At 49.3% G+C, this 187,335-nt stretch carries 172 protein-coding genes, 17 tRNA genes, 1 other RNA gene, 3 pseudogenes, 1 riboswitch and 1 other annotated feature; of the genes and pseudogenes, 45 read left to right on the forward strand and 148 right to left on the reverse strand.

Annotation, left to right across the window (positions count from 1 at the left end; translation table 11 throughout):
• Positions 1-288: 288 nt before the first annotated feature.
• The 8 genes from BQ7397_RS00005 to pheS are packed head-to-tail and all read right to left on the reverse strand — an operon-like array spanning position 289 to position 13,435.
• The gene (locus BQ7397_RS00005; RefSeq protein ID WP_077074159.1) at positions 289-1,389 is read right to left on the reverse strand and encodes a tetratricopeptide repeat protein; all 1,101 of its coding nucleotides are present in this window, start codon (positions 1,387-1,389) and stop codon (positions 289-291) included.
• Positions 1,379-3,034 (reverse strand): B12-binding domain-containing radical SAM protein, encoded by a 1,656-nt coding sequence (locus BQ7397_RS00010; RefSeq protein ID WP_077074160.1) that lies wholly within the window; start codon positions 3,032-3,034, stop codon positions 1,379-1,381. Before BQ7397_RS00010 ends, BQ7397_RS00005 begins: the two co-directional genes overlap by 11 nt.
• 36 nt (positions 3,035-3,070) lie before the next feature.
• Positions 3,071-4,780 carry an arginine--tRNA ligase gene (gene argS, locus BQ7397_RS00015; protein ID WP_077074161.1) on the reverse strand — a complete coding sequence of 570 codons (1,710 nt, stop codon included), beginning with the start codon at positions 4,778-4,780 and terminating at the stop codon, positions 3,071-3,073.
• 8 nt (positions 4,781-4,788) lie between these two features.
• Complete coding sequence (locus BQ7397_RS00020; RefSeq protein WP_077074162.1) at positions 4,789-7,164, reverse strand: endonuclease MutS2; 2,376 nt, start codon at positions 7,162-7,164, stop codon at positions 4,789-4,791.
• A 13-nt stretch (positions 7,165-7,177) separates the two neighbouring features.
• The gene (locus BQ7397_RS00025; protein ID WP_077074163.1) at positions 7,178-9,448 is read right to left on the reverse strand and encodes a peptidase U32 family protein; all 2,271 of its coding nucleotides are present in this window, start codon (positions 9,446-9,448) and stop codon (positions 7,178-7,180) included.
• Positions 9,435-9,992: a hypothetical protein gene (locus tag BQ7397_RS00030; protein WP_077074164.1), complete on the reverse strand. Its 558-nt coding sequence runs from the start codon at positions 9,990-9,992 to the stop codon at positions 9,435-9,437. The genes BQ7397_RS00025 and BQ7397_RS00030 overlap by 14 nt, the downstream gene beginning before the upstream one ends.
• Positions 9,993-10,005: 13 nt before the next feature.
• A complete protein-coding gene (gene pheT / locus BQ7397_RS00035) occupies positions 10,006-12,399 on the reverse strand; it encodes a phenylalanine--tRNA ligase subunit beta (RefSeq protein WP_077074165.1) in 2,394 nt (797 codons plus the stop codon).
• Positions 12,400-12,412: 13 nt separating this feature from the next.
• On the reverse strand, positions 12,413-13,435 hold the full coding sequence (gene pheS, locus BQ7397_RS00040) for a phenylalanine--tRNA ligase subunit alpha (RefSeq protein ID WP_077074166.1): 1,023 nt from the start codon (positions 13,433-13,435) through the stop codon (positions 12,413-12,415).
• A gap of 150 nt (positions 13,436-13,585) precedes the next feature.
• Between pheS and BQ7397_RS00045 the strand changes: the two genes are divergently transcribed.
• Positions 13,586-13,659, forward strand: a tRNA-Cys gene (locus tag BQ7397_RS00045).
• A gap of 128 nt (positions 13,660-13,787) precedes the next feature.
• Here the strand turns inward: BQ7397_RS00045 and BQ7397_RS00050 are convergent.
• From BQ7397_RS00050 to hpt, 12 genes are all read right to left on the reverse strand, one after another.
• Complete coding sequence (locus tag BQ7397_RS00050) at positions 13,788-15,113, reverse strand: O-antigen ligase family protein (protein WP_159435145.1); 1,326 nt, start codon at positions 15,111-15,113, stop codon at positions 13,788-13,790.
• A gap of 60 nt (positions 15,114-15,173) precedes the next feature.
• Positions 15,174-15,650, reverse strand: coding sequence for a DUF4330 family protein (locus BQ7397_RS00055; protein ID WP_077074168.1), 477 nt, complete (start codon positions 15,648-15,650; stop codon positions 15,174-15,176).
• Positions 15,640-16,113, reverse strand: a complete 474-nt coding sequence (locus tag BQ7397_RS00060; protein ID WP_077074169.1) for a DUF4330 family protein — start codon at positions 16,111-16,113, stop codon at positions 15,640-15,642. Before BQ7397_RS00060 ends, BQ7397_RS00055 begins: the two co-directional genes overlap by 11 nt.
• Positions 16,094-17,188 carry a glycosyltransferase gene (locus BQ7397_RS00065; RefSeq protein ID WP_083703322.1) on the reverse strand — a complete coding sequence of 365 codons (1,095 nt, stop codon included), beginning with the start codon at positions 17,186-17,188 and terminating at the stop codon, positions 16,094-16,096. Before BQ7397_RS00065 ends, BQ7397_RS00060 begins: the two co-directional genes overlap by 20 nt.
• 135 nt (positions 17,189-17,323) lie before the next feature.
• Positions 17,324-17,587 carry a glycine zipper domain-containing protein gene (locus BQ7397_RS00070; RefSeq protein WP_077074171.1) on the reverse strand — a complete coding sequence of 88 codons (264 nt, stop codon included), beginning with the start codon at positions 17,585-17,587 and terminating at the stop codon, positions 17,324-17,326.
• 56 nt (positions 17,588-17,643) lie between these two features.
• Positions 17,644-17,718: transfer RNA gene (locus tag BQ7397_RS00075), tRNA-Gly, on the reverse strand.
• A gap of 3 nt (positions 17,719-17,721) precedes the next feature.
• A tRNA-Phe gene (locus tag BQ7397_RS00080) sits at positions 17,722-17,797 on the reverse strand.
• 89 nt (positions 17,798-17,886) lie between these two features.
• Positions 17,887-18,777, reverse strand: a complete 891-nt coding sequence (hslO, locus tag BQ7397_RS00085) for an Hsp33 family molecular chaperone HslO (protein ID WP_077074172.1) — start codon at positions 18,775-18,777, stop codon at positions 17,887-17,889.
• Positions 18,778-18,786: 9 nt separating this feature from the next.
• Positions 18,787-19,515: a class I SAM-dependent DNA methyltransferase gene (locus BQ7397_RS00090; RefSeq protein WP_077074173.1), complete on the reverse strand. Its 729-nt coding sequence runs from the start codon at positions 19,513-19,515 to the stop codon at positions 18,787-18,789.
• Positions 19,508-20,239 (reverse strand): SIR2 family NAD-dependent protein deacylase, encoded by a 732-nt coding sequence (locus BQ7397_RS00095; protein ID WP_077074174.1) that lies wholly within the window; start codon positions 20,237-20,239, stop codon positions 19,508-19,510. The genes BQ7397_RS00090 and BQ7397_RS00095 overlap by 8 nt, the downstream gene beginning before the upstream one ends.
• A gap of 10 nt (positions 20,240-20,249) precedes the next feature.
• Complete coding sequence (locus tag BQ7397_RS00100) at positions 20,250-21,122, reverse strand: CPBP family intramembrane glutamic endopeptidase (RefSeq protein WP_083703323.1); 873 nt, start codon at positions 21,120-21,122, stop codon at positions 20,250-20,252.
• On the reverse strand, positions 21,073-21,594 hold the full coding sequence (gene hpt / locus BQ7397_RS00105) for a hypoxanthine phosphoribosyltransferase (protein ID WP_077074176.1): 522 nt from the start codon (positions 21,592-21,594) through the stop codon (positions 21,073-21,075). Before hpt ends, BQ7397_RS00100 begins: the two co-directional genes overlap by 50 nt.
• Before the next feature lie 87 nt (positions 21,595-21,681).
• Between hpt and BQ7397_RS00110 the strand changes: the two genes are divergently transcribed.
• On the forward strand, positions 21,682-22,143 hold the full coding sequence (locus tag BQ7397_RS00110; protein ID WP_077074177.1) for a DUF4364 family protein: 462 nt from the start codon (positions 21,682-21,684) through the stop codon (positions 22,141-22,143).
• A gap of 62 nt (positions 22,144-22,205) precedes the next feature.
• On the opposite strand, the gene BQ7397_RS00115 is transcribed toward BQ7397_RS00110, so the two are convergent.
• The 7 genes from BQ7397_RS00115 to BQ7397_RS00145 form a co-directional block, all read right to left on the reverse strand.
• Positions 22,206-22,700, reverse strand: a complete 495-nt coding sequence (locus tag BQ7397_RS00115) for a methyltransferase family protein (protein WP_077074178.1) — start codon at positions 22,698-22,700, stop codon at positions 22,206-22,208.
• A gap of 150 nt (positions 22,701-22,850) precedes the next feature.
• Complete coding sequence (locus BQ7397_RS00120) at positions 22,851-23,366, reverse strand: Asp23/Gls24 family envelope stress response protein (RefSeq protein ID WP_083703324.1); 516 nt, start codon at positions 23,364-23,366, stop codon at positions 22,851-22,853.
• A 13-nt stretch (positions 23,367-23,379) separates the two neighbouring features.
• Positions 23,380-23,706, reverse strand: coding sequence for a DUF2273 domain-containing protein (locus BQ7397_RS08930; protein WP_083703325.1), 327 nt, complete (start codon positions 23,704-23,706; stop codon positions 23,380-23,382).
• Positions 23,707-23,710: 4 nt separating this feature from the next.
• Entirely contained in the window at positions 23,711-24,271 is a 561-nt protein-coding gene (gene amaP / locus BQ7397_RS00130) for an alkaline shock response membrane anchor protein AmaP (protein WP_077074180.1), read from the reverse strand.
• A gap of 122 nt (positions 24,272-24,393) precedes the next feature.
• Complete coding sequence (locus BQ7397_RS00135; RefSeq protein WP_077074181.1) at positions 24,394-27,057, reverse strand: valine--tRNA ligase; 2,664 nt, start codon at positions 27,055-27,057, stop codon at positions 24,394-24,396.
• A 32-nt stretch (positions 27,058-27,089) separates the two neighbouring features.
• Positions 27,090-27,277, reverse strand: a binding site (T-box leader).
• A 48-nt stretch (positions 27,278-27,325) separates the two neighbouring features.
• Positions 27,326-28,315: a tryptophan--tRNA ligase gene (gene trpS / locus BQ7397_RS00140; protein ID WP_077074182.1), complete on the reverse strand. Its 990-nt coding sequence runs from the start codon at positions 28,313-28,315 to the stop codon at positions 27,326-27,328.
• Positions 28,316-28,336: 21 nt separating this feature from the next.
• The gene (locus BQ7397_RS00145; RefSeq protein ID WP_077074183.1) at positions 28,337-29,653 is read right to left on the reverse strand and encodes an amidohydrolase; all 1,317 of its coding nucleotides are present in this window, start codon (positions 29,651-29,653) and stop codon (positions 28,337-28,339) included.
• Positions 29,654-29,802: 149 nt separating this feature from the next.
• Here BQ7397_RS00145 and rpsD point away from each other — a divergent pair, with 149 nt between their 5' ends.
• Together rpsD and murC are read left to right on the forward strand one after the other, a co-directional pair.
• Entirely contained in the window at positions 29,803-30,396 is a 594-nt protein-coding gene (rpsD, locus tag BQ7397_RS00150) for a 30S ribosomal protein S4 (protein WP_077074184.1), read from the forward strand.
• 68 nt (positions 30,397-30,464) lie between these two features.
• Entirely contained in the window at positions 30,465-31,865 is a 1,401-nt protein-coding gene (gene murC, locus BQ7397_RS00155) for a UDP-N-acetylmuramate--L-alanine ligase (RefSeq protein ID WP_077074185.1), read from the forward strand.
• 44 nt (positions 31,866-31,909) lie between these two features.
• Here the strand turns inward: murC and srtB are convergent, their stop codons facing one another.
• The 11 genes from srtB to ftsE form a co-directional block, all read right to left on the reverse strand.
• Positions 31,910-32,641 (reverse strand): class B sortase, encoded by a 732-nt coding sequence (gene srtB, locus BQ7397_RS00160; protein WP_077074186.1) that lies wholly within the window; start codon positions 32,639-32,641, stop codon positions 31,910-31,912.
• 118 nt (positions 32,642-32,759) lie between these two features.
• A complete protein-coding gene (locus BQ7397_RS00165; RefSeq protein ID WP_077074187.1) occupies positions 32,760-33,167 on the reverse strand; it encodes a hypothetical protein in 408 nt (135 codons plus the stop codon).
• 243 nt (positions 33,168-33,410) lie between these two features.
• Entirely contained in the window at positions 33,411-34,133 is a 723-nt protein-coding gene (locus BQ7397_RS00170; RefSeq protein WP_077074188.1) for an amino acid ABC transporter ATP-binding protein, read from the reverse strand.
• The gene (locus BQ7397_RS00175) at positions 34,117-34,806 is read right to left on the reverse strand and encodes an amino acid ABC transporter permease (protein WP_077074189.1); all 690 of its coding nucleotides are present in this window, start codon (positions 34,804-34,806) and stop codon (positions 34,117-34,119) included. Before BQ7397_RS00175 ends, BQ7397_RS00170 begins: the two co-directional genes overlap by 17 nt.
• An 82-nt stretch (positions 34,807-34,888) precedes the next feature.
• Complete coding sequence (locus BQ7397_RS00180) at positions 34,889-35,797, reverse strand: transporter substrate-binding domain-containing protein (RefSeq protein WP_083703326.1); 909 nt, start codon at positions 35,795-35,797, stop codon at positions 34,889-34,891.
• Positions 35,798-36,050: 253 nt separating this feature from the next.
• Positions 36,051-38,879, reverse strand: coding sequence for an excinuclease ABC subunit UvrA (uvrA, locus tag BQ7397_RS00185; protein WP_200801179.1), 2,829 nt, complete (start codon positions 38,877-38,879; stop codon positions 36,051-36,053).
• 20 nt (positions 38,880-38,899) lie between these two features.
• Positions 38,900-40,870 carry an excinuclease ABC subunit UvrB gene (uvrB, locus tag BQ7397_RS00190; RefSeq protein WP_077074191.1) on the reverse strand — a complete coding sequence of 657 codons (1,971 nt, stop codon included), beginning with the start codon at positions 40,868-40,870 and terminating at the stop codon, positions 38,900-38,902.
• Between the two features lie 24 nt (positions 40,871-40,894).
• The gene (locus tag BQ7397_RS00195; RefSeq protein WP_077074192.1) at positions 40,895-42,058 is read right to left on the reverse strand and encodes a S41 family peptidase; all 1,164 of its coding nucleotides are present in this window, start codon (positions 42,056-42,058) and stop codon (positions 40,895-40,897) included.
• Positions 42,059-42,120: 62 nt separating this feature from the next.
• Positions 42,121-43,455 (reverse strand): murein hydrolase activator EnvC family protein, encoded by a 1,335-nt coding sequence (locus BQ7397_RS00200; protein ID WP_077074193.1) that lies wholly within the window; start codon positions 43,453-43,455, stop codon positions 42,121-42,123.
• A gap of 22 nt (positions 43,456-43,477) precedes the next feature.
• Positions 43,478-44,383 (reverse strand): permease-like cell division protein FtsX, encoded by a 906-nt coding sequence (gene ftsX / locus BQ7397_RS00205; protein ID WP_077074194.1) that lies wholly within the window; start codon positions 44,381-44,383, stop codon positions 43,478-43,480.
• Positions 44,370-45,056, reverse strand: coding sequence for a cell division ATP-binding protein FtsE (gene ftsE, locus BQ7397_RS00210; protein WP_077074323.1), 687 nt, complete (start codon positions 45,054-45,056; stop codon positions 44,370-44,372). The genes ftsX and ftsE overlap by 14 nt, the downstream gene beginning before the upstream one ends.
• An 81-nt stretch (positions 45,057-45,137) precedes the next feature.
• Between ftsE and BQ7397_RS00215 the strand changes: the two genes are divergently transcribed.
• Entirely contained in the window at positions 45,138-45,695 is a 558-nt protein-coding gene (locus BQ7397_RS00215) for a 5-formyltetrahydrofolate cyclo-ligase (protein WP_077074195.1), read from the forward strand.
• On the opposite strand, the gene larB is transcribed toward BQ7397_RS00215, so the two are convergent.
• Positions 45,680-46,351 (reverse strand): nickel pincer cofactor biosynthesis protein LarB, encoded by a 672-nt coding sequence (larB, locus tag BQ7397_RS00220; RefSeq protein WP_077074196.1) that lies wholly within the window; start codon positions 46,349-46,351, stop codon positions 45,680-45,682. The two genes, BQ7397_RS00215 and larB, sit on opposite strands and share 16 nt — an antisense overlap.
• Before the next feature lie 145 nt (positions 46,352-46,496).
• On the opposite strand from larB, the gene BQ7397_RS00225 reads away from it, so the two are divergent.
• The 10 genes from BQ7397_RS00225 (at position 46,497) to BQ7397_RS00270 (ending at position 55,081) form a co-directional block, all read left to right on the forward strand.
• Complete coding sequence (locus BQ7397_RS00225) at positions 46,497-47,204, forward strand: ABC transporter ATP-binding protein (protein WP_077074324.1); 708 nt, start codon at positions 46,497-46,499, stop codon at positions 47,202-47,204.
• Positions 47,201-48,745: a COG1361 S-layer family protein gene (locus BQ7397_RS00230; protein ID WP_077074197.1), complete on the forward strand. Its 1,545-nt coding sequence runs from the start codon at positions 47,201-47,203 to the stop codon at positions 48,743-48,745. Before BQ7397_RS00225 ends, BQ7397_RS00230 begins: the two co-directional genes overlap by 4 nt.
• Positions 48,745-50,037: an ABC transporter permease gene (locus tag BQ7397_RS00235; protein WP_077074198.1), complete on the forward strand. Its 1,293-nt coding sequence runs from the start codon at positions 48,745-48,747 to the stop codon at positions 50,035-50,037. Before BQ7397_RS00230 ends, BQ7397_RS00235 begins: the two co-directional genes overlap by 1 nt.
• A gap of 163 nt (positions 50,038-50,200) precedes the next feature.
• The gene (locus tag BQ7397_RS00240) at positions 50,201-50,983 is read left to right on the forward strand and encodes a rhodanese-like domain-containing protein (RefSeq protein ID WP_077074199.1); all 783 of its coding nucleotides are present in this window, start codon (positions 50,201-50,203) and stop codon (positions 50,981-50,983) included.
• 53 nt (positions 50,984-51,036) lie between these two features.
• Positions 51,037-51,768, forward strand: a complete 732-nt coding sequence (locus BQ7397_RS00245; protein WP_077074200.1) for a TIGR04282 family arsenosugar biosynthesis glycosyltransferase — start codon at positions 51,037-51,039, stop codon at positions 51,766-51,768.
• Positions 51,765-52,457, forward strand: coding sequence for a TVP38/TMEM64 family protein (locus BQ7397_RS00250; RefSeq protein WP_077074201.1), 693 nt, complete (start codon positions 51,765-51,767; stop codon positions 52,455-52,457). Before BQ7397_RS00245 ends, BQ7397_RS00250 begins: the two co-directional genes overlap by 4 nt.
• Positions 52,426-53,106: a TVP38/TMEM64 family protein gene (locus BQ7397_RS00255; protein ID WP_077074202.1), complete on the forward strand. Its 681-nt coding sequence runs from the start codon at positions 52,426-52,428 to the stop codon at positions 53,104-53,106. The genes BQ7397_RS00250 and BQ7397_RS00255 overlap by 32 nt, the downstream gene beginning before the upstream one ends.
• A complete protein-coding gene (locus BQ7397_RS00260; RefSeq protein WP_077074203.1) occupies positions 53,099-53,746 on the forward strand; it encodes a TIGR04283 family arsenosugar biosynthesis glycosyltransferase in 648 nt (215 codons plus the stop codon). Before BQ7397_RS00255 ends, BQ7397_RS00260 begins: the two co-directional genes overlap by 8 nt.
• A gap of 11 nt (positions 53,747-53,757) precedes the next feature.
• Entirely contained in the window at positions 53,758-54,702 is a 945-nt protein-coding gene (locus tag BQ7397_RS00265; RefSeq protein WP_077074204.1) for a 4Fe-4S dicluster domain-containing protein, read from the forward strand.
• The gene (locus tag BQ7397_RS00270; RefSeq protein WP_077074205.1) at positions 54,692-55,081 is read left to right on the forward strand and encodes a C-GCAxxG-C-C family protein; all 390 of its coding nucleotides are present in this window, start codon (positions 54,692-54,694) and stop codon (positions 55,079-55,081) included. Before BQ7397_RS00265 ends, BQ7397_RS00270 begins: the two co-directional genes overlap by 11 nt.
• Before the next feature lie 47 nt (positions 55,082-55,128).
• Here the strand turns inward: BQ7397_RS00270 and BQ7397_RS00275 are convergent, their stop codons facing one another.
• From BQ7397_RS00275 to BQ7397_RS00325, 11 genes are all read right to left on the reverse strand, one after another.
• The gene (locus tag BQ7397_RS00275) at positions 55,129-55,491 is read right to left on the reverse strand and encodes an FMN-binding protein (RefSeq protein ID WP_077074206.1); all 363 of its coding nucleotides are present in this window, start codon (positions 55,489-55,491) and stop codon (positions 55,129-55,131) included.
• Entirely contained in the window at positions 55,491-57,482 is a 1,992-nt protein-coding gene (gene tkt / locus BQ7397_RS00280; RefSeq protein ID WP_077074207.1) for a transketolase, read from the reverse strand. Before tkt ends, BQ7397_RS00275 begins: the two co-directional genes overlap by 1 nt.
• Positions 57,472-58,287: a WecB/TagA/CpsF family glycosyltransferase gene (locus tag BQ7397_RS00285; RefSeq protein ID WP_077074208.1), complete on the reverse strand. Its 816-nt coding sequence runs from the start codon at positions 58,285-58,287 to the stop codon at positions 57,472-57,474. The genes tkt and BQ7397_RS00285 overlap by 11 nt, the downstream gene beginning before the upstream one ends.
• On the reverse strand, positions 58,262-59,362 hold the full coding sequence (gene csaB / locus BQ7397_RS00290; RefSeq protein WP_077074209.1) for a polysaccharide pyruvyl transferase CsaB: 1,101 nt from the start codon (positions 59,360-59,362) through the stop codon (positions 58,262-58,264). The genes BQ7397_RS00285 and csaB overlap by 26 nt, the downstream gene beginning before the upstream one ends.
• Positions 59,340-60,710 carry an O-antigen ligase family protein gene (locus tag BQ7397_RS00295; RefSeq protein WP_077074210.1) on the reverse strand — a complete coding sequence of 457 codons (1,371 nt, stop codon included), beginning with the start codon at positions 60,708-60,710 and terminating at the stop codon, positions 59,340-59,342. The genes csaB and BQ7397_RS00295 overlap by 23 nt, the downstream gene beginning before the upstream one ends.
• Positions 60,695-61,255 (reverse strand): hypothetical protein, encoded by a 561-nt coding sequence (locus BQ7397_RS00300; protein WP_077074211.1) that lies wholly within the window; start codon positions 61,253-61,255, stop codon positions 60,695-60,697. Before BQ7397_RS00300 ends, BQ7397_RS00295 begins: the two co-directional genes overlap by 16 nt.
• Positions 61,256-61,258: 3 nt before the next feature.
• On the reverse strand, positions 61,259-61,741 hold the full coding sequence (locus BQ7397_RS00305; protein ID WP_234970548.1) for a DUF4330 domain-containing protein: 483 nt from the start codon (positions 61,739-61,741) through the stop codon (positions 61,259-61,261).
• Positions 61,731-62,858 (reverse strand): glycosyltransferase, encoded by a 1,128-nt coding sequence (locus BQ7397_RS00310; protein ID WP_077074213.1) that lies wholly within the window; start codon positions 62,856-62,858, stop codon positions 61,731-61,733. Before BQ7397_RS00310 ends, BQ7397_RS00305 begins: the two co-directional genes overlap by 11 nt.
• A gap of 12 nt (positions 62,859-62,870) precedes the next feature.
• The gene (locus tag BQ7397_RS00315; protein WP_144019939.1) at positions 62,871-63,329 is read right to left on the reverse strand and encodes a hypothetical protein; all 459 of its coding nucleotides are present in this window, start codon (positions 63,327-63,329) and stop codon (positions 62,871-62,873) included.
• Positions 63,330-63,440: 111 nt separating this feature from the next.
• Complete coding sequence (locus tag BQ7397_RS00320) at positions 63,441-63,782, reverse strand: type II toxin-antitoxin system PemK/MazF family toxin (protein WP_077074215.1); 342 nt, start codon at positions 63,780-63,782, stop codon at positions 63,441-63,443.
• Positions 63,783-63,796: 14 nt separating this feature from the next.
• Entirely contained in the window at positions 63,797-64,960 is a 1,164-nt protein-coding gene (locus tag BQ7397_RS00325; protein ID WP_077074216.1) for an NAD(P)H-hydrate dehydratase, read from the reverse strand.
• 242 nt (positions 64,961-65,202) lie between these two features.
• On the opposite strand from BQ7397_RS00325, the gene tyrS reads away from it, so the two are divergent.
• The gene (gene tyrS, locus BQ7397_RS00330) at positions 65,203-66,429 is read left to right on the forward strand and encodes a tyrosine--tRNA ligase (protein ID WP_077074217.1); all 1,227 of its coding nucleotides are present in this window, start codon (positions 65,203-65,205) and stop codon (positions 66,427-66,429) included.
• Positions 66,430-66,489: 60 nt separating this feature from the next.
• On the opposite strand, the gene BQ7397_RS00335 is transcribed toward tyrS, so the two are convergent.
• From BQ7397_RS00335 to BQ7397_RS00350, 4 genes are all read right to left on the reverse strand, one after another.
• Positions 66,490-67,599 carry a PIN/TRAM domain-containing protein gene (locus BQ7397_RS00335; RefSeq protein ID WP_077074218.1) on the reverse strand — a complete coding sequence of 370 codons (1,110 nt, stop codon included), beginning with the start codon at positions 67,597-67,599 and terminating at the stop codon, positions 66,490-66,492.
• Positions 67,600-67,607: 8 nt separating this feature from the next.
• Positions 67,608-68,120, reverse strand: coding sequence for a CarD family transcriptional regulator (locus BQ7397_RS00340; protein ID WP_077074219.1), 513 nt, complete (start codon positions 68,118-68,120; stop codon positions 67,608-67,610).
• 174 nt (positions 68,121-68,294) lie between these two features.
• Complete coding sequence (locus tag BQ7397_RS00345; protein ID WP_077074220.1) at positions 68,295-69,386, reverse strand: SpoIIE family protein phosphatase; 1,092 nt, start codon at positions 69,384-69,386, stop codon at positions 68,295-68,297.
• Positions 69,387-69,405: 19 nt separating this feature from the next.
• Positions 69,406-70,524 (reverse strand): THUMP domain-containing class I SAM-dependent RNA methyltransferase, encoded by a 1,119-nt coding sequence (locus tag BQ7397_RS00350; RefSeq protein ID WP_077074221.1) that lies wholly within the window; start codon positions 70,522-70,524, stop codon positions 69,406-69,408.
• A 159-nt stretch (positions 70,525-70,683) separates the two neighbouring features.
• Between BQ7397_RS00350 and BQ7397_RS00355 the strand changes: the two genes are divergently transcribed.
• Positions 70,684-71,040 carry a desulfoferrodoxin family protein gene (locus BQ7397_RS00355; protein ID WP_077074222.1) on the forward strand — a complete coding sequence of 119 codons (357 nt, stop codon included), beginning with the start codon at positions 70,684-70,686 and terminating at the stop codon, positions 71,038-71,040.
• Positions 71,041-71,179: 139 nt separating this feature from the next.
• On the opposite strand, the gene BQ7397_RS00360 is transcribed toward BQ7397_RS00355, so the two are convergent.
• From BQ7397_RS00360 to BQ7397_RS00395, 7 genes are all read right to left on the reverse strand, one after another.
• On the reverse strand, positions 71,180-71,827 hold the full coding sequence (locus BQ7397_RS00360; protein ID WP_077074223.1) for an ABC transporter permease: 648 nt from the start codon (positions 71,825-71,827) through the stop codon (positions 71,180-71,182).
• Entirely contained in the window at positions 71,817-72,779 is a 963-nt protein-coding gene (locus BQ7397_RS00365) for an osmoprotectant ABC transporter substrate-binding protein (protein WP_077074224.1), read from the reverse strand. The genes BQ7397_RS00360 and BQ7397_RS00365 overlap by 11 nt, the downstream gene beginning before the upstream one ends.
• Before the next feature lies 1 nt (position 72,780).
• A complete protein-coding gene (locus BQ7397_RS00370; RefSeq protein ID WP_077074225.1) occupies positions 72,781-73,410 on the reverse strand; it encodes an ABC transporter permease in 630 nt (209 codons plus the stop codon).
• Positions 73,403-74,527, reverse strand: coding sequence for an ABC transporter ATP-binding protein (locus tag BQ7397_RS00375; RefSeq protein ID WP_077074226.1), 1,125 nt, complete (start codon positions 74,525-74,527; stop codon positions 73,403-73,405). Before BQ7397_RS00375 ends, BQ7397_RS00370 begins: the two co-directional genes overlap by 8 nt.
• Before the next feature lie 165 nt (positions 74,528-74,692).
• On the reverse strand, positions 74,693-76,771 hold the full coding sequence (locus tag BQ7397_RS00380; RefSeq protein WP_077074227.1) for a heavy metal translocating P-type ATPase: 2,079 nt from the start codon (positions 76,769-76,771) through the stop codon (positions 74,693-74,695).
• Position 76,772: 1 nt separating this feature from the next.
• Complete coding sequence (locus BQ7397_RS00385) at positions 76,773-77,072, reverse strand: DUF6110 family protein (protein WP_077074228.1); 300 nt, start codon at positions 77,070-77,072, stop codon at positions 76,773-76,775.
• 450 nt (positions 77,073-77,522) lie between these two features.
• Positions 77,523-78,167 carry a class II aldolase/adducin family protein gene (locus BQ7397_RS00395; RefSeq protein WP_083703331.1) on the reverse strand — a complete coding sequence of 215 codons (645 nt, stop codon included), beginning with the start codon at positions 78,165-78,167 and terminating at the stop codon, positions 77,523-77,525.
• Positions 78,168-78,255: 88 nt separating this feature from the next.
• On the opposite strand from BQ7397_RS00395, the gene BQ7397_RS00400 reads away from it, so the two are divergent.
• The 5 genes from BQ7397_RS00400 to ffs all read left to right on the forward strand — a co-directional run bounded on the left by BQ7397_RS00400 (position 78,256) and on the right by ffs (position 82,396).
• Entirely contained in the window at positions 78,256-80,538 is a 2,283-nt protein-coding gene (locus tag BQ7397_RS00400) for a helicase C-terminal domain-containing protein (protein WP_077074231.1), read from the forward strand.
• A 2-nt stretch (positions 80,539-80,540) separates the two neighbouring features.
• On the forward strand, positions 80,541-81,008 hold the full coding sequence (locus BQ7397_RS00405; RefSeq protein WP_077074232.1) for a tRNA (cytidine(34)-2'-O)-methyltransferase: 468 nt from the start codon (positions 80,541-80,543) through the stop codon (positions 81,006-81,008).
• Complete coding sequence (locus tag BQ7397_RS00410; RefSeq protein ID WP_077074233.1) at positions 81,008-81,958, forward strand: biotin--[acetyl-CoA-carboxylase] ligase; 951 nt, start codon at positions 81,008-81,010, stop codon at positions 81,956-81,958. Before BQ7397_RS00405 ends, BQ7397_RS00410 begins: the two co-directional genes overlap by 1 nt.
• 70 nt (positions 81,959-82,028) lie before the next feature.
• Positions 82,029-82,120 (forward strand) — tRNA-Ser (locus BQ7397_RS00415).
• Positions 82,121-82,131: 11 nt separating this feature from the next.
• An RNA gene (gene ffs / locus BQ7397_RS00420) (signal recognition particle sRNA large type) lies at positions 82,132-82,396 on the forward strand.
• A gap of 369 nt (positions 82,397-82,765) precedes the next feature.
• Here ffs and BQ7397_RS00425 read toward each other — a convergent pair.
• The 12 genes from BQ7397_RS00425 to BQ7397_RS00480 all read right to left on the reverse strand — a co-directional run bounded on the left by BQ7397_RS00425 (position 82,766) and on the right by BQ7397_RS00480 (position 95,514).
• Positions 82,766-84,172, reverse strand: coding sequence for an ABC transporter ATP-binding protein (locus BQ7397_RS00425; RefSeq protein ID WP_077074234.1), 1,407 nt, complete (start codon positions 84,170-84,172; stop codon positions 82,766-82,768).
• Positions 84,169-84,897, reverse strand: a complete 729-nt coding sequence (locus tag BQ7397_RS00430; protein WP_077074235.1) for an energy-coupling factor transporter transmembrane component T — start codon at positions 84,895-84,897, stop codon at positions 84,169-84,171. The genes BQ7397_RS00425 and BQ7397_RS00430 overlap by 4 nt, the downstream gene beginning before the upstream one ends.
• Complete coding sequence (locus tag BQ7397_RS00435; protein WP_004827287.1) at positions 84,897-85,487, reverse strand: MptD family putative ECF transporter S component; 591 nt, start codon at positions 85,485-85,487, stop codon at positions 84,897-84,899. The genes BQ7397_RS00430 and BQ7397_RS00435 overlap by 1 nt, the downstream gene beginning before the upstream one ends.
• A gap of 25 nt (positions 85,488-85,512) precedes the next feature.
• A complete protein-coding gene (locus BQ7397_RS00440) occupies positions 85,513-87,237 on the reverse strand; it encodes an ABC transporter ATP-binding protein (RefSeq protein ID WP_077074236.1) in 1,725 nt (574 codons plus the stop codon).
• Positions 87,234-89,003 carry an ABC transporter ATP-binding protein gene (locus BQ7397_RS00445; RefSeq protein WP_077074237.1) on the reverse strand — a complete coding sequence of 590 codons (1,770 nt, stop codon included), beginning with the start codon at positions 89,001-89,003 and terminating at the stop codon, positions 87,234-87,236. Before BQ7397_RS00445 ends, BQ7397_RS00440 begins: the two co-directional genes overlap by 4 nt.
• Positions 89,004-89,110: 107 nt before the next feature.
• A complete protein-coding gene (locus BQ7397_RS00450) occupies positions 89,111-89,725 on the reverse strand; it encodes a TetR/AcrR family transcriptional regulator (RefSeq protein WP_077074238.1) in 615 nt (204 codons plus the stop codon).
• Positions 89,726-90,222: 497 nt separating this feature from the next.
• On the reverse strand, positions 90,223-90,870 hold the full coding sequence (locus BQ7397_RS00455) for a hypothetical protein (RefSeq protein ID WP_077074239.1): 648 nt from the start codon (positions 90,868-90,870) through the stop codon (positions 90,223-90,225).
• The gene (gene ispE / locus BQ7397_RS00460; RefSeq protein ID WP_077074240.1) at positions 90,839-91,687 is read right to left on the reverse strand and encodes a 4-(cytidine 5'-diphospho)-2-C-methyl-D-erythritol kinase; all 849 of its coding nucleotides are present in this window, start codon (positions 91,685-91,687) and stop codon (positions 90,839-90,841) included. The genes BQ7397_RS00455 and ispE overlap by 32 nt, the downstream gene beginning before the upstream one ends.
• 40 nt (positions 91,688-91,727) lie before the next feature.
• A complete protein-coding gene (locus BQ7397_RS00465; protein WP_077074241.1) occupies positions 91,728-91,994 on the reverse strand; it encodes a Veg family protein in 267 nt (88 codons plus the stop codon).
• A 216-nt stretch (positions 91,995-92,210) separates the two neighbouring features.
• Positions 92,211-94,493, reverse strand: a complete 2,283-nt coding sequence (locus tag BQ7397_RS00470; RefSeq protein WP_077074242.1) for a 5'-nucleotidase C-terminal domain-containing protein — start codon at positions 94,491-94,493, stop codon at positions 92,211-92,213.
• A gap of 70 nt (positions 94,494-94,563) precedes the next feature.
• Positions 94,564-94,998 carry a peptide-methionine (R)-S-oxide reductase MsrB gene (gene msrB / locus BQ7397_RS00475; protein ID WP_077074243.1) on the reverse strand — a complete coding sequence of 145 codons (435 nt, stop codon included), beginning with the start codon at positions 94,996-94,998 and terminating at the stop codon, positions 94,564-94,566.
• A gap of 9 nt (positions 94,999-95,007) precedes the next feature.
• Positions 95,008-95,514: a zinc ribbon domain-containing protein gene (locus BQ7397_RS00480; protein ID WP_077074244.1), complete on the reverse strand. Its 507-nt coding sequence runs from the start codon at positions 95,512-95,514 to the stop codon at positions 95,008-95,010.
• A gap of 144 nt (positions 95,515-95,658) precedes the next feature.
• Between BQ7397_RS00480 and BQ7397_RS00485 the strand changes: the two genes are divergently transcribed.
• Together BQ7397_RS00485 and BQ7397_RS00490 are read left to right on the forward strand one after the other, a co-directional pair.
• Positions 95,659-95,895, forward strand: coding sequence for a glutaredoxin family protein (locus BQ7397_RS00485; RefSeq protein ID WP_083703334.1), 237 nt, complete (start codon positions 95,659-95,661; stop codon positions 95,893-95,895).
• A 61-nt stretch (positions 95,896-95,956) separates the two neighbouring features.
• Entirely contained in the window at positions 95,957-96,154 is a 198-nt protein-coding gene (locus BQ7397_RS00490; protein WP_077074246.1) for a DUF1858 domain-containing protein, read from the forward strand.
• A gap of 63 nt (positions 96,155-96,217) precedes the next feature.
• Here the strand turns inward: BQ7397_RS00490 and BQ7397_RS00495 are convergent, their stop codons facing one another.
• The 9 genes from BQ7397_RS00495 to BQ7397_RS00535 form a co-directional block, all read right to left on the reverse strand.
• A complete protein-coding gene (locus tag BQ7397_RS00495; protein WP_077074247.1) occupies positions 96,218-97,090 on the reverse strand; it encodes a DUF1002 domain-containing protein in 873 nt (290 codons plus the stop codon).
• 144 nt (positions 97,091-97,234) lie between these two features.
• On the reverse strand, positions 97,235-97,465 hold the full coding sequence (locus BQ7397_RS00500; protein WP_077074248.1) for a glutaredoxin family protein: 231 nt from the start codon (positions 97,463-97,465) through the stop codon (positions 97,235-97,237).
• 62 nt (positions 97,466-97,527) lie between these two features.
• Positions 97,528-97,854: an ArsR/SmtB family transcription factor gene (locus BQ7397_RS00505; protein ID WP_077074249.1), complete on the reverse strand. Its 327-nt coding sequence runs from the start codon at positions 97,852-97,854 to the stop codon at positions 97,528-97,530.
• 1 nt (position 97,855) lies between these two features.
• Positions 97,856-98,728, reverse strand: a complete 873-nt coding sequence (gene rsmA, locus BQ7397_RS00510; protein WP_077074250.1) for a 16S rRNA (adenine(1518)-N(6)/adenine(1519)-N(6))-dimethyltransferase RsmA — start codon at positions 98,726-98,728, stop codon at positions 97,856-97,858.
• Positions 98,721-99,269, reverse strand: coding sequence for a ribonuclease M5 (gene rnmV, locus BQ7397_RS00515; protein WP_234970549.1), 549 nt, complete (start codon positions 99,267-99,269; stop codon positions 98,721-98,723). The genes rsmA and rnmV overlap by 8 nt, the downstream gene beginning before the upstream one ends.
• Complete coding sequence (locus tag BQ7397_RS00520) at positions 99,257-100,030, reverse strand: TatD family hydrolase (RefSeq protein WP_077074251.1); 774 nt, start codon at positions 100,028-100,030, stop codon at positions 99,257-99,259. The genes rnmV and BQ7397_RS00520 overlap by 13 nt, the downstream gene beginning before the upstream one ends.
• An 8-nt stretch (positions 100,031-100,038) precedes the next feature.
• A complete protein-coding gene (metG, locus tag BQ7397_RS00525) occupies positions 100,039-102,009 on the reverse strand; it encodes a methionine--tRNA ligase (RefSeq protein WP_077074252.1) in 1,971 nt (656 codons plus the stop codon).
• Positions 102,010-102,345: 336 nt separating this feature from the next.
• Positions 102,346-102,777: a hypothetical protein gene (locus BQ7397_RS00530; protein WP_077074253.1), complete on the reverse strand. Its 432-nt coding sequence runs from the start codon at positions 102,775-102,777 to the stop codon at positions 102,346-102,348.
• Positions 102,765-103,097, reverse strand: a complete 333-nt coding sequence (locus BQ7397_RS00535; RefSeq protein ID WP_077074254.1) for a hypothetical protein — start codon at positions 103,095-103,097, stop codon at positions 102,765-102,767. The genes BQ7397_RS00530 and BQ7397_RS00535 overlap by 13 nt, the downstream gene beginning before the upstream one ends.
• Positions 103,098-103,273: 176 nt before the next feature.
• On the opposite strand from BQ7397_RS00535, the gene BQ7397_RS00540 reads away from it, so the two are divergent.
• Entirely contained in the window at positions 103,274-103,882 is a 609-nt protein-coding gene (locus tag BQ7397_RS00540) for a pentapeptide repeat-containing protein (RefSeq protein WP_159435147.1), read from the forward strand.
• A 53-nt stretch (positions 103,883-103,935) separates the two neighbouring features.
• Here BQ7397_RS00540 and BQ7397_RS00545 read toward each other — a convergent pair whose 3' ends face one another.
• From BQ7397_RS00545 to BQ7397_RS00585, 9 genes are all read right to left on the reverse strand, one after another.
• Entirely contained in the window at positions 103,936-104,592 is a 657-nt protein-coding gene (locus BQ7397_RS00545; protein ID WP_077074256.1) for a YitT family protein, read from the reverse strand.
• Between the two features lie 282 nt (positions 104,593-104,874).
• Positions 104,875-105,981: an aminotransferase class V-fold PLP-dependent enzyme gene (locus BQ7397_RS00550; protein ID WP_077074257.1), complete on the reverse strand. Its 1,107-nt coding sequence runs from the start codon at positions 105,979-105,981 to the stop codon at positions 104,875-104,877.
• The gene (locus BQ7397_RS00555) at positions 105,978-106,226 is read right to left on the reverse strand and encodes a putative Se/S carrier-like protein (protein WP_077074258.1); all 249 of its coding nucleotides are present in this window, start codon (positions 106,224-106,226) and stop codon (positions 105,978-105,980) included. The genes BQ7397_RS00550 and BQ7397_RS00555 overlap by 4 nt, the downstream gene beginning before the upstream one ends.
• 88 nt (positions 106,227-106,314) lie before the next feature.
• The gene (locus BQ7397_RS00560) at positions 106,315-108,378 is read right to left on the reverse strand and encodes a helix-hairpin-helix domain-containing protein (protein ID WP_077074259.1); all 2,064 of its coding nucleotides are present in this window, start codon (positions 108,376-108,378) and stop codon (positions 106,315-106,317) included.
• A gap of 62 nt (positions 108,379-108,440) precedes the next feature.
• Positions 108,441-109,550 (reverse strand): peptide chain release factor 2, encoded by a 1,110-nt coding sequence (gene prfB, locus BQ7397_RS00565; RefSeq protein ID WP_077074260.1) that lies wholly within the window; start codon positions 109,548-109,550, stop codon positions 108,441-108,443.
• 17 nt (positions 109,551-109,567) lie between these two features.
• Positions 109,568-112,306, reverse strand: coding sequence for a preprotein translocase subunit SecA (gene secA, locus BQ7397_RS00570; protein ID WP_077074261.1), 2,739 nt, complete (start codon positions 112,304-112,306; stop codon positions 109,568-109,570).
• 79 nt (positions 112,307-112,385) lie between these two features.
• A complete protein-coding gene (locus BQ7397_RS00575) occupies positions 112,386-112,637 on the reverse strand; it encodes a DUF951 domain-containing protein (protein ID WP_077074262.1) in 252 nt (83 codons plus the stop codon).
• Positions 112,634-113,470 (reverse strand): mechanosensitive ion channel family protein, encoded by an 837-nt coding sequence (locus BQ7397_RS00580; protein WP_077074263.1) that lies wholly within the window; start codon positions 113,468-113,470, stop codon positions 112,634-112,636. The genes BQ7397_RS00575 and BQ7397_RS00580 overlap by 4 nt, the downstream gene beginning before the upstream one ends.
• A 16-nt stretch (positions 113,471-113,486) precedes the next feature.
• Positions 113,487-114,557 carry a hypothetical protein gene (locus BQ7397_RS00585; RefSeq protein ID WP_077074264.1) on the reverse strand — a complete coding sequence of 357 codons (1,071 nt, stop codon included), beginning with the start codon at positions 114,555-114,557 and terminating at the stop codon, positions 113,487-113,489.
• A 57-nt stretch (positions 114,558-114,614) separates the two neighbouring features.
• Between BQ7397_RS00585 and BQ7397_RS00590 the strand changes: the two genes are divergently transcribed.
• The 9 genes from BQ7397_RS00590 (at position 114,615) to BQ7397_RS00630 (ending at position 123,272) form a co-directional block, all read left to right on the forward strand.
• Positions 114,615-115,340, forward strand: coding sequence for a purine nucleoside phosphorylase YfiH/LACC1 family protein (locus tag BQ7397_RS00590; protein ID WP_077074265.1), 726 nt, complete (start codon positions 114,615-114,617; stop codon positions 115,338-115,340).
• A 54-nt stretch (positions 115,341-115,394) separates the two neighbouring features.
• Positions 115,395-115,470, forward strand: a tRNA-Ala gene (locus BQ7397_RS00595).
• Between the two features lie 119 nt (positions 115,471-115,589).
• Complete coding sequence (murI, locus tag BQ7397_RS00600; protein ID WP_077074266.1) at positions 115,590-116,384, forward strand: glutamate racemase; 795 nt, start codon at positions 115,590-115,592, stop codon at positions 116,382-116,384.
• Positions 116,374-117,462 (forward strand): bifunctional glycosyltransferase family 2/GtrA family protein, encoded by a 1,089-nt coding sequence (locus BQ7397_RS00605; protein ID WP_083703336.1) that lies wholly within the window; start codon positions 116,374-116,376, stop codon positions 117,460-117,462. Before murI ends, BQ7397_RS00605 begins: the two co-directional genes overlap by 11 nt.
• Before the next feature lie 112 nt (positions 117,463-117,574).
• Positions 117,575-118,438, forward strand: coding sequence for a methylenetetrahydrofolate reductase (locus BQ7397_RS00610; protein ID WP_077074268.1), 864 nt, complete (start codon positions 117,575-117,577; stop codon positions 118,436-118,438).
• Positions 118,431-119,069: a hypothetical protein gene (locus tag BQ7397_RS00615; protein WP_077074269.1), complete on the forward strand. Its 639-nt coding sequence runs from the start codon at positions 118,431-118,433 to the stop codon at positions 119,067-119,069. Before BQ7397_RS00610 ends, BQ7397_RS00615 begins: the two co-directional genes overlap by 8 nt.
• Positions 119,053-121,422, forward strand: coding sequence for a homocysteine S-methyltransferase family protein (locus tag BQ7397_RS00620; protein WP_077074270.1), 2,370 nt, complete (start codon positions 119,053-119,055; stop codon positions 121,420-121,422). The genes BQ7397_RS00615 and BQ7397_RS00620 overlap by 17 nt, the downstream gene beginning before the upstream one ends.
• A 291-nt stretch (positions 121,423-121,713) precedes the next feature.
• Positions 121,714-122,229, forward strand: coding sequence for a sigma-70 family RNA polymerase sigma factor (locus BQ7397_RS00625; RefSeq protein ID WP_077074271.1), 516 nt, complete (start codon positions 121,714-121,716; stop codon positions 122,227-122,229).
• A complete protein-coding gene (locus tag BQ7397_RS00630; protein WP_077074272.1) occupies positions 122,226-123,272 on the forward strand; it encodes a hypothetical protein in 1,047 nt (348 codons plus the stop codon). Before BQ7397_RS00625 ends, BQ7397_RS00630 begins: the two co-directional genes overlap by 4 nt.
• Positions 123,273-123,444: 172 nt before the next feature.
• Here BQ7397_RS00630 and BQ7397_RS00635 read toward each other — a convergent pair whose 3' ends face one another.
• The 14 genes and pseudogenes from BQ7397_RS00635 to BQ7397_RS00700 form a co-directional block, all read right to left on the reverse strand.
• Positions 123,445-124,797 carry an aminotransferase class I/II-fold pyridoxal phosphate-dependent enzyme gene (locus BQ7397_RS00635; protein WP_077074273.1) on the reverse strand — a complete coding sequence of 451 codons (1,353 nt, stop codon included), beginning with the start codon at positions 124,795-124,797 and terminating at the stop codon, positions 123,445-123,447.
• The gene (locus BQ7397_RS00640) at positions 124,797-125,675 is read right to left on the reverse strand and encodes a radical SAM protein (protein ID WP_077074274.1); all 879 of its coding nucleotides are present in this window, start codon (positions 125,673-125,675) and stop codon (positions 124,797-124,799) included. Before BQ7397_RS00640 ends, BQ7397_RS00635 begins: the two co-directional genes overlap by 1 nt.
• 208 nt (positions 125,676-125,883) lie before the next feature.
• Positions 125,884-128,364, reverse strand: coding sequence for an ABC transporter permease (locus BQ7397_RS00645; protein WP_077074275.1), 2,481 nt, complete (start codon positions 128,362-128,364; stop codon positions 125,884-125,886).
• Positions 128,348-129,025 carry an ABC transporter ATP-binding protein gene (locus tag BQ7397_RS00650; protein WP_077074276.1) on the reverse strand — a complete coding sequence of 226 codons (678 nt, stop codon included), beginning with the start codon at positions 129,023-129,025 and terminating at the stop codon, positions 128,348-128,350. The genes BQ7397_RS00645 and BQ7397_RS00650 overlap by 17 nt, the downstream gene beginning before the upstream one ends.
• Positions 129,026-129,115: 90 nt before the next feature.
• Entirely contained in the window at positions 129,116-129,988 is an 873-nt protein-coding gene (locus tag BQ7397_RS00655; RefSeq protein WP_077074277.1) for a sensor histidine kinase, read from the reverse strand.
• Entirely contained in the window at positions 129,976-130,629 is a 654-nt protein-coding gene (locus tag BQ7397_RS00660) for a response regulator transcription factor (RefSeq protein ID WP_077074326.1), read from the reverse strand. Before BQ7397_RS00660 ends, BQ7397_RS00655 begins: the two co-directional genes overlap by 13 nt.
• A gap of 149 nt (positions 130,630-130,778) precedes the next feature.
• A pseudogene (locus BQ7397_RS09515) lies at positions 130,779-131,451 on the reverse strand (formate/nitrite transporter family protein).
• A 230-nt stretch (positions 131,452-131,681) separates the two neighbouring features.
• Entirely contained in the window at positions 131,682-132,833 is a 1,152-nt protein-coding gene (locus tag BQ7397_RS00670) for an ABC transporter permease subunit (protein ID WP_077074278.1), read from the reverse strand.
• Positions 132,826-133,896: an ABC transporter permease subunit gene (locus BQ7397_RS00675; protein ID WP_077074279.1), complete on the reverse strand. Its 1,071-nt coding sequence runs from the start codon at positions 133,894-133,896 to the stop codon at positions 132,826-132,828. Before BQ7397_RS00675 ends, BQ7397_RS00670 begins: the two co-directional genes overlap by 8 nt.
• Complete coding sequence (locus tag BQ7397_RS00680; RefSeq protein ID WP_200801183.1) at positions 133,889-135,484, reverse strand: sugar ABC transporter ATP-binding protein; 1,596 nt, start codon at positions 135,482-135,484, stop codon at positions 133,889-133,891. Before BQ7397_RS00680 ends, BQ7397_RS00675 begins: the two co-directional genes overlap by 8 nt.
• Before the next feature lie 72 nt (positions 135,485-135,556).
• The gene (locus BQ7397_RS00685; protein ID WP_077074280.1) at positions 135,557-136,906 is read right to left on the reverse strand and encodes a DUF3798 domain-containing protein; all 1,350 of its coding nucleotides are present in this window, start codon (positions 136,904-136,906) and stop codon (positions 135,557-135,559) included.
• 182 nt (positions 136,907-137,088) lie between these two features.
• Complete coding sequence (locus BQ7397_RS00690) at positions 137,089-139,269, reverse strand: YhgE/Pip domain-containing protein (RefSeq protein WP_077074281.1); 2,181 nt, start codon at positions 139,267-139,269, stop codon at positions 137,089-137,091.
• Complete coding sequence (locus BQ7397_RS00695) at positions 139,244-141,790, reverse strand: YhgE/Pip domain-containing protein (protein WP_077074282.1); 2,547 nt, start codon at positions 141,788-141,790, stop codon at positions 139,244-139,246. Before BQ7397_RS00695 ends, BQ7397_RS00690 begins: the two co-directional genes overlap by 26 nt.
• Before the next feature lie 235 nt (positions 141,791-142,025).
• On the reverse strand, positions 142,026-143,192 hold the full coding sequence (locus tag BQ7397_RS00700) for a CD0519/CD1768 family membrane protein (protein WP_077074283.1): 1,167 nt from the start codon (positions 143,190-143,192) through the stop codon (positions 142,026-142,028).
• A 985-nt stretch (positions 143,193-144,177) separates the two neighbouring features.
• On the opposite strand from BQ7397_RS00700, the gene nifJ reads away from it, so the two are divergent.
• Entirely contained in the window at positions 144,178-147,699 is a 3,522-nt protein-coding gene (gene nifJ, locus BQ7397_RS00705) for a pyruvate:ferredoxin (flavodoxin) oxidoreductase (RefSeq protein ID WP_077074284.1), read from the forward strand.
• Between the two features lie 118 nt (positions 147,700-147,817).
• Here nifJ and BQ7397_RS00710 read toward each other — a convergent pair whose 3' ends face one another.
• From BQ7397_RS00710 to ribD, 5 genes are all read right to left on the reverse strand, one after another.
• Positions 147,818-148,243 carry a hypothetical protein gene (locus BQ7397_RS00710; RefSeq protein WP_234970550.1) on the reverse strand — a complete coding sequence of 142 codons (426 nt, stop codon included), beginning with the start codon at positions 148,241-148,243 and terminating at the stop codon, positions 147,818-147,820.
• Between the two features lie 175 nt (positions 148,244-148,418).
• Complete coding sequence (ribH, locus tag BQ7397_RS00715) at positions 148,419-148,880, reverse strand: 6,7-dimethyl-8-ribityllumazine synthase (protein ID WP_068454429.1); 462 nt, start codon at positions 148,878-148,880, stop codon at positions 148,419-148,421.
• Positions 148,877-150,124 (reverse strand): bifunctional 3,4-dihydroxy-2-butanone-4-phosphate synthase/GTP cyclohydrolase II, encoded by a 1,248-nt coding sequence (locus BQ7397_RS00720; RefSeq protein WP_077074285.1) that lies wholly within the window; start codon positions 150,122-150,124, stop codon positions 148,877-148,879. Before BQ7397_RS00720 ends, ribH begins: the two co-directional genes overlap by 4 nt.
• Positions 150,125-150,133: 9 nt before the next feature.
• Positions 150,134-150,772 carry a riboflavin synthase gene (locus tag BQ7397_RS00725; RefSeq protein WP_077074286.1) on the reverse strand — a complete coding sequence of 213 codons (639 nt, stop codon included), beginning with the start codon at positions 150,770-150,772 and terminating at the stop codon, positions 150,134-150,136.
• Positions 150,754-151,839 (reverse strand): bifunctional diaminohydroxyphosphoribosylaminopyrimidine deaminase/5-amino-6-(5-phosphoribosylamino)uracil reductase RibD, encoded by a 1,086-nt coding sequence (gene ribD, locus BQ7397_RS00730; RefSeq protein WP_083703338.1) that lies wholly within the window; start codon positions 151,837-151,839, stop codon positions 150,754-150,756. The genes BQ7397_RS00725 and ribD overlap by 19 nt, the downstream gene beginning before the upstream one ends.
• 73 nt (positions 151,840-151,912) lie before the next feature.
• Positions 151,913-152,026: riboswitch (FMN riboswitch) on the reverse strand.
• 184 nt (positions 152,027-152,210) lie between these two features.
• On the opposite strand from ribD, the gene BQ7397_RS00735 reads away from it, so the two are divergent.
• Complete coding sequence (locus BQ7397_RS00735; protein WP_077074287.1) at positions 152,211-152,750, forward strand: RNA polymerase sigma factor; 540 nt, start codon at positions 152,211-152,213, stop codon at positions 152,748-152,750.
• Positions 152,743-153,579 (forward strand): hypothetical protein, encoded by an 837-nt coding sequence (locus BQ7397_RS00740; protein WP_077074288.1) that lies wholly within the window; start codon positions 152,743-152,745, stop codon positions 153,577-153,579. The genes BQ7397_RS00735 and BQ7397_RS00740 overlap by 8 nt, the downstream gene beginning before the upstream one ends.
• A 910-nt stretch (positions 153,580-154,489) precedes the next feature.
• On the opposite strand, the pseudogene tnpA reads toward BQ7397_RS00740, so the two are convergent.
• From tnpA to rplM, 9 genes and pseudogenes are all read right to left on the reverse strand, one after another.
• Positions 154,490-154,946: pseudogene (tnpA, locus tag BQ7397_RS00750) on the reverse strand (IS200/IS605 family transposase).
• Positions 154,947-155,232: 286 nt separating this feature from the next.
• Positions 155,233-155,817, reverse strand: a complete 585-nt coding sequence (locus BQ7397_RS00755) for an MptD family putative ECF transporter S component (protein WP_077074290.1) — start codon at positions 155,815-155,817, stop codon at positions 155,233-155,235.
• A 10-nt stretch (positions 155,818-155,827) separates the two neighbouring features.
• The gene (locus tag BQ7397_RS00760; RefSeq protein WP_077074291.1) at positions 155,828-156,532 is read right to left on the reverse strand and encodes an energy-coupling factor transporter transmembrane component T; all 705 of its coding nucleotides are present in this window, start codon (positions 156,530-156,532) and stop codon (positions 155,828-155,830) included.
• Entirely contained in the window at positions 156,522-158,039 is a 1,518-nt protein-coding gene (locus tag BQ7397_RS00765) for an ABC transporter ATP-binding protein (protein WP_077074292.1), read from the reverse strand. The genes BQ7397_RS00760 and BQ7397_RS00765 overlap by 11 nt, the downstream gene beginning before the upstream one ends.
• Positions 158,040-158,041: 2 nt before the next feature.
• On the reverse strand, positions 158,042-159,751 hold the full coding sequence (locus tag BQ7397_RS00770; protein WP_077074293.1) for an ABC transporter ATP-binding protein: 1,710 nt from the start codon (positions 159,749-159,751) through the stop codon (positions 158,042-158,044).
• On the reverse strand, positions 159,744-161,483 hold the full coding sequence (locus tag BQ7397_RS00775; RefSeq protein ID WP_077074294.1) for an ABC transporter ATP-binding protein: 1,740 nt from the start codon (positions 161,481-161,483) through the stop codon (positions 159,744-159,746). The genes BQ7397_RS00770 and BQ7397_RS00775 overlap by 8 nt, the downstream gene beginning before the upstream one ends.
• Positions 161,484-161,586: 103 nt before the next feature.
• Positions 161,587-162,159, reverse strand: coding sequence for a TetR/AcrR family transcriptional regulator (locus BQ7397_RS00780; RefSeq protein WP_077074295.1), 573 nt, complete (start codon positions 162,157-162,159; stop codon positions 161,587-161,589).
• Positions 162,160-162,370: 211 nt separating this feature from the next.
• Positions 162,371-162,760 (reverse strand): 30S ribosomal protein S9, encoded by a 390-nt coding sequence (rpsI, locus tag BQ7397_RS00785; protein WP_077074296.1) that lies wholly within the window; start codon positions 162,758-162,760, stop codon positions 162,371-162,373.
• A 15-nt stretch (positions 162,761-162,775) separates the two neighbouring features.
• On the reverse strand, positions 162,776-163,204 hold the full coding sequence (rplM, locus tag BQ7397_RS00790; protein ID WP_077074297.1) for a 50S ribosomal protein L13: 429 nt from the start codon (positions 163,202-163,204) through the stop codon (positions 162,776-162,778).
• A 183-nt stretch (positions 163,205-163,387) separates the two neighbouring features.
• Between rplM and BQ7397_RS00795 the strand changes: the two genes are divergently transcribed.
• Both BQ7397_RS00795 and BQ7397_RS00800 read left to right on the forward strand, forming a co-directional pair.
• Positions 163,388-164,317 carry a hypothetical protein gene (locus BQ7397_RS00795; RefSeq protein ID WP_077074298.1) on the forward strand — a complete coding sequence of 310 codons (930 nt, stop codon included), beginning with the start codon at positions 163,388-163,390 and terminating at the stop codon, positions 164,315-164,317.
• A gap of 168 nt (positions 164,318-164,485) precedes the next feature.
• Positions 164,486-164,677 (forward strand): DUF4177 domain-containing protein, encoded by a 192-nt coding sequence (locus BQ7397_RS00800; protein WP_234970551.1) that lies wholly within the window; start codon positions 164,486-164,488, stop codon positions 164,675-164,677.
• Between the two features lie 117 nt (positions 164,678-164,794).
• Here the strand turns inward: BQ7397_RS00800 and BQ7397_RS00805 are convergent, their stop codons facing one another.
• The 13 genes from BQ7397_RS00805 to BQ7397_RS00865 all read right to left on the reverse strand — a co-directional run bounded on the left by BQ7397_RS00805 (position 164,795) and on the right by BQ7397_RS00865 (position 176,644).
• Entirely contained in the window at positions 164,795-165,037 is a 243-nt protein-coding gene (locus BQ7397_RS00805; protein ID WP_234970552.1) for a winged helix-turn-helix domain-containing protein, read from the reverse strand.
• Between the two features lie 119 nt (positions 165,038-165,156).
• Entirely contained in the window at positions 165,157-165,978 is an 822-nt protein-coding gene (locus tag BQ7397_RS00810) for a DUF169 domain-containing protein (RefSeq protein ID WP_159435148.1), read from the reverse strand.
• A gap of 130 nt (positions 165,979-166,108) precedes the next feature.
• A complete protein-coding gene (locus tag BQ7397_RS00815; RefSeq protein ID WP_077074301.1) occupies positions 166,109-166,789 on the reverse strand; it encodes a methionine ABC transporter permease in 681 nt (226 codons plus the stop codon).
• On the reverse strand, positions 166,786-167,727 hold the full coding sequence (locus BQ7397_RS00820) for a methionine ABC transporter ATP-binding protein (protein WP_077074302.1): 942 nt from the start codon (positions 167,725-167,727) through the stop codon (positions 166,786-166,788). Before BQ7397_RS00820 ends, BQ7397_RS00815 begins: the two co-directional genes overlap by 4 nt.
• A 12-nt stretch (positions 167,728-167,739) precedes the next feature.
• On the reverse strand, positions 167,740-168,555 hold the full coding sequence (locus BQ7397_RS00825) for a MetQ/NlpA family ABC transporter substrate-binding protein (RefSeq protein WP_077074303.1): 816 nt from the start codon (positions 168,553-168,555) through the stop codon (positions 167,740-167,742).
• A gap of 223 nt (positions 168,556-168,778) precedes the next feature.
• Positions 168,779-171,295, reverse strand: a complete 2,517-nt coding sequence (gene mprF / locus BQ7397_RS00830; RefSeq protein ID WP_077074304.1) for a bifunctional lysylphosphatidylglycerol flippase/synthetase MprF — start codon at positions 171,293-171,295, stop codon at positions 168,779-168,781.
• On the reverse strand, positions 171,292-172,011 hold the full coding sequence (locus BQ7397_RS00835) for an alpha/beta fold hydrolase (protein ID WP_077074305.1): 720 nt from the start codon (positions 172,009-172,011) through the stop codon (positions 171,292-171,294). Before BQ7397_RS00835 ends, mprF begins: the two co-directional genes overlap by 4 nt.
• A gap of 150 nt (positions 172,012-172,161) precedes the next feature.
• A complete protein-coding gene (locus BQ7397_RS00840; protein WP_077074306.1) occupies positions 172,162-173,673 on the reverse strand; it encodes a 4Fe-4S dicluster domain-containing protein in 1,512 nt (503 codons plus the stop codon).
• A gap of 11 nt (positions 173,674-173,684) precedes the next feature.
• Positions 173,685-174,005, reverse strand: coding sequence for a (2Fe-2S) ferredoxin domain-containing protein (locus tag BQ7397_RS00845; RefSeq protein WP_268801885.1), 321 nt, complete (start codon positions 174,003-174,005; stop codon positions 173,685-173,687).
• Complete coding sequence (locus BQ7397_RS00850) at positions 173,965-174,462, reverse strand: QueT transporter family protein (protein WP_077074308.1); 498 nt, start codon at positions 174,460-174,462, stop codon at positions 173,965-173,967. The genes BQ7397_RS00845 and BQ7397_RS00850 overlap by 41 nt, the downstream gene beginning before the upstream one ends.
• A complete protein-coding gene (locus BQ7397_RS00855; RefSeq protein WP_077074309.1) occupies positions 174,452-174,967 on the reverse strand; it encodes a phosphatidylglycerophosphatase A family protein in 516 nt (171 codons plus the stop codon). Before BQ7397_RS00855 ends, BQ7397_RS00850 begins: the two co-directional genes overlap by 11 nt.
• Before the next feature lie 20 nt (positions 174,968-174,987).
• Entirely contained in the window at positions 174,988-175,479 is a 492-nt protein-coding gene (locus BQ7397_RS00860) for a hypothetical protein (protein WP_077074310.1), read from the reverse strand.
• On the reverse strand, positions 175,469-176,644 hold the full coding sequence (locus BQ7397_RS00865) for an FAD:protein FMN transferase (RefSeq protein WP_077074311.1): 1,176 nt from the start codon (positions 176,642-176,644) through the stop codon (positions 175,469-175,471). Before BQ7397_RS00865 ends, BQ7397_RS00860 begins: the two co-directional genes overlap by 11 nt.
• A gap of 289 nt (positions 176,645-176,933) precedes the next feature.
• Between BQ7397_RS00865 and BQ7397_RS00870 the strand changes: the two genes are divergently transcribed.
• The 5 genes and pseudogenes from BQ7397_RS00870 to BQ7397_RS00890 all read left to right on the forward strand — a co-directional run bounded on the left by BQ7397_RS00870 (position 176,934) and on the right by BQ7397_RS00890 (position 181,327).
• On the forward strand, positions 176,934-177,617 hold the full coding sequence (locus BQ7397_RS00870; protein WP_077074312.1) for a Crp/Fnr family transcriptional regulator: 684 nt from the start codon (positions 176,934-176,936) through the stop codon (positions 177,615-177,617).
• Positions 177,618-177,740: 123 nt separating this feature from the next.
• On the forward strand, positions 177,741-178,766 hold the full coding sequence (asrA, locus tag BQ7397_RS00875) for an anaerobic sulfite reductase subunit AsrA (protein WP_077074313.1): 1,026 nt from the start codon (positions 177,741-177,743) through the stop codon (positions 178,764-178,766).
• Complete coding sequence (asrB, locus tag BQ7397_RS00880) at positions 178,759-179,559, forward strand: anaerobic sulfite reductase subunit AsrB (protein ID WP_144019944.1); 801 nt, start codon at positions 178,759-178,761, stop codon at positions 179,557-179,559. Before asrA ends, asrB begins: the two co-directional genes overlap by 8 nt.
• A gap of 10 nt (positions 179,560-179,569) precedes the next feature.
• Entirely contained in the window at positions 179,570-180,562 is a 993-nt protein-coding gene (gene asrC / locus BQ7397_RS00885) for a sulfite reductase subunit C (RefSeq protein WP_077074315.1), read from the forward strand.
• A gap of 9 nt (positions 180,563-180,571) precedes the next feature.
• Positions 180,572-181,327: pseudogene (locus BQ7397_RS00890) on the forward strand (formate/nitrite transporter family protein).
• A gap of 103 nt (positions 181,328-181,430) precedes the next feature.
• Here the strand turns inward: BQ7397_RS00890 and BQ7397_RS09225 are convergent.
• The 4 genes from BQ7397_RS09225 to BQ7397_RS00910 are packed head-to-tail and all read right to left on the reverse strand — an operon-like array spanning position 181,431 to position 185,087.
• On the reverse strand, positions 181,431-182,219 hold the full coding sequence (locus BQ7397_RS09225) for a TPM domain-containing protein (protein ID WP_077074316.1): 789 nt from the start codon (positions 182,217-182,219) through the stop codon (positions 181,431-181,433).
• A 9-nt stretch (positions 182,220-182,228) separates the two neighbouring features.
• Positions 182,229-182,780, reverse strand: a complete 552-nt coding sequence (locus BQ7397_RS00900) for a LemA family protein (protein ID WP_077074317.1) — start codon at positions 182,778-182,780, stop codon at positions 182,229-182,231.
• Positions 182,777-183,964 (reverse strand): tRNA uracil 4-sulfurtransferase ThiI, encoded by a 1,188-nt coding sequence (gene thiI, locus BQ7397_RS00905; RefSeq protein WP_077074318.1) that lies wholly within the window; start codon positions 183,962-183,964, stop codon positions 182,777-182,779. Before thiI ends, BQ7397_RS00900 begins: the two co-directional genes overlap by 4 nt.
• Before the next feature lies 1 nt (position 183,965).
• Entirely contained in the window at positions 183,966-185,087 is a 1,122-nt protein-coding gene (locus tag BQ7397_RS00910; protein WP_077074319.1) for a cysteine desulfurase family protein, read from the reverse strand.
• Between the two features lie 44 nt (positions 185,088-185,131).
• Here BQ7397_RS00910 and BQ7397_RS00915 point away from each other — a divergent pair, with 44 nt between their 5' ends.
• A complete protein-coding gene (locus BQ7397_RS00915) occupies positions 185,132-185,944 on the forward strand; it encodes a hypothetical protein (RefSeq protein WP_077074320.1) in 813 nt (270 codons plus the stop codon).
• A gap of 68 nt (positions 185,945-186,012) precedes the next feature.
• Here the strand turns inward: BQ7397_RS00915 and BQ7397_RS00920 are convergent.
• The 12 genes from BQ7397_RS00920 to BQ7397_RS00975 form a co-directional block, all read right to left on the reverse strand.
• Positions 186,013-186,087 (reverse strand) — tRNA-Trp (locus tag BQ7397_RS00920).
• A gap of 125 nt (positions 186,088-186,212) precedes the next feature.
• Positions 186,213-186,288 (reverse strand) — tRNA-Phe (locus BQ7397_RS00925).
• A 4-nt stretch (positions 186,289-186,292) separates the two neighbouring features.
• Positions 186,293-186,369: transfer RNA gene (locus BQ7397_RS00930), tRNA-Ile, on the reverse strand.
• An 8-nt stretch (positions 186,370-186,377) separates the two neighbouring features.
• Positions 186,378-186,468, reverse strand: a tRNA-Ser gene (locus tag BQ7397_RS00935).
• A 4-nt stretch (positions 186,469-186,472) separates the two neighbouring features.
• Positions 186,473-186,561 (reverse strand) — tRNA-Ser (locus BQ7397_RS00940).
• A gap of 7 nt (positions 186,562-186,568) precedes the next feature.
• Positions 186,569-186,644, reverse strand: a tRNA-Lys gene (locus BQ7397_RS00945).
• Between the two features lie 4 nt (positions 186,645-186,648).
• Positions 186,649-186,725, reverse strand: a tRNA-Gln gene (locus BQ7397_RS00950).
• Positions 186,726-186,735: 10 nt separating this feature from the next.
• Positions 186,736-186,812, reverse strand: a tRNA-Arg gene (locus BQ7397_RS00955).
• Between the two features lie 3 nt (positions 186,813-186,815).
• Positions 186,816-186,889 (reverse strand) — tRNA-Gly (locus BQ7397_RS00960).
• A gap of 83 nt (positions 186,890-186,972) precedes the next feature.
• Positions 186,973-187,058, reverse strand: a tRNA-Tyr gene (locus tag BQ7397_RS00965).
• Positions 187,059-187,075: 17 nt separating this feature from the next.
• Positions 187,076-187,151, reverse strand: a tRNA-Thr gene (locus tag BQ7397_RS00970).
• A gap of 59 nt (positions 187,152-187,210) precedes the next feature.
• Positions 187,211-187,287: transfer RNA gene (locus tag BQ7397_RS00975), tRNA-Asp, on the reverse strand.
• Positions 187,288-187,335 lie beyond the last annotated feature (48 nt).

The following is a 187,335-nucleotide window of genomic DNA, read 5'->3' on the forward strand; positions in this document are numbered from 1 at the left end:
CTCTTATACCATTTAATTAACTTGGTTCAGTGCTGTCTCTTTCGAAACAGCTTATTTAGTATATCTCGCAGGCCATGCTTTGTCAAGAACTTTTTAATACTTTGTAAAAATTCTTTCCGCACGCCTCACGCGATAACTTTTTGATTTTACCATTTGAGGCAGAATTTTGTCAACCCGTTTTTAAAGATTGTTTCCTTATAAAACAGGGCCCGATTTAGTGGGCAAGTAATATTATACGCACTGAGTTATTTCTTGTCAATATGAATTTTACGTCAATTTATTCGGTCGTTAACTCACTTTTACGATCTCTTTCGTCTGTTCGATCAGACTCCACAGATCCGGATCCGATGCCAGACGATAGGCCCGCTCAAAGTCGTCTAGTGCTTCCGCAAATTTTCCCGCCCTGTAGTTGAGTATCCCGCGATTCATATAGGCCGTTCGATTGTCTTTTTCTCTTTCAATGACTTCCGCGAGTATTTCCACGGCCTCTCTTTCTTTGCCGACGGCAGCGAGGGCGATGGCCAGGTCGTTTTCGATCTCACCGTCTTCACCGCAGGACGCCGCCTCTTCCAAAAAGCGGATGGCGTTTTCCATGTCCTTCATGCCGTAATAGGCCATGCCTAATATATGGGCGCAGGTGGCGGGCTCCGTATGGCGGGAGTCGATGGACTGAATGGCTTCGATGGCTTCTTCATATTTTCCGTAGTGGAGATAGGTTTTTGCCCCGTCGATAGCCGCCGGCTCTTGTAATCGCTCCAATGCGCGGCGCAGTTGATCCTTTAATAGATCGTCTTCCGCCAAGTTCAGCGCCTTTTCGCTATAAAATTTCGCTTTAATATACATGGCCTGGGCTTCGTAAATGCGACTCAATGCGGCATAGGCTTCGGCGCAATTTTCATCTTCTTCTATTATAGCCTCATAGCGGTCGGTGATTTCTTTTAAAAGGTCGGAGAGGTCCGAGTCTTCGCTCCAATTTTGATTATAAATGCCCTCCATTGCGGCGGTGGTTTCCAGGCGATCCTCCACGCTTCCCCGTATTCTTTCCTTTGCCCGAGTCATGAGATAGATTTCTTCCGCTCCGTTTCGCTGAAATGCCGAGGCTATTTGCCCGTCGATGGCTTTCAGTGCATCGTCGGCATTTTCCTTTAGAAATTTCAAATAGGCGTCGGCATAGGGAAATTCTTCGTCCAAGGCCACGACGATACACATGGCGGTGAAGATATGGCGATAGTCCATGATGCCGTCTTCATCCTGTGTCTTGATCTCCTCGATTAAATGCTTTTGCAATATGGGAAGGGGAGCGCCACCTAAAATATGTTTTTTGCCGGGCATTTGCTCGAGAAAGCCGATGGCGTCGTACCATTCGCTTAAATATTTTTTACTGTCCATGGTCCTTCCTTTCGTCCATATGGTTTTTGTATTTTCCTTTTTCGTAATAGATGTAGCGCCTCGTGGCGCCTAAGGTGATACCCCGCACCTGTTTCGACGCTTTCAGGGGATCGTCCGCGGGCACGAAGTCCGGATGGCTTTTTAAAAAGTCCACCACGGCTTGGCGGCCCAGCTCGGGATCGTCTACGGGCAAGATGCCGCCGATGTATTTGTTTTCCGCAAAGTAAAAATCTTCTTTGAGGGCAAGGTACATGGCCTCATCCATCCAATGCTTCTCTTTTAAGAAGCGATAGAGGAAGAGGTGCTTGCCCTGCCGATTTTTTATAGGCTGCTCGTGAATATTTTCCATAAGGGAGACGGCCATACCCATGTAGAAATCCGATGGCTTTACACCCCGCCGCTTCAGCTCGTCTCTTACGGCGAGAAAGGCATCTTCGTCATAATAATTTTCCACGACGGTGGCGAAGTTTTTTAACAGCAGCACCTCTTCCCCGTTGAGGACATCGGTGCGAATGACCTCATAGGGGGGCTCGTCGTCGTAGATGATGCGAAATTCCTCGGCCCGCCGGCGCAGCTCCGTCCCTCGCAGCAGCTTCAAAAACCCGATTTGAATCTTTTTCGCGCGAAGAGGCACCACCCGATCGAAGCCCGTAAGAAAGCTTTCCATGTCTTCTCCGGGAAGACCCACGATTAAGTCCACGTGGATATGCACCTTATCCCGGTCGATAAGGTCCATGGCTTTCTTCATCTTCTCGAGATTCGTGCTTCGATGAATGCGGCGGTTCACCTCGGGATTCACCGACTGGATCCCCGCTTCGATTTGAAAGAGCCCTGCCGGCGCCTCGTTAATGACTCCCGCTACATCCGGTGTCATGTGCTCCAGATTCATTTCGAAGTGAATGCACATGTCCTTCGGCGCTTCGTCGATAAAAAAGCGCAGGATTTCTTTGGTGCGCTCGGGGCGAATGTGAAAGCTACGGTCCACAAATTTCACCAGCTGCGTGCCCGTATTAAAAATCCGCCTCATCTGCTCTTTGATTTCATCCACGCTGCGGTAGCGCACGTCGTCGTCTTGAGAAGACAAGCAGTAGCTACAGTGGTAAGGGCAGCCCCGCATGGACTCGTAATAGACGATGCGGTGGTCTAGGGCTTCCTCGTCGTAACCGGCGGGCAGTTCGCTAATGGCAAAGGTATCTTTCAAAGGCACGGAAAAAATCTCCCCGTCCCTTCGATAGACCAGACCCGGCACCTGTTTCCGGTCCGCCTCCCCTTCCAAACAGGCGAGAAAATCGTCGAAGCTCCTCTCCCCTTCGCCTCGCAAAATGCCGTCGATCCAGGGCTCCGCTTCCATGCGCTCGGCGCTGTCGTAGGTGGCCTCCGGACCGCCGACATATTGCTTTATAAGAGGAAAGGCCTTTCGTATATAGCGACCCAGCATTTGTATCTGCGACCAATTCCATATATAGGCGGAATAGAGAATGGCATCGGGCCTTTCCCTCAGGATTTTTTGCAGCATGACATCTCTCGATTCGTTGATGGTCATTTCCAGAAGAGCCACGGGGCGTTTCGTCGATGCGCGTAGCAGGCGCACGGCCAAATTCGTATGGACGTAGCTGGCGTTGAGGGCGACCAGTAAAGCTTTCATACTTCCTCCATAAAAAAAGAGGCTTTCGCCTCTCTCTTACATTTTGTCCGGGGCTTCGATACCCAAAAGATCTAAGCCGATACGGATCATATTTTTGACGCCGTAAACCAAAAGCAGGCGAGCCTGTTTCAGTGCTTCGTCGTCGACGAGAATGGGCGTATTGGTGTAGTACTTGTTAAATGTCTTCGCGCAGTCGGTGATGTAACGAGTCACGAAATAGGGCTCGTACTTTTCGTGGCTGTCGACGATCACTTGATTGAAGCCGTAAAGCTTTTGCAACAGCTCTTTTTCTTCTTCCGATGAAAGCAGGGATGCATCCACTTTGTTTTTCGGATCGAAGCCGCCTTTTTCCAACAGAGAATTCATGCGTGCGTGAGTGTATTGCACATAAGGCCCGGTTTCGCCGTCGAAGCTTAAGGTGCGGTCCCAATCGAAGACGTAGTCTTTAATTCGTTGATTAAAGAGCTCTTGGAATTTCACGGCGCCGATGCCCACTTGACGGGCAAGCTCGTCGCGATTTTCCATTTTCATGCCACCGGTTTCTTCACGCTCTTTCAAAATGTCTTCCACCTTGTCCACGGCCCGGTTCAGTACGTCTTCCAGATAGACGACTTTGCCCTTACGCGTGGACAGAGTGCCTTCGGGCAAAGAAACCATGCCGAAGGGCACGTGGATGCAGTCGTCGGCCCAATCGTAGCCCATTTCCTTTAAAATGGCCTTTAATTGTTGGAAGTGGAGATTTTGCTGACTGCCTACGACGTAGATGTTTTTGTAGAAATCGTAGTGCTCTTTTCTGAAAATCGCCGTGGCAATGTCCCGCGTCAGGTAGATGGTGGAGCCGTCGCTTTTAATAATAATAGAGGGCGGCAAATTGTACTTGTCCAAGTTAATGATCTGTGCTCCTTGGTCTTCCACCAACAGGCCCTTCGCCTTGATTTCATCCACGGCCTTGACCATTAAGTCGGAGTAATAGGATTCGCCGCGGTAGGAATCGAAGTCCACGTCCAGCATGTCGTAGACCCGCTTAAATTCTTCCAAGCTTAAATCGCGGAACCATTGCCAAAGGGAAACGGCCTCTTCGTCGCCGCTTTCCAGCTTTCTGAACCACTCTCTGGAATTGTCCAAAAGCTCCTTGTCCTCTTCCGCCTCTTTGTTGATGCGCACATAGAGCTTTACCAGCTCGGGAATGGGGTTTTTCTCGATGACTTCGTCGTCGCCCCAGCGCTTGTAGGCCTCGATCATCATGCCGAATTGGGTGCCGTAATCACCTAAGTGGTTAATGGCCTCTACCTTATATCCCAAGTGCTTGTAAATGCGCTTAATGGAGTCGCCGATAATGGTGGTGCGAATATGGCCGATGTGAAAGGGCTTGGCAATGTTGGGCGAGGAATATTCCACGATGACGGTCTTGCCTTCGCCTAAATTCGACGCGCCGAAGCGGTCGCCCTCTTCCACCACGGCCTTCAGCACGTGATCGGCCAGGGTCTTCGTGTCGATGAAAAAGTTCAGATAAGGACCGGCGACGACGATGTCGGCAATGCCTTCCATGCCTTCCAGCTTTTCCTTCAGCTCTTGGGCGATAATGGCAGGATTTTTCCGCATGGTCTTTGCCAAAGTAAAGGTGGGGAAGGCGTAGTCCCCCATTTTTCTCTCCGGCGGCGTTTCAATTTTGAATAGTAAATCTTTTTTATCCAGCCCCGTTTCCCGAGCCAGGCCCTCTGCTATTTGTTCTTTAAAATCGATCATAGTCTCTCCTATCTTAAGTATGCAATGGTCACGCCACTGCCGCCTTCTGCCGGCTCGGCATCTTCCTGCTTTTTAACCGACGGGTGATGGCGCAGGTATTCCTTTACTTTCTTGCGCAGCGTCCCCGTGCCTTTTCCGTGAATAATACGTATGCGGTCCAAGGACGCCAGGTAGCCGTCGTCCAAGGCTTTTTCCAAAACGGGCTCCGCCTCTTCGAAGGTCTTGCCCCGAATGTCGATTTCCGTTTTGGCGTGCTTCTGTTTCTTTTGGCGCACCTTCGACGCGTTGACCTTTTTCTCCGTGGTGGCCGCCGGCTCGCTTCGAATCAAGGACTCGGCGGATAAGGTCATTTTCATAAGCCCCGCCTGCACCAGCACCTCGCCCTTGGAATCGGGTCCTTCCAGCACCGTGGCGGATACGCCCAAAGATTCCGCAAAAACTTCGTCCCCCGGCTTCAACGCCTTGGCGGGCTTTGCCGCCCGCTTAAGGACGATGCCTTCGTCCTTATCGCGATATTTGTCTCGCCCTTCCCGCAAAAGATCCTGTGCCTGTTGCAAGGTTTGGGCGTCTTCCTTGCGCAGCTGTTCGCGAATGTCGCGAATTTCGGACACGGCGAGATCCGCATCTTCCTTGGCGGATTTTACGATGCGCCGCGCCTCGTCCCTCGCCTTTTGCAAAATTTGATCCTTCTCGGAATTTAAGCGAGCCGCCGATTTTTTTGCCTCGGCCATCTCCCGTCGGTACTCGCCGGTTAATTGGACCAGCTCCGCCTCTCGCTTTTCCAATCGGCTTCGCTCGGCCTCTAAAGTCGAAAGGACGTCTTCAAAGGCGATGTCTTCGCTTTCTAAAAATTCCTCGGCGCCGTCTAAAATTTCCTTCGGCAAACCGAGGCGGGAAGAAATTTCAAAGGCGTTGCTCTTGCCGGGCACGCCGACGTGCAGCCGATAGGTCGGCGTCAAGGTTTCCACGTCAAATTCCATGGAGGCGTTTTGCACGCCCTCCCGCGTCAAGGCGTAAAGCTTGAGCTGAGTGTAGTGGGTAGTGGCCATAAAGCTCACGCCCCTGGCCATAAGGTGCTCGATGATGCTGACGGCCAAGGCCGCCCCTTCCGTTGGGTCGGTGCCGGCGCCCAGCTCGTCGAAGAGCACCAGACTGTTTTCGTTTACGGCCTTTAAAATGTCCACGATGTGAACCATGTGGCCGCTGAAGGTGGACAGGGATTGCTCGATGCTCTGCTCGTCGCCGATGTCGGCATAGACGCCGTCATAGACGCCGATGACCGTGCCGAGATCCGCCGGAATGTGCAGACCGCACTGGGTCATCAGCACCATAAGGCCCAGGGTCTTCAGGCTCACGGTCTTGCCCCCCGTATTAGGGCCGGTAATGATGAGCCCCCGATTCTCGCCGCCCAGCTCCAAGCTTAAGGGAACCACCTTGTGGCGGTCGATAAGGGGATGACGGGCGTTAATGAGCTTCGTCTCCCGCGCCTTTGAAAGCTTGGGGCGAACGGCGTTTTGATCCGACGCCAGCTTTGCCTTGGCGAAAATAAAATCCAGTTGGCCGAAGAGCCGCTCGTTTTCCGCAAAGGCTTCGGGGTACTGCCCCACTTCCTCGGAAAGCTCCTGCAGAATTCGCTGAATCTCTTCCCGCTCCTCCAGTTCCAGCTGACGAATGTCGTTGTTGGCTTCCACGATGGCCATGGGCTCGATATAAACCGTTTGGCCCGAGGCGCTCATGTCGTGGACCAGACCCTTGACCTTGTTTCTGGCGTCGTGGCGTACGGGCACCACGTAGCGGCCTTCCCGCATGGTGACGATGGAATCCTGCAGAGATTCCTGCAGGTCCTTGGCATTTAATATGGACTGCAGCTTGTCCCGTACTTGATCTTTTTTTCGCGCCAAATTGCGCCGTATGCTTTTCAGCGCCGGCGAGGCGTCGTCGTAAATGGAATCCTCCGATTCGATGGTGGCTTCGATGCGCTCACGCAAGTCCCCTTGAGTCCAAAGGGCCGATACCATGGCGCGAATGGAGGGATAGGGGTCTTCCACAGACTCGTCTACATCGGTCATGTACTTGCGCATGCGGGAGACGCCGCGCAAAGAATCGCCGATTTCCAAAAGCTCGCTGATGTGAAGCACGCCGCCGCGAGAAGCGTAGTGGGCGCTTTTCGCCACGGGACGGGCGCCGGATAAGGGCGGCGCCGAACGCTCCACCAACAGGCGAAAGGCCTCTTGGGTCTCCTGCTGCCATTGTTCGATGACGTCGGGATCGGCGGAAAAGGCCATGGATTCACAGCGCGCTTTGCCGATGCTCGACGTCGTCAAATTCTTTATTTGGTCCACGATGTCGTGAAATTCAAGAATGGCTTCGATTTTTGGCGCCATGTCTCCTCCTTTTCTAAATAATACCTCGATTGTAATGACCCCGAGTGAAATTGGTCACCGCCGGCTTCTTAATGGCTTTCCCTTCGATGACCCGATGGGCCTCCGCAATAATTTTATTTAAGTCTTCGCCGATGCGTCCGCGAATTTTTAAGGCCGCGGGCTTCATGGCCATAATGGCCTTCGCCCTGTCTCCCAGGTAAATGGGGACGCTGTTATAGATCTCCGTCATGTCGCCGACGCGGCGGAAGGGGAAGGTGGCGTTGCGCTCGTCCCTCAGCCGATAATTTTTTCTGAAGGCGCAGCTGTCGCACCTCCTATCCACGCCGCAGCCCTTCACCAAACTCATGGGGCAGTGGCGCATGGTCATGGAGCGGGGATAACCGTAGTAAAGGATTTCGCCGCAGGTGCCGAAGCGTCGGTAGAGGGCTTCCAACTGCTGCCTCTTGCACTCGAAGGAGGGAATAATGCTCTCGGCCTCTTTGAAGTGGCGGAAGCTGTAAGCGTTAAAGATATTGAGCCCTTCACCCGCCACGGCGCGGCCGGAAACTTTTTCGAACTGGCCTAAGCTTTGAACGATGCCACCGTGGAAAAAGTTTTTTACTTTTTCGTAGCCCGCCGGCGTTTCGTAGGGAAAGCTGTAGTATACCGGCACGCCCACGCCCTTTAAAAAGTCCATGGCCTCCGGCGAGGGCAGGAAATATAATTCCAGCCGATCGAGGAGCTCGTAGGGCAAATCGTAAATGGCCTCTTCCTCCGAGATCTCTACTGTGAGCAGGGTTTTCTCCGGATTCTTCTTTATAAAGTTTTCGGCGAAAGTAAATGTCGGGCGCTCCCGTCCTTCATTTTTTTCGTAGCTTGCAAGGGCCCGCCGGCGAAGATCGTTGACCGTGGAGATGGGGAGAAAGACGTCGTCGTCCATATCCAGTGTCACCTTGTTCAGGGCATAGACGGAACCGTCGAATTTTCCGAGATTTTCCCGAATGCGCTCCTTGTTTGCCTTCGCCTTTTGCGCCCGCTCCAGGGCAACATCTCCCAGGGCTTCAGCGCGGTGGTCGCCGGATAAGGTGAAGCGTGGCACCTCGCCGATATGGGCGTAAAAATGGCCGTCCACATTTTGCGTGCCCGCAATCTCTTCCGCTTTCTTCCCCGCCGCTTCGTTAAGCTTCACGGAAGAGAGACGAAGAATCGTGGTCCCTACGTCCGGCTCAAAGGGGAGCTTTATAATATGTTCCGCCTTGCCGGCGAAGGTGTGCCGCTTCTTTTCGCCGTCCACGGTAAATTCCAAGAGGTCCCCCTCGTCGGGTACCGTCTTCCAGTCCACATGGGTACCTCGGACGGGATCGTTGGCCGCCACGACGCCGATCTTTACGCCGCGGTGATTGGGACGTGTCTCGGTGATAAAGGCGTTGCCGAAATCGCCGAAGCCCACGCCCTTGGTGTAAGAGCGGTTAAACATTTGGGCCATGTCTTCCACGCGAAAGTCTTCGCCGCCCAAGGCCTTGTTGTAATTAGAGGTGACCACCGCCACGTATTCCGGACTTTTCATGCGCCCTTCCAATTTGAAGGAATAGACGCCGGCTTCCGCCAAGCGGTCCACGAATTCGATGGTGTTTAAATCCCTGGGGCTGATGATATATCCCTTGTCGTAAACGGTATGTCCCGCCTCGTCCTCGATGGTGTACTGCTTTCTGCAGGGCTGGGCGCAGTTGCCGCGATTGCCGCTTCGCCCGCCGATATAAGAGCTCATTTCGCATTGGCCGCTGATGGAGACGCAGAGGGCGCCGTGACAAAAGGCTTCGATGTCGAGATCCGTGCCTTCTTTAATGCGGCGAATTTCGTCGAGGGAGATTTCTCTTCCCACCACCACGCGGCTAAAGCCCATCTTTTCCAAATAACGGGCGCCCTCCAGATCCATGACGCTCATCTGGGTGGAGGCGTGGAGTTCGAAATCGGGCAAATACTTCGCTACCAATTCCGCAAAGCCGATGTCCTGCACGATCAAAGCATCCACGCCTATTTCGTAAAGCTCCGCCGCGTAATCCAAGGCCCGCTCGCACTCTTCGTCGGAAAGCAAAATGTTTAATGTGACGAAGACGCGCTTGCCCCTGACATGGGCATAGGAGACAGCTTTCGCCATCTCCTCTGCCGTGAAATTCTGTGCACTTGCCCTGGCGGAAAATTCCTTCCCGCCTAAATATACGGCGTCGGCGCCGCTGTTAATGGCCGCGTAAAAAGACGCCATGCCTCCCGCCGGTGCCAAGAGCTCTACATTATTCCTGTTCATGGTCACCGCGCAGGACGTAAATTTCCTTATTCAAATCCACGAGACGCATTTGCGTTTCGTAATTCTTTTCTTCCAGCTCGCGAATCTTATCGTCCTTTTCTTTCAGATGTTCTTCGGAACCGGCTTTTTCTTCGACCAAGGCGGCATTTTCCCGCTCCAGCTTTTTCTTTTCGTCGTCCAGCTCTTTCAGGCGAGATTCCAATTCCTCGAGGCGATTATCCTTCGCCGTCAAAGCATCGTTCGCTTCCTTCAGGCGTTTGTTCAGCGCGTCGATTTCTTCAAGCTTTTCCTTCACGCCTTGGGCATCTCCCGCCAAAGCATCGGCCGCCTCTTGGGCCCGAGCTTCCTTATTCTTTTCATCCAGAGCATTTAAAAGACTTAAAATATAAACCTGTACGTCGTTTAAGCGATAGTTGTGGCTTTCCACATCCCGAATGCGCTCATTGGCCTCATCGGCCAAGGACTTGACGTAAGCGTCGTCGTCTTCTCCGATAACATGAAAGGTCATGCCTGCAATTTCAACCTGTACGCGCGTCTTTGTCATCTCACACCTCTTATTAAGATCGTAATTTGGCGTCAAACTTCTCTTCGATTCCTTCGATAATGCCGTCTACAATATGGGCGATTTCCGATTCCTTCAGCGTGCGTTCGGCGTGACGGAAGGCCAGCTTCAGTGCAATGCTCTTCTTGCCTTCTTCGATGCCCTTGCCGAAGTAGACGTCAAAGACAGCCACGGATTCGAGAAGTTCGCCGCCTTCTTTTTCCACATAGTCCAGCAAGTCCTGTGCCGGGAGCTGCTTGTCCACGATAAAGGCCAGGTCCCGCTCGATGGAGGGGAAGCGGGCGATGGGCTTGTAGGTAATAATGTCCTTCGCCATGGGCACGATTTTCGAGAAGTCCAACTCGGCCATGTAGACGGGCTGTTTCATGCCCAGGTCTGCTTGAGCCTTCGGGTGAATGCAGCCGAATCGACCGATGCATTCCTCTTCGATATAAACCTCCGCTTGGCGTCCCTTGTGGAACAGAGGGAAGTCTTGTACCTGCACGAAGCGCACCCCTTCGATACCTAAGCGTTTCAAAACGGTGGCCACGGTTTTTTTCAGGTAGTAGAAATCTTCTTCGCCGTAGAAACCGATGGCGAGCTTCATATATTCCTTGGGCAGGCCGTCGGCGTCTTTGTCCACAGAGAACACATTGCCGAATTCAAAACCATAAGCCGAGGGGTTTTTGTAGCTCATGTTCTTCACGAAAATATCCAACATATTGGGAAGAAGGGTGGTCCGCATAATGGAGTACTCTTCGCCCAAAGGATTGGAAATTTTTACCGCTTCTCTCAAGGGGTCGTCGGCCGCCAATTGAATCCGGTCGAAAGCAGAGGGACCCATGAAGGAATAAGTCATAAATTCGTCGAAGCCGGCTGCGAGAAGCACTTGTTCTGCGCTCTTTTGCACCCGGCGGAACAAGCTCTTGCCCCCGCGGGTCAAGGTGCCCTTTAAGGGTAGCGGCGTAATGTTGCCGAAGCCGTAAATCCGTCCCACTTCTTCCGCCAAGTCTTCCCAAATGTGCAAGTCGCCTCTGAAGGTGGGAATCTTTGCGTGTAGGTCGTCGCCGTCGAGGGTGGTGGGAATCAAGAGAGATTCTAAAATTTTTACCATGCCTTCTCCGGAAATATCCGTGCCTAAGAGGGCGTTAATACGGCTCACTTTGGCATCGACGGTCCAGGGCGTAACTTCCTTCGGGTAGTGATCGAAGCAGCCCTTGGCCACTTTTGCCGCGCCGATTTCCACGGCCAGTTCGCAGACGCGGTCCACGGCTTCCTTCGCCGTGTTGGGATCCAAGCCTTTTTCAAAGCGGGTGGAGGCTTCCGAGCGCAGGCTTTGGCGCTTGGAGGTCTTGCGAATGTGATCGGCTTCGAAATTGGCGCCTTCCAAAACGACGGTGGTCGTCTTTTCGTTGACGCCGGAAATGTCGCCGCCCATGACACCGGCGAGACCGATAATGCCGTCTCTGTCTGCGATGACGATGTCGTCTTCGCACAAGGTATGTTCGTTGCCGTCCAGGGTGTGCATCTTTTCTTTATCCTTCGCCATGCGCACGTGGATTTCCTTGCCGTTTAAGTGCTCCAGGTCGTAGGCGTGAAGGGGTTGGCCGAATTCCAACATGACGTAGTTGGTTAAGTCGACGATATTGTTAATGGGGCGCACGCCTGCGGCCATTAAGTCGTTTTGCATCCATTGGGGCGAAGGTTTGACCTCCACATCCGTGAGCATGCGCAAGTAAAAGCGCGACGCATTTTCCGTTTCCACATTGAGTCCGTTAAAGGCGTCTTTCATGGACACGTCGCTATCTTCCGTGACGGTGACACTCTGTTGTCTCAAGGTGCTGCCCGTGGAAGCCGCCGTTTCGATGGCCATACCGCGAACGCTTAAGCAGTCCGGGCGGTTCGGCGTGATTTCAAGCTCGATGACTTCCTTGTCCAGCTCCAACACCTTGGTGTAGTCGCTGCCCAAGGGGGTGTCTTCCGGCAAAATATGAATGCCGTCGCGAGCGTCCTTGGGAATGACGGAGGTGTCCAGGCCCACTTCTTCCAAGGAACACATCATGCCCTCGCTGGGAAGGCCGCGCATCTTCGTCTTTTTAATTTTCAATCCGCCGGCCAGCTTTGCGCCGTCTAAGGCCACGGGGACCACGGCCCCTTCAAAGACATTCTTAGCGGCGGTTAAAATTTGTTTCACTTCGCCGCCTACGTCGATTTGGCAAACCACTAATTTATCCGCATCGGGGTGGGGTTCGATTTTTAAAATTTTTCCAACGACCACGCCTTCCAGGCCCGCGCTGCGATCGATAATGGATTCCACGTGATTGCCCGTGGCGGTAATTTCGTCGCACATGCTCCGCGTGTCGCCGGAGAGTTCTACGTATTTTTCAAGCCATGATTTAGGTAAAAACATCCTTCAGCACCTCCTAGAATTGAGACAAGAAACGGTCGTCGTTTTCAAACATGAGGCGAATGTCCGTAATGCCGTATTTAACCATGGCGATACGGTCGATGCCCATACCGAATGCGAAGCCGCTGTAAACGTCCGGATCGATGCCGCAGTTTCTGAGGACGTTGGGGTGAACGACGCCGGCGCCCAATAGTTCCATGCTCCAGCCCGTGTGATTGCAGGCGGGGCAGCCTTCACCGTGGCAAACGAGGCAGGTGACGTCGACTTCCGTGGAAGGTTCCGTAAAGGGGAAGTTATGGGGACGGTATCTGATTTGCATATCGTCACCGAACATTTCCTTGACGAAGACATTTAATGTGTCGATTAAATTGGCCAGGCTCACGCCCTTATCTACGACCAAGCCTTCGAATTGATGGAACATAGGCGAGTGGGTGTCGTCCACGTCGTCGAAGCGGAAGACGCGGCCGCTGCTGACAATGCGAAGGGGCGCGCCGTATTCCTTCATGGCGCGGATTTGCATCGGCGATGTGTGGGTGCGAAGCAAGGTCTTGTCGTCGATGTAGAAGGTGTCGCTCTTATCGCGAGACGGGTGGTTCTTCGGCGAATTCAAGGCGTCGAAATTGTTTTCGACACTTTCGATTTCCGGACCGTCTACGACGGTAAAGCCCATTTCCACAAAGAGATCTTCCAATTCCTCCTTGGTCTTTAAGAGAGGATGGCGGTGACCGACGCGCAGTTTTCCCGCGTCCAAAGTCACGTCTAAGTATTCATCTTCCATGCGCGCTTCGTAGACGCTTTCTTTTAAGCTGACGATTTTTTCATCGAGCTTTGCCTGTACGGCTTCCCGCACCTCGTTGGCATAACTGCCGACGACGGGGCGTTCTTCTTTAGGCAATTTGCCCAGGCCTTTTAAAATTTGCGTCAACTCGCCTTTTTTGCCGAGATATTGCAAGCGAATTTTTTCCAATTCGTCGATGACCTTTGAGTCGTCGATGGCCGACATGGCGTCGGATTGTAATTTTTCAAGCAGCTCTTTCATAAGTACCCCCTTCGGTATGTGCTCTGATCTAATGGTTCATTATACCATAGAATATTGATCTATAAGGCTTTCCGAGGCAATTTCTGTAGTGAAAATATGAATCTTGCCTTAAATTAAAGTCTATGTTATAATCACATAGTCAACGCGTAAGGCGACATAGCCAAGTGGTAAGGCGCGGGTCTGCAACACCCTTATCCCCGGTTCAAGTCCGGGTGTCGCCTCCAAAACCGTCGAGAAATCTCGGCGGTTTTTTTATTGCGAATTTTAAGAAAATTCCTTTTTCCTTTTTAGCGAAGAAGATTTTGTTCGCTTTAATATAAATAACAGCCCGCAGCTATGCCGAGGGCTGTTTTTATTCAGCTTTATCTGATTGTGCTTTCACATTATTGAGATTCGATAAGATTCCCACGACGGCAAAAAACAAGACGACGATCCTGAAGTAGAACCAGGTATAATCCACAAAACTCATTAAAAAGAAGCCGGCGAGAGAAGCTATGCAGGCGATCTGCAGAATTTTTATCTTACCCTCTTTGCCGCTTTTGTTTTGCGCAAAACTCGAAAGCGCCTTTAAAACGATTTTTGCCACATAAGATAATAAAAAGATGACGGAAAACATGCCCGCCTCGATAGCGAGTTGTAAATATAAATTGTGGCTATGAGCGACGGTCGAAAGCTCATTCACCTTGTAGCTTTCGAAGACCTTCTGGAAGATGTCGCCGCCAAGTCCCACGCCGCCTACCCATTGGTAGTCCCCTTTCATCAACGACGCAGCCTCGTAAATCATGCGGCGGTATCCGAGGGAAGAGTCATTTTTGTTGAAGATCGACATGACCCGCACCTGAATGGTCTGTGGCATAAAGAAAAACGAAATCAACCCCATCATTAAAAAGATCGGCAACAACCGCGGTTTGTACAATGCGATAAACACCGCCATGGCGAAAGCAAAGGAGCCCCACGCCGAGCGGGAACCCGTCGCCAATAAGACGTACAACGAGAGCAGTAGTGTCATAGCCGCCAGTGCTTTTACGATTTTGGAATCGTGCACTAGGAAAAGTCCGCAAACCAAAGGCAGGACGAGAAGATAAAATTCGCCTAATATATTGGGGTTGCCAAGGGTGCTGTAAACTCGACCGCTTAATTCCTGGCTAATGCTGATATCCGTCTGGGATAGATTAACCGATACGCCGATGACGTGTTTTTGTAAGATCCCGTAAACGCTCACCATTAGCGCTGCAAAAGCTAAGGCGATCACCACTTTTGAAAGATCCTCCCAAGATCTAATCTGATTGATGAATACAGAAAATATAACGAAGACTGCACCGTATATTAACCCATAAGGGAGGCTAAGGGCGGGATGTATTGAAAATACCGTCGCGAGGACTATGGTGATCATAAATAAGACGAAGAAGTCTTCGAAAGGTCGCTTCGCATTATCTTCTCTGTTTATCAGTCCGAGAATCCAAAGGCCGAAGGCCATTAGGAGGAGATATATATTGGACCACAAACTGTCGGGGATCACGCTACATAACACGAGGCCCACGCCCATGACAAGGGGGATGTGTTTTGAAAGCAAGGCCAGAAGACTGAAAAGTAAACTATGGTTTGCAAGCCATTCCAAAAGCGTTTGAAGCTTGCTCTCTAAAAATCCGTAAAGAGTCGCCAACCCCTTTCGAATCATCGAGTCTTCCCAGGGATTGTATCCTAAATTACTTCTAAACCGTTGAATGATATGCTCCATTTAATCACCCGAGTATTGGATTTTAGAGAGTCTGATTTGATCCAGCATTACGATGCCGGCGCTGTAATCATTGGACTGACCTACAAAGTAATTGGTCTCGCCGATGAGAATGCCTTTTTCTGTCGGCGTACCTTTGGCTTTGATATGAATGGTCACTTTTTCGTAAAGATCCTTCTCCACAGAAAGCGTCTTGCCGTTAAAGGTAAAATCCTCGTCATCTAAAGGTTTCCTGTCTACCGATTCAATGGTACCCAGGGTGATGGACTGTTGAACATCCTTAAAGGGGGCGCCGACTTTTATCTTCTCGGCTATTTCTTTTTCCAAATAAGGGACGACAATCGTAAGCTCTGCTTCCCTCTCGCCTCCTTTTGTCGAAGTACGACCTTCCGCGATGTTTATTTTATTTGCAAAGAGAACGACCGATGCGATGCATGCAACGACGATGAGAACATCAAATAGTCTTATCTTATTTTTCATTTTCTACCTCGATGTTTTTTATTTTTCCGTGAACTTGCAAGTCTCCGACGGTAAAAGTCAGTTCTTCGCCGAGTAGGCACTTTGTGCCGTTGATATAGATTCCGTCGTCACCGAGTTTCGCCCGTGTGGCCACATTTATTCTGAGGGACTTAAAATTATTTCCTTCCCCTCGCCCGTCTTCTGTTCCTCTGTATTCCGACGACGGATTGTCGATAGGATTCCCTACGGAATAAGATGCCACGGTACCGATGGTGTTATTACGCCGCTTGTCGATACATACATCGCCTTCTTTAATGGCTTCCGTACTCACAGCTTCAATTTCATCAGCTTCGATGGTAATCACGCCGTTGCTCCCGTTTACGTCGCCTTGGTCCATCGTTTTTTGACGCACGATAATGACGAGGAAAGCTACAAGGAGAAGAATAAATAGAATATCTAACAGTTTAAGCTTTTTTGTTGCCATGAATTGCTCCTTCATATGTTTTTTCGATCTTTCTGATAATTGCCTCTCGATTGATTTCTTCAGTTACGATGCGCTCAGCATTGCTGACAAGCTTCTTTCGTAAATCGGGATCCTTCAAAATTGCCGACGCCTTTTCCGCTAAGGCACCCTTGTCGCCAAAGGGATAGGTTAGAGCGCTTTCGTTCTCCTCATTAAAATAATCCGACGCCCCGCAATTTTGCGTAATTAACAGTGGCGCCTTACATTGAGCAGCCTCTACGATGGAAAGGCCGAAAGCCTCTTCCCGGGAATGATTAACATAAAGATCAGCTGATTTCAAATAATCATAGGGCTTGGAATTGTAGCCCAGCATTATGATTTTATCTTCCAAATGGTATTTTTCGATTTTCTTTCGAGTTTCCTCTTCCAAACGGCCGTTACCTATAATGAGAGCCTTCACATTTTCCACTTCGTGAAAAAGAACCTCTAACGCGTCGATGAAAAATAGAGGTCCCTTTTCTTCCGATAATCTTCCCACAGAAAGAATCCACTTCTCCCCTTCGGGCTTCTCGACGATTTCGTCAGATTCAATAAGTGGAAAAGGCGGAGGAAGTGTAATGATCTTTTCAGGATGAACGCCTTCTTCAATAAGCTTTTCTCTGACGATGGAGCTGACGGCAAAAATAGAATGGTTTCTCGTAAAAAACAAACGGTTGAATACGGCCGCATTCTTATTGATCACCGACACCATATGCCGCGTATTGATAATCGGAGCCCTCATGCCTATAAGTGAACTTAAAAAAGCAATGCCGTTTTCACGCATAAAGTGCGTATGCACGACATCGACGTGATTTGCTTTGACGTAGTTTTTTATTTTAATGGCGGCCCTTAAATCTAAAGAGGAACTCATGGATACATGAGTGGCCATCATCCCGATTTCCTTAAATTCGCTCAGACCGTCTCCGTCGATATTATAGACGAGTTCATGGGTAATAGAAGGATTATTTGTATTGACGAGGTTCTTGATGTAACTTTCACTGCCGCCTCTGCCGACATAGTTTAAAATATGTAGAACTTTCATACCATCATCTTTCATCCTTCGTTACGCACTCGTTTTTACCTAATGTTTCAAAAATGATTTTAGCAATCGAGAAATCAAAAGTCAATTTTATTAAGCTTAGGTATCCGTTTCTGATAGGCTTCAGGTAATAAGCCATTATAGGCTAGAAATCTATTTATCTTTAACATTCATCCCGAAAATCATACCCAGCAACATACCGATGGAGGTTCCGATTGCCAAATTTTCCGCGCCAAAGGCGACTCCCACCGCCGTACCCAGGCCCATGCCGATGGCCATGCCCTCAGCTATATGATCCTCGGCTTTCTCTTCTTCACCCGTATCGCCTGAATGCTGCGATTTTTTTGCTCTATGAATCGCGTAAATGGCCAGTATGCAGACTAATATGAGCGGCAAAAGGATTCTGATGATTGTCATTGAGTAGTCTCCTCTTCATGTATTGGGCAACAAAAAAGCCCGGTATAAACCGAGCTTGGAGCGGAAGACGAGATTCGAACTCGCGACCCTCGCCTTGGCAAGGCGATGCTCTACCACTGAGCCACTTCCGCAAGTGGTGCCCAGAGCCGGAATCGAACCAGCGACACGCAGATTTTCAGTCTGCTGCTCTACCGACTGAGCTATCTGGGCAAGGTCGTCAGCGACAACCTTTTTCTATCTTACAGAAACTTAACGCATCTGTCAAGAATTTTTACCTGCGGTGTAAAAAATTACCTTCCCTACTCTGCCTCGTGAGCGGAGAGCATGGCCTCGAGCTCCGCCTCGTCGAAGTGATATCTGCGATTGCAGAAATGACAGGTGGCTTCGCAGCCGTGATCCTCTTTGATCATTTCCCGAATGTCGAAATCCGGCAGGGCGGCAATGGAATCCGCTACCTTCTCCTTGGAGCATTCGCAGACATAGGCGATGGGCGTCTCGCTTAATAGCTTCAATTCGTAACCGGGCAAGAGAGCGTGCAAAAGCCCCTTTGTATCCAGCCCCTGGTCCAACAGCTCAGTCACGGACTTGACGCCCTTCAATGTCTTTTCCAGGTGATCGATCTCGTCGCTGTCGGCGCCGGGCATAACTTCGATAATAAAGCCGCCGGCGTGTTTCACGCTTAAATCCTTGTCTACGGCGACCCCCAGACCCACTGCCGAGGGAATCTGTTCGGACTGATACAGATACTGTGCCACGTCTTCGCCGATTTCGCCGCTCACGAGGGCGACTTTTCCCGTGTAAGGCTCGCGCATGCCCAAGTCCATGGTGACGGTCAGGGTGCCGGGCAGGCCTACAAGGGCGCCGACGTCCAGCTTGCCGTCGCTTTCCCGGCTTGGAAGGTCCGCTTGCGGATGATCCACATAGCCTTTAATTTGGCCGTCGTTATGTCCGGTGACGACGATTCGTCCCAAGGGACCGGAACCATCCACGATCATGGTCATGGACTCGTCCTTGCCCTTTAATTTGTTCCGGATCAAGAGCCCGGCGATTAAGCTTCGGCCCAAAGCCGCCGTGGCCGTCGCCGAGGTTTGATGGGTGATGCGGGCGGTCTCCACTAAGGCTGTGGCCGTGGCCACGCTCACTTTGATCGTTCCCTTTTCATTTATTGCGCGAATACATGTATCGGTCATAAAACTCCTTTATTCATCGATTCCCGCGACGACACTGATTCGCTTCGATTGATCTGTCGCGGGAGAAAAGCTATAGCCGTCGTAGATGGCGAGCACCTTCATGCCCGCTTCCTTTAAGCATCGTCTCACGGTCTCTTCGTCGTAAACATATTCCTCGTGGACCTCGTCGAAGCGCTCGTAGGCCCCGTCCTCTCCTTCTAAAAAGGCGGTAATGGCGTAGCGATTTATCCGTCCGTCGAAGTGATTTTCCCAAGTTAAAAAGTAGCCCTCTTCGTCGCGAATTTCCTTCAGGTCGCCGTATTCCCGAAAACGGGCGGCGGTGTTTAAGTCGAAGAGGAAGCGCCCGTCGTCCTTTAAATGGGCACGAACCTGTTTAAAGCAGGCCAAAAGCTCCGCCTCGGCAGGCAAATAATTGAGCCCGTCGCAGAGACAGAGGATCAGGTCGAAGGAGTGGCTGAAGGAAAAATCCCTCAGATCCATCTTCGTCCACTTGGCACGAGGATTTTTATAGAGCCGCCGGTAGGCCTGCATCAGCATTTCCTCGGAGCGATCGAAGCCCGTGACGTTGCCGATGGACGTCAGTTTTTCCGCCAGCTTTCCCGTGCCCATGGCCATTTCCAAAATATCAAAGCGGTCCCCTTCGCCGGCTACTTCTTTTACCCAGCGAAAGGCCTCGTCGTAGTCGTAATTAGCCATGACGGCGTCATAGATCAGGCTGAAGGCCTCGTATTCATTCACTGAGTCGCTTCTCCAGTTCCGTTAAAATCGAGGAGGCCTCACCGTCGAATACCACATCCGCCATGTGATCGTAGGGCGTGGAGCCCTTGTTGATGATGATGAGATGCTCAACCATTCGCGGCAAATAAGCCACGGGCATGACCTTTAGGGAGCTGCCCACGACGATCATGGTGTCGGCTTTTTCCGTGGCCTTGATAGCGTCGTCGAAGGCTTGGGGCATGGCGTCGCCGAAGAGCACCACATTGGTTCGCATGGTGCCTCCGCATCTCGGGCATTTCGGCGGAATTTCTCCCGACTGCACCCGCTCGTCAAAGGCTTTGAAATCCTCGCGATAGCTACAGCGCTCACACCGCGCCGTGGAAGCGTCGCCGTGAACCTGAAGCACCCGCTTCGCTCCCGCCGCCTGATGAAGGTCGTCGATGTTTTGCGTAATGATTTCGTGAATAAAGCCCTCGTCCTGCATTTTCGCCAAGGCCACGTGACCGGGATTGGGCTTTTTGCCCTCCAGATCCTTTAAAATCGTGTAGCCCTCTCTGTAAAAGCGTTGGGGATCCCCTTCCAGCACGCCGACGGAGAGGGCGTCCTCCGGAACAAAATTGGTGTAGTAGCCCCGATCGCTTCTGAAATCGGGAATGCCGGATTCAGTCGAGATGCCGGCGCCGGTCAAGCAGACGGCGTAGTTTGCTTTTTTTAAAATTTCTGTCGCTTGTGTTAATTTATCCATCATCGACCTCCTATAACATTAATTGAATCACATAAATCACTGCGAGCACGGCCACGGGTATCCATTCCTTTCTGCGCAACACTTTTCTTCCCCGAGGCAAAGGCCGCTTCATGGACGCCCGTAAAATCAAAGCTACGCCTATAACACCGGCCAAAAGAAGAAGCACGGTGGTGGCGTTTTTTATGCCGCCCAATCGCAACACGAGACCGGTTTTTGAAAAGGAAGCGATCCATCGTTCGTTAAAGAAGTAAATAAACAGAATGGACGAAAGGTTATAGAGAAAGTGGGAAAAGATACAGGCCTTTAAGCCACCGTAAAGGTAAATGTATCCCAGGACCAATCCGAAGAGAAAGGGCGCCAGGCTGTTTTGCGCCTCGAAATGAAAGAGGGCGAAAAGTGCCGCCGACAAAACTACGGCGCCTCGCGGACTGCGGCGAGCGAAGCGCTCGCACAACACGCCGCGAAAAAAGAACTCTTCCATAACCGCCGGCGCCAAGGCCACGGTGAGAATCTGCTTGAAAAGCCCGGCGTCGCGAAGGAGATCCAAATTTTGATTTTCCAAAAGATAAATACGGCTCAGGGCATCTAAAAAAATGCCGTTGATCACGAGAATAATGGGAAAGACGGCCACGGTCAAAAGAGCCGCCTCGGCTAAGCCCATGCCCTTATTCGTTTTCGCCGGAAAATTTCGTCTGAAGATAAGGGCCGGCGCAAAAATCGCCACGGCCTCCGTGAGCACGATGCCGAGCAATGGATCGGAACGGGAAAGAATCGGCCCCAACAGCAGAAACAGAATGCCCGCGAGGACACACCACCAGAGCAGGGCGATTGAATTAATCCTCGTAGGTGTAGATATAGGGTTTGTTTCTGTAGTACGGCCCATAATTCAATCCATAGCCCACAATAAAGACATCGTCGATGGTGAAGCCCGTGAAGTCCGCATGAAAATCCACTTCTCTACGGGAAGGCTTGTCCAACATAACCGCCGACTTCACCGACGCCGGTTCCATTTTCTTAATGGCCTCCGTCACCGTCTGCAGGGTGTGGCCCGTGTCGATAATGTCGTCGACGATCAATACGTCCCGCCCCTTCACGTCTGAGCGCAGATCGCCGAAGACCTTCACGTCGCCGGAAGAGGATTCGTTGTTTTCGTAGCTGGAGGTGGTCATAAAGTCGATTTCCATTTTGCTTTTCATTTCGCGAACCAAGTCCGAGCAAAAGACAAAGCTACCACGCAACAGGCCGATGACAAGAATTTCCTTTCCTTCATAGCCCTTATCCACTTCCTTCGCCAAAGCGCGCACGCGTTCGGCAATGGCTTCTCTCGAATACAAAACCAATTCTTTCTTTTCCATGGGATCCTCCTTTATATTGTCCCACCATTATATCATTATCCGACCCATCTTTTCCCCTTCGGTGTTATAATTCTTATAGGTGATAGGATGAAAAAAGAAACATTACACACACTGGCGGCGGATAAACTTTACCTCCTCTCCTCCATGAACGCTCGTGGCGGCGTGGCGGATCGGAAGGATTTTTACGACGCCGTGTTAAAAGAAGGGCGCATGAATTACTTCTTTCTGTGCCAATACATGAGCGAACTGGCCGATGCCGCCCTCATCGACGAGGCGGATGGCACCCTGACCCTGACGCCGGAAGGCATGGAGGTGCTGGCTATGTTCGGCGACGAGGCCGCGTCCGTGCCTCAAGAGGAAAAAGAAGGCTTAGCCACCTATGCCGTCTACAGCGAAGGGAATTTTACCGTTTACCAAAAGCGATTGGACGACGTGCTGGTATTCTCTTTGGCTCTGTCGAAAAAAGAATTTCCCGAAACGGATCAATCCTTAAGCGACGAGGCCCGGGTGGAGGCCTTTATCGCGACAATAAAAAATATAGAAAGCTAAGGCAGTTTTGCATTTGAAAAGCCATGGGAGAGATCTTCCCATGGCTTTTTTTGGTTAACATGCTATTTCTTTTTTCGAAACCAAGGGATAACCCGATTCACTTCCCTGCAATAGGCGGCATACTCCTCACCGAATTGGCGAAGCAGCCACTTCTCTTCCGTCTTTTTCATCAGCACCGTTAAAAATCCCCAGTAGAAGATCGGCAGAAGGAGCAAGAGAAAATTGGCGGCGAAAAGCAAAGCGCCGGTGAATACAAAAATAAAGGCAGAGTAGACGGGATTACGCACCACCCCGTAGACGCCGGTGGTTGCGAGCTTCGCCTCCCGCACCTTAAGATTGATTTTCTCCACGAGCACCGCCGCGATCCACAGCATCGCCCCGAAAAGGACAGAGAGGATTCCGGCGACTTTGAAGATAATTTTTCCCTGCATGCAGAGTCCCGCACTTAAAAGCCCATGATGACTTAATAATATCCCCGCCACGGTAAGACAGAAACAGATGAAAACATAAATCGGACCGACGCCGAAGGTAGGCATTTTAAAATCCTTTTCTCTCATTATCTCCTCCGAAAACCTGCGCAAATGGCGTGCGCCATTCATGATACTTTTTATCAGAACCATTATATATGAAAAAGTCAGTCAGGGCATAAAAAATAGATGCCGAAAAACTCGGCATCCATTAAAAATTATTTTCAACCAAATCGGTCATTACCATTGGCGATTGTAATCTTGTTTGTTTCCGGTGACTTGACCGGCGACTTGATTGGTCAGGCTCTTTTGTTTCTTTTCTTCAAAATCTTTTCGCGTCATGACGTCGACGATTTCTACATTCAATTCGACGACATCCAGCCCGGTCATGAGCTTCAGTTGTTTTTCCGTGTATTCTTTTAATTCTTCAAAAATACGGGGAGCCGATTGACCGAATTCCAAAAGCATTTTGACGTCAAGAACCACTTCTTTTCCGTTAATGGTGGCATCCACACCCTTGGTGTCGTTGGATGCGCCGAAGCTTTCCGTAATGCCGGAGATAAAGCCGCCCTTTAAATCCAGGACGCCCTTTATTTCACGAGCGGCCAAGGAGACGATTTTTTCTACGACGGAATTGTTAAAGATCAAAGAGTCCTTGTGTTCCACTTCCTTTGCATCTTCGCCGGGAACCTCCGGTAAATCCTTTAAGGCTTCCTTTACTTCTTCTGCATTTTTTTTGATTTCGTTAGTCATCATCCGGTCCTTTCTCTTAGCCGATAGAACTTAAAAACTTGTGCACCACGGGATTGCCGTCGAAAAATCCTCCGACGACGAAGCCTGCGGCGATTAAAATAACGAGTAGCAAGGTTTTGAAAAATCCCGCGGTGATAAGCAACAGTCCGAGAATTAAACCCGCCACCATACCCAGGGCGGTCTTTTTGTAACGCATCAACAGAGGCGATGAGAAAAGACCTCTTCCCGGTCGGTCCAAGGGACGCCCGTCCGTTGCTTGAGGCAGGAGCCCTTGCTTGGGGACGATGTCGTATTCCCCCAGGTAATGAAATTGTTGCTGTTCATCCTGTGTAAATAGTCGCATAGCCTCACCCCGCTACCTGTTCTGTCTTCGCCTCACCGGGATCGGTGAAGGTGACTTCTACATCCCCCACGGGAAAGCCTACGTAGTTTTCTAAATTGTCCCGCACATTCTTTTGAATAGCTTCGGCCAAGGCCTGTAAGTCTTCCAAGTCCTTGACGCCGCAGGCAATTTTCGATTTAATCGTCGGCTCTTTGCCGCTGCGAATATACACGGCGACTTCCGGGCGAGACACTTGATGGAAGTCTCTCACCGTGCAGTCCACAACGGACCGCACCGAAGATTCCGTCAAATAGACCTCGCCGTCGTCTCGCTTCAAACGAATGCTTCTTTCCCGTGTCTTTACGATTAAGGAACGCAGGAACAGAAACAAGCCGTAGACGGCGGTGAGTGCCGCAAAGACAGCGAAGAGATAGAATCCCCATTCCTGATTTAAAATCGGCAGCAAGGCCTCTTGCCAGGAGCTCAGCCCCACGGTGTTTCCGTAAAAAGAAAAGAAGCAGACGCAGGAAAAGACGAGAAGTATCAGGGCCACGATAATATCCATGGCCTTTTTGCTTTTTCTCACAAATACGCCTCCCTTGTACGCTTTTGAATCTTATGATTCATCCTTCCTTAAACAGTTACCCGAAGGACTCCGAGTTATGCACGAATTCAATATGAATTGATTTTCTTTCAGAAATAGAAGACCTATTCGCCTAATTGTTTTTCGACAAAGGCGGCCCGTTCCTTTAGGTTCTTCAGGTTTTCCTTGTACATTTCCAATTTTTCCCGCTCTTTTTGAACGACTTCGGGCTTGGCCTTGCTGACGAAGCTTTCGTTGGCTAATTTCTTTTCCGCCCGTTCAATTTCCGACAGGGTCTTTTCCATATCCTTTTTCAAGCGTTGGGCTTCCTTGTCGTAATCCACCAGGTCCTTCATGGGAAGGAAGAGCTCCGCCTTTTCCACGACGACGGAGATCACGTCGTCGGATACGGCGTCGCGATCGCCAATTCGCTCGATGGAAGTGCAGTTAGCCAGATTGGCGAAGTGGGCTTTTATTTCGTCGTAGACCTCCGCCCGGGCATCGTCGTCAGTTAAGAGATAGAGCTTGCTCTTTCTGAAGGGCTCGATGTCCATTTCGGCCTTGGCGTTGCGAATGCCGCGAATGGCTTCGCGAAGAATGGAAATTTTTTCCACATCGTCATGATAATTATAGACGCCGCATTCCGGCCAATCGCTGACGATAAGATCCCCTTCCGTGGAGGGCAGGAAGGCGTAAATTTCTTCCGTGATGAAGGGCATAAAGGGATGAAGCAACTTCAAAATCTTTTCAAGCACGTCGAGGAGGACGCCGTAAACCACTTCTCTGTCTTCCACGTCGTCCCCGTAGAGGCGGGGCTTGACCATTTCGATGTACCAGTCACAGTATTCGTCCCAAATAAAGTCGTGTACCACTTCCGCCGCCATGCCGATATCGTATTTTTCGATTTTTTCCTGAACCTCGGCAATGGTTTCATCCACGCGGGTCAAAATCCAGCGATCTTCCGTATGCAGCTTATCTTTCATGACCTTGGCGCCGTAGAAATCCTCCGGCAGATTCATGAGCACGAAGCGGGATGCATTCCACAATTTATTGCAGAAATTCCGATTGCTTTCCACCCGCTTATAGCTGAAGCGCATATCGTTGCCGGGGCTGTTGCCCGTGACCAAGGTGAGACGCAGGGCGTCGGCACCGTATTGATCGATGACTTCCAAGGGATCGATGCCGTTGCCCAAGCTCTTGGACATCTTCCGTCCCTGCTCGTCGCGGATCAGGCCAGTGAGGTAGACGTCGGTAAAGGGCAGCTCCTCGGTGATTTCCAAGGCGGAAAAGACCATGCGAATAACCCAGAAGAAGATGATGTCGTAGCCCGTGATGAGGACATCGGTGGGATAGTAGTAATCCAAGTCCGGCGTAGAATCCGGCCAGCCCATGGTGGAGAAGGGCCACAGGGCGGAGCTGAACCAGGTGTCCAAGGTGTCTTCGTCTTGACGAATGTTTTTGCTACCGCAGGCGCTGCAGGTATGCACGGCTTCCTTAGAAACCATGACTTCGCCGCAATCGTCGCAGTAGTAAACGGGCAGGCGGTGGCCCCACCATAATTGTCTGGAGATACACCAGTCGCGAATGTTTTCGAGCCAGTGGGTGTAGATCTTGCCGAAGCGTTCCGGTACGAAGTGCAGCTCGCCTTTTTCGTAAGCTTCCAAGGCGGGCTTGGCCAATTCTTCCATGGCGACAAACCATTGCTTGGACAGCATGGGCTCGATGACGGTCTTGCAGCGCTCGCAGTGACCCACAGCGTTGTGGTGATCGTCGATTTTTACCAAATAACCGCCTTCGTCGAAATCCTTGACGATGGCTTTGCGCGCTTCATCACGCATTAATCCCGCATACTTGCCGGCGTTTTCGTTGAGGCGAGCCTCTTCGTCCATAATTAAAAGTTGGCCCAGGTCGTGGCGTGCCCCCACTTCAAAGTCGTTGGGGTCGTGAGACGGCGTGATTTTTACGGCGCCGGTGCCGAATTCCGAATCCACATAGCTGTCGGCGATAATGGGGATCTTCCGTTCGATGACGGGAATAATCGCGTGCTTGCCGATGTAATCTTTGTAGCGTTCGTCTTCCGGATTGACGGCAATGGCCAAGTCGCCGGGAATGGTTTCCGGCCGCGTCGTGGAAATCATAATGGCGTCGTCTTCACCGTCGATGGGATAGCGGAAGGTCCACATACGACCTTCCTGCTCCTTGTGTTCCACTTCCGCATCGGAAAGGGCGGTTTTATCGTGGGGGCACCAGTTGATGATGCGGTCTCCCTGATAGACCAGGCCTTTGTTATACAGGCGGATAAACATTTCTTCCACGGCATGGGAAAGGCCTTCGTCTAATGTGAAGCGCTCTCTGGACCAGTCGCAGGAGACGCCCAGCTTCTTTAATTGATTGTTAATGTTGCCGCCGTATTCCTTCGTCCACGCCCAAGCGGCTTCCAGGAATTTTTCCCGGCCCAGGCCGTCCTTGGACTTCCCTTCGTTGCGAAGCTTCTCTACCACCTTCACTTCTGTGGAAATGGAGGCGTGGTCCGTTCCGGGAACCCACAGGGCACTGTAGCCCCTCATGCGTTTAAAACGAATCAAAATATCCTGCAAGGTATTGTTCATGGCGTGACCCATGTGCAAATTCCCCGTGACGTTCGGCGGCGGCATGACGATGGTGAAGGGCTTCTTGCCCTCTGCCTTGTCTTTGTCGCGATTCGGGGTAAATTCGCCTTTGTCCATCCAATCGGCATAGATGCGCGATTCAAAATCCTTGGGATCATAAGTCTTCTGCATACTGTTCATAATTCCTCCTGCAAACAAAAAAATCTCGCCCTGAAAAGGACGAGATTCCGCGGTACCACCTTTATTCCGTATTGCTACGGCACTTCTTCCCCATAACGACGGGACGCCGTTTCGCTCTCGCGAAAGGAAATGAAGGCGACCTTCGATTGCTTCGCCAATCGCTTCCAGCACGCGCGACCTCTCTAAAGACGAGGGACAATCTACTCTTCCTTCACTGAATTAAGTTGGCTTAATTATAGAAAGTTTTCTGTCATAAGTCAAGTCTTGTTTAAAATTGTACTATTCCCACTTTCCTATAGACCTTTCTTAGCGTCTTCTGTGCCAAGTAGGATGCTTTTTCCGCACCTTCTCTGCAAATGGCCTCCAGCTCATCCTTGTCGCCGCGAATGGCGTGGAAGCGCTCTTGCACCGGAGCCAAACCTTCCACTACCGCTTCCGCCACGGACTCCTTCAACTCGCCGTAGCCCGCGGATTTAAATTCCCGCTCCGCCTCTTCGGGGCTGATGTGCTTAAAGGAGGAGTAAATGTCCAGCAGATTCTTCACCCCCGGCTGCTCGTCGGTATAGGCGATGGTGGCCTTGGAGTCGGTGACCGCCCGCTTGATCTTTCTGCGAATGACGTCGGGCTCGTCGAGAATTAAAATAAAGGCGTTTTCGTCGGGATCGGATTTGCTCATCTTCGACGTGGGATCCTGTAAGCTCATAATCCGCGCGCCTACCTTCGGCGCCATAATGTCGGGGATGGTGAAGGTCGGCGAGTAACGAGTGTTGAACCGCTCGGCGATGTCACGGGTGAGCTCGATATGTTGCCGTTGATCTTCCCCCACGGGCACGAAGGACGATTGATAGAGAAGAATGTCCGCCACCATAAGCACGGGATAGTTTAATAGGCCGGCATAGACTTCCTTTTGTTTTTGGGACTTGTCCTTAAACTGCGTCATGCGATTTAATTGTCCGATGGAGGTAATGGTGTTTAAGACCCATGCCAGCTCCGTGTGCTCCGGCACTTGGGATTGAATGTATAAAATGGATTCCTTCGGGTCCACGCCGCAAGCGACGTAGAGGGCGATTAAATCCAAGGTGCGCTTTCTTAAATCGGCGGGCTTTTGGGGCACGGTAATGGCGTGCATATTGGCGACGCAGTAGATGCATTGAAACTCCCTCTGCAAATCGGAAAAATTGCTGAGGGCACCCAGGTAATTGCCGATGGTTAAATTTCCGGAGGGTTGTATGGCGGAGTAAACTACTTTTTTATCCAAAATTTCCTCACTTTCCGCGGCCTATCGGTCGCCGTTCATTTCATCGCTCACGGCTTTTCGCTCCAAGAGCTCTTTAAATTTATTTTCCACGGTCTCGCGAATCTCGTCCAGATCCACCCTCGTCAATCGACGATCTTTCAGGACGAATTCGCCGCCGATTAAGACGTGCTTTACATCTTCCGCCTGCGCCGAATAGCACAGAGCGCTGATGAGATTATTTTTCGGCGTAAAGCTCGGAGAATTTAAATTAAAGCAGGTAATATCGGCGAGCTTTCCTTCTTCGATGGAGCCGATTTCATCTTCCCGCGCCAGGGCCTTTGCCCCGTTAATGGTGGCCATGCGCAGCACGTCCTCCGCCCTTAAGACCTCGGGATCGTAGCTCACGCCCTTGGCGATCAGACTCGCGATGTGCATTTCCTCCAGCATGTTTTGATTGTTGTTGGAGCTGTCCCCGTCGGTGCCCAAGGCCACGGTAAGGCCCTTGTCCATCATTTTTTGTATGGGGGCGATGCCGCTTGCCAATTTTAAATTACTGGATGGATTGTGTACCGGGAAAAATTTCTCGGGATCCACCAGATCCATGTCCTCTTCCGTCATGTGGACGCAGTGGGCGGCAATGGTGTGCACCTTGTCCAGACCCAGACCCCACATGTATTGAATGGGCGTGGCGCCGTAAAGGGCCTCGGCATCTTCCATTTCCTTTTTCGATTCGGACAGGTGGGTGTGAAGAATGCCGTCCATTTCGCCGGCCAGCTCGATGATCTGTTTAATGTAATCGCCGCTGCAGGTATAAATTGCGTGAGGTGCCGGTGCCACTTCCATCAGGCCGTCGCCCTTGCCGTGGCTGCTGACGTAAAGCATGCGGGCTTCTTCCAGCTTTTCGTCGCCGCCGCCGTCGATGTCCGTAAGGCCGCGGGTTAAAAGCCCCCGCATGCCGATAGCTACCGCCGCATCGGCCACACGATCCAGCTCGTAATACATGTCGCAGAAGGTCGTTGTTCCGGACAAAATGCCTTCCGCCATGGAAAGCATGCTGGCCCAGTAAATATCCTCACGGGTCAAGTGGGCCTCCAGGGGCCATATGGCCGTGGTGAGCCAGGTGTTTAGGTCCATATCGTCGGCGTAATTTCTGAAATAGCTCATGCCCAGGTGGGTGTGGGCGTTAATAAAGCCCGGCACAAGCAACAGATCCCGGCCGTCGACGATGTCCCCGCCCTTTAAGCTGCCGCCCTCGGCAATGGCTGCGATCTTTCCGTCTTTAAGTTCAATATCCTTGTGTTCCATGACCTTTCCGGCCACCACGTCGATATATTGGGTGTCTTGAAAAATGAAATGCATAAGCCCTCCTCTTCAGTCTCGTTTCAGTATAGCACAAGGGATAAAAAAGCGGTATATGCCCTTTTTTTCCTTTACAAGCCGCCTATTATCTTGTATAATGCTAGAGGTTCTAAATTATCGCGGCAAATTATAATTTAGGAGTGAAGACAATGGCAAAAATGATGGGACCTAGATTTAAACAATCCAGAAGATTAGGTCTTAACGTATGTGGACATCCGAAGGCAATGAACCGCGCCGGCAGAGGCACGGCTCGTTCCGACAAGAAGTTAACCGAATACGGTAAGCAATTGTTGGAAAAACAAAGACTGAGAGCGTACTACGGTGTGATGGAAAAACAATTCTATCGCTACGTCCTCGACGCCCAAAAGGCCGGCGAAGAAACCGGTCCTGCATTGGTTAAGCGCTTAGAAGTCCGCTTAGATAATTTAACGTATCGTATGGGTTTTGCATCCTCCATTCGTCAAGCAAGACAAATGGTAACCCACGGTCACATTCACGTCAACGGCAAGAAGATCAACATTCCTTCTTACCAAGTCCAAGTCGGCGACGTGATTTCTTTAAGCGACCGCGGCCGCAAGGTTGACATGTTCAAAGAAAACTTTGAAACCAATTTCGTCAACGCCTATCCCTACATCACGAAGGAAAAAAACAATCGGGCTACCTTAAGCTCCGAACCCGCTCGTGAAGATATCCCGATCGAAATCGAAGACCAATTGATCGTCGAATTCTATTCCGGAAAATAAGAAATTGCGGTTTTTCCGCAATTTTTTTATTGTCGTTTCATAAATAACTACCAGGAAGTGAGGTAAGCATGTTTCAATTCCAATTTGGTACAAAGGATTACCACCATATCCACTTTATCGGCATCGGCGGCATTAGCATGTCCGGCCTCGCGGCGTTGATGCTTTCAAAGGGCTACACCATCTCCGGCAGCGACCGGAAGGCGTCGCCCATTACGGATCACTTAAAAGAATTGGGCATTACGGTTTACGAAGACCACGATCCCGCCCAAATCGAAGATGCGGATCTCGTCGTCTACACCGACGCCATTCAAATGGACAATCCGGAATACTTGGCGGCCATCGCGAAAAAAATCGACGTCGTGGATCGCGCCACATTCTTAGGCGCTGTCATGAAAAATTTCCACGTCTCCATCGCCGTCTCCGGCACTCACGGCAAGACGACCACCACGTCCATGATCGCCACGGCCATTAAAGACGAGCCCTTCTCCCCGACCATTATGGTGGGCGGCAACCTCGGCGAAATCAGCGGCAATGTGCGCATCGGCACCGGAGACTTTTTCCTTACGGAAGCCTGCGAATACCGGGCCAATGTGTTGAAATACTTCCCCTCCACGGCGATTATTTTAAACATCGACGAAGACCACTTGGACTTTTTCGACAATATCGACCACATTCTCGAAACCTTCCGCGCCTACGCAGGCAATTTAGGCGAGGACGATCTGTTGATTTTAAATAAAGACGACGACTACGCCTACAGCATGAAGGATGCCACCAAGAGTCGGATCGTCACCTTCAGCCACAAGGGCGAGGCCGATTACGAAGCGCGGAATCTGGTTATCGATCCCCACACGGGACGCCCGCACTACGACCTGTACATTCGCGGCAAAAAAATAGCCCCCATTCAACTGCAGGTCATGGGCCTGCACAATGTGTCCAACTCTTTGGCCGCCATCAGTGCCTGTGTGGAAAACAACATCCCCGTGGAGGATGCCGTTAAAGGCGTTTTAAACTACCACGGCGTCGGTCGCCGCTTGGAATTTAAAGGCGAAGTGGACGGCATCCGCGTCATCGACGACTACGCCCACCACCCGACGGAAATCGCATCGACCCTTCACGCCTTAAAGCCCACGGTGAAGAATCGGCTGATCTGTATTTTCCAACCTCACACCTACACTCGGACCAAGTTGCTCTTGGACAGCTTCAGCCACAGCTTCAAGGAATCGGACATGACCATTATCGCCGACATCTACGCGGCGAGAGAAAAAGATTACGGCGACATCCATTCCAAGACACTGGTGGAAGCGGTGAAGGCCAATCACGATTCAGCCATCTACATCGGCGAACAGGACGAAATCCTGGAGTATGTAAAAGAAAAAAGCCGCCCGGGCGATGTGATCCTCACCATGGGTGCCGGCGATATCTATCGCGTCGGTGAACGCTTCTTGGAAGATGCCGAAAAAAATGCGTAAACAAATAGCGCCTCATCATTCTCGATGAGACGCTTTTTTTGTGCCTATTTTTCCTCTACTAGCCTGCCGTGGACGACCATTCGTCGGTCTTTCTCCGTACAGGTCTGCAAGGTGATGATTTTTTCTCCCTGCCAGTCCATAGGTCCCTTTATAATGTTTTTTGCTTCCACCCGGGTGCGGAAGGCCGCAAGCTTTTCCCCCTCGTAATTGGGCGAGCGGAAATCTTCGTAGGGGCTCGCCTCGTAGGCGGCGAAAATTTGATACACCTTGCGGCCCTCTGCCGTGTTTAAAATGATCTGCGGCGCCTTTTCTACGAAAGCCGGATCTTCGTAGGCGGTCAAGGGATGAAAGACCTTCCCGTTTTTCACCCGGTGGCCGTAGATGATGGTGTTGCCGTCGGAAAAATCCTTTTTGTTCCTGTAGTCTATAAAGGGCACGCCCAAGGCATTGTAGCTGCCCTCAATGTCGTGATTCAGATAATAGTCGTTGTCCTTGCCCTGCACCACCGGCAGGGAAAGGGGCGTTCCGGGGATTTCGATCCACGCCACGAGATTGGGATAGGTCTCTTGCATGGAGCGGATTCGATTCCTCGTCGAGGCGTCGGCATCTTCCCCGCCCGAATTTATTTTCTCGCTTTGTTTGTAGACGGCCTCCACTTCTTTTTTTGTGCGATCGTAGGCGTATTGATCTTTGTAATAGAGGCCGATCTTTCCCAGAGAAAAAAGCAGGACGGCAATTAAAACAAGGCGCAAGGCCATGAAAACTCTTTTTTTCATAAGACTCCTTTCGTCTTTGATTTATACCCATCGCTCCGAGAAAAATGTATTCAGCAAAAAACAGCGCCTCACGAAAAGACGCTGTTTTTATTCGAAAGCGATGATCAAAAAATTGCCCTTACGCTTTCTTATTTGATTTTATAAATAACAGGCATTGGATCATGCTCATTGCCCAACAGATCGCCAAGATCCCCACAATGTAGGGATAGATCAATACCGCTCTGGCCTGAGGGAGCAAGAGTCCGAGAATGAGGACGCCGGCCCAAGTAGAAAGCCCTTTGGCTCGATCGTCCAATCTTCTTTTCTTCGCCATAACAACAAAGGCCAGACTGATGATTAGAATCGCCGCCGCCATCATTAAGGTGTTGGTCTTTGTAAAGAGATGAAGCAAGTAATAGCTCTGCTTAAGGTGTAAGTGGCGGCTTAAGCCCGCCGTCACTTTGCTCAGCACATGCAAGACGACGAGGGCGATGACCAGGACGATTTGTATCATCGAGGTAATGGCCAGGCACACTTCTTTTTTCATTTCTTTCCTCCCGAATCTTTTCTTGCGAACCCAATCAGCTCGTCTGTTTATTTTATTATATCTTATTTATCTTCATCTCGGCATTTTTTAGTAATGACATTTTACTTGCGGGTTAAATCAAATTCTTATAATTTTAGAAGACAAAAAAAGATGTGCACTTATCGAACGTGCACATCTCCTTTTTTCTATGCTATTGATTATCCGGAACTATCTCTCGTCACTATAATAGTTTTCTATAAGCGCCTAGAGCACTTTGTTTAAAAATTCTTGCGTCCGGGCTTCCTTCGGATGGCCGAAAACTTCTTCCGGCGTGCCTTCTTCAAGCAAATAGCCTTCGTCTAAGAACAGGATGCGATCCCCCACTTCTCTGGCAAAGCCCATTTCGTGGGTGACCACCACCATGGTCATTCCCTCTTTGGCGAGCTGCTGCATAACGTCGAGGACTTCGCCCACCATTTCCGGGTCGAGAGCTGAGGTGGGCTCGTCAAAGAGCATGACCTGAGGCTCCATGGCCAGGGCGCGCACAATGGCGATCCGCTGCTTTTGTCCCCCGGAGAGTTGACTGGGGTAGCTGTCTTTTTTGTCCAAAAGGCCAACGCGGTCCAAGAGCTTTTCCGCCTTGGCCTGAGCCGCCTTTTGATCCATGCCCTTAACCAGCACCGGCGCCATGGTGATATTTTCCATGACGGTCTTGTGGGGAAAGAGGTTAAAGGACTGAAAGACCATGCCCATGTCTTCGCGAATTTTTTCGATTTCCGTCTTCTTGTCGTTGACGTCCACGCCTTCGAAGATAATTTCGCCGCCATCGGCTTCTTCCAGCCGATTTAAACAGCGAAGGAAGGTGGATTTGCCGGAGCCCGAAGGCCCGATGACGACCACCACTTCCCCGTCTGCGATTTCCGTGGAAATGCCTTTCAGGACTTGGTTGTCGCCGAAACTTTTTGTCAGATTATGAATGCGAATCACTGTTAGCCAACCTCTTTTCAAATACACCGATGACCTTGGAAAGACTCGTTACGAGAATCAAGTAAATAAGTGCCGCCGTTACATAGGGCATAAAGGGCTTATAGGTCGCCCCTCCCACTACTCTCGCCTGATACATTAAATCGCCGATGCCCACAATGGAGACAATGGCCGTTTCTTTAATCAAGGTAACGAACTCGTTGGCCAGAGCGGGAAGCACGGTCTTAACGGCTTGGGGCAAGATAATGTAGCGCATAATTTGGCTCTTCTTCATACCCAAGGACGCCGCCGCTTCCCCTTGGCCGCGATCCACTGCGTTGATCCCGCCGCGAATAATCTCCGACACATAGGCCGAGGAGTTCATGCACACGGCGATTAAGCTTAAAGCAAAGGGATTTTTTAAGGACGCGTATTGATCCGGGAGAACGCTGGAAAAACCGTAGTAAAATATCGTTACTTGAACCAATAATGGCGTGCCTCGAAACAGCTGCACGTAAATTTTTGCGATGGCTTGCAGAGGCTTTAGCCTCGAGCGACGAAGCAGCACGATAATAATGCCCAGGATAAAACCGAAGAGCACCCCTAAAAAGGAGAGCTTCAGGGTCATCAAGGTGCCGTCTAAATAGGATGGGCCGTATTTATTTAGAAAGGCCATCCAAGATTTCATTAACTTCATTCTTCCTCCTCGATAGAAAAAACTGTTTCACGAGGAAACAGTTTTAACTCTGTAATTAGAACAATTCTTAATTGCCGTTGTTTTAGTTGGCAGCGTTATTGGCAGCGGCTTCGTCACCGGCGGGAGCGTCAGTAGTGGATTCGTCGGCCAGTTTTTCGTATTCTGCGATCCAGCCTTCGATCTTCCCTTCGTCGATCAGCTTTTGAACCACTTGATTAATGTATGCGGTCAAGGCGTCGTTGCCTTTTTTCGATGCGACACATACGCCCGGTTCTTCGGGAACGCCGGCATCGATGACGACGAGGTCGGGGAATTGCTTAGCGTATTGTTCGCCGGAGCTTTTGGAGATGACCAGGGCGTCGGCGGTTTTGTTTTTAACTTCCATTGCCAGATTGTTTAATTTGGCAAGGCTCTTTAATTCCACGTCTTTCGGGAAGTTTTCGCGAACGGTGTCCTCTTGAATGGATCCCGTTTGTGCGCCGACGACCTTGCCGGCGAAGTCTTCCATCTTCTTGTACTTGTCCGCATCTTCTTTGCGAACGAGAACCACTTGTTCGTTGGTGAAGTAGGGTACGGAGAAGTTGACGGCTTCTTCACGTTCCGGAGTGGCGGAGAGGCCGGCGATGCCGATGTCCGCTTGACCGGAGGCGATGCTGGGGATAATGCCGTCGAAGTCCAAGTCTTTGACTTCAAGCTCCACGCCCATTTCATCGGCGATGGCCTTGGCGATTTCCACGTCGAAGCCGACGATTTCGTCTTTACCGTCTTTTACAAGGTGCCATTCGTAGGGCGGGTAGTCGGCGCTGGTGGCCAAGACCAATTTGCCCTTGTCCTTAATGGCCTTGACGGCGGCATCCATTTCTTCCTGGCTCACTTGAGGTGCTTCCTTCTTACCTTCATTGTTCGCTGCGTTGTTTGCGCCGGATCCGCATCCGACTAATGCAAATGCCATGACCATGGCTAAAATACTAAGTAAACCGAATTTTTTCATGATGTTCTCCCTCCAATCTCAAATACACAGGCGTTCTCTATTATACACGATGTCTCATAGAGCCGGAGGTGCAAGTGATCTTTGCGTCGTGCTTGCAACAAATCCGACGTCTCTCGAAAAGTTTTGTTGTATTCAAGATTAAGGCCTCCTTCTGTGCTTTTCTTTTTTGAGATTATACTATAGCGTACTAAAACCTACAAGATAATCAAAAAGAAAACGAGAAACGGCGTTTCTCATTCTCTCTTTGTCTTTCTTATCTTTTCAGCAGCGGTTTTAAATAGATGCCGGTGTAGGACGCGTCGTTCTTCGCCACGTCCTCGGGCCGTCCCGTGGCCACCACTTCGCCGCCGCCGTCGCCGCCGTCGGGCCCCAGGTCGATAATGTGATCCGCCACTTTAATGACGTCCAGATTATGCTCGATAACCACCACGGTGTTGCCCATGTCCACCAGCTTCGACAGCACGCTTAAGAGCTTTCGAATGTCTTCTGCGTGAAGGCCGGTGGTGGGCTCGTCTAAAATATAGAGGGTGTTGCCCGTCCCCCGCTTGGACAGCTCCGTGGCCAGCTTGATCCGCTGGGCCTCGCCGCCGGAGAGCTGAGTGGAGGGCTGACCCAGCTTAATATAGCCAAGGCCCACCTCCTGCAGGGTGTTGATCTTTCTCAGGATCCGCGGATGGTTTTCGAAAAATTCCGCCGCCTGATCCACGGTCATGTCCAAGACATCGGCGATGTTTTTGCCCTTAAACTTGACCTGCAAGGTCTCCCGATTGTAGCGCTTGCCGCCGCAGACCTCGCAGGGCACGTAGACGTCCGGGAGAAAGTGCATTTCCACCTTCAAAATCCCGTCGCCCTTACAGGCCTCGCAGCGGCCGCCCTTGACGTTAAAGGAGAAGCGGCCCTTGGCATAGCCGCGGATCTTCGCCTCGTTAGTTTGGGCGAAGACGTCGCGAATGGAATCGAAGACGCCGGTGTAGGTGGCGGGATTGGAACGGGGCGTGCGGCCGATGGGGCTCTGGTCGATGGAGACGATTTTGTCCACGTGCTCCAGGCCCTCGATTTTTTTGTACTTGCCCGGGCGCACTTTGTTTTTGTTTACCTTTTGCGCCACGGCTTTTTTCAAAATTTCGTTGATGAGGGAGCTCTTCCCCGAACCGGAGACGCCGGTGACGCAGATAAATTGCCCCAGGGGGAAGTGCACGTCGATGTCCTTTAAATTGTTTTGCGCCGCGCCGTAGACCACGATCTCTTCTCCCGTGTAGGGACGGCGCTCCTCGGGCACGGCGATTTTTTTCTTGCCGGAAAGGTATTGGCCCGTGAGGGACTCTTCCACTTTGACGATCTCGTCGTAGGTGCCCTGGGCCACGATGTGGCCGCCGTGGACGCCGGCACCGGGGCCGATGTCTAGTATCTCGTCGGCTTCCCGCATGGTATCCTCGTCGTGCTCCACGACGATGAGGGTGTTGCCGATGTCCGTCAAATTCCGAAGGGACTTTAAAAGCATGGCATTGTCCTTTTGGTGAAGGCCGATGGAGGGCTCGTCGAGAACGTAGGTGACGCCGACGAGGGCGGAGCCGATTTGGGTGGCGAGGCGAATCCGCTGGGCTTCGCCGCCGGAAAGGGTGCCCGCCATGCGCGCCAAGGTGAGATAGCCCAGACCCACTTCCTTTAAAAAGGACAGGCGCTCGTGAATTTCCTTTAAAATTTGATCAGCGATGTTTCTATCCATGTCGCTGAGATCCAAGGAATCGAAAAATTTCATGGCGTCGACGACGGAAAGCAGGGTGGACTCATAAATATTTTTTCCGCCCAGCTTAAAGACCAAAGACTCCATCTTCAGCCGCGCCCCGTGGCAATCGGGACAGGGGATGTCGGATAAGAAGGGTTCGATTTTTTCGATGGCTCGGTCGCTGGCGGTCTCCCTGTAGCGGCGATCCAGATTTTTCAAGATCCCCTCGAAGTGGCCGCGGTATTCTTTCGCCCCGCTGAAATAAGATTTAAAGACGAAGTGCAGGGGCTTCTTCGTACCGTACATTAATTCGTCGATCATGGCTTTCGGCGCCTCTTTAATGGGCGCCTTGGTGGAAAAATCGTAGCGGGCAGCGATCTGGTCGATGATTTCCTTGTAATAGGTGCCTTCCGTGGTACCGTAGCAGGCGATGGCCCCCTCGTCGATGGAAAGCTCCCTGTTGGGAATGATCAGCTCCGGATCCGCCCGTCGGCTGCTCCCCAAGCCCTTGCAGGTGGGGCAGGCCCCCATAGGCGTGTTAAAGGAAAAGGATCGGGGCGTGGCGGGCTCGATGGCGATGTCGTGCTCCGGACAGGAGTAGCTGGTGGAGTAAAGCTTTTCGTTGCCGTCTAATGTATCCACGATGACCGTGGAGCCGGAGATCTCCAGGGCCGTCTCGATGCTGTCCGTAAGACGGGTCTCGATGCCCTCGCGAATGACGATTCGGTCCACCACGATGAGAATATCGTGGACCTTGTTTTTATCCAGCTCGATGTCCTCTTCCGTGCGGTGCATTTCCCCGTCGATGATCATGCGCAAAAAGCCATCCTTGCGAATGCGATTCAAGACCTTCTTGTGCTGCCCTTTTTTCTGACGCACCACCGGCGCCAAGAGCTGGAAGCGGGTGCCCTCTTTCATCTCCATAATCTTGTCCACGATCTGATCTTCCGCAAAGGCCTCAATGGGCTTGCCGCACACCGGGCAATAGGGCTTTGCCACCCGGGCGTAGAGCAGACGGATGTAGTCGTAAATTTCCGTCACCGTCCCCACAGTGGAGCGGGGATTTTTCGACGTGGTCTTCTGGTCGATGGCAATGGCGGGGCTCATGCCCTCGATGTAGTCCACCTCGGGCTTGTCCATTTGGCCCAAGAATTGCCGCGCGTAGGAGGACAAGCTTTCCACATAGCGCCGCTGCCCTTCGGCGTAGATGGTGTCGAAGGCCAGGGAGCTCTTCCCGGAGCCGGAGAGGCCCGTGATGACGGTCATTTTATTTCTCGGAATATAGACGTCGAGATTTTTTAAATTGTGCTGGCGCGCCCCGTGTATGTGGATCGCCTGTTCAATGGATGGGTTCATCTATTTCCTTTCTTTCAGGATTACTCATTTAATCCGTAACGTTCTTTTATTTCTCTTATTTGGTCGCGAATGCTCGCCGCCCGCTCGAAATCCAATTGCTCGGCGGCCTTAAACATTTCCGTTTCCAGATTTTTCAGCATGGCGACGATGTCTTCCTTGGCAAAGTCTTCGCCGAAGTCTTCCTCTTCTTCCGCCGCAATGGTATTTTCGATGGTGTCGCGAATGCCTTTGACGATGGATTGCGGCACGATACCGTGTTTCTTATTATAGTCCATTTGTATGGCTCGGCGCCGTTCCGTCTCTTCGATGGTGCGGGCCATGGAGCCGGTGATGGTGTCGGCATACATAATGACGCGGCCGTCTACATTTCTCGCGGCCCGCCCCGCCGTTTGAATGAGGGAGGTTTCCGAGCGCAAAAAGCCCTCTTTGTCCGCATCCAGTATGGCCACGAGGCCCACCTCGGGAATGTCCAGCCCCTCACGCAAGAGGTTGATGCCTACGAGGAAGTCGTAGACGCCGAGGCGCAGATCCCGAATGATTTCCATGCGCTCGATGGTCTTGACATCGGAGTGAAGATAGGCCACCTTCATGCCCATGTCCTTAAAGTACTTGCTCAGGTCCTCCGCCATGCGCTTGGTCAGGGTGGTGACAAAGGTCCGCATATTTTTCGACGTCATGTCGTTGATCTGTTCCGTCAGATGATCGATTTGATTTTTCGTCGGCACCACGTCGATTTTCGGATCCACCAGGCCCGTGGGGCGAATGATCTGTTCCACCCGCTGCTCTTCGTGTTCCGTTTCGTAGGGGCCCGGCGTGGCAGAGACGTAGACCACTTGATTTTGCATGGATTCGAATTCCTCGAAGCGCAAGGGACGGTTGTCCAGCGCCGAGGGCAGGCGAAAGCCATATTCCACCAGGGTCTCTTTTCTCGCCCGGTCGCCGTTAAACATGCCGCGAATTTGCGGCACCGTGGCGTGGGACTCGTCGATAATGGTCATGAAGTCCTTCGGGAAGTAGTCGATAAGGGTGTAGGGTCGGCTCCCCGCTTCCCTGCCGCTTAGGTGGCGGGTATAGTTTTCGATGCCGGAGCAAAAGCCCATTTCCTCCAGCATTTCCACATCGTAATTGGTGCGCTGCTCAAGCCGTTGGGCTTCTAAAAGTTTTTCTTGATCACGCAAAGTGAAGAGCCGCTCTTCCAGTTCCTTTCGAATGGTTTTGACGCCTCGCTCGATTTTTTCCGGCCGCGTGGCAAAGTGAGATGCCGGGAAGATGGACACGTGCTTGCGATAGCTTTCGATGCGACCGGTGACCGCGTCCACTTCGGCGATTTCATCGATTTCGTCGCCGAAAAATTCCACGCGAATGGTCTTTTCGGAATTGCCGGCGGGAAAAATTTCCAGCACGTCGCCGCGAACGCGGAAGGTGCCGCGTGAAAAATCCACGTCGTTTCTCACGTATTGAATGTCCACCAGCTTGCTCATGAGGGCGTTTCTGTCCCATTCCATGCCCGGGCGCAGACTCACCACCAAATTCTTGTAGTCGATAGGGTCACCCAAGCCGTAGATGCAGCTCACCGACGCGACGATAATCACGTCCCGCCGCTCGAAGAGAGCCATGGTGGCGGAGTGGCGCAGCTTGTCGATCTCGTCGTTAATGCTGGCGTCTTTTGCGATAAAGGTATCCGTCCCGGGGACATAGGCCTCGGGCTGATAGTAGTCGTAGTAGCTGACGAAGTATTCCACGGCGTTTTCCGGAAAAAATTCGCGAAACTCCGAGGCCAGTTGATAGGCCAGTGTCTTATTGTGGGCGATGACCAAGGTGGGCTTTTGCACCCGCTCAATTAAATTGGCCATGGTAAAGGTCTTGCCGCTTCCCGTGACCCCCAACAGGGTTTGGTGCTTCATGCCCCCTTGGATGCCCTCGGTCAATCGATCGATGGCCTGCGGCTGATCGCCGGTGGGCTTAAATTTCGAATGAATTTTAAAATCCATGATTCCTCCTGCAAAAAGAGCGATCTAACGACCGCTCTTTTCTATAATGGAAATTGCCTTTTGCAATTGTGTATCCTGATCTCGATGCTCGAGCCCGATGGCCTTGACGTTTTCCGGCAAGCTGACTTTCACGTCGGGTTCGATGCCCTTGTCTTGAATACATACCCCGGAAGGCGTGAAATATTCACTGGTGGTGAGCTTAATGCCGCCTCCGCCGGGCAGAGGCACCAAGGTTTGCACCACGCCCTTGCCGTAGGTCTTTTCGCCTACAAGGGTGGCGGCCTTGTTGTCCTTTAAAGCCCCCGCCACGATTTCCGATGCCGATGCGCTGCCCCCGTTGACCAAAACCACAACGGGCTTCTTCCACGCGGCTTCGTCAGATTTATAGTGGAAGACTTCTTTGCCCCGATTGTCCTTGGCGCTGACGATGTCCGCCTCGGGAAGCAATTGATCGCTGACGCCTACCGCCGCTTCCAAAATGCCGCCGGGATTGCCGCGAAGATCCAGGATCAACCCCTTCTTCCCCGCCGCCGCCTTCATGGCTTTGGTAAATTCTTCCACGGTGTCGTCTTCGAATTGCGTGAGGCCGATATAGGCGATGTCGCCGATGGAGCCCGTGATCACCGATTCCATATGGATCTCGTCCCGGGTCACCTTCACATCACGCACACTGCCCTTCCCTTCGGGCATAATGCCCAAGGTGACGGTTGTGCCCTTGTCCCCTTTAATATGTTTCACCGCTTCTTCCATTTCGTCCACGGTGTATTCAACGCCGTCCACGGAGACGATTTTGTCGCCGGACTTTATGCCCGCCGCCTCCGCAGGAGAACCCTTAATAGGCGCGATGACGGTAATCATTTTGGAATCCTCCACGGCGCCGATTTGCACGCCGATGCCGTAAAATTCGCCGGTAGTGGATTCCATAAACTGCTTGTACTCAGCTTCGTCGAAGTACTGACTATAGGGGTCGTTTAGTGCCGCCACCGTGCCTTTCTTTCTGCCTTCGATAAAATCCTTCTCCGTGATTTCGTCACTGCGCAAATAGTATTTTTTTAAAAATCGCTCCAGAACCTTAGTCTGTGCCACTTCCTTCACGCTGCCCGTGGCGAATTGCACGGAGGCGAAGGCGGTGATGATATTGGTCACGAGCAACAGAGCGAGAAGGCCCGCAATGTGTTTCTTTTTCATTGGAACTCCTGTTTTTAAATGGAAGAAAGAACCTTCCCGAAGAAAGGTTCTTTGTCTTTGAATTATAAATAGTTAAGGGGATTCTGCACGGCACCGTTTACGCGCACTTCAAAGTGCAAGTGTGCGCCGGTACTCATGCCGGTGCTGCCCACGTAGCCGATGGTTTGTCCCGCGGAAACCGTCTGTCCCGCACTCACCGCTCTGCCGGATAAGTGGCCGTAAACCGTGACCTTGCCGCCGTGGTCGATCATAATGCAGTTGCCGTAGCCGCCCATAAAACGGGAGGCGATGACCGTCCCTGACGCCGCACTTACGACCGGCGTGCCGTTAGGCGCGCCGATGTCCACGCCGGTGTGGAGCTTGCGGTATTTTAAAATCGGGTGAATACGATAGCCGAAGGGCGAGGTGATCCGGTGATGACCGGGTACGGGCCAGTAGAGCTCGCCGGTTCTCGCTTCAGGCTGAGCTTGAACGCCGTATTGAACGACGTCCGAAGACGTGTTGGCACTTATGCTCCTGCTTGCTTTGTAAGAAGCACTGCCGGAGCGCTTCGATGCGCTGCTTGCCCTACCTGCCGCCGCTTCCTTTTGGCTACGGGCTTCGGCTTCGGCCGCTCTTTGTCTGGCCAGACGGGCCGCTTCTTCTTCCTTCGCCTTTTTAATGGAGATATCCAGGTTCGCAATTTGCGATTGAATGGCGTCGGATTCGCGGAGCATTTCGTCGTATTGCGCTTCGTAGCTGCTTAAGTCGTTGACCAAATTGTTCATGAAGCTTGTCTTTTGAGCGTTGGCCGCTTCGAGATTGTTTTTTTCCGTCCGCGCTTGTTCCTGCTTTTGAGCCAGTTGTTTTTCCTGCTCGGCGAGGAGGGCCTGCTTCTCTTCGATTTCCTTCACCTTGGCTTTTATTTCTTCAATAAGCTCCCGGTCGCTGGTGGCGATGGAACGAATCATGCGGGCGCTGCCGATTAAAGAGGCTGCGTCGGTGGAATCGAGAAGAATATCTAAATAACCGCGATCGTTGGCGATATACATGGCGCGAAGGCGCTTGGCATAGAGATCTTTTTTCTCTAAAAGCTCCGCCTTGGCGGCTTCAAGCTCCGCCTTGGTTTGGGCGATTTCCACTTGAAGCTTTTGCATCTCGCCGTTTAATTGATCGAGTTTTAAATTAACCTGGGTGATTTGCGCATCCAAGGCGCGAATTTCCGCTTGAACCGTGGCCACTTGACCCTTCGTCTGACTGATCATCGATTGGGTTCCGGCCATATTGGATTCGATGGAACTCTTCTTTTGCACCGCCTTCGACCGTTCGGCTTCTAATCCTGAAGCCAAAACCGGTTGGGAGCTTAACATTAAAAGCGCCAGTGCCGCGGAAAGTTTCTTTCTGTGATTCGCGTCCAAAGTGAACCTCCTTCTGTTTATCTTATACATCCAAGAATCGCTTCAGCGACAATGAGCTTCCGATTAAGCCGACGCCGACGCCGATACATAGAAACATAATGGCCATGTCTTGCAGCATATCCTTGGGACGGATCAGCTTCAGGCCCATGAGTACATTGAGTTTTTCGTCGAACAGGCCAAACATGCCTTTATAACCTAAATACACAAGCACCAGCGCCAATGCCCCGGCGACGATGCCGAAGACCAAGCCTTCGATGAGCAAGGGCCTGCGAATGTAGCCGTTGCTGGCACCGATGTATTTCATGATTTGAATTTCCTGACTGCGATTGGCGATGGTGGATTTAATGGTGTTGTGAATCAGGACGACGGCGATGATGAGAAGAATCGCCACGATGACCACGCCCAGGATGCGCACCCAATCGTTCACTTGAACGATTTTACCGATGAGCTCGTTTAAATAATCCACCTGATAGACCCCGGGCATGCCCTGCAGGGTTTTCGCCACGGTCTTCGCCTCTTTAATATTGGAAAGCTGCAAGGTCAATGATGCGGGAAGGGGGTTTTCTTCCATGCCTTCGAGGAAATAAGCGTCGTTTGACAGCTCCATGTTCTCGGAAAAATCCTTCCACGCCTGTTCCTTGGAGGTGAAGCTCACGTCCTTGACGTATCCCGTGCTTTCCGCCTTTGAAATAATATCGCGGACCGCATCTTCGCTCGCGTCGTCGGTTAAGTAAACGACGACCTTGTCCACTTTCTTTTCCGTTTCGTTGACGAGGCCGGTCATGTTTAAGACCAAGAGAACCACGACGCCGAAGAGGACCAGAACGGCCATAATGGAAATAACGGACAAGAGGCTCATGCCCTTGTTTCTCGCAATGCCTTGAAAGGCTTCTTTTATGTTATTTATTAATTGTCTAATCCAACGCATCGTAACCTCCCACGTCCACATCGCTGATGATTCGACCGTTGTCGAGGGTGATGACTCGGCGCTGCATGTGGTTGACGATATTTCTGGCGTGGGTCGCCATAATCACCGTGGCGCCGTCGTCGTTAATGCGCTTTAAGGTTTTCATAACGGTCATGGCCGTTTCAAAATCCAAATTGCCAGTTGGCTCGTCGCACACCAATACCGGCGGCTTGTTTACAATGGCGCGGGCAATGGCGAGCCGCTGCCCTTCCCCGCCGGACAATTCGCTCGGGTAGCTGTTTAATTTATCGCTCAAGCCGACGAGCTCCAACACCTCCGGCACCCGCTTTTTAATGGTGCGGCCGCTTTCGCCGATGATTTCGAGGGCGTATGCCACATTTTCGTAGGCGGTCTTTTTTTGAAGCAGTCGAAAGTCTTGAAAGACGACGCTGACTTGGCGCCGCAGCTTGGGTATATACCAGGGAGACAATTCCGTAATATCCGTATTGTTTACGTAAATGTTCCCGCGGGTAACTTTTTCTTCGCAGATCAACAGTTTAATCAAAGAGCTTTTCCCCGCGCCCGATGCGCCGACGATAAAAGCAAATTGACCGTATGGGATTTCCAGATTAATGTCCATTAAAGCCTGTACGCCGTTTTTGTACTCTTTATAGACATTTTGAAACGTAATCAACAATACACCTCATTCCATACAATTTATCTCATTTATTATAGTATAAGTTACAAAATTATGAAAGGCGGCAGACCGTTTGCCATGAAAAAGAAATGTTTACGTAATAATTACATCGCCCTTCGAGACGAAATTCCCGAATCATCGCGAAAAGAGAAGTCCCGCGCGATTTTTTCTCGCCTTAAGTCCCTGGATGAGTACAAAAAGGCGCGGCGAATTTTTATTTTCGTCTCCATGGGTAGCGAGGTGGAGACCCTTCATTGGCTCGACGAGATGCTGAAGGACAAAGAGGTTTTGATCCCCGCCACGAAAAAAGGCGATCCGGAAATGAAAATGGCCCGCCTTCTTTCGAAAGACGAGCTCGTAACAAATTATTGGGGCCTTTTGGAGCTGCCGGAGGATATGGTGCCGGCGCGGGAAGAAAAAGCCTGTGATTTAATCATCACCCCCGGCCTGGCCTTCGGCCGGCAGGGCTACCGACTGGGCTACGGCGGCGGCTTTTACGACCGCTTCTTCTCGAGCCACGAAGGCTTTCGATTAGGCGTGGGCTTTCACGAACAGTTAGTCGGTGAAGTCCCCCACGACGAATACGATCTGCCCGTTCACGCCTTTTTGTCGGAGACGGATTATCTTTTCTTTTGATACATGGCGTAGACGATTTCCGCCGCCATGTAGGCGGCGCCGTAGCCGTTGTCGATGTTTACCACGGCCACGCCCTCGGCACAGGCGTTGAGCATGCTTAAAAGGGCCGCTACGCCCTCAAAGGATGCCCCGTAGCCCACGGAGGTGGGCACGGCGATCACCGGCGATGTGACGAGGCCCGCCACCACGGAGGGCAGGGCGCCGTCCATGCCGGCAATGACGACGATGACGTCACAGGCCGAGATGGCGTCGATATTTTCGAAAAGGCGGTGAATCCCCGCCACGCCTACGTCGTAAAAGCGCGCGCTGCCCACGCCGAAATAACACAGACTCCGCACGCACTCCTCCGCCACTGCTGCGTCGGAGGTGCCCGCCGTCACCACGGCCACAGAGCCTACGGGCTCTTTTTTTGTGCCGGCCGCGGCGGTTTCGGAAAGGGGATCGTAGTCCAGTCGCTCTTTTAATTCGTCTAATTTTTCGTAAGCCTCGGGCGCCAGCCGCGTCACGAAGACTTCCCCCTTCGCTTCAAGCAGCTCTTGAATGCAAGCTTTTAAATGATCCCTCGCCTTGCCTTCCGCGTAAACCACTTCGCCGAAAAGCCGGCGCTCATTTCGATTTTTGTCCAAATTATAAAATTGTTTGTCCTCTCTTTTCATGGGCCGCTTTCCACCTTTGACAAGTCTTAAATTACGTCACTCCATCGACATTTCCATTCGACTTTTCCCAATGTTATAATAGTCGGGAGGATGTGATGCTTTGGTTCCATTGATTCGCATAAGGAATTTGTACCGAGTCTACCACATGGGCGAAGAAAAAGTCTATGCCCTTCGTGGTGTTAATTTAGATATACAGAAAGAAGAGATCCTTTGTCTTTTGGGCACGTCGGGCAGCGGCAAATCGACGCTGTTAAATATGATGGCCGGCCTGGATCGACCGAGCAAGGGCGAAATTGTTATTAACGACAAAATCCATATGGAGAAGCTTTCCGAGGAAAAGCTCACGAAGTTTCGTCAGTTAAACGTGGGCTTCGTCTTTCAGTCCTATAATTTAATTCCCACTTTGACGGCGACGGAAAATGTCAGCCTGGGGCTTATTTTTAAGGGCGTAAAGAAAAAGGAGCGGGAAGAAAAAGCCCGCGCCATTTTAGAGCGAGTGGGCCTCGGCGATCGGCTGAACCATAAGCCCAGCGAAATGAGCGGCGGCCAACAACAACGGGTGTCCATCGCCCGGGCCTTTGTGGACGCACCGCCCATACTTTTCGCCGACGAGCCCACAGGCAATCTGGATACGAATACCTCGGTGGAGATTATGGAAATGATGTGCGAGCTCGCCAAGGAACATAGGCAGACCCTGATCATCGTCACCCACGATTTGGAAACCGCCGTCTATGCCAATCGCATCGTCGAACTCAGGGACGGAAAAATCGTGCGGGATGAGACGCAACAGGTCAAGGAAAAAGCGCGGGAGCTGGAGCTTCTCCCCCAAGAAAACAACGAGGAGTCACTATGAAAAAACAAGCATGGCTTTTAGCCGGTTGTCTGATCCTGACAAGTGTCGCACCGCTTCATGCGGCGGCATCGAACAATGTAGGCACCATTCCCCCGACCAAGGTGGAATCCTCGAGCCAGGCGCCCATGTCGATTTTAGATTTTACCGACATCACCTGGCCTCAAGACAACGGCACGGGAGCCGACATTCCCATTCGCTTTTCCATTAAAAACAACGGCAAGGGCGGTGCAAAAAACATTCGCATTCAAGCGGAATCTCAGGATCTAAACGGTCTGGTGCCGAAATCCGTGTCCACGGTCAATGCGAAGTACTTTGCGCCGAATCAAAAGGAGACTTACACCTTTGTCTTTCAATTGACGCCCGGTGCCGAAAAGAAAAACTACCCGGTGAAATTTACCGTGGCCTATGTCGACGTAAACACAAATGAAGTCTTGGAAAGCAAGCAATTCGTCACCGTGCGCTCCGCCGATGGCCCCATGGACGCCTCTCGAGGCGGCGATGGCTCTGCCGGCGGCTTTTCCGGCGGCGGCGATATGGGCGGCTTCTCCGGCGGCGACATGGGCTCGCCTCTCCCCGTCACCGGTTCCGAAGGAGCTTCTTCCGGGCAGGCGCCTTCCGGCAACAACACGCCGAAGCTGGTCATCGACCACTACTCCTACGACCCAGTGGACGTCAAGGCCGGCGTGCCCTTCACCCTCTACTTCCGCATCTTAAATACTAACAGCAAAAAGACCGTACAAAATTTGCGCGTCGCCCTCACTGCCGATGCGGCTGAGGCGGTGGACGTGCCCACTGCGCCGGGACAAGGGCCTGATCAGGCTGCGGCGGCTGCCGCACCCTCGGGTGGCGGTGGCGGCAGTGCCTTTATTCCCATCGGCAGCAGCAATACTTTTTACGTAGACAAGATCAAGCCGAAAAACCACGCGGAAAAGGAAATTACCTTGACCACGGCACCGGACACGGCGCCCCGGACCTATACCATTACGGCTAATTTCGAATACGAGGACGCCGCGGGCAATCCCTATACTTCATCGGAAGTCATCGGCATTCCCGTCATCCAAAGCTCGGAAATCGAGCTCGGCGATTTAAAAGTCGACAAGGAAGGCTTCGTCGGCGGCGAAATGCCTTTGTCTCTGGAATTTTTTAACACGGGCAAATCAGTACTCTCTAATGTCATGGTGAAGCTGCGGGGTAATTTCGATGCGGATACCAGTACGTATTTCGCGGGCAATGTGGCTCCCGGCAGCTCCCAAACTTACGACGTGAACATTACGCCGACGAAAAAAGGCGAACAGAAAGGCGAAGTCGTCATTACTTACGACGATTCCACGGGAAGAAAACAGGAACTGGTGAAGCCTTTCGTCATCAATGTGGAAGGCGACATGCCCACCGATGACAAGGACGAAGAAAAAACCCGCCCCGCTTGGGCCGTTCCCTTGGGCATTCTCCTTATCGCAGGCATTGCCGGCGGCATCGGCTTCTATGTCTATAAAAAGCGCAAGAAGAATGACGGCGGCGACGACGAGGATTTGACGATCTGATGAGTTATCGCGATCTATTCGATATGGCGAAGAAGAATCTTCTCGCCAGAAAACTCCGCACGGGCCTCACCCTCCTCGGCGTGGTCATCGGCTGCGTCTCCATTATTATCATGCTCAGCTTCGGCTACGGCATGACGGAAAACAACAAGCGCATGATCGAAGACTTCGGCGACGTGAAAAATATTAACGTCACTCAAAAGGAAGAAGGCGGTAAGGGCAAGGCCCTGACGCGCAAGACCATTTCGGAATTAAAGGAGCTGCCCCACGTGGTGGACGTGACGCCGGTTTACAACGCCAGCGTCGGCATGAAGCTTCGCAAATTTCAATCGGATTTCGTGGGCATCACCGCCATGGAAAAGCACACCTACGATTCTTTAGGTTGGGAAATGGACAAGGGCAGCTTCTTTCACGGCGACGGCAAGGGCCAAATGCTTTTCGGAAGCGGCGTCGTGGATATGTTTTACGATCCCACGGGCTCTACGACTATGCCCGCCATGGACGACGGCGAAGCTCCGCCTCCTTTGTTTGAAGCCGCGGGAAAGACCATGACCATTACCTCCTCCGACGTTTCCATGATGGGAGGCAACGGGACCGGCACCGGCCTTTCCACGGAAATGAAAGTCACCGGGCTTATCGCCAAGACGAAAAAAATGGATTACGACAACAATGTCTTTATGACCGTGGACGGCTTTATGGATTTAATGGACCGCTTAAAAATGGAACGGCCCAACACCCACGCCTACGAACGGATTCAGGTGCGGGTAGACGATATGAAAAATGCCGAAGAGGTATCCGACGGCATTAAGGCCCTGGACTACGACGCCATGGGCATGCTGGAAATGATCAAGAGCATGAACAAGGCTATGACCATCGTCAATGCCATCTTTGCCGGCATCGGCTCCATCTCCTTTATCGTCGCCGCCATCGGCATCGCCAACACCATGATTATGTCTATTTACGAACGCACACGGGAAATCGGCGTAATGAAAGTTATCGGCGCGTCGATTCAGGACATACAGAAGCTCTTTCTCACCGAAGCCGCCCTTATCGGCCTCATCGGCGGGATCATCGGCGTCTTTTTAAGCCTCATGATGAGCGCGGGCTTTAATCTTATCGGCAATCGCTTTGCCATGGCCCAGGGAGCCGAGGAAGCCATTAAGATCTCCCACATTCCCCTGTGGCTCGTGTTGGTGGCTCTCATCTTTTCCACCTTGGTGGGCATCGCCGCGGGCTACTTCCCCGCCAAGCGCGCGATGAATCTGTCGGCACTGGATGCCATTCGCAGCGATTAAATTTATTCTATTCAACAAAGCGGAAGCCCATTGTTTTTATCTATGGGCTTCTGTTTTTTTATAGAAAATCACAATGGGCATTTTCCGGTTTGCCATCCTTTTCTGTCCTTTATTTGGTAGAATGTACTCATAGTTATTGCATATCTAGAGGAGGAAGAAAACTATGAAAAAACTGAACGTATTGGCTTTGGCTGCAGTCCTGGCTTTAGGTCTGACCGCCTGCGGTTCCGGCGCAAACAGCGGCGATAACGCTGCTAAAAACAATGCTACCGCTAACAACACAGCTGCTGCCGAAAACAACAAAGCCGAAGACAAAAAGGCTGATGTAGCCGAAGTCGGTGAAATTTCCGGCGAAGAATTAGACAAGATCATGGAAGATAAGGACGCGAAGGAAAAAGTAACGGTTATCGACGTTCGCCCTGTTGAAGATTACGAAGCAGGCCACGTTAAATATGCCATCAACATGCCTATCGATACCTTCGAAGAAAATCTTAACAAGATCGAAGACTTAAAGGATTCCGAAGTTATCACCATTTGCAACACCGGTAAGAAGAGCGGCCAAGCTGCCGACATTCTCGTTAAAAACGGCTTCACCAATGTTAAAAACGCTCAAGGTGTAAAAGACTTCAAATACACCACCATGACCAAGGTCACCAACGTTCGCGGTCCCGAATTTTTGGAACTCGCTAAGAGCGGCGACTACACCATTATCGACGCACGCGACGCAAAAGACTTCGAAGCAGGTCACTTAGACGGCGCTATCAACGTTCTTGTCGACGAATTCGATGCAAAATATCCCGAACTCCCCACCGACAAGCCCTTCTTGGTTCACTGCTATTCCGGCAACCGTTCCTGGGAAGTTGCTAACAAGCTGGTTGAAAAAGGCCACAAAGCAATTAACTCCAACGACGGTACGAAAGAATTTGACGGCTTCGGATTGAAGTAAATCAAAAAAGTGCCTTGTCGAAAGACAGGGCCTTTTTTCTTATGTAGTTGTTTATGGAAACCATTGTTTTTTTTGCTCGCACGCCGGAAATCGGCCACGGAAAGACTCGCCTCAGGACCGCCCTCAGCGAGGAACAGATTTTTCATATTACTCGAAAGCTTTACGACGATCTTTTAGTGACGCTGACGGACACCGGCTACCGCGTCGTGGTCTATTACGACGGCAAGGAGCCTTCCCTCTCCCTTCCCTGCGTCCCTCAAAAGGAAGCCGATCTGGGCGAGAGGATGGCATCGTCCATCCGCACCGAAATCCAAAAGGGACCGGTGCTTCTTATGGGATGCGATCTCCTAGGCGTGGACGGCGATTTAATCGAGGAAGGCTTTCGCCTTTTAAAAGACCGGGACGTGGTTTTCGCCCCGGCGGAAGACGGCGGTTACGGCATCGTGGGCATGAGGCGATTTGTAGACGTGTTTTCCTCCATCACCTACAGCCGCCCCGACGTATTGGAAAAGACCGTTGAAAAGGCAAAGACCGCCGGTGCCACGGTGGCTCTTCTTCCCACGATTCGCGACATCGACTACTTCGAAGATTTAGTACGCGAGGCTTTGAATAGCCCCGTCGTATCAAAAGAAGAAGATGTTTTCGGCACGGTCTACACCTCCGAGGAGGGCAGCCGCCTTTGGATTTTAAAGGATAAAAACCGTGTCCCCGAACATTCCCTCTATTGCGAGCCTAAAATTATGCTCCCCTTTTACCATTCTATTCAAGCGAAGGAGGTCAAATGAAAGTCAATAAAAAAATCGTGATGCTGGCCGTTATCGCAGCATGCGTCCTCGTTTATCTGTTTGTCCCCTCGGTCAATCAAGGCATTAACCGATCCGTTCGCATTTTAACTTCGGAAGGTATCGAAGGCATTGCCGCTTACATCCGAAGCTTCGGCGTCTATGCCGTTATCGTGTCCTTTGCGCTGATGATTTTGCAATCGTTGATTTCGCCGATTCCGGCATTCTTTATTACCCTCGCCAACTCCGCTATTTTCGGCTGGGTCAACGGCGCCATCCTCTCCTGGTCGTCGGCCATGGCCGGAGCGGCTCTCTGCTTTTATATTTCCAGGGTCCTGGGCCGCGACGTGGCCGAAAAGTTCACGGGCAAGGGCATGCTGGAAACCGTGGATAAATTTTTCCACGACTACGGCAAATATGCCATCTTGATCGCCCGCCTCTTGCCCTTTATGTCTTTCGACCTGGTCAGCTACGCCGCCGGCCTTACGGGCATGAGCTTTTTGGCCTTCTTCGTCGCCACCGGCATCGGCCAACTTCCCGCCACCATCGTCTACTCCTATGTAGGCGGCACCTTAACCGGCGGCGCACAAAAGTTGATGACCGGCCTCTTGATTTTGTTCGCCGTCTCCATCGCGATCTTTGTAGGCAAGAAATTGTACAATGACAAACAAAAAAACAAATCAATCGACTAAATTATGGGGCTACGCCAAGGTGATCCTGGCGGCAGCCCTATTCATCCTTATTTTTCGAGAAACCAAGGACTACTTTACGGAAGCGCGCATCCGCTCCATGTTGGAAGCGGCCGGGCTTTGGGCGCCGGTGATCTACATCGGCCTGTGGGCGGTGCTGCCTGTCTTTTTCTTCCCCGTCCCCCTCTTGGTGGTGCCCAGCGGATACATTTTCGGCTCGGCCCTGGGCGTCGTCTATACTCTGGTGGGCTGTGCCGTGAATATTACCATTATGTATTTTCTGGCCGCCTCCGTGGCCCGAGACAAGATTTTGCATTTGGTGGAGGAAAAGAGCAACGACAAGATCAAAAAAGTCTTCCTGAGTCCCACGGGCACGAGTCAGGGCGTGTTTTTTATCTTTCGCCTGATTCCTTTGATCTCTTACAATCTGATCAACTACATGGCGGGAATTTTGCGCATTCGCTTTCTTCCCTATTTCGTCTTAAGCTTGATCGGCATCACCCCTGGGATCTTCGCCTTTATTTATCTTGGCGAGCAGATCCACGATCCCTCTTCCCCGGAATTTAAGCTGGCCATTCTCTTTCTCGTTCTTTTGACCGCGGTTTCTCTCGTCCTCTTGAAAATCTACAATAAAAGGCAAAACCGTGATTAGTATCGTCATTCCCACTTACAACGAAATCGAGCACATCCACGCCTTTCAAGAGGCTCTGGACGCCTTCGGCGGCCGGGCGGAAATCTTGTTTTCCGACGGCGGCAGCACCGACGGCACCTATGATGCCATTCGCTATCCGAAAATTCGGGAGGCGAAGGGCCGCGGCGCACAGCTGGCGGCCGGTGCGAAAAAAGCGACGGGAGACGTGCTCTGGTTTTTACACGCCGACACCTTTTTCCCGAAAGAGGCCTTGGATGCCGTGGAAGCCTGCGGAGCCCCTTGGGGCGCCTTTAAGCTTCGCTTTTCGTCGAAGGACCCCATGATGAAGGTGGTGGCCTTTAATTCCAACAACCGCGTTCGCTTTCGTCGCATCGTCTTCGGCGATCAGGGTATGTTTTTAAAGCGGGAGCTTTACGAAAAAATCGGCGGCTTTCAACCCATTCCCCTTATGGAAGATTACGATCTGTCCATCCGTCTGAAAAGCGCCGGCTACGTGCCCGAGCTGCTGCCTTTAAAGCTTACCACCGACGCCTGCCGCTTCGAGGAGAACGGCATTTGGAAGACGATTCTGCATATGCAGCGCCTACAACGGGACTTTCGCCGCGGCGTGGACCCTGCGGAGCTCGCCAAGCGCTACTGAAAGGAGCCATTATGATTTCTTACGCCAGGGACAACTGCATCCAATGCGGCCGCTGCACCCGCGTCTGTCCCTTTCTTGAGCACTACGCCATGGATCTTGAGGGCTTTTCACATCGCCCGGATCTGCGCAGCGAGTGCTACCTTTGCGACAATTGCAAGCGAGTCTGCCCGAAGACTATTTCCGGCCGGGAGATCGCCATGGAAATGCGCGTGAAGGATCCCTTGCCCGCCCGCAAGGTGCGCTTTCAAAAGGATCCCTATCTGCTTCGCAATTTGCAGAAGAAAAACACGAAGACCCTCCTCTACCTGGGCTGCAATTATCCCGGCCAATATCCGGAAACCTGCAAGGCCTTAATCGCCCTCTGCGCCGAGCGGGGCGTGGATTTTTCCGTGGACTGCTGCAAGAAGCCCATCGAGCAAAAGGGCATTCCCCTTTCCGCCGACAAGATTTTCGATTCGGTGAAAGATCGGGGCATCGAACGCTTGATTTGCTGCTGCCCCAATTGTTACCGCACCATGAAAAATCGCGGGGACATTGAGGTCATTTCCGTCTACGATTATTTAGAGGAAGAAGGGCTTTTACACACCTTGCCCGAAGAAGATATTCCCGTCTACATACCCTGCGGCGATCGTGAAAATTTGGATTTCTTCCGCGCCATCGAGCCCTATTTAAAGAGCTACCGCATGCCCTACGAATCCGTTCATTGCTGCGGTTTGGGCGGCGGCGGAAAACACAATGCCGACGTGGACGGGACGATTAAAGATCGCTTCAAGGAAATCTACGAGGAGGAAAAGAGCATTTGGACCTACTGCGCCAGCTGCTCCATTCGATTCAACGCCTACGAAATGAATCATGCGGTTAATTTCCTCTCCGCCTTTTTAGGCATTTACGAAGCGCCCTCCACCTCTTATATGAAAAATGTCATTTCTTTTAAAGGATATCCCCATGGAAAGTAACGAAGAAAAGAATTGCGCCCAAGTGGTGCTTGGAAGCTTCAGCGAAGGCCTCGGCTTGGACAAGGAAAAGGCGGAAGCCTTGGCCGCCCCCTTCGGCGGCGGTCGCTACGGCGGCGAAACCTGCGGCTGCGTCACCGCCGCTACCATGGTCCTGGGCCTGGCCTACGACGGCACCGACTTGTTTGAAAAGGTCAAGGCCTTCGACAATGCGTTTAACGAGGAAAACGGCCACACCGTCTGCCGGGATATTTTAGGCCACGACTTTTCTCGTCCCGGCGAATTGGAGGCGGCTTATGCCGACGGCAGCGTCCAAAGCCACTGCCCCCGCTGCATCGAATCTTCCATCTCCATTTTGAATAAACTCTTGGAAGAAGAATAATTTTTCCCATTAGAAAAGGACCTCGCGAAAGAGGTCCTTTTTTCGTGCTAATCCTGTGCTTGTGCCATGGCATCCTCCACCGCCGCCTTCAATCCCTCGGAAGTTTCCGTGGCGCCGGCAATGCCGTCTACCGCCGTGGAATTTTTCTTCGTCATGGCGCCGGGAATCTTTTCCAGGGCGCTCTCTACCTGAGGCACTTGCTGTGGCGATTCGCCGTGGCTCTTCACGACGATCTCGGCGATCCGCCCGTCTTGAACGGTGACGCTCACCACAATGGGCTCGGATTGATTGTACCCCTCTCCCCTGCCTTCGTAGGTGCCGTCCTTGTGCGGTCGGTTCTTCCCGCAACCGCTGAGAAAGAGGGCGACGAGCAGGCTAAGGACGAGGAGAGTCTTCCTCACAGATTTCATTACTTGCGGCTCTTTAAATAGGCCGCGGCATGTTCGTAGACGCCTTCCGCCGTTAAGCCGAAGCGCTTAAAGACATCGGCGGCATTGCCCGATGCGCCGAAGGATTCCATGCCCAGGGCCAAGCCGTCCAGGCCCACGTATTTGTGCCAGCCCATGGTGGATGCGGCTTCCACGGAAATTCTGTTGCGAAGATCGGCGGGAAGCACGGCTTCTTTGTATTCCGCCGGCTGTTCGTTGAAGAGTTCCTGCGACGGCATACTGACGACACGCACGCCGTAGCCGTCTTTTTCTAAAGCTTCGGCGCTTTCAAGGGCGAGGTGCACCTCGCTTCCCGTGGCGATAATGATCAGATCCAAATTTCCTGATTCTTTCTTTATGACGTAGCCGCCCTTTAAGGCGTCTTTGGACGAGCCATCGAGCTCCGGCAAGGTTTGACGCGTAAAGATCATGCTCACGGGCTCATCTTTGCTGTGCATGGCCACGTACCAGGCGGCGGCCACTTCCGTGGAATCCGCCGGGCGGAAGGTAATCATATTGGGAATGGAGCGCAGCATGGCCAGATGCTCGATAGGTTGGTGAGTGGGCCCGTCTTCGCCGACGCCGATGCTGTCGTGGGTGAAGATGTAGGACGTGGGAATGCCCATAAGGGCCGCCAGACGCAGCTGCGGCTTCATGTAGTCGCTGAAAACCAGGAAGGTGGCGCCGTAGGAGCGGAAGCCGCCGTGGAGGTAGATGCCGTTCACGATGGCGCCCATGGCGTGTTCTCTGACGCCGAAATTAATATTGCCTCCGGGACGATTGTCCACGCTGTATTGGCCTTCGCCCTTCATGTCGCTCTTGTTGGAGGGGCCCAGGTCGGCGCTACCGCCGAAGAGGTTGCCCATGCCGGCGGCGACGCGCTGCAGCATTTCGTGGGAGCTGGCCCTGGTGGCCATGTCTTTTTCCACCGGCGCCCAATAGGCGTCCTCGTCCATAAAGGAGAGGTCCTGTTTCTTCGTATCGTAGGTGGCGAGGAAATCCTCGTACTTTTGAGGGAAGGCTTCCTTATACTCTGCTTCCATGGCCTTCCACGCCTCGTAGACCTTGCGCTTTTCTTCCATCTTTTCGGCAACCAATGCCTTGACTTCATCGGCCACTTCAAAGGGTGCCACGTCGTAGCCTAGTTTTTCCCTGGTGGCTTTATTTTTTTCTTCGCCCAAGGGCGAGCCGTGAACGCCGGCGGAGCCTTCCAAGGGCGAGCCGTAGCCGATGGCGGTTTTAATTTCGATAAGGGTAGGCTTGACCTTTTCCTGTTTCGCCGCTTCCACCGCCTGAGTAATGGCTTCGATGTCCGTACCGTCTTCCACGATAAGGACTTGCCAGCCCAAGGCGCGGTAGCGCGCGGCGATGTCTTCTTTAAAGGAAAGCTCCGTATTGCCTTCGATGGTAATGTTATTGGAGTCGTAAAGGACGACAAGTTTTCCCAGCTCCAAGGTGCCGGCGATGGACGAGGCTTCGTTGCTGATGCCTTCCATTAGGTCGCCGTCGCCGCAAAGGACGTAAGTATAGTGGTCGACGAAATCATAGCCCGGCTCGTTGTACTTGGCCGCCAGGCGGGTTTCCGCCATGGCAAAGCCCACGGCCGTGGAAATCCCGGCTCCTAAGGGCCCCGTCGTGGTTTCCACGCCGGCGGTGTGGCCGTATTCCGGATGGCCCGGCGTCTTGGAATCCAGTTGACGGAAATTCTTTAAATCTTCCACCGTGAGACCCAAGCCGAAAAGATGGAACAGGGAATACAAGAGGGCGCTGCCGTGGCCGGCGCTTAAAATAAATCGGTCGCGATTGGGCCACAGATGATCCTCGGGATCGAAGTTTAATGTGTTGGCCCACAAGGCCCAAGCCATGGGCGCCGCGCCCAGGGGAAGCCCCGGGTGACCTGAATTGGCCGCGTCGATCTGATCGATGGACAGAGCCCGCAAGGTATTGACCGCGAACTGTTCGTTATGATTCATGAGATCCTCCTCTGTTTTCTTTCACGACGGTGACCGCCTTTTTATTTCGTGCAATGGCCCACAAGAATTTCGGAATGGCTATCTGCCTCCCGATGCGGGACGGATTTTTCAGCAAGCGGTAAAACCATTCCAGGTGCAGGCGAATGAAAACCTCCGGCGCCCGCTTGGCCTTTCCCGCCAGCACATCCAGTACGCCGCCGTTGCCGATGGCTAGGGTTATGTGCTCCAGCTTGTCTCTATTGTTTAAAATAAAATCTTCCTGCTTGGGAAAGCCCAGGCCCACGAAGAGAATGGAGGCGCCGCTTTCGTTGATGGCCCTGATCACCGCCGCCTCCTCCTCGGAATTTTCGAAGCCGCGGTGGGCGCCTTTAAAGTAGCCGTGGTTCTCCCCGGCGACGATGGGGCCGTATTTTTCCTCCACCCGCTTCTTCGCCTCCTTGGCGATGCCGGGCTCGCCGCCTAAAAAGAAAATCGTCTTGTTTTTCTCCCGCGCCAGCTCCAAAAGGTAGAGGGAAAGATCGTAGCCGGTGACCCGCTCCTTCAGGGGATGGCCTCCCATTTTCGAGCCGATGACCAGGCCGATGCCGTCGGGAACAACCAGATCCGCGCCGTTCATGACGCGGGCTTTCTCTCTATCGCCTTTCAGTGCCATGACGATTTCCGTGTTGGGGGTGAAGACCCAATGGAAGCCCCCTTTGTCGATGAAGTCGGAAAGAATCCTGCGGCTCTCCTCTTCGCTGACGTCGTCCACGGCGGTGTTAAAGATTTTAATCTTATCCTTAGGATTGCAAAAGTTCGAAGACATGTTGCACATTCCTCCTGCTTTTTTCCAAAAGCTCCCCATGGCGGGTTCGTAAACGCAGCCGCTCCTCGTCCTTTTTTCGATACATGGCCACCACGGCGTTTAAAAGCTTTTTCTCATCCATGCCCTCGGCGCAAATGTCCGAAGGAATGGCCAGGGAATCCAGCTGGGCCTTGACCTTGGGATCGTAGACGATGCCCACCGCCGGGGTCTTCGACGTCACGGCGTAAATCAACGCGTGAAGACGCATGCCGATAATGAGGTCGCAGAGGCCGATGATGCCTTCCATTTCCTCCACGGCGTAATTGCCGCTTAGAACGTGGCAATGATTCCTGTGAACCATCTTCGTCTTAATGGCCTCGGCGAAGTGTTTGTCTTCCGGATAATGGAGGGGCGTAAACAAAATGTCGATGCCCAATTCTTCATAAGCCCGGTCGGCGACGTAGGCGATTTTAGACGCCAAAGCCGGCGCCTTCTTCCATTGGCGCACGGCGACGCCCAAAAAATGCTTGTCACTGTCGATGCCTTCTTCCCGAAGGAGGGCCTTCGCCGCCTCGAGGCTGATGCCGTCGATACCGTAAACGGGATCGGCGGTGACTTCCACAGGGGGGACGTCGACGCCGATGTCTTTCAGCACCTGAGCGCTGTCTTCATCGCGAAGGGTAATATAATCCACCTTGTTTAAAATCCGCGCCGTCAATTTGCGGTTCAGGGCCTTGTGAATGGGGCCGACGCCGTTGGCATAGACGTAAATCTTTTTTCCCATGCGCTTGGCAAGGGCCATGACGCCCAGATAGTAATACAAGCTCCTCGACGAGGTTTCGTCTTGTAAGAGGGATCCCCCGCCGCTGATCAACAGATCCGCGTTCGACAGCGCCTTCTTCACGGACTTATAGTGAAAGCGCTGAGTTGCGTTCACGCCGTAGAGCCTGCGGGTTCTCGGCGGATCGTAGGAGAGGACATTTAATTGTACGGTGGGATCACAGGCGCGAATATCGTTGACGATGGCGTGCAGGATCGCATCGTCGCCGCTATTGTCGAAGCCGTAATAGCCGCTAAATAAAACTTTCTTTCCCATAACAATCCATCCTTTTCTCCGCAAGGGGGTTTGCGAGATCTTTTTTGCAAATTCGTACGAGGGCAAAGGTCACGGCCAAAAGCAGCCAAAAGGTGGTGGTGATCTTGGTCATGTATAAAATATTTTCAAATATACCGTGAAAGAGCATGCCGGCAATTGACGACGCCACCGCCGCGCCCATAATCTTTACATAGCAGTTTTCGCTCTTTAGAGGATAGCGGGCCAGATTGACGAAGATGCTGACCATGAAAATCAGAAAGAGCAGGAAGCCGATAACGCCCATTTCCGCAAAGATTTGTAGAAAAGTGTTGTGGGCGTGGAAAATGCCCATGCCGGGCATATACTGCTCGAAAACCGCTTTAAAGGGCCGATGTCCAAGACCCAGTCCCACGAGAAAGTGGTTGTGGATGATGATTTCCGTGATCTCCCAAATTTTAAATCGATAGGAGGTGGATGAGTCGGCAAAATTGAAAATCGTCATAAAGCGATTGACGATGCTCGTGGGCACGAAAAACACGGCGGCTCCCATCAGGGGAATGACCAAAAGCAAGAGCTCTTTCCTGACGAGGCAGATAAAGACGAAGGCCGCTACGGCGAGGCCCAGCCAACCGCCCCGGGACATAGTCAAAACGAGGGCTGCCGCTTGCAAAAGGAACATGGCCAGGAACAAGAGGCGCACGCCGTCCCGCTTCGTAGACCAGAAGATGCCCACGGTGAGAGGGATGGCAATGACCAAATACTCGGCGAAAATATTGGGATTGCCGAAAAGCGAATAGGCCCTGGCGCGAATGGGGCTGTTGGAATAGGCATCCACCCATCCCTCCTTCACATCCACCCCTCCGAGGTACTGGTAAATACCGTGGAGGGCGAGAATAGTGGCGGCGACACTGACGGCGACGATGACGCCGTGGAGCTGTTCTTCGGTCTTGATCTCGTTAATTATAAAGATTAAATACATAAAGCCGCCGGTGTGGATGACCAAATCCCGAACCGAGCCCATGGGATAAATCGACGTCGCCGTTTGAATAATCATCAAGAGAAAATAGATATAGGGCACGATCTCGTGGCCGGCAACGATGAGAGGATCGTCTTTTTTTATAAACTTTCTAATGAGAAACAATCCGAAGGTTCCGTACAAAAGCACGAGAACGAGAGTATCCGGCAGGAAAACATAGCCGAAGGTGGTGGCAATAAGGCTGATCATGGGGTTTTCGAAAAAGACCACGACCCCGATGAATCCCAGAAAGAGCAAGATGACAAGAGGGATCTTAACGCTCAATCCCACCCCGCCGATGACAAAGCCCAGGGCAAACAAAAGGAGGGGATTGATTTTTACTCGCGTTTCCATGACTCGGCCTCCTTATCGTGTAGAAGCAGGCACCACAAGCTTTTCACCGCAGACACCACATAGGAGCTTTCAATCTTCTCTTCCAGGCCCGTCCCCAAGCTGTTGGCGAGAAGGCCGCCGAAAAGAAAGACGACGCCTAAGATGCCGTAAAGGCTGCGGTGCAAGAGGCCTAAAATAATCAAGCTCAGGCCGAAGCCCATGGAAGCCATGCCCGATACCTTCAGGGCGGAATCCAAGGATGTGTAGCTGTCTGCAATGCCGAAGCCTACCGAGCCTTCGACGGCGCCTGTAATTCTAAGGCGCACCCAATGGCAAATGGTATTGATCAACCGATAGAAAAAACGGAGGATGCGAAAGAACAGGGTGCGGGCAAAGACGCCCTCCGCCCCGTCGAGAGCTCTGCGAACCTTCGATGCCTTCCACTGCCTGCTCACGGCGCCAACCACGGCAGCTAATAAACCGTGAAGCATGCTTTGTTTATAGCAATTCTCCAATGCCCTAATGATGGAAAGTAAAAATTGAATCAGTACACTGGATTGAATCATAAATTACTCCCCGTCTTTTTTGATGCCGACACAAACACCCGTAAAAGCGGAGGTTTTCGTATTGACGCGGTAATCATTGCCGACGCGAATCTCTTCGCTGCCCACCGCGTAGGACCTATCCGATTCCTTAATGTCAACTTCCACATCCAGGTAGACGGAATATTTGTCCGGCACCGGCGCATTCACCCACTGACCTTCGTACTCCACGGCATCTTCATAGGGCTTCACGGTCTTGCGTACGACTTTGCCCAAATAGGTTCCCTTGTCGGAGCTATAGATTTCTTGGCCTTCGGTAATATTCTCTGCCGTGGGCATGCGCACATTGTCCACGAGAAAAGTAATCATTCCTTTCGACGTGCTTTCCACGGAAATGGGAGATTTCTTAAAACGGGATGCGCCACCTACGACGGCGACGATGAGAATAATCAAAAACAGCAAGTCGATGATATTGATCTTGCCGAAGAGTTTTCCTTCTTTATCGATCATTTTGCCTCCTTTGAAGTATTTTTTCGTATATTTCCACATGGCTCTCGGCCATGGCTTCTTGGCTAAAGTGTTCGTTGACGTAATCGTAAAGGCCCTCGCCCCGCTCCTTCATTTCTTCCGGGTGGTTTAAGGCATAGACCATTTTTTCGCCTAAGCCTTCGGCATCCTTCGGTTGAAAGACCATGCCGTAGGGCCCGGCCATTTCGCTGATGCCGCCGACGTCCGTGGCGATAAAGGGGATCTTCGCCTTGGCCCCTTCCAAGAGGGCGTAGGGGAAGGATTCGGAAACGGAGGTGAGCATATTCACGTCCCCGGCCCCGTAAAGGCTGAAGGGATCGGAAACCTGACCTAAAAAGCTCACCAAATCCTCTAAACCCTCTTCCTCCACAAAGGCCATGAGCTTTTCACGCTCCGGTCCCCTGCCGGCGATTAAAACGTGGGCGCGGGACAGGGCTTCTTTGTTTAAGGCCACGGCCTTTAACAGGCTCTTGTGGTCTTTCACCAAATCCAAGCGGGCGGCGATGACAAAGAGCATGCGGTCCGAATATTTTCCCAGCCCGTAACGCGCCAGAAAGGCCTCTTTATCCACGGCGGGTTCCGATTTTTTCATATCGATCCCATTGTAGGTGACAAAGATATCCTCTTCCGGAAAACCCCGCTCCACTAACATGGCCTTGAACCGCTCCGTAATGGCGATGTAATTATTAAATCGCTTCAGGGCGTATTGGTTTAGCGCCGTAAACACTTTATCCTTAATGAAATTGTCTTTGAAATCCAACAGATAGTCGCTGTGCAAGGTGGTGACCATGGGCACGTCCACGCGCTTTCTCAAATACAGGGCGTTGAAATTGGCCCGCGCGCCGTGGCAATGCACCAGATCGAAACCTTCCTCTTCGATCATGCGAACCACTTTTTTCAAAGTCCCCATGTCGAAGCGGTTTTTCTGCTCCACCAGACGGGCGTCGATGCCCAAGGCCACGGCGCCGTCTAAAAAGGACCCCGGGCGAAAACACACCATACTCACATCGTGATAGGCTTCCAGGCCTTTCAACAAGGTGTATATATGGGTCTTCGCTCCACCCGTGTCGCCCCCGCTGATAAGATGAAGAACTTTCATCGTCGTCTCCCACTAATTATTCTGTACCACGCGGTAGCTTCCCCGAACCAATACGATGGCGTCGGTCGCGGCGGATAGGCCTCTGCCGTCGCTTCTCGGTGCGATTAACAAATGGTTCATCGGAGCCCGTTGGCCTTGTTTTAAATCCGATCCGCCGGTGACGTCACTTAGCCCGCCCAAGTCCTGAGCAATGGTGTCGACGCGGCCGCTTCTCGGAATCATTTCCGTCCCCTGAGCGACGATTAAACGGTCACCGGCCTTTAGGTTCACCACTTCCAGTGTGGCAGAAGCTTGGGCAGCACCGGGCGCCGAACCTTGGGACATTTTCTTTTCTATGGCTTCGAGCCGTTGATTTAAATAGCTTAAAGATACTAAGGGATCGTCATCTTTGGCAAAGGCGGGTATGGCCGCACCGATGAGCATAAAGCTGAGTCCGCAGGCGGCTACGATTTTTTTCCAATTGCGTTTCACAATCTCATCCTTTCTGTGATTCATTCATCCTATCTATTATACAACAATCCCAGTTCCAGACCAACGAAAACGACAAAAGCGCGGGAATGATCCCGCGCTTTCTTTTATGTACTATAGTCCGACACTGATTCTTAACGCTTCGTCGACATCGTCCATCACTTTCGATCCGAACTTCCCGATCTTTTCGCGCAAGCGCTTTTTGTCGATGGTGCGCACCTGCTCCAAAAGGATGACGGAATTTTTCGGCAAATCGTTATTCGCCGCCTTCACCTTCACGTGGGTGGGCAGCTTTGTTTTGTTCATTTGCGATGTAATCGCCGCGACGATCGTCGTAGGCGAATACTTGTTGCCCACGTCATTTTGAATGACGACCACGGGCCTGACGCCGCCTTGCTCCGAGCCGATGACCGGGCTCAGATCGGCGTAAAACACATCGCCTCTCTTAATAACCATGAATCACAACCTTTCTATTTTGCCGGCGAAGATTCTCTTATAGCCTCTAGGCGAAGGAAGGCTTCGGATAAGTATGTGATTAAATCCGAAGCGATGAGCCCCCGCTCGCTCTTATGTAAGGCGCCGAGATCTCCTGCCAGACCGTGAATATATACCCCGAGGCGGGCCGCTTGAAAACAATTCATGCCCTGGGCCAAGCAGGCGGTGATGATGCCCGTGAGCACGTCACCTGCGCCCGCCGTGGCCATGCCGGCATTGCCCGTTTCGTTGTATACCCGCCCGCTTTCCGAGGCAACGATGCTCCCATGTCCCTTCAGCACCACGACGCCGCCGTAGCGCGCGAGAAATTCGTCCACGGCCTCGTCCCTATGGGCGCGGACCCATGAAATATCCCGATTCAAGAGCCGGGCCATTTCCCCTTCGTGAGGCGTGTAAATTTTTTCGCCCCCTGCAGTCGGTTTTTCCTGCGCCAAATGGTACAGGCCGTCGGCATCCACCACCATGGGCTTGGAGAGGCCATAGACCTTTAAAAAAACGTCCCGCGCCTCTTCTCCCCGACCCATGCCCGGGCCCAGGCCGATGGCATCCATGTCGGCAAGCTCACTTATGTCGCTCTGCTTCTTTACGATGACTTCCCGCATGCGGAGAGAAAAGTCTCTGAAAATTTCATCGGGCACGAAGGCGTAGCTCAGGCCGCAACCGGCCCTCAGCGCCGCCGAGGAGGCCAGATCCACGGAGCCGTACATGCCCTCGCTTCCGCCGACGAGGGCCGCCCGTCCCCTGCTGCCCTTGTGATCCGTCTCTTGAATCGCGGGAAGCAGACTCGCCACCTCCTTCGACAGGTTAGAGAGCTCGAGATCTTCGAGGCGGGCAATGGCGACGGCATAATCTTTTTCATGGGAAACAGACAGTCGGAAGATCCGGTCCTTATAGCGACCGTAGGGCCTTCCCCTGTCGTCGGTTTCCACGATTAAATTTTTCAACCCCGCCTTAAAAATGCCGTCGCCCAAGGCCTTCGCCATGGCTTCTTTTGCGGCGAAGCGCCCGGCGATGTGGGCGGCGTTCATTCGAAGGGTGCGGCGCTCCTTGCGGGAAAAAACTTTTTCCAAAAAAGCCTCGCCACACCGGTCCATTATTTTTTGCACCCGCGGTATGTAAACCATGTCTATGCCGATCATATGCCACCTCTTTTGTATCATAGCACAATTTTCTTGAAAATAAATCACCGTTTTTTCTCTTGACAAAAATTCTCGTCCCCCGTATAATGGTGACCAAATTCAATAGATACGATGATGGCGTCCCCAAAATTACAGCGCCGGAGTATGATGTTTTTTTCGAGGCTTTTTGCGAAGAAAGGTGGTACCGCGTTGGAAGACGCCCTTTCGGCAAGAGCTTTTTTTGTGCTTAAAAAGGAGACAGTATGACTGAGAATGTATTTGATTTACTTGAACGCAGAGGCTACATCGACCAAGCCACGTTCCCCGAGGAATTGAGGGAACGCCTGGGCGAAGGGCCCATCACCTTTTATATCGGCTTCGACGCCACGGCGGACTCCCTTACCCTAGGTCACTACCTTCAGGTAAAGGTGATTCAGCATTTCCAACGGGCCGGTCACGTGCCCATTACCCTCTTCGGCGGCGGCACCACCATGATCGGCGACCCTTCCGGCCGAACCGATATGCGTAAAATGCTTACGAGGGAAGACATCGATCACAACATCGATTGCTTTAAGCGGCAGCTGTCCCACTTCATCGATTACGACGACGGAAAAGCCATCGCAGCAAACAATGCCGATTGGCTCTTGGATCTGGGCTATCTGGATTTCATGCGCAACATCGGCGTGCACTTCTCCGTGAACCACATGCTGAAGCTGGACGCCTATGCCAATCGCTTAGAGCAAGGCCTCACCTTCTTTGAAATGGGCTACATGCTCATGCAGTCCTACGACTTTTTGGTCCTCTACAGAAAATTCAATTGCCAATTACAATTAGGCGGCTCGGACCAATGGAGCAATATGCTCGGTGGCTACGATTTGGTTCGCAAGCTGGACGACGGCAAGGTCTACTCCATGACCTTCAAGCTGCTTTCCACCGCCGACGGCCAAAAGATGGGCAAGTCCATGAAGGGTGCCATTTTCTTGGATCCCAACAAGACGCCGCCCCACGAAATGTTCCAATACCTGCGTAACACCGACGACCGCGACGTCATTAAGTTCCTGAAGCTTTTAACCGACGTCAGCGATGAGGAAATCACCGATTACGCAAGGCTGGAGGGTCAGGAGCTGAACGCTGCCAAGGAACGCCTGGCTTGGGAAATCACCAACGAAGTTCACGGCAAGGAAGAGGCCGATAAGGCGCTGGAAGCATCCCGCGTCCTCTTCGGCGGAAGCGGCAACACGGAAGACATGCCTACCACGGAGCTTGCCGAAGATGAAGTCAACGACGGCATCACCATCGTCGAGCTCATGCAAAAAGGCGAGCTTATCGCCTCTACCAGTGAAGGTCGTAGGCTGATTAAGCAAGGCGGCGTCTCCGTCAACGACGAAAAAGTCGCCTCCCACGATCAAATGATCACGAAGGATGACTTAAAAGAAGGTGTCCACGTCCGAAAGGGCAAGAAGGTTCACCACTTATTTAAATTAAAATAATTTCCCACACAAAAAAAGCGACCGGCGGTTCGAGAGACGAACCCATCGGTCGCTTTTCTTTTAATTCACCGGCTTGGCGAAGATCATTTTCCCCGCCGCCGTTTGCAACATGCTGGTCACGATGCAATGGACGCTTTTGCCTAAGTAATCGATGCCGTTTTCCACGACGATCATGGTGCCGTCGTCCAGGTAACCCAAGCCCTGTTTCTCCTGGCTCCCCGGCTTCACGACGAAGACGTCGATGACTTCCCCGGTTACGAAGACGGGCTTCATGGCGTTGGCCAAAGCATTAATGTTCAGGACGGTAATGCCCTGCACCTCGGCCACCTTGTTTAAATTGTAGTCGTTGGTCACGACCACGCCCTTCATTTCTTTCGCCATGCGCAAAAGCATGGTGTCCACCTCGGTCAAATCGCCGTAGGCTTTCTCCACGATTCTGATTTTGTACCGGCTATCTTCCCGAAGCTCTTTCAGCGCATCCAGACCCTTCCTGCCCTTGGCCCGGCTCATTCCGTTAGACGAATCGGCGATACCTTGCAGCTCGCTTAAAACGAAGCTGGGCACGATTATGGGCCCTTCGATAAAGCCCAGCTCGATAATGTCCACGATGCGGCCGTCGATAATGACCGACGTATCCAAAAGCTTCGGCGCCGCTTGTCGTCGATCGCCGCTTTTTAAGCGAACGGCGCCGGTGCCCTGTGCGAGAAGCCCCCGTATGGAGGCGGCTATTTCCTCGCGTTTATAGAGCATGATCCGTATGCCCAAGACGCCGAGGACGATGTAAATAATCAATGACAAAAAGCTGCTGACGTAATCAATGTTCAGCCGGTAAATGGGCAGGGACACGAGAAAGGCAATTAATATGCCGATAATCAGGCCAAAAACGCCCCAAAGAATGTCGCCGGCCGGAAGGTCTTTCACTTCAGATTCCACGCGATCCACGAATCGCCACAAAGCCCCGTAAGCATATTTCCCGAGAATAAAAAATAAAATAGCAAATAAAATAAATACGACGACGGGAACAGCTCCTTGGGGAATGAGACGACCGATGGCTCTCATGGCATTTAAATCGCGCAACAGTCCCAAAACCAGGCGTCCCACTGCCAAGCCCAAAAGGGTAAACAGCAGACGGAACACGATTTGGAAGATGCGGTTCGATCGAATTCCCATAATCCTTCCTACCTTCTTTCCTCCACGTCCTTCAGGCATCCTTCCGCCATGGTTTTATCTACGAGGTCGACCACTTCGTCGAAGCTTTTGTCGTAGACCAGAACCATTTCAGACAGGATAATTTGCCGAGCCGTGTTCAAAATCTTTCGTTCTCCGGTGGAAAGAGCCTTTTCTCTGTCCAGGCTTTCCAGATTCTTAATGACCTTGGCGATTTCTTCCAAATCCCCGGTCTTGATCTTGTCTTGGTGGAAACGATAGCGGCGATTCCAGTTGGCGGGCATCTTTTCCTTGGCGGGATCCTTTAACACGTCCAGGACCTTATCCATTTCCTCCGGCGACTTAATGTCTCGAATGCCCACATCGGCCATGCTGCCTAAAGGTACCAGTACCTTCATTTCGTTGACGGGAATCTTCATGACGTAATATTCCTTCTTTTCGCCCAAAATCACCTTGGACTCGATGTCGACGATGACGCCGGCACCGTGTGCGGGATAAACAATTTTATCTCCAATTTTAAACATAATTCCCTCCTATCCATATTATCTCTATTTAATTATAGCATAATTATAAAATTGATTATAGTATCACATTCAAGAAAATGTTGCAAGGCATTTGTATCGAAAGCTTTCCCCGTTTTATTGCAAATAAAAAGGAGCCGAAGCCCCTTCATTTTCATTTGATTTTTATGGCGTCCTTTAAACCATTTTTATATAGACGCAGGTCATATCGTCGACAATGTCTTCGTAAATAAAATCCTGAAGGACACGGCGAATGTCCGTCAAGGGCTCCTCGCCGATTTCACTGAACAGGGCGCGCAGGGCACCTACACCGTACTGCTCCCCGCGCTTGTTGCGGCCTTCCGTCACGCCGTCGGTGTAAAAAAGAAGCTCGTCTCCCTTTTGCAGATAGGCAGTGCGGCATTCGTAAAAGCTCGCCTCCACCAAGGGGGTGACGGGAAAGCCCGAGTTCATCAAAAGACGCACGTTGCCGTTTCGCTTAAACAGCGGCGGGCAGTCGTGGCCCGCATTGGCGTAGGTAAATTTCCGCTGCTTTTTCGAAAACACGCCTAAAAACATGGTGAAGTACATGTCCGCCGGCAGGTTCAAGTCCCGGAAGCGATGCACCAGCTCCATCATGGCCACCGTGGGATCCGATAATATGTCGGGATCCATGTTCCGCATCGTCTGGGAGATAAACAGCGTGGCCATGGAGGATGCGAAGCCGTGGCCCACGACATCGGCAATGTAGATCGCCGTGCGGTCCTCGTCGATTTCGATGAGGTCGAAAAAATCGCCGCTTAACAGCTCCGCCGGTTGATAAAAATAGTCCATAAAGAAGAAGCGGTCGTAGCCCCTTTGGGGCAAGAGGGCCCCTTGAATGGAGGCGGCATTCATCTGCTCGTCCATGAGGGCGCGGTTTTTTTCGATCAACTCGACCTGCAGCCGCTTCTCCAAGCTTTTATCCCGAAACACCTCGATGGCTCCGATAATTTCTCCGGCTTCCGTACGAATGGGATTGGTCTTCACGGAGTAATAGGTTTCGCCGATGTAGGTTTCCCGCTGAATGTTTTCTCCGCTTCCCAGGCAGCGGGCGGTCATGCGAAAATCGGCGTGACCGTCGCCTTTGGCCTCGTCGTCCTCTGTCCCTTCAAGCTTTTCCAATGCCTGTTTCATGGCATGATTATAGTAGACCACGCGATTGTCCTTATCCACGACGCGAATTAAATCGGTCATGGTGTCCAACAGCTTGATCTCGATTTTTTTGTATAAAATCTCTCTATCCTTCATGCCCGCCTCTTTCGAAAACTTAGGGTCTGGGACCGTAGTACTGATAGTAGTCCGTCTTTATCGTGCCGTTGTAAAGCTTTCGCTTCCTGTCCGCCCGCTTGCCGAAGCCTTTTTCAAAGCCTTCATCCGCCGTAATAATGTAGTGGCTCCAGGTGGGAAGGGTCCTTGCCAAATCGCCCAGCTCCCGATTCAGTGCCATGACCGACTCTCGGTCTTCGATTCGCTTGCCATAGGGCGGATTGGTGATGATGACGCCGTATTCCCCGGCCAGATCCAACTCAGCGATGTCCTTTTCCCGCAAGGTCACATCGTCTAAAAAGCCCAGGGAGTCCAAATTGATTCGCGCGGCCTCCAGCGCCTTGGAATCCACGTCAAAGCCGTATAGCTCCAGCTTGCTGTCGTAGTCGATCATTTCAAAGGCCTCTTTTCGCACGGCCTTGTCCTCGACGCCGTCAAGATTCCAGTATTCGAAGTCGAATCGACGGTTCAGGCCGGGAGCGATGTTTCGGCCCAGTAAAATGGCTTCGATTAAAATCGTGCCGCTGCCGCAAAAGGGATCCACGAGCATGCGGTTTTTATTCCAGTAGCTGAGCTGCACCAGACCCGATGCCAGGGTCTCCGTTAAAGGCGCCTTCACCGAGCGCTTTCTGTAGCCCCTGTCGTGGAGGCCGTCACCGGAGGTATCCAGATAGACCGTGGCAAGGTCGTTGACGATGCGCACGCCGATGCGAAAGCGGGCCCCGTTTTTTTCAAACCATTCGGTCTTGTATCGGGTCTGCATTTTATTGACCACGGCCTTTTCCGTGATCCGCTGAATGTCGGAAAGAGAAAAGAGCTGCGACTTTTTGCTCTTAGCTTCCGTGACGAAGTTCGCCGTCTTCGGCATGATGTCCGGCCAAGGCAAGTCGTAGACGCCGTCGAACAAGTCCGTAAAGCTTCGGGCTTCGAAACGGGCCAGCACCCAGTGCACCCGCTCCGCCGTCCTTAAATGTAAATTCAAGCGGCTGATGTCCGGCATCTTGCCTTCCATGGACACGAGTCCGTCCTGCACCCGAATATTTTCCATGCCCAAGGCCTGTGCTTCTCGCTTCAAAACGGCTTCCATACCCACGTTTGCTGTCGCTTCCAAATTAATCATAGTCCACCTCTTCTTTATTATACTAAATTACAAAGGGAATGAACATGACCGTTCACCGACTTCCGATAAGAAAAAGTGAATTTGTTGTGGTTTTTCTTTTATAGTGGGTATATAAAAAACGTCAAGCAGAAGTTTGGAATTACTGGGAGGTATTCATTTATGGCAAAATTAACCGAAACCGTCAAAAGCGGCGACTTTAAAAACGAAAAACACGTACCCGAGATCGAAGCATCCTTTGAAGGCGGCTTAGTTAAGGTTTCCGTCGCTGTCGGCAAGGAAATTGATCACCCCAACACATTAGAACACCATATCTCTTGGATTAAGGTCTTCTTCAAGGCCGAAGGCGCTGCAGCACCTGTCGAAGTCGGAAGCTATGAATTCAACGCTCACGGCGAAAGCGACGTCTTCACCGTTCCCTGTGTTGAAGCTTGCTTCAAGAGCGAAAAGAAAGGCACTGTTTACGCATTGAGCATGTGCAACATTCACGGCCTTTGGGAAAATGCCGTCGAGCTCTAATCGAAGATCAATCTTTTGATCCAAAGCCCTCGTTTATACGAGGGCTTTTTTTGTGCCCTTTGTTTGACCGTAAAAATCCCCGAGGGCACTCCATAAGGCTCTCGGGGATTTTCATCGTCATGCTTTTTTCTCTGCATTTCTATTCGAGATCGACGGTTTCTTTCTTCAGCTTTTTCTCGATCGCCTCAAGGAGCAAATCCGACAATACGGCCATCAGTGCCGTGGGGATGGCACCGGCTAAAATAATGGCGGATCCGTTGGAGACGGTGGTTCCCCACGTAATAATGTCGCCCAGGCCGCCGGCGCCGATAAAGGTGCCGATGGCGGCCACGCCGATGCCGACGACCAATGCATTTCTGATCCCGCCCATAATCACCGACACGCTCAAGGGAAATTCCACCTTGACCACTTGTTGAAAGCGGGTCATGCCCATTCCTCTCGCCGCATCGATAATCCCCGGATGAATGGAGTCGATGCCGGTGACGGTATTTTTTATTATGGGCAGGAGGGCGTACAAAAAGACGGACAGAACCACGGTGTTGGCGCCGATGCCCAGAAGCATCATGAGTATGGCGAGCATGGCGAGGCCGGGGATCGTTTGAATAATATTGACCAGACCGATCACCACGTTTCGCGCCTTTTCCCTTTCGGAAACCAAAAATCCCACGGGGATTCCCACGATGCAGGCAAAGAGAACGCCGTAGACGGCGATCAGAAAGTGTCTGGTGAATTGCTCCGCGATATAGCTAAAGTTCATGGCGTAGTAATTGATCAGCTCATTGAACATGGACCTCACCTCGTATTCTTTCCAGCTCCTTCGCATTCACCTGAACGTCCTCGAAGTAATGGTTCTCTTCCAAAAATTCCTTCGCCACGATTTGCGGCTCGATTCGATCCTCCGACGCCCGCTTATTGAGCTCCTGCATTTTTTCCGAGGAGATGGACCCTTCCAGCCTCAGTAAAATTTCGATCAGCTCCGGATGCTTCCTCAGTATTTCCACCGTGGCCACAGGCGAGCAGTCGTAGGCGGGAAAAAGCTTCAGATCGTCCTCCAGCAGCACCAAATCGTAGGCGTTGATGCGCCCGTCGGTGGAGTAGCCCAGGACCACGTCCATATTGCCGCTTGCCAAAGCCGAATAGACTAGGCCGATGTCCATGGAATAGAAGTTTGAAAATTCAAATCCGTACCTCGCCTTAAAGGCTTCGTAACCGTCGCCTGGCCGCTCTACCCAGGACGAATCCACACCGACCTTGGCCACGTCCTTTAAGGCTTCCAGCTGAGACACCTTGCTCAAATGATGTTGCTCCGCAAAGTCCTTTCGCACCATAAAGGCGTAAGTGTTGTCAAATCCGTAGGAAGGGAACCATATGCGATGGAATTTTTTTAAGTAGTTTGTCCGCACCAGCTCCATGGCTTTTTCCGGATCCGTTTCGGGCGCCATGGCCAATTCTCCGGTAAGGGATGTGCCGGTGTACATGCCGCCCACCACATTCAGGGATTTTTTCTCCATGGCGATGTGGGTCATGGTGGTGGAGCCCAAATTTTTTATCTGAGTCACGGACATATCCGTGTCGTGTTCCACCATTTGGGTGACGATCTCAGCCAAAATTTGCCTTTCCGTGTAGGTTCCCGATGCGACGATAATGTCATCTTCCACAGACGACGATACGCCGGGAAGGGAACAGGAGGCGAGGATGAACGCCAATAATATGGGGACAATGCCTTTTATTTTATTCATTTCACTCACCTACCTTATAGGGAGAGAGGCGTTTTTCCATTTTTCTGAGCAGATAATCCGTCGCCAGAGCCAACAAGGTGATGGGGATGGTGCCCCAAATAATCATCGGCGGCACGTAATTATTCAGCCCGTTAAAAATAAAATCGCCTAGTCCCCCCGCCCCGACATAGGCCGCCAGGGTCGTCCAAGCCAGGACGTAGACCGCCGACAGGCGAATCCCCGCCATAATGACCGGAAGGGCCAAGGGAATCTTGACCTTTAAAAGAATCTGCCGCTCTTCCATGCCCATGCCCTTGGCCGCATCGACGATGGATGGCGTAACGGAGGTCAGGCCCAGAAATGTGTTCCGCAAAATGGGCAGTAAGGAATAGATAAACAGAGCGGAGATGGCCGTCAGCTTCCCTACGCCGAAAATCGGAATCATCAGGGCCAGAAGGGCAAAGGACGGTACGGTCTGGAGCACGGAGGCGACGCGCATGACACCGCTCGAAAGCCTTTCATGCTTCGACAGCACAATGCCCAACGGCAGTGCCACGAGAATGCCCAGTCCAAGGGACACGAGGGAAATAAACAGGTGCTCCAGCAGCTTTTCGCCTATCAGAGAATAATTTTCTGCGAAAAAATTAATCATCCGCCTCACCGCCAATAATATTGTTATAAATGGTATCCACGATGGAAGCCCGCGTCACGATGCCCACCAGCTTTCCGTTTTCGTCTACGACGGGAAGATTTCGATAGCCCAGCTCCACGATTAGGTGGATGGCTTCGATGATTTTCGTCGAATTTAATATGGACACGGGATCCTTCATGATCTCAGAAACGTAGGTATCCAGCCTGCCCAGCTTTCCCAACTCAAAAATGCCTACGACGCCCTTCAAATTGTTTTTAGCGTCCGTAATAAAGAGGGTGTCGACTCTTTTTTTCCGCATTAATTTAATGGCATCTCTGGTGGTCTTACCTTCGTTGATAAAGGCGGGGTTTTTAATCATAATCGTCTCTACCGAGTTGTAAGACGTCTTCGCCTTATTTAAATTGTCTTCGCCTAACAGCCCCCGAACGTAATCGTTGGCCGGATTCTTTAAAATATTTTCAGGCGTGTCGTACTGCACCATGTGACCCTTGTCCATAATGAGGATCTTGTCGGCCAGGCCGATGGCCTCGTTCATGTCGTGGGTGACGAAGACCACCGTCTTTCCCAGTTCTTTTTGTATGTTCTTAATTAAACTTTGGAGCGATTCCCTTGTAATCGGGTCCAGTGCGCCGAAGGGCTCGTCCATTAAAATAATATTCTGCTCCGCCGCCAAGGCTCGAATCACGCCGATCCTCTGTTGTTGACCGCCGCTCAGCTGGCTGGGGTATTTTTCTAAGTACTCCACCGGAAGATCGACCTTTTTGATGAGCTCCTCCGCAATTTTTCTCTTCTTCTCTTCGTCCCATTTAAGTAAGGCCGGAACCAAGGTGATGTTTTCGTAAACGGTCATATGGGGCAAGAGACCGATCTGCTGGATGACATAGCCGATCTCTCGGCGCAATTGCACCGGGTTTTTCGTCATAATGTCTTCGCCGTCGATGAGGATTTTGCCCTTTGACGGCTCCGTCATTCGATTGATCATTCGCATAATCGTCGTCTTTCCCGATCCCGAGGTGCCGATGAGGCAGACAAACTCGCCGTCGTCTATTTTGAAGCTAATATCTTCCACAGCCGTTTGAGTTTTATAAATTTTCGCTACGTCTATAAATTCAATCATCGCTTTCCCCCTTTTCGGTTAATCTGTATATACCCGGCGATACTTCTCTTTAAAAGAATAATTAATTATTGTATTTTTTCCCTTTCTCCAATAAAAAAATCCTCGAGAGGCGCAGTGTCCCTCGAGGATTCTTATTCATCGTTTTTTTGTTGTAATCGTTCGTTTTTAAGCTACGGTATAGTCCCTCATGTTTTCCATGGCAATGGCCACGGTGGATGAGTTGTGCAGGAAGGACGACGCCGTGTTGGAAAGGACGCCGAAGTAACCCAAGGCGATCAAGAGGGTATTGAAAGAGATAATCTTGTTGTAATCCCTATGAATACGCGACTGCAGTTCCTTGGCGATCTTCACCACTTCCACAATGGAAGCCAAGTCGTCGCTGCCGATGGCGATGTCTGCAATTTCCCGGGCAATGTCTGCGCCCTTGTGCATGGCGATGCCCACGTCGGCACCGGAAAGGGCTACGGAATCGTTGATCCCGTCGCCGATCATAACGACTTTTCTTCCCAATTCTTTTTGTTTGTGGACGTACTCCGCCTTGTCTTCCGGGAGCACTTGGGAGCGGTAGTAGTCCAGACCCAAGCTTTCCGCCACATAGCGGGCGGAGTTTTCCGCATCGCCGGTGAGCATAGCAATATTGGTAAAGCCCAGCTCTCTTAAGGCGTCCACGGTTTCCTTCGCATCCTCGCGAATGGGATCGGCGATACATAATACGGCAATGAGCTCGCCGTCGTAAGCCAGGTAAAGGAGGGAATAATTTTCCTTGAGCTCTTCGATCGTGGCATCTTTTTCCGCCGTCAGGCGCACCTTTTCATCGTCAAAAATAAAATGTCTCGAACCGATCAAGGCTGTCTTGCCGTCGATCTTAGAGGAAATTCCGTGGGCCACGATGTATTCCGTTTCCGAATGCATTTCATCGTGGTGTAGGCCTTTTTTTATGGCCGCGTCCACGACGGCATTGGCGATGGAATGGGGGAAGTGTTCTTCCAAACAGGCGGCGATACGCAAACAGCCGTCTTCCGTATGACCGTCGAAGGCGATGACCTTTTCCACGGTCGGCGTGGATTTCGTCAGGGTCCCCGTCTTGTCAAAGACGATGGTGTCCGCTTGAGCCAGACTTTCCAAATACTTTCCGCCCTTCACCAGGACGTCCGTTTGACCGGATTGGCTCATGGCCTTCATGACGGCAATGGGAATGGTTAGCTTCAATGCACAGGAATAGTCCACCATCAAAAAGGCCTTGGCCTTGCTGACGGAACGTGTCAGCGCGTAAGACGCAACGGCGCCCAGGAAGGAATACTTCACCAGAGAATCCGCCATGCTTTCCGCTTTTTTCTGCGCCATGGACTTGTTCTTTTCACTTTCGCCGATCAACTTAATAATATTGTTCATGCGGCTTTCGTTGTAAAGTTTCTCCGTCTTGATGTGGAGCATGCCTTCTTCGAGGACCGTGCCCGCGAAGACGCTTTTGCCCTCTTCTTTTTTCACGGGCACGCTTTCGCCGGTAAAGGACGATTGATTCACCATGCCGACGCCTTTAATGACGGTGCCGTCCACGGGAACAACGGTGCCCATGGTCACTTCCACCACATCGCCGATGGCGACGTCACGCAGATTTTTGACGTATTTTTCTTCGCCTTCTACGACGAAGACCTTGTCGACTTTTAATTCCAGGGTGCGGACCAAATCGCTTTGAGATTTTTTGAAGGTCCACTCTTCCAATTTTTCGCCTAAATTTAACAGGAACATAATGGAAGAGGCCGCACCGAAATCGTTGGTGGCCAAAGAAACGCCGATGGCCGTAGCATCGAGCACCTCTACATTTAGCTTTCGGTTGTACAGGGCGATGACGCCGCGTTTAATAAACCGGGATGCCCGCACCAAGGTGACCACGGTCCGAATGGGCATGGGCAAAAAGTTTTTCATCACGAAACGCACTTCAAAGGCGTCGCGAACGATGTGGAAGAGCTCTTTTTCTTCCAGAGGAATATAAGACGTGTCGTCGATTTCGAAATCATCTAAACTCGTAACGTCTAAATCCAGTAACATGCGACAGGCTCTTTTTAATCCGGCTTCGTCGTGATTGACGATAATGCTGCCGGATACAGTAGAGACCTTTGCATAGGAAACGCCGGGCACTTGTTCCAAAAGGTATTTCACCTTATTGGCCCGGGCATAGCTTAATGGGTACTCGGTGGAAAAACGTGTCCGCCCGGGTACGCGATGGGCAATGGAAACTTTCATTTTATTCAGCGGCTTCCGCCAATTCTTCACAAGCTTCGGCTAAATCTTCTGCCGTTTCCTTGGCTTCTTTGGCTTCTTTCTTCGCTCTTTCGTCTTCTTCCTTTTTAATCTTCGCTTCAGCTACGATGTCTTCGGTGTTTTCTTTCGCTTTTTCGATGGTCTTATCGATGCCTTCTTTCACCTTCATGCCTTCGCTGACAGTGTTGACTGCCAAATTCTTTACTGCGTTAGACTTAAGGATTTTGTCTCCTACGACGCCCAGCAAAACGCCGGCGCCAATGCTTAATAATTTCTTTTTCATAAATAATCACCTCTTTGATTGACATCATACCATCTTCATTATCATTTATCAATACATAATTTACATTCTCTTCTTTTATTTTTTACTTTTTAGAAATACATACATGTAATTCCCTTATACTCAGGTTTTTATAAGCCTTTTTTCTTCGCTTATTTATGAATGGTTGCCGCTTACGAATATTTAAATGATATTGATAAGCATCTTCCTATATGATTCCCGTTTATTTACTTCCTTTTCCCTCACTATTCTTCAGTTTACTTTATATGCTTCTTTTCGAAACCCGGGCGTAAAGGATAAGCTCCATCATTTAGCCCTTTTCGTGAGGCTTTTCTTTTTTATCGTCGGCGCCTTTTATTTCGCCGTCGCCCCTTTTTCTTTATTTTGAATTTTACAAATGATAAACGAAATCATTCTATCAATTAAAAAATCGACGATTGCTCGTCGATTGTCTTATTGCCCGTAGGTCTTCATTTGTTCGATGACTTCTTTTATTTTCTCTTCCGGAATCAATTGAATGGGCTTGTTCGTGGAAAGGGCGGTCATATACATAAAGGCGCAAAATTCCATATCCCGCGTCAAACTCAGGGCTTCCTTTAAATTTTTTCCTCCGGCGATAAGGCCGTGATTAGCAAGGATGACCGCCTTGACATCCTTCCCCATGGCCTTTACCGCGGACTCAGCCAGCGCTTCGGTGCCGAAAGTTTCGTAGGGTGCGAGAGGCACGGTCCCGGCACCTGAGGATGCGATTAAATAGCTGATGGGGCCCAGATCTTCGCCTAAGGTGGAAAAGGCGCTGATGTAGGGACTGTGACAATGGATCAAGGCGCGAATGTCGGGACGTGCCCGATAGATGGCGGCGTGCATATGCCATTCCGACGAAGGCTTCCGCGTCCCGCCCAAGAGATTGCCCTCCGGATCCATGTGCACCAGGTCGCTTTTTTTCAGGACATCATAGGCCATGCCGGACGGCGTGATAAAAAAGCTTTTGCTGTCGTCGCTTCGCACTGACAAATTACCGCCGCTGCCCGACGTCAGCCCCTCCTTCACCAGGGTCAGACCATACTGTATCAGATCGTTTCTATCCTTCGTTTCCATAATTTTCCATTCCTCCTTGGCACATTATACTCTCGCAAGAGATTGCCTTGCAAGAGCTAAAAGCGTGTATAATACTATTGGTGATAGTATGAAAAACCATTGGTCCGTACGAAAACTGGTGGACTTTACTTTGCGTAGCGGCGACATCGATTCCGGCTTTCTTTCTCATAAGCGGGCACAGGAAGGCATTCGCCTTCATCAAAAATTACAGAAAGACTATCCGCCCACCTTCGAAACCGAAGTGGAAATCGAAGGCCCCGTGGTCTACGACGGTGGCGAAATTTATTTACAGGGCCGCATCGACGGCTTAGATAGAGACGCCCACCTACTCGATGAAATAAAATCCACGGTCTACTCCAAGGAAGCCATCGACGCCCGGCCCGACGAGCTCCACTGGGCCCAGCTCAAGTGCTACGGCTATCTCTACGCCAAGGCCGAGGGGCTGGATGAGGTGCATCTGCGCCTCACCTACATTCGTATCGAAGACGAAGAGGTCTTTCGCTACGACAAAACCATGTCCTTCGCCGAGCTGGACGATTTTATGAAGGAGGTCATGGCGCGGTTTCAGCGCATACAGAAGCGGTTGAAGGATTTCGAAGCCCTCTCCCTTCAATCGGCGCGGGATTTGCAATTTCCTTACGACGATTTTCGCAAGGGCCAACGGGACATGGCGGTGGCGGTTTATAATATGATCCAGACCGAAGGCACCCTCCTCGTGCAGGCGCCGACGGGCATCGGCAAGACCATCGCCACCTTGTTTTCATCGATTAAAGCCATCGGCGAGGGATTAATCGACGGCGTCTTTTACGCCACGGGCCGCTCCACGCAAAAAACAGTGGCCGTAGAAACCCTTGCTCTTCTAAGGGAGAAAGGGCTTCGGATTAAAAGCACGGAGCTGGTGGCCAAGGAGAAGGCCTGCCTCAACGACGAGGTAGTCTGCACTCCCGAGAGCTGCCCCTATGCCAAGGGCCACTACGACCGCCTCATCGACGGCATCGTGGCCATTTACGACGCAGAGGATTTGTTCGACGGGCCCACCGTGGCCCGCTACGCCGAAAAGCACAGGCTCTGTCCCTTTGAATTTGCCCTGGATCTGAGCAATCTGTCCTCGTTTTTAATCGGCGATTACAATTACGTCTTTCATCCGAAAAGCTATTTGGAGCGGCTCATGGAGGATCGGGACCGCTTGAAGCGCACCTGCCTTCTTATGGACGAAGCCCACAATCTCATCGACCGGGGGCGCGATATGTATTCCGGCGCCCTTTCCGTCCATGCATTAGAATCCGCGGACTATCCTTCGAAAAAAATCGAGACCTTGGCCCGCGACCTGGCAGAAAAGCTTTGCGAGCTGACGGCGGTGGAAAATAAAACCTACGACGCCCTGCCCGACGCCTTAACGGATGCCGTAGAGGATTTAATCGATGCCATGGCCGACTACCTGGGCCGGCTTCACGTGGAGCCCGAGGAGGATTTTCTCGAGCTGTACTTCCGGCTATTGAATTGGCAAAATCTAAATCTCTATTACGACGAGGAACGCTTTACTTTTTTCGTTCCCGAGAAAAACACCCTGGCCCTGATGTGCTTGGATCCTTCCCGGGTGCTTTCCGCGCGACGGGGCCTGTTTCAATCGGCGGTGTATTTTTCCGCCACTCTATCTCCCATGAACTACCACGCCTACTGCTTAGGTGCCGGCGAGGAGAAAAAGACCATGGCACTGGAGAGCCCCTTCGATCCCGCTCATCTCCTGGTCCTTCACCCGCCCGGCTTGTCTACCCGATACAAGGACCGTGCCCGCACCTTGGATGAGATCAGCCGCTACCTAAGGGCCTTTTCCACAACGAAGGAGGGTAATTTCATCCATTTCTTCCCCTCCTACGCCTACAAGGAGCAGGTATATACCGCCTGCGCCCTTTGGGAGGACGAGGGCCACGATCAGGCTCGCTTTATGACGGAAGGGGATCGGGCCGCCTACATCGATCGCTTTCGAAGGAAGAAGCCCGTCCACGGCTACGCGGTCATGGGCGGCGCCTTTTCCGAGGGCGTGGATCTTTCCGGCGACGCCCTCATGGGGGTCAGCATCTTGACCCTCTCTCTCCCCGGCCTATCCCGGGAGCGGGAGCTGATTAAGGATCGTTTTAATCGACTGGGCAAAGACGGCTACGCCTATGCCTACACCTATCCGGGGCTCACGAAGGTGGTACAGGCCGCCGGGCGCATCATCCGTTCCCACGAGGACCGGGGCCAGCTCCTTCTCTTAGACGACCGCTACCTGCGCCCCGATATTCGCGCCTTGATTCCCGCCCAATGGCGCGTTGAAATCGTGGCATCGGTTCGGGACATGGAAGAAAAAATAAAATCATTTTGGAGGTAAGTATGACCCTGCATATCTGTTTAGTAGAACCTGAAATTCCCCACAACACCGGTGCCGTCGCCCGCAGCTGCGGTCTGACGAAAAGCGTCCTGCACCTGGTGCGTCCCCTGGGCTTTTCCGTAGACGACAAGCATTTGAAGCGCTGCGGTCTCGATTATTGGCACCTGGTGGACATTCGCTACCACGACAGCATCGAGGAGGTGATGGAGGAATACAAGGACCACCGCTTCTTCTTTGCATCGACAAAGGCCCACAAGCGCTACAGCGACATCGAATTTCAAGACGGAGACTTCTTGGTCTTCGGCAAGGAAACCAAGGGACTGCCCGAGCCGTTATTGAAGGCTCACGACGAAACGGCCATTCGCATTCCCATGCTGAAGGATTTCGGCCGCAGCTTAAATCTTTCCGTCTCCGTCAACATTATTCTCTTCGAAGCCCTGCGGCAATTGGATTATCCGGGGATGGCATAATGAAAAGCAAGGACTATATTTTAAAGGCGCTGAAGGAAGCCGACGACTACCTTTCCGGAGAAGAGCTGGCGGGAGAATTAGCCATTTCCCGCGCCGCCGTGTGGCAAGCCATTAAGGCTCTGCGAAAGGAAGGCCACCACATCGACGCCGTCACCAATCGCGGCTACCGTTTAAACGAGGGCTACGAAGCGCTGAACGAGGATGTGATGAGGAGCCGCCTTGCTCCCGAGTTAAATCGCGTCGCCGTTCTGATTCGAAACAGTGTGGATTCTACCAACGACGCCCTTTTCCGCGAAGACGCCGCCGCACCTCTTCCCTCCTTTTCCTTTATGGCGGCGGAAGAGCAAACCGCAGGCAAGGGCCGTGTGGGAAAGTCCTTCCACTCCCCCTTCGGCACGGGCCTATACTTTTCCACCATTCTTCACGGTGAGGACGTAGCCGATCCCGCCGTCCTCACCATGGCCGCCGCCGTAGCCTGCAAGGAAGCCCTCTTGATTCAGACCGACGAGGACGTAAGGATCAAATGGGTCAACGATTTGTATTTGGACCACAAAAAAATCGCCGGCATCTTAACGGAAGCGGACTTTTCTCGTGGCCATGCCCGCTACGTCATCGGCATGGGCATTAACACTGCCACGGCAGATGCCGTCTTTAAAAAGCATACCCTGGCCGCGGCCGGCTCCCTCCATGAGCACGTCTTTAGAAATCAGCTGGCGGCGGATATTATGAACCGCCTCTTCGCCCTTCTCCACGGCCCGGCTCGCGTCATTCTCGATTCCTATCGCAAATACAATCTCACCATCGGAAAGACCGTGCGCTTCGCCAAAGGCGATATCGAATACACCGGACGGGCCGCGGCCATCGACGACCACGGCTCTCTTATCGTGAAAGCGGGCGGCGAAACTGTCGTTCTTTCCGCCGGCTCCATTTCCATCGAAGGCGATTGGTAATCTTACAAAGTTCATACTTTCTCTTGACAAAAAACGGATTCGGCCGTATAATTTTATACTGTAATCCAATGGAGAGATGGTTGAGTTGGTTTAAGGCGCTCGCCTGGAAAGCGGGTATACGTTTATAGCGTATCGGGGGTTCGAATCCCCCTCTCTCCGCCAGGAAAAGTTTGCCATGCTAGATGGGGAGTTAGCGGCACCCTGTAACTTGTAATCCGCTACAACAAGATTGAATCCCCGATCCAGCGCATTTTTTTTGCGGTCTGCCCGGAAAAAGTGATGTTGATGAGTGGGTCCTACGCAATAAGCCCTTGTGAACCGTGTCAGATCTTGACGGAAGCAGCACTAAGCAAGTTCGCTTATGTGACGTAGACTCGCCTACTCTGAGTTAACTCTTTCGGTAACGCGTGGAAAAAATGTGCAAAGTCGGGTGCATGGCTACATACAAAGAGCGGCTCTTCGGAGCCGCTTTTTTATTGGCTCTATAATATCCATTGGGGAGTAACCTCCTCAATGGATGTTTTTATGCAAAAATATAGCACTTGTTTTCCCTATCGCCTAAAATTAAATCACCACAATAAAATAAAGGAGGTCAAACAAGTGCAAAACAACATTACCACATTACTTTTAGGAATCCAAGATGTCGAGGTCACCGGTGTCTCAGAAGAAGGACGTCCGATTACCAATGACTGTAAGTCCGTTCATGATCGGGTTTATCCGCACTGCGGCTCGCCCCACGCATGGATCCACGATCACCGGGGACAATTGCTTGGGATGCTCAGATGCGACGTAAGCATGTGCTTCTTCTCATCCAGAAGACACGTTATGCTTCTTAAGCTTTACAAGTCTATCACAAACTGACTCTAAAAACTCAACATCATGGGATATTATTAAAATCAACTTATCTTCTTCCTTTACTTTCTTTATGTTTTTAGCTGCTATTTTCATATTTCTATAGTCCAGTCCACTGGTTGGCTCATCGAAAAATAGAATTTTCTTATCTGATAGTAAAGCGGATAAGATAATTACTCGCTGTTTTTGTCCTCCCGATAAAGTGTGAGGATTCCTATCACTGATATTTTTTAACTCCATATCTTTTAGCCAAGTATCTAAAACATGATCATCTTTAATGGTTGATGTTAATACTATTTCATCTTTAACACTGTCCGTGAATAACTGACAGTTCACTTCCTGCATTATAAGCAAACTTTCATTTAACCTGCTTCTTATATTGAAATTCTCATCCTTTTTTAAAATTTTCCCTTTATTTGCTTTGTATAAGCCACATATGATTTTTGCTAAAGTAGACTTTCCAATTCCATTTTCTCCAACAATCCCAATAATATTCCCATAGCAAAATTTAAGATCCTCAATGGACAAAATTATTTTGGTATTTCTTTTGAATATCAGATTTTTTAACTCTAATAAAGTCCCTTTATTTGAAATTTCAAAATCATCAAATCCTTCAATAGCTTTATAATCAGAATGCCTAAGTCCTGTTCTCATTCGTTCATCTTCACTTAGATTTTCAATTTCGTCCATACTATATTGTCTGATGATTTTTCCATCCTCTAAGTATATTGCTCTATCAACAATGTCTTTTAAATACCACAACCTGTGTTCTGCAATAATAATAGTTTTTCCTAAAGATTTAAGCTTTTTTATTGTAAGCGATAGTTCTTTCATTGACTTTATGTCTAAGCTTGAAGATGGTTCATCAAGAATAAATATCTCAGGGTTTAATGCGTAAATACTTGCTATAGCAATCTTCTGCTTTTCTCCTCCGGAAAGATTGAATATATTTTTATTCATCAAGTTTTCAAGATGAAGCTCTTTTCCAACTTCTTCAATCCTTTTGTTAATTACTTCTCTTTCTATGCCGTAATTTTCTAAACCAAAAGCGATTTCATCGGTTGTATTGGTTGTATAAAATTGTGTTTTAGGATTTTGAAAAACCGAACCTACATTCTTAGATAATTTATAAATTGGTGTGGTAAATGTATTCATACCATTGACCATAACGCTGCCAGAAATGTCTCCATCATAAAACTCAGGTATTATACCGTTCATAAGCTTTAAGAGAGTCGACTTTCCACAACCACTCCTACCACATAGAAGAATGCATTCTCCTTTTTTTATATTCAAATTAATTCCTTTTAATGAGTAATTAGCTCCTCCCTTGTATTTAAAACTTAATTCTCTAATTTCAATCATAAGTCCCACCCTGATACTTTCATAAATATTACTATTGATAAAATTAAAATCATAAGAATTAGAGCACCAATATCATTTTTTCTAAACTTAATTAGGTGTCTACTTGTTTTGTTAACAGGAGCATCGAGTCCCCTTATAATGGCTGATTGAGAGAGCTCATCCCCAATTTCTATCACACTTACGAACAATGGCACAAAAAAATATTCCATAATTAATGTTGGTTTCCTTATTAAATTTATTAAGTTAAAATTAATTCCTCGAGTTTTCATCGCCATATTTATATGGCTCCATTCGTCTTTAATAGTAGGCAAACATCTAAATATTACAGAAATCATTATGAGCGAGTCTTTTGAAAGTTTTAATTTTTGTAAAGTTGCCACTGCACTGGAAACAGATGTTGAATTTAAAATCCATTTGCCCACGATAATACATGGCAGAAATTTTCTTCCAATTGCTAAGATAAATAAAATTAAATTCAAAAGAAAATTCACATTAAAATAGGCTAAAGATTTTTCCAATACTACACTTATTACAAAAAATAAAATATACCTTATAGCGGATTTTTTATAACCATCGCTAATAATAATGACAAGGAAAAATAATGTAATAAGGCTTTGATAGTTCCAATCAAACCCTAAAAAAATTAAAATGTTCGCACCTATAAGTAAGATAAGTTTTGTTCTGAGGTCATATTTTGACCCCAGAACAAACTTTGAATTTTCCATTATAAAACTCCTGCGGATTCCAACTTTTTATTTAGTATTTTCTTTGTAAAATAAGAACCAATCAAAGAGAATATAAATGTTCCTATAATCATAACTGGTAACATCCATATTGGTGTCCATGCTCTTACTGTGTTACAAAAGCTTTGATCTAAGCCACCTTTTATTACACTTTCAAAAAATGCTTCTCTCATAACCCAAATTGGTAAGAATCCTCCAAATAAGTTTAGAGAAAAAAACATATGACTAATTGTATTTTTCTTAAAGTCTGTATAATTTCCACCTTTTGCTATGAACATAGCAATTATTCCGGCAGGCACTGCCACTAATGGCGCAATTGGAATATGTCCAGTTGCAACTAATAAAATACTTGGTAAGATAGCTGCGATTACAATAGCAGTAGCTGACTTTGTCTTTGCAAGAAGCATATGATAGGTTGGTGCAGCAAGTAGTGCTACAAGCATAGGCATTAGTAAAAATAAAACAGGAACAGGCATTGATATTGCCCCAATTACTAAATATGTTACAAAGTAAAGTGCAATTAAAACACCGGCTGTAACTGCGTTTTTTGATGATTTCTTTTGTGTTTTCATAAGTTTCCTCCTTTAAAATTGATTGTTACTGTACAATCTTCCATTCTTTAGACTTTTCTTGATAATTCCATAAGTCTTTATATAGTCCTTCATTTTTAATAAGTTCTTCATGCTTCCCAACTTCCTCTACCTTTCCTTTGTTTAAAACAACAATTTTATCAGCTCCCATTACGCTCCTTAATTTATGAGCTACAACCACAACTGTTTTATTTTTAATTAAATTTGATATTGCTTCTTGTATAATAAGTTCATTTTCAGGATCAAGGGATGATGTTGCTTCATCAAGTAGTATTATTGGGGCGTTTTTTAATATTGCTCTCGCTATTGATATTCTTTGTTTCTCACCTCCAGACAGAGTCGCACCTCCTTGTCCAATCATAGTGTCAAATCCATCATCTTTATTGACTATAAAGTCATAAGCTCCTGCCATTTTTGCAGCATTCATGATTTCATCTTTACTTGCATTTTCATTACCAAATTTTATGTTGTTATAAATTGTGTCTTTAAAAAGATACACATCTTGAAAAACAACAGAGAATTTATCCATTAATTTATCAGGGTCGGCTGTTAGCAAATCTACCCCACCAATTTTAATTGTCCCTTCATTAGGATCATAAAATCTGGAAATTAATTTAATTAGTGTAGATTTTCCAGAGCCAGAGTAACCAACAAAAGCAGTTAATTCGTTTTCATTAATGTCTAATGAAACATTATCGATAACCTTAGATTCCTTGTAAGAAAATGAAACATCACAGATTTCAATTTTGTTACTTTCGTTTACACCGGAATTTCCTGACATAGGTTTAGCGTTAAGTAAATTTATGATTCTCTCTCCTGAAACTGATGCCATTTGTAGACCTGTATAATTTACAAGTGCAAGCTCCAAGGGATCAAAAATCCTTGTACCTACAAATAAGAACATTAAAAATGTATCAATTTCCAAAGATCCATTTATAAATAAATAGGAACCAACTAAACTCATCAAAGGAAGTCCTATTCTTAAAATCATACTTGCTATAGTAGTTAATGAACCAACCCCTTTCTCACTCTTAATATTTGCATTTCTTGAGTTTTCTATATCTTCTTCAAGTTTTGTTAATGTATCATCTAAGCTGTTATAAGCTTTTAGAGTCTTAATGGCATCCAAATATTCATTTATATCTTCTTCCTCTTTTATCCTAATTTTCTTTGTTTTCAAATAAATTTTTTTCTGAAAGTTTTGCATGAGTGTAAGAAGTAGAACAGAAATAGGTAGTCCAATAAGAGTTGCTATTCCCATTTTTACATTAATTATCAAAAATAATATTGAGCAAAGAACCGCTACACATATACCACTGAAAAATTGAGGTAATTGGTGAGTTACTGCCGTTTCAACTTTGAAAAAATCATTCATTAATGTATCTAAGATCTCTGCTGAACTTTTCCCTGAAATATAACCTATTGGCAGTTTTCTTATGTGGTCTGCAAGCTCTATTCTTCCATCTGCACTTGTCTTGTATCCAAGTTCATAGGTATATTTTGTTGCTAAATTTTCCAATAAGAATGTTATTAAGAAAAATACTGCCATTATCCCAAAATACTTCCATAAAAGGCTCGTATCTATACTATCTGCACCTCTATTTAAAAATAGTGTTTCTACAATTTTCGCCAAAGCAATAAATGGTATAAGGTTGGAAATAGATGCCAAAACATTTAAAATAATTGATTTTCTTATATTATTTATCTTTCCTAATGTAATATTTCTTATCATTCATTCTCACTCCCTTCTATATCCATTTGCCAAATATTTGTCTTCTTATAAATACCAAAGAGTCTCTTATATATTCCATCTGCAAGGATTAAATCTTCATGCTTACCTCTTTCTGCAATTTTTCCATCAGATATAACTAAAATTTGATTTGCATGTTCTATGGTATTTAACCTATGAGCAATCATAATAACCGTCTTATCCTTAACCAATTCAGATAAAGCTTCTTGCATAAGATATTCATTTTCAGAGTCTGCAAAACTTGTTGCCTCGTCTAATACTAATATTGGTGCATCCTTTAAAATCGCTCTTGCTACTGCAATACGTTGTTTCTCTCCGCCGGATAAATAAGTTCCTTTACCCAAAACAGTGTCATACCCATCAGGAAGTTTGACAATAAAATCATGACATCTTGCTTTCTCACATGCTTTTATGACATCTTCTTTTGTAGAACCTGTCTTTGCCATAGCAACATTATTGATGACTGTATCTGTGATAAGATCGCTGTCTTGAAAAACAAATGCTATACTATCCATTAAAACATTTATTGGAATGTTTTTTATGTTAACTCCACCAATTTTAATAGAGCCTTCTGAAGGATCATAAAATCTCGGTATTAGCGATCCAATTGTAGATTTCCCTGCTCCCGAATAGCCAACTAATGCTGTAACTTCTGCTTGTCTAGCACAGAAGCTTATATTTTTTAAAACCTCTTCATTTATATAAGAAAAGCTTACATTATTAAATTCAAGATCGTGACCTTTTATCTCTTCCTCACTATTTTCAATTGCCAATTCTTTTTGATCTATAATTTCATAGACTCTCAAAACAACTTCATTTAGTAAATTCATTCCTTCTGCAAAATCTCTAAGTTTTAATGCAGGTACGCTAATGGCAGGTGCAAGAATCAAATAGAAAATAAAAACTGTAGCAAAATCCAAGTTATCATTTCGTGACATTAAAAGTATTCCTACTGGAACTATGAATGTAGCAACAGATAAAATAAACATTCTAAATGAAACAAATCCCGGTCTTATCATTGATGTCATCGATCTTGTAAAGTCTCTATATTCTCCTACTGACTTTGAAAAAGTTTTAAATGATTTTGCTCCTGTTCCAAATATTTTCACTTCCGGCATACCTTTAACGTATTCAGTAGTTGCTGAATTAATTTGATCCAAAATCGCAAAGTTCTTCTCAAGTCCACCCGACTTTATAATCTTTGCCATGATTGTAATCTGAATTCCTAAACCAACAAATATAATTAACAAAGTCGTAAGACCTAATATTAAATTTATCTTTAACATAACAATTATCATTGCTAAAATTAGTGTTAAAGTTGAAATTAAATTTGGTAATTGATGAGAAAAGTATCCCTCAATTTGATTCATATCCGATCCTAATACTTGCCTTATTTTTGACTTGTTGTCCCCAGTAAAAAATCCTAAAGGAAGTTTCCCAATATGAAATAATATCTTCTTTTTTAAATTAGCTATTAAAACATATGAAAACTTATGGCATACAATACCGCCAATGTAAGTTAAGCAATATGACAATATCACTGCTGCAAGTCCATCGATACAGAACTGTATTGTACTTTGTTCTAATTTTCCATATAAAAATAGAGATTTTATGACTTTGTATATCACCAAAATTGGACAAATACTTAATAGCATACCAAGACTAACAAATAATATCCCTCCTACAAGTTGTCCTTTTTTTATTTCAGTATAGGAAATAATATCTTTGATTGATTTCTTCTTTTTCATCTAAAACATACCTCCTTACCGAACGAGTTCGTTCATTTGCCTTAAAACTAATACAAGGAAAACACCATTGATGTTTCCCTTGTAAAATACTTATATTTTATTTTTCTCTAATGAGGTCTTTGAAATAGTTCGCTTATTATTCCAAAGGCTTCACTTGAATTTGTTTTGTTTTCTCCCTTAATAATATAGTCGTTATATATTGTGCCAACAGCTCCGTATAAAATAAAAGCTGCAAAACTTCTCACATTTTCTCTGTTTATTCCCATATTATTTTCTATTTTTTTATTTTCTATTCCTTCAATTATAAACTCTGAATAGACATCTATAAATTTCCCAATGTAATGAATCAATTCCCATAGCCTGTAAGAGTTATCTGTAATTGAATTCTCTTTTGAAAAATTATATCTTGTTGTAAATTGACTGATATCTTTTACTATGAGTTCTCTTAGAATTTTTATTCTTTCTTCGTAATCTATTTCCTTGTTTTGAAGGATACCTAACTTATTTTTTAATTTTTCATCAAAGTATGTTTCCATACACGCCAAGAAAATATCTTCTTTTGATTTGAAATAATAATAAAACATTCCTGGCGCTCCATTAACTTCTGCGAGAATATCTCTAACAGAAACTTTCTCATACCCATACTTTTCAAAAAGTCTGGATGCTATGTTTATAAGCTCCTGTTTTCTTTCTTCTGGATCTTTTACATTTCTCTTTGCCAAAACCTCACCTCCTATTGACCGACACTCGTTCTTTTGAAGTAGGTTATCATTCTCATTTGTTTTTGTCAAGAGCGAAGCCTAAACAAACTACATATAGAGTACTCCTGTTAATTTGGTCATAATTTTCAATGCTTCGCTTGCTGCATTTTTTTACATTACATTCGAGCTAGGTTTTAATCAATCGTTCACGATATTATTTCGGACTCTCGTCTTTTTACTTTTCTCTGACTCGATCGGTGGTGTCGTCGCGTGTAAAGCTTTTGATTGCCCCACGCATCCTTGTCAGCTTCGATAGACGTATCTTCTTTTTTCAGTGCACTGAAAAATTTTGAATGGGCGTGTTGTCGTAGCAGTTGCCTTTCCTCAGCCTGCTTTAAAAGATTTTATGCTCCTCTTTCTTCTATTCGTCATTGTATTTTGCCATTAAAAGACCCCCAAAGGTTGGATTTCTTGGTCCAACTTTTGGGGGTCAGTGCAATTGCCGGGGCTTCTTCGATTTAATCTTTTTTCTTTACCTCGCCACGAAGCCAGGGGTGGAAATAATATTTTCTGAAACGCAGTACCTCGCCTGTGAGCTCGACCAAAAGCCGCTCCAGGGCATAATCCCGCACCGTCCAGTACAGGCGCAGCTCGCCCTTTCCCTCCCTTTCGGGAATCAGCGAAAGCCATTGATCCAAGGGATCCGAGACCTTGACACCCTTCCCCTGAAAGACGCGGGCAAAGTCGTCAGCGCGGTAGCTGTAGCCTAAAAGGCCGAGGACCGCCGTGCCCTCCTTGGGTAGCCGCTCGGCGTAGCTGTCGATCATGTGCAGGACGTAGCTGTGATGAAAGAGGCCGTCTGCCAGAGTGTGGTATAAAAATTCCGTGTTGAAATCCGAATCTCTTAAGCCGACGGTAAAGCCCTCGTCCCTTGCGTCATGAAGCAGGCCGTAAAAGCTACCGTCTCCCCTGTAGTCTTCACCGAGATAGAGGCAGGGACTCAGCTTCATGGACTGAAAGCGCCCCCGATTCCTTTCGTGAAAATCGGACGCGTCCCCTTCGGGATCGTAGAGCACAGTAAAAGAAAGGTCCGGCCTGCGCCGAAGCAAGGCGGCTGCAGCATAGACGCCTGCCCTATCCCTTATGGCAATCCCCAGTCTCTCCATGTTCCTCTCCCAATATCTTCGTTTTAATGACGACGGCATACTTTTCTCTTAGTATAGCATAGGCGACGTCCCGTTCCTCAACTTTTTTAAACAAACCGTAAACCGTGGGTCCCGAGCCGGACATGTGGGAAAAGGCGCAGCCGGCCTCGTAAAGATCGGCGATCATCTCGTCGATGACGGGATGCATTTTCGCCACGGAATCATAAAGATCGTTGGCCACGACATCCTTCAGCCCTTCCAAACGACCGCTTGCGAGGCATTCCACGGCAGCTTCCGGTGAGCCGTCGGAATGCTTGAGCTTTACGGCGGCGTAGGCGTCCTTTGTGGACACGGCAAAGCCCGGGTTTAATAAAAGCAACGGATAGGAGGGAACGGACACGGGGCGGAGCTTATCGCCGATCCCTTCCCCCACGGCTGCCCTTCCGTAAAGACAGTAGGGAAAATCCGCTCCGAGAACCGCCGATTGAGGGATCAGCTCATCGTCGCTTATGGGCAGGCTGTAAAGGTCTCTCACGGCCTTTAACACCGCTGCGCCGTCAGCCGTGCCGCCGGCGAGGCCCGCCCCCGCCGGAATGTTTTTCTCTATGCGTATATGTACGGGCAAGGGACCGAACTTTTCTTCCAAAAAGCGGTGAGCCACGGTCATTAAATCCTTCTCGCTGTAATGGGGCCCCTCAATAGAAAAGGCTCGGGCCTTTGACACGGCAATGTCGTCGTAAAGCCCGATGGGCAGAAAAAGTGTTTTAATTTCGTGGTAGCCGTCGGCTCGTTTTCCCGAAACCCACAGGCCCACATTGATTTTTCCGTAAGCGCGCAAGATATCCTCCCATAAAAAAAGCTCCTCGCGGAGCTTTTTCTTACGATATTTTCAAATCAGCCGAGTTCGCATCCTCTTCCAAAATCATAATCTTTACCGTCGACGTCAGGACGTCGGCGTAGGTAAAGGAAATGTTTCGGTCCGTGCGCTCGTCGGAAGCGATGGAGACGACGAACAGGGACGGGTAAACCGCCTGAAGCACGCCCTTTCGCGTGACAATGCGCTTGCGTCCTCGATTTGCCTTCACGATCACTTCTTTGCCAATATGCTCTGACAATTCGTTTTTAATCATATCCATTTGTGTCATTGGGACCGCCCTTCTATCCACACAATCCTAAGTGTTATCATTATACAAAATTTTAGGTCCCATGTCAAGTCAAATAACGCTATATGATATATCATAAGATTGGCCGGGTCAAGTGAAATGTTCGTGAATATTAAAATAAATTTCACGACCCCTTTACTTTTTATTTACACCGCCGATTTTTCCCACAAAAAAAGAGCCGTCGCCGGCTCTCTTTTCTTATGCAGCTTTCTTTTCAGCTTCAGCTACTTTCTTTTCAACAGCTTTCTTTTCAGCTTCGGCTGCTTTCTTATCAACAGCTTTCTTCTCTGTCGCTTTTTTGTCTTTTTCAACGACCTTGCCCTTGTCGTCGACTTTCTTCAGACTACGGACGATTTCATCTAAATCGTTCATCACCTTGGCCAGCTCGGCACGAGTAGCCGATGCCTTGGGTACGAATTTGTTGTTTTCGCGGCCTTGCATTAGGTTGGCGTGGCGAACGATGTCGATGGGTTCGAGGGCCCATTTAGAGATCATGTTTTGATCGGCGAAGGGCTCTTTCAGATCCAGGGTATAGGGAACTTTCTTTCCTTCGATGTAGCGACCTAAGATGGTTGCCATTTCTTCACGAGTCACTTTTTGATTGGGTTTGAAGGTGTTGTCTTCATAGCCCATGACGTATTTGTTCTTTGCTGCCCAGATCACGGCGTTTTCGTACCAATCGCCTGCCTTCACATCCGTAAAGGGATTGGCGGAGGTTTGTTTCACGTCTTGACCTTCGAGACGAGCCAGTACGGAGACGAGCATGCCTCTGGTAATGGGAGAGTTGGGCGCGAAGGTGGCTTCCGTTACGCCTTTAAAGAGGCCTTTTTGAGTAGCGGAAAGAATGACTTTTTCTGCCCAGTGGCCTTTAATGTCGGTGAAGGCATTGGGTGCGGCAGGAACCACAGGTTTTTCGCCGGTCTTTTCCTGAACGACGATGCGGCCTTCCACCTTCGGGTTCACGTCCTTGTGTTCGCTCAGGTATTTTTCGAGAACTTCCGTGTACATACCGTAATCGCCGAGCTTTTTGCCCTTGGCAAACATGGTGTAACCGTCGCCGCCGCCGGCCATAAAGTCGTTGGTAGCTAAGGTATAGGTTTTTTCGAGATCAAGTGCCTTATCTCCAACCTTTACGTCAAAGACGCGCTTGCCGGCTTCTTGCTTCGGATCGTATTTAAAGCTGACACCGGAAACTTGGGGGAACTTCCCTTGAGGTGCCGGTGCGTCGGCCACGCCGTATTCCAATGCGGCCAGTAAGTCGGCGCCCTTCACTTCGATCTTCATAATGGTGTTGCCGAAGGGGAAGCTGGTCCAAATTTGGGTCATGTTGATTTTCCCTGCGGGAATGGATTCGCGAATGCCGCCGCCGTTAGTAATGGCGATGTCGGACTTCGCCGCATGACGCATGGCGTCTGCGACCATGTTGCCGAAATTGGTTTCCTGAGCACGTACGTGTTCTCTTGCGCCGTCTAAGTCCACTGCCGTGGTGCCGACGACCCGTTCCAGCTTGTCCTTATTGGCTGCGTAAATATCGTCGATTTTCTTGGCGATGTCCTTGTTTTCTTCGATCTTTTCGAAGAAGGCGGCATCGCGAAGAACGGCGGTTTTGGAAATAATGGTCTTGCCCCGCAAGGTAATGTTTACTTCGCCTAAATTTTTCAGGTAGTTGCCCGTTTGAGCGATCAAGGTGTTGTTGACCACTTGGCCATTGTCCAGCTTCGTGTGAGAGTGACCGTCGATAATGACGTCGATGCCGTCCACGGCCTTGGCAATGTCGGTGGTCTTGACTACGGTGGCATCGTCGATGCCCACGTGGGCCAACATAACGACGACGTCAACGCCTTGATCCTTCAAGGATTTCACTTGGGCGCGAGCCACTTCTACCGGGTTCAAGAAGGTAATGCCTTCGGTGTTTTTCGGATTGGATTTAACCTTCGTTTCTTCCGTGGCGATGCCGAAGACGCCGACTTTCACGCCGTCCACATCGATAATGGTTTGGCCTTTAAAGTCGTTGGTGCCGGTGTTTTTAATGATGTTGGCAGCCAAAATATCGAAACCTTCGGCGGAGCCTTTTGCGGGAGCCGCTTGATTTTTAAAGTCTACCAATGCATTGTAGCCGTAGTTGAAATCGTGGTTGCCGGGTACCATGGCCTTGTAGCCCATGGCCTTCATCAAGCCGATGACGCCCTTTCCGTTTTCAATGCCGGCAATGGCGGTTCCGTGAGTCACGTCCCCTGCATCGAGAAGAACCGAATTTTTAATGCTGTCCGCATAGGTCTTGACTCTCGCATAGCCGATATTGGTGAGTTTTTTGTCCTTGCCGTATTCCGCTGCCACATGACCGTGAACGTCGTTGGTATGTAGCAGGGTAATGGTCTTCGTTTGCGTGTCTTCCGGCGCTGCAAAGACGCTTGCCGGTCCGGCGACGATGCCGAGAACCATTGCCGTTGCCAGTGCCAAGGATAAAAATTTTCTTTTCATACATGCCTCCTTTATTTTCCTAAAGTATATTAGCATTATACCCCAGCAGGGGCCGACTATTCTTTTCAATTTAGAAACAATTCAGCCAAGAACCGTACCCTTTTTCTTCCATTTCCGCCTTGGGAATAAATTCGATGCTGGCGCCGTTAATGCAGTAGCGCAGGCCTCCCGCCTCCTTCGGCCCGTCGTTAAAGACGTGGCCCAGGTGGGTAGTTTCCGTCTCCACCTCCGTGCGAAGCATGCCGTAGCGCGTATCCGTGGTCTCTTTGATCGGCGCATCGGGCGCCGTCTTGGAAAAGGCGGGCCAGCCGCAGCCGGAATCGAATTTATCCTTCGATAAAAACAAGACCTCTTTCGTGATGACGTCCACGTAAATGCCTTCGTCAAACAGCTCGTCGTAGGGATGAGAAAAGGGCGGCTCCGTCCCCTTCTCTCTCGTCACGTGGTAGGCCCCGTCGCCTAAGGACGCCCGCAGCTCCTCTTCGTTCCACTGTTTCTTATCCATAAAAACCTCCTAAGCCAAAGGCGTGCCGCAACGGGGACAATAGGTAGCCCCGGCTTCCGCCTGGAAGTGGCAATTTCTGCATTCGATGAAATCCGGATCCTCGGTGATCAGCTCCACCCGCTCAATTTTTTTGCCGCAGTGAGGACAAAAATTCGTCCCCTCGGAAATTTCCGTGTGGCAATCCGGACATTCGTAGCGAAACACATCTCCCTCCAGCTCCTTGGACTCCATGCGATTTTGCAGGCTCGCCTTTTCCTTCTGCAATTCGTCGATGGCAAACAAAAGCTCGGAGCTGGTGGTGTCCGCCATGTGAGACTGCTCCCGCATTTCCATATAATAAACTTCCCCTAAATGGGTGTATTCATCTAAAATTTTACTTTCCAGTTCTCGAATCTGTAGGCGCAGCTTCGCCACATTGGATGCTTCCTTTGCGTTGTAAAAGCCTTTAATGCCCAAGTCCTTTACTTGGTTGGACAAGTCTTCAAAGCCCTTGCCGATGCTGTTAAAAATATCCATACCTTCACCTCGAATAAAGCATATCACATGGCTGTAGCAAATGAACCGACTTAGTAAAGGATTAGACTTTTTTCAAGAATTTCCCATCATGTGTGAAAATGCGGCTGTTGGGTATAGATGATCAGAGAATAAAGGAGGATGAAAATGGATTACAAATTATACGCCATGACCTACTGCCCCTTTTGCCAAAAGGTTCAGGGCTTTATGAAGAAAAATAACATCGACAACGTTGAAGTCATTTATATCGATAAAGATGAAGACGCCAAGGCAGCTTTAATCGAAGGCAGCGGCGGCAAGCAAGTGCCCTGTCTCCACTTTGGCGACACATGGATGCTCGAAAGCAACGACATTATCGACTACATGAAGGAAAATTTGCTTTAACTTGCCAAACTTTTTCTCATAGGATAGAATAAACTGAAAACAAAGCTCGAAGGAGGCTAGGATGATTACAAAAGATATGTTAATCGGCGATTTAGTTCGCCAATACCCGGAAGCTATTCGCATTCTCATGCAATTCGGCATGGGCTGCGTCGGTTGCCCTTCCAGTCAAATGGAATCTTTGGAAGAAGCCGCTTACGTACACGGCTTCGATGTCGATGAGCTGATGAAGGCTTTAAACAAAGTCGTCGAAGCACAATAAAAAAAGCCTCCCGCCAAGGGAGGTCTTTTTGTTACTTTCAAGAGCCCGGCGTGCCGGGTTTTTTTATTTGTTGAAAATGGAGCTGAAGAGATCGGCGAAAAAGGCTTTGATCCTTTGAATCAGACTTTGACCTTCCTCACTGTTAAGATAATCCTTCGCCTGATCGGCAGCGCCCTTGGCCTTGTCCGCCAAGCCGTTCCAGTCAATGTCGGTCTTTCTCAGGTGATCGAAAAAGTCCGTCAGCTGCTCCGTTTGTTCCGGGGTGATGTTGATATTATACTCGTTGATAATATTGACGACGATGGCTTGCACCTCTTCCCGGCTCTTCGGAGCTTCCGTGGCGATCTTTTCCTTAATGTCCTTGACCAGGCCCGTGGCATTGTCCGCGCCCACGTCTTGGGCCAAATTCGATGTGACCACCATTTCTTCGTTGGCGGCTTTTTTTACCTTGTCGCTGATTTTTTTGCCGGTGGACGTTTCGTAAGCCTTCATAATGCCGGTGAGTGCCGCCGTACCGCTGACATTGACGGGGGCGTCCACGGTAATCTTTGCGTCCTTCACCCCTGCCGTTTCCAAGGCTTGGCGATACATATCGTGGGTAATGTAGCGAATCCTCTTAGACGTTTCCACTTGAATTCCGCTACCTTCAGCCGTGTATTCCACCTTGGCACTGGAAATCGCCTTGCGACCGATTTTTGATTCGGGAACGAAATCACCCAGGTATTTGTGCTCTTCCGCATTGGTGACCTCGATGATTTGATCGTCCTCCGAGCCGTTAAAGCGTTTCATAAGCTCGTCTCGTTGGGCGGGCGTCAGGTCCTGTCCGAAAGATAAAATCACATCCCCTTCCAGGGAATCGGCGAATACCGGCGCCTGGATCGATGCGAGCATGACCAGAGCCAAGGCCATGGCCGTGAATCTTTTAAAAAATTTCATAATCTCCTCCACTTCTTTTACTCGTTGCCATTATATCATAGGGCCTTTTTCAGAAAGGGCTCACGCAAGAGTCTTCGACGGATTTTAGAAAACTTTTGCATTTCTAACACAAAAAAAGAGGCCGAAGCCTCTTTTCCTTTTCGATTACTTGTCCAACGCGCCGTCGATTCGTGCGCGGTCGAAGCCGACGATTTCTTCTTCGCCGATGACGAGAACGGGAACGCCGGTGTAGCCCATGGAGATCAATTCATCTCTTGCGGCCGCATCGTTTTGCACGTTCTTTTCTTCAAATTCGACGCCTTTTTCTTTTAAATAATCCTTTGCCATGGTGCAGTAAGGACAGGTGTTGCTCGTATAAACTACTACTTTAGACATTTGTGTTCCTCCCAAATTAAAATTCAATTCACTGCCGTCATTTATACCCGCGAGGTGCGGTCTCAATCATTTTCTCCGATTTTATGCATGGCGTGGGTATAGCCCATGGAGAAGAGGGTCTCCACGTGATCGTCGTCCAGAGAATAGAATACCTTTCGCCCTTCTTTTTTCGAGCGGATCAATCCCTCTTGCTTCAAAAGAATGAGCTGATGGGATATGGACGACTGGCTCATGCCTAAAAGCTCCACCAGTTTCGACACATTGCAGGTGCCCAGCATGAGGGCGTATAAAATTTTTAAACGTGTGGGATCGGCCATGACTTTGAAGATGCCGCTTAGACTGTCGATTAATTCGTCGTTTTCGGCAAAGGCGCGAAATTTTTCGTCCATGTCATTCCCTCTCCTTTTCTACTTTCGGAAAATTCTTCGCAAGGATGCGATACTCTTCCACGGTAATGGCTTCGGCCCGCCTGGTGGGCTCGATGCCCGTGTCCTCAAGAGCCTGTAGAATCTGTTCCTTCTCCACGTCGAAGCCGTAGGTGGACAGGGCGTTTAACACGGTCTTGCGCCGCTTGGAAAACGCCGCCCGCACCACGGCCTCCGCCCGCTTTAGATTTTCGCCGTGATCGGTTTTGAAATTCGTCAGACTCAACACGGCGCTGTCGACATTGGGCTGGGGCATGAAACAGGTTCTGGGCACGGTAAGGGCCACGGCCACTTCCGTGCGCATTTGCAAAAAGACGGAGATGGAGCCGTAGGCCTTCGTCCCCGAGGATGCCGCCATGCGGTTCGCCATTTCTTTTTGCACCATGACGTGAACCGATTCCAAATTGAGCCCCGAATCAAAGAGATGGACCAGTATGGGCGTCGTGACGTAGTAGGGCAGATTCGCCACCACTTTGATCTTTCTGTCGCTGAAGCGGGTTTCGATTTCTTTTTTCAAATCTGTCTTTAATACGTCTCTGTAAAAAATTTCCACGCCGCTATAGCCGCCCAGGGTCTCGTCTAAAATCGGCTTTAGGTGCTCGTCGATTTCCACGCAAAAGACCTTGGCGCCTCTTAGGGCCAGCTCTTCTGTCAAGGTGCCGATGCCGGCGCCGATTTCCAGAATCACGTCCCCTTCGTTTACATGGGCGCTGTCGGCGATGGCGCGGACGATGTTGCCGTCGATGAGAAAGTTTTGTCCCAGGGATTTTTGAAAGCGAAAGCCCCATTTCTCTTGAATCTCGCGAATCCGCGCCGGGCTGTATAGTCGTTTATCCACGGAACACCTCCTCGTAGATGCGCTCAAATTCTTCCACGGTAATGCCGAAGCTGTTGAGTCTGCGCAAAAATTGCTTGCCGTTGCCGTGACCGATGCCCAGGGCTTCGGCCATTTTGTTTCGCCGCTCTGTGGCATCCGATGCGCCCGTCATGCCGTAGCGAATCATATCGGCCTTGGTAAAGGTCTCCTCGAAGGATTTTTTCATGGGCTTGGCGCGAAAAATCGCCTCGCGAATGTCTTCGGGCTTGGCGTTTTCGATGCCGATGTCGTCCTTACACAGGGCCTTGTCCTGTGGCAAATAGGCCTGCTTCGGCGAAGACAGTGCCTCGGTAAGCCGCTTTCGAATCTGCTTGCCCATGTAGTCCGGGTCCGTGAGGATGATGATGCCCCGCCGCTCTTCGACCTTCCTCAGCTCACGAAGGAATTTTTCGCCGAAGGCGTAGCCCCCCGTGGCCATGACGTCGCAGTTTAAGGCACTCTTTACCCGGGCGATGTCGTCTTTTCCTTCGACGACGATGATTTCCTGAATTATTTCTTCCATTGGTAAAACCGTTTCGTATTTTCGTCGGTGCGGGCCACCAATTCCGCCACGTCCATTCCCCTGAGGGCGGCGATGTTTTTCGCCACATCCGCCACGAATTTCGGCTCGTTGCGCTTGCCCCGATTGGGCTCGGGGGTCATGTAGGGGCAGTCCGTTTCAAGAAGCAGGCGGTCCATGGGAACCGCCGCCGCCACTCTCTTCGGCACCTTGGCGTTTTTAAAGGTGGTGACGCCGCCGAGGGATAGGTAGCAGCCCAGGGCCATAAAGCGCTCCATCATTTCCACGGAATAGCTGTAGCAATGGATGAGCACGTGATGGCCGGGATGGGCGTCCAGAAATTCGCGGACGATGTCGTAGGTCTCCTCCGCCGCATCTCTGGAGTGGATCACCAGGGGCAGGTCCACCTCCGCCGCCAAGTCGCACATGGCGCGAAAGACATCCCGCTGCACCTCCCGCGGCGAATTTTCGTAATAGTAATCCAGGCCGCATTCGCCGATGGCGAGGACCTTTTCCTCTTTTGCGAGCTCGACGAGCTCCTCCCGCACCTCGGGATTGTAGCCGTCCGCTTCCTGGGGATGGATCCCCACCACGGCGTAAAGCTTGTCGTACTTTCGCGCCAAGTCCACCACGGCGCGGGATGTTTCTATATCGCTGCCCACATTGACCACGGCGTCCAGGCCGTCTGCGTTCATGCGGGCGATGATTTCTTCTCGATCGTCGTCAAATGCCTCATTTTCCAAATGGGAATGGGCGTCTATCATACTTCCTCCTAACTAAGCTTGGCGCCGGACTTTAACTCTTCCATGGTCGTTGCCAAAGACAGTTTGCCGTCCTTATCTTCCGCCGCAAGGAGCATGCCTTGGGACAAGACGCCGCGAAGCTTCGTGGGCTTTAGGTTGGCGAGGAGCAAGATTTGTTTGCCCGTCAGCTCTTCTTTCGTGTAAAAATCTTTGATGCTGGAGCAGATCACGCGCTTTTCGCCGCCGACGGTGAGATTTAACACGTAGAGGCGATCGGCATTGGGGTGATCTTCCACGGAGTCAACGGTGGCGACGCGAATGTCCAGCTTCGCAAAGTCGTCGATGGTGATCTCCGGCTTCAGATCCAATTCTTCCTCTTCTTCTACCTCTTCGCCCTTGGCGATTTTTTCAGCCTTTCTCTTTTCGATAAGGGCGTGGTTGGCATCCCAGAGGCGCTTCGTTTCTTCTTCGATGTCCAAACGCGGGAAGATGATTTTCTTTTCGCCTACGTGTTTGCCCGGCTCCAGAAGGCCCCAACGGGTGGCGTCTTCCGCCTTAAATTCCTTGGTCGCCGTAATTTGTTCGGCGATGGAATTGGCCGTATTGTTCATAAAGAAGGACAGAAGGATGGAGATGATACGCAAAGATTCCGCCAGATTGTATAGTACGGTGTCGAGACGTTTCTTTTCTTCGTCGCCGCCCTTGGCCAGGATCCAGGGCTCGTTTTCGTCCACGTATTTATTGCTGCGGCGAACCAATTTCCAAACGGCTTCCAGAGCCGTGGAGAATTGGTAGGTTTCCATTTCCTTTTCAAGTTCAGCCCATACGCCGACAGCCAGTTCTTTTAATTCCTTGTCCAGAGCCGTTTCGTCGTGGGGCGTGGGGACCATGCCGTCGTTGTATTTTTCGATCATGGAGACGGTGCGGGAGACCAAATTCCCCAAGTCGTTGGCCAGGTCGGAATTGAGGCGCTTCATAAAGCTTTGTACATTAAAGCTGCCGTCGTGACCGAAGGAAAATTCCCGCAAGAGGAAGTATTTCAACGCGTCCACGCCGTAAAGGTCGATAATGGGCTCGGGATAGATGATATTGCCCTTGGACTTGCTCATCTTGTCGTCGTCAAAGAGGATCCAGCCGTGACCGAAGACTTGTTTCGGCAGGGGCAGATCCAATGCCATAAGCATGGCGGGCCAAATAATGGTGTGGAAACGCATGATTTCCTTGCCTACCAAGTGGACATCCGCCGGCCAGAAGTCATTAAATTTTTCTTCGTCGGTGCCCAGGCCGCAACCCGTTAAGTAACAGGACAGGGCGTCGATCCAGACGTAGATGACGTGTTTGTCGTCGAAGGGAACGGGCACGCCCCAATTAAAGGTGGAGCGGGTGACAGAAAGGTCGTCCAAGCCGTCTTTTAAGAAAGAATTCACCATTTCGCTCTTGCGATAGGCCGGTTGAATAAATTCGGGATGGTCTTCGTAGTATTGAATCAGCTTGTCGCGATAGGCGGACAGGCGGAAGAAATAGCTTTCTTCGTGTTGCAAATGGGTGGGCCGTCCGCAGTCCGGGCAAAGATGATCTTCTCCTAATTGGGATTCCGCCCAGAAGGATTCGCAGGGCGTGCAGTAATAGCCTTCGTATTCGCCCTTATAGATTTCGCCTTTGTCATAGAGCTTTTGAAACAACATCTGCACGTTTTTTTCGTGCACGGGATCCGTGGAGCGGACAAAGGAATCGTAGTCGATGTCCATGGTCTTCCACAGCTTTTTCGTGTCGGCTACAATGGCGTCGATGTATTCCAAGGGCTCCTTGCCGACTTCCTTGGCCTTTTCTTCGATCTTTTGGCCGTGTTCGTCGGTACCGGTGGTAAACAAGACATTGTAACCTTGAAGGGTTTTATAGCGCTTAATGGCGTCGGCCGCTACGGTACAGTAGGTGTGGCCGATGTGCAAATTGTCGCTGGGGTAATAAATGGGTGTTGTTACGTAAAAGTTCTTTGACATGTATGCCTCCTCGCATATAGATGATATGCTCGACCATAGAGGATGGTCGATAAAAATTTCTTGTTTTAATTATACTATCAAGGCAAGTTCTTCGCAATGTAGCCCCGAAAGTGCTATACTTTTCACAGAAAAGATGGCTTTGACAAAGAAAAGCAGAAAAATCAATAAAACCTTCCGCTTGCCTGCGGCGATTTAACAGCGGCATCCGCTTGTAATTAAAAAAGAAGAGGCCTTCGCCGATAAATGGCTTATGCCTCTTCTTTGTCATTTCATGATGATGACTCTTTCTGAATTTAATCTTACCTTTTAACGCCGCACCACTACCTATACACATACCTATTGCAATGACTTCACATGAGAATCAATAGAGAACAGATCCACGATGAACGTGGCAAACCATACGGCAATGAGAGGGAGTTTCGACCCCGCGATTGGTGCGAGCTTAACAAAAGGAACATCCCACGAAACGCTCCGTCCGGCGCTGATGATTTCTAATGGCATAAAAACCAATAGTTCATTAACGAGCAATGCGATAACAAGGGATACAATCTGCGACCTTAAAAAATCCCGCTCCGTTATTTGCGATCTTTTTCTGAGTCCGCGCAAGAGCAAAAGCCACAGAAAGAAAGTAAGAAGCTGACCCACTCGACAGACCACAATATCATCCCCGAACATAAAGTCGAAAAGAAATGCGACAGCATTTGGAAACAATGCCCAAGGAAGAATTCGAAATACAAATGGATTACCTAGTTTTCTCATAAGCAACATGGAACCTTACCCCCAACAATCCCGGAATGCCCGGTACAATATGTCGATGTCTTTTTATTGGTAATTAATTTATCTCCATCTAAATACCCGAATCCTCCATATGTTACTCCATACGTCGTATTCTGATTCTCGCTCTCATACGCCGCAATTTCCTCACGTATCTTCGGCATTTGTTCTTGAAGCATTTTTTCTTCTTCAATTTTTTTATTCTCGAAGAAAGCACGTTTGTCTCTTGTTAAAAGTTCATCCCTTTCCGCCTTCTCTTTCTTTATATTATTAAACGGATAGGTTGAATCTAAAAAACCAAATGCAATCAGCATGTCAAATAAAGTATGAGAATTGGCGCTTTAGCGCCAACTGGGGAATTGTTGCAAGAGGAAGAAATTCAGAGCATGAGAGTGCTGCCGGCTAAGCCGGTGGTTCTGATTATACTTTCAAGGCAAGTTCTTCGCAATGCAGCCCCGAACGTGCTATACTTTTGACAGGAGGGATGGCTATGGAAGAAAGAAAAATGAACTATAAAGATCAAAACCTGACGGGAAAAGATTTCAGCAATCAGGATTTGTCCGGCGCGGATTTTTCCGGCAGCGATTTATCCCACGCCTGGTTCGACCACGCCGTCTTAAAGGGCGCGGACTTGTCCCGCTGCAACTTACAGGAAGTGAATTTCAGAAACGCCGATTTGAGGGGCGCGAACCTGAGCGGCGCCTATCTCTTCGGCGCCGTCTTGGAAAATGCCCTCTTAGACGATGTGATCACCGACGAGGACACGCAGTTTTTCCGCCTCCACTGTCCGGAAGAGGGCGCCTTTATCGGCTACAAGAGATGTTATAACCACCGACTCGTCACGCTCTACATTCCCGCCGATGCGGCACGCACCTCCGCCACCATGAACTCGTGCCGCTGCGACAAGGCCTATGTGGTGTCCGTTACGGATTTCGCCGGCAAGGAACATTTCAGCGACGCCGTCAGTTTAATCGACGATGATTTTATTTATAAACCCCGCACCATGATGTATGCCGGCAATTTCAATCCCGACCGCTGGCGGGAATCCACCGGCGGCATCCATTTCTGGTTGACGAAAGAAGAAGCCTTCGCCTACTGACAATTAAATTTTTCCACGAAAAAACGACGGACCTTTCGGTTCCGTCGTTTCTTTTATGCACTCTTTTCTACCGTTCCCTGGCTCACTTGCCATGCGGGTGCTTTCATCTTTAACTCGAATTGACCCACTAAGTAAGACGAGATAATCGTCGTCATAAATGAGAAGATCAGTCGAGTCGGTGCGATGTAGCTCAAGGACAGGGCCAGCACCACGGCGTCGGAAATAAAGTAGGCGCGAGAAATGGGCCACTTCATTTTTTTCGAGATCACCATGGCCAGGGCGTCGTCGCCGCCGGCACAGCCCCCGGCCGTGACGGCGATACCGCAGCCGCAGCCGATAAAGATCCCGCCGGCGATGGCGGCGAGAAAGGGCAGGTGGTAGAGATTGGGAAGCACCGGGCCGATAAAGTTAAAGATCCAATAGAAAATGGAAAAGGCCACGGTGGCTACGCCGGACTTCTTCAGGAAACGGGTTCCCAGCATAGAAAAGCCCAAGGCGTAGCAAATTCCGTCTAACACCGGAGATACATAGGCCAGGTTTAAGCCGACGACTTTCTTTAAAAACAGACTCATACCCAAGACACCGCCTTCGGTGATTTGGGATGGCTCGTGGACATTGACCACGCCGAAAGCCATAATGGCACAACCTAGCAGGATTTTGAAAAAATCTTTTTTCTTCAGTTCAAGGGGTCTCAGCAAATGACTGAGCATAAATGTCACTCCTAATTTGGCGATTAAGAGAACCAAAAAAAGACTGCCGTCTTAGGTTCTCCTAAATTCGCAATCTTGGATGGTGTCGATGCTTTTTGTTTTGCTGATTTTTTCTTATAAAAACTCTGAGCGGGGGTGTGCTTAACGGCTCGAAATGTCCCACATCAGGCACTCCTCGAACACCCATCGCACACCCTGCATCAGATAAAAACTACCGACTAAAATCGGTAACCACCGTAATCAAACAGTACTACTGGGATGATTATACCACAGTTCGCTCGACTATTCAATCACTTTTAATACGTCAAGTACTCGATCGATCTCTTCCTCTGTATTAAAGTAGGAAGGCGTCAGGCGGCACAGTCCCGATTCCTTCGTGTGAAGGTATTCGTGGAGCAGGGGCGCACAGTGGTAGCCCGGCCGCGTGGCGATGTCTTCTTCCTGAAGGAGCATGGCAAGCTCTTGACTGCTCATGCCGTCTTTTAAAATGCTCACGCAGGCGGTGCCCGGGTGCGAGGGATAGAAAATCCTGTAGCCCTCCAGCTCATAGAGGCCGTCTAAGAGGCGCTTGAAGATTTTATTTTTCTTTTCGTAATAGCTGTCCTCGGACACGAAGGAGGCGCCTTCCGCCAGACCGCAAAAGCCGTGGACATTGGCCGTGCCCGCTTCCCAGCAGACGGGCTTTTCGTGAGGCATGGCGTGATTGAAGCTGTCGATGCCGCTGCCCCCATGGGTCAGTGGCGGCATGTCGATGTCCTTGCCGTAGAAAAAGCCGCCGGTGCCCATGGGGCCGTAAAGGGATTTGTGCCCGGCAAAGCAGTAGACCAGCTTGTCCGTCCACTTTTCCGACAGATCCACTTTAATCTGTCCCAGTGCCTGTGCGCCGTCGATAACCAAAAAGAGATCGTGGGCCTTGGCAAAGTCCAAGACGCCGTCGAAATCCGTGACGCTGCCCACCACATTGGAGGCGTGGGAAATGACGATGGCCTTGGTGTTGGGTTTTAAAAATTTATCCAGGTAATTTAAATCCGGTTCGTAATCGTCGTTTAAGGGAAGAAAATCCAAGTCGCAGCCCGTGGCGTAAAGGGGTCTTAGGACGGAATTGTGTTCCATCCTCGAGGTGATCACGTGATCTTCTTTTCTGATCAGGCCGTGAACGGCGATGTTCAGGCTTTCCGTGACGCCGCTATTCAGCGCGATGGTCGGTTCCGAATGAAGAAGGGCCGCCATGTTTTTCCGCGCCTTTCTCAGGGCGTGGTAGGAGCGCTGCGCCCATTCGTGGCTGCCTCTTCCGGGATTGCCGTAGCCTTCCGTGAGCCCCGCATAGACGGCCTTTGCCACGGCTTCGGGCTTAATCGCCGTCGTGGCGCCGTTGTCTAAATAAATCATAGTTCCTCCACCTTTCGATTGCCGTGTTCTCTTTCGTAGGAATAGACGCCGTTGTAGGGAAGTTGCTTTTCCTTCAGTATACCCACCACGTCATCCACCTTGTCGATGTCCCCCATGAGAGACAGGCCGCAGGATTCTCTGATCTCCGGCAAGAGGGGAATCACCCGCGTGCCGAAGGCTTCCGTGGCATCCAATGCGTCGTAAACTTCGTCTTGATTGTCGAATGCGATGACAAATTTTTTCATCTTCTCCTCCTTCTCCCTCTTAAGTCTACTATAGCACAGCTTGCCCTTTTCAGAGGCAAAAAATAAAGCGGGGCAAACCCCGCTTCTGCTAATGTTGCATGTCTAAGGAAATTCGGCCCCGCTCTTTATCCACTTTCTCGATAACCACCGTCAGGCGGTCGCCGACTTTCAGCAGATTGTAAATGGCCTTTTTTCCCTTGCCTTTCATTTTGGAAATATGAAGCAGCCCTTCCTTCTTGACGCCGATGTCGATAAAGGCGCCGAAGTCCACCACATTCTTCACGACGCCTTCCAGCTCGAGACCGGGAATCAATTCTTCCATGGTGAGAGCCGAGCGGCGAAGGCCCACATCTTCCGTGTCGCCACGAGGGTCTCTCCCCGGCTTCTCCAACTCCTTGCGAATGTCTTCCACGGTAAAGGAGCCGGCTTCACGAAGGATTTTCTCCTCGCCCTCGGTGAGATCTTCTTCCCGTAAAATCAAGGCCGCCAAATCGTAGGATTCCGGGTGCACGCCGGTGCGGTCCAAAATATTTTCCGCGTCCTGAATGCGCAAAAAGCCCGCCGATTGCTTAAAGGCCTTTTCGCCTAAGCCCTTGACCTTTTTAATGTCCCGGCGATTTTTAAAAGCGCCTGTCGTCTCCCGATAGGAGACGATGTTTTTCGCGAGGCTCGGGCCGATGCCCGCCACAAAGGACAGCAAGGAGGCGGAGGCGGAGTTTATGTCCACGCCCACTTCGTTCACCGCTCCTTCCACCACGCCCTGCAGGCGATCGTCTAGGGCCTTTTTGTCCAGGTCGTGTTGGTATTGGCCCACGCCGATGTGGCGCGGCTCGATCTTCACCAGCTCCGCCAAAGGATCCTGGAGGCGTCTCGCAATGGAGATGGCGCCTCGCACGGTGACGTCCAGATCGGGAAATTCTTCGATGCCCAGCTCCGATGCGGAATAGACGCTGGCGCCGTCTTCGCTGACCACGGCATAGGCTACGTCTAAATTTTTTTCTTCGATGAGGCCCGAGACGAATTGCTCCGTTTCATAGCTGGCCGTGCCGCTGCCGATGGCGATAAATTTGACGTCGTATTTTTTCGCCAGGCCCGCGATGATCCGCTTCGCCTCTTCCACCTTTTGCACCGGCGGCGCGGGATAGATGACGGCGTTGTCTAAAAACTTTCCGTTTTCATCCACCACCGCCACCTTGCAGCCCGTGCGGTAGCCCGGGTCCAGTCCCAAGACCACGTAATGACCCAAGGGCGGACTGAGGAGAAGGGGTTTTAAATTATGGGCAAAGACCTCGATGGCATCGGCTTCCGCCCGCTCTTTTAAATCACGGCGGATTTCCCGCTCCAATGAGGGAAAGAGCAAGCGCTTAAAGGCGTCCTCCGCCATGGGAGAAAAGGCGTCGCTCTTGTCTTCGGCGGGTCGTCTGATTTGGGTGATCATGGAGATCAGCGCCTCTTCGTTGCACTGAATTTTGACCTTCACCGCCCCTTCCCCTTCGCCGCGATTCATGGCGAGGATGTTGTGATTCTTTACCTCTTTTAAGGGCGCGTGGAAATCCTCGTACATGGCGTAGGCAGCGTCTTCTTCCTTGCCGCTTTCCGTAAGGATTTCGCCCCGCCGCCATAAATAGCTTTTCAAGAGGCGGCGCACCGCCGGGTCGTTGGAAATGGATTCCGCCACAATGTCGCTGACACCGGCTAGGATTTCTTCCCTCTCCAGTCCCTCGAAGCCGTCCACCATGGCGTTAAAGGCGTCCATGCTTTCATCGGACATGAAGTTTTCCGCCAAGGGCCCCAAGCCCTTTTCTTCCGCCGCCGTGGCTCTGGTTCTGCGCTTGGGCTTGTAAGGGCGGTAGAGATCCTCCAGGGTCTGCATGTCCCAGGTGTTGTCGATGGTGCTTTTTAATTCCTCGGTAAGCTTTCCCAAGCCCTCGATGGTATTCAGCACCGTTTCCCGTCGGTCCGCCACCTTTTCCAGCTCCTGCTTGCGGCCTTCGATTTTGCGAAGCACTTCGTCTTCGATGCCGCCAGTGGCTTCCTTTCGGTAGCGGGCGATAAAGGGCACGGTGTTGCCCTCGTCTAAAAGCTTTAGCGTAGCGTCGATTCGCTCGGGGGCGATGTTAAATTCCCCGGCCAAAATCCTTCCAATGGTCATGGTTCCTCCATTTAAAAAGAGAGGGCGAGCCTCTCTTTTTATTCTTTATATCTTTATTCCAATCAGGCTTCCGCCTTGTCTTCCAAGTAGGCGTTGATGAAAGGATCCAAGTCGCCGTCCATGACGCGACTGACATCCCCCACCTCGGTGCCGGTGCGATGGTCCTTCACCATGGTGTAGGGTTGGAAGACGTAGGAACGAATTTGGGATCCCCAGGCGATTTGGGAATAGTTCCCCGCCAGGTCCTCGATCTTTTCCTTCTGCTCTTCCTCTTTCAAAGCCACCAGCTTGGCCTGCAGCATTTTCATGGCCTGTTCGCGGTTTTGTATTTGACTCCGCTCGTTTTGGCACTGCACCACGATCCCCGTGGGAATGTGGGTGATGCGCACGGCGGAATCCGTCGTGTTGACGTGTTGGCCGCCGGCACCGGAAGCGCGGTAGGTGTCCACCTTAATGTCTTCCTGATTGATTTCCACATCGGTGTTGTCGTCCAGCTCCGGATAGACGTCCACGGAAGTGAAAGAGGTGTGGCGTTTTTTCGCCGCATCGAAGGGCGAAATGCGCACCAAGCGGTGCACGCCCTTTTCCGATTTTAAATAACCATAGGCGTGGGGCCCGGAGATCAAAAGTGTCGCCGACTTAATCCCCGCCGTGTCCTCTTCCAGCATATCCAGCACTTCCACGGAATAGCCCTTGTCCTCGGCATAGCGCATATACATTCTCAACAGCATCCCCGCCCAGTCCTGAGCTTCGGTGCCGCCGGCACCGGCGTGAATGGCGAGAATGGCGTTGTTCATGTCGTACTCGCCGTTTAAAAGGGTTTGAATTTTAAACTCGTGGGCTTGCTTTTCGATGGCGTCCAGACTTTTTGTCAGCTGATCGTAAAGACTGTAGTCCTCTTCCTCTTCCATGAGCTCCAAGGTCACCGACGCCTCTTCCATAGCTTCTACTAGGTCGTCGTAAACGTCGGTGCGGGACTTAATGGCATTTTGTTGGCGAATAATTTTTTGCGCCGCCTCCGTGTCGTCCCAAAAGCCCGGCTCCATGGTTTTTTCCGTCAGCTCTCGGTTTTGTTGCTTCAGGCCTTCGATGTCGATGCTGTTGGCCAGTCGCTCGACCAGCTCCTCTACGGATTCCAGGCGATCCCGATCCAAAAATAAATTTTGCTCCATAGAGATCCTTTCCCGTCTTAGGCGTTTTTGCCGCAGCAGTGCTTGTACTTCTTACCGCTGCCGCAGGGACAGGGATCGTTGCGGCCGATTTTTTTCTCCGTGCGGCGAATGGGTTCTTGCACGCCGCTGTCGGGGTTCACGGTCTTGACTTCCTTGGCCACTTGTCTCCGTTCCATCTTTTCCGGGTTTTGAACGTGGTACATAATGCGCACGGTTTCTTCCCGAATGCTTTCGTTCATGGCTTCAAACATATCGAAGCCTTCTTCCGCATAGGCGCGGACCGGATCGATTTGGCCGACGGCTCTGAGGCCGATCCCTTGACGCAATTGATCCATGGCGTCGATGTGGTCCATCCAACGTTGGTCCACCACGCGCAGAAGAACGACGCGTTCCACTTCGCGGAAGGCTTCTTCGCCGAATTCCTTGACCTTTTCGGCATAGGCTTCCTTGGCTTCTTCCTTCATGTAGCGCTTGATTTCATCGGCGCTTGCATCCTTGTGACCGTCGAGGAAATGCTCGTCAAAGTCGAAGGCGCTGCGACCGAAGTGGTAAATGCCTTCGTAGTCGATGTATTTTTCGTGATTGTCGTTGATTTTGACGTTGAAGTCGATAGTGTCGTCGATTAAATCCTCCGTCATGGCGGCGATGTCGCCGGAAAGGTCGTCGCCCTTCAATACCTTTTCACGTTCGGAATAAATAACCTCCCGTTGCTTATTCATGACGTCGTCGTATTGCAAGACGTTTTTACGAATACTGAAGTTGTTGCCTTCAACCTTCCGTTGCGCCGATTCGATGAGACGGGTTAAAATTTTCGCTTCGATGGGCTCGTCTTCCGGCGCATCGATGCCGTCCATAACCTTTTTGAAGCGGTCGCCGGCAAAGAGGCGGATCAAATCGTCTTCGGCGGAAATGTAGAACTTCGTGCTACCTTGGTCCCCTTGACGACCGGAACGGCCTCGCAATTGGTTGTCGATACGACGGGATTCGTGGCGTTCCGTACCGATAATGTGCAAGCCGCCGTCGGCGATGACCTTTTCTTTTTCGGCGTCGGTTTCCACCTTGATTTCGTTGCGCAAATCGTTGAAGCGCTTTCTGGCTTCCAGGACCTCACGATCGTCGGTTTCGAAATAGCTGTCCGCCGCTTCGATCATTTCAGGCTCGTAGCCTTCTCTGGCCATTTTTTCCTTGGCCATAAACTCGGGATTGCCCCCGAGGACGATGTCGGTACCACGACCGGCCATGTTCGTCGCAATGGTGACGGCGCCGTAGCGACCGGCTTGGGCGACGATTTCAGATTCCTGTTTGTGGCGCTTCGCATTCAATACCTTGTGGGGAATGCCGCGCTTTTTCAGATAAGAAGATAGCTTTTCCGATTTTTCGATGGATACGGTACCGACCAGGATCGGTTGACCCGTTTCGTGACGACGAGCGATTTCGTCGGCGACGGCGCGGAATTTCGCATCCTCCGAGCGGTAAATGGCGTCGTCCTGATCGTCACGAATGACCTCTTTGTTGGTGGGAATTTCCACAACGTCGATATTGTAGATTTCTCTGAATTCCGATTCTTCCGTCATAGCCGTCCCGGTCATACCGGCGAGCTTCTTATACATACGGAAGAAGTTTTGGAAGGTAACCGTGGCCAAGGTTTTCGATTCGGCGCGGACTTCGATGCCTTCCTTCGCTTCGATGGCTTGGTGCAGGCCTTCGGAGTAGCGACGACCGTACATGAGACGACCGGTAAATTCGTCGACGATAATGATTTCGCCGTCGTCGACGACGTAGTCGATGTCGCGGTGCATGGTTCCCTTGGCCTTTAAGGCTTGGTGAATGTGGTGGAGCAGCTCCGTATTGTCGGGATCGGTTAAATTGTCGATGCCGAAATATTGTTGCGCCTTGTTCGTACCGATTTCGGTGAGGGTCGCGGTCTTTTGTTTTTCGTCGATGACGTAGTCCACGGTTTCTTCACGGAATTCGCGGTTAAAGCGATCTTCCGCTTCTTCCGCTTGGTCCTTGATTCTGAAACTCAAGGTATCGACGAAATTTTTCGCTTGCGTGTAGAGTTCGGTGGACTCATCCCCTTGACCGGAGATGATTAACGGGGTACGGGCTTCGTCGATTAAGATGGAGTCCACTTCGTCGACGATACAGTAGTAGAGTTCCCGTTGAACTTGATTTTCCTGATAGACTACCATGTTGTCACGAAGGTAGTCGAAACCGAATTCGTTGTTGGTCCCGTAAGTAATGTCGGCGCCGTAGGCCACTTGACGTTCTTCAGGGGTCATGTCGTGGAGAATACAGCCCACGGTCATGCCTAAGAAGGTATAGACCTTGCCCATCCATTGCTTGTCCCGTTCGGCCAGGTAGTCGTTGACCGTGACCACGTGGGTGCCCTTGCCTGCCAAGGCGTTTAAATAGGCGGGCAGCGTAGCGACCAAGGTCTTCCCTTCACCGGTCTTCATTTCGGCGATACGGCCTTGGTGGAGAATGATCCCGCCAAGAACTTGCACGGGGAAGTGTTTCATCCCCAGGACGCGATCGGCGGCTTCCCGCACCACGGCAAAGGCCTCGGGCAAAATATCGTCGAGGGATTCGCCGCCGGCGACGCGGTCTTTAAATTCGGTGGTCTTCGTTCTTAATTCTTCGTCGGTTAATTTTTGCATGGCACTGTCCATGGAGAGGACTTTCTCCATAATCGGGCGGATTTTTTTAATCTCCCGATCGGAGTAGGTGCCGAAAACTTTATCTAATAGAGACATTTATACACGTTCCTTTCACTAACTTTTTATTTTAACAAATTCGGCTCATTCTCGCAAGAAACGGGAGATATTTCATCGTTTATACACTTTCATCTTCCTCCGGTTCTTTCGCCAATCGATGATGAACGATGGCCACCATTTTGTCGCCTTCTTTTATTTTCCTGACCCGCTTTTCAAAATCCATGCGGGCCATCCAAATGGTACGATCGCAGCCCATGCAGGCCAGTTTTATATCCACCCCGGTCCGCAAAATCTTCCACAGATTTTCGCCGCAGGGATGGCCTTTCTTTAAGGTCACCACGTCGCCTTCTTCGTAATACAGTCGGTTCATTTCACCTCTCCTTTAAAGGGGATTTCGTAACGGGCGATGGGAATGCTGATGTCCGCCTCGTTCATGGCCTTGGCGATGGCCTTTCTTAAATCGTACTCCAGCTCAAATTGATTGTGGGCATCGTCCCAGGCGACAACGGTGATTTCGTAGCCGTTGGGAATAAAATTCGTCACGCCCCACACGTCGGATTCGGACTTGGGATATTTTTCTCCTAAGCTCTTTGCCGCCAAGTCGATGACGGCAATGGCCCGGTCGGGATCTTCCTTTCGGTCGACGGGAACCACGACCTTGGCCCGCTTGCGACCGCGTCCTTGATTGGTGACGATGCGAATGGCGGAATTGGGAATGGTATGCAGGGCACCGTCGAAATCGCGAATCACCGTGGCACGAAAGCCCAGGGATACCACATAGCCCTTCTTATCGGCGCACTCCACGTATTCCCCCACGGCAAACTGATCGTCGAAAATAATAAAAAAGCCGTTGAGGAAGTCTTTAATAATTTCCTGCGCCCCCATAGCCAGGGCCAAGGAACCGATCCCCGCCGTGGCGATTAAGGCGGAGGTGTTGATCCGGCACAGATTCAAAAAGATCAACAGGGCCACGCCGTAGACGGCGTATTTCGATGCATTGCCCGCCAGGTGGGTGAGGGTAATGACACGGCGCTTGTTGCGGATCGCCTTTCGCTCGCGATTGGCGATGTATTTCGTCAGGGCGCTGCCGATTATGCTCACCGCGATGCGGGCAGCAAAAAAGAGCAGGACTCCTGCGATGATGATGCCGGGAATACTTAATTTCCCCGGCGCCGTAAATAAAAAGGCTCTCACTTCAGTCATAGAAACTCCAGTCTGATTACTCCGCGTACTTTAATTCCTGAATTTTGTTTTTGCTCAATGACAGATGAGGCTTTAGGCGATAAAAGGCCAGGTGCTTGTGTTCGTAGGCCGCCACATAGCCGTCTTTTAAAATGAGCTTTTCCTGATTGTCGTCGAAGCGAATGTGATAGGGCGCGGCGGAAGTGGGCCGGGATAAAATTTCCCGATTGCCGTAGGCGAATAGGCCTTCCTTCATGACCGCCAAACGATCCACATTAGCCTCCATAAGGTAGTGCTTTCTTTCCCTGAGCTTGGAGTCGTAGACGCTGAGCAAGCCGCTGTGAAGGGAATAGAGGCGATTGTGGTACATGGCCACGTCGGAGAGGATCGGCGTCTTTTCCGTCATAAGCTCTTTGCTTAAGCCGTACAAATGCTTTTCCGTGAGAATCACGGGATACTTGCCCACGACCATGCGCATGGCCACTTCCATGGGAAACTCCGCACTTTCCATGGCGCCGGGATCGGCTTTGCCCGATCGACTGTAGACCGTGGTCTTGTAGCCGTTGGCCGCATTGGAAAGCTCCGTGACCACGAAGGACTTCCGCGAATCGAATCTGTAGTCTAAAATATAATTTTTCGTTTGAAAGACTTCGGACAGGCTGCCGCCGTCGGAAGCTACAAAAAGTTTTTCGCCGTCGTCGTAGCGGCAATGGAATATGCGCGTGCCGTTTTGGACACAGGCATTAAACAAAGCGCCGTCCAAATGGTAGGACTGCTTTTCCTTGCCGTCTTCGCCGAATACCGCCACCTTGTCCACGTCTTTGTCGTAAAGCATGGCGTCGGCTTCGCCGAAAAATGCCTTCTGCCCTTCCCCTAAACGGTCCACCACTTTTTTCCGCTGCTGCTTGTCGTAAAAAACCAAACGGTCCCCGTCGAAGGTGGCGAGGACGCCGCCCTTCAAAATGCCCATGGCGGTGATTTCCTGATTGGTCTTCGTTTGAAATAATGCTTCGGCCTTGTAGGGAAGGAGCGTCTTTCCTTTGATTCCCAAGAGGGCGACGCTTATAATGATAAGAAAGAGGAGCATCCTCTTTTTAAATTTTCTCATAAATTCCTCCAGAACCATTATAACCAATGGAAAGAGAGTTGGAAAGGCGGTTAAACCGTGTTATTAAGAGATTCCCGCGGGATACGCTTCGCCGTGTCTCAAAAGCCCTACGATTTTCGCGCCTCCCTCGGCGGCGATCACATGCGAAAAGACACCGAAGGCTTCTTAAATGAATTGCAAGTGAATGCCCGCGCCGTTTATTTTATGAACCAAACCCATTCCGATCATGTGGCTCTCATCGACGGCGAGCAATCGGGCGACGATTACTTCGGCTATCGAATCGTGGCCGACACCGACGCCATGGTGACGAATGAAAAGCACTTAGCCCTCGTCAGTCGCATCTCCGACTGCACGCCGGTGCTTCTTTACGATCCCGTAAATGAAGCCATGGCATGTATCCACGCGGGCTGGCGCTCCACGGTGAAAAAGCTGCCCGCAAAGGCCCTTGCCGCCATGACGAAAAATTACGGCACGGATCCCGAGGACGTCCTGGCCTTTATCGGCCCATGCATCGGCCCCGACAGCTTTCAGGTGGGCAAGGAAGTGAGCGCCCTGTGGCGGGAGGCCTTTTCCTTCGCCGAAGACGTCATCCGCCCCGACGACGATCATCACGACTTTATCGACATGAAAAAAACCAATGCCCTCATGCTTCAAGAAGCGGGGGTTAAAATGGAAAATATTACCGTGGATCCCGCCGACACCTTTACCGATCCCCGCTACCATTCCTATCGCCTAAGCGCGCCGGAATACGGGAGCAACGCCTTGTTTGCCCTGCTCCTGTAAAAAGGGCTTGACATTTTTCCTCCATCCCCGTATACTAATCAAGAACTCAATTGCGGGGGTGTAGCTCACATGGGAGAGCGCTTGAATGGCATTCAAGAGGTAAGGAGTTCGATCCTCCTCATCTCCACCAAAGTCGCCTTTACGGCGGCTTTTTTTATTGGTTTTTTACGAATCTTAGAAAACCTCGGCGCCGCTGTTACGAAGCGGCGCCTTTCATCTGTTATAATAGGTCGAGAAAGGATGTGACCTATGTCAGGCTCGATTGTTGTTTTCGACTCCGGCCTCGGCGGCATCACGGCGCTTAAAGAAGCCATGAAGGCCATGCCGGCGGAGAATTTCATATACTACGGGGATACGGCCCACGTGCCCTACGGCCCGAAAGATGCCGAGGACATACGGAGCTATTTAGATGAGATGATGGATCGGGTTCGAGGCTTTTCGCCGAAAGCCGTGCTCCTCGCCTGCAATACGGCCACGGTGACAGCCGCCGATTACCTGCGAAAAAAATATTCCATTCCCATCGTCGGCATGGAGCCCGCCGTCAAGCCCGCCATCGAACACGATATGGACCGCAAGCGGATTTTGGTTCTGTCCACGGAGGGCACGGGCAAAAGCGCCCGCCTGCGCCGCCTGGTGGAAAAATTCGACGACGACCGGCTGGTGGACATTCTTCCCCTTCCCAATTTGGTGGATTTCGCCGAGCGCTTGGAATTCGACAGCGACGCCGTCAGGTACGATTTGGAAACCATCCTCGCCTCCTATCCCCTGGAGGAATACGGCGCCCTGGTTCTGGGCTGCACTCATTTTATTTGGTACAGGGCTCTGTTTAAAGAGCTCTTGCCCGATCACATGGAAATTTTAGACGGAAACGCCGCCACCGTTCGCCAGCTCATGCGAAAATTAAAGGGAAATATAAAAGAGGAGGGCGAGGGATCCCTTCAGGTGGCATTTACCGGCGAGGTCAAAGACGAAACGGCTGCGTTTTTGCGCCGCACCCTTGCCAGGGATTTCGAATTCCTTTCCCTCGAGGACCATGATGACTAATTGCACCGCTCAACATAAAGAGGACCTGGTCCTGATCCCCGCCTTCGAGCCCGACGACGGCCTCCTGTCTTTCGTCGATGATCTTTTGGCCCGAGAGCTCAACGTCCTCGTCGTGGACGACGGCAGCGGCAGCGACTTCGCACCGCTCTTTGCCCGCCTCCCCGAGGCCGTTACTTTTCTTTCCTACGAAACCAATCGGGGCAAGGGCTACGCCATGAAGTACGCCATGAAGACCGTGGCCGAAGCCATGCCTCAGGTGAAATTTATCGTCACCGCCGATGCCGACGGCCAACACAGCCCCGAGGATACACTGAAAATTTTACAGGCGGCACACGACAATCCCCATGCCCTGATTCTGGGTGTGCGCGATTTTCCCGAAAATACGCCTCTGCGCTCCCGCATCGGCAATCGCCTGACGGCGAAGGTCTTCGGTCGCTTGACGGGCATTAAGGATTTGGAAGACACGCAAACGGGACTTCGGGCCTTCAGCACCGAGCACTTGGACTTTCTTTTAAGCATCGAAGGCGAGCGATACGAATACGAAATGCGCCAGCTTATGGATTGGTCGAAGAAATCCCTTCCCATGGTGCAAGTTCCCATCGAAACCATTTACCGGGACAAGGAAAATTCCACCTCCCATTACAATGTGGCGAAGGATTCCGCCCGGATCTTCAAAAGCCTGTTGGACAATGGCGAAGCCCTGCTCTTTACATTGAGCGGCGTCGTCAGCTTTACCCTGGACTTTTTACTCTTTAATCTGTTTTATTACTTCACCCGTCCCATGCACATGGCCTACGCTCTGGCCATCCCCAATGTGGCGGCGCGACTGATCAGTGCCAATTTAAATTTCTATTTAAACCGCAATTACGTCTTTGAATCCAAGGACCCTATCGTTAAAGACATGGTGCAGTACGGCGCCCTGGTGCTGGCTCTTCTTGCGGCCAACAGCTTGCTCTTAAGCTTTTACGGCAATGTCCTTGGCCTTCAGGCCACCGTGGCCAAGCTCTGCGTGGAGATCACGGTCTTCATCGTCAGCTATCTGGTTCAACACTTTTATATTTTCGCCAATAAAAAATAAGCACGTCGTGAAAGACTTCCAAGGCCTCCGATTTTTTTCGAAAGCTTTCAAGAAAGTCTATTCGCCACGTGCTTTTTATATTATAATAATATCTTCATTCTTGGAGGTAATTATGCATATTAAAGAATTTTTTACACCTGAACGCACGCGACTCTCATTTGAAATTTTTCCCCCGAACCAACGCATGTCTCTGAAAGCCGTCATGGCTTCGGCGGCGCGCATGGCCGCTTACGATCCGGACTTTATGTCCGTCACCTTTAAGGCCGACGGAAGCGGCGGGGATCAAACCATACAAATTTCAAATGCCGTCAGCGAGGTTATGGGAATTCCCTCCATTGCCCATCTGACCTGTTCGGGAATTCCGAAAGCGGAGCTTGCCGCCGTATACGACGAGCTCACGGAAAAGAACGTAAAAAACATTTTGGTCCTGGGCGGCGACTCCCGGCGGGAATTAGGCGAAGACGCCTATTTCAAATACGCCAAAGACATGGTGGCCTACTTCCGCGAGCGGGGCGATTTCACCATCGGCTGCGCCTGCTTCCCCGAAGGCAATAACCCCGCCCTCTCCATGGAAGAGGAGCTTCGCCATTTAAAGGAAAAAGTGGACATGGGCGTGGATTTCTTAACCACCCAGATGTTTTTCGACAACGACGTCTTCTACCGCTTTTTAGATAAGGCGCGGGCCATGGGCATTGACGTCCCAATTTTAGCCGGCATCATGCCCATTACAAGCGTAGCTCAAGTGCGCCGAATCAAAGATTTAAGCGACGCGGCTCTCCCCGATTCCCTGCTACGCATGGTGGATCGGTTTAAGGACAAGCCGGACGCCATGTTTGATGCGGGACTTACCTACTGCGAAAATCAGATGGCCGACTTGGTGGCTGCAGGCGTAAGCGGTATTCACGTCTACACCATGAACAAGCCCGCCGTGCCCGAGCGCATCGTCCGCGATCTGGGCCGCCTGTTCCATGCTTGATTTAAAATCCATTCATAAAATCCCCCCGCTCTCCTTAGATCAATTGCGGCGCAGGGAAATTTACCGCTACCTGCGCCTGGAGGGTCACGCCCCCGACGAGGCCACCTCCGCCGATGTGGAGCGAAATTTAATTCGCCTTCGCGACATCGTGGACGTGCGCTGTGTCGCCTCCCTTCGTCCGGTGACGAAGACGGGAGATGCCATCGTCTTCGGCGATTTTTCTACGGAGAGCGCCATGCTGCAGAAGAACATGAAGACCAGCGAATACGCCGTCATCTTCGCCATGACCCTGGGCCCCGCCGTGGACCGACTCATCAGCCGCCTCCTCGTGACATCGAAGGCCGACGCCTTTATTACCGATGCCTGTTGCACCGAGTATTTGGAAAGCTGTGCCAATCACTACTGCGCTCAGGTGCGGGATGAGGCGGCGGAGTACGGTCTCATCGCCCATCCCCGCTTTTCCCCGGGCTTCGCCGATTTCGGTTTGGAATTTCAGTGGCCCTTGATTCGCAGTCTCCACGCGGATAAAAAAATGCACATTGCCCTCACCGAAGGCAATATGCTCGTCCCGACAAAAACCATTACCGCCCTTATGGGATTGGATCGGAGGAATCATGACCTCACTACTTAAGCAATTAAAAAGCGGCCGCCTCTACTACGACGGCGCCTGCGGCACCTATTTGCAGGCCACGGGCTTGGAGGCCGGCGCCCTGCCCGAAATGCTGAACATCGACGCACCGGAGGTAATCGTGGACATGCACCGGGCCTATTTAAAAAGCGGCGCGGACATCATCCTCACCAATACCTTCGGCGCCAATCGCTATAAGTTTGCAGGCACCGATGCTTCGGTAAAAGACGTGGTTGCCGCCGCCGTCGCCAATGCCAAGGCCGCCGTTCGCGCAGAAGGCCGCGGCTATGTGTCCCTGGATATCGGTCCTCTTGGAAAGATCCTTGCGCCCCTCGGCGATGTGGCCTTCGAGGATGCCTACGACGCCTTTAAGGAGCTCGTGGTGGCCGGCGTCGATGCCGGCGCGGATCTCATCACCATCGAGACCATGTCCGACACCTACGAAATCAAGGCCGCCCTCCTCGCCGCCAAGGAAAATTCCGAGCTTCCCGTCTTCGTCACCGCAGCCTTTCAGGAAGACGGACGCCTGCTCACCGGCTGCGATATGGAGACCTTTGTGGAAATCACCACGGCCCTCGGCGCCGATGCCATCGGCATGAACTGCAGCTTCGGCCCGGTGCAGACTTTGCCCCTGATGAGGGAAATGGCCGCCCTTTCCACTCTTCCCTTAATCGTAAACCCCAACGCCGGTCTGCCCCACATCGTCGACGGAAAAACCTCCTACGACATCGACGCCGAGGTCTTTTCCGATTACATGATTCAGTTCGCGGACATGGGCGTGCAAATCCTCGGCGGCTGTTGCGGCACCCTTCCCGATTACATCGAAAAAACCGTGGCAAAAACCCGGGACATCCCCGTAGCTTCGCCGAAGGGCAGCCCACGCTCGGCCATTACTTCTTACACCCGACTGGTGGATCTAGATGACAAGCCCCACATGATCGGCGAGCGACTCAATCCCACGGGGAAAAAACATTTGCAACAGGCATTGAAGGACGGCCACACCTCGGCGGTGCTGGCCATCGCCTTGGAGGAAGAGGAAGACGGCGCCCACATTCTCGACGTCAACGTCGGCGTGCCCGGCTTAGACGAGGTGGCGGTGCTCCCGGAAATTATTCGCGCCCTGCAAGGGGTGTGCGAGCTGCCTCTTACCATCGACACGAGCAACGCCCGCGCCATGGAAGCCGCCGCCCGCATCTACAACGGCCGGCCTTTGTTAAATTCCGTCAGCGGCAAGCAGTCCGTCATGGACGGGGTCTTTCCCATTGCAAAAAAATACGGCGGCATGTGCATCGCCCTCTTGCTCGACGACGAGGGCATTCCGAAAACCGTGGAAAAGCGCATGGAAATCGTCGATAGCATCCTCAAGGAAGGGGCCCGCTACGGCCTGACCGACAAGGATTTTCTCTTCGATCCCCTGGCCATGACCATCTCCAGCCAAAAAGACGGCGCCGTCGTCGTCCTAGAGACCCTGCGCCGATTAAAGGACCGCGGGCTCCACTCCACCCTGGGGGTCTCCAATATTTCCTTCGGTCTGCCCAATCGGGAACTGATTAACAGCAGCTTTTATTCCATGTGTCTCGCCGCGGGACTCAGCGCCGGGATCGTCAATCCCTCCTCAGCCCTGATGCAAAAGGCCTACAAATCCTCCATGGCCCTTTTAGGCTTCGATCCGGATTTTACCGATTTCATCGACGCCTTTACGGAGGAAGAGACGCAGCTGCCCCAAGGAGGCACTCGCGATCTTTCCTACGCCATCGAAAAGGGCCTGAGCAAGGATGCCAAGGACATGACCGTCGCCCTTCTCACCGACCACAGTCCCCTGGACATTATTAACGACTACCTGGTGCCCTCCCTGGACAAGGTGGGCCGGAGCTTCGAGGCAAAGACGCTGTTTCTGCCCCAGCTCCTTCGCGCCGCCGATGCCGCCGCCGCGGCCTTTACGGTGATCCGCGCCCGCATGGACGAGAGCGGCCACGCCGGGGAAAACAAGGGTCGCATCCTCGTGGCCACGGTGAAAGGCGACATTCACGACATCGGAAAAAACATCGTGAAGGCCCTGTTGGAAAACTACGGCTTCGATATTTTAGATTTGGGCAAAGACGTCTCGCCGGAAAAAATTCTGGAGACGGTGAAGGAAGAAAGCATTCCTCTCGTCGGCCTTTCCGCCCTCATGACCACCACGGTGCCCTTTATGGAAGAGACTATTCGCCTCTTGAAAAAAGATGCCCCCGAGACGAAGGTCATGGTGGGCGGCGCCGTCCTGACGAAAGATTACGCCGAAGAGATCGGCGCCCACGCCTATTGCAAGGACGCCATGGCCTCCGTGCGCTTTGCGGAATCCTTTTTTGAAAAATAAGTAAATTTCGACATTGAAAAAGCGAGCCGGCGCGCTCGTTTTAGAGTAATGACTATGGAAGGGAGAATCACCGAATTCACCCTTCCTTTTTTATGTCTTCAAACCTCTTTAAGCTCTAAGTAGTAAAATATTAAAAACGGTCGGTCGGCTCCGCACCATAAAAAAGAGAGAAGATTCGAGATTTATCTGCAGTCCGGGATGAGTGGCCTCGTCTTTTTTATAAGAAGCTCCTTCAAAAATAATGTCAGAACGACGACTCTCAACACGAATATATTAGTGAAAGGAGGAAATATGGAGAATAAAGATTTGATACAAAGGCTGAAGAACAGAGATGAAGACGCTTTATACGTCGTGATCGAAGTTTATGGCAAAGTGTTAAAGGGCGTTATTTCAAAAACACTTTGGAAATACCCGAGCCTTTGGGATGAGGCGATGAATGATTCTCTTCTAAGCATCTGGCAAAATATCGACTATTTTGATCCGAAGAGATCTTCTTTTAAAAATTGGTGTGCTGCGGTTTCAAAATATAAAGCCATCGATTTGCTCCGAAGAGAAAGTAGATTTAAAGCTATTCTTCTCGATGAAAATTCCGCGACAAAAGATCCCGACTTCCACTCCAATTTAGAAATAGAAGAAGCTCTGTCCGCCTTGGACGATGAGGATAAAAAGCTCTTTGAAAATATTTTTATTCGCGGGCTTTCCTATGACGCGGCGGCATCGGAGCAACATATTTCTACAAAAAACGTCTACCAAAGAGTCAGCAGGGCGAGGAAGCTTTTAAGAAGATGGAGAGGTGAAAATGTATGAAAGACAATCTTTATGATCGATTAAACGATATGGAAATAAATTACGAAGAGGTCCCTCTCGAAGATTTTGAAAGAGAAAGTCTTAGAGAAACGGTGAAACGTTTAAAAGTTAAAAATACGCGACGACATTTCGTCAGAAAAATAGGAGCCATGGCGGCCCTATTACTGTTAGTCCTGGGAATGACGAACTACGCATCCGGCGGCTATGTTTTGGCAAAGACGAGAGAGGTCGCGGAAAACATCACACTGAGCTTGTCGAGCGCAATGGGTCTTTCACCCGATGTAGACAAGTATAGCGTCAAATTACATGAACCCTTCGAAATCGACGGCAAAAAATATGTTTTGGATACCATCACGACAGAGGACAATAATCTCTACGCCGTGCTTTTGAGCTTCAATGGTCCAGGTGAAAAGCTGTCGGAGGGTGCCAACTTAGCGGAGCTTAAAGTAAACGGAAAAAAAGTCAGCGTCCTCGGCTCAAGCGGCCAGGAAGGAAATTTGCCGGGCAAGCCCAATGTAACCGCCACATCTTTAATATATTCCTTGGAAAGTCCCCTACCGAAGGAAGGCACGGCACAGCTGGAGTTTATCTTTGACACGCTTTTAGGCAACAGCAAAAAAATTTCTATTACCACCCATGTGGATATGGCGAAGATGAAAATGGAGAAAAGGATCATCGCAAAAGATTTTGCCGTACCGAATTCAAACGGGATTATGATTAAGGAATTCACCATGAGCCCGGCTTCACAAAAAATGATACTCACCTATCCGCCATCGGCGAAGGACTCTATTTTTTCAGTGAAGGCGAGAGATTCCAAAGGTCGCTTGGTTTATTTTGAAACGATCGAAGCAGATGAAAAAACGTCGACCCTCTACTTCTCGCCGGTTACCAGCGAAGTCACTGCCGATGAATTGTTAAACGACATCACATCATTGAAATGTCAATTATACAAAGCGGAGCTTTCAAACCGTAGCGGGAAAGAATCCGATGGGGAACGGGCGATAGGCGACGAATTTACCTTTGAATTGACTGCAAGTAAATGAATCGTGCCTCTTCGCAAAATGACGTCTTTGAACGTTTAAAATAAATCACATCAACTATGATGAGCCTTTTGATCGCAAAAAATGCCGGATCCCCTTTGGACTCCGGCATTTGTCTGCAATCTGAAGCGAGCGTTCTGCTCGCTTTCTTTTTATGCTTTTTTAATCGCGCATTCTACCTTCGGACGTCGCTCTCTTTAATTACCGAGACCATGCCGTCTTCAAAGCCCATGGCGTTCTCGCTTTCTTCCACGGCGCGGATCACCTCCTCCGTGATCCTTTCGCCGTAGGTGACGATGGGGATTCCCGGCGGGTAGGGCGTTAAATTTTCTGCCGCCACACGATCCTTCGCCTCCCTAAGGGGCAGCCGCTCCGTCTCCATAAAAAAGGCCTCACGGGGACTGTAGACCGCCTCCGTCTTCGGATAGGCGCCCTTCGGCGGAGCCATGTCTTCTTCTTTTACGGGAAGGGCGTTCAGGCCGCGGATTAGGCGCTCCAGGTCTTCTTCACTATTGTAGGGCGAGAGAATGGCCAGGGCGTAATAGGCGTCGCCCATTTCCAAATAAATGCCCTTCTCGGCCAAAAGAGACACCACCTCGTCGCCTCGGTAGCCGGGCAGGTGAAAGAGAAGCTTCATGGGATCGGTGCAGGCGAAAAGATTCCCCCGCTCCTTCACCACGTCGATCTTCGGCAAACTTACCTCCAAATGCTTTCTGTAGGCAAGAAGCTTTCGCCAATCAAAGGCCTTCCCTGCCGCCACGGCATATTCCGACGAGAGCATGAGAAGATAGGAAGGCGAGGTGGAGAGAAAAAGCCCCATACCCTTTAAGAGCTTCCGCTCATCTACATCGCCGTTGATGTGCAAGAGGGCCGCCCCCGTGAGCGCCGCCATGGTCTTGTGCAGAGACTGCACCGTGTAATCGGCGCAGGTAGTGGCGCTGTAAGGCGCGAAGGGCGTAAAGGCCCAGTGGGCGCCGTGGGCCTCGTCGACGATAAGCACCTTTTTTCTTTCGTGGACGATGTCTGCGATCTCTTTCAGCTTCAGCCCGCCGCCGAAGTAATCGGGGCTCGTCAAAAACACGGCGGCGATGGCGGGATCCGCCGCCAAGGCATTTTCCACATCGGCCGGATCCACGCCCGCGAACAGCCCCGTGGCCTCGTCGACTTTCGCGGGAAGGTAGACCAACTCCAGGCCCAATTCCACGGCGGCGTGAAAGAGGGACAGATGAGAGTTGCGCTGAATTAAAATCTTGCCGCCGGGCTCGGCGGCGAGATAGAGGGCAAGCTTCACGCCGGTGGTGGAGCCCGCGGGAATCAAGACGCTTTTGTCCACGCCGTAGGCCGCGGCGATTTCCTCTTGGGCCGAGGCGATGACGTCCTCGGGATTTAGAAGATTGTCCGCCCCCGCCACCTCCGTCCAGTCGTCGGCAAAATCGAAATCGAAGGCCACCCGTCCCTTATGTCCCGGCATGGCAAAATTAGCGCCGCCGCGAAAAGTCTTCAGTCGTTCGTATAAATAACGCATCATCAATAACCGTAGCGCTGACGGCGCATATTCCTTTCCTCGTCGCTCATCCCCTCGTATGCCGCCCTGAGTTTTGCAAGCATCTCTTCCTTTTCTGAAAAGCGACCGATGACCGGCGCCGCGTTATAGGCGTGAATGCCGAAGAAAAGGGCCTTGGGGTGTAAATCCAAATGCTCAAGCAGATGAATCTCCTCGAGCAAAATATCCCCCTCGGTCAAGGGCACGAAATCTCCTCGCCGCACTTCCTCGGCCAGCTCCGTATTGGGGTGGACCGTCGTCGTGAGAGGCGCCACGCTTCGGGGCCGGTGCTTGTTTAAAAGAGCCGCCGTTTCCTCGGCGTGGGTGAAGCTGTCCTCCTTGCCGGCGATGCCCGACATCACCATGCAGATCCAGTCCATCCCCGCCTCTTCCAGCTTGGCCAGCTCCCGATACTCGTCTTCTTGTGTGCAGCCTTTTTTTATGCGCTTCAAGGTGGGGTCGTGAGCCGATTCGATGCCGATGTACAGCTGATTGTAGCCGGCCGCTCTCAAGCGCTTTAAGTCCTCGAGTGATTTGTTTTTCAAATTGTAAATGGAGGCGTAACAGGTGATGGTCTCCACATGAGGCAGATACTCGTGGATCCAACCGGCGATTTCCAGCAGATACTCCGCGTCCAAAACAAAGGGATCGCCGTTTACGAGAAAAATTCGGTCGATGCGGTCGGCATAGGCGGAAAGCTCCCGCAGGTCCACCAAAATTTGTTCCTTCGGCGCCTTTCTGAAGGACACATCCTTGTACATGGCGCAATAGGTGCATTGATTATGAGAACATCCTACCGTCACCTCCAGCAAAGGGTTGTAAGCCTCGCTGGGCGGACGAAATGTTTGTCCCGTATAGTGCATAATACTTTCCTTTCCGTTTCAACTATTCTGTGCTTCCATCCACTATATCATGAAAGCCCCGTTGGTTTAAAACAAAAAAGCGGCCCGAGCGGCTCACTAAATGCAAGTCTTATAAGAACCAGTGTAGAGAATCCTTAGATGGCAAGAGAAAAGGCTGTGAACTTGAATGCTCACAGCCTTTTTTCTTGCTAACACAACATGAATGTTTCTATTCTAAACTTTTAATTCTACTTACAAGAGTGTTTTGACTATGCTTTTCATAAAACTTACAAGTAAATATTATTCCAATGATTATATTCGCAAAGTTCACGAGAATAAGAGGTCTAATCACGAATCTAAAGGATGTCCACTTCGTCTGTTCCATAAAATCTATCAAGATATATTGATCGACAAGAAGCATAACAATTAAAGAACATACTAAACCACAAAAAGAATAAATCAAATTCTTTTTCACTAAATATATTTTGATTCTTTTCTTTGTCATTCCAATTGCTTCAAGGATTGATAGGTTCACCATGTTTCTCAATATTTCAGTCGCAATAACATTAATAAAGTTCAATACAGATATTAAGAACAACACGATTGATAAACTGTAGCCGGCAAATTCTATTAGATTTTTGAATTCCATTGTAGATTTGATCTGAAGATCCCTTGAATCGTAGGAAAATCCTGGTTCATTTTCAAAAGATTTTAACAGCTTATCAAAATTCTCCTTTTCACCCTTTTCTACATCAAATCCATAGGACATAACGCTTTTATCACCTGTGAGTTCTTTATACTCATTCGGCTTCATATAAATATACTCCAAGTCTAAAGTAGGACTTGACTCGTCATTTACATCTTCCTTAATTACAGGAAAATATCTTAATCCATTTGAAAAATTATATTCAACCTTGCCCATCACTTGGACTTCTTTTACCTTGTTTTTTACATTGATTTTTATTTTATCGCCGGTTTTAAATGCGGATTTTTTATCTCCATATTCTCCAAGCATGACATAATTCCCGGTTTGCCATTTATCTTTATCGAAGTCCCCCTCTGTAATTTTTTGTTTGTTTATTAGAAACTCATCTATACCAAATAGAATTGGGGCAATTCTATGATCTTCTATTTTAATATCTGGATAAGTGTATTCATAACCATAATAGTGTAATGCTCCCCCACCTTTATAACCTTTATGGTTTTCTATCTCATCAATAAACTTTTCGTTAATTCCATCCTCACTTCCTGAGTACATATACCTAAAATATTTTGGGCTTGCTATATTATAGTCTGTTGCAATGACATCAGAAACGCCCTTTTCTAAATCAATATTTCCAGTATAGGTTAACACACTGTTTAGAATAACTGCCGAAAGGCTAATGGAAAGTACAATCGACACAAATCTAAATTTATTGGAAAATACCTGTCTTCTAGCAAGCTTGCCTAGAGAAATATTCTCGCTTTTATATTTCTTTTTTATCGTGGTTTCATTGTATCTGCTGGCTTCTATTGGAGAAACTTTGGCTGCATACCTTGCAGGTCTCATAACCGATAGAAATACTGTAAGCAAAGTAAAGGCTGTCGAAAATAAGATAATTAAGATTATTACAGTGAGCGATAATTTTACATCCGTTAGCATCTCATTATTGGCAAATATTTTATTTAAAATGATTTTCCCGATAGAAATTCCTACTATATCTCCAACTATTATTGCTGGAAGGGAGGCTGCTAAAGACTCTAGATGAATAAGTTTTTTGATTTGCGGCCTTGTCATTCCAATTGTTTTTAAAAGTCCCAGAAGTTTAATATCTTCATTAACGGATATCTTAAAAATATTGTTTATAATTAAGTATCCTGCGACCATTACCAAAATTAAAAAAGCTAAGTATGGTAGAAATGTATTAAAATCAAAACTAGAATCACCAGATAAAAGATATGCAAAGTTAACACCAATTCTTATTTCTTTGTCGGATAGATTTCCAGGGTCATCTACCACTTTATAACCATTTCTCTCTGCAATTTTTAAAAGTTTATCCCTTATCATAAAGGAATTCTTTAGCATTACTTCCAAATCTTTATTATTTTCTGGAAGGGATAATTTATCTACATAAGCTTTTGATAAATAAATTTGTCCTACACCAACGTTGGAGTCAATAGGATTTTGAAAAGTCCCCGATATAATAAATTTCTCACTTCTTTTTTTGATAATTTCTCCTGTGTAAGGTTTTTCTATAGTGAAAGGAACTTCTATCTCTTCTCCAATTTCTCCTTTATAACCTAACTTTTTTGCAGTTGCTAAATCTATAAATACGTCGTTTTCTTTTTCAGGAAATTTCCCTTTAACTTTTTCTATTAGCGACCATTCAAATCCATTGTTATCTATATAGGATAGTTCTGCACTTATTTTTTCATCATCAAGAATACCAACTTTCTCTCTTATTGAAAATTCCTTTATATCTTTATCCTTGGATAAAATACTTATGTCTTTGTCAGAAAGTTCTTTAAAAGAGCCATGGCTGATTGTTCCAATAGTTTTCATCGTTTGAGTTTCCATGCTTTTTCCTAACCCTAAGGCTACTGAAAATAGGCTCGTAAATAGTATAGAAGTTAAGGCAATGGCTAATAAGAGAATATTTCTCCTACTTTTATTCGCATTTAAAGTACTTTTTGCAAGACGCCTTATATAAGCCTTATTGTTGACATTCATTCTTTTCCACCAGCTTTCCGTCTTCTATCCTTAACGTTTTTTCTGCCGCTTGTGCGACAGCATCATCGTGAGTAATCATAAGAATAGTATTTCCAAGCTCTTTATTAATCTTTTTTAGTAAATAAACAACTTGGGAAGAAGATTTTGAATCCAAATTACCTGTAGGTTCGTCGGCCAGAATTAAAGAGGGTTTAGTAACCAAGGCTCTTGCTATGGCAACTCTTTGTTGCTGTCCACCAGATAATTCGTTTGGCATTTTATTTTTTTGATCGCTTATCTCTAGAATGTCGATCACAGAATCAACATATTTTTTATCGACCTTATCGCCATCAAGACCAAAGGGAATAATGATGTTCTCGTATACATTTAGCATGGGCAAAAGGTTATATGCCTGAAAGACAAATCCAATATTTCTTCTTCTAAAAATGGTTCTCTCATCGTCTTTTAAAGCGTACACATCTGTACCATCAATCAAAACTTTCCCGCTTGTAGGATAATCAAGTCCCCCTAGGAGATGTAATAGGGTTGATTTGCCAGATCCTGATGCTCCGATTATAGAAATAAATTCTCCCTTATTTACATCGAAAGTTACTCCATCAAGAGCTTTCACCTCAACATCATTTGTTTTATAAAATCTTTTTAAATTTTCTACTTTTAACATATATGTCACCTCTTTACATTTAATATAACATTCCTTTCTTACAAAGTACTTACAAGACTTCTTACTGTTTTGTAAGATAAAAAAGACTTCTCACAAGGGGAAGTCTACTGAAAGTTTTATTCTATTTTCATCAAGAGATGCCTTTATATTTCCACCATGCTTTTCTATAATTTCTCTGGCTATATATAGACCTAAACCCAAACCATCTTTGGAAACTGAATTTTTGCCTCTATAAAACCTTTCAAATATTTTTGGTAAAGTTTCTTCTGATACGTCTTGGCACTCATTCTCTATGTCTATATTGTAATTCAGGTAAGATTTATAAACTGAAATAGTGATAGTAGACCCATTTGGCGAATATTTTATAGCATTATCTACTAGATTGTGAATGGCTTCTTTAAGCCATCTTTCGTCCAAATTGAAAATTAAGTCTTCGTTTTTTAAATTTATGCTTATACATTTTTCATCTAATATTACTTTAAATTCTCTCAAAACATCTTCTACTATGTCTTTTAAATTTGCTTGATGTTTTTGTAAGGAAATAATATCGGATTCTAGCCTAGAAGATTTTACTAGGTTTTGAATTAAAAATTCTAATTTATTAAGTTCATACTTTATAATTTCAAGATACTCATCTTTCGGATCATCTTCTAAAAGACTAATGTATAAAGAAAGGTTGGTAATGGGTGTCTTGGTCTGATGTGATATATCTGCTATTAAATCTCTTGTTTTACTTTTTTCTGTATTTATTTTCGCTTCTTTTACTTGGCTGGCATACAAAAACTTTATGAGCTTTGATTTTATTTTAGATAATTCCTTTTCATCAAATTCTGTAATTTCTAAATTTCCATCTAACGCCTTATCAATATAAGCTGAAAGTTCAAGCATTTCATTTCTCAAGACGATGTATTTAAATACAAGAATTCCAATTATAATTACTAGAATACCTATTAATAATTCCATTTATAACCAACTCCAAAGACTGTATCTATAGGGTCATAAGGTTTTAATTTGTTTCTTATTCTAGAAATATTGACACTCAATGTATTTTGATCAATAAATTCATCATCTGTTCCCCAAACAAAATCAAATAGTAATTCCTTTGTAATAACTTGGGACTTGTTTTTTATCAGGTAGTATAAAATTTTTGTCTCTGTCCTTGTGAGATCTATATTTTTATTGTCTACATAAAAAGTATTTTCATTGAAATTAAAGTCTAGACCATCTTTCTTATAAAGATCTAAATCACTAGACACTATTTTTTCAAAAGCTCTTTTTATCTTTGCTTCTAATATTCCCAAAGAAAAAGGTTTTGTTAGATAGTCGTCTGCCCCTAAATTTATGGCTGAAATTATATATGCCTCTAGATCTATGGCTGATAAAACTATTATAGGAATTGACGAACCTTGTCTCGTATATTTTATTATTTCAAGTCCATCTCCATCCGGTAAATTCATATCAAGTAAAATCAAATCGGCATCAGCAATAAAAGATTTGGCTTCACCCATTGTGTTTACAGAGAAAACCTCATAGTCTTTATTCAACGCGATTGAGAGACCTTTATTTAAATTTTTATCATCTTCGATTATTAGTATCTTTTTCATGCCTTTTACCACCATATTCCACGTCCATTATTATAAATTTTATATCGAACTCTTAAAAAATCGACACGAAGATAAATACCTTCATGCCGATTAAATATTATAGGATTAAATCTTTCATTAAAAGGATCTAAAACCGCCTTGTTTTCCTGTCATCCTTCATCTGAAGAAGATATGCTATTCTTTTTGCCTATAAGGGCATAAGGTATCGCCACGAGAAACACGCCGCCTAACATATTTCCCAAGGTGACGGTTAAAAGATTATACATATAGGCCCCTGCGGTCATGGCCGTGTGCGGTGCGAGTGCATCCAAGGAGAGCAAGGTCATATTGGCGACGGAGTGTTCAAAGCCCACGGTAAAGAACAGAGACAGGCCCAGAAGATCATAATCAGCTTGCCCGCTTCCGACTTCAGCTTCATGGAACACCACACGGCGAGGCAGACCAGCATGTTACACAGGGCGCCACGCAAGATCAAAGGGATAAAGGCACGCTCACCTTGGCCGCCGCCGCGGTGGCAATGACCTGAAGAAAAGCTTCATTGGCAAGACCGGTATGGAAAAAGATCCAGGCGAGAAAAATGCCGCCCGCCCAATTGCCTAAAAAGCAGATGAGCCAAAGCTTGAGCAGCTCTCCTCTCGACACGGTCTTTTTCATGTAGCCCATGGCCATGACGAAATTATTCCCGGTGAAAAGCTCCGCCCCCGCCATGACGACGAAGCTTAACGCACAGGCAAAGGACATGCCCATGACGAGCTTAGTCAAGGAAAGATCGCTGAGGGAAGCAATGGTAAAGGAAAACAAAACGCCAAAGCCGATAAACATCCCCGCCAGCACGGAGGCAAGGAATTAGCCGCCGGGATTTGTTTTTAAAAAACGCCCCTTCCCCGCTGCCGCCTGCGCCACCTGCTCTACTTCATTATGAAACATAGGCACCTCCTGCCCTATTCGAATGCTGCCTTCAACTTCTCTTATTGTACCAAGATTCGCTCATTCTGTGTAAAAAAAGAGCGCACATAGCGCTCTTTTCTCTCGCCGAAGCGACTATCATTTTTTTACGATGGGGCCGACTCGCCGGTAGGCTTGTCGCCCTGTGTGGGTATCTCTCGCCTGCCTTCCTTGCGCGCCTCTTCCGCTTGTTTAATGCGGTTGTAAGCGTGCATAATCAATGCCAGGGTGACGACGCCGTAGGAGATGAATGTACGGAAGTACTCGCCCATCATGGCATCGCCGGTTAAGATCCGGCCCGCTTGAGGCAGAATGATAAACATCAAGTGGAACAGCATAGTCCCGATAATGGCGTTGGGAATCGTCGCCCGCATGACGCTGGCGCCGCCGACGAGAATCGATGCCGCCGCATAAAGGGCCGCTTGGTCCTGTCCGGCGTAGGTGGCCAGGGTGCCGATGTTTTGCAGATAGATGATTTGCCCGTAGCACGCGAGGACGGTGGAGATGACGATGGATTTCACCCGCACCTTGTCGGAGTAAATGCCGGCATTTCCGGAAATCACTTGGTCCATCCCGACGGCCTTCATGTCGTGGCCCAGCTTGGTCTTTTTAAACCATACGATAAAGACGCAGAGCAGGGCGATAATAATGATGGTGACCACGGGGATGTCGAAGTTAATGGCGTGCTTCGCCGTCAAGGGCATGTTGATCCTGTAGAGAAGGATGTTGTCGATGGCATGGCCCGTATCCAAGGTAATGGAGTTTTTAATGCCATAGCCCTTCGACAGGATCATGGACGCATTGTGCATGGGAATCAAGGATCCGCACAAGTAGAGTAAAAAGAGCATGTACACGCCAAGCATAAAGAAGGCGAGCATCATGGAGGTGATCATTTCGCGGCCCCGGGCTCGATTCAACACGTGTCCGGAAAATGTCCCGAGCATGATGGCGATAGGCGTGCCGATTAAGACGGCGACTAAAATGCCCGCCGGTCCCGTAATGCCCCAGTCTTGGGCGAAGATCAGACCGATTTGACCGCTCATGGCGCCCAGGGGGATCCCGAAGTTAATGCCCATGCCGGCAATAATGGGAATGATCAGGGAAAGGACGAGGAAGCTGTTGCGCACCATGCGCTTGCCGATTTCCGAAGTGACATAGCCCAAGGGCGGCTTGGCGATCCATAAGCCGACGGCGATAATGATGATGAACAGAATCGGTACTGCGGATCGCGACAGCTTTGATTTAAAGGATTTATTCATTGTGATTCCTCCTGGTCAATGCGTAGACGATCATACCGTTGGTGACGATCAATCTGAGAACCTCCGAAACGTCGATATTAATGGCGCCGTTAATGACCGTCGGGGTCAAAGTAATGATGCCCTGGAACAAAAAGGTTCCGATGATGACATTGGGTATCGTCGCCTTGTTAATGCTGGCGCCGCCGATTAACAGCGCCGCCACCGTTTGGAAGGTAAAGGACAGGGGCGATTGATAGAGCTGAATAAATCCGTAGGATTGTTGATACACGATAATCCCCACAGCGGCGATGACGGTGGATAAAATAACCGAGAATAGGCGCATGCGGTTAATGTGAATGCCGCCTGCCTTAGCGTAGTCGGGGTTGGAGCCCACGGCGGTCATGGCGGTGCCGGTCTTCGTGCGGAAGAACGCCCATACGGCCACTGCCAAAATGGCGAAGATCAAATACATTCCCACGGGAATGCGTACGCCCGCTATGCGGAAGCTTAAGAAGTCCGTCAAGATACCCGTGGAGCTTTTGGTTCCCGCAGCATCGACGGCATTGCGCATCCAGTACGCGGCGACAGGGATTTGTTGCGACAAACCGTGGCCGCCGTAGCTCAATACGGATACGGGGTTTTTATAGGGCAATACCAAGTAGGCCATACACATAAAGGCCGTAAAGGAATAGCCTACATAGGTGGCGATCAACATTTCGTCGCCTTTAATTTTGTTCAACAGGACGCCGTAGCCCCATCCGAAGACGATAGCGACGAGGGCACCGAGGAGCATGCCGACAAAGATGCCGGCGAATCCGGTGAGTCCGAATTCGATACTGGTGACGCCGCCTAGAATTCCGGCGACGACGCCGATGGGCAAGCCGAAGTTCAAGCCGCAGCCCGATTGCACCATGGGAATCAAGCTAAGGACCAAAATCGAAAACATGCCGAAGCGCGCCAAGACGTTTTCGATGGAGTCGCCAAGGGAAACGCCGGCAGCCGGTGCCGCTGCAAAGAGGGCCAAAAGGAAGAGGGCAATGATCAAACGAGGCAGCCCGATACGTTCCATTAATGTTTTATTCATGGCTGTCCACCTCTACTTTCTCACCACTCATTAACAAGCCGAATTGACTGGCCTCCGCCGTCGCCGGCAAGATCCCGGCGATGCGCCCTTCGCAAATAACGGCGATGCGGTCGCAAATGCTGCGCAGCTCTTCCAGCTCCGAAGAAATCATCACGATGGTGGTTTCTTCTTCTCTGTTTATTTTTTCAAGGGAATTCAAAACCAGTTCTTTGGCACCGATGTCGATGCCTCGTGTCGGTTCGGAAACGAACAAAAGCTCAGGATCCATACACAGGGCCTTGGCCAGGCACACCTTTTGTTGGTTGCCGCCGGAAAGGTTCCCTGCCTTTTGGTGGCTGCCCGTGGTTCGAATAGCCAAGGAGTCGATGTATTCGTCGGACACGCGCTTCATTTCCGCCTCGTCTCTAAAGCGCATGCCGAAGACCCGCTTAATAAATTTGTCTTGAACCTGCATGGCGTTAAAGGAAATGTTCCAGTAAATAGGCTCTTCCAGTAAAAGGCCTACGCCGCGGCGGTCTTCGGAGACGAAAGCAATTTTGCTTGCCAATATTTTTTTGGTATTGCCTAAGGGTAGGGGCTTTCCGTGAAATTCCACGGAGCCGGTGGCCGGATAGGTGCCTAAAATGCCGTTGGCGATGCCGAGCTTGCCTTGACCGGCAAGGCCCGCGATCCCTAAAATTTCTCCCTCGTAGACGTCCAGGTTCACGTCGTAAACCTGCTCACCGGGCATGTCCACGGCGAGGTTTCGAATGCTGAGAGCCACCTCGTCGGAAACCTTGCGGTTCGGATCCTTCGCCTCGGGACGAATGCCGTCCTCGCGGCCCACCATCCACGCGGCGATCTGATCGATGCTCAAGCCTTCATTTTTTCTGCGTTCCACGATTTCTCCGTCGCGCAGTACTACGATGCAATCACATATGGCCAAGATTTCTCTCAGTCGGTGAGTAATAAAGATGATGGCGATTCCCAAATCCGACAAACGCTTCAGTGCGGTCATGAGCTGATCTGCTTCGGTTTCCGTTAACACGGCGGTGGGCTCGTCCATAATAATGAGCTTCACATCCTCGCGGGTGATCTCCCGGGCAATTTCGATAAATTGCTTGTGGCCTACGGGCATTTCGGAAACCATGCCCGTCGGGTCGATGGCGATGCCTAAGGTGTCCAGGGAGTTGCCGGAGAGGGCGATGTTCGCCTCTTTGTCGATGGTGGAGTATTTCTTTCCGAAAATGGAGGACAGCACCGATTGCTTGGTGCGCTCCATATTAAAGGTCGTGTTTTCTGCCGCCGTAAAGCCCGGAATCAAGTTAAACTCCTGGTGTACCATGCCGATGCCCGCGGCCAGGGCATCGATAGGCGATTTAAAATCTATGGGCTCGCCGTTCAATAAAATGTCTCCGTCAAAGCCGCCGGTATCCCGAATGACTTCCATGCCGAAGATGATATTCATTAAGGTCGATTTGCCTGCGCCGTTTTCGCCGACAAGCCCGAGAATTTCCCCGGGCTTCAGCTCAAAGCTAACGTCTTTTAAAACGACGTTTTCGCCGAAGCGCTTTTCGACATGTCGAACCTCCATCATGTTCTCAGCCAAAATTTACCTCCTAATAGGAAATAAACCAACGAAAATCGCTGGTTTATTTTCCGATGCATTTGATTGTTACGATTATTCGCCGGTTTCGCCTTCAGCTTGCTCTTGGTCTTTCTTGATGGCGTCTAAGTCGATATTCATGGTCATGTATTTTTCAGGTACTTCGACCTTGTCCATGCCCAGGTAACCCTTGCCGTAGACGTAGGTGTCTTGTGCGAGAAGAATGTGGTTGTCTTTCTTTTCGCCGGAAGCGCGGTCGACGTAGTTCGTGCCCATCCACTTTGCACCTTCAGTATAGTTGTCGATGCAGTCGATGACGTTATCGATATTGGTTAATTCCATCTTGCCGTGTAAAACTTGTTGTACTAAGTCGACGGCACCCAAGGTGAGGGAGTAACCTAAGGAGTAAGCCCAGGTACCCATGCGGCCGGAACCGCCTGCTGCGACGACTGCTTTTTCAACTTCGGAGTTGATGGCCTTCCAGTCTCCTGCCTTGTCTTTAATGTCGACGGAGAATGCTTTCGGATAGCCCATGATGGGGGAAGGTAAGTCTTGTTCGACGAAGATGGCGCCGCCTGCTGCAACCCCTCTTAACAAGGGTTCGGTGTGAGCGTCATTGGTACAGAAGAACGCGGTGTCCTTGCCGTATTTGTCGATCCAAGGTTGAATGTTTTCTGCGATGTATTGTTGTGCGCCGGGTACACCGATGTCGGTGGTCGGGTCGGGAGCGTTTAAGGAAATAAATTCAAGACCTAAATCCTTGCAAGCTTCTTCCATAATGGCGCGACGTAAAGCTAAGAGCTCGATGGACATGTGGCGAGGGAAGGTGATGTGTGCAAACTTCGTTGCGCCCATGTCTTTTGCTGCTTTAATGATGCGGTAGCCGCGGCTGACGTTGTCGGCATCCAGTACTAAGTCTGCAGAGTTTTCAGCCATAACCGTATCTTCTTGTGCAACCAGGTTAACTAAGATAATGTCCGGACGTTTGGCGCGAATTTGTTGGAATGCAGCCGAGGTGCCGGGAACCGATTGATTGACGATGACTGCACGCATATCCGGGTCGTCCGCCATGGCGACGATTTTGGAAATGGTGGTTTCTTGTTCCGCTTCGAAACGGTCGGGATAGGTGTCGTGACGAATCATGCCGCCTTCGTCGCCGTTTCCGTATTTCTTAATGGCGTCTTGAGCCGCACGGAATTCGTCTTCCGCTTGAGAAACGGTACCGGTAATAATACCGATGTGAATGGTATCGCCGTCCTTTAAGGTTTCAAATTTTGCTTTGGTCGGTTCTTTCGGAGCATCGGCATTGCCGCCGCCGTTTCCGGAGTTGTTGGCTGTGTCAACCTTCGTACAAGCCGCCGTAAAGACCAACAGCATCATGGCTACGAGAGCCATGGACAAAAAGCGTCTTTTTCCTAGTTTCATAGTCATCTCTCCTATATTCCTATGTAGTTCTGCTTCCCTTAAGCGTTTTCTTAAGTTGCTAACATTCTACTTCACTAAAGTAAAAAAGTCAAGTCATGTATTGTTTTTATCTATTTTTTGTCTAAGCTTTGTTCGTTCCTCTATAGAAAAAACCTCTCCGGCGAAGAGAGGTTTTTTTAATGCTACATTAAGTTGGTTTCTTCCAGCTTTTCCTCAAAGCGTTCATTGAGCCTGATCACCGGCCGGCGCAAGACGAGGCCCAGGACCAAAGAGGCTAGGACATAGATTTGCAGAAGAAGCAATTCTTTTCCGTAAATATTGCCGTAAAAGCCTCCGATGGTTTCTTTCATGGCGTTCATGCTGTGCACAAAGGGCAGGAAGGGATACATGGCTCGAAACACGTCGGGCGCCACGTCGATGGGAAAGGTGCCGCCGCTCCCCGCCACTTGAATGACCATGAGGACGACGCAAAGGGCTTTTCCGATGTCGCCGAAGGACACGGTCAGGGTGTAGACGAGGACGTTAAAGACCATGCTCGCCACCCAGGTAGCAAAGAGAAAGCCGGCGGGATGAAGGCATTGGATCCTCAAAAAATACAGATCGCCCAGAGCGATGAGCATGCTTTGGATCGTGGCGATAATAAGAAACAAACCCAGCCTTCCGAAGTACTTTTGATGGGGTTTAAAGGTGCCGTGCTTCTCTTCGTAAGAGCTCGGCGTCGCCACGTCGATGAGGGCCACCTGAATCACTGCGCCTACCCAAAGGGCCAGGGTCGTATAAAAGGCCGCCATGGCCGATCCGTAATTATCCACGGCATAGATTTGATGGACCCGCGTCTGTACCGGTCTGGATAGAAACTTGCTCAGCTCGTCCGTATCTTCCGAAAGAAATTGTTTGATTCTGTTCGTGCTTTCGGAGTTTTCCAAAACCACCGTTCGGTCGTAGAGCGCGTCCATGGCGGAAGCGGCGCCCTCCATCAGCTGAATGGAGGTGTCCATGTGATCGCTTAAATCGGCCAGATTCTCTTCCACGCGCCCCGACAGGCGGGCCATCTCTTCCGCCGATTTCTTTCCTTCGGCCCAAAGCTTTTCCGTGTCACCGCCGACGCCATCCAATTGCTTTTCAATGGCGCCCAGTCGCGTAAACATGGTGTTTTGAAAATCTCGGCGCAGGGCCTTTAGATTGTCTTCGTTCTTCTTTTTGTTCTCGATAAATTCCAGACGCAGGGCTTTGACATCGTCGTGGCGCCGGGCTTCGGCATCGGCCACGCTTTTCAGACTACGCACCATAGCCTCTTCATAGCCTTTGCTCCGCCGGATTTTTTCCGCCGCCCGATCCAAGCCCGTCAGGGGAATGGGCAGATCGCTATTAAAGCTGACGAGCTTTTCTTCCATGGCCCCCTTATCGGCAATGTCTTGCTCCAAGGTGGCAATGGCCGCCGCCCTGCCGGCGACGAAGCGATCGCGATTCTTTTCGCCGTCGGCAAATAGATTGTCCACATCGCTTCCGATTTTTTCCATATAGGCGATGTTTTTATCCAAGGTCGTTTCCACGCTTTGACGAAAGGCTTTCAGGGTGGTTTTTAATTCATCCAGATCCTTCTTATCTTCCTTCATGCGGGCCATGCCTTCGTCCACCGTGTGTAGAGACGCGTCCATGAGGCGGTCCGAGCTTTTCATCACTGCCCTGGAGGATTCCGCCAACTGTTGAAAGGAGCGAAGGCTCGATGCCTGTGTGCGCAAGGTGTCGCCGCTTTCCGTCAACTGGCCCTGAAGCCTCTGCCAGACGGCATCGGTGTGAGGCCCCTGTCCGTCTTCGGTAAAGGTCAGGAGGCTGTCGAAGGCCGTAGTGTAAAGGGTTCTCGTAAAGGTCTCTTTTACCCAATCGGTCAGGCTTCCCGCCTCCTTTCCCACGACTTTCGGCGCAATGGCGTTTTTCTTTTCGTTGACGTAATACTCCAGCACCGGCGCTTCCCCGTCGGGAGACAGAAAGGAAAACATCTTTTCGCTGAAATCTTTTGGGATGACCACGGCGGCATAATACTTTCCGCTTTTGACGCCGTCCACGGCATCTTCTCTGTCCGTAAAAATCCAATCGACCTTTGCCTCTACGGCCAGATTCATCTTTACTTTCTCGCCGATATTAAATGTTTTGGGGATCAGCGTGGGGTGGTAGCCCTCGTCTTCATTGACGACGGCCATGGGCAGTTCTTCCGTATGTTTGTAGGGGTCCCACGAAGCGGCGATGTTGAACCAGGCGTAAAGACATGGGACCAAACAAATGCCCAAAAGGACCACGAGGACGATGCTGTTGCCTTTGATCCTCGAGAAGTCCTCCTTAATATGCTTGAAAATCATCTTCATAGCCGTCGTTCCCTTTCAACCGTTTCAATACTTCCTCTTCCGTGAGCTCCATCCACTCTTCTTCCTCTTCGTAGCGATGGCGGTAAAATTCGAGCCATATTGAATAGGTGGCAAAGGCGATAACAGAGGCCACGAATACGACCATGTAGCGAATTTTACTGTCCATACGAAAGAGTAAAAAGAGGAACAATCCGGGCACCACAGCCAGGGCGATAAAGGCCCGAGCTTTTTTCTTTTCGTAGCTTTTGAAGAAATCGTCGTGCTTTTCTTGAAGGCGGTCCAAGGCGTCTTTGTCTCCGCTTAAGATCAAGGGAATCAGGTCGCCGCCGATCAGCGCCTTTTTGCCCGGCAAGTCGCCGTGAATCAATTCGCTTTGGGCCAGCTCCAAGTCGAAAATATGGTTCAGCCCGCCGAAAATCCGCGGGCCCAACAGGCCGATCAAAAGAGAGACGGGCAAGAATGAAGCGAGTATGATCCAGTCTTTTAACAGGTGGTATTCATAGGGTCCCAACATGGCTTCGCGCATGGCGTCGATGCCGTAGTGGAAGGGCAGTACGGGGTAAATGGATTGGAAAAAAGGTGCCATCATTTCGATGGGATAGGTCCCCGATGCGCCTGGAATTTGCAGGATAAGCACGATGACGGCAATGGCCTTTCCGATATTCCTAAAGGTGGACGCCAGCGAGAAAATAATGGACACATAGGCCAGCGATGCCAACAGGGCCGTCAAGACAAAGAGGACCGGCCGGGCGCACTGCACCTTCAAGAGCCACAAGTCCCCCAAGGAGACGATGAGGGCCTGCAACAGACCCACCGGGACAAAGAGCATCCACCGCCCGCAATAGGCTTGGGAAAAGGTCACATGGCCCAAGGTTTCGTCTGGGTCCACATCGATTTTCAAAATGGAAATCAGGATCATGCCGCCGACCCACAGGGCCAGATTGGTAAAAAAGGGCGTCATGGCGCTGCCGTAATTGTCGCTTTTGTAAATCACATGCTCGTTGACCCGCACGGGATTTTCCATAAATTCGGCAAAGCTGTCCTCGTCCACGGAGGTGGCGTCGCGAATTTTTTCGTAGAGGGGCCCTCGCGCCAGCTGCCCTAAATCCGTTTTTAGCCCGCGAATGCTGTCTTGTGCCCGGGCAATGCTTTCCAGGCTCGTATTGATGGTTTCCGACGACTGCACTGTCATGGCTTCCATGTCCATAAGCAGGCGGTCCAGTTCGTCGAGCACATAGGGAATGGAGTTCAGGGTTCCGGACAAATGGCCTTCCACCTGATTCAACAGGTCGAAACTTTGGTTCATCATGGGCACGACGGTGCTTCGGTATTCGTCGCCCAGAGCCTTTTTGCTGCCTGCGGATTCCTTTAATCGGTTTTCGATGGTTTCATGGCTTTTTTCCAAGGCCTTTTCCGCCGCGATGACGGCTTCCCGCTGTTCCTTTACGGACGCGAGAAGATCACCATTTCTCTTGTTGATTTCCCGCCAACGCCCGAGGACATCCAAAGGCTTTATCTCCTTCGGTATAGGCGACAGCCCCTCGAGATCGGCCAACACGTCACCGTTTAAGTCGTTTATCACTTCGAGATCTGCAAGACCTCTGTCCATGCCCTGTCTTTCGAAGGCCAAATCCCTGTTCAGGGACAGGTATTTCTTTTCCGAATAACTTTCGGCCAGGCGGGCCACATGGTTCATGTCGTCCATAAGGCCTTCGTAGGCGGCGGCAATGGCTTCGCTCTCTTTGCGGGTCTCGGCCAGCAACTTTGCCGCTTCATCTAGTGTGAGCTCGCCTTTTTTAACGGCCTCATTTAAGCTTTTCACATCGCCCCTCGCCTTGCGGCTCAAGGAGCCCAAATGCCCCATCTCTTCGTCCATGTTTCGCAGAACGGCTTCGTAGTCTTGCAGATTTCGGCCCACGTTTTCCAAGCTGTCCATGGCTCTGTCTCTGTTTTCTTCCGCCTGTGCGCTGAAATCCGCTCTGCCTTCGGCGATTTTTTCCCCTAAAATTTCCGAGCTCATGGCGACGAAGCGGCTGTCAATTTCCGATTCCAAAGTCCCCAAGCCCGTGGAGGTGATTTTCGGAGCGATGGCGTTGAGCTTTTCATTGACGTAATAATCCAAAGCAGGGAATCGGGGTTCGCCCTCGTCCAAAATAGACAAAAAGGACGCGGAAAAATCAGAGGGGATGACGATGGCGGCGTAATATTTGCCCGCCTTTACCCCGTCGATGGCTTCGTCTTTATCCGCAAAGGTCCACCCCAGCTGATCATTTTTCTTCAGCTGCTCTATAATCTTATCGCCGGCGTTTAAATCCTCTCCCTGAAATGGCACGGAAGTGTCTTCATTGGAGACGGCGATTTTTACCTGATTCAAATTCCCGTAGGGGTCTTTGTTGGCGGCGATATTAAACCATGCATAAAAAGACGGAAGGAGTGCAATACCCAAAAGCACCACCAGAGCAGCCCCATTGCCTGCTATTCGCTTAAAATCGCGCCGTAAAATTTTTCTTGCTTGTTTCATAAAGAATCTTTCTATGTGAAGTGCTTGTTTTCATACCTTTTGGCTCGTACGTCTTTTATCTTTACCCTGCATTTATTGTACTACACAGAGCTCGGCCATTTCTCATCCTTATTTTATTTCCATTTTTCGGATAAAAAAAGAGAGCCAACTCATGGCTCTCTCATGGATTCACGTCTGTTTTTCAAGTCAATGGCAGAAAAAAAGCGCAGATCGCTCTGCGCTTTTTTTACAGGAACTAACCCACCAACATAAAGATGAAGTGAGCCGCAACACCGGCGATAATGCCGCCGATGGTGTGAGCTAAAATAGCCTTGCCTGCCAATTCTCTGGACTTTAATGCGTCCATCATACCGATGTGGGTACTCAGGTAGCCGGACCAGCACATACCCATGGCCGTAAAGACGGCGATGTCGTTAGGAAGGGCCACGCCCGTTTCGATAAAGTTCGGTACCAAAGAAATAGCCGCCCCGACGGCACCTAAGGCCGTAATGGGGAATGCGATGGCTTCCGGCGATTGGAAACCGAAGATCGGTTCAAAGATAAATTGAAGCTTTTGACCGACGACGGGCAAAAATTCCACGCCTTCATAGGCTGCGCCGGTGTATTGACCGCTTTCGCCGGGGCCGAAGGTAATCATCATAACGAAAGTACAGACGATTAAGACGCCGGGAATAATGGACATACCCATTTCAACGCCGTTCTTGCCGCCTTCCAAAAGAGCGTCAAGGGTACGTTGGAAGAGATTGCCTACGCGGACGTAGCGGAATTCACCTTGGGATTCCAGATCGTCTACATCCATGGTATCGTCGTAAGGCTTATCAGCATCTGCACCGTAATACTTTTTCGTTTGCATAAGCATTAAACGCACGCTGACGATGGAGCCGATAATGGCGCCTACATTGCCCACAACGGCGGGAACGATAAATTCCTTGCCTTGAGCGATCATAAAGGTGGTTACGATCAGGCCCATGCCGAATGCCGTCCCTAGGTTGCACAGAGCGGGCACTTGGTACTTTTTAAAGTACTGAGTAAATGTCTTGTCCTTTGCAAAAGATATGATCGCCGGGTTATCCGATAAGTAAGTGGCTACTGCGCCGGTAATACTGGCACCGGGTAGTCCCCAGATAGGTTTCATCAGCGGAGCAAAAATTTTGTTAATCAATGCGATGGCGCCGAATTCCGACAACACGCCACTGATGGCGCCTGCGAGAACGGCCATGGCCATAATCAAAAATACCGTCGACAGTAATAAATCGTGTGCCGTCGCCATCATGGTCTTAAACATCATGCCGACGCCCATCTTTCTGCCGATTAGGGTAAATCCTCCGATGAAAACAATGAGGAATACAAAAGTTTCCAGCCCTACCGCTTTTACTTTTTTCCTACCGTTTGTGTCATCCATAAAAAAACCTCCGTGCACTATTCCGTAGTGCTTCTAATCTTATAAGTTTTGATTCTGTCCTTTTGCTTAGACGATCAATCTTTAAATATATTATAATCGAATTTCTCTATAAGTTCAATAGCTGATTGTTTATTTTTGAACTTTCAAAACGTATCGGCAACGCTAAGCCATTCATTAATTTTTTTGATTCCGTGCCTATTTTGTCAAAAATTTAATCTTCACAATTCAATCACACTTATTTCAATAAATTAAATTTATTCCGACCTGAAATCAATCCCTTTCAGACGACATCCCCAAAAAAGTGAATTTATCTGCTCTGAGAATAGGGTACTCTTCCGGCCTATTGAATTTTTCTATGGCTCGATGTATGTAATTCTATGTAAAGCGATATACTTCTATTGTTAAAAAAACGACTTTCTCCTATACATTATTGCATGGGCAAAGTGTAAAATTTTCTGTCACCCTCGGATCCCTTTTTTATTTTTATTTTCTTTTTTTAAAGCTTTTTCCTTATCTGCAATCTTTTTTAACGACATCTTCGGCCATCTTGCCTTTTACTATTATGAAAAGCATTCCACATTTTGAGGACCTCCCTCTTATTGATGAGCCGCTTTTTCTTTTTTCGCGACTAAAATCGGCAGCCTACACCACCTGACAAATCATGTCCGGGTATTCGACAGCCCTCCCCGGCCACCGTAATTTTTGACTTTATTATGGTTCTTCTTTTAATGTGACTTCTTGCGTATGCTAATTTTTTCGTTTCATGTTTGCGCTTTCTCTAATATTGTTGTTTGTCGACAAAATTCTTAAGAATTTATCTGATTGCGAACAGCATCTATCAATTTCAAGGCGTGTTGTATATAATGTTTTTTGTAAGGAAGGCGAATCGATCTGATAACGTTTTCGTGTTTGCGGCACGAGATGCCGATCAGCCGATCCGCCCGACAATAGGCTATTACCTCGAAATAGTATAAGGAGTGTGTTCATGAGCGAAAAAGTTTATAAGTCTATGGACGGTAACGAAGCGGCGGCTTACGTCTCGTACGCTTTTACCGAAGTGGCAGCGATTTTCCCGATTACCCCTTCTTCTCCTATGGCAGCTACAGTTGACGCTTGGGCCGCCGACGGCAAGAAGAATCTTTTTGGACAAGAAGTACGTTTAGTTGAAATGCAAGCCGAAGCCGGTGCCGCAGCCGCTTTACACGGCTCTTTGGAAGCAGGCGCATTGACCACGACCTACACTGCATCTCAAGGTCTGGCCCTGATGATCCCCAGTATGTTCCGTACGGCCGGTTCTCTTTATCCCGGCGTTATGCACGTCGCAGCACGTACATTAGGCTCCCACGTTCTTTCTATTTACGGGGACCACTCCGACGTGATGGCATGCCGTCAAACGGGCTGGGCTATGATCGCATCCGGCGACGTTCAGGAAACCATGAACCTGGCAGCTGTGGCTCACCTCTCCGCCATCGAAGGCACCGTTCCCTTTATGCACTTCTTCGACGGTTTCAGAACCTCCCACGAAATTCAAAAGGTGGAAGTCTTCGATTACGACGATCTCGGCAATCTGCTGAACTGGGACGCCGTCGAGCATTACAAACAAAATGCCATGAATCCGGAACGCCCGAAGCAAAGAGGGATCGTTCAAAATCCGGATACTTATTTCCAATCCAGAGAATCCATCAACACCTTCTACGACCGCCTTCCCAGCATCGTCGAAAGCTATATGAATAAAGTCAATGCCTTAAAGGGCACGGATTACCGTCTGTTTAATTTCTACGGCGCGGAAGATGCCGAAGATGTTATCGTCGGCATGGGCTCGGTCAGCGGTTTGGTTAAGGATACGGTAGACCGTCTGAATTCCGAAGGTCGTAAGACCGGTTATATGCAAGTACACCTGTTCCGTCCCTTCTCCAAGAAGCATTTCTTGGATGAAATGCCCAAGACCGTCAAACGGATCGCCGTCATCGACCGTACCAAGGAACCCGGCGGACGTGATCCCTTGTTCCTGGACGTCTCCGCCGTCTACAACAATATGGAAGATGCTCCCGAAATTTACGGCGGCCGCTACGGCCTGTCCTCGAAGGACGTAGACCACGCACAGATCAATGCCATCTTCGAAAACTTAAAACAAAACGAACCGAAGGACGATTTCACCGTCGGCATCGTGGACGATGTCACCTATCGTTCCCTGCCCGTGGACCGGAGCTTCGTTATTCGCAATCCCAAGATCATTAACTGCAAGTTCTGGGGTCTCGGCGGCGACGGTACCGTCGGTGCCAATAAAAACTCCATTAAGATCATTGGCGACAATACGGATATGTATGTTCAAGCCTACTTCGAATACGACGCCAAGAAGACCGGCGGGATTACCAAGTCCAATCTGCGCTTCGGCCACGAACCGATCAGAAACAGTAATGCCGTTACCTACGGCGACTTCATTGCCTGCCATAACCAAAGCTACATTACCCGCTACGACATCGTCAATGAAATTCGTCCGGGCGGCGTCTTCCTCATGAACACCACTTGGGACGATGCCACTCTCGCCGAACGTCTGCCCAACAAGGTTAAAAAATATTTGGCTGAAAACGACATTCAATTCTATACCATCGACGCCGTGGAATTGGCGGAAGACATCGGCTTAGGTCGTCGTACCAATACGATTTTGCAATCCGCTTTCTTCAAGCTCGCGGAAATCATCCCCATGGATGAAGCGGAACGCCTAATGAAAGAATTCGCCAAGAAATCTTACGGCAAAAAAGGCGAAAAAGTCGTCAACATGAACTACAAGGCCATCGAAGTGGGCTACCAAAACCTCCACAAATTCGACGTTCCCGCCGAATGGAAGAACCTCACCGTGGAAGAACCCCAGGTCGATCCCACTCTGTCCGACTACGTTCGCAACATGATGATTCCCATTACGGAGCTTCTCGGCGACGATTTGCCTGTATCGGCATTTAAGGGCTATGAATCCGGCTACATCCCCTTGGGTACCTCGAAATTCGAAAAACGGGGCATCGCCGTTCACGTTCCCCGTTGGCAACCGGATAACTGCATTCAATGTAACCAATGCTCTTTTATCTGCCCCCACGCAGCCATTCGTCCCTTCCTTTTAGATGAAGACGAAGCAAAGAACAAACCGGCAAGCTTCCGCAGTCTCCCCGCCAAGGGCTTGAAGGAATACGAATTTGCCATCCAAGTGGATCCTCTGGACTGCACGGGCTGCGGCAACTGTGTTCAAACATGTCCGGCGAAGGAAAAAGCCCTCGTCTTTGAAGATTTCGAAACGCAACTTCCCGAACAAGAAAACTGGGATTACGCCATGACCTTGTCCCACAAGAAGAATCCCATGAACAAGTTCACCGTCAAGGGCAGCCAATTCGAACAACCGCTACTCGAGTTCTCGGGCGCATGTGCCGGCTGTTCCGAATCTCCCTATGCGAAGCTGCTCACCCAGCTTTTCGGTGACAGAATGTATATCGCCAACGCCACGGGCTGTTCCCAAGCCTGGGGCTGCGCATTCCCCATCGCACCTTACACCACCAATTACCAAGGCTTCGGCCCCGCATGGTCCAATCTGTTGTTTGAAAACAATGCGGAATTCTGCTTAGGTATGTACCTGGCCAACGGTCAACAACGTGAAAAGGTGACCATGGAACTGGAAAAGGTCAACGACGCCATCGACGATAAGGAAGCGAAAGCCGCCTTTAAAGAATGGCTGGACAACTATAACGAAGGCGAAGGCACCCGCGAACGCAGCGACGCCGTTATCGAAGCATTGAAGCGCCTGGATCTCGACGGTGAAGCCCTGAAGGCCAGAGACTACGTCCTCGCCCACAAGGAACAGCTGACCAAGAAATCCTTCTGGATGTACGGCGGCGACGGCTGGGCCTACGACATCGGCTACGGCGGACTGGATCACGTTCTGGCAACCGGCGCCGACCTAAATGTCCTCGTCGTCGACAACGAACTTTACGCCAACACCGGCGGACAATCCTCGAAAGCAACTCCGAAGGGTGCCGTGGTACAATTTGCCGCTGCCGGCAAGAAAACGGCGAAGAAAGACTTGGGTCTTTTGGCCATGAGCTACCGCGACATTTACGTCGCGAAGGTTGCCCTGGGCGCCAACATGAACCACCTGATCAAGGTCATTAAGGAAGCGGAAGCCTACAACGGCCCGTCCTTAATCGTGGCCTACTCCCCCTGTATCAATCACGGGATTACCAAGGGCATGGCTTATGCGACGCAACAACAAAAAGAAGCCGTCGAAAGCAACTACTGGCAACTGTACCACTACAATCCCGAGCTCATCGCCAAGGGCGAAAATCCCTTCAAGATGGATTCCAAGGAACCGACCAAGTCCTATCGCGAATTCATTATGAGCGAAAACCGCTACGCATCCCTGCTCCGTCGCTCCCCCGAAGAAGGCGAAGAGCTTCTCGACGCTTCGGAAGAAGATGCACGGCAAACCTACAAACGCTACAAGGAATTGTCTGAAGATAATTAATTGTTGACGAAAATTCCTTAGACCCTCACTTTACACTGACCCCCGTCGGTCGGACCGAAAAATCCGGCCTGCGGGGGTCTTTTCTTGCGCAAAAAAAAGCATCTGCACGTGCGGATGCTTACTTTTCGCCGACGACTTTTCTCTCGTAGCTTGCGTAATTGAATAAGAACAAGATCCCCGCCATGGCCAGTGCCGTCCCCAGACCCGTATAGAAAAAGGCGATGAAGCGCTCGGGCAGAAGATGAAAGGCGCGAATGGTGATGCCGAAGGTCATCATCAAGGCCATGATCAAAAAAGATTTCTTGTCGAAGAAATGCCACGGCCGCTTGTACTCCTCTTCGTAGCCGTGAATGCGGACCACGTGTTTGTCTACCAAGGGCTGAAAGACTTTCGTCCAAAAGAGAAAAAAGACCAGGGCAGACAGAGCGACATGGAAAGGGCTCAAGGCGCGGGTGTAGGCTTCCACGCCGATTTTTAATACATTGATTCCGGCAAGGGACCAGACCAGTCCCGCCAACAGCAATAAGGTTCTCTTCTTTACCACATTTTCATCTCCCATCATCGTGGTTCAATCGTTTTTTATTTTAAAATGCTCGATGCTTAAAATGACACATTGTCACTCCCTATTATACCCGCTTTTTTCTGTGAATCCCATATTTATTTTTTAACCGCACAAAAAAAACGCCTCCGAGAAAATCGGAAGCGTTCCTTCTTTAAATTTACATGGCGTCGAAAAGATCCGCCATTTCCAACACGCTCATGGCGGTGTCGTAGCCCTTGTTGCCGCTCTTGGTGCCGGCACGTTCTACGGCCTGCTCGATGTTTTCCGTGGTGACGATGCCGAAGCCCACGGGAATATTCGTATCCAGCGATACCTTGGCGATGCCCTTAGACACTTCGTTGCAGACGTAGTCGTAGTGGGTGGTGGCTCCGCGGATCACGGCGCCGAGGCAAATGACGCCGTCGTACTTTCCGGATTGAGCCAGCTTTTGTGCCGCCAGAGGAATTTCAAAAGCTCCGGGTACCCGCACCAAGCTCAGGTCTTCGTCCTTCACGCCGTGGCGGTACAAGCAGTCCAAGGCGCCGTCTAAAAGTTTCGACGTAATGAAATCATTGAAACGGCTCACGACAATGGCGAAGGATTTTCCCTCACCTCTTAACATTCCTTCCATAATTTTCATCGGTTGGCCTCCTTGCTTTGTTTTTCCACGTGTCCGTGGCAATCGCAGCCGAATTCGTGTAAATAGTGGTTCAGCTTTTTGGCTTTGGTTTCCAAATAGAAGTGGTCGTTTTCGTGGGATTGAATTTCAATGGGTACGCGTTCTACAATTTCCATGCCGTATTGTTCCAGGTGGTACACCTTGTCGGGATTATTGGTTAAAAGACGCATTTTTGTCACGCCGAGATCTTTCAAAATTTGCGCGCCGATGTAGTATTCCCGGGCATCTTCCGGGAAGCCTAAAGCCACATTGGCTTCCACCGTGTCCATGCCCTCATCTTGAAGAGCGTAGGCTTTTAATTTATTCAAAAGACCGATGCCTCTTCCCTCTTGACGCATGTAAAGGACGATGCCATTGCCTTCTTCCTCCACTTGCATCATGGCACGTTGCAATTGATCGCCGCAGTCGCAGCGCAGGGAGCCGAAGGCGTCGCCGGTTAAGCATTCGGAGTGGACGCGGGTTAAGATGGCGTCCTCTTTTGTAATGTCGCCTTTGATCAGGGCCACGTGGTGTTCGCCGTTTAAGGTATTGCGATAGCCTACGGCTTTAAAATGGCCGTACTTCGTGGGCATGTCCGCTTCGGCTACCCGTTCGATAAGGCAATCGTGGGTCTTTCTGTATTCTTTTAATAGCTCGATATTAATGAGGGGGACGTTTAATTCCTTTGCCAGTTCGCAGATGCGGTCCCGCTGCATCATTTCTCCGTTATCTTCCATGATTTCACAGCAAAGACCCACCTCCGTCAAACCGGCGAGACGCAATAAATCCACGGTGCCTTCCGTGTGCCCTTCACGCTCCAATACTCCGCCGGGCTTGGCGATAAGAGGAAACATGTGGCCCGGGCGGCGGAAGTCTTCGGCTTTCGAATTGGGATCGGCGGTTTTTCTGGCGGTGAATGCCCGTTCCACGGCGCTGATCCCCGTGGTGGTGTCCACGTGGTCGATGGTGACGGTAAAAGCCGTTTCGTGATTGTCCCTGTTTTTGGAGACCATGGGCTTTAAGTGCAGGCGATCCGCTTCTTTTTGGCTCATGGGCATACAGATCAGGCCTTTGGCGTAGGTAGCCATGGCATTTAATTGCTCCGTGGTGCAGGTTTCGGCGGCGACGATCATGTCCCCTTCGTTTTCACGGTCTTCCGCATCCACGGCAATGATCATCTTGCCTGCTTTCAGCGCGTCGATTGCTTCTTCAATTGTGTTCCACATAATTTCCTCCTAAAATCCATGCTTTCTGAAAAAATTCATATCCAGCGGGGAATATTCTTTCGCCACTTCATTTTGTCTCAATAAATACTTGCCCACGATGTCGAATTCCACGGTGACGGGGTCGCCGGGCTTCAGCTCACCTAAATTGGTGGAGCGCAAGGTCTCCGGAATCAGGGAGACGGAAAAATCGTTTCGCCCCGCCCGGGCGATGGTTAGGCTCACGCCGTTTAGGGCCACCGAGCCCTGGGCCACGAAATAAGGCGCCCAAGCCGGTTCCACACCGATGTGAAGGAGATAGCCCCCTTCGTGTGGCTCGATGCCTTTCACCTGCCCCACCGTGTCCACGTGGCCCTGGACGATGTGCCCGCCCATGCGGCTCGCGGGAAGAAGGGCCCGCTCCAAATTCACGGCACTTCCCGGCCGCAAGCGGTCCAGAGCGGATTTTTTCGCCGTCACCGTCATCATGTCCGCCGTAAAGGTGCCCTCCGCCATGGAAGTCACCGTGAGGCAGACGCCGTTAGTGGCGATGGAATCGCCGATCTTCGTATCTTCAAGCACCGTTTGCGCCATCACCCGCAGGACGATCTTCTCGCCCCGCTTCTCCAGAGCGGCCACGGTGCCCACTTCTTCTACGATTCCCGTAAACATGCTCTGATGCCTCCTATAAACAGATCCGGCCCCAGCATCTTTACCTCTTGAAAGACGAAATCCCGTCGCTCGCTTAACGCAGCGATGGCACGACCCGTGACGGCATCTTTTCCGCCGCCGAAGAGGGTGGGCGCGAGATAAAGGGCGAATTCATCTACCAGATCTTCGTAAATCAGGCTGCCGTGAAGGCGTCCGCCCCCTTCCACGAGAATGCGGCCCATGTCCTTGGCATACAGGTCCTTTAAAATGGCGTGGAGATCCAGCTTGCCCTTCTTCTCCTGCATCACTTCAACGACGACGCCCCGCTCTCTCAGGGTCTTGATCTTCGCCTCGTCCATATGCGTCGTGTAGACGATAGTAGGCTGCGTGCCGTCGTATACGTGATAATCCAAATCCACGGCGCCGCGGCGGTCCAAAATAATCCGCGTAGGATCCTCTCCTTCGCCGCTGCGATTGCTGAGGCGGGGATTGTCCTTGGTCACCGTGTTGGTGCCCACGAGAATTCCGTCCACCATGCCTCGAAGCTTGTGGCCGTCCTTGCGCGCCGCCTCCGATGTGATCCATTGGCTTTCGCCTGTATCCGTGGCGATTTTTCCGTCTACCGTCGCAGCAAATTTACAAATCACATAGGGCGTCTGCGTCAAAATACTCGTGAAAAAGGCCCGGTTCAGGGATTGGCATGCCTCCTCAAGGACGCCTACATCCACCTGAATCCCCGCCGCTTCCAAAGCGGCGACGCCGCGACCGGCGACCTTTGGATTGGGATCCAAGGTGCCGACCACTACCCGGGCGATCCCCGCCCGCTCGATGGCCACGACACAGGGCGGCGTCTTTCCGTAGTGGAAGCAAGGCTCCAAGGTGACATACATGGTGCCGCCCCTCGGCGATTCCTCCACCTGCTTCAAACAATCCACCTCGGCGTGGTCCTTGCCGAAGCCGTGATGGTAGCCCTCGGCGATGACTCGCCCGTCCTTTACCAAGACGGCGCCTACCATGGGATTGGTCTTGGTCTTGCCCAAGCCCTTTTTCGCAAGAGTCAATGCCCGATTCATATACTGCTCATCCATAAAGCCTCCTGCATTAAAAAAACCGAAGCGCAACGCTTCGGAGTGACAATCAAATGAAGGACAATCAATGTCCTTAGCTCTTCTTTCATCCGGACTATACCGTCGGTATCGGAATTGCACCGATTCAATCATGTGACTCGTGGACTTTACCACCGGTGAGGAGTTGCACCTCGCCCCGAAGAATATATGAAGTTCAGGAAATGTTTTCCTTTAATTATGATACCACTTATATCTTAGCCTGTAAAGAAAATATATCGTCCTCTCTTTAAAATTTGCTCCCATCCTATGTACAATAAACAAACGAGAATGTTTTTGTAATAAAGGGAACCCTCCCGCGTATATACAAGTGAAGGGACAAGGAGGTGAAGCCAATGGATGAAACGACCCATGTACCGACCGTCATAGACGATGCCGTTACATTTGAAGCCGTCTACGATCGCTACTTCGATTCCGTATTTCGGTTCGTCATCTACCGCACCGGCAATCGGGAGGTGGCCAAAGATCTGACGGTGGATATTTTCTTCAAGGTCTACAAGAAATTTTCCGCCTACGATTCGAAAAAAGGCAGCTTCGAGGTGTGGCTCTACACCATTGCAAGCAATCAGGTGAAGGATTACTACCGACGAAAGAGCCGCTTTCAGTGGTTGCCCATCACCGCGGCGAAAGACGTGGTCGAAGACGATCCCGGTGCCGAAGAACTTATGGAGAACAAAGAAGAAATCGCCTATTTGCGGCGGACCGTAAAAAAACTGAAGCCCCGGGATCAGTTGTTGATCAGCTACAAATTCGGTGCGGAGCTTTCCAATCAAACCATCGCCGAGCTTATGGACACGAATCCCAATCACGTGGGCGTCATGATCCACCGTTTGCTGAATCAATTGCGAAAAGAAATGGAGGCCTATTATGAATGAAAATAAAAACCCCCACGACGACGTAAGTCGAAATTTAAAAAGCCTGTATCAAGCCGACGAAAAAGATAGACGGGAGGTCTATGTAAAAATGAAAAACAAACAACGAAAACAATATAAAAAGCCCGCCATCGCCGCGGCATGCGCCCTTTTAATCGCTACCCTCCCCTTTACGAGCTTTGGCGGCGGCATCGTGAATACGGTGAGACAAGCCGTCAGCCCCTCGGGCCGCATCGTCGTCAACGAAGACGAGCCGGCCGTGGCCATCCCCTTCCCCGAGGAATTAAAGGGAAAGGTCTTCGACAAAGAGGGAAATGAAATCACCGACCTCGAAGTCCTGAAAAAGGCAGAGCACGTCTACTCCAAAGACGGCCGGGAAATCGTGGGAAGCAATTACGACGAAGCCACCCGCACCGGCGAAGTTACCTTCGAATACGCCGACGAAGTGAAAAAAGATACGGGCGACAAGGCCCCGGTGAAAGAAATCGCCAAAAAATTAAGCTTCAATCCCCTGGTTTTTTCGGATAAATACAACTACGTGGAATCGGAAATCTTCGCCGAGCCGGGGACACTTTCCGATTGCGTCGCCTTCATCTACGAAAAAGACGGCAAGACCATCTATATTGACGAGCGGGTCTCCTCCCCGGAAAACGCCTATGAAACCGGCGGCGAAGGCAAAATCTACGAAGTCAATGTGGACGGCGTGAAGGTCATCATTCAAGGCCGTGATGCCGACTTCGAACGAGACGGCCTCCTCGTCTCCGTTTCCGCCGAAGGCGCGGACAAAGACGACCTTATCGCCATGGTGAAAGATTTACATCTACTGAAATAAATTGATATGCCGCCGGCCAACCCCGGCGGTTTTTTATATTCTCTATCATCCTAACCAACCAAAACTAATGACAAACAGATAGGTTCTAACCGCAGATACTATGCTTTGAAACAGAGAGCCTTCACCAAGACCTGTCCAGACTAACAATACAAAAACATGAGGTATCAGCAAAAGACCCAGCACTAGCCAAACGAGAGGACTTTTAGTGGTAAAGAACAAACCTATAGTGATGGTAGTAAAAGATATTAAGAAAAATATGGACCAGAAAAGCTCGCCTTTGTCCAATGCGCCCTCTCTTCCAAACCGAGATATTTCAGGCGGGTAGCTATCGGCGTAAAACCAAGCTAAAGCAAATAGTCCCACCGCTAATAGGCCAAGAGTATAAAAATAGCGTCTGTCGAGCACACGTTTTCGGTTAACTCTGCATAGATTCTTCATACTACACCTTTTCTCCACCAAACAAAACCAATAACAAGCACGTACTAACCATCGTCATCCATTTTTTCACACATATCCTTCTCTCGATCGTTTTTCATCTACCTGCCGGTAAATTTTATGACAACCAATGTCTGTCTATGACCTATCTTTATCTACATTACCCTCATCCATTATTATGATAGTAATTCTTAATGCCAAGATATCATTATAGTTTTCACATGTCAAACCTATCCTTGAAAATTATTCTACTATTTGCCACCTGTTAAATTTGCTTTGTATCTTGATGCTGGACACAATATAAGACAAAGCCTTTGGTTAAATTGACAGATTACCTGACTCCCAATATTTGGACATTACACACAATAAACATCCCCCGGCGTAGCCGGGGGTTTTTCTTTTTCGGTCCAAAGGGCCTGTATTACTAGCTGCGCCTGAAGGGCGTCGGTGGTCTGCCCGTGCTAACGTTACTTGGCTACCCCTTGAAGGGGTTCGTCTTGTCGAAGGTTAATTGCTCACTTATTTGATCTTCTTTCAGTTGATTTTGAATGTATTCTTGTATCTTTTAGCGTTTTTTCCCGCTGTATCAACGTAATACCCTCGGCACCAAAACTGCCTTCCCCTATATTTAAATTTCATGTCTCCCCATCGTTCATAGATCATGATGCTGCTTTTCCCTTTCAGAAACCCCATGAATGAAGATACGGAGAGTTTGGGCGGGATCTCTAGTAACATATGAACGTGATCCGGACATACTTCCGCCTCGATAATATTTACGCCTTTCCAGCTACATAACTCGCGTAGAATCGCCCTATTTCTAAGCGCTTCGATCCATAAAATACTTTTCACCTGTATTTCGGAGCAAACACGACGTGATACTTACAATTCCATTTTGTGTGTGATAGACTATGGGTGTGATTTAGTGATGTCATTATTCCCTCCTGATTGTGATTGGTTGGCAGACCTTTCTTATCATACCATTCTGGGAATATCAGGTGATTATCGCTAAATCTAAACGGAACCCCCGGTCTAACCGGGGGTTTTCTAATACAAAAGAGGACTTATGCCATTAAGCATAAATCCTCTTAATTGAGATAAATTTATTCTTACCCCATATTTTAAATTTGATTTTTTATGAAAATTACCTATAGATCCTAAATAATACATAGCAATTACCTCCATTATTTAATCCATTTTTCCCTCACAAATAAATATTGATTAAATCACTCCGGCTTTTTCAAAATGTTTTTTAAGAATTCGTGTTGCAACAAAAGCTCCTATGCAAGCAAGAATAAAAGTTATCAAACCAAATCCTACTGCCCACGAAACTTTGAAATAAGATAATGCTTCATTTATTTGTGCTTCGCTCATTTTCCATTTTGTTGCTCTTTCCACAAAAGAAGCAGTTCCGAATAAAATCACAGGAATTACTGTTCCTAAAAAATCTGCTAATGCAAATGTCCCATATCCAATAATCATTCGTCCCTTGCTCTCATAATTTCCTATAATCAAATCACATATAATTCCACCGATTACAGCAAAGACTGCATGAGGCAAATGTCCTCCTGACAACGCAATTAAACCAAGAAGCGTTCCTGATATTGTAAATACGCCCTTCTTTTTAACTTTCACAGCCATAAGGATATAAACGGTGGCAGCTATCATAAAGCTAACTCCTGAAGCAATAAAGCCTCCAATAACTGTTGTTGCCATAGCAAATGCAACTGCCATGTATATGACAATTCCAATTGCATTAAAAATTCCGATTGTAATAAAATCACGACCATTTAATTTGTTTTTCATAAAAGTCCTCCTAATAAATTCTCTGTATTACTATCATAAGAGCAATCATAAAAGCTCCTAATAGTCCAATAGTTAAGTCTGCACATCTAAACTGCAATTCTGTTAATGTTACCCTCTTCTCATCACTGTCAAGTCCTCTAATGAGTGCTGAAGCTGACAATTCATCTGAAATCTTAATCATTCTCATTAAAAGCGGAACAAGTGTATATTCAATGTATTTAATTGGGTGTAGCAATGGAAAAAATCTACTTGTTACAATTCCTCGAATCTTCATATTCTCTTTTAATGCCTTGAGTTCTATTTTTATAGTTGGTACAAACCTAAGCAAAACACTAAAAGGTATACCAATGCTTCTTGGTACTTTCATTCTATTTAATGCTTCAAGCATTTCACTTACACTTGTAGTCTTTGTTATATATCCACCAAACATAGCAATTAAGGTCATTCTTGATGCAAAGTAAATAAACATATATATTGCAAATACGATGCTTGCTTCAGAAAACTTGCTAATCCCTAACTCTATGCAGTATAAAAGCACAAAAAACAAGATAAAGCGTAACGCCCTTTTCCACATACTGCTATATACATACAGAAAAAAGGCAAAAACAATTAGAAAAAAAAGTAGAATTGTATCGCTTATAAAAAAACTCGTAAATCCAACAATTGGAAGTAGAGTAAGTTTTATTCTCGGATCTATAGTTTTTCTATCTGACAAGCTCTCTACCTCCTCTCATCTTGTCTAATATGAGAAATTTATTACTTTCACTCATATCTAAAACAGTTTCTATTTTTCCATCTCCCATTACCCATAGCTTGCTCACTGTGTTTGCTAAAAACTCAAAATCATGACTTATTACCAAAACTGTTGTCCCAATTTTCAATTGTTCTTCAATCAGTTTTGCGACGGAAAGCATTGAGTCTTTATCACAACCTGATGTTGGTTCATCATAGATAAAAACTTTTGCCTGTTTCATCATTCCACAAGCTATTGTCAGTCTTTGTTTTTCTCCTCTTGATAAAGCAAACGGATGTTTATCAACGTATTTATCTAAGCCAAGTACACTCAAAATAGACTTTGCCTTTTGAGTATTTTCTTTTTTATCTTTACTTGAAATACCAAGTAGCATTTCATCAAGTACACTTTCCGAAAACAACTGATAGTCTGAATCTTGAAAAACAAAATATGACATATCCATTAAATCTTTATGATTAAGCGACTTAATTTTCCTCGCCCATATTTTTCCCTCTTCTATCTTCTCAAGTCCTGAAAGCACTCTTGCAAAGGTGGTTTTCCCAGTACCATTTAAGCCGATAAGACCAATAGCTTTTCCGTACTCCATGTTGAAATCAAGATGATTTAAAATGTACTGTTTTTTCTTCTTTCCATCCTTAGCTACATTCGGATAGCAAAATTTCAAGCCTTTTCCGATGACACTTTCATTATTTAATTGATATGGATCTTTCTTCTCACTTATCCTGTATTCTTCTAATTCAAGAGTTCTTAGTCCATTTTCATCCCAAAACTCCCCTTCAAGATGGATAACTTCTTCCCGACTCAAGTCTTTCGTAATTTCTCCGTCTTTCATCAAAAGAAAACGGTCAAATAGAGACTTTACATAGTACAAACGATGTTCAATTAGAACAACTGTTGTTCCTTTTTTCTTTAATTTCTCCAAAATTAAAAACAGGTCAAATGTTGCTTTCATATCCAAATTTGCTGAAGGTTCATCTAAAATTAAAACTTTCGGATTCATCGCATAGATGCTTGCAATAGCTATCTTTTGTTTCTGTCCGCTTGATAATTCAAAAACAGATTTTCCTTTCAGTTCCTCAATATCCAGTTCTGCATATACTTCTTCTACTCTCTGTTTGATTTTCTCTCTTGATTTGCAGATCGTTTGAAGACCAAAAGCTATTTCTTCATCTGTCGTTGTCGTAAAAAACTGACTTCTTGGATCTTGAAATACAGTCCCTACAATATGCCCTATTTCATGAAGTAATAATTTGCTTATATCTTTTCCTGACACAAAGGCTTCTCCTTTCATTTTGCCTTTGTAATAATGTGGAATAAGACCATTCATTACACTTCCAAGTGTGCTTTTACCACTTCCACTTTTCCCTGAAATTAAAATAAATTCACCTTTTTTAATTTCAAGATTGATATTTTTTAAAGCGGTTCGTCCATCTTCCCATTCATAAGAAACATCTTTTAACAAAATCATGGTTACACCTCATATTGAGCTTTCCATAATTTTGTGTAGTAACCATTTTTATCAAGAAGTTCCCCATGCTTTCCTTTTTCAAGTAAATTACCTTTTTGAAATACGAGAATTTGGTCAGCTTTTTGAATGGTTTTTAAATGATGAGCCACTACAAGTACAGTTCTATTCTTTGCGAGTTCTGTAATAGCATCTTGTATCAAAGATTCATTTACAGGATCAACATTACTTGTCATTTCATCAAGAATTAAAATAGGTGCATCCTTTAGAAAAGCTCTTGCAATAGATATTCTTTGTCTTTGTCCACCTGATAAAATCCCACCATTTTCTCCAATATCAGTTTCATAACCTTTTGGTAAACTCATAATGAAATCATGTATTCTCGCTTTCTTTGCAGCTTCAATGATTTCTTCTTTCGTTGCTGCTTTTTTACCTACCTTGATGTTTTCTTCAATGGTATTATCAAACAACTGAACATTTTGCATGACAATACTAATACGATCTAAAAGCTCATCATAAGGAATATCCCTTACATCAGTTCCTCCGAGGGTAATTTTTCCTTTATGCACATCATAAAATCTTAAAAGCAAGTTGGTTATAGTAGTCTTTCCACTACCTGATTCTCCAGCTAAGGCTGTCATTGTTTTTTCAGCAATAGAAAAGCTCAATTTTTCCATTTTAAATTCATCTTTTTCATAGGAAAAATCTATGTTTTCAAAAGCTATATCATTATCTTTCGGAATAATCCCATTCACTTTATCCGGGATTACATCTGCATATAAAATTCTTGAAAGTCTTTCATAACTGTCCACCGCCGAAACATAGTACATATAGTGTTGTTCCATAGAAGCGAATGGCTTATAAAACTCTTTTGAAATTACTGCAAAGATAATAAAATTAAGTACATCAAGACTTCCCTTTATAACAAGTATTGTTCCTGCAATTAAAAGAACCAAATATCCAATATCCAGTAAAAACCCAAATATAGATAATTGTTTTGCCTTGAATCTTGAAGCTGATTTACTTGTTTCTCCAAACTTCTTTGTTTTATTCATAAGCTCATTATCCAAGCTCTTATTGTTTGAAAAACTCTTTAATACAGGTATTCCTCTCACATATTCAACAAATAGGCTAACCATATCAAGAAGTGCTGAGTTGTTCTGATTCTCTATTTTTTCAGATTGCTTAATTGTCATATATAGAAAGGTAAGTGCAATCGGAACGGATACTGCCATTATCAGTGCCAACTTTATATCAATATTTGCAAGACCAACAAATACGACTGCACCTATCAAAAAATCACCAAACATTCTTGACCACATATGTCCTACAACAAGGGACATATTATCAACATCTTTGTGTAAAATTGTATTGATCTCTCCCAGTCTTTCATTGGTATAAAATCCTAAGCTGAATTTTTTTAATTTGATAATCATGCGTTCTCTTATTTGCTGAACAATATCAAAACCTGCACTATGCTTTTTCATATCTGCGACCATATTACAAATACCTTTGAAGACTACAAGTAATCCAATCGCAATAAAATATTTATATAGGCTTGCTAAGCTCGTTCCGTCAAAGATTTGGAACAGTATAGAAAATACGATAACAATCATGGCTATGGAGCTTAGTCCATAAAGGGCAAAGAATACACTTGATATAATCAAATCTCTCTTGCCGATTTTTGTAAGTAGTTTTAACATTTCTCTAAACATTTTCTGTTACCGCCTCTTTTAAATTCCATCTATCTACCTTGTTCTGTGCTTCAACCATATCCTTATAGAACTCACATCTTTTCATCAGCTCTTCATGGCTTCCTGCATCAAGAACAACACCCTTATCCATAACTATAATTTGGTCTGAATCTCTAATCGTATTTAGATGATGAGCAATTGTAATGATAGTTTTATCCATGCTTAAGTCGTCAATTGCTTCGCCGATTAGTCTTTCATTTTCACTATCAACAGCTGCCATTGCTTCATCTAATATCAAAATCGGTGCATTTTTAAGTATCATTCTCGCAATTGATATTCTTTGTTTTTCTCCACCGGATAACTTAACTCCCATTTCACCTACTCGTGTTTCATATCCATTTGGCAATGCTGAAATAAAATCATGGCATCTTGCTTTTTTAGCTGCTTCTATGACTTCTTCTTTTGTTGCATTTAGTTTTCCGATTGCTATATTTTCAAAAATGCTTAAATCAAAAAGGATAACTTCCTGTTGCACACTACCAATCAGCATTGATATATTTTCTTGACTATATTCTTTTATATCTTTTCCATTTATTAGTATTTGTCCTTCGTCTGCATCCCAAAATCCCATAAGCAAATTAGATACAGTACTTTTCCCACAACCACTTGCTCCTACAAAGGCATTCAAACTATTTTTCTTAAAAGTTAAATTGATATTTTTAAGCTGAAAGCCATCTTTTCCATATGCAAAATTCACATCTTTAAATTCTATGTTTCCAAATTCTAAACCTTGTTCTGTATTTTTGTTTGGAAGCGGAACTGTTAAAACTTTTCCTATAGACTTTAATGCTTCCTTAAACACAATAGAAAAATGTTGCAATGTAGCAGTCTTACTTATAGATGCAGTAAAAGCAGACGATAAAATTATTGAAAGAATAAAATTAGGTGTTGTAATATTCCCATGATAAAGAAAGATACTTCCCAAAATCATGACAATTACCACTCCAATTTCCATAAATATGTCAATGAGTCCCATTGGGATTGTAAACATCCCCATGCTCTTTTTAACCCAGTAAACATATTCTCTTGCCGTTTTTAATGTTCTTTCACTTATCTCCTCTTCTTTAGCAAAAGCCTTAATAACAGAAATATTTTTTACATATTCCATTAGCTCTTCTCTCATCTTCTTTTCGTGGTTAAAATAAATAGCAAAGTTTTTATCCATTGTTTTCTGTGATAGAACTTTTACCAAATACATAAGTGGAACTCCGGCAATCATTCCAAGAGCAAGACGCCAATCCACAAAAATCATAGCTACAAAAATAATGGTAGGTAGAAGTGTAACTGACATTATTTCAGGAAGACCATGGGCAAGGTATACTTCCACTTGTTCCACATCATGCTGAACAATGTTGGTAAGCTCTCCTGTATTATGTTCTTTAAAAAATCCTAAACTTAGTTTTTTTAGATGATCAATAATATCTAACCTAAGTTCTGTTAATTTTTCGTATGCTTTCTCATGAGCAACCTTTGTTGCAAAATAGTAAAACACGCCTTTTAACACAAATGATATAAAGATTCCAATGAATACATACTTTAAATTATCTTCGTTAATATTGTTTGTGATTAAAGAACTAATCAAATATACAAGTAAGATTTGTGGTATCAAATCAAATACTATTTTTAAAGCAAGAAGTGAATTGGATAAACCATTTTTCCCTATCACTTTTTTCCTTAATTCTTTTTCTGGCATGAACAACGCTCCTTTCAAAATTGAATAATATTGAATCTTAATTCAGTATTAAGGTTTAAAGTAAGACTTTGCTGATTACGCAAAGTCTATTTTTTGGTGCTTATTAAAGGGATTCCACTCCCTTGTAATAACACCTTGCAATAAGTTTTAGCATATCTTTTGCCCACTTTTCACTTTGATAGTGTCTTGCTATTTCAAGAAGCCCCTCAGTAAAGTTACTGGCTAAAATATGGGCAAGCATTGGATCATATTCCTCTTCTGATTGTCTCTTTAAACTAACTTCAATATGAGCCTCCATTTGAGATATGAGTTTTTGTTTTGCTCCTATATGCTTTGTACCTGAGCTTTTATCCATTAAAATAATTAACTTCTTACGCTCTTTTAAAAGCTCGTGAATATATTTTTCTCCAACCTCATCAAACCTTTCAGAAGCAGAACCTTTTTCCAAGGATTCCTCCTCATTAAAAGCTGACTCGAAGTTTATATAAACAGAACTTACTACTGCATCAAACAAAACTTCCTTATTTTTAAAATAGGTATAAATTAGTGCCACAGGAATATCTGCTTCTTTTGCAATTTCTGTTAATTTAGCACCTCTATAATCACTTTTATAAAATACTTTTTCTGCTGCATCAAGTATCCTATTTCTAACTTCTTCTTTCAATACTTGTGCCATATCACACCTCTTCCGAATGAAATAGTGAATCTAAATTTAATAATAAATATAAATTCACTATTTGTCAATAGTGCCCCTAAATTATATTCTGAGTATGGTATAACTGTTTTATTATAAATAACACGCTAAACGCTTAATAGCAAGCACAGTAAGTATACAAACACTTACGAATAAAAAAACACCGCTCTCGGCGGTGTTTGTCTGTATGTGCTTAACGTTTGGAGAATTGGGGAGATTTACGCGCTTTCTTCAAGCCGTACTTCTTTCTTTCCTTCATTCTCGGGTCGCGGGTCAAGAAACCTGCCTTTTTAAGAACGGCACGGAAATCGGGATTGGCTTCTTGCAATGCACGTGCAAGACCCATGCGAATGGCACCGGCTTGACCGGTGTAGCCGCCGCCGTTGACCTTGACAAGGACGTCGTATTGGCCTTCGGTTTCCGTTACGGTTAAGGGTTCTTTTGCCACGATACGTAAGGTTTCGTAACCGAAGAAGTCGTCCAGCTCTCTGCCGTTGACGATAAATTTACCGCTGCCGGAGAGGAGTCTGACTTGGGCTACGGACGTTTTTCTTCTACCTGTTGCTCTAATTTGATCTGCCATCTGATTCACCCTTCCTTACACTTCGTAGACTTCCGGTTTTTGCGCTTCGTGCGGATGGTTCGGACCGGCGTAAACTTTTAATTTACCGAACATGGACCGACCTAAACGGCTCTTGGGAAGCATGCCCTTGACCGCATATTCGATGACGCGTTCGGGATGCTTTTCGCGAATTTCTTTGTAAACGACTTCGCGACGTCCGCCCGGGTAACCGGTGTGGGAAGCGTGGATCTTGTCGTCCCATTTGTTGCCGGTTAATTTTACCTTTTCGGCATTAATGACGATAACGAAATCGCCGGTGTCGACGTGGGGCGTGTAAATGGGTTTGTTCTTGCCGCGCAAAATATTTGCGACTTCGGTCGCCAAGCGGCCGAGCACTTTATCTTCGGCGTCGATGACGTACCATTTTCTATCTACTTCATTGGCTTTCGCCATGGTTGTCTTCATGGATAACCTCCTGCTGTATCGAAAGGAATAATGTTCAAAAGTTTCCGGGGCTTTAAAACACTAGCAATTAGTATAGATCAAGAGTGGCCCGATGTCAAGGGGTTTTGGCTGATTTATGCGGATTTTTCTCTATTGGCGAAGTTTTTTTTACGGGCTATAATAGAGGCAGAAAGGACGTGACTTATGGCCAATCACAACGGACACCTTCCCCGCTTTAAATACTTCTCCTACGACTGCGATAACCACGTAAAGAAAAGCTACTCTATCGTCCACGATCCCAGGCCCCTGCCCCTTTCCGACGAATTGACACAGGCTTTGGAATACCTCTTGTGGTACGTTCCCAACATTAATTCCTTTCAGTCGTCCTCCAATGTGCTGATCACCGAGCCCTTGTACGAGGACTTCAGCTTCGGTTTGATTTCCGAGGCCCTTCGCCTGGATGACGACGATATTTTGTTTTTGGATTACATCGACGACGACATTGTGGATTATTACATGGATTCCATTTGCACCCATTGCCAAAAAATGATCATCACCACCGGCGAGCACGAGACGAAAATTTCCGCCTTGGTGCGCCACATGCGCAACGCCATCGCCCACGGCTATTTCACCGTGGTGGACGAGCGCATCATCGCCTTTGACGTGAAGCACTTCCCGAAAAAAGACGATTCCTACGGCTGCACCGCCGTGATGAAGCTGGATCCCCTCCACCTGGTGCGGGCGCTGAAGCTTTTGGAAGAGGAAATGACCCACGAGCGCTTGGCGGCCGTGGCCTTTTCCCGTTGCGGCTACGAGATTTTGGACAACGACTACGCCAATCCCGAGCTTCCCTACGACTTTATGATGGAAAAAGACGGCAGGATCTATGCCGTGGAAATCAAGCCCATTGCTACCGAGGCCGTGGCCCACAAGGAGCACTTGGACAGCATCCTCGCCCACTTCCCGAAGGACGTTCGGGAGCGAAAGGTGCTCTTAATGGATTCCGCCGTCTTGGATTCCGATGCGAAGAAATCCCTGCAGGAAAATAAGATCCTGCTTCTGGACCGGGATAATTTAAAATCCCTCATGTCCGGCGACGATATTTTAGGTCGCATCGAAAGAAAAATGCGATGAGGATCTTTTACCGCCTCATTAAAATCACAAGCGCCCGCTTTTCTTCCGTAAAAAACGTGGTATGATTCCGACAAATAAATTGTTTACAAGGAGGAATTAATCATGGCATTTGACGATGCAACAGGCGTTGCCGACGGCGGCGAAAAAGACAAGTAGGTGGTCATACAAGTGGTGCTGACGGAAAAGTTTTTGGGCACCGGTTCGGGAACCGCCAGCCTGACCAATCTGCAGGCGGCCATTAACAAGCAGGCGGCCCTGGGCTACCGGCTCCACACCATTACCACCGCCTCATCGGGATCCAAGGGCTTCCTCGACGGCGATAAGATTCAGGCCACCATGGTCTTTGAACGAATCGATTAAAATTGGCCGAAAAAAATCGGCTCTAAGAAAATTTTTCGCAAAAAAGGCTTCGACTCACCGAGAATAAACTCGGCGGTCGGAGCCCTTTTTCTTGCACAGCTTCTTTCTTCGGTCTACCTATTTCAAAACGATCCACTTTCCCGCCTTCGTGGAGCCTTCCCTTTTAATAACACCATGAGCTCTTAATTTTTTCATGTGATAGCGCACGCCGTCAAAGGAAATACCTAAATATTTCGCAATTTGTCTTGTTGTAATTCTCGGCTCCATTTCAATCAATTCAACAATCTGATCCGGAATAGGCTTCTCAATTTCTATTTTTTGAGTAGTTTCTTGGATAGTTTTACCATTAAACTCTTTCAAAAACTCTGAATTTGTTTCCATCACAGCATTGGTTTAGTTATCTTCTTCATCTCAATTTATTGTTTTGTTCATTAAAATATCCATTAAAGACACTACTCCTCAATGGATATTTTATAATTTTATTTACTTGAATCTTTAGGACATCCCTGCAAGCCAAAATAACCGCCATCATCATAGTTTTTATTATATTCTATTACGAGCTCCTCTTTTAGATGACTGTTTTGTATGCGTTCCTCAATTTTCTTCTTTTGCTTATTTCTCTCTAATGGATTTATGGTTTGCCTTATACCGTCAACTACCGAATCAAAAAGATGGTAAGGCATGCCAACACCAAGTTCGTCAACTCCCCAGCCAGCGAGCATACGCGTTCCGGAACACATCATTGAAATATTAATTGTATTTTTCTCAAACGGATATGAGGTGCATTCCTGACATATTGCCTGCATTCCTGCAAACTGAGCCTCTTTAATGTGACCATGGTGGAATGCATAGCCTTGTGCAATCCGCATCACATTATAAGGGTTAGAGACAATAATCGCCACATCAGGTTCTTGATCAAACATTTCAAGCGGCCCAACTTCTAAAGCATAAATGCCTTCCCCGCAATAAACCATTGATTTAGAAACTTGACGACTAACACATAGATTGTCATAAACCTTCGTAGTTAGTCTTGTTTTTCCAAACTCTTTTAGTGGTGGTGTCGGATATAAACCTAAAGCGTTAGCTGCCGATAGGCAAGCAAAGTTTTCAAGTTTTATCTTGTAGTCTTTGCCACGTGTTGCCTTGCTAACAGTGGTGCAGTAAGTCATTCTATTTTTGAGAGAATGAAATTCTGAATTTTCATATTCCACTTCATTAAAGAGAAACCTCACACCTACAACTTTTCTTTCAAGCCCAAGATAAGCATTGATCTTTTTTACGTTCTGTTCTATTTTTTCCATATTATCACCTCCTACCATATTATTAATTTAGATTGACGCATGCGTCCGCAATATCATCGTTTGTAATTGGTGGCAGTAGGCTATCAGTTGGCGAGAAATAATCTATTCTAATTAGCACAGTTTTGCATATCTATGAATTTTCAATTTGCTTTTCGTAAATCTTATTTCCTACCGTTTGAACGACCTGCACCATAAGATACAAAATTACTACCGCTGTGTATAGTACGGCATTGTTAAAGCTTTGATATCCATAATTAATGGCTATCGCGCCAATTCCGCCACCGCCTACGGCACCTGCAATAGTGGACCCTGCGATGTTATTAATAATCGCCAAGGTTAACGTAGAGACCATTCCCGGAATAGATTCTCTCACGACGATATAACGCATAATGTCAAAGTTGTTTGCCCCATAAGAGCGTGCTGCCTCTATAGTCTGCCGATCCACTGCATTGAATATATTTTCCAAATATCTTCCAATGAATGCTGTCGCAGCTAAAGCTAGTGGAATAATTACTGCATTAGGTCCAACAGAAGTGCCAATAATCGCTCGTGTTAAAGGAAATAATGCAACAATTAAAATTAATATCGGAATACTCCGTATAACATTTACCAGGAAGTTCGCAATTCTAAAAATTTTCTTGTTAGGATTCAAGCCATTTGGCGAATAAATGTAAAGAATGCTTCCCATAATAAATCCCAAAGCATAGCCGATTACTACAACAAGCAAAACCAATCGAATAGTTCCCAAGGTAGCGGGAATAACAAGCTGTTTTGTGAAATTCCACCAATCATTCAAATTATTAGCATTCATTCTACTTTTCCCCACCAGACATTTAAATCATCCAGATGCGTTGGAACTTTAGAAGCATGTTCTTTTGGCACTAATAAACGAAAGAACATAATCTTTTTCCCTTTCAAGGTATAACCTTTCGTATCATGAATGATAACATCAGTTGATAGCTTTCTCGATAGTTGTGAAACAATTTGTGAATCTTCCCTGTTCTCGACTTGTATATCAAACGCTTCCAAATCAGAATCGTTTGAATCAAAGCGCTTGAGATGAAACTCTTCACATATATGCTCCAAAGGCGTGCAAATTTCTTTAATTTGACCTCTTTCCAGAATCATAATACGATCGCATATTGAACGTATAACGTCCATTTCATGGGACACTACTATGATCGTCACCTTCAATTTTCTATTCAGTTCCAGAAATAAATTTAATATTGACTCTGTATTTTCAGGGTCCAATGCCGACGTAGATTCGTCTGAGAGAATGATTTTCGGGTCAGTAACTAAAGCCCTTGCTATGGCAACTCTCTGTTTTTGACCGCCTGAGAGTTCAGAAGGGCGGCTTTCCAGCTTGTCTTCCAATCCAACTAACTTAGCTATATTTTCAATCTTCTCTTTGATTGCATCCTGCTGATATCCCTTTATTTTCAAAGGAAGGCCAATATTCTCAAATACATTAAGGCGACTAACTAATGAAAAATGTTGAAAGATCATTCCGATATTTTTCCTAAAGTCGAGCAAGTCTTGATTTTTTAAGTTTTGAACCTCAATACCATCAACAACAATTTGTCCTGAGTCCACAGGGATGAGACCGTTCATACAACGTAATAGCGTAGACTTTCCGGAACCGCTTCTGCCTATAATTCCAAAAATTTCTCCCTCTTCAATCCGAAGATCTAAGCCCTTTAGCGCTTCAAATTCGCCAAAGCTTTTATGCACATTTTTTATATCAATCATGTCAAAAAGCTATTAATCTTCCCATAAAATTAGCGTTTCATCGTAATATTCGTTGAATTTATCTCTAAATGTCTCGGATTTAAATGCTTCCGATGCTTTCTTAACCCAATCCTTATCCTTGTCTTCTTCTCGAATAATCAGACCAGATTGAAAGTCCTTATTAGCCGGATCTTCAAATACATATTTTTTATGATCGAGGTTTGCATTCTTAATATCAGATGCATAGGCGATTAAAGCATCCACGTCATTAATACTACGAATCGTAGCGTTGATTTCAGTTTCAATGATTTCAATATTCTTCTTATTTTCTTTGATGTCTAGCAAATTATAGAAATTATCCTTCGGCTTATCTTGAAGAGTAATAAAGCCGGCGGCTTGCAACAGACGCAGACTACGGTCTAAGTTCGTCGGATCTCCAGGTACTGCAATTTTTGCTCCGTCCGGTATTTCATCTACTGTATCATATTTAGTGGACCATAAAGCGTTGACGCCATAGTAGATATAGGGTTCGACCATCATTAAATGTGCATTATTTTCTTTATTGAAAGTTTCCATCCAAGGCTTATGATTCAATATAACGCCATCGACCGAGCCCTCATTCAGTGCCGTTGCGGGCAAGTGATTTCCGTCATAGAGTACAGGTTCAACTGTATAACCATCTTTTTCCAATTCTTCTCCTAGCCATTTTACAATTGGTTCGCGAATAGACATCGTACCAATCTTTATGGTCTTCTTCTCTTCCGGTTCTTTCTTGGAATTGCATCCTACCAAAAGGAATACACTCAATAATAGTAGCGTGCCAAGTTTTAACAAATGTTTTCTTTTCATAACATCCTCCTTAAAATATAATCTAGAGCCAGGTCATTTTAATAGAAAAATCTCTAACCCCGATAATATCGTAACAAAATAAGGTCGCTTATGGGATGGTTATTGTGAAATTCTATACTCACTTGTCGGCAATAGAACATATATATAAAAGTGCGATTATCCTAATAATAATCGCACTAAAACAATAATATAACTGAAAACTAGAAAAACTTAACTAAGCTTCTTACTTCGATGCCTTCCAATCGATTCTTACCAAACTCAGTACCGTAAAGAGCAGACTGCTTCGGTGGCTGTAGCCGGTGTATTTCGGCTCCCAGTCCTCGGTGAATTTGCTCTTGTAGCTGCGCAGGCCTTCGAAGGAATAGACAGAGCTTCCGAATTTAAAGACGAAGTAGGCGAGCTTTTCCTGCAAAAAGCTGTGCTCGTTAATGCCCACATTGGCCAGGGGCGCCATGCCCAGGTCGAAGGCTTTCTTGCCTTCTTCCTTAAAGTGCATAAACAGATTCAAAAACATAAAGTCCATGGTGCCGGCCGGAGCATCCTCCGGATCGTAGCGCATGAGATCGATGGTGGCCCAGCCTTTTTTGTACACGGGCATGAGATTGGCGAAGGCAAGAATTTCGCCGTCTTCGTCCTTCACCACGGCTATGGGCGCGCGGTTTAAATAGTCTTCGTCGAAAAAGCCCAGGGAAAAGCCTCGCTCGCCACGGCCTTCCATCCATCTGTCGGATATGGTTTTTAATGTGACCATGGTCTTCTCATCGAAGGGAGGGTGCAGGATGTCGAAGGCCATGTTTTCTTTTTCGAATTTGTTCAGCACATTGCGAAAGGCCTTTTTACTCTTGCCCTCCAAGGTAAAGTCTTCCAGGTCCACCACGGCTGTTTCGCCGAACTTCATAAAGTGGAAGCCGTAGTCGTGGAGCTTCATGATGAGCTCCCTCGACACCTCGTAAAAGACCACGTCGTAGCCCAGCTCGTCGGCTTCCCGTAAAAAGGCGCTGACGCAGTCGTCCATGTACTCAGCATTGCCCATGGGTCCGCCCATGACGATGACCTTGTCCCCGGCGGTCCTCAGCTGAAGGGCACACATGTCCTCTCCCTCCACCTGATACCAATACAGGTCCTTGTCCCTTAGGAACACGAGCCCGGCGTCCATATCGCCGCCGTAGGCCTTCAGAAGGGCTTCCACGCGGTCCGTGTCCGCCTCTTCTCCCACCGTCTCGCCTTCGCCGCGGACGTAATTGAAGATGGCGTAGAGGACGCCGCCCATAATGAGAAGCACGATGCTGATGCGCAGCCAGTTTTCCTCAAAGGGCAGGACGAAAAATTCCCGCGCCTTTAACAACAGCCGCATGCCCTTGGCTTTGTTGGCGATGGAAAGCAGATACATGGTAATAAAGACCAGGGCGATGCCCAAGTCGATGAGCAGGCTTTCTCGCCGATAGATAAATTGTTTTCGGTAAAGGTCGCGGCGCGATGCGATACTCAACACCGTGAGCAGAATTAAATAGGCATAAGTAATGAAGCCGAAGCCCGTCATAATTGCATAGACGAAGGTGAGGGCCAAAAAGAGCAGGGTGGGCCCCATGGCTTTTTTCTGCCGCTCCACGTGAATCCGCCCGAGGAAGATAAATACCAGCCCCAAAAGGATGCTCGGCGATTGGTACAAAATATTGGCGCGGATGGGATTGAGCTTCGCCAAAAGCTTAATGTTATTGACCTTGTCGGGAATCGTCGCCGATAAAATCATAAAGATGCCGAAGATGTACATCATAAAGGAACAGAGGTCGTGGCCGATGGATTTTGCAAATTCCGCCGGCAAGCCGTCGTTTTCCGCATTAAAGCTGCGGCCGAAGTGCTTGATAAAAAAGTACAGGCCGATAAAAAAGGGCACCACATAGTAAAAGAGGCGGTACAGCAAGAGCCAGGCCAGGACATTTTCGTAGCCGATGCCTAAATTCCCCAGACCCACGAGAGTCATCAGGTCGAAGGAACCCAGACCACCAGGCATAAGAGAGACCATGCCGATGAGATTGGTGGCGACGACGACGGTGAACACCTCCGCCGGGTGAAAGGTCTGTCCCATGCAGCGACCGATGATTAAAAAGGTGCCGATAGCTCCCACCCATTCGAAAAGAGAGGTCAACAGCAGCTGCCACTGTGCCCAATGGGGCACTCTTTTTTTATCCTCTTTTTTTCGATTGGAAAACAAAATCACTGCCGGGGAATAGATCACGCCGCCGACGAGCCAGGGCATGTAAACCATGGCCGTGGAATCCCGATGAAAATACAGATACACCAGGCCCAGCAGGCTAAGCACGGAAATGCCGATGAGGTAATAGAAATAGGTTTCAAGAATCACCTTCACCATTTCGACCTTGTCTTTTTTTCTGCCGTAAAAGTAATTTCTCAGCCCCATATTGATCAAGCCGCCGAAGCCGATGAGATTGTTCATGGTGTTGACGGTGTAGCTGGTTTCGTAAATGGTGCGCTTCTTTTCCTTGTTGTCGATGAGGCGGTTAAAGATCACGTCGTAATTGACCATGGGTACCACGGCGAGAATCCCCACCACCAGCATGAGCGCGACATTGAGAAGGGGAACGCCGCTCAAGGTGGAGACCACCTTGTCGTAGGAAATTTCCTTGGACAGGCTTTTAAATTCCACGACGACGAGAATAAACACGCTTAGTATAAACAGGGGCTCCAGGTATTTTTTTAAATTGTCGAAAAGTTTTTTCATGACGCTCCTTTTAAAAAGCTGATGACGATGTCGTTAAAGGACTCGGCATCGGTTCTCACCAGATTATGGCCCTGATCCGCCACTTCCACGTAGCGACAGCCGGGAATCAGAGAGGCGATGTGTTTTGAATGCGACGTTTCCACCACGTCCTTGGCGCCGACGATGACCATGGCCGGGCAGTGTAATTGCCTCAGGCCGTCTACGGGCAGGTCCACGTCCTTCACCAAAAGCTTCGCCCTCAGCTTCACATCTTTAAATTTTTCGGACAGTTTATTTAAGGCCACCCCAGCCCCGTATTGCACATAGGATAGGATTCGACTAAAAAGCTTCGTGCCCCGAAACAAGAGATTGCCCGAGTTTAAAACCAGCTTGCTTACATAGCTCGGGTAAAGGGCAGCGAAGGTCATGGCCAAATTGGCGCCGTCGGAAAAGCCGACGATGGAGGTTTTTTCCACGCCCAAGGCGTCCAAGGCCTGTTTCGTGTCCCGGGCCATGAGTCTGAAGCTTAATTGCTCGCCTCGATTGTTACTCCTGCCGTGAGCGCGACTGTCGAGAAAGATCAGTTGAAAATAATGCTTAAAGGGCGCCACCTGATAGCGAAAGAAGCGACTGTTGCCGCCGTTTCCGTGCAAAAATAAAACCGGCTTGCCCTCGCCGATGACGGTATAGAAAATATCCGTCCCATCGGCCATTGTAAGATATCCGCTCGTCTTCATACTGCGCCTCGATTGCTTATTTTATTAAATGAAAAAGACTTTCGTCTCGATTTCTATTATAGTCTTTGCGCAAAAAAAGAAAAGGCATCTTTCCATAGAAGAAAATTACCTTTTCTTTGATTTCTCTATTGCTTTGTTCTCGCTAAGGGATCAGCTGAAGTCCTTTAGGGAATCGTCCACCAAGACATTTTCCAAGGGGGTCTTGTATTCGGAATCGCTCATGTACTTGCCCAGGGCTTTTCGCACCCGTGTGGTGGAGGCGATGGTGCCCATGCCGGCGATGCAGCCGCCTTCGCAGGCCATGCCTTCCAACAGGTATCCGTCTTTTTTGCCGGCCTTGGCCATTTGCAGCATGCGAATGCATTCCTTCAGGGAGTTGGCTCCTTCGATTTTAATATTGCGCTCGGGATCGATGCGCTCGGCCACTTCCTTTACTGCTGCGGCGACGCCGCCTGCCATGGCATAGCCACGGGCCGAGGAGGAGGATTCTTCCTCTTCTTTTACCTCTTCGATTTCGGAGGGCTCGATGTCTTTGGCGACAAACATGCCCATGAGCTCTTCAAAGGTAATGACGAAGTCTACGTACTCCTTGACTTCACTTGAAATGGCTTCCACCTTTTTCGACGTACAGGGGCCGACGAAGCACACCAGGGCGTCGGGATCCTTGCGCTTAATGTGCTCTGCCGTATAGCGCATGGGGCTGCCCGAGTCGGAGACGTAGTCCTTCAGCTCGGGGAACCGATATTGAATCAGGAGGGTCCAGGAGTGGCAGCAGCTGGTACCCATAAAGGGGATTTTTTCCGGCACGCGCTCCAAATATTCCTTGGCCTCGTGGAGGGTGGTATAGTCGGCACCGAGTCCCACTTCCACCATGTCTTCAAAGCCCAATTGTTTTACGGCGGCGCGGATTTGCTCCGGCGTGGTGCTCGCGCCGAATTGGCCGATGTAGCTGGGCGCGGGGATGGCGTAAATGCGCTTGTTCTTTTCCTTCAGGGCCTTGACCAGCTGATAGATCATGGTCTTGTCCCCGATGGCACCCCATGGGCATTGCACGACGCAGCGGCCGCAGCCGACGCACTTGTCGTGATCGATAATGGCACGGTCTCTTTCGTCACTGCCGATGGCATCGACGCCGCAGACCGAGGCGCAGGGGCGGTCGTATTCCACAATGGCGTGGTAGGGGCAGGTCCGTTTGCAGCGGCCGCACTTCACACACTTGTCCTGATCAATGACGGCGCCGTTTTTGCCGATGGACACGGCGTTGACGGGACAGACGTTGGTGCAGGGATGGGCCATGCACTTGCGACAGTTATCCGTCACGAAAAGCGCGCGGGTGGGGCAGGATTCGCAGGCGAACTTAATGACGTCCACCAGGGGCGTCTCAAAAATGCTGGTGGCCACGTCTACATCGTCGAAGCCCTCGGTCACCTGTATGTACTCGTCGTAATCACGCAAGTTCATACCCATGGCCAGGCGAATCATTTCCTCGACGATGGCGCGCTTTCTAAATAAATCCTCACGATCCTCCGGGGACGTGCCGGGATACAGGCGGTAGCCCACGGTTTCCAATTCATGCAGCGGTGTATCCGCATAAGCCATCTTCGCCACTTCGGCAAACACCCGACGGCGAAGACTCATTATACTGGCGTAACTCTCTTTCACGTTTCCTCCTATTATTCTGATAATTTGCCGGCGCGGGACAAAATCATTTCCGAAATAACTTGGGGCTTTGCGGATGTGATCAATTCGCCGTCGATTTCAACGACGGGAACGTGATCTAAGCCCTTTTCCTTGCAGACGTTTAAACAATTCAGGTGAACAATCTCCAAGCCGCCATCGCGAAAATAGCGCTTTTGAAGATTTTCCAAGGCGTCAAGCATGGCGCTCGAGCCCATCATCGTACAGCGGGAACCGACACAGACTTTGACTATCATAGACTCTCCTTCTGTTTTCCTACTGAGGGCTCTTGTTGACGATGGAGCGAAAGGCCGTATTTCTGTCCAAGGCTTCGTAGACGGGCAAGCTGATCAAGGTGCAGATGATCACTTCGCTGGCCGCTACGGAAAGGCTCATGGTCAAAAATCCGACGAAACCGCCGCCGAAAGCGAGAACTAACTCAAAACCGATAATCCACGAGAATAGGGCGGGCATAAGACTTGCCACCCACTTCTTCTGGAGCTTACACATAAAATACAAGCTGATCGCCGTGTGGAAGGTGCCGAAAAACAAATCGTACAGACCCAGGGGCGAGCTTATATTCGAAAGGAAGACGCCGAGGACGATGCCCGGCGCGAAGGCGGGATTGTAAAAGGCCAGGAGGTTCATAATTTCCGACACGCGGAATTGAACGGGGCCGTAGGAAATAGGTGCGAAGACCACGGTGAGGGCGTAGTAAACCGCCGCCAATACCGCCGTCGTCGCGATCCAATGGGTGCTGATTTTATTCTTCATAGTTTTTTCCTTCTTCTACTACTCGATTGCTGTGGGCCAAGCGGGACGCCGCCGCGGCGGCGATGGCAGCGACCATGTCGTCGCTGAAGGTGGTGACCTCTTTGCCCTTCATCTTGTCTAATTTATCGATAATGCCGATTTTCTTTTTGTCCAAAAAGCCGAAATTCGTGAGGCCGATGGAGCCGTAAATATTGACGATGGAAAGGCTCATCACCTCGTCGATGCCGTAAAGGCCTTCGTCGTTTGCAATAATGGTTTGAATGGGCTCGTCGAAAAGCCCCTGATCCACGGCCTTGTCGATGGCGAGCGCCGTCAAGACGGCGTGAATGGTTTCTCTCTTTCTGAGCACCGCCAGCACGTTTTCTTCGCACATCTCCATGGTAATGGGGGCGTACTCGCTCTGCAGCCGGTAGACGATTTCGGCAATATCGGAAATCTCTACGCCTTTTTTCTTCAGCGCCTCAATGGTAATTTCATAAAGGCGCTGCATGTCGTAGTTATACATGGTTACCTCTTTCTGTTATTTTATTTTCGCCTGTTGTCTCGCCGGCGGCGATACTTCGCCGGGCCCAGGGCCGCCGTCAGGGTCGCCAGTACCTGAGGCAAGAGGGCGCAGACGGCATAGACCGCCGGGGTCTGCTCCAGACGCAACAGACTCACTGCCGCCATTTGGGGCAGCATGGTGACATCGGCGGGAAAGCGCCACAGGGAGCGAAAGGCGCCCCGCATAAAAGCTTCGTTGCCGCCGCCGTAATAGGCGATGGCGAGGAAAAGCCCCCAAATCAAGGCGGGCAAGAGCAATATCAACAGGCCGTCGGTAAGTCCCTTTACATTCATAAATTTCCCCACGAAGAGATAGGCCGCAATCGTAAAGATGACGGGAATCAGCCTGAGGGCAAAGTAATCGTACACCACGCCTTCCAATGCAGAAGACAGGTGCAGATAAATGAGAAGGACGGAAAAGATCAGGATGAGTAAAAACTGACCCAGGGCGAAAATGAGCAAATTATTGCGCATTGGTGGCCCCCTGACTGTCCAATATGCCTTTTAAGCCGTCGGTAAAGGCGGTGGTGCCGTCGGCAAAAATCCAATAGGCCTCTACGCCGTCCAGACTGTCCACCAGAGCGCGCCCCTTTTCGTAGGGCATGCAGAAGACCGTGGTGGAAAGAAAATCCGCATAGCCGCTGTCTTTGGTGACGATGGTCACGGAGCGGGCATGATCCGCCGGCATGAGTGTGTCGGGATCGATGAGGTGGTGATAGTGCTTGCCGTCGACGATGTAATAGCGTTGATAGTCGCCGCTGGTCACCACGGACATGTCGTTAATGTAGAGAATGTCTTTCATGTTGTCGTCCGCCGTGCCGTCGCCGGTAATGGCTTCGGGATCCTGCAGACCGATGCCGAAGGCGTCCCGGTCCGCCTCCGGTGCGGAGCCGATAATTTTTACATTGCCGCCGGCGCTGATGAGGGCAGTCTTTACGCCGGATTCTCGAAGTTCTTCGCCGATGAGCTCCGTGGCATAGCCCTTGGCCACGGCGCCCACGTCGATCTTCAGCTTGGGATCTTTGATTTCCACGGAATGATCCTCATCGTTCAGGACGATGTCGTCGATATTCGTGTGCTTGCTCGCTTCCTTGAGCTCTTCCATGGGAGGAAGCTTCGCATCGGGCAGGCCTTCCTTCAAGACCTCGTCGTCGGGGCTCCGGTCCACCTCCGGCACCACCTCATAGGCGTCCCGATAATCTTGCCAAATAGAGGTGACGGCGCCGAAGGCGATATTCGTTTCTCCGTACTTTTTATATTCCTCCTTGGAAAAGCGCAGCAGGTCGTACAATTCTTCGTCTACCACGACCTTGCCCTTGCCGGCCTGATCGTTGACGGCCTTCACATTGACCAGGCCGTCGTAATTTTTAAAGCCGCTGTAGAGACGGTCCAATTCCTGATAACGCTTATGGATTTGTTCAAAGGTTTTATTGGCGCTCTCTTCATCGGGGGCGTAGACAATGGCGCTGACCACCGTATCAAAGGTATCGTAAAAGGTGGTTTGAAAGCGGGAGGTTTCGGCCGCTTCGCCGGCCTGCGCCTCTGTGTTATTGCTCGGTTTATTTTCTGCCTTATTCTTTTGCCCGCAGCCCGATAAAAGGACCAGGGCCGCCATCCATAGGGCCAGTAATTTTTTCATATATCCTTCTCCCTCGCCGCTTAAAAATCCGACGAAACATAGAAAAAGAACGGGGAATCCGTCCTTTAAATTCGAAATAAACGATTCAAAACCCTAGCCACTCGAATCATCCGGTCGAATGGAATGGGTGCTCTCTTCTTATTTTATAAAATTGCACCTTTTTTGACAAGCCCCTCCCCTAAATACATTGCAAAGCCACCTCACTTTTTTATTTATCTTTTTACTGTTTTCAACCGACGAGACGATCCCCGTGATATAATTTTTTTAACAAAACACAAGGCGGTTTGCTATGAATTTCTTATCTGAACGGCTGAATATTTTTAAGGATGTAGACCGAGAAATCATCGAAGATCTCTCTGATCAAATGGTAAAAATAAATACCGAAACAAATTCCCTGCTCTTTCAAGAGGGCGATGTTTTGGATTCCGTTTACATGATACAAGGCGGCCAATACGCACTGTTTAAGCTGAACGGATCCGGCGATCAACGGGTCATCTTTACACTGGGTCCCGGCGAAATTTTAAACTACCCCGAGCCCCGGCCCCGGCCGATTTCCATCGGATGCCGCGTTATCTGCGGAGGCATCATTTATAAATTGGAACAAAAGGCATTGTCTCGGGCCATGAAAAAAGATCCCGTCCTCGCATTAAATACCATCGATATTTATAATCTGCGCATGCGCCGGTTGTATCGCCAACTTAAAAACTCATCGGGCTTCGTGCGACTGGATAAGCGCATCGCCGCCAAATTGTGGAAGCTTTCGAAAGATTACCCCGCCCCTCATCCCGAAGGTGTCGCCATCGACTTAAAGATCACCATGACCCTTCTCGCCGAATTAATCGGCGCAAGCCGCGAAAGCGTCTCGCGGAGCATCAAACCTTTACTGGATCAGCGACTTGTTATCCAGGAAAAAGGATACTTTATCGTGCCCGACCGCCGACGCTTGGAGGAATATTTTAAAAGTAACGATTAATTTTTCACTTTGTGACTTTTCTCACGGAATAAAAACTGACATCCCTCTACTATAGAAGTGGAAGGATGTTTTTTTGTGTCGTTTTGATTGTTTATTCACGAACCGACATAGGAAGGAGTCATTATGGGATATAAATTCAGTCTGCCTTCTTTAAACGCACTGCTAAAGGAGCTGTCAAAAGACTATTTGATCTTTGCCCCGAAGCGTTTTGAAGGCCAAGCCCCCTATTCGGATCTCGACAGTATCCGTTACGGAGAAATCGAGGGCATCGAAGAGGCGGAGCTCGAGAAAAAAAGTCACTACTCGATGAAAGAAGTCTTCTACCCCATCAGCGAGACGCTGTTCTATTTTACGGAAAACACCGTCACGGAGTCGGAACCGCAATTCGACAAAGAGGCTCTGGTGTTTTTACGTTCATGCGACTTACATAGCGTCAAGCGCTTGGACGCCATTTATCTCGAAAACAAATTCGCCGATCCTTATTACAAGCGGCTCCGGGAAAAGATGAAATTTGTCTTAATCGGTTGCCCCACAGCCTACGACAATTGTTTCTGCGTGGATATGGAAACCAACAAAAGCGATAATTACGCCGCCTCCATCGATCGCGACGGCGATTTCTTTTACATGGACGTTCAGGACTCGGCCCTCGACGAGATTTTTGAGCGCCACAGCGAAGAAAATCTCCTCGTGGAGCCCCTCTACGTCACTGAAACGCCGACTCGCGTCGAATTAAGCGATGCCATTGATCCGCACAAGGTGATGACGAGCAAATTTTGGGATCAGTACGACAAGCGGTGCATCGCCTGCGGCCGCTGCAATTTCGTCTGTCCCACCTGCACCTGCTTTACCATGCAAGATCTGTTCTATCAAGACAACGGACGTGCCGGCGAAAGGCGCCGCGTCCACGCATCCTGTATGGTGGACGGCTTTACCGATGTGGCAGGCGGAGGCAAATACCGCGACAAGCACGGTCAACGCATGCGTTTCAAAACATTGCATAAGGTCTACGATTTCAAAAAACGGTTCGGCTATCACATGTGCACCGGCTGCGGCCGCTGCGACGATGTCTGTCCGGAGTACATTTCCTTTTCCACCATGGTGACGGAGGTTGCCTCCATGACAAAAGACAAGGAGGATGAAAATGCGTAACGAATACCTCCCCTTCCCCTCAAAAATTGTAGATATTATCGAGCACACGGCCGTGGAGCACACCTTCCGCGTCGAATACACCGGCGACGTGCGCCCGGGTCAATTTTTCGAAGTGTCCATTCCCCGCGTCGGCGAAGCGCCGATTTCCGTTTCGGGCATCGGCGAAGATACCATCGACCTCACGATTCGCAAAGTGGGCAAGGTAACCGATGAAATCTTCGATCTCCTTCACAGCGATCGATTGTTTTTGCGCGGCCCCTACGGCAACGGCTTCGATGTGGATCTTTACAAGGGCAAGGAGCTTCTCGTCGTCGCCGGCGGTACCGGGCTCAGTCCCGTGCGCGGCGTCGTGGATTATTTTGCCAATCATCCGGATGAATGTCAGCACATCTCCCTCGTCGCCGGGTTTAAGTCCCCTGCCGATGTGTTGTTTTTGGCGGATCAAATCCGCTGGCGCGAAACCGTCAATCTTATTCTCACCGTCGATGCCTTGGACTGCGACCCCGGCGACATGACCTGCGAAATCGGTCTGGTAACCGAGCACTTGCCCAGCTTGAAAATCGACAATTACGAGGAGGCCGCGGCCATCGTCGTCGGCCCGCCGATGATGATGCACTTTACCTGCCTGCAGCTGCTGGAGCTGGGATTTAAGGAAGAAAACATCTGGATCAGCCAAGAAAGAAAAATGTGTTGCGGGATCGGTAAATGCGGTCACTGCAAAATAAATGAAAGCTACGTCTGCACCGATGGCCCCGTCTATAATTACACCGCGGGCCGCCATATGTTCGATTAAGGGGGCTATGATGAGTCACGATTACAACGCTCTAAAAATGCGTAAAAATGCCTTCCGCGTTACGAAACGGCGCGGAATTACCGCCATCCGAATTCGCGTACCCGGCGGCCACATTACGGGCGAGCTGCTGGGCCAAGTTCAATACATCGCCGATACCTTCGGCAACGGCGAAGTCCACATCACCTCTCGGCAAGGTTTTGAGATTTTAGGGATTCCCTTTGAAAAAATGGATGAAGTCAACAAGGCCGTGCAACCCTTAATCGACAAGCTGGACATCAATCAGGATGTTCGGGACGAGGGCTACACCTCCTCGGGCACGCGAAACATCTCCGCCTGTATCGGCAACCGCGTCTGCCCCTATGCCTGCTACGAAACCACCGGTTTTGCCACGCGCATTGAAAAAGCCATTTTCCCACACGATCTTCACTTTAAGATCGCCCTTACCGGCTGCCCCAACGACTGTGCCAAGGTTCGTATGCACGACTTCGGCATTATGGGCATGACGGAGCCTCAGCTCGATAAGGATCGCTGCGTCGGCTGCGGCGCCTGCGAAAAGTATTGCCGCAGCAAGAGCGTTCAGGCCATTAAAATGGTAAACGGCAAACCGGAGCGCGATCCCGACAAGTGCATCGGCTGCGGCGTCTGCGTCGTTTACTGCCCCATGCGCGCCTGGACCCGCTCGAAGGAAAAGTATTATAAGCTCACCCTTCTCGGCCGCACGGGCAAGCGCAACCCGCGCCTCGGCGAGGATTTCATTAAATGGGCCGACGAGGACTCCATCATTAAAATCATTAAAAACACCTACAGCTATGTAGAAAAATACATCGATCCCAACGCGCCGGCACGAAAGGAACACATCGGCTACATCGTGGACCGCACCGGCTTTAATGTCTTTAGAGATTGGGTCATGGAAGGCGTCAATCTTCCCGATAAGGCCATCGTCTATACGCCTATGTATTGGAGCGGCGTTCACTACGACAAAACCCACACCGGCCGTATTTAAGGAGGATCTATGTTTCAAGAAGATATTAAAAAATGGGCGGAGGCCTCCAAAGGCAAAGTAAATTTATTGAAATCCAATCCGGCGGGGTATTTCATCGCCTCCATGCTCGCCGGTTTTTACGTCGGCTTCGCCATTTGCCTCGTCTTTACCATCCAAACCCTTATTCCCGGCGCACCTACCAAGGTGATCATGGGCTTTTGCTTTTCCATCGCCCTGACTCTCGTCGTCATCGCCGGCGCCGAGCTTTTCACGGGAAATAATATGGTGATGACAATCGGGCTGACGCAAAAAGCCATTCCCCTTTCCGCTGCTTTAAAGCTTTGGGCTGTCTGCTGGATCGGAAATCTGGCAGGCTCCATCCTATGCGGTGCGCTCTTTGTGGGAGGCGGCTTTACTGCAGGGGATGCGGCGGAGGTCTTTACAAAGGCGGCCCTCGCAAAAGCCGAGCTCGCATTTCTTCCCCTGGTCTTGCGTGGCATATTATGTAATATTCTCGTATGCCTCGCCGTATGAGGCTCCGGACGCATGGCCGACGGCGGCGGGAAAATCTTCTATATTACCCTCTGTCTCGCCACCTTTATTATTATCGGCTTCGAGCACAGCATTGCCAATATGACGCTCTTCTCTATCGGTCTATTGGCGAAATCCGCCGTTCCCCTCACCCTTGCCGGCGTCGTTCATAATCTCGTCGCCGTGACCTTGGGCAATATGATCGGCGGCATCTGCTTTGTCGGTCTGCCCTACGCCCTCATTGCAAGAAAATAAAGCAAAGAACCTCCGAAGGACTCGGAGGTTTTTTCATGCAAAAAAAGCCGAGGAAGCAAAAGCCTCCTCGGTTTTATGATTTTTCGACGCGATGTTTTGGCGTTTACCAACCGCCGCTGGCGCCTCCGCCGCCGGAGGATCCGCCGCCGCCGAAGCTACCTCCGCCGCCAAAGCCGCCGCCTCCGCCGAAGCCGCCGCCTCCGCCGAAACCGCCGCCGAAGGGGATGAAGATCGGGCCGCGATAGCCGCCTCTTCCTCCGCCGCCTCGGCGATTGTTGCGCCGGCCGAAGATCAGCACGATGAGAATGATGATAATCGCCAGGCGAATCACATCCGCCAGCTCGGCTGCCTCGCTTTCAGAGGCTACGCCTTCGGTGACGGCATCTTTGCCGTCGACGGTAACTTGGTATTCTTCTTCCACTTTCGAAAGAATTTCGCCGAAGGCCACGCGGATGCCCACTTCGTAATCGCCGTCTTTAAAATAGGGCACCATGTCGTTTAAAATGTCCTTGGCCACCATGTCGGGAATGGCGCCTTCCAAACCGTAGCCCACTTCGATTTTAAACTTCTTATCTTCCATGGCGATCAGGAGCAGGACGCCATTGTCCTTTCCCTTCGTACCGATGTCCCATTTGTCGAAAATATCCACCGCCGTCTCTTCGATGGTTTCATCCTCGGGCAAGTGATCCAAGACGCAGACCACCACCTGGGCTCCCGTTTGCTCGAAGAGGGACTCGTTAGTCCTGATGATGTCTCTTTTCGCCTCATAGCTCAACACCCCGGCCTCGTCGTAGACGTAAAAATCCCTCGTGGCATCGGGGACCTTGGATGCAAAGACGGGCAGAGACAAAAAGCACAGGGCCAGAGCCAATAGAAACAGGCGCTTTTTCATGGCTCCGACCTAAAATTTAACCTCGGGGGCTTTTTCGGCACCGGCTGCCGCTTGGAAGTACTCTCTTTGACTAAAGCCCAGGAGCTTTGCCACCATATTGGTGGGGAAGCGCTTCACCGATTTGTTGAAATCGGCCACGGCTTCGTTGTAGCGCTTGCGCTCTACGGCGATGCGATTTTCCGTGCCGGCCAGCTCCGCTTGCAAATTGGCGAAGTTGCTGTCGGCTTTCAGTTCGGGATAAGCTTCGGCGACTACATTGATGTTTTTCACCGCTTGATCCATTTGCTCGTTGGCCGCAGCGTATTCCTTCGGCGTGGAAGCGGCCTTGACGGCACTCCGCGCTTCGGTGACCTTCGTAAACACATCTTCTTCGTGTTTCGCGTAGCCCTTCACCGTTTCAACTAAATTAGGAATGAGATCCGCCCGGCGCTGCATGGTGTTTTCCACTTGGGCCCAGGCTTGGTTCACGTCTTCATCTTTTACTTGCAGCTTGTTGTACGTGGATCCGAAAATGCCGGCAATAATCAGCACGATCGCCAGTACGGGAATTAATTTTTTCATCGGTTCTCCTTTGCTCGTATGGTTGTAATCTTCAACGTTTCCATGGACGCATCCACCAAGGCCTCGATGTCTAAATTGGCCTCCGAGGCTACCATATCCTCTACCGTAGGACGAAGGCTCGGGTGCTTCGGCAAAAAGACGGTGCAACAATCTTCATAGGGCTGAATGGATGTTTCGTAGGTCTCGATGCGCTCGGCCCAGCGAATAATATCCACCTTGTCCATGCCGATGAGGGGGCGGAAGACGATGCGCTCCGCCACGTCGTTCATGACCGTAAGCCCGTCGATGGTTTGGCTCGCCACCTGACCCAGGTTTTCTCCGGTGATGACGCTCTTGTAGCCGTGCTCATCCGCCAGGCGATTGGCGATGCGCATCATAAAGCGGCGGGAAAGCACGGTCATCTCCTCCGGCGGACAGTACTTGTTCAGCTCCTTTTGAATGGGTAAGAGATTCACGCTGTATACATTCACCTTAATTAAGTAGCGAGCAAGAATTCTCGCCAAATTCATGACCTTTTCCTCGGCCTGAGGCGAGGTAAATGGATAGGAGTGGAAATGCAGCGCGTCCACCTGCACGCCCCGCTTCGCCATTAAAAATCCCGCCACCGGCGAATCGATGCCGCCGCTTAAGAGGAGCAGGCCCTTGCCGTTGGTCCCCAGGGGCAGACCGCCGTAAGTGGGAATCTTTTTGTGATACAGATACATTTCGTTTTTAACATCCACATAGAGATAAAAATCCGGCTCGTGGACGTCCACCGCCAGGCGATCTGCGAAGTGATCCAGGATGACGCCGCCAAGATCCATATTGATCTCTTGGGAGTTTTTGAAAAAGGCCTTGTCGCTTCTTTTTGCCACGACCTTAAAGGTCTTATACTCCGGCTGCTCCTTCAGAAGCCGGTCGATATAGTTCACCGTCTCTTCCTTCAGTCGGTCCCAGTCCTTTTCAAAGGCCCAGCTCGGGGAAATATACACGATGCCGAAGACGAAGCGCAGACGGTTAATGGCCGTCTCTTCCACTGCCGGATCGATTTCCACCTGGATTTTCCCCATTTCCGACTCAATGGCTATATACCCGACATCGGATAAGCTACTCTCGATGTTTTGGATGATTCTGCGAATAAAGTAACGGCGATTGGCGCCCTTCAGCACCACCTCGCCCAGACTTAAGCTTAATATACGCTTCATTCTACCTCCTTATAATGGAACGCACGGTGTCCACCGCGTCCTTCAGCTCGCGAATAAAAATATCGATCTCTTCCGTCGTGGTCTCGCGGCTGAGACAAATGCGTATGGTCCCCTCGGCGAAATTATCCGACAGACCCAGAGCCGTTAGGATGGGATTTTTTCCCGTGCGATGGCTGGAGCAGGCGCTGGATGTGGAAATGTAGATTTCCTTTTCCTCCAGCATGTGCAGAAGCACCTCGCCCCTTGTGTCGGCAATACTGACATTTAAAATATAAGGGCTCGCCGGGGCGTGGCTGTTGATGGAAATGGCGTCTATGCTCTCGATACCCGCCCTTAAATGAGCCATGCGGGCCTCGGCAGCGTCGAGGGCGATGCCCTCTTCCTTCAGCGCGTCGAAGGCGGCGCCCAAACCGTAGATCCCCGGAATGTTTTCCGTGCCGCTACGCATGCCCATTTCCTGTCCGCCGCCGTAAATAAAGGGCTTCACGGATTTTTTCACCAGCAGCCCGCCGATGCCCTTGGGCCCGTGAAACTTGTGACCGCTGAAGGAATAAGTGTCGCAGCCCATGGCGTCGAAGTCTACCGGGAGCTTGCCCACGGCCTGCACCCCGTCCACGTGGACCTTCACCGTCGGGTAGGCCGCCTTAATCTTCGGAATCCATTCTTCCACGGGATTGATACTCCCGAGCTCGTTGTTCACGTGAAAGAGGCTCACCAGCACCGTGTCCTCGTCCACGGCATCCATGAGTGCGTCAAAGGGAATGTGGCCCGTTTCGTCGATGGCCACCTGGCGCAGCTCCATCTCCGACGCCTTTAAGACATTTAAAATGGATGGGTGCTCGATATTGGTGGTCACCACATTCTTGCCGCTTTTATTTTGGATGGCGGAGCGCAAAGCCGTGTTGTTGGACTCCGTGCCGCCGGATGTAAAGTACAGCTCGCCGCTTCGGCAGCTAAAATAATCCTTAATGCCCTCGCGAATGGCTTCTTTTTTCTTGCTCACGTCGTAGCCGAATCGATGCAGGCTGGACGGATTGGAAAAATCTTCCCTTAACGACACGGTCATGGCGTCGATCACCGATTGCCTCGGCCGCGTCGTGGCGCAGTTATCTAAGTAAATCATTTGAACCTCCTCGTCCTGTGGTATACTTGCCCCAGGAGGAAATCATGGCTTATTTCTTACAAATTTATTGTTCACATTACGGTCCCAAGGCGCGGCCCGTGGCCTACGGGCTTTTGGGAGAGGATATCTTCATCGGCACGGAATCGGCCGATCCCCTCGTCGATTGGTTCCTTCCCTTAAACCGCGCCTTAGAGTCTTTACCTATACAGAATACCCTATATCTCTTTCACGGGCAATTTGAAACGCGGATCCTTTGGCCTTTTTTAACAAAAAAAGCCCGGGAGCGACTGGAGGTGGCGGTGGATCTTTACGACGAAATCAAAAAGCGAACCGCCCTCGCCCCCCTTTCGTCCTATAAAATGGCTTCTATCGCCAAAGGCGCGGGCTACCTGAAGGACGTCATCGTCGGCGACGGCTTTTCGGAATTTTTCAAGGGTGCTACCCCTGATGAGGTCGCCCCGCAAATCGAAGACAATCTCCGCGCCATGGCCGCCGTTCATAGGTGTTACGAGGGCCTGAGGCGGCGCTTGCGCCGAGGGGAGCTTGAGATCCAAGGCTTTACCCTCCGCCCCTTTCAAATCGTGGGAAAAAGCGAAGGAACCATTGATCGCTACGTCCAATACGACGATCTCCTCTACACGGAGGAGGGTGGCCGCTTCACCCTGGATGCTCCGGCGACCCTTCTCCCCTACGACGAAAACCGCAAAGCCCTGGTCCTCGAAACCGATGCGCCCGTCGTGCAAAGCGTCGAGGTGCCGGAAGGCTATTTAATCTTTGCCTTAGAGGCTACCGTCTACTACGACACCATCCTTTCCCTCATTGAATGGCTCAGAGACAAGGGTCTGTCATCCATTTAATAGGGTGCCCGCGCGACGGGCATTTTTTATTTTCGGCACAAAAAAAGCCGAGCAAAACTCGGCTGATTTGGCAGGAGTAGTAGGATTTGAACCCACGACATTTGGTTTTGGAGACCAACGTTCTACCACTGAACTATACTCCTATAAGTGACGTTACTATAGTAACAGATATGACGGGCCTTTTCAATCCTCCTCTGCGGCGGATGAAAGGTGTCATGGTATAAAAAAACTGTAGCCGGCAGCTACAGCCCTCGAGTCTTTACTCAACTGGTGCCCAGAGCCGGAATCGAACCAGCGACACGCAGATTTTCAGTCTGCTGCTCTACCGACTGAGCTATCTGGGCTTATTGGTGGGCCCTCAGGGACTCGAACCCTGGACCTACCGGTTATGAGCCGGGAGCTCTAACCAACTGAGCTAAAGGCCCTCACAATTTGGCGGAGAAGGAGGGATTTGAACCCTCGCGCCCCGTGAAGGACCTACTCCCTTAGCAGGGGAGCCTCTTCAGCCACTTGAGTACTTCTCCTTATTGGCGGAGAGGGTGGGATTCGAACCCACGTGGGCGTGAACCCTAACGGTTTTCAAGACCGCCTCGTTATGACCGCTTCGATACCTCTCCTATTTTATGGTGATCCATCCGCGACTCGAACGCGGGACACCCTGATTAAAAGTCAGGTGCTCTGCCAACTGAGCTAATGGATCATAATGGCTGGGGCGACAGGACTCGAACCTGTGGAATGCCAGAGTCAAAGTCTGGTGCCTTACCGACTTGGCTACGCCCCAACAAAATTAATGGCGCACCTAGGAGGATTCGAACCCCCGACACACGGATTAGAAGTCCGTTGCTCTATCCTACTGAGCTATAGGTGCTCGTGGAGCGGGTGAAGGGAATCGAACCCTCGCAACCAGCTTGGAAGGCTGGGGCTCTACCACTGAGCTACACCCGCAGGTGAATATCGAAAAAACTCCCGGTACAAGAAATGGCCGAAACGGAGAACCACCTACCGCCTCTATCATTGAAAAAATTAAATGGTGGAGGAGAGTGGATTCGAACCACTGAAAGCTGAGCTAACGGATTTACAGTCCGTCCCCTTTGGCCAACTCGGGAACTCCTCCGAAACGTGCTTTCGCACTGGAGCTGATGGGAGGACTTGAACCCCTAACCTACTGATTACAAATCAGTTGCTCTACCAATTGAGCTACACCAGCACAGATTGACAAAATTAAGAGCTCGCTTTCAAAAAACACATAAGCGGTAACTTATGTAATGGCGACCTGGATCGGACTCGAACCGACGACCTCCAGCGTGACAGGCTGGCATTCTAACCAACTGAACTACCAGGCCAGGTTGGTGGGCGCAATAGGGCTCGAACCTATGACCCCCTGCTTGTAA

Source organism: Aedoeadaptatus urinae (assembly GCF_900155585.1).
Taxonomy (GTDB): Bacteria; Bacillota; Clostridia; order Tissierellales; family Peptoniphilaceae; genus Aedoeadaptatus; species Aedoeadaptatus urinae.

Bases quoted from the DNA above. Each gene is read 5' to 3' on its own strand.
- BQ7397_RS00865 (WP_077074311.1), bottom strand. From the start codon at position 176,644: ATGAAAAAATTACTGGCCCTATGGATGGCGGCCCTGGTCCTTTTATCG.
- BQ7397_RS00700 (WP_077074283.1), bottom strand. From the start codon at position 143,192: ATGGATGACACAAACGGTAGGAAAAAAGTAAAAGCGGTAGGGCTGGAA.
- murC (WP_077074185.1), top strand. From the start codon at position 30,465: ATGTTTCAATTCCAATTTGGTACAAAGGATTACCACCATATCCACTTT.
- BQ7397_RS00180 (WP_083703326.1), bottom strand. From the start codon at position 35,797: ATGAAAAAATTCGGTTTACTTAGTATTTTAGCCATGGTCATGGCATTT.
- BQ7397_RS00005 (WP_077074159.1), bottom strand. From the start codon at position 1,389: ATGGACAGTAAAAAATATTTAAGCGAATGGTACGACGCCATCGGCTTT.
- BQ7397_RS00655 (WP_077074277.1), bottom strand. From the start codon at position 129,988: ATGGAATTATTAATAGGTATTCTAGTAATTATAATTGGAATTCTTGTA.
- BQ7397_RS00795 (WP_077074298.1), top strand. From the start codon at position 163,388: ATGGCCAATCACAACGGACACCTTCCCCGCTTTAAATACTTCTCCTAC.
- BQ7397_RS00540 (WP_159435147.1), top strand. From the start codon at position 103,274: ATGGAAGAAAGAAAAATGAACTATAAAGATCAAAACCTGACGGGAAAA.
- BQ7397_RS00435 (WP_004827287.1), bottom strand. From the start codon at position 85,487: ATGAAAACACAAAAGAAATCATCAAAAAACGCAGTTACAGCCGGTGTT.
- BQ7397_RS00070 (WP_077074171.1), bottom strand. From the start codon at position 17,587: ATGACAATCATCAGAATCCTTTTGCCGCTCATATTAGTCTGCATACTG.
- BQ7397_RS00275 (WP_077074206.1), bottom strand. From the start codon at position 55,491: ATGAAATCTGTGAGGAAGACTCTCCTCGTCCTTAGCCTGCTCGTCGCC.
- BQ7397_RS00820 (WP_077074302.1), bottom strand. From the start codon at position 167,727: ATGATTGATATAAAAAATGTGCATAAAAGCTTTGGCGAATTTGAAGCG.
- BQ7397_RS00810 (WP_159435148.1), bottom strand. From the start codon at position 165,978: ATGGAAAAAATAGAACAGAACGTAAAAAAGATCAATGCTTATCTTGGG.
- murI (WP_077074266.1), top strand. From the start codon at position 115,590: ATGTCAGGCTCGATTGTTGTTTTCGACTCCGGCCTCGGCGGCATCACG.
- BQ7397_RS00825 (WP_077074303.1), bottom strand. From the start codon at position 168,555: ATGAAAAGAAAACATTTGTTAAAACTTGGCACGCTACTATTATTGAGT.
- BQ7397_RS00355 (WP_077074222.1), top strand. From the start codon at position 70,684: ATGGCAAAATTAACCGAAACCGTCAAAAGCGGCGACTTTAAAAACGAA.
- BQ7397_RS00520 (WP_077074251.1), bottom strand. From the start codon at position 100,030: ATGATAGACGCCCATTCCCATTTGGAAAATGAGGCATTTGACGACGAT.
- BQ7397_RS00850 (WP_077074308.1), bottom strand. From the start codon at position 174,462: ATGAAGAATAAAATCAGCACCCATTGGATCGCGACGACGGCGGTATTG.
- BQ7397_RS00690 (WP_077074281.1), bottom strand. From the start codon at position 139,269: ATGAAGATGATTTTCAAGCATATTAAGGAGGACTTCTCGAGGATCAAA.
- BQ7397_RS00100 (WP_083703323.1), bottom strand. From the start codon at position 21,122: ATGGGCCGTACTACAGAAACAAACCCTATATCTACACCTACGAGGATT.
- BQ7397_RS00120 (WP_083703324.1), bottom strand. From the start codon at position 23,366: ATGATGACTAACGAAATCAAAAAAAATGCAGAAGAAGTAAAGGAAGCC.
- msrB (WP_077074243.1), bottom strand. From the start codon at position 94,998: ATGGATAAGAAACAGTGGAACGAAGAGGAGCTGCGGGCGTCCTTAGGC.
- BQ7397_RS00465 (WP_077074241.1), bottom strand. From the start codon at position 91,994: ATGACACAAATGGATATGATTAAAAACGAATTGTCAGAGCATATTGGC.
- BQ7397_RS00755 (WP_077074290.1), bottom strand. From the start codon at position 155,817: ATGAAAAACAAATTAAATGGTCGTGATTTTATTACAATCGGAATTTTT.
- BQ7397_RS00305 (WP_234970548.1), bottom strand. From the start codon at position 61,741: ATGATCGATAAAGAAGGAAAACTCTTCGGCAAGATCAATATCATCGAC.
- pheT (WP_077074165.1), bottom strand. From the start codon at position 12,399: ATGTTTTTACCTAAATCATGGCTTGAAAAATACGTAGAACTCTCCGGC.
- BQ7397_RS00740 (WP_077074288.1), top strand. From the start codon at position 152,743: ATGAATGAAAATAAAAACCCCCACGACGACGTAAGTCGAAATTTAAAA.
- BQ7397_RS00470 (WP_077074242.1), bottom strand. From the start codon at position 94,493: ATGAAAAGAAAATTTTTATCCTTGGCACTGGCAACGGCAATGGTTCTC.
- BQ7397_RS00060 (WP_077074169.1), bottom strand. From the start codon at position 16,113: ATGGCAACAAAAAAGCTTAAACTGTTAGATATTCTATTTATTCTTCTC.
- BQ7397_RS00095 (WP_077074174.1), bottom strand. From the start codon at position 20,239: ATGGATAAATTAACACAAGCGACAGAAATTTTAAAAAAAGCAAACTAC.
- BQ7397_RS00115 (WP_077074178.1), bottom strand. From the start codon at position 22,700: ATGAGAGAAAAGGATTTTAAAATGCCTACCTTCGGCGTCGGTCCGATT.
- BQ7397_RS00870 (WP_077074312.1), top strand. From the start codon at position 176,934: ATGAATTTCTTATCTGAACGGCTGAATATTTTTAAGGATGTAGACCGA.
- hslO (WP_077074172.1), bottom strand. From the start codon at position 18,777: ATGACCGATACATGTATTCGCGCAATAAATGAAAAGGGAACGATCAAA.
- BQ7397_RS00555 (WP_077074258.1), bottom strand. From the start codon at position 106,226: ATGAAAAAATTTGTCATCGCATTCGACAATCAAGACGAAGTTTACGAC.
- BQ7397_RS00860 (WP_077074310.1), bottom strand. From the start codon at position 175,479: ATGCGCAATAATTTGCTCATTTTCGCCCTGGGTCAGTTTTTACTCATC.
- BQ7397_RS00635 (WP_077074273.1), bottom strand. From the start codon at position 124,797: ATGATGCGTTATTTATACGAACGACTGAAGACTTTTCGCGGCGGCGCT.
- pheS (WP_077074166.1), bottom strand. From the start codon at position 13,435: ATGAAAGAGCTGCTTGAAAAATTACAATCCGACGCCATGTCGGCCATC.
- BQ7397_RS00255 (WP_077074202.1), top strand. From the start codon at position 52,426: ATGACAAACAAAAAAACAAATCAATCGACTAAATTATGGGGCTACGCC.
- BQ7397_RS00345 (WP_077074220.1), bottom strand. From the start codon at position 69,386: ATGAAGGATAGAGAGATTTTATACAAAAAAATCGAGATCAAGCTGTTG.
- BQ7397_RS00380 (WP_077074227.1), bottom strand. From the start codon at position 76,771: ATGAAAGTTTCCATTGCCCATCGCGTACCCGGGCGGACACGTTTTTCC.
- BQ7397_RS00765 (WP_077074292.1), bottom strand. From the start codon at position 158,039: ATGATTTTGTTAAAAGATGTTTCTTATGAATGGGAAGATGGACGAACC.
- BQ7397_RS00310 (WP_077074213.1), bottom strand. From the start codon at position 62,858: ATGAAAGTTCTTCATCTTATCAGCGGGGGCGACACGGGTGGAGCGAAG.
- BQ7397_RS00145 (WP_077074183.1), bottom strand. From the start codon at position 29,653: ATGCATTTCATTTTTCAAGACACCCAATATATCGACGTGGTGGCCGGA.
- BQ7397_RS00615 (WP_077074269.1), top strand. From the start codon at position 118,431: ATGCTTGATTTAAAATCCATTCATAAAATCCCCCCGCTCTCCTTAGAT.
- BQ7397_RS00320 (WP_077074215.1), bottom strand. From the start codon at position 63,782: ATGGTTATTAAGAGAGGCGATGTGTTTTACGCCGATCTGAGCCCGGTC.
- srtB (WP_077074186.1), bottom strand. From the start codon at position 32,641: ATGAAAAAAAGAGTTTTCATGGCCTTGCGCCTTGTTTTAATTGCCGTC.
- BQ7397_RS00375 (WP_077074226.1), bottom strand. From the start codon at position 74,527: ATGATTGAATTTATAGACGTAGCGAAAATTTATAAAACTCAAACGGCT.
- BQ7397_RS00500 (WP_077074248.1), bottom strand. From the start codon at position 97,465: ATGTCTAAAGTAGTAGTTTATACGAGCAACACCTGTCCTTACTGCACC.
- rplM (WP_077074297.1), bottom strand. From the start codon at position 163,204: ATGAAGACAACCATGGCGAAAGCCAATGAAGTAGATAGAAAATGGTAC.
- mprF (WP_077074304.1), bottom strand. From the start codon at position 171,295: ATGAAAAAACTTTTCGACAATTTAAAAAAATACCTGGAGCCCCTGTTT.
- BQ7397_RS00535 (WP_077074254.1), bottom strand. From the start codon at position 103,097: ATGCTGATTGCATTTGGTTTTTTAGATTCAACCTATCCGTTTAATAAT.
- BQ7397_RS00395 (WP_083703331.1), bottom strand. From the start codon at position 78,167: ATGGAAACGAAGGATAGAAACGATCTGATACAGTATGGTCTGACCCTG.
- BQ7397_RS00660 (WP_077074326.1), bottom strand. From the start codon at position 130,629: ATGAAAAAGATACTAATAATCGAAGATGATAAAAATTTAAATAAAGGT.
- BQ7397_RS00430 (WP_077074235.1), bottom strand. From the start codon at position 84,897: ATGGAAAATTCAAAGTTTGTTCTGGGGTCAAAATATGACCTCAGAACA.
- BQ7397_RS00735 (WP_077074287.1), top strand. From the start codon at position 152,211: ATGGATGAAACGACCCATGTACCGACCGTCATAGACGATGCCGTTACA.
- rpsI (WP_077074296.1), bottom strand. From the start codon at position 162,760: ATGGCAGATCAAATTAGAGCAACAGGTAGAAGAAAAACGTCCGTAGCC.
- BQ7397_RS00675 (WP_077074279.1), bottom strand. From the start codon at position 133,896: ATGAATAAAACATTAATGGAACGTATCGGGCTGCCTCGTTTGATCATT.
- BQ7397_RS00900 (WP_077074317.1), bottom strand. From the start codon at position 182,780: ATGAAAAAATTAATTCCCGTACTGGCGATCGTGCTGATTATTGCCGGC.
- BQ7397_RS00225 (WP_077074324.1), top strand. From the start codon at position 46,497: ATGGGCGAAGAAAAAGTCTATGCCCTTCGTGGTGTTAATTTAGATATA.
- BQ7397_RS00110 (WP_077074177.1), top strand. From the start codon at position 21,682: ATGAAAAAAGAAACATTACACACACTGGCGGCGGATAAACTTTACCTC.
- nifJ (WP_077074284.1), top strand. From the start codon at position 144,178: ATGAGCGAAAAAGTTTATAAGTCTATGGACGGTAACGAAGCGGCGGCT.
- BQ7397_RS00055 (WP_077074168.1), bottom strand. From the start codon at position 15,650: ATGAAAAATAAGATAAGACTATTTGATGTTCTCATCGTCGTTGCATGC.
- BQ7397_RS00050 (WP_159435145.1), bottom strand. From the start codon at position 15,113: ATGATTCGAAAGGGGTTGGCGACTCTTTACGGATTTTTAGAGAGCAAG.
- BQ7397_RS00425 (WP_077074234.1), bottom strand. From the start codon at position 84,172: ATGATTGAAATTAGAGAATTAAGTTTTAAATACAAGGGAGGAGCTAAT.
- BQ7397_RS00440 (WP_077074236.1), bottom strand. From the start codon at position 87,237: ATGATAAGAAATATTACATTAGGAAAGATAAATAATATAAGAAAATCA.
- BQ7397_RS00165 (WP_077074187.1), bottom strand. From the start codon at position 33,167: ATGAAAAAAGAAGTGTGCCTGGCCATTACCTCGATGATACAAATCGTC.
- BQ7397_RS00265 (WP_077074204.1), top strand. From the start codon at position 53,758: ATGATTTCTTACGCCAGGGACAACTGCATCCAATGCGGCCGCTGCACC.
- BQ7397_RS00910 (WP_077074319.1), bottom strand. From the start codon at position 185,087: ATGATTTACTTAGATAACTGCGCCACGACGCGGCCGAGGCAATCGGTG.
- asrC (WP_077074315.1), top strand. From the start codon at position 179,570: ATGAGTCACGATTACAACGCTCTAAAAATGCGTAAAAATGCCTTCCGC.
- larB (WP_077074196.1), bottom strand. From the start codon at position 46,351: ATGAAAAGAGAGGACAAACAATTTTATAATTTGGACAAAAATCGAAAT.
- BQ7397_RS00400 (WP_077074231.1), top strand. From the start codon at position 78,256: ATGAAAAACCATTGGTCCGTACGAAAACTGGTGGACTTTACTTTGCGT.
- BQ7397_RS00455 (WP_077074239.1), bottom strand. From the start codon at position 90,870: ATGGAGAGACTGGGGATTGCCATAAGGGATAGGGCAGGCGTCTATGCT.
- BQ7397_RS00580 (WP_077074263.1), bottom strand. From the start codon at position 113,470: ATGACTGAAGTGAGAGCCTTTTTATTTACGGCGCCGGGGAAATTAAGT.
- BQ7397_RS00530 (WP_077074253.1), bottom strand. From the start codon at position 102,777: ATGTTGCTTATGAGAAAACTAGGTAATCCATTTGTATTTCGAATTCTT.
- BQ7397_RS00720 (WP_077074285.1), bottom strand. From the start codon at position 150,124: ATGTGGAACACAATTGAAGAAGCAATCGACGCGCTGAAAGCAGGCAAG.
- ribD (WP_083703338.1), bottom strand. From the start codon at position 151,839: ATGGATGAGCAGTATATGAATCGGGCATTGACTCTTGCGAAAAAGGGC.
- BQ7397_RS00550 (WP_077074257.1), bottom strand. From the start codon at position 105,981: ATGATTTATTTAGACAACGGCGCCACGACGGCGATTAAGCCCGAAGCC.
- BQ7397_RS00020 (WP_077074162.1), bottom strand. From the start codon at position 7,164: ATGGCGCCAAAAATCGAAGCCATTCTTGAATTTCACGACATCGTGGAC.
- secA (WP_077074261.1), bottom strand. From the start codon at position 112,306: ATGTCTCTATTAGATAAAGTTTTCGGCACCTACTCCGATCGGGAGATT.
- BQ7397_RS00695 (WP_077074282.1), bottom strand. From the start codon at position 141,790: ATGAAACAAGCAAGAAAAATTTTACGGCGCGATTTTAAGCGAATAGCA.
- BQ7397_RS00360 (WP_077074223.1), bottom strand. From the start codon at position 71,827: ATGTTCAATGAGCTGATCAATTACTACGCCATGAACTTTAGCTATATC.
- BQ7397_RS00645 (WP_077074275.1), bottom strand. From the start codon at position 128,364: ATGAATGTCAACAATAAGGCTTATATAAGGCGTCTTGCAAAAAGTACT.
- BQ7397_RS00610 (WP_077074268.1), top strand. From the start codon at position 117,575: ATGCATATTAAAGAATTTTTTACACCTGAACGCACGCGACTCTCATTT.
- BQ7397_RS00780 (WP_077074295.1), bottom strand. From the start codon at position 162,159: ATGGCACAAGTATTGAAAGAAGAAGTTAGAAATAGGATACTTGATGCA.
- BQ7397_RS00370 (WP_077074225.1), bottom strand. From the start codon at position 73,410: ATGATTAATTTTTTCGCAGAAAATTATTCTCTGATAGGCGAAAAGCTG.
- BQ7397_RS00630 (WP_077074272.1), top strand. From the start codon at position 122,226: ATGAAAGACAATCTTTATGATCGATTAAACGATATGGAAATAAATTAC.
- BQ7397_RS00285 (WP_077074208.1), bottom strand. From the start codon at position 58,287: ATGTCTTCGAACTTTTGCAATCCTAAGGATAAGATTAAAATCTTTAAC.
- BQ7397_RS00495 (WP_077074247.1), bottom strand. From the start codon at position 97,090: ATGAAATTTTTTAAAAGATTCACGGCCATGGCCTTGGCTCTGGTCATG.
- BQ7397_RS00650 (WP_077074276.1), bottom strand. From the start codon at position 129,025: ATGTTAAAAGTAGAAAATTTAAAAAGATTTTATAAAACAAATGATGTT.
- BQ7397_RS00230 (WP_077074197.1), top strand. From the start codon at position 47,201: ATGAAAAAACAAGCATGGCTTTTAGCCGGTTGTCTGATCCTGACAAGT.
- csaB (WP_077074209.1), bottom strand. From the start codon at position 59,362: ATGGGAAAGAAAGTTTTATTTAGCGGCTATTACGGCTTCGACAATAGC.
- BQ7397_RS00915 (WP_077074320.1), top strand. From the start codon at position 185,132: ATGGCTTATTTCTTACAAATTTATTGTTCACATTACGGTCCCAAGGCG.
- ribH (WP_068454429.1), bottom strand. From the start codon at position 148,880: ATGAAAATTATGGAAGGAATGTTAAGAGGTGAGGGAAAATCCTTCGCC.
- BQ7397_RS08930 (WP_083703325.1), bottom strand. From the start codon at position 23,706: ATGCGACTATTTACACAGGATGAACAGCAACAATTTCATTACCTGGGG.
- BQ7397_RS00295 (WP_077074210.1), bottom strand. From the start codon at position 60,710: ATGGAAACGCGAGTAAAAATCAATCCCCTCCTTTTGTTTGCCCTGGGC.
- asrA (WP_077074313.1), top strand. From the start codon at position 177,741: ATGGGATATAAATTCAGTCTGCCTTCTTTAAACGCACTGCTAAAGGAG.
- BQ7397_RS00405 (WP_077074232.1), top strand. From the start codon at position 80,541: ATGACCCTGCATATCTGTTTAGTAGAACCTGAAATTCCCCACAACACC.
- BQ7397_RS00505 (WP_077074249.1), bottom strand. From the start codon at position 97,854: ATGGACGAAAAATTTCGCGCCTTTGCCGAAAACGACGAATTAATCGAC.
- BQ7397_RS00625 (WP_077074271.1), top strand. From the start codon at position 121,714: ATGGAGAATAAAGATTTGATACAAAGGCTGAAGAACAGAGATGAAGAC.
- BQ7397_RS00585 (WP_077074264.1), bottom strand. From the start codon at position 114,557: ATGAGAAAATTTAAAAAGAGGATGCTCCTCTTTCTTATCATTATAAGC.
- BQ7397_RS00575 (WP_077074262.1), bottom strand. From the start codon at position 112,637: ATGAACCGACTGTATTACGAAGAAGGCGACGTGGTGACCTTAAAGAAA.
- BQ7397_RS00545 (WP_077074256.1), bottom strand. From the start codon at position 104,592: ATGCTCAGTCATTTGCTGAGACCCCTTGAACTGAAGAAAAAAGATTTT.
- thiI (WP_077074318.1), bottom strand. From the start codon at position 183,964: ATGAAGCGTATATTAAGCTTAAGTCTGGGCGAGGTGGTGCTGAAGGGC.
- BQ7397_RS00350 (WP_077074221.1), bottom strand. From the start codon at position 70,524: ATGATTAATTTGGAAGCGACAGCAAACGTGGGTATGGAAGCCGTTTTG.
- metG (WP_077074252.1), bottom strand. From the start codon at position 102,009: ATGTCAAAGAACTTTTACGTAACAACACCCATTTATTACCCCAGCGAC.
- BQ7397_RS00490 (WP_077074246.1), top strand. From the start codon at position 95,957: ATGATTACAAAAGATATGTTAATCGGCGATTTAGTTCGCCAATACCCG.
- BQ7397_RS00855 (WP_077074309.1), bottom strand. From the start codon at position 174,967: ATGTATAACTACGACATGCAGCGCCTTTATGAAATTACCATTGAGGCG.
- BQ7397_RS00270 (WP_077074205.1), top strand. From the start codon at position 54,692: ATGGAAAGTAACGAAGAAAAGAATTGCGCCCAAGTGGTGCTTGGAAGC.
- hpt (WP_077074176.1), bottom strand. From the start codon at position 21,594: ATGGAAAAGAAAGAATTGGTTTTGTATTCGAGAGAAGCCATTGCCGAA.
- BQ7397_RS00815 (WP_077074301.1), bottom strand. From the start codon at position 166,789: ATGAATGCTAATAATTTGAATGATTGGTGGAATTTCACAAAACAGCTT.
- uvrB (WP_077074191.1), bottom strand. From the start codon at position 40,870: ATGGATTTTAAAATTCATTCGAAATTTAAGCCCACCGGCGATCAGCCG.
- BQ7397_RS00335 (WP_077074218.1), bottom strand. From the start codon at position 67,599: ATGGGAATTCGATCGAACCGCATCTTCCAAATCGTGTTCCGTCTGCTG.
- BQ7397_RS00775 (WP_077074294.1), bottom strand. From the start codon at position 161,483: ATGCCAGAAAAAGAATTAAGGAAAAAAGTGATAGGGAAAAATGGTTTA.
- BQ7397_RS00835 (WP_077074305.1), bottom strand. From the start codon at position 172,011: ATGAAGACGAGCGGATATCTTACAATGGCCGATGGGACGGATATTTTC.
- BQ7397_RS00670 (WP_077074278.1), bottom strand. From the start codon at position 132,833: ATGAATAAATCCTTTAAATCAAAGCTGTCGCGATCCGCAGTACCGATT.
- asrB (WP_144019944.1), top strand. From the start codon at position 178,759: ATGCGTAACGAATACCTCCCCTTCCCCTCAAAAATTGTAGATATTATC.
- ftsX (WP_077074194.1), bottom strand. From the start codon at position 44,383: ATGCGTTGGATTAGACAATTAATAAATAACATAAAAGAAGCCTTTCAA.
- BQ7397_RS00480 (WP_077074244.1), bottom strand. From the start codon at position 95,514: ATGGATATTTTTAACAGCATCGGCAAGGGCTTTGAAGACTTGTCCAAC.
- BQ7397_RS00640 (WP_077074274.1), bottom strand. From the start codon at position 125,675: ATGCACTATACGGGACAAACATTTCGTCCGCCCAGCGAGGCTTACAAC.
- rnmV (WP_234970549.1), bottom strand. From the start codon at position 99,269: ATGGAAGAAATAATTCAGGAAATCATCGTCGTCGAAGGAAAAGACGAC.
- uvrA (WP_200801179.1), bottom strand. From the start codon at position 38,879: ATGAACCCATCCATTGAACAGGCGATCCACATACACGGGGCGCGCCAG.
- prfB (WP_077074260.1), bottom strand. From the start codon at position 109,550: ATGGAGCAAAATTTATTTTTGGATCGGGATCGCCTGGAATCCGTAGAG.
- BQ7397_RS00300 (WP_077074211.1), bottom strand. From the start codon at position 61,255: ATGATTCAATCCAGTGTACTGATTCAATTTTTACTTTCCATCATTAGG.
- BQ7397_RS00030 (WP_077074164.1), bottom strand. From the start codon at position 9,992: ATGACAAAGACGCGCGTACAGGTTGAAATTGCAGGCATGACCTTTCAT.
- BQ7397_RS00240 (WP_077074199.1), top strand. From the start codon at position 50,201: ATGAAAAAACTGAACGTATTGGCTTTGGCTGCAGTCCTGGCTTTAGGT.
- BQ7397_RS00365 (WP_077074224.1), bottom strand. From the start codon at position 72,779: ATGAATAAAATAAAAGGCATTGTCCCCATATTATTGGCGTTCATCCTC.
- BQ7397_RS00445 (WP_077074237.1), bottom strand. From the start codon at position 89,003: ATGAAAAAGAAGAAATCAATCAAAGATATTATTTCCTATACTGAAATA.
- tkt (WP_077074207.1), bottom strand. From the start codon at position 57,482: ATGAATCATAACGAACAGTTCGCGGTCAATACCTTGCGGGCTCTGTCC.
- BQ7397_RS00010 (WP_077074160.1), bottom strand. From the start codon at position 3,034: ATGAAAGCTTTACTGGTCGCCCTCAACGCCAGCTACGTCCATACGAAT.
- BQ7397_RS00605 (WP_083703336.1), top strand. From the start codon at position 116,374: ATGATGACTAATTGCACCGCTCAACATAAAGAGGACCTGGTCCTGATC.
- BQ7397_RS00340 (WP_077074219.1), bottom strand. From the start codon at position 68,120: ATGTTTAAAATTGGAGATAAAATTGTTTATCCCGCACACGGTGCCGGC.
- BQ7397_RS00620 (WP_077074270.1), top strand. From the start codon at position 119,053: ATGACCTCACTACTTAAGCAATTAAAAAGCGGCCGCCTCTACTACGAC.
- BQ7397_RS00175 (WP_077074189.1), bottom strand. From the start codon at position 34,806: ATGAAGTTAATGAAATCTTGGATGGCCTTTCTAAATAAATACGGCCCA.
- argS (WP_077074161.1), bottom strand. From the start codon at position 4,780: ATGATCGATTTTAAAGAACAAATAGCAGAGGGCCTGGCTCGGGAAACG.
- rpsD (WP_077074184.1), top strand. From the start codon at position 29,803: ATGGCAAAAATGATGGGACCTAGATTTAAACAATCCAGAAGATTAGGT.
- tyrS (WP_077074217.1), top strand. From the start codon at position 65,203: ATGACTGAGAATGTATTTGATTTACTTGAACGCAGAGGCTACATCGAC.
- BQ7397_RS00325 (WP_077074216.1), bottom strand. From the start codon at position 64,960: ATGATCGGCATAGACATGGTTTACATACCGCGGGTGCAAAAAATAATG.
- BQ7397_RS00215 (WP_077074195.1), top strand. From the start codon at position 45,138: ATGAAAAAGAAATGTTTACGTAATAATTACATCGCCCTTCGAGACGAA.
- BQ7397_RS00235 (WP_077074198.1), top strand. From the start codon at position 48,745: ATGAGTTATCGCGATCTATTCGATATGGCGAAGAAGAATCTTCTCGCC.
- BQ7397_RS00485 (WP_083703334.1), top strand. From the start codon at position 95,659: ATGGATTACAAATTATACGCCATGACCTACTGCCCCTTTTGCCAAAAG.
- BQ7397_RS00025 (WP_077074163.1), bottom strand. From the start codon at position 9,448: ATGAACAGGAATAATGTAGAGCTCTTGGCACCGGCGGGAGGCATGGCG.
- BQ7397_RS00250 (WP_077074201.1), top strand. From the start codon at position 51,765: ATGAAAGTCAATAAAAAAATCGTGATGCTGGCCGTTATCGCAGCATGC.
- BQ7397_RS00385 (WP_077074228.1), bottom strand. From the start codon at position 77,072: ATGAAAAAGAAATTATTAAGCATTGGCGCCGGCGTTTTGCTGGGCGTC.
- BQ7397_RS00770 (WP_077074293.1), bottom strand. From the start codon at position 159,751: ATGTTTAGAGAAATGTTAAAACTACTTACAAAAATCGGCAAGAGAGAT.
- BQ7397_RS09225 (WP_077074316.1), bottom strand. From the start codon at position 182,219: ATGAAAAAGCGCCTGTTTCTATTGGCTCTGGCCCTGTGCTTTTTGTCT.
- BQ7397_RS00195 (WP_077074192.1), bottom strand. From the start codon at position 42,058: ATGAAAAAGAAACACATTGCGGGCCTTCTCGCTCTGTTGCTCGTGACC.
- BQ7397_RS00245 (WP_077074200.1), top strand. From the start codon at position 51,037: ATGGAAACCATTGTTTTTTTTGCTCGCACGCCGGAAATCGGCCACGGA.
- BQ7397_RS00725 (WP_077074286.1), bottom strand. From the start codon at position 150,772: ATGTTTACGGGAATCGTAGAAGAAGTGGGCACCGTGGCCGCTCTGGAG.
- BQ7397_RS00410 (WP_077074233.1), top strand. From the start codon at position 81,008: ATGAAAAGCAAGGACTATATTTTAAAGGCGCTGAAGGAAGCCGACGAC.
- BQ7397_RS00560 (WP_077074259.1), bottom strand. From the start codon at position 108,378: ATGACCATTGGAAGGATTTTGGCCGGGGAATTTAACATCGCCCCCGAG.
- BQ7397_RS00685 (WP_077074280.1), bottom strand. From the start codon at position 136,906: ATGAAACTAGGAAAAAGACGCTTTTTGTCCATGGCTCTCGTAGCCATG.
- BQ7397_RS00065 (WP_083703322.1), bottom strand. From the start codon at position 17,188: ATGAAAGATGATGGTATGAAAGTTCTACATATTTTAAACTATGTCGGC.
- BQ7397_RS00135 (WP_077074181.1), bottom strand. From the start codon at position 27,057: ATGAACAGTATGCAGAAGACTTATGATCCCAAGGATTTTGAATCGCGC.